This is a genomic window from Nocardioides jiangsuensis, from assembly GCF_019679455.1.
Taxonomy (GTDB): domain Bacteria; phylum Actinomycetota; class Actinomycetes; order Propionibacteriales; family Nocardioidaceae; genus Nocardioides_C; species Nocardioides_C jiangsuensis.
The window spans coordinates 281,795-508,684 of record NZ_JAIEZQ010000001.1; the positions used below are offsets into that span (position 1 = coordinate 281,795).

209 protein-coding genes, 1 tRNA gene, 1 pseudogene and 1 riboswitch (2 of these 212 only partly in view) are annotated in these 226,890 nt (G+C 71.7%); of the genes and pseudogenes, 83 read left to right on the top strand and 128 right to left on the bottom strand.

What is annotated here, in order from left to right:
- A protein-coding gene (gene moaA / locus K1X13_RS01405; RefSeq protein WP_221023263.1) for a GTP 3',8-cyclase MoaA crosses the window boundary here: on the bottom strand, positions 1-486 show its 5' end (the start). The gene continues 513 nt to the left of window position 1, outside the view; the window shows 486 of its 999 coding nt (coding positions 1-486); it begins with the start codon at positions 484-486; the stop codon falls past the left edge of the window.
- Between the two features lie 43 nt (positions 487-529).
- Between moaA and K1X13_RS01410 the strand changes: the two genes are divergently transcribed.
- Complete coding sequence (locus K1X13_RS01410) at positions 530-1,294, top strand: SURF1 family cytochrome oxidase biogenesis protein (protein ID WP_221023264.1); 765 nt, start codon at positions 530-532, stop codon at positions 1,292-1,294.
- Here K1X13_RS01410 and K1X13_RS01415 read toward each other — a convergent pair.
- From K1X13_RS01415 to K1X13_RS01425, 3 genes are read right to left on the bottom strand one after another with little or no spacing between them, the layout of a single operon-like run.
- A complete protein-coding gene (locus K1X13_RS01415; RefSeq protein WP_221024499.1) occupies positions 1,270-3,135 on the bottom strand; it encodes an ABC transporter ATP-binding protein in 1,866 nt (621 codons plus the stop codon). The two genes, K1X13_RS01410 and K1X13_RS01415, sit on opposite strands and share 25 nt — an antisense overlap.
- 41 nt (positions 3,136-3,176) lie before the next feature.
- Positions 3,177-3,980 carry an enoyl-CoA hydratase/isomerase family protein gene (locus K1X13_RS01420; protein WP_221023265.1) on the bottom strand — a complete coding sequence of 268 codons (804 nt, stop codon included), beginning with the start codon at positions 3,978-3,980 and terminating at the stop codon, positions 3,177-3,179.
- A gap of 13 nt (positions 3,981-3,993) precedes the next feature.
- The gene (locus K1X13_RS01425; protein ID WP_221023266.1) at positions 3,994-5,592 is read right to left on the bottom strand and encodes an ABC-F family ATP-binding cassette domain-containing protein; all 1,599 of its coding nucleotides are present in this window, start codon (positions 5,590-5,592) and stop codon (positions 3,994-3,996) included.
- A 189-nt stretch (positions 5,593-5,781) separates the two neighbouring features.
- On the opposite strand from K1X13_RS01425, the gene ypfJ reads away from it, so the two are divergent.
- On the top strand, positions 5,782-6,738 hold the full coding sequence (ypfJ, locus tag K1X13_RS01430; protein ID WP_221023267.1) for a KPN_02809 family neutral zinc metallopeptidase: 957 nt from the start codon (positions 5,782-5,784) through the stop codon (positions 6,736-6,738).
- Between the two features lie 1,157 nt (positions 6,739-7,895).
- Here ypfJ and K1X13_RS01435 read toward each other — a convergent pair.
- Positions 7,896-8,255: an MmcQ/YjbR family DNA-binding protein gene (locus K1X13_RS01435; RefSeq protein WP_221023268.1), complete on the bottom strand. Its 360-nt coding sequence runs from the start codon at positions 8,253-8,255 to the stop codon at positions 7,896-7,898.
- 481 nt (positions 8,256-8,736) lie between these two features.
- Here K1X13_RS01435 and K1X13_RS01440 point away from each other — a divergent pair, with 481 nt between their 5' ends.
- A complete protein-coding gene (locus K1X13_RS01440; RefSeq protein ID WP_221023269.1) occupies positions 8,737-8,928 on the top strand; it encodes a VOC family protein in 192 nt (63 codons plus the stop codon).
- A gap of 15 nt (positions 8,929-8,943) precedes the next feature.
- Positions 8,944-9,108 (top strand): VOC family protein, encoded by a 165-nt coding sequence (locus tag K1X13_RS01445; protein ID WP_308249328.1) that lies wholly within the window; start codon positions 8,944-8,946, stop codon positions 9,106-9,108.
- A 103-nt stretch (positions 9,109-9,211) separates the two neighbouring features.
- Here K1X13_RS01445 and K1X13_RS01450 read toward each other — a convergent pair whose 3' ends face one another.
- The 5 genes from K1X13_RS01450 to K1X13_RS01470 form a co-directional block, all read right to left on the bottom strand.
- Positions 9,212-9,475 carry a hypothetical protein gene (locus K1X13_RS01450; protein ID WP_221023270.1) on the bottom strand — a complete coding sequence of 88 codons (264 nt, stop codon included), beginning with the start codon at positions 9,473-9,475 and terminating at the stop codon, positions 9,212-9,214.
- A 484-nt stretch (positions 9,476-9,959) separates the two neighbouring features.
- On the bottom strand, positions 9,960-10,370 hold the full coding sequence (locus K1X13_RS01455; RefSeq protein WP_221023271.1) for a VOC family protein: 411 nt from the start codon (positions 10,368-10,370) through the stop codon (positions 9,960-9,962).
- A gap of 194 nt (positions 10,371-10,564) precedes the next feature.
- Complete coding sequence (locus tag K1X13_RS01460) at positions 10,565-11,062, bottom strand: VOC family protein (protein WP_221023272.1); 498 nt, start codon at positions 11,060-11,062, stop codon at positions 10,565-10,567.
- Positions 11,063-11,069: 7 nt separating this feature from the next.
- Positions 11,070-11,885, bottom strand: coding sequence for a maleylpyruvate isomerase family mycothiol-dependent enzyme (locus tag K1X13_RS01465; protein ID WP_221023273.1), 816 nt, complete (start codon positions 11,883-11,885; stop codon positions 11,070-11,072).
- Positions 11,886-12,007: 122 nt separating this feature from the next.
- Positions 12,008-12,673: a nitroreductase family protein gene (locus tag K1X13_RS01470; RefSeq protein WP_221023274.1), complete on the bottom strand. Its 666-nt coding sequence runs from the start codon at positions 12,671-12,673 to the stop codon at positions 12,008-12,010.
- Positions 12,674-12,993: 320 nt separating this feature from the next.
- On the opposite strand from K1X13_RS01470, the gene K1X13_RS01475 reads away from it, so the two are divergent.
- Positions 12,994-13,971: an IS110 family RNA-guided transposase gene (locus K1X13_RS01475; RefSeq protein ID WP_221023275.1), complete on the top strand. Its 978-nt coding sequence runs from the start codon at positions 12,994-12,996 to the stop codon at positions 13,969-13,971.
- Positions 13,972-14,188: 217 nt separating this feature from the next.
- Here K1X13_RS01475 and K1X13_RS01480 read toward each other — a convergent pair whose 3' ends face one another.
- Entirely contained in the window at positions 14,189-14,413 is a 225-nt protein-coding gene (locus K1X13_RS01480; protein WP_221023276.1) for a hypothetical protein, read from the bottom strand.
- Between the two features lie 206 nt (positions 14,414-14,619).
- Here K1X13_RS01480 and K1X13_RS01485 point away from each other — a divergent pair, with 206 nt between their 5' ends.
- The 6 genes from K1X13_RS01485 to K1X13_RS01510 all read left to right on the top strand — a co-directional run bounded on the left by K1X13_RS01485 (position 14,620) and on the right by K1X13_RS01510 (position 19,605).
- Positions 14,620-15,336 (top strand): DinB family protein, encoded by a 717-nt coding sequence (locus K1X13_RS01485; RefSeq protein WP_308249329.1) that lies wholly within the window; start codon positions 14,620-14,622, stop codon positions 15,334-15,336.
- A gap of 210 nt (positions 15,337-15,546) precedes the next feature.
- Positions 15,547-16,149 (top strand): biotin transporter BioY, encoded by a 603-nt coding sequence (locus tag K1X13_RS01490; RefSeq protein WP_308249330.1) that lies wholly within the window; start codon positions 15,547-15,549, stop codon positions 16,147-16,149.
- A complete protein-coding gene (locus K1X13_RS01495; protein WP_221023277.1) occupies positions 16,124-17,149 on the top strand; it encodes an AMP-binding protein in 1,026 nt (341 codons plus the stop codon). The genes K1X13_RS01490 and K1X13_RS01495 overlap by 26 nt, the downstream gene beginning before the upstream one ends.
- A 25-nt stretch (positions 17,150-17,174) precedes the next feature.
- Positions 17,175-18,323 carry a thiolase family protein gene (locus tag K1X13_RS01500; protein ID WP_221023278.1) on the top strand — a complete coding sequence of 383 codons (1,149 nt, stop codon included), beginning with the start codon at positions 17,175-17,177 and terminating at the stop codon, positions 18,321-18,323.
- Positions 18,314-19,006, top strand: a complete 693-nt coding sequence (locus K1X13_RS01505) for an energy-coupling factor ABC transporter ATP-binding protein (RefSeq protein WP_221023279.1) — start codon at positions 18,314-18,316, stop codon at positions 19,004-19,006. The genes K1X13_RS01500 and K1X13_RS01505 overlap by 10 nt, the downstream gene beginning before the upstream one ends.
- Positions 19,003-19,605: an energy-coupling factor transporter transmembrane component T family protein gene (locus K1X13_RS01510; protein WP_221023280.1), complete on the top strand. Its 603-nt coding sequence runs from the start codon at positions 19,003-19,005 to the stop codon at positions 19,603-19,605. The genes K1X13_RS01505 and K1X13_RS01510 overlap by 4 nt, the downstream gene beginning before the upstream one ends.
- 78 nt (positions 19,606-19,683) lie before the next feature.
- Here K1X13_RS01510 and K1X13_RS01515 read toward each other — a convergent pair whose 3' ends face one another.
- The 9 genes from K1X13_RS01515 to K1X13_RS01555 form a co-directional block, all read right to left on the bottom strand.
- Positions 19,684-20,322, bottom strand: a complete 639-nt coding sequence (locus tag K1X13_RS01515; RefSeq protein WP_221023281.1) for an acVLRF1 family peptidyl-tRNA hydrolase — start codon at positions 20,320-20,322, stop codon at positions 19,684-19,686.
- 200 nt (positions 20,323-20,522) lie between these two features.
- Complete coding sequence (locus K1X13_RS01520; RefSeq protein WP_221023282.1) at positions 20,523-20,885, bottom strand: metal-sulfur cluster assembly factor; 363 nt, start codon at positions 20,883-20,885, stop codon at positions 20,523-20,525.
- Positions 20,882-21,385: a Fe-S cluster assembly sulfur transfer protein SufU gene (sufU, locus tag K1X13_RS01525; protein WP_221023283.1), complete on the bottom strand. Its 504-nt coding sequence runs from the start codon at positions 21,383-21,385 to the stop codon at positions 20,882-20,884. Before sufU ends, K1X13_RS01520 begins: the two co-directional genes overlap by 4 nt.
- Positions 21,386-21,387: 2 nt before the next feature.
- A complete protein-coding gene (locus K1X13_RS01530; RefSeq protein WP_221023284.1) occupies positions 21,388-22,680 on the bottom strand; it encodes a cysteine desulfurase in 1,293 nt (430 codons plus the stop codon).
- Positions 22,680-23,444, bottom strand: coding sequence for a Fe-S cluster assembly ATPase SufC (gene sufC, locus K1X13_RS01535; protein WP_221023285.1), 765 nt, complete (start codon positions 23,442-23,444; stop codon positions 22,680-22,682). The genes K1X13_RS01530 and sufC overlap by 1 nt, the downstream gene beginning before the upstream one ends.
- A gap of 39 nt (positions 23,445-23,483) precedes the next feature.
- Complete coding sequence (locus tag K1X13_RS01540) at positions 23,484-23,810, bottom strand: non-heme iron oxygenase ferredoxin subunit (RefSeq protein WP_221023286.1); 327 nt, start codon at positions 23,808-23,810, stop codon at positions 23,484-23,486.
- Positions 23,807-25,003: a Fe-S cluster assembly protein SufD gene (gene sufD, locus K1X13_RS01545; protein ID WP_221024503.1), complete on the bottom strand. Its 1,197-nt coding sequence runs from the start codon at positions 25,001-25,003 to the stop codon at positions 23,807-23,809. Before sufD ends, K1X13_RS01540 begins: the two co-directional genes overlap by 4 nt.
- 67 nt (positions 25,004-25,070) lie before the next feature.
- Complete coding sequence (gene sufB, locus K1X13_RS01550; protein WP_221023287.1) at positions 25,071-26,489, bottom strand: Fe-S cluster assembly protein SufB; 1,419 nt, start codon at positions 26,487-26,489, stop codon at positions 25,071-25,073.
- Positions 26,486-27,166 (bottom strand): helix-turn-helix transcriptional regulator, encoded by a 681-nt coding sequence (locus K1X13_RS01555; protein WP_308249331.1) that lies wholly within the window; start codon positions 27,164-27,166, stop codon positions 26,486-26,488. Before K1X13_RS01555 ends, sufB begins: the two co-directional genes overlap by 4 nt.
- A 167-nt stretch (positions 27,167-27,333) precedes the next feature.
- Here K1X13_RS01555 and K1X13_RS01560 point away from each other — a divergent pair, with 167 nt between their 5' ends.
- The 3 genes from K1X13_RS01560 to K1X13_RS01570 are packed head-to-tail and all read left to right on the top strand — an operon-like array spanning position 27,334 to position 29,959.
- Entirely contained in the window at positions 27,334-28,269 is a 936-nt protein-coding gene (locus tag K1X13_RS01560) for an ABC transporter ATP-binding protein (RefSeq protein ID WP_308249332.1), read from the top strand.
- The gene (locus K1X13_RS01565; RefSeq protein ID WP_221023288.1) at positions 28,266-29,057 is read left to right on the top strand and encodes an ABC transporter permease; all 792 of its coding nucleotides are present in this window, start codon (positions 28,266-28,268) and stop codon (positions 29,055-29,057) included. The genes K1X13_RS01560 and K1X13_RS01565 overlap by 4 nt, the downstream gene beginning before the upstream one ends.
- Positions 29,048-29,959, top strand: a complete 912-nt coding sequence (locus K1X13_RS01570; protein ID WP_308249333.1) for a COX15/CtaA family protein — start codon at positions 29,048-29,050, stop codon at positions 29,957-29,959. Before K1X13_RS01565 ends, K1X13_RS01570 begins: the two co-directional genes overlap by 10 nt.
- 180 nt (positions 29,960-30,139) lie before the next feature.
- Here the strand turns inward: K1X13_RS01570 and K1X13_RS01575 are convergent, their stop codons facing one another.
- Complete coding sequence (locus K1X13_RS01575) at positions 30,140-31,081, bottom strand: heme o synthase (RefSeq protein ID WP_221023289.1); 942 nt, start codon at positions 31,079-31,081, stop codon at positions 30,140-30,142.
- A gap of 208 nt (positions 31,082-31,289) precedes the next feature.
- On the opposite strand from K1X13_RS01575, the gene tkt reads away from it, so the two are divergent.
- Genes tkt through pgl form a run of 6 tightly spaced genes read left to right on the top strand, consistent with a single transcriptional unit; the run spans position 31,290 to position 39,438 of the window.
- The gene (gene tkt, locus K1X13_RS01580) at positions 31,290-33,392 is read left to right on the top strand and encodes a transketolase (RefSeq protein ID WP_221023290.1); all 2,103 of its coding nucleotides are present in this window, start codon (positions 31,290-31,292) and stop codon (positions 33,390-33,392) included.
- 54 nt (positions 33,393-33,446) lie between these two features.
- Positions 33,447-34,553 carry a transaldolase gene (gene tal, locus K1X13_RS01585; protein ID WP_221023291.1) on the top strand — a complete coding sequence of 369 codons (1,107 nt, stop codon included), beginning with the start codon at positions 33,447-33,449 and terminating at the stop codon, positions 34,551-34,553.
- Entirely contained in the window at positions 34,550-36,175 is a 1,626-nt protein-coding gene (locus K1X13_RS01590; RefSeq protein WP_221023292.1) for a phosphoglucose isomerase-related protein, read from the top strand. The genes tal and K1X13_RS01590 overlap by 4 nt, the downstream gene beginning before the upstream one ends.
- Positions 36,172-37,728 (top strand): glucose-6-phosphate dehydrogenase, encoded by a 1,557-nt coding sequence (zwf, locus tag K1X13_RS01595; protein WP_221023293.1) that lies wholly within the window; start codon positions 36,172-36,174, stop codon positions 37,726-37,728. Before K1X13_RS01590 ends, zwf begins: the two co-directional genes overlap by 4 nt.
- A gap of 40 nt (positions 37,729-37,768) precedes the next feature.
- Positions 37,769-38,710, top strand: a complete 942-nt coding sequence (locus tag K1X13_RS01600; RefSeq protein WP_221023294.1) for a glucose-6-phosphate dehydrogenase assembly protein OpcA — start codon at positions 37,769-37,771, stop codon at positions 38,708-38,710.
- The gene (gene pgl, locus K1X13_RS01605; protein WP_221023295.1) at positions 38,707-39,438 is read left to right on the top strand and encodes a 6-phosphogluconolactonase; all 732 of its coding nucleotides are present in this window, start codon (positions 38,707-38,709) and stop codon (positions 39,436-39,438) included. The genes K1X13_RS01600 and pgl overlap by 4 nt, the downstream gene beginning before the upstream one ends.
- A 205-nt stretch (positions 39,439-39,643) precedes the next feature.
- Here pgl and K1X13_RS01610 read toward each other — a convergent pair whose 3' ends face one another.
- From K1X13_RS01610 to K1X13_RS01655, 10 genes are all read right to left on the bottom strand, one after another.
- The gene (locus K1X13_RS01610; RefSeq protein ID WP_221023296.1) at positions 39,644-40,003 is read right to left on the bottom strand and encodes an RNA polymerase-binding protein RbpA; all 360 of its coding nucleotides are present in this window, start codon (positions 40,001-40,003) and stop codon (positions 39,644-39,646) included.
- A gap of 22 nt (positions 40,004-40,025) precedes the next feature.
- The gene (secG, locus tag K1X13_RS01615; RefSeq protein ID WP_221023297.1) at positions 40,026-40,262 is read right to left on the bottom strand and encodes a preprotein translocase subunit SecG; all 237 of its coding nucleotides are present in this window, start codon (positions 40,260-40,262) and stop codon (positions 40,026-40,028) included.
- Between the two features lie 30 nt (positions 40,263-40,292).
- A complete protein-coding gene (gene tpiA / locus K1X13_RS01620) occupies positions 40,293-41,090 on the bottom strand; it encodes a triose-phosphate isomerase (RefSeq protein ID WP_225914490.1) in 798 nt (265 codons plus the stop codon).
- A gap of 38 nt (positions 41,091-41,128) precedes the next feature.
- On the bottom strand, positions 41,129-42,322 hold the full coding sequence (locus tag K1X13_RS01625; protein WP_221023298.1) for a phosphoglycerate kinase: 1,194 nt from the start codon (positions 42,320-42,322) through the stop codon (positions 41,129-41,131).
- A 4-nt stretch (positions 42,323-42,326) separates the two neighbouring features.
- Positions 42,327-43,331: a type I glyceraldehyde-3-phosphate dehydrogenase gene (gap, locus tag K1X13_RS01630; RefSeq protein WP_221023299.1), complete on the bottom strand. Its 1,005-nt coding sequence runs from the start codon at positions 43,329-43,331 to the stop codon at positions 42,327-42,329.
- Between the two features lie 153 nt (positions 43,332-43,484).
- Positions 43,485-44,471, bottom strand: coding sequence for a DNA-binding protein WhiA (gene whiA, locus K1X13_RS01635; protein WP_221023300.1), 987 nt, complete (start codon positions 44,469-44,471; stop codon positions 43,485-43,487).
- A 70-nt stretch (positions 44,472-44,541) separates the two neighbouring features.
- Positions 44,542-45,510 carry a gluconeogenesis factor YvcK family protein gene (locus K1X13_RS01640; RefSeq protein WP_221023301.1) on the bottom strand — a complete coding sequence of 323 codons (969 nt, stop codon included), beginning with the start codon at positions 45,508-45,510 and terminating at the stop codon, positions 44,542-44,544.
- Positions 45,503-46,381 carry an RNase adapter RapZ gene (gene rapZ, locus K1X13_RS01645; RefSeq protein ID WP_221023302.1) on the bottom strand — a complete coding sequence of 293 codons (879 nt, stop codon included), beginning with the start codon at positions 46,379-46,381 and terminating at the stop codon, positions 45,503-45,505. Before rapZ ends, K1X13_RS01640 begins: the two co-directional genes overlap by 8 nt.
- Entirely contained in the window at positions 46,381-48,366 is a 1,986-nt protein-coding gene (gene uvrC / locus K1X13_RS01650; protein WP_221023303.1) for an excinuclease ABC subunit UvrC, read from the bottom strand. The genes rapZ and uvrC overlap by 1 nt, the downstream gene beginning before the upstream one ends.
- Before the next feature lie 172 nt (positions 48,367-48,538).
- The gene (locus K1X13_RS01655) at positions 48,539-50,725 is read right to left on the bottom strand and encodes a PKD domain-containing protein (protein ID WP_221023304.1); all 2,187 of its coding nucleotides are present in this window, start codon (positions 50,723-50,725) and stop codon (positions 48,539-48,541) included.
- Between the two features lie 416 nt (positions 50,726-51,141).
- Here K1X13_RS01655 and K1X13_RS01660 point away from each other — a divergent pair, with 416 nt between their 5' ends.
- Complete coding sequence (locus K1X13_RS01660) at positions 51,142-52,503, top strand: CDP-glycerol glycerophosphotransferase family protein (RefSeq protein ID WP_221023305.1); 1,362 nt, start codon at positions 51,142-51,144, stop codon at positions 52,501-52,503.
- Here the strand turns inward: K1X13_RS01660 and K1X13_RS01665 are convergent.
- From K1X13_RS01665 to K1X13_RS01685, 5 genes are read right to left on the bottom strand one after another with little or no spacing between them, the layout of a single operon-like run.
- Positions 52,420-53,448: a phosphotransferase gene (locus tag K1X13_RS01665; protein WP_221023306.1), complete on the bottom strand. Its 1,029-nt coding sequence runs from the start codon at positions 53,446-53,448 to the stop codon at positions 52,420-52,422. The genes K1X13_RS01660 and K1X13_RS01665 overlap by 84 nt on opposite strands.
- Positions 53,438-54,166, bottom strand: coding sequence for a dTMP kinase (locus K1X13_RS01670; protein ID WP_221023307.1), 729 nt, complete (start codon positions 54,164-54,166; stop codon positions 53,438-53,440). Before K1X13_RS01670 ends, K1X13_RS01665 begins: the two co-directional genes overlap by 11 nt.
- A 58-nt stretch (positions 54,167-54,224) precedes the next feature.
- Complete coding sequence (locus K1X13_RS01675) at positions 54,225-55,295, bottom strand: hypothetical protein (RefSeq protein ID WP_221023308.1); 1,071 nt, start codon at positions 55,293-55,295, stop codon at positions 54,225-54,227.
- Positions 55,292-56,635, bottom strand: a complete 1,344-nt coding sequence (locus K1X13_RS01680) for a lipopolysaccharide biosynthesis protein (protein ID WP_221023309.1) — start codon at positions 56,633-56,635, stop codon at positions 55,292-55,294. The genes K1X13_RS01675 and K1X13_RS01680 overlap by 4 nt, the downstream gene beginning before the upstream one ends.
- Positions 56,636-56,663: 28 nt before the next feature.
- Positions 56,664-58,865, bottom strand: a complete 2,202-nt coding sequence (locus K1X13_RS01685) for a PKD domain-containing protein (protein ID WP_221023310.1) — start codon at positions 58,863-58,865, stop codon at positions 56,664-56,666.
- A gap of 214 nt (positions 58,866-59,079) precedes the next feature.
- Here K1X13_RS01685 and K1X13_RS01690 point away from each other — a divergent pair, with 214 nt between their 5' ends.
- The 3 genes from K1X13_RS01690 to K1X13_RS01700 are packed head-to-tail and all read left to right on the top strand — an operon-like array spanning position 59,080 to position 61,603.
- Complete coding sequence (locus K1X13_RS01690) at positions 59,080-60,975, top strand: hypothetical protein (RefSeq protein ID WP_221023311.1); 1,896 nt, start codon at positions 59,080-59,082, stop codon at positions 60,973-60,975.
- Positions 60,972-61,343, top strand: coding sequence for a hypothetical protein (locus tag K1X13_RS01695; protein ID WP_221023312.1), 372 nt, complete (start codon positions 60,972-60,974; stop codon positions 61,341-61,343). The genes K1X13_RS01690 and K1X13_RS01695 overlap by 4 nt, the downstream gene beginning before the upstream one ends.
- Positions 61,340-61,603, top strand: coding sequence for a hypothetical protein (locus tag K1X13_RS01700; protein WP_221023313.1), 264 nt, complete (start codon positions 61,340-61,342; stop codon positions 61,601-61,603). Before K1X13_RS01695 ends, K1X13_RS01700 begins: the two co-directional genes overlap by 4 nt.
- A 77-nt stretch (positions 61,604-61,680) precedes the next feature.
- On the opposite strand, the gene K1X13_RS01705 is transcribed toward K1X13_RS01700, so the two are convergent.
- From K1X13_RS01705 to uvrA, 5 genes are all read right to left on the bottom strand, one after another.
- A complete protein-coding gene (locus K1X13_RS01705; RefSeq protein ID WP_221023314.1) occupies positions 61,681-63,150 on the bottom strand; it encodes a Gfo/Idh/MocA family oxidoreductase in 1,470 nt (489 codons plus the stop codon).
- Between the two features lie 14 nt (positions 63,151-63,164).
- Positions 63,165-64,145, bottom strand: a complete 981-nt coding sequence (locus K1X13_RS01710; protein ID WP_221023315.1) for a glycosyltransferase family 2 protein — start codon at positions 64,143-64,145, stop codon at positions 63,165-63,167.
- A gap of 437 nt (positions 64,146-64,582) precedes the next feature.
- Positions 64,583-65,044 carry a Rieske (2Fe-2S) protein gene (locus tag K1X13_RS01715; protein WP_221023316.1) on the bottom strand — a complete coding sequence of 154 codons (462 nt, stop codon included), beginning with the start codon at positions 65,042-65,044 and terminating at the stop codon, positions 64,583-64,585.
- A 96-nt stretch (positions 65,045-65,140) separates the two neighbouring features.
- On the bottom strand, positions 65,141-67,402 hold the full coding sequence (locus tag K1X13_RS01720) for a LamG-like jellyroll fold domain-containing protein (RefSeq protein WP_221023317.1): 2,262 nt from the start codon (positions 67,400-67,402) through the stop codon (positions 65,141-65,143).
- A 110-nt stretch (positions 67,403-67,512) separates the two neighbouring features.
- Positions 67,513-70,539 (bottom strand): excinuclease ABC subunit UvrA, encoded by a 3,027-nt coding sequence (uvrA, locus tag K1X13_RS01725; RefSeq protein WP_221023318.1) that lies wholly within the window; start codon positions 70,537-70,539, stop codon positions 67,513-67,515.
- Between the two features lie 118 nt (positions 70,540-70,657).
- On the opposite strand from uvrA, the gene K1X13_RS01730 reads away from it, so the two are divergent.
- The 4 genes from K1X13_RS01730 (at position 70,658) to K1X13_RS01745 (ending at position 72,971) form a co-directional block, all read left to right on the top strand.
- Positions 70,658-71,371 (top strand): maleylpyruvate isomerase family mycothiol-dependent enzyme, encoded by a 714-nt coding sequence (locus K1X13_RS01730; RefSeq protein WP_221023319.1) that lies wholly within the window; start codon positions 70,658-70,660, stop codon positions 71,369-71,371.
- 7 nt (positions 71,372-71,378) lie between these two features.
- Positions 71,379-72,032, top strand: a complete 654-nt coding sequence (locus tag K1X13_RS01735; protein ID WP_221023320.1) for an MBL fold metallo-hydrolase — start codon at positions 71,379-71,381, stop codon at positions 72,030-72,032.
- A gap of 171 nt (positions 72,033-72,203) precedes the next feature.
- Positions 72,204-72,545, top strand: coding sequence for a hypothetical protein (locus K1X13_RS01740; RefSeq protein WP_221023321.1), 342 nt, complete (start codon positions 72,204-72,206; stop codon positions 72,543-72,545).
- Between the two features lie 60 nt (positions 72,546-72,605).
- On the top strand, positions 72,606-72,971 hold the full coding sequence (locus K1X13_RS01745) for a collagen-like protein (protein ID WP_221023322.1): 366 nt from the start codon (positions 72,606-72,608) through the stop codon (positions 72,969-72,971).
- A gap of 129 nt (positions 72,972-73,100) precedes the next feature.
- Here K1X13_RS01745 and K1X13_RS01750 read toward each other — a convergent pair whose 3' ends face one another.
- Positions 73,101-74,090 carry a GNAT family N-acetyltransferase gene (locus tag K1X13_RS01750; RefSeq protein ID WP_221023323.1) on the bottom strand — a complete coding sequence of 330 codons (990 nt, stop codon included), beginning with the start codon at positions 74,088-74,090 and terminating at the stop codon, positions 73,101-73,103.
- 306 nt (positions 74,091-74,396) lie between these two features.
- Positions 74,397-74,532: riboswitch (cyclic di-AMP (ydaO/yuaA leader) on the top strand.
- A gap of 4 nt (positions 74,533-74,536) precedes the next feature.
- Here K1X13_RS01750 and K1X13_RS01755 point away from each other — a divergent pair.
- A complete protein-coding gene (locus tag K1X13_RS01755) occupies positions 74,537-74,872 on the top strand; it encodes a transglycosylase family protein (RefSeq protein WP_221023324.1) in 336 nt (111 codons plus the stop codon).
- A 48-nt stretch (positions 74,873-74,920) separates the two neighbouring features.
- Entirely contained in the window at positions 74,921-75,592 is a 672-nt protein-coding gene (locus K1X13_RS01760; RefSeq protein WP_225914491.1) for a class I SAM-dependent methyltransferase, read from the top strand.
- Positions 75,593-75,615: 23 nt separating this feature from the next.
- Here the strand turns inward: K1X13_RS01760 and K1X13_RS01765 are convergent, their stop codons facing one another.
- The 3 genes from K1X13_RS01765 to K1X13_RS01775 are packed head-to-tail and all read right to left on the bottom strand — an operon-like array spanning position 75,616 to position 78,690.
- Complete coding sequence (locus K1X13_RS01765) at positions 75,616-76,713, bottom strand: prenyltransferase (protein ID WP_221023325.1); 1,098 nt, start codon at positions 76,711-76,713, stop codon at positions 75,616-75,618.
- 11 nt (positions 76,714-76,724) lie between these two features.
- Positions 76,725-77,435, bottom strand: a complete 711-nt coding sequence (locus K1X13_RS01770; RefSeq protein ID WP_221023326.1) for a class I SAM-dependent methyltransferase — start codon at positions 77,433-77,435, stop codon at positions 76,725-76,727.
- On the bottom strand, positions 77,422-78,690 hold the full coding sequence (locus K1X13_RS01775) for a glycosyltransferase family 4 protein (RefSeq protein ID WP_221023327.1): 1,269 nt from the start codon (positions 78,688-78,690) through the stop codon (positions 77,422-77,424). Before K1X13_RS01775 ends, K1X13_RS01770 begins: the two co-directional genes overlap by 14 nt.
- Before the next feature lie 157 nt (positions 78,691-78,847).
- Between K1X13_RS01775 and kstR the strand changes: the two genes are divergently transcribed.
- Genes kstR through K1X13_RS01795 form a run of 4 tightly spaced genes read left to right on the top strand, consistent with a single transcriptional unit; the run spans position 78,848 to position 82,399 of the window.
- Positions 78,848-79,453 (top strand): cholesterol catabolism transcriptional regulator KstR, encoded by a 606-nt coding sequence (gene kstR / locus K1X13_RS01780; RefSeq protein WP_225914492.1) that lies wholly within the window; start codon positions 78,848-78,850, stop codon positions 79,451-79,453.
- A gap of 47 nt (positions 79,454-79,500) precedes the next feature.
- Complete coding sequence (locus tag K1X13_RS01785) at positions 79,501-80,358, top strand: serine hydrolase (protein WP_221023329.1); 858 nt, start codon at positions 79,501-79,503, stop codon at positions 80,356-80,358.
- The gene (locus tag K1X13_RS01790) at positions 80,355-81,431 is read left to right on the top strand and encodes a mandelate racemase/muconate lactonizing enzyme family protein (RefSeq protein ID WP_221023330.1); all 1,077 of its coding nucleotides are present in this window, start codon (positions 80,355-80,357) and stop codon (positions 81,429-81,431) included. The genes K1X13_RS01785 and K1X13_RS01790 overlap by 4 nt, the downstream gene beginning before the upstream one ends.
- Positions 81,431-82,399, top strand: coding sequence for a C40 family peptidase (locus K1X13_RS01795; protein ID WP_221023331.1), 969 nt, complete (start codon positions 81,431-81,433; stop codon positions 82,397-82,399). The genes K1X13_RS01790 and K1X13_RS01795 overlap by 1 nt, the downstream gene beginning before the upstream one ends.
- A 33-nt stretch (positions 82,400-82,432) precedes the next feature.
- On the opposite strand, the gene K1X13_RS01800 is transcribed toward K1X13_RS01795, so the two are convergent.
- The 5 genes from K1X13_RS01800 to uvrB form a co-directional block, all read right to left on the bottom strand.
- Positions 82,433-82,993, bottom strand: coding sequence for a hemerythrin domain-containing protein (locus K1X13_RS01800; protein WP_221023332.1), 561 nt, complete (start codon positions 82,991-82,993; stop codon positions 82,433-82,435).
- Positions 82,994-83,070: 77 nt separating this feature from the next.
- Positions 83,071-84,132, bottom strand: a complete 1,062-nt coding sequence (locus tag K1X13_RS01805) for a TerC family protein (RefSeq protein ID WP_372450653.1) — start codon at positions 84,130-84,132, stop codon at positions 83,071-83,073.
- Between the two features lie 294 nt (positions 84,133-84,426).
- Positions 84,427-84,861: a VOC family protein gene (locus K1X13_RS01810; RefSeq protein ID WP_221023333.1), complete on the bottom strand. Its 435-nt coding sequence runs from the start codon at positions 84,859-84,861 to the stop codon at positions 84,427-84,429.
- Positions 84,861-85,238: an MmcQ/YjbR family DNA-binding protein gene (locus K1X13_RS01815; protein WP_221023334.1), complete on the bottom strand. Its 378-nt coding sequence runs from the start codon at positions 85,236-85,238 to the stop codon at positions 84,861-84,863. The genes K1X13_RS01810 and K1X13_RS01815 overlap by 1 nt, the downstream gene beginning before the upstream one ends.
- Positions 85,239-85,240: 2 nt before the next feature.
- Positions 85,241-87,358, bottom strand: coding sequence for an excinuclease ABC subunit UvrB (gene uvrB / locus K1X13_RS01820; RefSeq protein WP_221023335.1), 2,118 nt, complete (start codon positions 87,356-87,358; stop codon positions 85,241-85,243).
- A 163-nt stretch (positions 87,359-87,521) separates the two neighbouring features.
- On the opposite strand from uvrB, the gene K1X13_RS01825 reads away from it, so the two are divergent.
- Entirely contained in the window at positions 87,522-88,310 is a 789-nt protein-coding gene (locus tag K1X13_RS01825) for an META domain-containing protein (RefSeq protein WP_221023336.1), read from the top strand.
- An 88-nt stretch (positions 88,311-88,398) separates the two neighbouring features.
- On the top strand, positions 88,399-89,634 hold the full coding sequence (locus K1X13_RS01830) for a phospholipase D-like domain-containing protein (protein ID WP_372450679.1): 1,236 nt from the start codon (positions 88,399-88,401) through the stop codon (positions 89,632-89,634).
- On the opposite strand, the pseudogene K1X13_RS19790 reads toward K1X13_RS01830, so the two are convergent.
- Positions 89,594-89,860, bottom strand: a pseudogene (locus tag K1X13_RS19790) (hypothetical protein); the annotation flags it as partial. The gene K1X13_RS01830 and the pseudogene K1X13_RS19790 overlap by 41 nt on opposite strands.
- Before the next feature lie 353 nt (positions 89,861-90,213).
- Here K1X13_RS19790 and K1X13_RS01840 point away from each other — a divergent pair.
- Positions 90,214-91,299 carry a PP2C family protein-serine/threonine phosphatase gene (locus tag K1X13_RS01840; protein ID WP_221023338.1) on the top strand — a complete coding sequence of 362 codons (1,086 nt, stop codon included), beginning with the start codon at positions 90,214-90,216 and terminating at the stop codon, positions 91,297-91,299.
- 237 nt (positions 91,300-91,536) lie between these two features.
- Here K1X13_RS01840 and K1X13_RS01845 read toward each other — a convergent pair whose 3' ends face one another.
- On the bottom strand, positions 91,537-92,523 hold the full coding sequence (locus K1X13_RS01845; protein ID WP_221023339.1) for a DNA-3-methyladenine glycosylase family protein: 987 nt from the start codon (positions 92,521-92,523) through the stop codon (positions 91,537-91,539).
- A gap of 120 nt (positions 92,524-92,643) precedes the next feature.
- Between K1X13_RS01845 and K1X13_RS01850 the strand changes: the two genes are divergently transcribed.
- The gene (locus K1X13_RS01850; RefSeq protein WP_221023340.1) at positions 92,644-94,179 is read left to right on the top strand and encodes an ATP-dependent DNA ligase; all 1,536 of its coding nucleotides are present in this window, start codon (positions 92,644-92,646) and stop codon (positions 94,177-94,179) included.
- 58 nt (positions 94,180-94,237) lie between these two features.
- A complete protein-coding gene (locus K1X13_RS01855) occupies positions 94,238-94,933 on the top strand; it encodes a TetR/AcrR family transcriptional regulator (RefSeq protein ID WP_221023341.1) in 696 nt (231 codons plus the stop codon).
- 29 nt (positions 94,934-94,962) lie between these two features.
- Here K1X13_RS01855 and K1X13_RS01860 read toward each other — a convergent pair whose 3' ends face one another.
- A complete protein-coding gene (locus tag K1X13_RS01860) occupies positions 94,963-96,243 on the bottom strand; it encodes an acetyl-CoA C-acetyltransferase (RefSeq protein ID WP_221023342.1) in 1,281 nt (426 codons plus the stop codon).
- A 230-nt stretch (positions 96,244-96,473) separates the two neighbouring features.
- Here K1X13_RS01860 and K1X13_RS01865 point away from each other — a divergent pair, with 230 nt between their 5' ends.
- Together K1X13_RS01865 and K1X13_RS01870 are read left to right on the top strand one after the other, a co-directional pair.
- Positions 96,474-97,811 carry a 3-oxoacyl-ACP reductase gene (locus tag K1X13_RS01865; RefSeq protein WP_221023343.1) on the top strand — a complete coding sequence of 446 codons (1,338 nt, stop codon included), beginning with the start codon at positions 96,474-96,476 and terminating at the stop codon, positions 97,809-97,811.
- A gap of 4 nt (positions 97,812-97,815) precedes the next feature.
- A complete protein-coding gene (locus K1X13_RS01870) occupies positions 97,816-98,715 on the top strand; it encodes a MaoC/PaaZ C-terminal domain-containing protein (protein ID WP_221023344.1) in 900 nt (299 codons plus the stop codon).
- 57 nt (positions 98,716-98,772) lie between these two features.
- Here the strand turns inward: K1X13_RS01870 and K1X13_RS01875 are convergent, their stop codons facing one another.
- The 4 genes from K1X13_RS01875 to K1X13_RS01890 all read right to left on the bottom strand — a co-directional run bounded on the left by K1X13_RS01875 (position 98,773) and on the right by K1X13_RS01890 (position 103,397).
- Positions 98,773-99,987: a hypothetical protein gene (locus K1X13_RS01875; RefSeq protein WP_221023345.1), complete on the bottom strand. Its 1,215-nt coding sequence runs from the start codon at positions 99,985-99,987 to the stop codon at positions 98,773-98,775.
- 70 nt (positions 99,988-100,057) lie between these two features.
- Positions 100,058-101,293 carry a M23 family metallopeptidase gene (locus K1X13_RS01880; RefSeq protein ID WP_221023346.1) on the bottom strand — a complete coding sequence of 412 codons (1,236 nt, stop codon included), beginning with the start codon at positions 101,291-101,293 and terminating at the stop codon, positions 100,058-100,060.
- Positions 101,294-101,583: 290 nt separating this feature from the next.
- On the bottom strand, positions 101,584-102,450 hold the full coding sequence (locus K1X13_RS01885; protein WP_221023347.1) for an acyl-CoA thioesterase: 867 nt from the start codon (positions 102,448-102,450) through the stop codon (positions 101,584-101,586).
- Positions 102,451-102,461: 11 nt separating this feature from the next.
- The gene (locus K1X13_RS01890; protein ID WP_221023348.1) at positions 102,462-103,397 is read right to left on the bottom strand and encodes a proteasome assembly chaperone family protein; all 936 of its coding nucleotides are present in this window, start codon (positions 103,395-103,397) and stop codon (positions 102,462-102,464) included.
- 302 nt (positions 103,398-103,699) lie between these two features.
- On the opposite strand from K1X13_RS01890, the gene K1X13_RS01895 reads away from it, so the two are divergent.
- Entirely contained in the window at positions 103,700-104,944 is a 1,245-nt protein-coding gene (locus K1X13_RS01895; protein ID WP_225914493.1) for a thiolase family protein, read from the top strand.
- Entirely contained in the window at positions 104,944-107,040 is a 2,097-nt protein-coding gene (locus tag K1X13_RS01900) for a 3-hydroxyacyl-CoA dehydrogenase NAD-binding domain-containing protein (RefSeq protein WP_221023349.1), read from the top strand. Before K1X13_RS01895 ends, K1X13_RS01900 begins: the two co-directional genes overlap by 1 nt.
- A gap of 233 nt (positions 107,041-107,273) precedes the next feature.
- On the opposite strand, the gene K1X13_RS01905 is transcribed toward K1X13_RS01900, so the two are convergent.
- The 6 genes from K1X13_RS01905 to K1X13_RS01930 form a co-directional block, all read right to left on the bottom strand.
- Entirely contained in the window at positions 107,274-108,779 is a 1,506-nt protein-coding gene (locus tag K1X13_RS01905) for an amino acid permease (protein WP_221023350.1), read from the bottom strand.
- A gap of 107 nt (positions 108,780-108,886) precedes the next feature.
- Positions 108,887-110,788, bottom strand: coding sequence for a 1-deoxy-D-xylulose-5-phosphate synthase (gene dxs / locus K1X13_RS01910; RefSeq protein WP_221023351.1), 1,902 nt, complete (start codon positions 110,786-110,788; stop codon positions 108,887-108,889).
- Positions 110,789-110,845: 57 nt separating this feature from the next.
- A complete protein-coding gene (locus K1X13_RS01915; RefSeq protein WP_221023352.1) occupies positions 110,846-111,781 on the bottom strand; it encodes an SMP-30/gluconolactonase/LRE family protein in 936 nt (311 codons plus the stop codon).
- 27 nt (positions 111,782-111,808) lie between these two features.
- Positions 111,809-112,180 carry a hypothetical protein gene (locus K1X13_RS01920; protein ID WP_221023353.1) on the bottom strand — a complete coding sequence of 124 codons (372 nt, stop codon included), beginning with the start codon at positions 112,178-112,180 and terminating at the stop codon, positions 111,809-111,811.
- 43 nt (positions 112,181-112,223) lie between these two features.
- The gene (locus K1X13_RS01925) at positions 112,224-112,928 is read right to left on the bottom strand and encodes an alpha/beta fold hydrolase (RefSeq protein WP_221023354.1); all 705 of its coding nucleotides are present in this window, start codon (positions 112,926-112,928) and stop codon (positions 112,224-112,226) included.
- Positions 112,928-114,052, bottom strand: a complete 1,125-nt coding sequence (locus K1X13_RS01930; RefSeq protein ID WP_221023355.1) for a DNA glycosylase AlkZ-like family protein — start codon at positions 114,050-114,052, stop codon at positions 112,928-112,930. Before K1X13_RS01930 ends, K1X13_RS01925 begins: the two co-directional genes overlap by 1 nt.
- Positions 114,053-114,204: 152 nt before the next feature.
- Between K1X13_RS01930 and K1X13_RS01935 the strand changes: the two genes are divergently transcribed.
- Positions 114,205-114,816, top strand: a complete 612-nt coding sequence (locus K1X13_RS01935) for a dihydrofolate reductase family protein (protein ID WP_221023356.1) — start codon at positions 114,205-114,207, stop codon at positions 114,814-114,816.
- A gap of 82 nt (positions 114,817-114,898) precedes the next feature.
- Here the strand turns inward: K1X13_RS01935 and K1X13_RS01940 are convergent, their stop codons facing one another.
- The 5 genes from K1X13_RS01940 to K1X13_RS01960 all read right to left on the bottom strand — a co-directional run bounded on the left by K1X13_RS01940 (position 114,899) and on the right by K1X13_RS01960 (position 122,360).
- Positions 114,899-115,303, bottom strand: a complete 405-nt coding sequence (locus K1X13_RS01940; RefSeq protein ID WP_221023357.1) for a secondary thiamine-phosphate synthase enzyme YjbQ — start codon at positions 115,301-115,303, stop codon at positions 114,899-114,901.
- A 28-nt stretch (positions 115,304-115,331) separates the two neighbouring features.
- Positions 115,332-116,051: a TSUP family transporter gene (locus K1X13_RS01945; RefSeq protein WP_308249335.1), complete on the bottom strand. Its 720-nt coding sequence runs from the start codon at positions 116,049-116,051 to the stop codon at positions 115,332-115,334.
- 27 nt (positions 116,052-116,078) lie between these two features.
- Positions 116,079-118,883, bottom strand: a complete 2,805-nt coding sequence (locus K1X13_RS01950; RefSeq protein WP_221023358.1) for an aconitate hydratase — start codon at positions 118,881-118,883, stop codon at positions 116,079-116,081.
- A gap of 193 nt (positions 118,884-119,076) precedes the next feature.
- Positions 119,077-120,309 (bottom strand): class I SAM-dependent RNA methyltransferase, encoded by a 1,233-nt coding sequence (locus K1X13_RS01955; RefSeq protein ID WP_221023359.1) that lies wholly within the window; start codon positions 120,307-120,309, stop codon positions 119,077-119,079.
- The gene (locus K1X13_RS01960) at positions 120,306-122,360 is read right to left on the bottom strand and encodes an APC family permease (RefSeq protein ID WP_221023360.1); all 2,055 of its coding nucleotides are present in this window, start codon (positions 122,358-122,360) and stop codon (positions 120,306-120,308) included. The genes K1X13_RS01955 and K1X13_RS01960 overlap by 4 nt, the downstream gene beginning before the upstream one ends.
- 72 nt (positions 122,361-122,432) lie before the next feature.
- Between K1X13_RS01960 and K1X13_RS01965 the strand changes: the two genes are divergently transcribed.
- Together K1X13_RS01965 and K1X13_RS01970 are read left to right on the top strand one after the other, a co-directional pair.
- On the top strand, positions 122,433-123,095 hold the full coding sequence (locus tag K1X13_RS01965) for a potassium channel family protein (RefSeq protein ID WP_221023361.1): 663 nt from the start codon (positions 122,433-122,435) through the stop codon (positions 123,093-123,095).
- The gene (locus K1X13_RS01970; protein WP_221023362.1) at positions 123,095-123,763 is read left to right on the top strand and encodes a potassium channel family protein; all 669 of its coding nucleotides are present in this window, start codon (positions 123,095-123,097) and stop codon (positions 123,761-123,763) included. Before K1X13_RS01965 ends, K1X13_RS01970 begins: the two co-directional genes overlap by 1 nt.
- 49 nt (positions 123,764-123,812) lie before the next feature.
- Here K1X13_RS01970 and K1X13_RS01975 read toward each other — a convergent pair whose 3' ends face one another.
- From K1X13_RS01975 to dut, 4 genes are read right to left on the bottom strand one after another with little or no spacing between them, the layout of a single operon-like run.
- On the bottom strand, positions 123,813-124,583 hold the full coding sequence (locus K1X13_RS01975; RefSeq protein WP_308249336.1) for a DUF3159 domain-containing protein: 771 nt from the start codon (positions 124,581-124,583) through the stop codon (positions 123,813-123,815).
- A gap of 3 nt (positions 124,584-124,586) precedes the next feature.
- Positions 124,587-124,952, bottom strand: coding sequence for an OB-fold nucleic acid binding domain-containing protein (locus K1X13_RS01980; protein WP_221023363.1), 366 nt, complete (start codon positions 124,950-124,952; stop codon positions 124,587-124,589).
- Positions 124,953-125,001: 49 nt separating this feature from the next.
- Positions 125,002-125,691, bottom strand: coding sequence for a DUF3710 domain-containing protein (locus tag K1X13_RS01985; RefSeq protein ID WP_221023364.1), 690 nt, complete (start codon positions 125,689-125,691; stop codon positions 125,002-125,004).
- Complete coding sequence (dut, locus tag K1X13_RS01990) at positions 125,688-126,191, bottom strand: dUTP diphosphatase (protein WP_221023365.1); 504 nt, start codon at positions 126,189-126,191, stop codon at positions 125,688-125,690. The genes K1X13_RS01985 and dut overlap by 4 nt, the downstream gene beginning before the upstream one ends.
- Positions 126,192-126,295: 104 nt before the next feature.
- Here dut and K1X13_RS01995 point away from each other — a divergent pair, with 104 nt between their 5' ends.
- Together K1X13_RS01995 and K1X13_RS02000 are read left to right on the top strand one after the other, a co-directional pair.
- The gene (locus tag K1X13_RS01995) at positions 126,296-126,775 is read left to right on the top strand and encodes a DUF3093 domain-containing protein (protein WP_308249337.1); all 480 of its coding nucleotides are present in this window, start codon (positions 126,296-126,298) and stop codon (positions 126,773-126,775) included.
- Between the two features lie 207 nt (positions 126,776-126,982).
- Positions 126,983-127,270: a DUF4235 domain-containing protein gene (locus K1X13_RS02000; RefSeq protein ID WP_221023366.1), complete on the top strand. Its 288-nt coding sequence runs from the start codon at positions 126,983-126,985 to the stop codon at positions 127,268-127,270.
- 119 nt (positions 127,271-127,389) lie between these two features.
- On the opposite strand, the gene K1X13_RS02005 is transcribed toward K1X13_RS02000, so the two are convergent.
- From K1X13_RS02005 to K1X13_RS02015, 3 genes are all read right to left on the bottom strand, one after another.
- Positions 127,390-127,680 carry a DUF4193 domain-containing protein gene (locus tag K1X13_RS02005; RefSeq protein WP_221023367.1) on the bottom strand — a complete coding sequence of 97 codons (291 nt, stop codon included), beginning with the start codon at positions 127,678-127,680 and terminating at the stop codon, positions 127,390-127,392.
- Positions 127,681-127,882: 202 nt separating this feature from the next.
- Positions 127,883-128,680 carry an inositol monophosphatase family protein gene (locus K1X13_RS02010; protein WP_221023368.1) on the bottom strand — a complete coding sequence of 266 codons (798 nt, stop codon included), beginning with the start codon at positions 128,678-128,680 and terminating at the stop codon, positions 127,883-127,885.
- 3 nt (positions 128,681-128,683) lie between these two features.
- Entirely contained in the window at positions 128,684-129,772 is a 1,089-nt protein-coding gene (locus K1X13_RS02015) for a ferrochelatase (protein WP_221023369.1), read from the bottom strand.
- A gap of 24 nt (positions 129,773-129,796) precedes the next feature.
- Here K1X13_RS02015 and K1X13_RS02020 point away from each other — a divergent pair, with 24 nt between their 5' ends.
- Positions 129,797-131,023, top strand: coding sequence for an MFS transporter (locus K1X13_RS02020; RefSeq protein WP_221023370.1), 1,227 nt, complete (start codon positions 129,797-129,799; stop codon positions 131,021-131,023).
- Here the strand turns inward: K1X13_RS02020 and K1X13_RS02025 are convergent.
- On the bottom strand, positions 130,983-131,618 hold the full coding sequence (locus tag K1X13_RS02025) for an oxygenase MpaB family protein (RefSeq protein ID WP_264082244.1): 636 nt from the start codon (positions 131,616-131,618) through the stop codon (positions 130,983-130,985). The two genes, K1X13_RS02020 and K1X13_RS02025, sit on opposite strands and share 41 nt — an antisense overlap.
- 272 nt (positions 131,619-131,890) lie before the next feature.
- Between K1X13_RS02025 and K1X13_RS02030 the strand changes: the two genes are divergently transcribed.
- Positions 131,891-133,216, top strand: coding sequence for a D-arabinono-1,4-lactone oxidase (locus tag K1X13_RS02030; protein WP_221023371.1), 1,326 nt, complete (start codon positions 131,891-131,893; stop codon positions 133,214-133,216).
- Positions 133,217-133,229: 13 nt separating this feature from the next.
- On the opposite strand, the gene K1X13_RS02035 is transcribed toward K1X13_RS02030, so the two are convergent.
- A complete protein-coding gene (locus K1X13_RS02035; protein ID WP_221023372.1) occupies positions 133,230-133,871 on the bottom strand; it encodes a trimeric intracellular cation channel family protein in 642 nt (213 codons plus the stop codon).
- Positions 133,872-133,966: 95 nt separating this feature from the next.
- Between K1X13_RS02035 and sepH the strand changes: the two genes are divergently transcribed.
- On the top strand, positions 133,967-135,034 hold the full coding sequence (gene sepH, locus K1X13_RS02040; protein ID WP_221023373.1) for a septation protein SepH: 1,068 nt from the start codon (positions 133,967-133,969) through the stop codon (positions 135,032-135,034).
- 36 nt (positions 135,035-135,070) lie between these two features.
- The gene (locus tag K1X13_RS02045; protein WP_221023374.1) at positions 135,071-137,080 is read left to right on the top strand and encodes an SDR family oxidoreductase; all 2,010 of its coding nucleotides are present in this window, start codon (positions 135,071-135,073) and stop codon (positions 137,078-137,080) included.
- Here the strand turns inward: K1X13_RS02045 and K1X13_RS02050 are convergent.
- Positions 137,061-138,269, bottom strand: coding sequence for a phosphotransferase (locus K1X13_RS02050; protein ID WP_221023375.1), 1,209 nt, complete (start codon positions 138,267-138,269; stop codon positions 137,061-137,063). The genes K1X13_RS02045 and K1X13_RS02050 overlap by 20 nt on opposite strands.
- Before the next feature lie 171 nt (positions 138,270-138,440).
- Here K1X13_RS02050 and K1X13_RS02055 point away from each other — a divergent pair, with 171 nt between their 5' ends.
- Entirely contained in the window at positions 138,441-138,872 is a 432-nt protein-coding gene (locus K1X13_RS02055; protein WP_221023376.1) for a hypothetical protein, read from the top strand.
- 168 nt (positions 138,873-139,040) lie between these two features.
- On the opposite strand, the gene K1X13_RS02060 is transcribed toward K1X13_RS02055, so the two are convergent.
- Positions 139,041-142,202, bottom strand: a complete 3,162-nt coding sequence (locus K1X13_RS02060) for a M36 family metallopeptidase (RefSeq protein WP_221023377.1) — start codon at positions 142,200-142,202, stop codon at positions 139,041-139,043.
- A gap of 77 nt (positions 142,203-142,279) precedes the next feature.
- A complete protein-coding gene (locus K1X13_RS02065; protein ID WP_221023378.1) occupies positions 142,280-143,188 on the bottom strand; it encodes a sulfurtransferase in 909 nt (302 codons plus the stop codon).
- Between the two features lie 65 nt (positions 143,189-143,253).
- Here K1X13_RS02065 and K1X13_RS02070 point away from each other — a divergent pair, with 65 nt between their 5' ends.
- Together K1X13_RS02070 and K1X13_RS02075 are read left to right on the top strand one after the other, a co-directional pair.
- Positions 143,254-143,619, top strand: a complete 366-nt coding sequence (locus K1X13_RS02070) for a hypothetical protein (protein ID WP_221023379.1) — start codon at positions 143,254-143,256, stop codon at positions 143,617-143,619.
- An 82-nt stretch (positions 143,620-143,701) separates the two neighbouring features.
- Positions 143,702-144,133: a VOC family protein gene (locus K1X13_RS02075; protein ID WP_221023380.1), complete on the top strand. Its 432-nt coding sequence runs from the start codon at positions 143,702-143,704 to the stop codon at positions 144,131-144,133.
- 50 nt (positions 144,134-144,183) lie between these two features.
- On the opposite strand, the gene K1X13_RS02080 is transcribed toward K1X13_RS02075, so the two are convergent.
- The 6 genes from K1X13_RS02080 to K1X13_RS02105 form a co-directional block, all read right to left on the bottom strand.
- Entirely contained in the window at positions 144,184-144,843 is a 660-nt protein-coding gene (locus tag K1X13_RS02080) for a thymidine kinase (RefSeq protein ID WP_221023381.1), read from the bottom strand.
- A 19-nt stretch (positions 144,844-144,862) separates the two neighbouring features.
- Complete coding sequence (locus K1X13_RS02085) at positions 144,863-145,984, bottom strand: alkaline phosphatase family protein (RefSeq protein ID WP_221023382.1); 1,122 nt, start codon at positions 145,982-145,984, stop codon at positions 144,863-144,865.
- Positions 145,981-146,577, bottom strand: coding sequence for a DUF5998 family protein (locus K1X13_RS02090; RefSeq protein ID WP_221023383.1), 597 nt, complete (start codon positions 146,575-146,577; stop codon positions 145,981-145,983). The genes K1X13_RS02085 and K1X13_RS02090 overlap by 4 nt, the downstream gene beginning before the upstream one ends.
- A gap of 13 nt (positions 146,578-146,590) precedes the next feature.
- Positions 146,591-147,877 carry an MFS transporter gene (locus K1X13_RS02095; protein WP_221023384.1) on the bottom strand — a complete coding sequence of 429 codons (1,287 nt, stop codon included), beginning with the start codon at positions 147,875-147,877 and terminating at the stop codon, positions 146,591-146,593.
- An 80-nt stretch (positions 147,878-147,957) separates the two neighbouring features.
- Positions 147,958-149,562, bottom strand: a complete 1,605-nt coding sequence (locus K1X13_RS02100) for an FAD-binding oxidoreductase (protein WP_221023385.1) — start codon at positions 149,560-149,562, stop codon at positions 147,958-147,960.
- Positions 149,563-149,682: 120 nt separating this feature from the next.
- Positions 149,683-152,409, bottom strand: coding sequence for a bifunctional acetate--CoA ligase family protein/GNAT family N-acetyltransferase (locus tag K1X13_RS02105; RefSeq protein ID WP_221023386.1), 2,727 nt, complete (start codon positions 152,407-152,409; stop codon positions 149,683-149,685).
- A gap of 77 nt (positions 152,410-152,486) precedes the next feature.
- Between K1X13_RS02105 and K1X13_RS02110 the strand changes: the two genes are divergently transcribed.
- The 5 genes from K1X13_RS02110 to K1X13_RS02130 all read left to right on the top strand — a co-directional run bounded on the left by K1X13_RS02110 (position 152,487) and on the right by K1X13_RS02130 (position 159,035).
- The gene (locus K1X13_RS02110) at positions 152,487-154,973 is read left to right on the top strand and encodes a DNA gyrase/topoisomerase IV subunit A (protein ID WP_221023387.1); all 2,487 of its coding nucleotides are present in this window, start codon (positions 152,487-152,489) and stop codon (positions 154,971-154,973) included.
- A 5-nt stretch (positions 154,974-154,978) separates the two neighbouring features.
- Positions 154,979-155,683, top strand: a complete 705-nt coding sequence (locus K1X13_RS02115; RefSeq protein WP_221023388.1) for an LppX_LprAFG lipoprotein — start codon at positions 154,979-154,981, stop codon at positions 155,681-155,683.
- Positions 155,680-157,452: an MFS transporter gene (locus K1X13_RS02120; RefSeq protein ID WP_221023389.1), complete on the top strand. Its 1,773-nt coding sequence runs from the start codon at positions 155,680-155,682 to the stop codon at positions 157,450-157,452. Before K1X13_RS02115 ends, K1X13_RS02120 begins: the two co-directional genes overlap by 4 nt.
- A complete protein-coding gene (locus tag K1X13_RS02125) occupies positions 157,449-158,411 on the top strand; it encodes a ferredoxin family protein (protein ID WP_221023390.1) in 963 nt (320 codons plus the stop codon). The genes K1X13_RS02120 and K1X13_RS02125 overlap by 4 nt, the downstream gene beginning before the upstream one ends.
- Positions 158,412-158,537: 126 nt before the next feature.
- Positions 158,538-159,035, top strand: a complete 498-nt coding sequence (locus K1X13_RS02130) for a beta-class carbonic anhydrase (RefSeq protein WP_221023391.1) — start codon at positions 158,538-158,540, stop codon at positions 159,033-159,035.
- 13 nt (positions 159,036-159,048) lie between these two features.
- On the opposite strand, the gene K1X13_RS02135 is transcribed toward K1X13_RS02130, so the two are convergent.
- Positions 159,049-161,139: a DNA gyrase/topoisomerase IV subunit B gene (locus K1X13_RS02135; RefSeq protein ID WP_221023392.1), complete on the bottom strand. Its 2,091-nt coding sequence runs from the start codon at positions 161,137-161,139 to the stop codon at positions 159,049-159,051.
- 385 nt (positions 161,140-161,524) lie between these two features.
- Between K1X13_RS02135 and K1X13_RS02140 the strand changes: the two genes are divergently transcribed.
- The 3 genes from K1X13_RS02140 to K1X13_RS02150 all read left to right on the top strand — a co-directional run bounded on the left by K1X13_RS02140 (position 161,525) and on the right by K1X13_RS02150 (position 163,187).
- Positions 161,525-161,746 (top strand): DUF7455 domain-containing protein, encoded by a 222-nt coding sequence (locus K1X13_RS02140; RefSeq protein ID WP_221023393.1) that lies wholly within the window; start codon positions 161,525-161,527, stop codon positions 161,744-161,746.
- Positions 161,747-161,847: 101 nt separating this feature from the next.
- Entirely contained in the window at positions 161,848-162,324 is a 477-nt protein-coding gene (locus tag K1X13_RS02145; RefSeq protein WP_221023394.1) for a DUF456 domain-containing protein, read from the top strand.
- Positions 162,325-162,329: 5 nt separating this feature from the next.
- Positions 162,330-163,187 (top strand): DMT family transporter, encoded by an 858-nt coding sequence (locus K1X13_RS02150; protein ID WP_221023395.1) that lies wholly within the window; start codon positions 162,330-162,332, stop codon positions 163,185-163,187.
- A 156-nt stretch (positions 163,188-163,343) separates the two neighbouring features.
- Here the strand turns inward: K1X13_RS02150 and K1X13_RS02155 are convergent, their stop codons facing one another.
- The 3 genes from K1X13_RS02155 to K1X13_RS02165 all read right to left on the bottom strand — a co-directional run bounded on the left by K1X13_RS02155 (position 163,344) and on the right by K1X13_RS02165 (position 166,116).
- The gene (locus K1X13_RS02155; protein WP_308249338.1) at positions 163,344-164,870 is read right to left on the bottom strand and encodes an RNA polymerase sigma factor; all 1,527 of its coding nucleotides are present in this window, start codon (positions 164,868-164,870) and stop codon (positions 163,344-163,346) included.
- A gap of 151 nt (positions 164,871-165,021) precedes the next feature.
- Entirely contained in the window at positions 165,022-165,585 is a 564-nt protein-coding gene (locus K1X13_RS02160) for an HhH-GPD-type base excision DNA repair protein (RefSeq protein ID WP_221023396.1), read from the bottom strand.
- A 123-nt stretch (positions 165,586-165,708) separates the two neighbouring features.
- A complete protein-coding gene (locus K1X13_RS02165; RefSeq protein ID WP_221023397.1) occupies positions 165,709-166,116 on the bottom strand; it encodes a universal stress protein in 408 nt (135 codons plus the stop codon).
- Between the two features lie 141 nt (positions 166,117-166,257).
- Here K1X13_RS02165 and K1X13_RS02170 point away from each other — a divergent pair, with 141 nt between their 5' ends.
- The gene (locus K1X13_RS02170; RefSeq protein ID WP_221023398.1) at positions 166,258-166,665 is read left to right on the top strand and encodes a hypothetical protein; all 408 of its coding nucleotides are present in this window, start codon (positions 166,258-166,260) and stop codon (positions 166,663-166,665) included.
- 60 nt (positions 166,666-166,725) lie between these two features.
- Here K1X13_RS02170 and K1X13_RS02175 read toward each other — a convergent pair whose 3' ends face one another.
- Both K1X13_RS02175 and K1X13_RS02180 read right to left on the bottom strand, forming a co-directional pair.
- Entirely contained in the window at positions 166,726-168,195 is a 1,470-nt protein-coding gene (locus tag K1X13_RS02175; RefSeq protein WP_221023399.1) for a glutamate-cysteine ligase family protein, read from the bottom strand.
- 37 nt (positions 168,196-168,232) lie between these two features.
- Entirely contained in the window at positions 168,233-169,258 is a 1,026-nt protein-coding gene (locus K1X13_RS02180; protein ID WP_221023400.1) for a DUF4192 domain-containing protein, read from the bottom strand.
- Between the two features lie 225 nt (positions 169,259-169,483).
- Between K1X13_RS02180 and K1X13_RS02185 the strand changes: the two genes are divergently transcribed.
- Complete coding sequence (locus tag K1X13_RS02185) at positions 169,484-170,893, top strand: DNA polymerase IV (protein WP_221023401.1); 1,410 nt, start codon at positions 169,484-169,486, stop codon at positions 170,891-170,893.
- Positions 170,894-170,923: 30 nt separating this feature from the next.
- On the opposite strand, the gene K1X13_RS02190 is transcribed toward K1X13_RS02185, so the two are convergent.
- From K1X13_RS02190 to K1X13_RS02200, 3 genes are read right to left on the bottom strand one after another with little or no spacing between them, the layout of a single operon-like run.
- Complete coding sequence (locus K1X13_RS02190) at positions 170,924-171,778, bottom strand: 5-oxoprolinase subunit C family protein (RefSeq protein ID WP_221023402.1); 855 nt, start codon at positions 171,776-171,778, stop codon at positions 170,924-170,926.
- Positions 171,775-172,377, bottom strand: coding sequence for a 5-oxoprolinase subunit PxpB (pxpB, locus tag K1X13_RS02195; protein ID WP_221023403.1), 603 nt, complete (start codon positions 172,375-172,377; stop codon positions 171,775-171,777). The genes K1X13_RS02190 and pxpB overlap by 4 nt, the downstream gene beginning before the upstream one ends.
- Positions 172,374-173,072: a LamB/YcsF family protein gene (locus K1X13_RS02200; RefSeq protein ID WP_221023404.1), complete on the bottom strand. Its 699-nt coding sequence runs from the start codon at positions 173,070-173,072 to the stop codon at positions 172,374-172,376. The genes pxpB and K1X13_RS02200 overlap by 4 nt, the downstream gene beginning before the upstream one ends.
- A 76-nt stretch (positions 173,073-173,148) precedes the next feature.
- Between K1X13_RS02200 and K1X13_RS02205 the strand changes: the two genes are divergently transcribed.
- Positions 173,149-175,269 (top strand): S9 family peptidase, encoded by a 2,121-nt coding sequence (locus tag K1X13_RS02205; protein WP_221023405.1) that lies wholly within the window; start codon positions 173,149-173,151, stop codon positions 175,267-175,269.
- 220 nt (positions 175,270-175,489) lie between these two features.
- On the top strand, positions 175,490-176,443 hold the full coding sequence (locus tag K1X13_RS02210) for a sigma-70 family RNA polymerase sigma factor (RefSeq protein WP_221023406.1): 954 nt from the start codon (positions 175,490-175,492) through the stop codon (positions 176,441-176,443).
- Positions 176,444-176,490: 47 nt separating this feature from the next.
- Here K1X13_RS02210 and coaE read toward each other — a convergent pair whose 3' ends face one another.
- Positions 176,491-177,102 (bottom strand): dephospho-CoA kinase, encoded by a 612-nt coding sequence (coaE, locus tag K1X13_RS02215; RefSeq protein ID WP_308249339.1) that lies wholly within the window; start codon positions 177,100-177,102, stop codon positions 176,491-176,493.
- A gap of 237 nt (positions 177,103-177,339) precedes the next feature.
- Here coaE and K1X13_RS02220 point away from each other — a divergent pair, with 237 nt between their 5' ends.
- Entirely contained in the window at positions 177,340-177,879 is a 540-nt protein-coding gene (locus tag K1X13_RS02220) for a dihydrofolate reductase family protein (protein ID WP_221023408.1), read from the top strand.
- Here the strand turns inward: K1X13_RS02220 and K1X13_RS02225 are convergent.
- A complete protein-coding gene (locus K1X13_RS02225) occupies positions 177,864-178,595 on the bottom strand; it encodes a hypothetical protein (RefSeq protein ID WP_221023409.1) in 732 nt (243 codons plus the stop codon). The two genes, K1X13_RS02220 and K1X13_RS02225, sit on opposite strands and share 16 nt — an antisense overlap.
- A gap of 209 nt (positions 178,596-178,804) precedes the next feature.
- On the opposite strand from K1X13_RS02225, the gene K1X13_RS02230 reads away from it, so the two are divergent.
- Positions 178,805-180,079, top strand: coding sequence for a class I adenylate-forming enzyme family protein (locus tag K1X13_RS02230; protein ID WP_221023410.1), 1,275 nt, complete (start codon positions 178,805-178,807; stop codon positions 180,077-180,079).
- Here the strand turns inward: K1X13_RS02230 and K1X13_RS02235 are convergent.
- Positions 180,050-181,018 (bottom strand): helix-turn-helix domain-containing protein, encoded by a 969-nt coding sequence (locus K1X13_RS02235; protein ID WP_221023411.1) that lies wholly within the window; start codon positions 181,016-181,018, stop codon positions 180,050-180,052. The genes K1X13_RS02230 and K1X13_RS02235 overlap by 30 nt on opposite strands.
- On the opposite strand from K1X13_RS02235, the gene K1X13_RS02240 reads away from it, so the two are divergent.
- The gene (locus K1X13_RS02240; RefSeq protein ID WP_221023412.1) at positions 181,017-181,277 is read left to right on the top strand and encodes a hypothetical protein; all 261 of its coding nucleotides are present in this window, start codon (positions 181,017-181,019) and stop codon (positions 181,275-181,277) included. The two genes, K1X13_RS02235 and K1X13_RS02240, sit on opposite strands and share 2 nt — an antisense overlap.
- Before the next feature lie 148 nt (positions 181,278-181,425).
- Here K1X13_RS02240 and rpsA read toward each other — a convergent pair whose 3' ends face one another.
- Together rpsA and K1X13_RS02250 are read right to left on the bottom strand one after the other, a co-directional pair.
- Positions 181,426-182,892, bottom strand: a complete 1,467-nt coding sequence (gene rpsA, locus K1X13_RS02245) for a 30S ribosomal protein S1 (RefSeq protein ID WP_221023413.1) — start codon at positions 182,890-182,892, stop codon at positions 181,426-181,428.
- A 210-nt stretch (positions 182,893-183,102) separates the two neighbouring features.
- Positions 183,103-184,014 carry a phosphotransferase family protein gene (locus tag K1X13_RS02250; protein WP_221023414.1) on the bottom strand — a complete coding sequence of 304 codons (912 nt, stop codon included), beginning with the start codon at positions 184,012-184,014 and terminating at the stop codon, positions 183,103-183,105.
- A 49-nt stretch (positions 184,015-184,063) separates the two neighbouring features.
- Between K1X13_RS02250 and K1X13_RS02255 the strand changes: the two genes are divergently transcribed.
- Positions 184,064-184,870: a class I SAM-dependent methyltransferase gene (locus tag K1X13_RS02255; RefSeq protein WP_221023415.1), complete on the top strand. Its 807-nt coding sequence runs from the start codon at positions 184,064-184,066 to the stop codon at positions 184,868-184,870.
- A 98-nt stretch (positions 184,871-184,968) separates the two neighbouring features.
- On the opposite strand, the gene K1X13_RS02260 is transcribed toward K1X13_RS02255, so the two are convergent.
- Both K1X13_RS02260 and K1X13_RS02265 read right to left on the bottom strand, forming a co-directional pair.
- Positions 184,969-187,674 (bottom strand): hypothetical protein, encoded by a 2,706-nt coding sequence (locus K1X13_RS02260; RefSeq protein WP_221023416.1) that lies wholly within the window; start codon positions 187,672-187,674, stop codon positions 184,969-184,971.
- Between the two features lie 14 nt (positions 187,675-187,688).
- Positions 187,689-188,252, bottom strand: a complete 564-nt coding sequence (locus tag K1X13_RS02265; protein WP_221023417.1) for a hypothetical protein — start codon at positions 188,250-188,252, stop codon at positions 187,689-187,691.
- 250 nt (positions 188,253-188,502) lie between these two features.
- Between K1X13_RS02265 and K1X13_RS02270 the strand changes: the two genes are divergently transcribed.
- A complete protein-coding gene (locus tag K1X13_RS02270) occupies positions 188,503-189,825 on the top strand; it encodes a lipopolysaccharide biosynthesis protein (protein WP_221023418.1) in 1,323 nt (440 codons plus the stop codon).
- 165 nt (positions 189,826-189,990) lie between these two features.
- On the opposite strand, the gene K1X13_RS02275 is transcribed toward K1X13_RS02270, so the two are convergent.
- From K1X13_RS02275 to polA, 3 genes are all read right to left on the bottom strand, one after another.
- Positions 189,991-190,305: a hypothetical protein gene (locus K1X13_RS02275; RefSeq protein WP_221023419.1), complete on the bottom strand. Its 315-nt coding sequence runs from the start codon at positions 190,303-190,305 to the stop codon at positions 189,991-189,993.
- A gap of 249 nt (positions 190,306-190,554) precedes the next feature.
- Entirely contained in the window at positions 190,555-190,881 is a 327-nt protein-coding gene (locus K1X13_RS19795; protein ID WP_221023420.1) for a TraR/DksA family transcriptional regulator, read from the bottom strand.
- A 96-nt stretch (positions 190,882-190,977) separates the two neighbouring features.
- On the bottom strand, positions 190,978-193,677 hold the full coding sequence (gene polA, locus K1X13_RS02285; protein WP_308249340.1) for a DNA polymerase I: 2,700 nt from the start codon (positions 193,675-193,677) through the stop codon (positions 190,978-190,980).
- 100 nt (positions 193,678-193,777) lie between these two features.
- On the opposite strand from polA, the gene K1X13_RS02290 reads away from it, so the two are divergent.
- Complete coding sequence (locus tag K1X13_RS02290) at positions 193,778-194,206, top strand: PaaI family thioesterase (RefSeq protein ID WP_221023421.1); 429 nt, start codon at positions 193,778-193,780, stop codon at positions 194,204-194,206.
- 62 nt (positions 194,207-194,268) lie between these two features.
- On the opposite strand, the gene K1X13_RS02295 is transcribed toward K1X13_RS02290, so the two are convergent.
- Entirely contained in the window at positions 194,269-194,838 is a 570-nt protein-coding gene (locus tag K1X13_RS02295; protein ID WP_221023422.1) for a GNAT family N-acetyltransferase, read from the bottom strand.
- 177 nt (positions 194,839-195,015) lie between these two features.
- Here K1X13_RS02295 and K1X13_RS02300 point away from each other — a divergent pair, with 177 nt between their 5' ends.
- From K1X13_RS02300 to K1X13_RS02320, 5 genes are all read left to right on the top strand, one after another.
- Positions 195,016-195,774, top strand: a complete 759-nt coding sequence (locus K1X13_RS02300) for a DUF554 domain-containing protein (protein ID WP_221023423.1) — start codon at positions 195,016-195,018, stop codon at positions 195,772-195,774.
- 231 nt (positions 195,775-196,005) lie between these two features.
- The gene (locus tag K1X13_RS02305) at positions 196,006-197,388 is read left to right on the top strand and encodes a branched-chain amino acid ABC transporter permease (RefSeq protein ID WP_221023424.1); all 1,383 of its coding nucleotides are present in this window, start codon (positions 196,006-196,008) and stop codon (positions 197,386-197,388) included.
- Between the two features lie 14 nt (positions 197,389-197,402).
- Positions 197,403-198,395, top strand: a complete 993-nt coding sequence (locus K1X13_RS02310) for a branched-chain amino acid ABC transporter permease (protein ID WP_221023425.1) — start codon at positions 197,403-197,405, stop codon at positions 198,393-198,395.
- Entirely contained in the window at positions 198,385-199,464 is a 1,080-nt protein-coding gene (locus tag K1X13_RS02315; protein WP_225914497.1) for an ABC transporter ATP-binding protein, read from the top strand. Before K1X13_RS02310 ends, K1X13_RS02315 begins: the two co-directional genes overlap by 11 nt.
- Positions 199,461-200,237, top strand: coding sequence for an ABC transporter ATP-binding protein (locus K1X13_RS02320; protein ID WP_221023426.1), 777 nt, complete (start codon positions 199,461-199,463; stop codon positions 200,235-200,237). The genes K1X13_RS02315 and K1X13_RS02320 overlap by 4 nt, the downstream gene beginning before the upstream one ends.
- Positions 200,238-200,463: 226 nt before the next feature.
- On the opposite strand, the gene K1X13_RS02325 is transcribed toward K1X13_RS02320, so the two are convergent.
- The 3 genes from K1X13_RS02325 to K1X13_RS02335 form a co-directional block, all read right to left on the bottom strand.
- Positions 200,464-201,717 (bottom strand): ABC transporter substrate-binding protein, encoded by a 1,254-nt coding sequence (locus K1X13_RS02325; protein ID WP_308249341.1) that lies wholly within the window; start codon positions 201,715-201,717, stop codon positions 200,464-200,466.
- A 222-nt stretch (positions 201,718-201,939) separates the two neighbouring features.
- Positions 201,940-202,566, bottom strand: a complete 627-nt coding sequence (locus K1X13_RS02330) for an ANTAR domain-containing response regulator (RefSeq protein ID WP_308249342.1) — start codon at positions 202,564-202,566, stop codon at positions 201,940-201,942.
- A 57-nt stretch (positions 202,567-202,623) separates the two neighbouring features.
- The gene (locus K1X13_RS02335) at positions 202,624-202,806 is read right to left on the bottom strand and encodes a hypothetical protein (protein ID WP_221023429.1); all 183 of its coding nucleotides are present in this window, start codon (positions 202,804-202,806) and stop codon (positions 202,624-202,626) included.
- A 139-nt stretch (positions 202,807-202,945) separates the two neighbouring features.
- On the opposite strand from K1X13_RS02335, the gene K1X13_RS02340 reads away from it, so the two are divergent.
- Positions 202,946-203,018: transfer RNA gene (locus K1X13_RS02340), tRNA-Leu, on the top strand.
- A gap of 22 nt (positions 203,019-203,040) precedes the next feature.
- On the opposite strand, the gene pyk is transcribed toward K1X13_RS02340, so the two are convergent.
- From pyk to trpC, 9 genes are all read right to left on the bottom strand, one after another.
- Entirely contained in the window at positions 203,041-204,492 is a 1,452-nt protein-coding gene (pyk, locus tag K1X13_RS02345) for a pyruvate kinase (RefSeq protein ID WP_221023430.1), read from the bottom strand.
- A 237-nt stretch (positions 204,493-204,729) separates the two neighbouring features.
- Positions 204,730-206,196 (bottom strand): glutamate synthase subunit beta, encoded by a 1,467-nt coding sequence (locus K1X13_RS02350; RefSeq protein WP_221023431.1) that lies wholly within the window; start codon positions 206,194-206,196, stop codon positions 204,730-204,732.
- Positions 206,189-210,709: a glutamate synthase large subunit gene (gltB, locus tag K1X13_RS02355; RefSeq protein ID WP_221023432.1), complete on the bottom strand. Its 4,521-nt coding sequence runs from the start codon at positions 210,707-210,709 to the stop codon at positions 206,189-206,191. Before gltB ends, K1X13_RS02350 begins: the two co-directional genes overlap by 8 nt.
- A 224-nt stretch (positions 210,710-210,933) precedes the next feature.
- Positions 210,934-211,659 carry a VIT1/CCC1 transporter family protein gene (locus K1X13_RS02360; protein ID WP_221023433.1) on the bottom strand — a complete coding sequence of 242 codons (726 nt, stop codon included), beginning with the start codon at positions 211,657-211,659 and terminating at the stop codon, positions 210,934-210,936.
- A gap of 47 nt (positions 211,660-211,706) precedes the next feature.
- Positions 211,707-212,591: a prolipoprotein diacylglyceryl transferase gene (gene lgt, locus K1X13_RS02365; protein WP_221023434.1), complete on the bottom strand. Its 885-nt coding sequence runs from the start codon at positions 212,589-212,591 to the stop codon at positions 211,707-211,709.
- Complete coding sequence (locus tag K1X13_RS02370) at positions 212,588-213,289, bottom strand: SCO family protein (protein ID WP_308249343.1); 702 nt, start codon at positions 213,287-213,289, stop codon at positions 212,588-212,590. Before K1X13_RS02370 ends, lgt begins: the two co-directional genes overlap by 4 nt.
- Positions 213,282-214,076, bottom strand: coding sequence for a tryptophan synthase subunit alpha (trpA, locus tag K1X13_RS02375; protein ID WP_221023435.1), 795 nt, complete (start codon positions 214,074-214,076; stop codon positions 213,282-213,284). The genes K1X13_RS02370 and trpA overlap by 8 nt, the downstream gene beginning before the upstream one ends.
- Positions 214,073-215,320 (bottom strand): tryptophan synthase subunit beta, encoded by a 1,248-nt coding sequence (trpB, locus tag K1X13_RS02380; RefSeq protein ID WP_443678912.1) that lies wholly within the window; start codon positions 215,318-215,320, stop codon positions 214,073-214,075. Before trpB ends, trpA begins: the two co-directional genes overlap by 4 nt.
- Complete coding sequence (trpC, locus tag K1X13_RS02385) at positions 215,317-216,123, bottom strand: indole-3-glycerol phosphate synthase TrpC (RefSeq protein ID WP_221023437.1); 807 nt, start codon at positions 216,121-216,123, stop codon at positions 215,317-215,319. Before trpC ends, trpB begins: the two co-directional genes overlap by 4 nt.
- A gap of 127 nt (positions 216,124-216,250) precedes the next feature.
- On the opposite strand from trpC, the gene K1X13_RS02390 reads away from it, so the two are divergent.
- The 3 genes from K1X13_RS02390 to K1X13_RS02400 all read left to right on the top strand — a co-directional run bounded on the left by K1X13_RS02390 (position 216,251) and on the right by K1X13_RS02400 (position 218,165).
- On the top strand, positions 216,251-216,655 hold the full coding sequence (locus tag K1X13_RS02390) for a DUF4190 domain-containing protein (RefSeq protein WP_221023438.1): 405 nt from the start codon (positions 216,251-216,253) through the stop codon (positions 216,653-216,655).
- A gap of 122 nt (positions 216,656-216,777) precedes the next feature.
- Positions 216,778-217,788 carry an IS481 family transposase gene (locus tag K1X13_RS02395; protein ID WP_221023439.1) on the top strand — a complete coding sequence of 337 codons (1,011 nt, stop codon included), beginning with the start codon at positions 216,778-216,780 and terminating at the stop codon, positions 217,786-217,788.
- Positions 217,789-217,862: 74 nt separating this feature from the next.
- Positions 217,863-218,165, top strand: a complete 303-nt coding sequence (locus tag K1X13_RS02400) for a DUF4190 domain-containing protein (protein ID WP_221023440.1) — start codon at positions 217,863-217,865, stop codon at positions 218,163-218,165.
- Between the two features lie 100 nt (positions 218,166-218,265).
- Here the strand turns inward: K1X13_RS02400 and K1X13_RS02405 are convergent, their stop codons facing one another.
- The 6 genes from K1X13_RS02405 to K1X13_RS02430 all read right to left on the bottom strand — a co-directional run bounded on the left by K1X13_RS02405 (position 218,266) and on the right by K1X13_RS02430 (position 223,753).
- Positions 218,266-218,703 (bottom strand): DUF2752 domain-containing protein, encoded by a 438-nt coding sequence (locus K1X13_RS02405; protein ID WP_221023441.1) that lies wholly within the window; start codon positions 218,701-218,703, stop codon positions 218,266-218,268.
- Between the two features lie 13 nt (positions 218,704-218,716).
- Positions 218,717-218,914, bottom strand: a complete 198-nt coding sequence (locus tag K1X13_RS02410) for an HGxxPAAW family protein (protein ID WP_221023442.1) — start codon at positions 218,912-218,914, stop codon at positions 218,717-218,719.
- A 97-nt stretch (positions 218,915-219,011) separates the two neighbouring features.
- Complete coding sequence (locus K1X13_RS02415; RefSeq protein ID WP_221023443.1) at positions 219,012-219,635, bottom strand: Trp biosynthesis-associated membrane protein; 624 nt, start codon at positions 219,633-219,635, stop codon at positions 219,012-219,014.
- A complete protein-coding gene (gene hisI / locus K1X13_RS02420) occupies positions 219,628-220,002 on the bottom strand; it encodes a phosphoribosyl-AMP cyclohydrolase (RefSeq protein ID WP_221023444.1) in 375 nt (124 codons plus the stop codon). Before hisI ends, K1X13_RS02415 begins: the two co-directional genes overlap by 8 nt.
- Before the next feature lie 134 nt (positions 220,003-220,136).
- Complete coding sequence (locus tag K1X13_RS02425) at positions 220,137-221,939, bottom strand: ABC transporter ATP-binding protein (RefSeq protein WP_308249344.1); 1,803 nt, start codon at positions 221,937-221,939, stop codon at positions 220,137-220,139.
- Positions 221,936-223,753 carry an ABC transporter ATP-binding protein gene (locus tag K1X13_RS02430; RefSeq protein WP_221023445.1) on the bottom strand — a complete coding sequence of 606 codons (1,818 nt, stop codon included), beginning with the start codon at positions 223,751-223,753 and terminating at the stop codon, positions 221,936-221,938. Before K1X13_RS02430 ends, K1X13_RS02425 begins: the two co-directional genes overlap by 4 nt.
- Positions 223,754-223,791: 38 nt before the next feature.
- Between K1X13_RS02430 and K1X13_RS02435 the strand changes: the two genes are divergently transcribed.
- A complete protein-coding gene (locus tag K1X13_RS02435) occupies positions 223,792-224,421 on the top strand; it encodes a TIGR03085 family metal-binding protein (RefSeq protein WP_221023446.1) in 630 nt (209 codons plus the stop codon).
- A gap of 23 nt (positions 224,422-224,444) precedes the next feature.
- Here the strand turns inward: K1X13_RS02435 and K1X13_RS02440 are convergent, their stop codons facing one another.
- From K1X13_RS02440 to K1X13_RS02455, 4 genes are all read right to left on the bottom strand, one after another.
- A complete protein-coding gene (locus tag K1X13_RS02440) occupies positions 224,445-224,993 on the bottom strand; it encodes a potassium channel family protein (RefSeq protein WP_221023447.1) in 549 nt (182 codons plus the stop codon).
- Between the two features lie 101 nt (positions 224,994-225,094).
- Positions 225,095-225,856 carry an imidazole glycerol phosphate synthase subunit HisF gene (hisF, locus tag K1X13_RS02445; RefSeq protein ID WP_221023448.1) on the bottom strand — a complete coding sequence of 254 codons (762 nt, stop codon included), beginning with the start codon at positions 225,854-225,856 and terminating at the stop codon, positions 225,095-225,097.
- Entirely contained in the window at positions 225,853-226,596 is a 744-nt protein-coding gene (gene priA, locus K1X13_RS02450) for a bifunctional 1-(5-phosphoribosyl)-5-((5-phosphoribosylamino)methylideneamino)imidazole-4-carboxamide isomerase/phosphoribosylanthranilate isomerase PriA (protein ID WP_221023449.1), read from the bottom strand. Before priA ends, hisF begins: the two co-directional genes overlap by 4 nt.
- Positions 226,597-226,715: 119 nt before the next feature.
- Positions 226,716-226,890, bottom strand: the 3' portion of a protein-coding gene (locus K1X13_RS02455; RefSeq protein WP_221023450.1) for a hypothetical protein. It continues 158 nt past the right edge of the window; only the last 175 of its 333 coding nucleotides appear in the window; the start codon falls outside the window, past its right edge; the stop codon is at positions 226,716-226,718.

The following is a 226,890-nucleotide window of genomic DNA, read 5'->3' on the forward strand; positions in this document are numbered from 1 at the left end:
GACCTTCACCGGGCCCAGGCCCGCCTCCTTGGCGGCCTCCAGGCCGCGCACGACGTCATCGAGACGGTCGCGGCGTGTGATCTCGAGGAAGTGCTCGCGGCGGATGGTGTCGAGGCTGACGTTGACCCGGTCCAGGCCCGCCTCGGCGAGCGCCTGCGCGGTGCGCTGGAGGCCCAGCGCGTTGGTGGTCAGCGACGTCTCCGGGCGCGGCCGCAGCTGCGCCGTACGGCGCACGATGTCGACGAGGCCGCGGCGGACCAGCGGTTCCCCGCCGGTGAACCGGACCTCTTCGATGCCGAGCCGTTCCACGCCGATGGTGATCAGCCGGACCACCTCGTCGTCGGTCAGCGTCTCCTCGTGGGGCAGCCAGTCGAGTCCTTCGGCCGGCATGCAGTACGAGCAGCGCAGGTTGCAGCGGTCGGTCAGCGACACCCGAAGGTCCGTCGCCGTCCGACCGAACGTGTCGACCAGTCCACCTGTACTCACCCGCACAGTCTAGGCACGACGGCCTGAGGTTAGTGTCGTCAGCGTGACGTTCCTGCTCAGCCGACGGTGGATCCTCTTCTTCCTCACCGTCGTCCTGCTCGCCTTCCTCGCGTTCCGGCTCGGCGAGTGGCAGTTCCACCGGCTCGAGGACCGCGAGCGGACCAACGCCGTCGTCGAGCGCAACCTCGCCGCCGAGCCGGCCCCCGTGGGGTCGGTGCTCGCGGTCGGTGAGCCGGTCGACCCCGCCGACGAGTGGCGCCGAGTCACGGCCACCGGCGAGTACGTCGAGGACGAGACCGTGGTGGTCCGGTACCAGACCCGGGAGGGCCAGTCCGGGGTCGACGTGGTCACGCCGCTGCGCACCGCGAGCGGCGCGGCGCTGCTGGTCGACCGCGGCTGGGTGGCCACCGGCAACGTCGGCACCACCCGCCCCGACGTGCCCGCGGCGCCGACCGGCACGGTCACCGTGGTCGGCTGGGTCCGCGTGGACGCCACCGGTGACTCGACCGCGGTCGCGGACCGGTCCACCCGGGCGGTGTCCAGCGAGGCGATCGGGCCGACCCTGCCGTTCCCGGTGTACGGCGGCTTCGTCGACCTCGAGCGGGAGACCCCGCCGGCCGCGCAGCCGCTGGCGCGGACCGAGACCCCCGACCTCGGCGAGGGGCCCCACTTCTTCTACGGCCTGCAGTGGTGGTTCTTCGCCGCCCTGGCGGTCTTCGGCTTCTTCTACCTCGCCTGGGACGAGCGCCGGAAGGCGCGCAGGCCCGAGTCCGAGCCCGAGGATCAGGCGGTGCGCGCCGCGAACTGAGTCTCGTAGAGGTCGGCGTACAGGCCGCCCTCGGCGAGCAGCGCGGTGTGCGTGCCCGACTGCACGACCCGGCCGTCGTCGACGACCAGGATCAGGTCGGCGTTGCGGACCGTGGAGAGCCGGTGCGCGATCACCAGCGACGTCCGGCCTTCCAGCGCCTGGTCCAGCGCACGCTGCACGGCGACCTCGGACTCGGAGTCGAGGTGGGCGGTGGCCTCGTCGAGGACCACGATCCCGGGCGCCTTGAGCAGCAGCCGCGCGATCGCCAGCCGCTGCCGCTCGCCGCCGGAGAGCCGGTAGCCGCGGTCCCCCACGACCGTCTCGAGGCCGTCGGGGAGGCTGCGCACGAGGGTGGCGATCTGCGCCGCGGTCAGCGCGTCCCAGATCTGCTCCTCGCTGGCCCCGGGGCGGGCGTACTGCAGGTTCGCGCGGATCGTGTCGTGGAACATGTGCGCGTCCTGGGTGACGTAGCCCACCGCGTCCTCGAGGGACTGCAGGCTCACGTCGCGGACGTCGCAGCCGCCGACGCGGACCGCGCCGGACGAGACGTCGTACAGCCGGGCGACCAGGTGGGTGATCGTGGTCTTCCCGGCCCCCGAGGGACCGACCAGCGCGACCATCTGCCCGGGGCGCGCGGTGAACGTGATGTCCTTGAGCACCTGCCCGTTGTCGCGCGACTCGGTGCGGGCGACCGACTCCAGGCTGGCCAGCGAGACCTGGTCGGCGCGCGGGTAGGTGAACGCGACGTGGTCGAACTCCACCTCCGCGGCGTTGCGGGAGAGTACGACGGCGTCCGGGCGCTCCCGGATCATCGACGGCAGGTCGAGCACCTCGAAGACCCGCTCGAAGCTGACCAGCGCGGTCATCACGTCGACCCGGACGTTCGAGAGGCCCTGGAGCGGGCCGAGCAGGCGCAGCAGCAGGGTGGCGAGCGCGAGCAGCGTGCCCACGGTCAGCGTGCCGTCGATGGCGAGCTGGCCGCCGACGCCGTACACCAGGGCCGTGGCCAGGGCCGGGATCAGCATCAGGCTGGCCCCGAACACCCGGGTCACGAACGCGATCCGGACCCCGAGGTCGCGGACCACCGCGGCCTTCTCCGCGAACCGGGTGTCCTCCTCGTCGCGGCGGCCGAACAGCTTGAGCAGCATCGCGCCGCCGACGTTGAACCGCTCGGTCATGTTGTTGCCGAGGTCGGCGTTGCCCTCCATCTGCGAGCGGGTGAGCCCGGAGAGCTTGTTGCCGACCCAGCGCGAGGCGCCGAACAGGATCGGGAAGAGCATCAGGCAGAGCAGGGTCACCTGCCAGCTGAGCGCGAACATGGCGATGCCGACGACGACCACGCTGATCGAGTTCGACACGGTGCTGGACAGCGTGGAGGTGAACGCCCGCTGGGCGCCGATCACGTCGTTGTTGAGCCGCGACACCAGGGCGCCGGTCTGGGTCCGGGTGAAGAACGCCAGCGACATCCGCTGGACGTGCGCGAACACCTGGGTGCGCAGGTCGTAGATCAGGCCCTCGCCGATCCGCGAGGAGAGGTAGCCCTGGCCGAGGGTGAGCAGCGCGCTGAAGATCGCGACCCCGGCGACGGCGAGCGCGAGCAGGGTGACGAGGGTCGAGTTCTGCTTCAGGATGCCGTCGTCGATGATCCGCTTCACCAGCAGCGGGGTGACCACGACCAGGGAGGCGTCGACCACGGTGAGGGCGAGGAAGATCCCGATCAGCTTCTTGTGCGGGCGCGCGAAACCCACCACGCGGCGGACCGTCTCACGCGCGAGCTTCTGCTCGACGACGCTGCGGTCGGTGCGCAGGTTGCGCCACGCAGGCCCCAGGCCTGACCCCATCGACACGGGCGGTTCTCCTCATCTCGCCTCGCGGCGGTCCTCTACCCCTCTCCCATGAGGGAGGCGAGCTCGCGGAAGCGTCGTACCTGTGCCTCGCGTTCCAGCTTCCGCTGCTCCTCCAGGTCGAGGGCCGCGGCGCTCTGCAGCAGCGACTTGGTCTCCGAGACCGCGCCGTACAGCGGAGCCGTCAGAGCCGCGACCAGGTCGTGCACCGTCCGGTCGAGCTCCTCGCCGGGCACGACCGCGGTGGCCAGCCCGAGCGCGTACGCCTCTTCGGCACCGACCGTCCGGGCGGTGGCGCAGATCTCCAGCGCCCGCGAGTACCCAACAAGCTCGACCAGCGGTTTTGTTCCCGTCAGGTCCGGCACCAGCCCGAGCAGCGGCTCCCGCATGGAGAGCATCGCGTCGTCGGCCAGCACCCGCAGGTCGCAGGAGAGCGCGAGCTGGAACCCGGCGCCGATCGCGTGGCCGCGGACCGCCGCGATCGTGATGACGTCGCTGCGACGCAGCCAGGTGAACCCCTCCTGGTAGCCGGCGATGGTGTCGGCGAGCTCCCCGTCGGGCATCTCCAGCAGCGTCAGCAGGGACTCGCCGTCGACCCCCTCGGGGGTGAGCATCCGCCGGTCCAGGCCCGACGAGAACGTCTCACCCCGGCCCCGCAGCACGACCACGCGCACGGAGGGGTCCAGCGAGGCGCCGATCACGCGGAGCGCCAGCCAGGTGGCGGGGGTCTGGGAGTTCCTGGTCTCCGGCCGGTCGAGCGTGATCGTGGCGACCAGTCCGTTGACCTCGAGGTGGAGCCCGGCGCGCTGCAGGACCTCGGGGTCCAACGGGGTGCGAGTCATGCGCGCAGCCTAGTCAGGCCAGGGCGACGAGGTCGACGTACTCCTGGTTCCAGAGGTCCTCGACGCCGTCCGGCAGGATCAGCACCCGGTCCGGCTCGAGCGCGGCGACGGCGCCCTCGTCGTGGGTGACCAGGATGATCGCGCCCTCGTAGCTGCGGATCGCGCCGAGCACCTCCTCGCGGGAGGCCGGGTCGAGGTTGTTGGTGGGCTCGTCGAGGAGCAGCACGTTGGCGCCGGAGACGACGAGGATCGCCAGCGCGAGCCGGGTCTTCTCCCCGCCGGAGAGCACCCCGGCCGGCTTGGTGGCGTCGTCGCCGCTGAACAGGAACGAGCCGAGCACGCTGCGGGCCTCGGTGTCCGTCAGCTGCGGTGCGCTGGTGCGGAGGTTCTCCAGCACCGTGCGGCCGGTGTCGAGGGTCTCGTGCTCCTGGGCGTAGTAACCGAGCTTGAGGCCGTGGCCGGGCCGGACCTCGCCGGTGTCGGACTCGTCGACGCCGGCCAGGATCCGCAGCAGGGTGGTCTTGCCCGCGCCGTTGAGGCCGAGGATGACCACCCGGCTGCCCTTGTCGATGGCGAGGTCGACGTCGGTGAACACCTCGAGCGAGCCGTAGGACTTGGACAGCTCCGCCGCGGTGAGCGGGGTCTTGCCGCAGGGCGCGGGGACGGGGAACTTGATCTTCGCGACCCGGTCGGCGCGGCGCTCCCCCTCGATGCCCTCCATCAGCTTCTCGGCGCGCTTGAGCATCGACTGCGCGGCCTGGGCCTTGGTCGCCTTGGCCCGCATCTTGTTGGCCTGGTCGGTAAGCGTCTTGGCCTTGTTCTCGGCGTTCATCCGCTCGCGCTTGCGGCGCTTCTCGTCGGTCTCCCGCTGGGTGAGGTAGGCCTTCCAGCCCATGTTGTAGACGTCCATCTCGGCACGGTTCGCGTCGAGGTGGAGGACCTTGTTCACGCACGCCTCGAGCAGGCCCACGTCGTGGCTGATCACGATCAGCCCGCCCTTGTGGGACTTCAGGAAGTCGCGCAGCCACACGATCGAGTCCGCGTCGAGGTGGTTGGTCGGCTCGTCGAGCAGCAGCGTCTCGGCGCCGGAGAACAGGATCCGGGCGAGCTCGACCCGGCGCCGCTGGCCTCCGGAGAGCGTGCGCAGCGGCTGGTCGAGGATCCGGTCCTCGATGCCGAGGCTGGAGGCGATCTGGGCGGCCTCGGCGTCCGCGGAGTAGCCGCCCCCGGCGTGCAGCTCGGCGTCGGCGCGCTCGTAGCGGCGCATGCCGCGCTCGTGGACCGTGGGGTCGTCGGAGCCCATGTCCCGCTCGGCCTGCCGGAGCCGCCGTACCACCTCGTCCAGGCCGCGCGCGGAGAGGATCCGGTCGCGGGCGAGCACGTCGGGGTCACCGGTGCGCGGGTCCTGCGGCAGGTAGCCGACGCTGCCGGAGGCGACGACCTTGCCGGCCGCGGGCAGCGCGTCCCCGGCGAGGATCTTGGTGAGCGTGGTCTTGCCGGCGCCGTTGCGGCCGACGAGGCCGACCTTGTCGCCGGCGGCGACGCGGAAGCTGACGTCCTCCATCAGCAGGCGTGCGCCCGCGCGGACCTCGAGCTGGTGTGCGGTGATCATGTGACAGGAATCCTCGGTCGGACGTGACAGCGGACGCGGCGCTGCGGCGGGCCATGGAACGGGGCCCGGTGGGTACGGGGCGGCAGCGGGGTCGGTTAGTCCGTCTCGAGCCTCATGAGGTCTAGTCTACGCAAGCAGGTCCGCCTTCGCGGGGCGGTGGCCCTGCCGGCGCCGTACGGAAGGAACACCATGCGCTTCAACCCCAAGGCCCGGCTCGACTCCGGCCAGGTCCAGAACCGGCGCGGCAGCGGGGGCGGCGGGGGCGGCTTCGGCTTCCCGGCCGGTGGCGGCGGCAGCGGCATGAAGGTCGGCGGCGGCATCGGCGGCGTGATCGTGGTGATCATCATCATCGTGCTGACCCAGTTCGTCGGCGGGGGTGGCGGCACGTCCTCGCTCCCCGGTGGCGCAGGGGGCGCGGCCAGCGACAGCGGCCCGGTGTCCACAGGCGGCCAGGAGCTCGCACACTGCCGGACCGGCGCCGACGCCAACCAGGACCCCGACTGCGCGCGGGTCGCCGTGGTGAACTCCATCCAGGCCTACTGGCAGGACGCGCTGCCCGACCAGGCCGGCCGCCGGTACGCCGAGGCGGACACCGTGATCTTCTCCGACCAGGTGGGCACCGGCTGCGGCGGCGCCACCTCCGACGTCGGCCCCTTCTACTGCCCGCCCGACCAGCAGGTCTATCTCGACACCACGTTCTTCGAGGACATGCTCGAGGGCCAGCTCGGCGGCAAGGGCGGCGACTTCGCCGAGGCCTACGTGCTCGCCCACGAGTACGGCCACCACATCCAGAACCTGCTCGGCACGATGGGCCGGGTGCGCACCCAGCAGGGCGCCGACAGCGACGCGGTCCGGCTCGAGCTGCAGGCGGACTGCTACGCCGGCATGTGGAGCAAGTTCGCCACCGAGGTGGAGGACGCCGACGGCGAGGTGTTCATCTCCGAGCTGACGCAGGAGGACATCTCCGAGGCGCTCGACTCCGCCCGCGCGGTGGGCGACGACCGGATCCAGCAGAAGACGTCGGGCCGGGTGAACCCCGACCAGTGGACGCACGGCTCGGCCGAGCAGCGGATGCGCTGGTTCGAGACCGGGCGGGCCAAGGGCAGCCTGCAGGCCTGCGACACCTTCGGGGCACGCAGCCTGTAGGCAGGCGGCCCGAGCCGGGGCTCCCGGCTCGGGCGCGTGGCGCTCAGCTCACTGGGCGGTGACGCACTGGTCCGGGGGCCCGGTCCGGGACGCCGCTATGAGCGGGGGGCGATGGAGGGTGAGTCGGCAGACCTCCCCGTTCTCGCCGCGTTGATGGAGAACACCGCAAGGAAGGTCACGGCCAACACCCCAGCGAGCGAGAACAGGCCAAGTCCGACGAGGAAGATGCCTAGGGGATCAGCGTCGCCGGCCATGAGTGCTCCGATGGTCGCGATTGGCAGAAGGATGAGACCGCCGAGAACGCAGACTGCGACCACCGACCCGCGGGGCGCCCCCCGCAGTGGGCCAGACGGCTGGCCCGCCTGACGTTGAGGCGAGCCGGATGCCGAGAGGGCAGCCGCCGAGACACACAGCATGACACCAGGAAGCAGGACCACGACGCCGCCGACATGCAGTGCCCCCAGCACAACTCCGAGCGCGATGAGCGCGAGGCCAGCAGCAAGTGCGCGCTTGGCGGGCGTCGGTCTAGGCACGCGATCATGGTTCCACGGCCAAAGCTCTGCCTCGTCGGATTCGGCTGGACTCGGTCTGCCTCGCTCGCACACATGTGTCGACGCACGGATCTCGACACGACCGGAAGGCTGGTCAGGTACCGGAGGCCATGTAGGCGGCGAGGATGTAGTTGGGGTGTCGAGCGCCCGTACCGGCGACAGGCTCATCCCCCATGATCGGACCGCGGCATCAGTGCGTTCGGTCGCCAACCTAGGACCTAGCGCGCTGCCCCAGGTAGACGAGCTGGTTGTTGCCGGCTTCTTCCGACTGGAGCTCGTACTCATGCCAGACGCCGCTGATGCAGAGGCTGACTACGGCGTCCTGTAGGACTCCGTGCGATGTCACGCTTGCCGGTAGAGCGAACTCGTCCCCGTCGACCGGACCGCCCTGGACGGTTCCACGGACAACCGCTCGTGCACCGAGGTAATGCTCCTCTTGGTCCTCCACACTCCGGGTGTAGGGAGACTCGACTCGGCTCAGAGTGCATGAACGGCGACCGGGTCTCGGCAGTTCCGCAGGTTCTCTGTCCGCGGAATGAGAGTGCGAGTCCCGTCCCCACCCCAGGCGTGACGGCGCAAAGCGGTCGACGTCACGGGGTTCGGGCTTCAGCCCGGGCCGTTGGGATGAGTGAGATCGTAGGCGCGGGAGAGCTTCTTGGGGACGACCAAGCGCCAAGCGTCCACGACGAGCTCGCGGGCCTCGGTCGGGTCCAGGGCCGCAAGGTCTGCGTGGACCCAGTTGAAGCGCATGTCCGACGCCGACGGCATCTGGAACTTGTGCGGCTCGCTGGCGACAAGCGCCGCGCGCTCCTCCCTGGGGAACGCGAAACCCATCACGGTCTCGTCGAGGGAGAACGCCACGTAGACAATCTGCTTGACGCGGAACTTCAGCCGCCCATGTACGTACACCTGGTAGGAGCGTTCCAACTCGGCGCCGAGCGGCCGAACGTCCTCGATCACCGCCATGCTCGGAACCCGCCGGTCATGACGGGGGCACGTGCGCCATCCGCACGCCGTCCGGTGCCCGCAACTCGCCCTGCTTGGGTCTCGTCCATCAGAATCCGCTCCTGGGGCTTCGCGTACGAAAGGTTGACCATGACGGGGGCCCCGAGTCATCGGTCGCCGCCTTCGGGGGTGACTGGAGGCGGCCCGGGGAACAGTCATCGGCAGGACCGCTCAGCGGCAGTTCCGGGCGCTCGCTGCCCAAGGTGCGACGCCGCAGAAGAACCAGAAGACGAAACGACCGAGCGCCTTGAAGCACCTGGCCCTCCCTGAGATCGTCCTGGCGACGGCGTGGCTCCTGGCTTTCGCAGCGATGGCCGTGGTATCGGCTTCGCATTGCGTGAGGCGCGGGCCGCGGGAATCGGTTTCCTCGCCGCAGTCGGCCGGCTACAGATCCGGACGTTGAGGACCGGCGCACGCACGACATAGGCCATAGGGTGAGGTTGTGACCGCGTTCCACCTGGCGAGGCTGGTGGGCATCTCGCTGGACTGCCCTGACCCGCAGCGGCTTGCCGACTTCTACCTGGGGCTGCTCGGAGGCCGTCAGTTGTGGGCGAAGGACTCGAGCGTCGCGATCGAGGTGCCCGGGGCTGTGCTGGTAGCGCAACAGGTCGACGGTCATGTCCCCCCGGACTGACAGGGGACGGCGATCGTGCACCTTGATCTCACCGCCGACGATCTCGGCGCGGCTGCGGAGCGGGCGGTCGCGCTTGGCGCCACGCTGCCAGAGCAGCCGGACCCGCATTGGCGAGTGCTGCTCGATCCAGCCGGCCATCCGTTCTGCCTGACGCCGTTCACACCGGACGCGGTGGGCTGACCGACGCCTCGCTCGCGGGCAAGTGCGCACCCGACTTAGGACTCACTGCGCATCCGCTGATCGGCATGACGGCTCTTTCACTCTCCGCGGCAAATCGTTGCGTTCATTTGGTGAAGTGCCGCCCCGTCTCAGTGCCCGTGGCCGCGTCGAAGTGCACGCGCCAGCCCGACCACGAAGTGGCGACCACAGTGGTGTCGCCCTCCAGGGAAACAGTCACCCACGCGTCCCGCTCACCGCTTGGGGCTAGCGCTTGCCATCCGACAGACCCGTCTGGCCGGTGACAGACAACGGCGGAGATGTATCCATCGCCGGTGTCCGGCAACTCGACGTATCCGCCCTCCCCGGGTAAGGCGATCTTCTGTGCCACGCTGTCGATGATGCCGCAAGCCTGTCCGAGCCGATTGCGGCTACTTAGAGACTTCACGCAGGATCGGCGTCCGGCCAGACTCGGTCCAGGTGTCCGGCGAGACGCTCCCACATTGCGGCTGCCCACCGGTGTCATTGGTGTGGCTCTCTCATGGCCTGCGGTCTCGCCGGACGCCGCGCGAGGAGAGGCTGAAAGGGGGTTTGTTCTGCTCGAAGTAGCGGTGCCCTCCTTGCTGACAACCATCTGAGTTCAGCACTGAGGAGGCACCGATGGCCGTGATCATCGGGATGGACCCGCACAAGCGTTCGGCCACGATCGAGGTGGTCGACGAACGAGCCCAGGTGCTCGCTGTGGGCAGGTACGGCACCGACAAGGCCGGGTATGCCGAGATGCTCGCCGCCGGCCGCGAGCACCGCGATCGGGTTTGGGCGATCGAGGGCTGCAACGGCATCGGCAAGGAGCTCGAATCGTCGCAGCGGCCGGTTCATTCGCTCGGCGGCGGGCCGGCTGCCACCTCGGCCTCAGAGCGGAGGATGCAGAACTCGTTGCCTTCCGGGTCGGAAAGGACGACCCATCCGGTGCCGGGGCCGTACTGGCCGCGGTGGTCGGACACCTCCCGCGCACCGAGCCCGAGCACTCGCTCGATCTCGTCGTCGCGACTGCCCGTGCGCGGCCGCAGGTCGAAGTGGATGCGGTTCTTCACGGACTTCGAATCGGGCACCTCGATGAAGAGGATCTCGTGGCCGGTCTCCGGGTCACGGATCGCGCATTCCTGATCACCCGGCTCGTTGGGATCGTCGTCGCTGTCGACATAGCCCAGAAGCTGCTTCCACCACTCCGAGAGCTCGTAGGCGTTGCCGCAGTCGAGGGTGGTGTGGGAGACGAAGGAGGTCATGCCTCACACGCTGCCAATGATCGCCGACGCTCCGCAATCCGATTCGGGCTCGGAAGTGCTGCACGCCGACAGGGCCACGACCGGCGACGCTACGTTCGAATGCCGGGTGGCTATCACCCCCTCGAGCCCGTCGAGCCCCCGCACCATGAAATGACGGGCCCGTCGCTCTCGGCAGCGTCACTCCCGCGACGGCTTCACAGCACCTTGGTGCCGTACATCTCCCCGAGCGGGTCAGCGATCAGTTCGAGCCTTGCGCCATTGGGATCCCGCAAGTAGATCGACGTGCCGCTCTCGTGCAGGTACTCGACACCGGCCTCGTCGAGCTTGCGCCGCAGGCGCTCCCACTTCTCGGGTTCCACCGAGATCGCGATGTGGTGCAGCCCGCCCAGCACTTCGGCGTACGGGCCGAGGTCCAGGCCCGGGAAGTCGAAGAACGCCAGGAGGTTGTTGTTGCCGATGTCGAAGAAGAAGTGGTTCGAGCCCTTGTAGTCGCGATTCTCGAAGATCTCCGTCAGCGGGAACTCCAGCAGCTCCTGGTAGAACCGGATGGTCTCCTCGACGTCGCGGGCGACAACGGCGAAGTGATGCAGTCCGCGGGCGCTCGACGAGGGCCGCCGCTCGTCCGGACGGAGGTAGGCGTCGCGGATGCGTTCACGTTCGGCGTCGATGGCGGCGAGATCGATGTCGGTCATGACCGCCTCAGATCCTGAAGAAGATGTTCAAGAAGCGGTCGGCTACCGCACGGTCGCCTCTGATGGTGCCCGCGTTGCTGCGGCCGAAGGCTGTGAGCACGAAGCTTCCCGGGTCGAACTCGAGCACGGTCAGGTCATCGGTCTCCCCGGCGGCGTACGAAAACCCGTCCTCGGTCAGCGAGATGCGGGTGTCCCCGGCGTTCGATCCGGAGGTGATCCGGATGCCGATCTCACAGACGCCGTCCGGGCTGACCGGGTTGGTGGTGTACTGCCACAGCACGAACATGAATGGCGTGAGCAGGTCGGCTGCCTCGCCCGACAGCCCATGTGCCCGACCAGTGCCCTGCCGGACGTCCCAGGAGTGCACGCCATAGTCCATCAGCTGGAAAGCCGGGTAGAAAAACGACGGCAGCGGCCCCATGTAGAAGTGCGGGACCAGCAGGCCCGTCCAGTTCTCGTCCGTCAGGCCGTCTAACGTCTCCATCATCCTGTCGAAGTCGGCGCGTGCCCGCTCGACGAGCTCCGCCCGCGGCACGGAGCGAAACGCCCGCGCCATCTCGTCGCACCGTACCGCCATGCCGGGCAGGCCGTAGGCCGGCTCCACCTCCGAGTGGTTGCGGGCAGCGTCGAACGACACGAAATACGCCTCGGTCGTGTCCACGAGGTGACCGACGACATCGCGTACCTGCCAGTGCCCAGCGCCGGTGGGCGCCTCCCAGGCTTCGTCGCTGTCGACCAGGTCGAAGAACTGCTCTGCTTCTTGTCGCACGACCCGAAGGATCGTGTCCTTACCTTCCGGGGTCATGGCGTTCCACGTGCCCATGCCCGCACCTCCCTCGGAGAGGAGTGTCGAGGAGCCGGAGCCGGAGCCGGTCCGGCGCAGGCTGCACCGGGTCACGCGAAGGCCGGAACTCGGCGAGTCGTAGTTGCGCGTTCAACTTCAGGCTACGACAGGAGAGGGCCACCGTCCCAGTGCTCGAGGTGGGTCAATTCGTCCACCGCGATCCGGCTCAGCCGCTTCAGCTGCTTCGCCGGCTTGCCAAGGGGCACAACGGCCGCGACCGCGAACGGTTCGGGGACGCCGAGCAGCTGCTTCAGCGCCGGCTCCTCGGCGATGGCCATCGTCGTGATCGTGCCTCCGAAACCCTCGTTCCGGGCCGCCAACAGGATGTTCCACACCAGCGGATAGACCGACGCGCCGCCGACGATCCCGACCCTGTCGAGCTCCTTGTCCAGCGCGGCCACGGCACGCAGGTCGACGCAGACGACGAGGACGACAGCGGCCCGGCGCAGCGGTTCTGTGACCGACGCAGGGACCCGGGTCTGCGTCAACTGCTCCTCGGTGACCCGGCTGGTGGTGTACGCGCTCCACGGGGTTTCACCCGCAGCACGCTGCGCGTGATACCGCCGGGCACCAGGCTCAGTGATCTCGACCAGCCGGTCCCGCGTCACAGGATCACGGACCACGACGATCTGGGCGCCTTGGCGGTTGCCGCCACTAGGGGCGAATCGAGCGTTCTCGAGAATGGTATGGAGCACTTCGTCCGGAAGCGGATCGTCGGTGAACTCTCGAACCGCCGCAGTCGTCCGCATCACCTCGTAGAGGTCCATGAAGCGCAGCCTAAGCTCTCGTCCTTGGTGTGGCCGTCGCCGCTGGCTCGGGACACACGTGGACACCGGCAGTCCAGCGAGTTCCACTATCCGCGGCTACTTGTTCCATTGACGACACGACCGGGGTCTGACGAGGCTCGGTCGAGGTGTCCGAGGTTGTCGCTCTCAACGCGGCTGCCCACGAATCGCGTGTGGCTCTCACATGGCCTGCGCAGCCTCGGGCACCGACCCGGGCGGGAGAGGCTCAAGAAGGGATTGCTCTGCTCGAAGTAGCGGTGCCCTCCGGCTCGACATTCATCAGTTGAGCAAGAGGAGGCAACGTGAGTCAGGTATCCCCGCGGGTCGTCATCGGCATGGACCCGCACAAGCGGTCGGTCACCATCGAGGTGATGGACGGCGACGAGCATGTCCTGGGTGGTGGAAGATTCGCCACCGACGCGGCGGGCTACCGCCTGATGCTCGACAGTGTGCGCGCCTGGCCTGATCGGGTCTGGGCCATCGAGGGCTGCAACGGCATCGGCCGGCACATCGCGCACCGGCTCATCGCCGACGGCGAAGAGGTCGTCGACGTGCCGCCGAAGCTGTCCGCCCGGGCGCGGGTGTTCGCCACCGGGCAGGGTCGCAAGACCGACGCCACCGACGCCCACTCCGTCGCGCTGGTCGGCACCCGCATGACCGGGCTGCGGCCAGTAGTGGCCGACGACCAGCTCGAGGTGCTCCGGCTGCTGGTCGACCGCCGCCGCTCCCTGGGCGAGGAGCACACCCGCAAGGTCTCCCAGCTGCACGCGCTCTTGCTGGAACTCATCCCCGGTGGGGCGAAGGTGTTCTTGTCCGCTGCCCAGGCCCGCAAGCTGCTGGCATCGGTGCGCCCCCGCGACGTGGTCGGCAAGACCCGCAAGCGCGTCGCGATGGAGCTGGTGGTCGACCTAGAGAAGATCTACGCCCGCACCAAGGCCGCGGACAAGGAACTCACCGAGCTCGTGAAGGCCACCGGCACCCGGTTGCTGGACCTGCGCGGCATCGGACCGTCCGGTGCTGCCCGGCTGCTGGCCGAGGTCGGCGACATCACCCGGTTCCCCGACCGCGGCCACTTCGCCTCCTGGACCGGCACCGCACCCATCGACGCCTCCTCCGGCGACCACGTCCGACACCGGCTCTCCCGCGGCGGCAACCGCCAGATCAACCGGGTCCTGCACATCATGGCCGTCGTGCAGCTGCGCAACCCGACCGAAGGCCGGGCCTACTTCGACCGCAAGAAGGCAACCGGCAAGACCTCGATGGAAGCCATGCGCTGCTGAAACGACGGCTCTCCGACCTCGTCTACAAGACCATGCTCGAGGACCTCGTCGCGGCGCAGAAGACGGGCCCGGGAGGACAACTAGGCAACGACTCTGTCTCCAGCGCGACCGGCTCACAGCCCACTGCCGGCTCTTCGGACAAGTCACTTCCCGGACCCGCCAAGACCAAGCCTAAGCGCACCATTCCCGCCGCGTCTTGACACAGAAGGGAGCCATGTCAGTGCGACGTGGAGGCTTGTGAACGCCACCATTCGTCGTCGACAACCAGGCCGTCCGTCAGCGACTCCATCTGGCCAGCGTGCTGAACGACGAACTCGACCGGAAGCCGCACAGCGTGGTCCCGGACGTAGTGCGCCAGACCCTCGGGCCAGATGAAAACATCATCGGTCAACTCCAGGTTGCCGTTCTGCGCATTGCAGATCCGGCACCGCGAGTAGCCCATGTAGGCACGAGCTACGAGCCCGTGCGACAAGTAGAGAGCCAGGTCGACCCGCGCACAACAGAACCCCTCTTCGCGGCCTGTGAGTGCGGTTCGGCCTGAGGCGTTCGCCTGGAAGACACCACTGTGTCGAGCATTCCGGGCGCATCCTGTCCGGATTGGCTAATAGCGTTCAGTGCAACTGATGTCTATGAAGGGGGCGGTCCGGCGTGGCTGAGCATGAGAAGTTCCTTGAGCGTGACTTGCGCGGTGCGCGGTTTGTGGAGTGCGACCTGTCGGGCGTGGTGATGCGCGGTGTCGAGGTTGCTGGGATGGACATCGATGCACCTTGGTTGAGCGCGGGTCCGGGGTTGCGGGTGAACGGGATCCACGTGACGCCGTTCGTCGAGGCGGAGCTGGATCGGCGCTTTCCCGGCCGCAGCGAGCGGCGGGCCGAGAGCCCGGTGGGTTTGCGCGAGGCGTGGACCGCGGTAGACCGCGCCTGGGACGCGGCGATCGAGCGGGCAGCGGTGCTGCCCTCAGGCTCAGTCAATATCCGGGTTGATGATGAGTGGTCGTTCTCTGAGACCCTGCGTCACCTGGTGCACGCCACCGACATCTGGCTGGGTAAGGGCGTGTTGGGGCTCGGGGAGGCTGACTTCCATCCCCTCGGCCTCGGGCACAGTGACGGCGCCTCGCAGGCGCGCGCTTACGACGACGTCCTGGCCGCACGCGCGGACCGGACCGCGATGGTGCGCGACTTCCTGGCCACGGTCACCGACCAGGTACTCGACGAGGAACGCCGCAACCCGCACAGTCCCGCAGAAGCCGAAACCGTTCGCAGTTGTCTGCACGTGATTCTCGAAGAGAGTTGGGAACACCTACGATTCGCGCTGCGCGACCTCGACGCGATCCAATCGCCCAACGGCTGGGCGCGCGGACAGTAGCCCACAGCCGGACCATGACGATCCCGATGACCGCTCATCGGTGCGAGTTCAGCCGGTAAGCGCCTGAGCTGCTGCAAGTCGGACGCGAATAGGGACACATCCAGTTAGGTTCAAGAACCGGACCACGACAACTGGTCTCGTAAAGGCTCACCTAGACTGCTGGCCAAGCCCCCGAAACCCCGACGGGGACCCGCAGAAAGGCTCATCCGCGTGCGCTCGATCTCCTCGGCTCCCCGCACCCCCGCCCGCGACGCCGCCCTGGTGGCGATCTTCGCCGGGTTCGTCGCCGCCCTCGGCATCGTCCCCGCCTTCACTCCCCCGGGCTTCACCGTCCCGATCACGACCCAGTCGCTCGGCGTGATGCTCGCCGGCGCCGTACTCGGGGCACGCCGGGGCTTCCTGTCCCTGACGCTGTTCCTGGCCCTGGTCGCCGTGGGACTGCCACTGCTCGCCGGCGGCCGCGGAGGGCTCGGGGCGTTCATGACTCCCTCGGTCGGGTTCCTGGTCGCCTGGCCGGTCGCGGCGTGGATCGTCGGTTGGATCACCGAGCGGGGCGGTCCGTCGTACAAGCTGCACTGGGGCGTCGTCGCCAACGTGGTCGGCGGTATCGTGGTGCTCTACGCGGCGGGCATCGTCGGCATCGCCGCTGTGGCCGGCATCTCGGTAGGCGCCGCCGCGGTCTCCACGTGGATCTTCCTGCCCGGCGACGCGGTCAAGGCGGTGCTGGCGGCCGTCATCGCGCGCGGCGTGCACTCGGCCTACCCGGGTCTGGTCCGCGGCCGGCGCCGTGAGCGGGAGACCTCGGCTGTCTGACCGGCTGCTCGACGCCGCCGCCTGCCCCGACCCGGCGGCGGCCGTGCTCGACGCGACGGTGCGCGGCGACCGGCTCGCGCTCCGCACCTCCGGCACGTCGGGGGCCACCCGGTCGGTGGTCCGCAGCGCCGCGTCGTGGTCGCACTCGTTCCCGCACGTCTCCGCCCTGCTCTCGGTCGGTCACGACGCGCGGGTGTGGGTGCCCGGGCCGCTGTCGTCGACGATGAACCTGTTCGCCGCGGTGCACGCGGCCTGGGCCGGCGCCACCGTGGTCTCGGACCCGAGGGTCGCCACACACGCGCACCTCACCCCCTCGGCGCTCGCCCGCTGCCTGGACGACGGGGCGCCACTCACCGGGGTGCACGTCCTGGTCGCCGGCGACCGCCTCGCCGTGGGGTTGCACGACCAGGCGGCGGCGGCCGGCGCCCGGATCAGCCACTACTACGGTGCCGCGGAGCTGTCCTTCGTGGCGTGGGGCTCCCACGAGGACGACCTCCACCCGTTCCCCGAGGTCGACGTGGTCGACCGGGAGGGAGTGCTGTGGGTCCGCTCCCCCTACCTGGCCGACGGGTACGAGGGAGAGCCCGGCGCCCTGCTGCGCGACCCCGATGGGTACGCGACGGTCGGTGACCGGGGGCACGTGGCGGGCGGCCTGGTCCGGGTCCTCGGACGCGGCACGGAGGCGGTCACCACGAGCGGCGTGACCGTCCTGGTCGCCGACGTCGAGCACGCGCTGCGCCCTGCCGTCGCCGGCGGTGAGCTCGTGGTGGTCGGTGTGCCGCACCCCGACCTGGGAGCCGTGCTCTGCGGCGTGCTCACGGACGGCGCCCGTGTCGACGCCGTCCGCGCACGTGCGCGCAGCGTGCTCGACCGGACCCACCGGCCGCGCCGCTGGTTCGCGGTGGACCACCTGCCCCTCACCGCCGCCGGCAAGGTCGACCGGGCGGGGTTGGCCACCCTGGTCGCGTCCACCGGCGAGGGCGTGCGACGGCTCCTGTGATCCGCGCGGATACCGTTGGCCTGCGATGACCACCTCACCCTCCGAGCCCCGCGACCTGCCGGTCGTCGTGGACGCGCTGCGCACCCCGATCGGCACGGCCGGTCACGGACTTCGCGACGTGGACGCCGCGGACCTCGCGGCACCGGTGCTCGCCGCGCTGGCCGCCCGCGCCCCGGCCGTCGACGAGGTGGTGCTCGGCAACTGCATGGGCCCCGGCGGTGACGTCGCCCGGGTGGCGGCGCTCTCCGCGGGCCTGCCGCTGGCCGTGCCCGCGCTGACCGTCGACCGCCAGTGCGGCAGCGGCCTCGCGGCGGTCACCGTCGGGGCTGCGCTGGTCCGCGACGGCGCCTCGGTGGTGGTCGCCGGCGGCGTCGAGTCGGCCTCGACCGCCCCGTGGCGGTCCTGGCCCCCGTCGTCGCGGGACGGCGAGCCGGTCCGGTACGCCCGGGCGCCGTTCGCGCCGGCGTCCGTCGGCGACCCCGACATGGGGCTCGCGGCAGACCTTCTCGCCGCCGAGCACGGCGTCGACCGGCAGCAGCAGGACGCCTACGCTGCACGCTCGCACGCCCGCGCGGCGGCCACCCTGGAGCGCGGCGGCTTCGCCGAGGAGACCGTCCCGGTGGGCGCCGTACACGTCGACGAGCGCCCGCGGGCCGGGCTGACCGCCGAGCGACTCGGACGGCTCCGGCCCCTCCACCGAACCGACGGCACGGTCACCGCCGGGAACTCCTGCGGCGTGAACGACGGGGCGGCGGCGGTGACGGTCGTGTCCGCGGGCACCCACCGCGAGCTCGGCGTCCCCGGCCTGCGGATCCTCGCGACCGCCACCGCCGGCGTCGACCCGAACCGGCCCGGCCTCGGCATCGTCCCCGCGACCGGGCGGGCCCTGGCGCGGGCCGGCCTGACCCTCGACGACCTGGATGTCGTCGAGCTGAACGAGGCGTTCGCGGGGCAGGTGCTCGCCTGCTGCGCGGAGCTCTCCCTGGACCCCGAACGGGTCTGCGTCGAAGGCGGCGCGCTCGCGCTCGGCCACCCGTGGGGCGCGTCCGGGGCGGTGCTCGTGGTCCGCCTGTTCAGCCAGCTGGTGCGCGCCGGGCGCGGACGTTACGGGCTCGCCGCCATCGCCGCCGGGGGCGGCCAGGGAGTCGCGGTGGTGGTCGAACGATGCCCGTGATCGACGTCGACAGGGTCAGCCACGCGTACGGCGAGGGGTCGAACCGCCGGGTCGTGCTGAGCGACGTGTCGCTGCGGCTGACCGAGCAGCGGATCGGGATCGTCGGCGCCAACGGCTCGGGCAAGTCCACCTTCGTCCGGATGCTCAACGGCCTGGTCCTGCCCACGTCGGGGTCGGTCCGGGTCGACGGGCTGGACACCCGCAAGAGCGGCCGGGAGGTACGCCGTCTGGTGGGGTTCTGCTTCACCGACCCCGACGCGCAGATCGTGATGCCCACGGTGCGCGAGGACGTCGCGTTCGGCCTCCGACGACGGGGGCTGAGCAAGGACCAGGTCGCGGCCCGTGTGGCGGGGATGCTGGCGACTTACGGGCTCGAGGGCCACGCGGACCACCCCGCCCACCTCCTCTCCGGCGGCCAGAAGCAGCTGCTGGCGCTCTCGTCGGTGCTGGTCACCGAGCCGGCGGTGCTCGTGATGGACGAGCCGACCACGCTGCTCGACCTGCGCAACGCCGCGAAGGTCTCGGGCGCCGTGCGCGACCTGCCGCAGCAGGTCGTGCTGGTGACGCACCACCTGGACCTGCTCGACGGGTTCGACCGGGTGCTCGTCTTCGACGAGACCCGGGTGGTCTACGACGGCACGCCCGCCTCGGCGGTCGCCCACTACCGGGAACTGATGGCATGAGCGTCCTCGGGCTCTACCAGCCGGGCGGCACGGTCCTGCACCGGGCCCGCGCCGGCACCAAGCTCGGCGTGATGCTCGCCGCCGGTGTCGCGTCGGTCCTCCTCGACCACTGGTGGCAGGTGCTGGTCGCGCTCGGTGTCGTGCTGGGCGGCTACGCGGTGGCGCGGATCCCCGCCCGGATGGCGGTGCTCCAGGTACGACCGCTGGTGTGGATGGTGGGCCTGATCGCGCTCTTCCACGTGCTGTCGGGCAGCTGGGAGCGGGCGTTCGTCGTGACCGGGCTGATCGCGACGCTCGTGCTGCTCGCGGCGCTGGTCACGATGACCACCCGGACCACGGACATGGTCGATGCGGTGGTGGGCCTCTGCCGGCCGCTGCGCCGGGTCGGCGTCGACCCCGAACGCGTCGGCCTGATGCTGGCGCTGGGGATCCGGTCGGTGCCAGTCGTCGTGGGGCTGGCCGAGGAGGTCCGGGACGCGCAACGGGCGCGGGGACTCACCGCGAGCCCCCGTGCCTTCGCGGTCCCGCTGATCGTCCGCTCGCTCCGGCACGCCGATGCGCTCGGCGACGCCCTCGTCGCGCGCGGCGTCGACGACTGACCCGTTGAGACGTCACTCGTTCGGCGTTGAGGCGTCACTCGTTCGGCGTTGAGAGGTCAGTCGTGAGGGGTTCAGAGGTCAGTCGTTCGGGTCGGTGACCTCGATCGACACCGAGCGGGCGTCGGCGATCGCCTGGTCGAGGACCTGCCGCCGCGGGTCCGGTACGGCGAGCCAGGGTTCGGTGCGCAGCTCGGCGAGACCACGCAGCCGCGGGTCGGCGAGTACGGCGTCCACCGCTCCCCTGTCCCCGCCGCAGACGAGCGCCTCGACCTTCCCGAACTCGGTGAGCAGGACGCGATGCGCATGATCCGCGGCGGCTTCGTAGGCGCTGCGTGCCTGGTTGTCGCGTCGCCGAGCGAACCGCTGCTGGCTCTGACCGCCCGCCTTGGTCCGCCCCTGCACGTGCCGCTGCCCGACCTTCGAGACCAGGGGCCTGTCCGCCGTTCCCGCGGCAACGGCGAACCCGCCCTTGCGCACGAGCAGCACGCCCCACCGGACCTCGGCGTCGGCCGCCCTCCGGAGGTCCTCGGCGGTCGGCGGTCCGTCGTACACCTGGTGGAACGGCAAGGCCGCCTCGGCCCGCGCTCCATCGGGAGCGTGGGCGACGAGGCGGCCTTCGCGGACCTGCAACTCCGGGGAGCCGTGCCGGGTGGAGAAGTTGTCGAACCACCGGACCAGCCGGGCAGGGGGCACGAGCACCGTCCGGGTCGGGGTCATGGGTCCAACCTAGTGCCGGTACGGCGGCCAGCCGGCCGCCGCGCGCCGAACGACTGACCCCTCAACCCCTCACGACTGACGCTTCAACGCCTCACGACTGACCTCTCAACGCCTCACGACTGACCTCTCAACCCCTCACGACTGACCTCTCGACGCCGAACGAGTGACGTCTCAACGAGGGAGCCCGGGAGGGCAGGGGGTCAGACGTTGAAGCCGAGGGCGCGGAGCATCTCGCGGCCGTCGTCGGTGATCTTGTCCGGGCCCCACGGCGGCATCCACACCCAGTTGATGTTCACGTCGTTGACCAGGCCCTCGAGCGCGGCGTTGGTCTGGTCGGTGATCACGTCGGTCAGCGGGCACGCCGCGGACGTCAGGGTCATGTCGAGCACCACGTTGTTGCCGTCGTCGAGGTGCACGTCGTACACCAGGCCGAGGTCGACGACGTTGATCCCGAGCTCGGGGTCGACGACGTCCTTCATCGCCTCGGTCACGTCGTCCTTGGTGACGGCGGAGGTGCCCCCGGTGAGGTCCACCTCGGGGAGGTCGGTCTGGGCGTCGGTCATCGTTGCTCCTTCGTTTCTGCGTCGGCGGTGGCCCGGTCCGTGCGGAGGGCCTCGGCGCCGAGCACCTGCGATGTCGCGTCCTTCCACGCCATCCATGACAGTAGCGCGCACTTCACCCGGGCCGGGAACTTCGCGACCCCGGCGAAGGCGATCGCGTCCTCGAGCACCTCCTCGTCGGGCTCGACGGTCCCCCGGCCCTGCATCAGGGTGAGGAACTCCTCGTGCACCGCGAGCGCCTCCGGGACGGTCTTCCCGATCACCAGGTCGGTCATCACCGACGTCGCGGCCTGGCTGATCGAGCATCCCTCGGCGTCGTACGAGACGTCCGCGACGACGGGCTCGCCGCCGTCGCGGGAGAGGTGGACCCGCATGGTGATCTCGTCACCGCACGTCGGGTTCACGTGGTGCACCTCGGCCTCGTACGGCTCCCGCAGGCCCTGGTGGTGCGGGTTCTTGTAGTGGTCGAGGATGATCTCCTGGTACAGCGAGTCAAGATCCATCGTCACCCCACCCTGAAGTACTTCTTGGTGTACTCCAGGCCGTCGACGAGCGCGTCGATCTCGGCCGGAGTCGTGTACAGGTACGACGACGCGCGGGTCGAGCTCTGCACGCCGAACCGCTTGTGCGCCGGCTTGGCGCAGTGGTGCCCGGCGCGGACGGCGATGCCGCGCGAGTCGAGCACCTGGCTCACGTCATGCGGGTGCACGCCCTCGATCTCGAAGGAGATCGCCCCGCCGCGCTGGTGCGCAGTGGTCGGGCCCATCACCGTCAGGCCCTTCACCGTGGCCAGGCCCTCGAGGGCGTAGCCGGTGATCGCCTCCTCGTGGCGCTGCACGTTCTCCATGCCGAGCGCGGACAGATAGTCCACCGCCGCCCCGAGCCCGACCGCCTCGACGATCGGCGGGGTGCCGGCCTCGAACCGGTGCGGGATGTCGGCGTACGTCGACCGCTCCATCGTCACGGTCGCGATCATCTCGCCGCCGCCGAGGAACGGCGGGAGCTGCGCGAAGATCTCGCGGCGTCCCCACAGCACGCCGATGCCCGTGGGGCCGACGACCTTGTGGCCGGTGAACGCGAGGAAGTCCGCGCCCGAGGCGACCACGTCGACCGGCATCTGCGGCGCGGCCTGGGAGGCGTCCACGACGACGACCGCGCCGACCTCGTGCGCCCGGCGGGCGATCTCGGCGACCGGGTTGACCGTGCCGAGCATGTTCGACACCCAGGTCAGCGCGACCACCTTGGTGCGCTCGGTGATCAGCTCGTCGATCTTGGACAGGTCGAGCCGGCCCTCGTCGGTGAGCCCGAACCAGCGCAGGGTCGCGCCCTTGCGCTCGGTGAGCAGCTGCCACGGCACGATGTTCGAGTGGTGCTCCATCTCGGTGATGACGACCTCGTCGCCCTCCCCGATCTCGAGCGGCCCGCGGGCCCACGCCAGGGTGTTCGCCACCAGGTTGAGCGCCTCGGAGGCGTTCTTGGTGAAGACGACCTCGTCGCGGGACGGGGCGTTGAGGAACGCGGCGACCTTGTCGCGGGCGGCCTCGAACGCGGCGGACGACTCGGCACCGAGCTGGTGCATCGCGCGCGCCACGTTGGAGTTGTGGCGCTCTAGGTGGTCGACCATCGCGTCGATCACGACCTGCGGCTTCTGCGAGGTGTTCGCGCTGTCGAGGTAGACCAGCGGGAACCCGTCGGCGAGCGTGCGGGTGAGGATCGGGAAGTCGGCCCGGATGAGGTCGAGCCCGTCCAGCAGGCCAGGCAGTGCCTGGCCCGCTGCGACGGCGCCGGGAGCAGTCATCAGGCCGATGCGCCCGCGTTGACGTACTTGTCGTAGCCCTCGGCCTCGAGCTGGTCGGCCAGCTCCGGGCCGCCCTCCTCGGCGATCCGGCCGTCGACGAAGACGTGCACGAAGTCGGGCTTGATGTAGCGCAGGATGCGCGTGTAGTGGGTGATCAGCAGCACGCCGCGGTCACCCTGCTCGCGGAACCGGTTCACGCCCTCGGAGACGATCTTGAGCGCGTCGATGTCGAGGCCGGAGTCGGTCTCGTCGAGCACCGCGACCTTGGGGTTGAGCAGCTCGAGCTGGACGATCTCGTGGCGCTTCTTCTCGCCGCCGGAGAAGCCCTCGTTGACCGAGCGCTGCGCCATCGTGGTGTCCATCTTGACGCGCTCCATGGCGCCGTTGACGTCCTTGATCCAGGTGCGCAGCTTGGGAGCCTCGCCGTCGATCGCGGTCTTCGCGGTGCGCAGGAAGTTGGCGACGGAGACGCCGGGGACCTCGACCGGGTACTGCATGGCGAGGAAGAGGCCGGCGCGGGCGCGCTCGTCGACCGACATCGCGAGGACGTCGTCACCGTCGAGGGTCACGCTGCCGCTGGTGATGGTGTACTTCGGGTGGCCGGCGATGGAGTACGCGAGCGTCGACTTGCCGGAGCCGTTGGGCCCCATGATCGCGTGGGTCTCGCCCTCGTTGATGGTGAGGTCGACGCCCTTGAGGATCTCCTTGGGGCCGTGCTCCGTGTCGACACTGACGTGCAGGTCGCGGATTACCAGGGTGGCCATTCGTTTTCTCCGTATCAGCTTCTCGTGTGAAGTTCGTTGTCAGGCGTCGTTGAGGACGGTGTGTACGTCGACCAGCACGTCGTCGCCCTGCACCGTCACGGGGTAGACCGCGACGGGCTCGGTCGCGGGCAGGCCGGTCGGCTTGCCGGTGCGGAGGTCGAACCGCGAGCCGTGCAGCCAGCACTCGATCTCGCAGCCCTCCACGTCGCCCTCGGACAGGGCGATCGCGGCGTGCGAGCACTCGTCGCGGATCGCGTACCAGCTGTCGCCGTCGCGGACGACCGCCACGTCGACACCGTCGACCTCGACCGCGAGCGCGGCCCCGGGTGCCACGTCGCCGACTCCGCAGGCGCGGACGTTGCTCATGCCGTCACCACCGAGGAGGGGTTGGCCCCCACGTTCTTCTCCAGCTCGGCCTCGACCGTGGCGAGCAGGCGCTCCTCCAGGGCCGGGACGCCGATCTTGCGGATGATGTCGGCGAAGAACCCGTGCACCACGAGGCGGCGCGCCTCGTCCTCGGCGATGCCGCGCGACTGCAGGTAGAACAGCTGCTGGTCGTCGAACCTTCCCGTGGTCGAGGCGTGGCCGGCGCCCTCGATCTCGCCGGTCTCGATCTCGAGGTTCGGCACCGAGTCGGCGCGGCAGCCGTCGGTCAGCACGAGGTTCCGGTTCGACTCGTAGGTCTCGATGCCCTCGGCGGCCTTGCGGATCAGCACGTCGCCGATCCACACGGCGTGCGCGCCCTGGCCCTGCAGCGCGCCCTTGTAGTCGACGTTGCTGCGCGTCTTCGGCGCGTTGTGGTCGACGAACAGCCGGTGCTCGAGGTGCTGCCCGGCGTCGGCGAAGTACAGGCCGAGGAGCTCGGCCTCGCCGCCGGGCCCGTCGTACACGACCTCGGTGTTGAGGCGCACCAGACCGCCGAAGCTGATCGCGGAGTGCCGCACCGAGGCGTCGCGGCCGACCCGGATCGCGTCGCGACCCAGGTGGACGGCGTCGTCGTCCCAGTCCTGGATGGTGACCGCGGTGACCTGGGCGCCGTCGCCGATGAGGAACGAGGTGGTCGCGGCGTAGCGCGCGGCACCGGTGTGCTCGAGGACCACCGCGGCCTTGGCGTGGTTGCCCACGCGGACCACGAGGTGGCCCCACACCAGGTCCTCGGGCGTCGAGCCGTGCAGCGTCACCACGATCGGCTCGGCGAGCTCGAGCTCGGCGGGCACGTCGAGCAGCATCGCGCCGCCGGCGTTGGCCACGGCCAGCGCCGAGGGGCGGTCGGCCGGCTTCATCTCGCCGAGCCCACGGGCCTCCTCCGCGCTGATCTCGCGCAGCGTCACGCCCTCGGGCAGCTCGGTCTTCCACGTGAGGCGGGCGTCGGACGCCTCCCCCTCGAGGATGCCGCCGAGCCGCTTGAGCGGCGTGAAGCGCCAGATCTCCTCACGACCCGTGGGGACCGGGTGGTCCGCGAGGTCGTAGGACGGGGTCGGGTGGAGGTGGCTCGCGACCTTGTCGCTCGTCTCGATGGCGCTCGAGACGTTCGGTGCTTCGGTGACTGTCACAGTTATCGCTTTCTCACGGTGGGGGTGGTGGGGCGGGCAGGCGCGGAGGCGGAACCGCCGCGCGAGACGTCCGTCAGCCCACGGCCCCTTCCATCTGCAGCTCGATGAGCCGGTTCAGCTCCAGGGCGTACTCCATCGGGAGCTCCTTGGCGATCGGCTCGACGAAGCCGCGCACGATCATCGCCATCGCCTCGTCCTCCTCCATGCCGCGGCTCATCAGGTAGAAGAGCTGGTCGTCGCTGACCTTGGACACGGTCGCCTCGTGCGCCATGGACACGTCGTCCTCGCGCACGTCGACGTACGGGTAGGTGTCGGAGCGGCTGATCTGGTCGACCAGCAGCGCGTCGCACTTCACGATGCTCTGCGAGTGCTCGGCACCCTCGTTGACCTGGATCAGCCCGCGGTACGACGTCCGCCCGCCGCCGCGCGCGACGGACTTGGAGATGATCGAGCTCGAGGTGTTCGGGGCGGCGTGCACCATCTTGGCGCCGGCGTCCTGGTGCTGGCCCTCACCCGCGAAGGCGATCGACAGGGTCTCGCCCTTGGCGTGCTCGCCCATCAGGTAGACCGCGGGGTACTTCATGGTGACCTTGGAGCCGATGTTGCCGTCGACCCACTCCATGGTGGCGCCGGCCTCGCAGGTGGCCCGCTTGGTGACCAGGTTGTACACGTTGTTCGACCAGTTCTGGATCGTCGTGTAGCGGCAGCGGCCGCCCTTCTTCACGATGATCTCGACGACCGCGGAGTGCAGCGAGTCCGAGCTGTAGATCGGCGCGGTGCAGCCCTCGACGTAGTGCACGTAGGCGTCCTCGTCGACGATGATCAGGGTCCGCTCGAACTGGCCCATGTTCTCGGTGTTGATCCGGAAGTAGGCCTGCAGCGGGATGTCGACGTGGACACCCTTCGGCACGTAGATGAACGAGCCGCCCGACCAGACCGCGGTGTTCAGCGCGGCGAACTTGTTGTCGCCGACCGGGATCACCGTGCCGAAGTACTCCTGGAAGATCTCCGGGTGCTCCTTGAGCGCGGTGTCGGTGTCGAGGAACAGGACGCCCTGCTCCTCGAGGTCCTCGCGGATCTTGTGGTAGACGACCTCGGACTCGTACTGGGCCGCGACGCCGGCGACGAGGCGCTGCTTCTCCGCCTCGGGGATGCCGAGCCTGTCATAGGTGTTCTTGATGTCCTCGGGCAGGTCCTCCCAGCTGGTGGCCTGCTTCTCGGTGGACCGGACGAAGTACTTGATGTTGTCGAAGTCGATCCCGCCGAGCTCCGCGCCCCAGGTGGGCATGGGCTTGCGCCCGAAGAGCTTGAGGCCCTTCATCCGCAGGTCGAGCATCCACTGTGGCTCGTCCTTGCGGGAGGAGATGTCGCGGACGACGTCCTCGCTCAGCCCGCGCTTCGCGGTGGCGCCGGCGGTGTCGGCGTCGGCCCAGCCGAACTCGTAGCGACCGATGCCTTCCAGCTCGGGGTTGCGCTGGTCGATGGTGGTCATGGAGTCAACCTCTCGTGTGAGGACACAGATCTCGTGGGTGCTGTCGTGGTCGTGGTCGGGATGCAGGTGGTGCAGACCCCGTCGCCGTGGGCGATGGTGGCCAGCCGCTGGACGTGGCGTCCGAGCAGCTTGCTGATCACCTCGGTCTCCGCCTCGCACAGCTGCGGGAACTCGTGCGCGACGTGCGCGACCGGGCAGTGCTGCTGGCACAGCTGGGGCCCGACCGGACCCTGCCGGACGGAGGCGGCGTACCCGTCCTGGGTGAGGGCCCGGGCGAGCGCCTCCGCGGGGCTCGTCCCGGGGTCCGCGGCGAGGATCTCCGCGTAGTGCGTCTCGAGGTCGGCGACCCGGCGCCGGGCGAACTGCATGACCGCCTCGTCCCCCCCGGTCTCGGCGAGGAAGCGCAGCGCCTGGACCGCGAGGTCGTCGTACTGCTGGTCGAAGCGGTCGCGCCCGGTGTCGGTGAGCGCGAAGGCCTTGGCCGGACGGCCCCGGCCGCGGGTGCCGTACACCCGGGGCTCGCGGGCCTCGACCGACCCGTCGTCCATCAGGTGGTCGAGGTGCCGGCGCACGGCGGCAGGGGTGAGCGCGAGGCGCTCCGCGAGAGCGGCCGCGGTGCTGGGACCGTTCTCGAGGATCGACCTCGCCACTCGCTCGCGCGTGGGGGCGTCGCCCACCACACTCACCTGGCCGTCGAATTCCACAACACCAGTGTGCCTTTAATGCGGGGGCGCATTCAAATAAGGTCAACCTAACCTCGACCGGACACCGGTCCTCCCTGGCGAGCGGCACGGTACGCCCGCCCGCCCGGAGTGCCCACCGGGGCGCTCTCTAGAATCGTCGGGTGCCCACCTCCCCCGCCGTCATGGTCGAGAACCTCGTCATGAGGTACGGCGACAAGGTGGCCGTCGACGGGTTGAGCCTGAGCGTCGAGCGCGACAGCATCACCGCGGTCCTCGGGCCCAACGGCGCCGGCAAGACCACCACGCTGGAGACCTGCGAGGGCTACCGCGCCCCGCAGCAGGGCACGGTGCGCGTCCTGGGGCTCGACCCGCGGGCCGACCGGCGGGCCCTGCTCCCCCGGATCGGCGTTATGCTCCAGGACGGCGGCGCCTGGTCCGGCGTCCGGGCGGTGGAGATGCTCCGCCACGTCGCCTCGCTGCACGCCCACCCGCTCGACGTCGGGATGCTCGTGGAGCGGCTCGGTCTCGGCGAGTGCGGGCGGACGCCGTACCGGCGGCTCTCCGGCGGCCAGCAGCAGCGGCTGTCCCTGGCGATGGCCGTGGTCGGGCGCCCGGAGCTGGTCTTCGTCGACGAGCCGACCGCGGGGATGGACCCGCAGGCGCGCCGGACGACGTGGGCGCTGCTGGAGGAGCTGCGCGCCGACGGGGTCACCATCGTGCTCACCACCCACTACATGGACGAGGCCGAGCAGCTCGCCGACCAGGTCCACGTGATCGACCACGGCCGGCTGATCGCCTCGGGGAGCCCGTTCCAGCTCACCCGAGGCACCGGCAACAGCACGATCCGGCTGGTGGTGACCGAGCCGTTCCCGCCGGGCGCCCCCGACTCGCTCCAGGCCGCGCTCGGGCCGGACACCGAGGTCCGGCCCGTCAACGAGCAGAGCCTGATGATCAGCGGCCCCGCCGACGCCTCCACCCTGGCCACCGTGTCCGCGTGGTGCCAGCAGCACGGCGTCCTGCCGGAGTCGCTCACCCTCGGCCAGCGCACCCTGGAGGACGTCTTCCTCCAGCTCACCGGGCGGGAGCTCGCCACATGACCACCCCCACCACCCCCCACGGGACCTTCCGCCCCGCCCCGGGCGCGGCGCCGTTCGCGACCCAGGTCTCGGCCCAGGCCCGGATGGAGACCCGGCTGCTGCTCCGCAACGGCGAGCAGCTGCTCCTCGCCGTCGTCATCCCGCTGATCGTGCTCGTCGGCGGGGTGCTCGCCGCGGACCGGGTGGGGCTCGACTTCCCGTACGGCGTCGTCGACACGCTCACCCCCGGGGTGCTCGCGCTCGCGGTGATGTCGACCAGCTTCACCTCGCTGGCGATCGCCACCGGGTTCGAGCGCCGGTACGGCGTGCTCAAGCGGCTGGGCGCCTCTCCCCTGCCCCGGTCGGGCCTGCTCCTGGGCAAGGTCGGCGCGCTGTTGTTCGTCGAGCTGCTCCAAGTGCTCACGATCTCGCTGGTCGCCCTCGCGCTCGGCTGGTCGCCCGACCTCTCCGTCGGCACCGTCCTCGGCGCGCTGGCGGTCGTGCTGCTCGGCACCGCCGCGTTCGCCTCCCTCGGCCTGCTCATCGCGGGCACGCTGCGGGCGGAGGCGACCCTGGCCGCGGCGAACCTGGTCTACCTGCTGCTGATGGCCGGCGGCGCCGTGGTGATCCCGTCGACGAGCTACGGCGCGTTCGGCCCGGTGACCGAGCTGCTGCCCTCCGGCGCGCTCGGCAACGGCATGCGGGAGGCCCTGCTCCACGGCGCGCTGCCCGTCGTACCCCTGCTCGTGCTGGCCGCCTGGGCCGCCGTCGGAACCCTGCTCACCTCGAGGACGTTCACGTGGGAGTGACCACCCCCGCCCCCCGCTCCGGCGCGATCGCGACCGCCCCGGCCACGCCGCCGCTGCTGCGCGGCCTCGCCATCGCCTCGCTGGTCACCAACATCGCGATCGTGGTGACCGGCGGCGTGGTCAGGCTCACCGCCTCGGGCCTCGGCTGCCCGACCTGGCCCCGCTGCACCGAGACCTCGTTCGTGCCGCACGGCGAGCTCGGCATCCACGGCGCCATCGAGTTCGGCAACCGGATGGTGACCTTCCTGCTGGCCGCGGTCGCGATCGCCACCTTCGTCGCCGCGTGGCGGCACGGCCGCCGCTCGCTGACCCGGCTGGCCCTCCTGCTCGCGCTCGGGGTGCCGGCGCAGGCCCTGGTCGGCGGGGTCACCGTGCTCACCGACCTGAACCCGTGGATCGTGGCCTTCCACCTGCTGGTGTCGATGGCGATGATCGGCGTCGCGGTGGTGCTGCTGCGGCGGCTGCGCGAGGGCGACGGCCCGGCCTCGCCGACCGTGCCCGGCCGCGTGGCCTGGCTGGTGCGCACGACCTTCGTGACCGGGTGGGTGGTGCTGTACGTCGGCACCGTGGTCACCGGCAGCGGCCCGCACGCCGGGGACCTCGACGCCCCGCGCAACGGGCTCGACCCCGCGTCGCTGAGCCAGCTGCACACCGACTTCGTGTTCCTGCTCCTCGGCCTGACCGTCGGGGCGCTGCTCGCCCTCCAGGCGGTGCACGCGCCGGCCCGCGCGGTCCGCGCGGCGTGGGCGCTGCTGGCGGTCGAGCTCGCCCAGGGTCTGGTCGGCTTCGTGCAGTACTTCACCGACCTGCCGGTGGCGCTGGTCACCCTCCACCTGCTCGGCGCCGCGCTCGTCTCCGCGACGATGACCTGGCTGCTCGTGGGAGTCCGGGACCGGTCCTAGCCGGCGGACATGGTGAGGGGCACCATCCCGCGCCCCCGTGACGCCGGACGGTGCCCGCCATCTCCTAAGACGCGCCGGACCCGGATTTGGTTGCCCCGCGCGCGAAGAAACTTTGCGGAGTCCTCAGTACACCGGTCCTCACGGCCCCGCGGCCGGACGCCGTACGGCGGCGTACGGAGGTCAGCGGGTGAGCAGCGGGTCGAGGGCGACCGCGACGAAGAGCAGCGAGAGGTACATGTTCGACCAGTGGAACAGCCGCATCGGCTTCAGCGCGCTGACGTCGTCGGTGTGCGCGGAGCGGCCGAGCAGCAGGTGCGACTCGACCAGGAACGCGCCCCCGAGCACGACCGCGGCGGTCGGGTAGAGCCAGCCGGTCTGCGCGATCGGCCACAGCAGCAGCGAGGTCGCCACCATCACGTAGGAGTAGGCGACGATCTGCCGGGCGACGGTCTTGGCACCGGCCACCACCGGGAGCATCGGGACCTCGGCGGCCGCGTAGTCCTCGCGGTAGCGGATCGCCAGCGCCCAGAAGTGCGGCGGCGTCCAGAAGAACACCACGAGGAAGAGCACCACCGGCGCCCAGGCGAGCTCGCCGGTGACCGCGGTCCAGCCGATCAGCGCCGGGAAGCAGCCCGCGGCGCCGCCCCAGACGATGTTCTGGGTGGTCCGTCGCTTGAGGATCATCGTGTAGCCGACGACGTAGAAGACGTTCGCGGCGAGCGCGAGCGCGGCCGACAGCGGGTTCACGAGCAGGTAGAGCATCAGCGTGGAGAGCACGCCGAGGATGAGCCCGAACACCAGCGCGGAGCGCGGGCTGACGATGTGCCGGGGCAGCGCCCGGCGCCGGGTGCGGCGCATCCGCTCGTCGATGTCACGGTCGTAGAAGCAGTTCAGGGCGTTGGCGCTGCCGGCCGAGAGCGTGCCGCCCACGACGGTGGCGACCACCAGGCCGAGCGCCGGGACACCCCGCTCGGCGAGGAACATCACCGGGACCGTGGTCAGGAGCAGAAGCTCGATGATCCGCGGCTTGGTGAGCCCGACGTACGCCGCGACCACATCGCGGAGGGTCGCGGGACCCGTCGGCGGCGTCTGTACGGAGACGCGGGGGTCGACGGCCGTCACGAAAACCTCGAGTTCAACGATTGCGATGGGCGCCCATCAGGCTAGCCCGAGTCTAATGGCGGAGGTGCCCGACCGGGTCATCGGGCGAGGTCTGGGACGGTGTGCATCTCCTCACCCCACCTGAGTAGGCTCGTGCCCGTGGTCGGCTCCCCCGGCGTCCCGGGCCAGTCGGCTGACATCTGTCGGCATCGGAGAGGAACACACGCTCGTGAGCAACGCCCGCACTCCCCTGGAATGGACCGACCTGGACCGCCGCGCGGTCGACACCTGCCGGGTGCTGGCCATGGACGCGGTGCAGAAGGTGGGCAACGGCCACCCCGGCACCGCCATGGCGCTGGCTCCGGTCGCCTACACCCTGTTCCAGAAGAAGATGCGGCACAACCCCGCTGACCCGGCGTGGCCGGGCCGGGACCGCTTCGTGCTCTCCGCCGGCCACAGCAGCATCACCCTCTACACCCAGCTCTTCCTCGGTGGCTTCGGCCTCGAGCTCGACGACCTGCGGGCGCTGCGCAAGTGGGGGTCCAAGACCCCGGGCCACCCCGAGCACGGGCACACCGCCGGCGTCGAGACCACCACCGGCCCGCTCGGCCAGGGCGTGGCCAACGCGGTGGGCATGGCGATGGCCGCCCGCCGCGAACGCGGCCTGCTCGACCCGGAGGCCGCGGACGGCGAGAGCCCCTTCGACCACCACATCTACGCCATCTGCAGCGACGGCGACCTCGAGGAGGGCGTGAGCTCCGAGGCGTCCTCGCTCGCGGGACACCAGCAGCTCGGCAACCTCACCCTCATCTACGACGACAACGAGATCTCGATCGAGGGCGACACCGACATCGCCTTCAGCGAGGACGTCGCCAAGCGCTACGAGGCCTACGGCTGGCACGTGCAGGTCCTGGACTGGACCAACGGCGGCACCGAGTACGTCGAGGACGTCCCCGCGCTGTGGGACGCGCTCCAGGAGGCCGAGGCGGTCACCGACCGGCCGAGCATGATCCTGCTCCGCACGGTCATCGCCTGGCCGGCCCCGAACGCCCAGGGCACCGGCGCCTCCCACGGCTCCGCCCTCGGCGCCGACGAGATCGCCGCGACCAAGCAGATCCTCGGCTTCGACCCCGAGCAGCACTTCGAGGTCCCCGACGAGGTCCTCACGCACACCCGCGGGCTCGTCGAGCGCGGCCAGGCCGACGAGAAGCAGTGGCGGGAGGGCTTCGAGGCCTGGGCGGAGGCCAACACCGAGCGGAAGGCGCTGCTCGACCGGCTGCAGACCCGGACCCTCCCGGCGGGTTGGGACGAGAGCCTCCCGGTCTTCGAGGCCGACCCCAAGGGCGTCGCCACCCGCAAGGCGTCCGGTGGTGTCCTGGCCGCGATCGCCCCCGCGCTCCCCGAGCTGTGGGGCGGGTCGGCCGACCTGGCCGAGTCCAACAACACCACCCCGAAGGGTGAGCCGTCGTTCATCCCCGAGGAGCGCTCCACCACGGACTTCCAGGGCGACAGGTACGGCCGCGTCCTGCACTTCGGCATCCGCGAGCACGCGATGGGCTCGATCATGAACGGCATCGCCCTGCACGGTGGCACCCGTGTGTACGGCGGCACCTTCCTGGTGTTCTCCGACTACATGCGCCCCGCGGTCCGGCTCGCCTCCCTCATGCAGCTGCCGGTGACCTACGTGTGGACCCACGACTCGATCGGCCTCGGCGAGGACGGCCCCACCCACCAGCCCGTCGAGCACCTCGCCGCACTGCGTGCGATCCCCGGGCTGGACGTCGTACGCCCCGCGGACGCCAACGAGACGGTCGCCGCGTGGAGGACGATCCTCGAGCACGGCGACCGGCCGGCCGGCCTCGCGCTGACCCGGCAGAACGTCCCGACGTACCCGCGCGGCGAGGACGGCTTCGCCACCACCGCGGGTGTCGCCCGCGGCGGCTACGTGCTGATCGACGCCGAGGGCGGGACCCCCGACGTGGTCCTGGTCGGCACCGGCTCCGAGGTGCAGCTCGCCGTGGAGGCCCGCCGGCTGCTCGCCGAGAAGGGCGTCCGGGCCCGCGTCGTGTCGATGCCGTGCCGCGAGTGGTTCGACACGCAGGACCCGGCCTACCGCGACTCGGTCATCCCGCCGCTGGTCAGGGCACGGGTCAGCGTCGAGGCCGGCGTGGCCCAGGGCTGGCGCGAGGTGGTCGGCGACCACGGCCGCATCGTGTCGCTCGACCACTACGGTGCCTCGGCCGACTTCGCCACGCTCTTCCAGCAGTTCGGGCTTACCGCGGAGGCCGTCGCCCTGGCCGCCGAGGAGAGTATCGCCTCGGCCAACGGGTAAACCCAGGTCGAGCCCACGCACCCCAACGCAGCAACCGCCACCGGGAGGAAACCGATGTCTGAACGACTCAAGGCACTAGCAGACGCAGGCGTCTCGATCTGGCTCGACGACCTGTCGCGCGAGCGGATCGAGACCGGCAACCTCGCCGAGCTGGTCACGAGCAGGTCGGTCGTCGGGGTCACCACCAACCCGACGATCTTCGCCGCCGCCCTGAGCGAGGGCGAGCGCTACACCGACCAGGTGACCGCGCTCGCCGCCCAGGGCACCTCGGTCGACGACGCCGTCTTCGAGCTCACGACGCACGACGTGCGTGAGGCGTGCGACCTGCTGCTCGACACGTGGAAGGCCACCGACGGGGTCGACGGACGGGTCTCCATCGAGGTCCCGCCGGGGATGGCGTTCGACACCGACGCCACCGTCGTCGCCGCGAAGCGGCTGTGGGCCGCGGTGGACCGCCCGAACGTGTTCATCAAGATCCCCGCGACCACCGAGGGCCTCCCGGCGATCACCCAGGTGCTCGCCGCCGGGATCAGCGTCAACGTCACGCTGATCTTCGGCCTCGGCCGCTACCAGGACGTGATGGAGGCGTACGTCGCCGGGCTCGAGCAGGCGCAGGCCGCGGGGGTCTCCCTGCGCGACATCCACTCGGTCGCGTCGTTCTTCGTCTCCCGCGTGGACACCGAGATCGACAAGCGGCTCGACGCGGCCGGCGGTCCGGCCGAGCTCAAGGGCCTGGCCGGCGTGGCCAACGCGCGGCTGGCCTACCGGGCCTACGAGGAGTTCTTCGCGGGCTCCCGGTTCCAGGCGCTCAAGGCCGCCGGCGGCAACACCCAGCGGCCGCTGTGGGCCTCGACCGGCGTGAAGAACCCGGAGTACCGCGACACCATGTACGTCGCCGACCTCGTCGTCGCGAACACCGTGAACACCATGCCGGAGAAGACCCTCGAGGCGTTCGCCGACCACGGCGAGGTGGACAGCGGCGACCAGGTCACCACCAGGTACGACGACGCGCAGCAGGTCATGGACCGGCTCGCCGAGGCCGGCATCGACTACGACGACGTGATCGCCACCCTCGAGGAGGAGGGCGTGGAGAAGTTCGTGAAGTCGTGGGACGAGCTCGTCGAGACCGTGCGCACGAACCTGGAGGGTGCAGCCAAGTGAGCGACGCGCTCGAGGTCGCCGCCACGGGTGCCGCTGCCGACGCGGTGAGCCGGACCGTGCCCACGCTCGTCGCCGAGCGGTTCGCCAGCCGGCTGTTCGCCAAGGACGCCACCCTGTGGGGTCCGGAGGCCGAGGACGAGTCCGGCAAGCGGCTCGGCTGGGTGGGCCTGCACCGGACCTCCCGCCCGCTCCTCGGTGAGGTCGCCGCCCTGCGCAGCGAGCTCGAGGACGAGGGGATCACCCACGTCGCGCTGTGCGGCATGGGCGGCTCCTCGCTGGCACCCGAGGTCATCTGCGCCACCCACGGCGTCGAGCTCACCGTCGTCGACTCCTCCGACCCCGACCAGGTCCGCGCCGCGCTCGAGGACCGGATCGCGAGCACCGTGGTCGTGGTCTCCAGCAAGTCCGGGTCGACGGTCGAGACCGACTCCCAGCGACGCGCGTTCGAGCAGGCGTTCCGCGACGCCGGGCTCGACCCGACCCGGCACGTCGTGATCGTCACCGACCCCGGCAGCCCGCTCGACCGGCAGTCCCGCGACGGCGGCTACCGGGTGGTGAACGCCGACCCGACGGTCGGCGGCCGCTACTCCGCGCTCACCGCCTTCGGCCTGGTCCCCAGCGGTCTCGCCGGCGCCGACATCGACCGGCTGCTCGACGAGGCCGACGCCGTCTCCGACCTGCTCGCCGACGACGACGAGGGCAACCCCGGGCTGCGCCTCGGCGCGGCGATGGCGGCCACCGAGCCGCTGCGGGACAAGCTCGTGATCGTCGACGAGGGCTCCGGGCTGCACGGCTTCGCCGACTGGGCCGAGCAGCTGATCGCGGAGAGCACCGGCAAGCAGGGCACCGGGATCCTGCCGGTCGTGGTCGCCCACACCAGCGCGCCCGAGGTGGCGCTGCCCCCGCACGACGTCACCGTGGCCCGGCTCGTCTCCGACGCCGACGTGGACGACGAGGAGACCCCGGAGACCAGCGGCTCCGACGTGTCGGTCGCCGGCCCGCTCGGTGCCCAGCTGCTGCTCTGGGAGGTGGCCACCGCGGTGGCCGGCCGGATCCTCGGCATCAACCCCTACGACCAGCCCGACGTGGAGAGCGCGAAGGTCGCGGCCCGCTCGATGCTGGAGGGCGCCCCGGAGGCCACGCCCGCGGACCTCACCGACGGTCCGGTCGAGGTGCGTGCCCTGGGCGGCGACTGGCTGGACGGCGCCTCCGACCTGGGCTCGGCGGTCGAGGCGCTGCTCGGGCAGCTCGACGGGGACACCGGGTACGTCGCGGTGATGGCCTACCTGGACCGGATCGCGCTCCCCGGGCTCGAGGACGTCCGCCGTACCCTCGCGGTCCGCACCAAGCGGCCGGTCACCTTCGGCTGGGGCCCCCGGTTCCTGCATTCCACCGGCCAGTTCCACAAGGGCGGCCCGGCCGCCGGGGTCTACATCCAGATCACGGGCGAGCCCACCGAGGACCTCGCCGTCCCCGGCCGCGACTTCACCTTCGGCACCCTGCTGGCCGCGCAGGCCGCCGGCGACGCGCAGGTGCTCGCCGACCACGGCCGGCCGGTGCTCCGGCTCCACCTCACCGACCGTACGGCGGGGGTCCCCGCCGTCCTGGAGGCGCTCAGGTGAGCTCGATCCACTACACGTCCCCCGACGGCACGCAGTTCGTGAACCCGCTGAGGGACCCGCAGGACCGGCGCCTGCCCAAGATCGCCGGGCCCTGCGGCCTGGTGATCTTCGGTGTCACCGGCGACCTGTCCCGCAAGAAGCTGATGCCGGCGGTCTACGACCTGGCCAACCGCGGCCTGCTGCCGCCCGGCTTCTCGCTGGTCGGCTTCGCGCGCCGCGACTGGGAGGACCAGGACTTCGCGCAGATCGTGCACGACTCGGTCCGCGAGCACGCCCGCACCGAGTTCCGCGAGGAGGTCTGGCAGCAGCTGGCCGAGGGGTTCCGGTTCGTCTCCGGCGACTTCAACGACGACCTCGCCTTCGACAACCTGCGGCAGACCATCCTGGACCTGGACCGGGTCCGGGGCACCGGCGGCAACCACGCCTTCTACCTGTCGATCCCGCCGCGGTTCTTCTCCGACGTGATCGGCCAGCTCAAGGAGCACGGGCTGGCCAACCCGGCCGAGGACTCCTGGCGCCGTGTCGTGGTGGAGAAGCCGTTCGGCTCGAACCTGGAGACCGCCCGGGAGCTGAACGCGATCATCTCCGACGTCTTCCCGTCCGAGTCGGTCTTCCGGATCGACCACTACCTGGGCAAGGAGACCGTGCAGAACATCCTGGCGATGCGGTTCGCCAACGCGATGTTCGAGCCGATCTGGAACTCCAACTACGTCGACCACGTGCAGATCACGATGGCCGAGGACATCGGCATCGGCGGCCGGGCCGGCTACTACGACGGCATCGGCGCCGCCCGCGACGTGATCCAGAACCACCTGATCCAGCTGATGGCGCTGATCGCGATGGAGGAGCCCACGGCGTTCGACGCGAAGAGCCTGCGGCTGGAGAAGCAGAAGGTGCTGGAGTCCGTCGTACTCCCCCGCCGCCTGGACCTCACCACCGCACGCGGCCAGTACACCGAGGGCTGGGCCGGCGGGGTGAACGTGCCCGGCTACAAGCAGGAGCAGGACATCCCGCAGAACTCGCGGACCGAGACCTTCGCCGCGATCACGCTGCACATCGAGTCGCGGCGCTGGGCCGGCGTCCCGTTCTACATCCGCACCGGCAAGCGGCTCGGCCGCCGGGTCACCGAGGTCGCGGTGGTCTTCAAGCGCGCGCCGCACCTGCCGTTCGGGGACACCGCCACCGAGGAGCTCACCCAGAACGCGCTGGTCATCCGGGTGCAGCCTGACGAGGGCATCACGATGCGGTTCGGGTCGAAGGTGCCCGGCACGGCGATGGAGATCCGCGACGTGTCGATGGACTTCGCGTACGGCGGCTCCTTCACCGAGTCCAGCCCGGAAGCCTACGAGCGGCTGATCCTCGACGTGCTCCTCGGCGAGCCGCCGCTGTTCCCGCGCCACGAGGAGGTCGAGCTCTCCTGGAAGATCCTCGACCCGATCGTGGAGTACTGGGAGAAGCACGGGAAGCCCGACACCTACGAGGCGGGCACCTGGGGGCCGGCCTCGGCCGACCGGATGCTCGCGCGCGACGGACGCGTCTGGAGGCGACCGTGACCCCACCCCGCCGTACCCACGCCCCGGAGGGGATCCCGGCATGATCGAGCTGACCGAGACCACCTCCAGCGCGATCGCCTCGGAGTTCGTCAAGGCCCGGCGCCGGGCCGGCAGCCCCGCCATGGGCATGGTGATGACGCTGGTGTTCGTCGTCGACGAGGCCGACGCCGCCGAGACCATGAAGGCCGCCCGCACCGCCTCGCGCGAGCACCCCGCCCGGGTGCTCGGCGTGATCCTCGGGAACGGCCGGGGCCAGTCCCGGGTCGACGCGCAGGTCGGGATCGGCTCCGGCTGGACCGGTGAGACCGCGTTCATCCGGCTCAGCGGCGAGGTCACCAAGCACCCCGAGTCCGTGGTGCTCCCGCTGCTGCTGCCCGACTCCCCCGTCGTGGTGTGGTGGCCGAGCAAGGCCCCCGACAACCCGGCTGAGGACCCGCTCGGCCGGCTGGCCCGCCGGCGGATCACCGACGCCGCGGCCGTGCCCCGCAACAAGGCGCGGGCCATGCTCACCCAGTGCCGCGCCTACGCGCCGGGCAACACCGACCTGGCCTGGACCCGGATCACCACGTGGCGGGCCCTGCTCGCCGCGGCGCTGGACCAGAACCCCGGCAAGGTGGTCGCCGCGTCGGTCACGGCGGAGCGGATCAGCCCGAGCGCCGACCTGCTGTCCGCGTGGCTGTCGGACCGGCTGCGGGTCGACGTGGACCGCAAGAGCTCCGACGGCCCCGGGATCACCTCGGTGGTGCTCGAGACCAAGCGCGGCCCCGTGAGCATCGTCCGCGAGGACGGGAAGCTCGCCACGCTCTCCACCCCAGGCGACCCGGACCGGCCGGTGGCGCTCAAGCGCCGCGGCATCGACGAGCTGCTCGCCGAGGAGCTCCGCCGGCTCGACCCGGACGACGTGTACGCCGCGACCGTGAAGAAGATGGTGAAGCTGAACGCCAAGGGCACCTCGGTGCGCACGAAGAAGGCGACCGCATGAGCGCCGCGCCCGAGGTCGTCCGGCACGACGACGGCGACGCGCTCGCGGCCGCGGTCGCGGAGCGGCTCGTCGCACGGCTGCTCGACCTGCAGGACGCCGGCCGGGTCCCGTCCGTGGTGCTCACCGGCGGCACGATCGCCGAGAAGCTGCACCGCGCGGTCGTCACGGATCCGCGCGGCGCGCGGGTCGACTGGGCACGTGTGGACTTCTGGTTCGGCGACGAGCGGTACGTCCCCGCAGGTGACCCGGACCGGAACGCCGGCCAGGCCCGGGCCGCGATGCTCGACCACCTGCCGGTGGCGCCGGAGCGGGTGCACGAGATGCCGGCCTCTGACGGCGAGTACGGCGACGACGTGGACGCGGCGGCCGCCGCCTACGCCGCGGGGCTCGGCGCGGCCCCGGCGTTCGACGTGCTGATGCTGGGCGTGGGGCCGGACGGCCACTGCGCCTCGATGTTCCCGGGACACCCGGCTCTCTCCGCGGACGGGGTGGCGGTCGCCGTACGCGACTCTCCCAAGCCGCCGCCGACCCGGATCTCGCTCACCATGGGCACGCTCGGACGGGCCGACGAGGTGTGGTTCGTGGCCTCCGGCGAGGGGAAGGCCGATGCGGTGCGTGACGCGCTCGCGGACGGTGACGTGGTCGACGTACCCGCGGCCGGGCCGAAGGGACGAACCCGCACCCTGTGGCTCGTCGACGACGCAGCCGCCTCGCACCTCCCCCGTTGAGACGTCACTCGTGCGGCGTTGAGACGTCAGTCGTGAGGTGTTGAGGAGTCAGTCGTGCGGGCGTGAGGAGTCAGTCGTTCGGGCGTGAGGAGTCACTCGCTCCGCGCGCGGACGCCAGTCGGCGGCATCCAACCGAACGACTGACGCCTGAACGCCGACGGAGTGACCTCTCAACGCCGAACGAGTGACGCCTGAACGAGAGGGGTCAGAAGACGATCTCGCCGCGCTTGCGCTTGTCGCGCAGCGTCTGGATCGCCTCGTCGAGGATGTCCGCCGCCTCCTTGTCGGAGCGGCGCTCCTTCACGTAGGCCAGGTGCGTCTTGTACGGCTCGATCTTCGGCGGCGGCGGCGGGTTGTCGGAGTCCTGGCTGGCCGGCAGGCCGCACCGAGGGCAGTCCCACGACTCGGGGATCTGCGCCTCGACGGCGAACGTGATCACCGACTCGTGCTGGTGGGCACAGAAGTACACGACCCGCTGACGCGGCGCGGCGTCCCCGCGCTCGGCCTCACCCATCGGCCCCGCTCCGACACGGCTGCCACGAATGGCGCTTCCTCCACCAGCCACGCTACGAACTCCTCGTCAGGACTCAGCTGCCGCTCTTGAGCAACAGCCCGAGAGCGATGATGCACGCGAACCAGATCACACCCGCGCCGACAGTGATCCGGTCGAGGTTCCGCTCGGCGACGGAGGACCCGCCCAGACCGCTCGACACACCGCCACCGAACATGTCGGAGAGCCCGCCACCCCGGCCCTTGTGGAGCAGGACCAGCAGGATCAGCAGCAGGCTCGTCAGGATGAGCAGAACAGTGAAGACGGTAGTCACGGTGAGAAAGCCTAACTCACAAAGGGGTTTTCAGATGACGGGCATGTCGTAAAACCGGCAGATGCCGCCGAACTCGTCGGCCTGCAGGCTGGCGCCGCCGACGAGGCAGCCGTCGACGTCGTCCTTGTCCATGATGCCCGCGACGTTGGCGGCCTTCACCGAGCCGCCGTAGAGGATCCGCAGCTTGGCCGCCGCGTCCTCCGAGAACGTCTCCGCGACCCGGCCGCGGATCGCCGCGCAGACCTCCTGCGCGTCGTCCGGGGTGGCCACCTCGCCGGTGCCGATCGCCCACACCGGCTCGTAGGCGACGACGGCGTCGGCGACCTGCTCGGGAGTCAGCCCGGCCAGCGAGCCGTCCACCTGGGCGAGCGTGTGCTCGACCTGGCGGCCCTCCTTGCGCACCTCGAGGCCCTCGCCGACACACACGATCGCGGTCATCCCCGCCGCGATCGCCTTCTTCGCCTTGGCGTTCACGGTCGCGTCCGTCTCGGCGTGGTACTCGCGGCGCTCGGAGTGGCCGACCACGACGTACGAGCAGCCGAGCTTGGCCAGCATCCCGGCCGAGATCTCGCCGGTGTAGGCGCCGCTGTCGTGCTCGGACACGTCCTGGGCGCCGTACCCGATCTTGAGCCGGTCCCCGTCCACGAGTGTCTGCACGCTGCGCAGGTCGGTGAACGGGGGTACGACGACCACCTCGACCTTCGCGTAGTCGTGCTTCTTGTCCGACAGGGTCCACGCCAGCTTCTGGACCAGCACCACCGCTTCCTGGTGGTTGAGGTTCATCTTCCAGTTGCCCGCCATCAAGGGCACGCGCGAGTGCTTGGCCATCTCTGCTCTCTCGTTACAAGGGGTGTCGTGACGGGGTGTCAGGACAGGACGTCGATGCCGGGGAGGGCCTTGCCCTCGAGGTACTCCAGGCTCGCCCCGCCACCGGTGGAGATGTGCCCGAACGCGTTCTCGTCGAAGCCGAGGGTGCGTACGGCGGCCGCGGAGTCGCCCCCGCCGACGACCGACAGCCCGTCGACCTTCGTCAGGGCCTCGGCCACGTCACGGGTCCCGCCGGCGAACTGCTCGAACTCGAACACGCCCATCGGCCCGTTCCAGAACACCGTCCGCGCGTCGGCGAGGGCCGCGGCGAACGCCGCGCCCGACTCGGGTCCGATGTCGAGCCCGATCTTGTCCGCCGGGATCTGGTCCGCGGGGACGACGGTGGACGTGGTGCCGTTGTCGCGCGGGAACTCGTCGGCGACCCGGATGTCGGTGGGCAGCAGGATCTGCACCCCCGACTCCTCGGCGCGACGGAGGTACTCGCGGCAGGTCTCGAGCTGGTCCTCCTCGAGCAGGCTGTTGCCGACCTCGTGGCCCTGGGCCTTGAGGAAGGTGAACACCATTCCGCCGCCGATCAGCAGCTTGTCGGCCTTGCCGAGCAGGTTGTCGATCACGCCGAGCTTGTCGGAGACCTTCGACCCGCCCAGCACGACCACGTACGGCCGCTCGGGGGTCTCGGTCAGCCGGCGCAGCACGTCGATCTCCGCGGCGACGAGGCCGCCCATCGCGTGCGGCAGCCGCTGCGCGACGTCGTACACCGATGCCTGCTTGCGGTGCACCACCCCGAACCCGTCGCTGACGAACACGTCGGCGAGCGCGGCGAGCCGGTCGGCGAACGCACCGCGTACGGCGTCGTCCTTGCTCGTCTCGCCCTCGTTGAAGCGGACGTTCTCGAGCACGGCGACCTGGCCGTCCTCGAGGGCGTCCACGGTGGCCTTCGCGCTGTCGCCCACGGTGTCGGTGGCGAACGCGACGTCCTGACCGAGGAGCTCACCGAGACGTGCCGCGACGGGCGCCAGGGAGTACTGCGGGTCCGGGGCGCCCTTGGGCCGGCCGAGGTGCGCGGTCACGACGACGCGCGCGCCCGCGTCGGCGAGCTTCTGGATGGTCGGCACGCTCGCCCTGATCCGGCCGTCGTCCGTGATGACCGTGCCCTCGAGGGGCACGTTCAGGTCGGACCGGACCAGGACGCGCTTACCGCGGACGTGGCCGAGGTCGTCGATGTGACGCATCAGGTCAGAGGCTCTCGCCGACGTAGTTGACCAGGTCGGCCAGGCGGTTGGAGTAGCCCCACTCGTTGTCGTACCAGCCGACGACCTTGACCTGGTTGCCGAAGACCTTGGTCAGGCCCGAGTCGAAGATGCAGGAGGACGGGTCGGTGACGATGTCGGAGGAGACGATCGGCTCGTCGGTGTAGCTGAGGTAGCCCTTGAGCGGGCCCTCCGCGGCGGCCTTCACCGCGGCGTTGACCTCCTCGACGCTGACCTCGCGGGAGAGCTCGACGGTCAGGTCGGTGGCGGAGCCGGTCGGGATCGGCACGCGGAGCGCGAACCCGTCGAGCTTGCCCTTGAGCTCGGGGAGCACGAGGCCGATCGCCTTGGCTGCGCCGGTGGAGGTCGGCACGATGTTGAGCGCGGCGGCGCGCGCGCGGCGCAGGTCCTTGTGGGGGCCGTCCTGGAGGTTTTGGTCGGCGGTGTAGGCGTGGATGGTGGTCATCAGGCCCTTGACGATGCCGAACTCGTCGTTGATGGCCTTGGCCATCGGCGCGAGGCAGTTCGTCGTGCACGACGCGTTGGAGATCACGGTGTGCGCGGCCGGGTCGTAGTCGGTGTGGTTCACACCCATGACCACGGTGATGTCTTCGTTCTTCGCCGGGGCGGAGATGATGACCTTCTTGGCACCCGCCTCGACGTGGGCCTTGGCCTTGGTCGCGTCGGTGAAGAAGCCGGTGGACTCGATGACGACGTCTGCGCCGAGGTCCTTCCACGGCAGCTTGGCGGGGTCGCGCTCCTCGAGGGCGGCGAAGCTCTTGCCGCCGACCGAGATCGAGTCGCCGCTGGCCTGCACGTCGCCGTCGAGACGGCCGAGGATCGAGTCGTACTTGAGCAGGTGGGCGAGGGACTTGTTGTCGGTCAGGTCGTTCACGCCGACGATCTCGATGTCGGCGCCGGACGCCTGCACGGCACGGAAGAAGTTGCGGCCGATGCGGCCGAAGCCGTTGATACCTACGCGAACAGTCACGGAAACTGGCTCCCCATCTAGCAGTCAGGTCGGAACGACCGCCCGGTCGGGGCCGCCGTTGATCCCGACCCTACCGTCTGCCTCCGGAGCCGCGAAGGGGTCGTCCGGCCTACGTGCAGGTAACCCGCGGTCCCCGCGCCGGGACCCGGTCGGTCACTGCTGCTCGGCCAGCATCTCCGGTGTCAGGATCGACTCGGTGTCGGGGACGCCGAGCTCCTGCGCGCGCTTGTCGGCCATCGCGAGCAGCCGCCGGATCCGGCCGGCGATCGCGTCCTTGGTGAGCGGCGGGACGTGCAGCTGGCCGAGCTCCTCGAGCGAGGCCTGCTTGTGCTCGAGCCGCAGGTCGCCGGCCATCTTGAGGTGGTCGGGCACCTCGTCGCCGAGGATCTGCAGCGCCCGCTCGACCCGCGCCCCGGCTGCCACCGCGGCCCGCGCGGAGCGGCGCAGGTTGGCGTCGTCGAAGTTGGCGAGCCGGTTGGCGGTGGCGCGGACCTCCCGGCGCATCCGCCGCTCCTCCCACGCCATCAGCGACTCGTGGGCACCGAGCCGGGTGAGCAGGGCGCCGATCGCGTCGCCGTCGCGGATGACCACGCGGTCCACGCCGCGCACCTCGCGGGCCTTGGCGGAGATGCCGAGGCGGCGGGCGGCGCCGACGAGGGCGAGCGCGGCCTCGGGGCCGGGACAGGTCACCTCGAGCGCGGAGGACCGGCCCGGCTCGGTGAGGGAGCCGTGCGCCAGGAAGGCGCCGCGCCAGGCGGCCACGGCGTCACAGCCGGCGCCGGAGACGACCTGCGGGGGCAGTCCGCGGACCGGCCGGCCACGGCCGTCGAGCAGCCCGGTCTGGCGGGCCAGCGCCTCACCGTCGCGGACGACCCGGACGACGTAGCGGCTGCCCTTGCGGATGCCGTTGCCGGAGACCATCACGATGTCGGAGGGGTGGCCGTAGATCTCGGCGATGTCCTTGCGCAGCCGCCGGGCCGCGGAGCCGGTGTCCAGCTCGGCCTCGACCACGATCCGGCCGCTGACGATGTGGAGACCTCCGGCGAAGCGCAGCATCGAGGAGACCTCGGACTTGCGACAACAGGACTTCGTCACCGTGGTGCTGGCCAGTTCCGCCTTTACCTGTGCCGTCATCGCCATGCGTCCGATCCTGCCACGTCCTGGGCCCTTCCACGAATGCCCCGCGGGCGGCCCCGGGAACGGCGTCACCCTATGCGTCCCGCATCAGGGACGCATACGCATTGGCCAATTTGCCCGGATCGTGCCGGGGCGAGCCGTCGTCGGCGGCGACGTCGGCGACGACGAGGTCCGCACCGAAGGAGGCCGCGGTGGCCCGGAGGTGCTCGACGTCGGCGACCGCCCCGGCGTCGGCCAGGACCACGTCGAGCTTCAGCTCGGGGGCGTGCTCCAGCAGCACCTCGAGGTGGGTGTCGGGCGAGAACCCGTCGGTCTCCCCCGCCTGCGGCTCCAGGTTGAGCGTGACCACCTTGCGGGCGCTGGAGGTGACCAGCGCCTCACGGAGGCCGGGGACGAGCAGGTGCGGGATCACGCTGGTGAACCACGAGCCCGGGCCGAGCACCACCCAGTCGGCGTCGGCGATCGCGGCCAGCGCCTGCGGGCAGGCCGGCGGCTCCTGCGGGTCGAGGGCCACGGAGACCACCTGCCCGGACGTCGACGCCACCTCGACCTGCCCGCGGACCGTGGTCAGCGCGTCCGGATGCTCGGCGTCGATGCCGCGGACCTGTGCGGTGATGTCCATCGGCGTGACCGCCATCGGCAGCACCCGGCCCTGCGCGCCGAGCAGCCGGCCCACCCAGTCGAGCCCGTCCACGTGGTCGCCGAGCAGCTCCCACAGCGTGACGATGAGCAGGTTGCCGACCGCGTGCTGGTCCATCTCCCCGGCGCTGGCGAACCGGTGCTGGAGCACGTCGGCCCAGGTCCGGCCCCAGTCGTCGTCGCCGCACAGCGCGGCCAGCGCCTGCCGCAGGTCGCCGGGCGGGAGCACGCCGAACTCGCGCCGCAGCCGGCCCGAGGAGCCGCCGTTGTCGGCGACGGTGACCACCGCGGTCAGGTCGGCGACGACGTGGCGCAGCGCGGACAGCGACGCGGACAGGCCGTGCCCGCCGCCGAGCGCCACCACCCGGACCGGCAGCGGCGCCGGGGTCGTCGGGTCACTCACGGCCGAGATCACGGTGCATCGGGCGTGCGTCGAGGCCGCGGGCGTTCAGCTGCGCCGCGATCTCCTCGGTCATCGCGACGCTGCGGTGCTTGCCGCCGGTGCAGCCGATCGCGACGGTCATGAACCGCTTGCCCTCGCGCAGGTACCCCTCGGCGACGGTCTCGATGAGCCCGACGTACTGCTCGACGAACTCCTTGGCCGCGGGACGCTCCTTGACGTACGCCGCCACCTCGCTGTCGCGCCCGGACAGGTGCCGCAGCTCGGGCACCCAGTACGGGTTGGGCAGGAAGCGCATGTCGGCGACGAGGTCGGCGTCGACCGGGATGCCGTACTTGAACCCGAAGCTCACCACGGTGGTCTTCAGCGACATGGTGTGCTCGGTGCCGAACGCCTCGGCGACCTTGTCGGTGAGCTGGTGCACGTTGAGGTTCGAGGTGTCGATCACCACGTCGGCGTCCCCGCGCAGCGAGGCGATCGCGGCGCGCTCGCGTTGCAGGCCGTCGAGCAGCCGGCCCCCTTCCTGCAGCGGGTGCGGCCGACGGGCCGCCTCCTGGCGGCGGACCAGCACGTCGTCGTTGGCCTCGAGGAAGAGCAGGGTGGTACGCCGTCCGGTCCGGCCCTGGGCCAGCACCTCCTGGAGGGAGCCGAAGAAGGAGCCCGACCGTACGTCGACCACCACGGCCACCGGCTGCAGGTTCCCCTGGCTCTCGTCGACCAGCCGCACCACGTCGGGCACCAGCTGCGGCGGCAGGTTGTCGACGACGAAGAACCCGAGGTCCTCGAGCTCCTTCGCGGCGGTGCTGCGGCCGGCCCCGGTCATCCCGGTCACCACCACCAGCTCGCCCCGCTGCTTCTCGTGGGCTGGGGACATCAGGACTCCTCGATCTCTCCGGTCGCGGTGTTCACGCTCACCGTCGTGGGCTGCTTCTTCTGCTCCGCGAGCGCGATCACGATCGCCTCCGCGGTGCGGGGCCCGATGCCCGGGACCGCCGCGATGTCGTCCATGGTGGCGGCTCGCAGCTTCTTCAGCGAGCCGAACGTGTTGAGCAGCGTCTTCCGGCGCACCTCCCCGAGGCCGGGGACGTCGTCGAGCACGCTCTCCACCATGCTCTTGGACCGGCGGGACCGGTGATGGGTGATCGCGAACCGGTGCGCCTCGTCCCGGATCCGCTGGAGCAGGTAGAGCCCCTCGCTGGAGCGCGGCAGGATCACCGGGTCCTCCTGCCCGGGCAGCCACACCTCCTCGAGGCGCTTGGCGAGGCCGCAGACCGGGACGTCGTCGATGCCGAGCTCGTCGAGGGCGCGCTGGGCGGCGGCGACCTGCGGCGGTCCGCCGTCGACGACGACCAGCCCGGGGACGTAGGCGAACTTCTTGGGCCGCCCGGTCTCCGGGTCGATGAGCATCGGCCCGTCGGGACCGTCCGCGGCGTCCGGGCCGCCGAGCTCGGGCTCCTCGGCCCGGTCGTCGAGCAGCCGCCGGAACCGGCGGGTGATCACCTCGTGCATCGAGGCCACGTCGTTCTGGCCCTCGACGCCTTTGACGATGAACCGGCGGTACTCCCCCTTGCGGGCCAGGCCGTCCTCGAAGACCACCATCGACCCGACGACCTCGGTGCCCTGGAGGTTGGAGATGTCGTAGCACTCGATGCGGAGCGGGGCGCCGGGCAGCTCGAGCGCGGCCTGGATCTCCTCGAGCGCCCGGTTGCGGGTGGTGAGGTCGCTGGCGCGCTTGGTCTTGTGCAACCCGAGCGCCTGGAAGGCGTTGCGGGCGACGGTCTCCTGGAGCGCCTTCTTGTCGCCGCGCTGCGGCACCCGCAGGGCGACCCGGGCGCCACGCAGGCCGGTGAGCCACTGCTCGACAGCGGCGGCGTCGTCGGGCAGCGCGGGCACGAGCACCTCGCGCGGGATGGAGTCGGCGAGCTCCCCGTCGTACAGCTGGAGCAGGAACCGCTCGACCAGCTCGCCGGTGTCGACGTCCTCGGTCTTGTCGGCGACCCAGCCGCGCTGGCCGCGGATCCGCCCGCCGCGCACGTAGAAGATCTGCACGGCGACCTCGAGCGGGTCCTCCGCGAAGGCGACCACGTCGGCGTCGGTACCGTCGCCGAGCACCACCTGCTGCTTCTCCATCGCCCGGTTGAGCGCGCCGATGTCGTCGCGCAGCCGCGCGGCCTTCTCGAAGTCCATCTCCGCGGACGCGGCGTACATCTGCTTCTCGAGCCGCTTGACGAAGTTCGTGGTCTGGCCGCTCATGAAGTCGCAGAAGTCCTGGACGATCTCGCGGTGCTCCTCGGCGGAGACCTTGCCGACGCAGGGGGCGGCGCACTTGTCGATGTAGCCGAGGAGGCAGGGCCGGCCGATCTGCGCCGAGCGCTTGAACACCCCGTTGGAGCACGAGCGCATCGGGAAGACCCGCAGCAGCAGGTCGACGGTCTCCCGGATCGCCCAGGCGTGGGAGTAGGGCCCGAAGTAGCGCACGCCCTTCTTCTTCGCGCCGCGGCCGACCATGACCCGCGGGAACTCCTCGTTGAGGGTCACCGCGAGCCAGGGGTAGGACTTGTCGTCGCGGTACTTCACGTTGAACCGCGGGTCGTACTCCTTGATCCAGGAGTACTCCAGCTGCAGCGCCTCGACCTCGGTGTTCACCACGGTCCACTCCACCGACGCCGCAGTGGTCACCATCGTCGCGGTGCGCGGGTGGAGGTTGGTGATGTCCTGGAAGTACGACGAGAGCCGCGCCCGGAGGTTCTTCGCCTTGCCGACGTAGACCACGCGGCGGTGCTCGTCGCGGAACCGGTAGACCCCCGGAGACGCGGGGATGGACCCCGGCGCGGGACGGTAGGTCGACGGGTGAGCCACGCCCCAACCCTACGGCGCGGATACGACAGTTCCACGCCGGAGCGGGTCCGTGTGACACACGCCGCGCCCGGACGTGACCCGGCAGCGCTGCCCTCCGGCTCCTGCGTTCCGAGGCCGGTCGCAGGAGGGTTTCGGCGGCGCTGCCGGTCACTCGTGCCGGGCGCTCCGGGCTCTATCTCCTGCTCACGGCGAGGCCGTCGACGACCACCCACCTGCCCGAGGACAGGACCACGACGCGGAAGGATGCGCGGGTCTGACGCTCGTAGGAGGCCACCGGCACGAACACCCGCTTGCGCACCGAGTCGGACGCCAGGGAGATCCGCTTGACCAGGGTCCTCCCGCGGTACACCGCGACCTTCCCGCTGCCCGGCGCCTTGGTCACGACCAGGCCGATGCGCTTGGCGCTGATCACCTCGGTCAGGGCAGCGCCCTTGGCCGTCGACCTCATCACCGTGCCGAGGTAGGACCCGGCACTGGCCGCCTTCCGCCAGCTGCCCGCCACGGCCATGCTCCGCTCGTCCAGCGGGACCGCGGTGCACCGGACGGCCGACCACGGCCCGGTGTTCCCGAACCGGTCGGTGCCGCGTGCCTTGAAGCAGTACGTCTCGCCCGGGACGCCGCGGAAGCCCGCGGAGGTGCTCGTCGTGGCCGTCTGCCACGGCTGGTACGACGTGAAGCCGGCCTCCTGCGTGGCCTCCGAACGCCGGACCTCGTAGGACACGGCGGGCAGGCCCGTCGAGGTCGCCTTCCAGGCGGTGCCGACCCACCGGCTGGTGGTGTACGTGCGCGAGGGGCTGGACATGGCCACCGTGGGTCCACCGGCGGGGGCCACGGTCACCGTGTCCGTCGCCGTGCTCGAGGCGCCCGACCGGTTCGTCGCCGTCAGGGTGATGGTGTACTCCCCCGGCTCGTCGTACGTGTGCGACCCGGGGCTCGCCAGCGCGGACTCCTCCCCGTCGCCGAAGTTCCAGGAGTACCCGGTCGCACTCGTGGAGGTGTTGGTCAACGAGACCTCCAGCGGGTTGACGCCGTCCACCGGCTCGGCGGTGAAGCTCGCCGTCGGGTCCGGCACCGGGACGGACGCCGAGTTGTGCGCGTAGTAGCCCGTCACCTGGTCCGAGGCCAGCACGAGCAGCCCACTGCCGCGCGTGACGTTCTGCTTGGTCGTCGTCGCGTTGTTGGTGTGCGTGTCGCTGGCCAGCTGGATGAAGGGGGTCCCCTTGCCTTCCGTGAAGCCGTACGGCCCGGCGAGCGGGACGGTCTTCTGGTAGATGGTGCCCCCGTCGGTGGTATGGGTCGCGAAGACCCGGAGCAGGCCGTTGTCCCGGTCCACGACCACGATCGGCCGGGTCATGTTGTCGGCCACCGTGCTGTGCGTGTAGTGCGACCAGCGGCCGTTCTCCAGCACCCAGAGCTGGACGAGAGCCGAGGCGGGGTCGATCGGCTCGTTGTGGTCCGCGCCGGTCTTCACCACCAGGAACACCCGGCCGGCCCCGTCCCCGTCCACGCTGAGGTTGACGTGGTCGTCCGCCAGGTCGATGCCCTTGGCGATGTTCTGCAGGGTCCAGCCCGTGCTGGAGGGGTCGCTGTCGGCGTGCTCCGCGACGTAGAACGCGGACTCCGAGGGACCGGTGGGCAGGGTCGGGTCCTGCTTGCTCCACACCACCGAGATCTTGCCGCCGTGCGCGACCACCGAGGAGATGTCGTCGTCGGACAGACCGGTGCTCTCCGGGATACCGGGAAGAGCCATCGGGTTGCCCCAGCTCTCGCCCTGGTTCGACCCGACGATCACCCTCACCTCGTAGGTGTTGGTCCCGTCCGTCAGGCTCCGGACGTTGGTGTAGGTCACCCACAGCCGGCCGGTGCTGTCCTTGGCGATGACCGCCGCCTCGACGCCGATGGTGTTCAGGGTGTCGTCGAGAGCCGCGTCCCGGGTGTAGGTGCCCGTGCTCTCGTCGTAGGTGAAGCGCCGGAACTGGATTGCGTCCGCCGCCGTCCTGCTGGTCCGCGCGGACACCACGTAGACGTGCTGGCCGTCCCAGAGCACGTCGACCCTGGCCTTCTCCCGCGAGTCGACCAGCGTCCCGGTGTCCACCCAGCTGTCGCTCACCGCGTCGAACCGGTAGATGTGGTGCGCGTTCGACGCGTCGTCCAGCAGCACCCCCCACCAGGTGTTGGTGCTCTCGACGTACCAGAGCTTGCTCTGCGGCTTCGACGCCGTCGGTGCGTCGTTGGGGTTGCTCGTGCTGACCGGGCTTCCGTACCGGAAGCCCCGGGTCCCCACGTCCCCCTCGGCGCCGGCCGCGGGTCCCGACAGTGCCAGCGGGGTCAGCCCGAGCGTCGCCACGGCGATGGCCATCGCGACGAAACGGACGAGCCCTGCACGTAGTGGTGTATTCCTGGTCATTTCCCTTGTGTCCTCTCCTGGGGGCCCCCGTCGTGACCGCTCGAGAGGGTCACACCACCAGTTCGGCCGAAAACGCTTAAGGGAGACCCGGCGCGCGTGCGCCCCACATGCGAATTGTCGTTTTCCCCGCCCGGATCCGCCTCAGGCCGCGACAGCTGGTGCTGCGACTCTGCCTGAAACGTCGAAAAGAATTGAATGACTCGTTAGGACCAAATCCGTCGTAGCACGAGTCTGGAGATGGCCTATAGAAATCATTTTTCTTCATGCGAAAACGGGCATCCGTGACATTGCGCATTAATGCCGATCGCGTCGGTAATTCTTTGCGGAATCATCGGAATATCTCGCGTCGGTGCGCGATGGTGGGGGGCATGCTCAGTCGTCTGCGCCAGCTGCGTGTGGTCCGCGTTCTCGTCCGCCGGCTGGGCGTGCACCGGGTGACCGCCGCCGTGGGGCTGGTGCAGGCTCCGTGCCTGGCGCTGGTCGGCCTCACGCTGCGCCGGCTGCCCCGCAACCGCCGCCTCGTCGTGCTCGGCTCGCCGCTCGACCGGTTCGCCGACAACGCCGCGTACCTGTTCCTGCACATGGCGGGCCAGGCCGCTCGCCACCGGCTCGAGGTGGTGTGGATCAGCGGTTCGGCCGACGTGGTGCAGAGGCTGCGGTCGCACGGGTACCGCGCCGAGCACCGCTGGTCGTGGCGGGGCGCCCTCACCACCCTGGGTGCCGGCACCTTCGTCTACTCCGGCTACCGGTCCGACATCAACCGGTGGCTCTCCCCCGGCGCCACGGCCGTGTGTCTGTGGCACGGGCTGCCCATCAAGCGGGTCGAGAGCGCCGTGGGTGGCGAGGGGGAGCGACGGAGCGGCCTTCTCCACGCCGTGGCACGGGCGGGCCGCGAGGCGCCGCCTGACTTCCTCATCGCGCCCAGCGACTTCGTCGCGTCGCGGTTCTCCCCCGCGTTCGGCGTGCCGCCCGAGCGGTGCTGGCGGCTGGGTTACCCCCGCAACGACCACCTGGTCACCGACCCCGCCCGACCACCGGCCGCGCTCGTGTGGCACGGCGAGGAGTGGGACCGGCTCCGCTCCGCCCGCGTGGTCGTGGGCCTGTTCCTCACCTGGCGCGACGACCGCGTGGACGACGCCGTGGACACCTCCCTGGTCCAGCAGCTGGCCAGGGTGTGCGCCGCGCACGGAGGCGTGCTGGCGTACAAGGCGCACTACAACGTGGCCGCCACCGAGGTGCCGTCGGCGGGGTGCGTGCCGCTGCCCGCGGACGCCGACCTGCACGCCTATCTCGGCCTGTGCGACGTGCTGGTCACCGACTACTCCTCGATCGCACTCGACTACCTGCTGATGCGCCGACCGGTCGTCTTCTACACGCCCGACCTCGAGCACTACGCGGCGACCCGTGGGTTCGAGATCGAGCCGCAGTCGCTGCCCGGGGTGCTGACCCGCGACCCGCAGGCTCTCCTCGACTCCGTGGACCGTCTGCTCGCACAGGAGACCCGCGCCGCGGACGGAGACGACGGCACGGTGAGTCACGACCTCCTCCTGCGGACCCTGTGGGGCGGGTACGACGGCGGCGCGTCGGAGGCGATCACCGCGGCGATCGCTCAGGCCTCGTCGACCGCGGGTCCGGCAGCCCCGCCGTCACCGGAGTCGGTCCGGCCACCCCGGCGAGGTGACCTCGTCGAGGACCCGGCTGAAGTGCCGCCGCAGCAGCCACCGGCGTGAGCGTCCGAGGCGGGGAGCGCGACGCACGACGTCGGTGTGACGGGTCGACCACCGCGCCGCCAGCGCGGCCGCCAGGAGCGGGCCGAGCGCCGCTGAGCGGGGGCGGTCGTCGTAGTAGGCGTCGAGGAAGACCCTGGCCGCCGTACGGCGCAGCCGGTCCACCTGCGGCAGGCCCGACCCTGTGACGAAGAGCGGCGCGTCGAAGAGCATGAGCAGGAACCGGACCACGTCGTGCTCCGCCCAGCCCTTGTCGGCGAGGTCGGGCTCCAGGCAGCAGGGCCCGGACTCCGTGAGGACCACGTTCTCCGGAGCGAAGTCGCCGTGCAGGACGACCTTCACGCCGGTGGCGCTGGTCATGGGCGGGAACCGGCTGTCGAACCAGCCGTGCCGCACCGACAGGCCCGCGGAGGACAGCATCCGGGGACCCTCGTCGGCCAGGCGGGCCCCGAGCTCGGTCAGGTCCACCACCTCCCGGACGGCCGGCTCGAGGGCGTGCACCTCCCGCAGCACCGCCGCTGCCGCGCGTACGCCGTCCAGCAGCGCCCCGGGCCGCAGCACGGCATCCGGACGGATCAGCGCGGTCACGGTCGGTCCGGGCACGTACGCCATGACGTAGGCGCCGATCTCGGGGACGTACGCGACGGGTCGCGGTACCGACACCGCGCTGCGGCGCGCCTCGAGGTGGGTCGCGAGCCGGCACAGCGCCCGGAACTGGTCCTCGGCCGACACCGGTGCGGCGAGATCCTGCTGCCGGCTGTCGCTGTTCGGCTGCTTGACCACCCACCGGCACCCCGCGGCGTCACCGTCGAGCCCCAGGAAGTAGAGCTCCGACCGTCGACGTGCCGGCCCCCGGCTCACCACCCTGACGCGGCCCAGGTCCTCGGCCGCGACCTCCCCGGCCAGGGCCGGCTTCACGCTCTCGACGACACCGGCGTCATGCACCATTCAGCGCCGCCCTGACGTGCGCCTCGACCGTTCGCGCGATCGAGTCCGGGTCGTCCTCGGCGTCCAGCGTCACGACCCGGCCCGGACGAGCGGCCAGTCCGTCGTACAGCCGGGCCTGCCGGGTGAGCTGGGCGACGGACCACTGCTCGGGCTTGCGGGCGTACGCGACCTCCGGGTCCACCCGGAGCAGGAACTCCAGGTCGGGCGCCGGGGCGAGGGCCTCCACCACGCGCGCCAGCCAGTGGCCGCTCACGTCGGAGTACCAGTACTGGAGCTTCACGACGGTGTCGAGACGGTACCGGTCGAGCACGATCACATCGGCCTCGCCGTGGCGAACGCGGCGGCGCAGGCTGAGACCCCCCGAGATCGCGGCGAAGCTGCCGACCACCCACCACGGCAGCGACCTCGGCGACCGGCCCGCCGCGCCGCGTCCGTCCGCCGGCGTCGAACCGCCGGGGCTGGGGTCCCCCGCTCCACGCTTGGGGCCGAGCCGGCTGCGCAGACCGGCCGGCAGCCGGTTCAGCAGCGGCTCCGGCCAGATCTTGAACGGCACCCACAGGACCTCCACCGTCCGGCCGCGTTCGAGGGCGGCCACCAGCGCCTCGATCTGGCGGGTCTTCCCGGCCCCGTCCAGCCCGGAGAACGACACCCTCACCTGCCGCGGGCGCGGCTCTCCCGACCGCGCGCCGACGATGCCCGTCCTGCCCACCACTGTCATGCGACTCCCCTCCCCTGGCCGGCCCCCGGCCGGCGACGTTCGTGTGTCCTGACCTGCCTCACGGGCCGCCCGGCACCCGCGCCGGTCGCCGGCAGTGACGCCGCCGGTACATCGGCGACGCCGACGCCTGCAGCTCCGCCCAGGCCGCCGGGGTCATCCCGCGCCGGGACGGCGAGCCGACCCGGACCCGCTCCAGCCCCGTCGAGGTCGGCCGCGTCCACGCGCCGGCGACCCGGCGGTAGCGGCCGCGGCGAAGAGCGGCGACGAGACGTTCGTGGTCCGCGTCGGCGACCAGGAGCTCCAGCTCGCGCAGCGCCGGCCATCGTCGCAGGTCGAGCACGATCACGTCCACGGCCGCCGCGTCGGCGAGCTCGAGCGCATGGGGGTCGGCGCCCAGGCCCGTCCCGCGCCACACGAGGGGGTACGCCGCGGCAGCTGCCGCGCGGGCCCACCGCACCGCCCGTCGTGAGCCTGCGGTCGGCGACGATGGGGTGGGCGCCGGCGACGAGGGCACCAGCTCCCGGCCCAGCGCCACCAGCGCGTCCCAGTCGCGCTCCCGGACGCGGTCGAGCGCACGGGCAGCGTTCCACGAGGACGGGCACAGGCGCTCGAAGAGCTCCTCCCCCGGGCTCGGCGAGACGACGAGCGGGAGCGCGGCGGTCAGCTCGTCCTGTCGTCGCTCGTTGACGGCCCGCTTGTCGAGCAGACAGTGGAGCAGGACCGTCCAGAAGGTGTCGGTGGGGTCGAGCAACCAGAGCCACCCGTCACGGACCCGGCGCGCCAGGAGCGCCTCCTCCAGCCCGGAGTGGATCCTCAGCTGCCGGTGGTAGAGGATCTCGACGACCACGTCCAGCTTGAGACCCGGGCCCGACTGCGGGTCGGGCAGGACGTAGAAGCGGTGCCAGGGGTGCAGCGACCGGGGCAGCGCGACACCCCCGAGCCCGAAGATCACGTCCTCGGCGCGGGGCAGGTCGGCTCCGGCGACCAGGAGGTCGACGTCCCGGCCCGGCACCCCCAGGCTCGCCCGTCCCCGCAGCAGCGCCCACCTGGTCCCGGTGTCGTCGAACCCGGACAGCACCCGCTCCAGCGTCGGCAGTCCGGTGACGGCGTACGAGGGGGTGCCGATCATGGCGCCTCCCCTGCGGGAGCGACCACGGCGGGCGGTTCCGTCCGGGCCGGAGGCCGGCGCCACACCAGCATCACGGCGGCCGCGGCTCCGCAGACCTGGGCGACGAGCCAGGCCACGGCCATCCCGTCCTCGGCCAGGTCGGTGCGCGCGGTGAGCAGGAAGCACAGGCCGAGGGCGAGGACGGCGTTCTGCGCGCGCAGCGAGACGATGACCCACATCCTGCGGTGCGCCCTGGCCTCGGCGATCGCGAACGTGACCAGGCAGCGCGGGACGCTGGCCAGCAGGAGGATCTGCAGGGTCGACGTGCCCTCGGTGTAGTCCGCGCCGTACACGGTCAGGATCAGGGGGGCTGCCAGTACGCCCACGACGCTGACCAGCGCCACGAACGGCAGCGCGCGCCGGAACACGGTGCGCCGGAGGGCGTGCGGGTCCTCACCGTACGACGTCTCGACCGTCAAGGCGGTGCCGAGGTTCGTGGCCAGGAGGTCCAGGGTGGAGCTCGTCAGCCAGGCGATCGAGAACAGCGCGGCGGCCTCGGGCTCGAGGAGCTCGAGCGCGATCAGGGGCAGCAGGAACGTCGAGGACGCCTGGAAGAGGTAGCCGGCGTAGTCCAGGGCCAGCTTGCGCAGCGGCTCGCGCGGCGCCGTGCCCACCCCCTCCGAGCGCTGACGCCTGCCAGCACGGAGCAGCACGTAGCCCGACACCACCGGCACGATCACCAGCATCGGGATGAGCCAGCTGACGAAGATGCCGAGTCCGGGGACGAGGCCGAGCAGCGCCACCAGGAGCACGATCTTCACGGTCCCGAAGACGAAGTTCTCGGCCGGGATCAGCTTGCCCAGCCGCAACGACACCAGAGCCGCGTCCTGCAGGGCGAAGATGTTGAACGCCAGGACCGCCAGCGCGAAGAGGGCCATGCGCGGTGTGGAGTCCAGGACCTGGGACAGCTCACTCAGGTGGGGCAGCACCAGCAGGAGGAAGGCGGTCAACGTGAGGACGGCGAACGCCGTCACCGCGCCGTAGACGCGGAGCAGGACCCTGCGAGCGAACGGCCCGGCCCGGGGTATCAGCACGGCCATGCCCGGCCCCAGGTTGAGCTGCGAGACCCCGGACAGCGTGGTCATGGCGGCCAGGAGAGCGGTGTTCCTCCCGATGGTGGCCTGGTCGTAGAGACGCGCGGCCACCACCCAGAAGGTGACGCCGAGGAGGGCGTTGGTCCCGGTGTTCAGCACGAGCGGCCAGGCCGTCCGCGTGAGGGGGTCCGCGACGACTCTGGCCGCCCGCAGACGCTCGTGGACGCTCCGGTGCCGCAGGCGCGCGGGCACCGCCCGCTCGTGCATGGTCACCTTCTCCCCCGCTGCTCGCGCGTCACCGGGGACGCAGGGCGGCGAGCCAGCCGGCCCATTCCCTGCTGCTGGAGAACCGCCAGGTCCTGCCTCCGCTGGGACCTGCTGTCTCCTGCACGGCGTCGTCGAGCTCGTGCCGCTTGCCCCCGATGTCCCATGCCTCGGCCATGCCGTCGGGGCCGGTGATGGCGAGCGTGGTCGACCCGGAGTTGACTCCCATGCAGCCCACCAGCATGGCCCCGTCCGTCGCGGTCGTGACGCCGGGGACCGTGCCGAACAGAGCCGAGGCGCCTGCCGCCGTCGTCACCGTCCCGTCGATACCCGCGGCGCCCGTGTAGCGGGCGATGCCCCCGGCGGCGGTGATGCTCGAGGTGAACGTCCATCGGTAGTTGGTGGGTTCGGAGGATCCCGCGACCTTGTAGTACCCGTAGACCCGCGGGTTCGACACGCCGGTCGTCGTGACGAGGCGCGTCCAGCCGGCGGGCGCGCTCGCGATGCCGCCGCCGTTGAGCGCGAGGCAGGAGACCAGGACGTCCTGGTTGCTCGTCCCGGCCGGCGCGTCGATCGTCAGTCCGGTGTCCAGGGTGCCGGCCACTTTCGTGCTGGTCGCCACCCGCTTGATCGATCCGCTCGAGCTGTCGGCGTTCACGGTGATGGTCCGGGTCGCGGCCTCGCTCGTGCCGGCGCCGTTCGAGGCGAGGAGCGTGACCGTGAAGATCCCCGCGGAGTCGTAGGTCACGCTCGGGTTCTGCTCCGTCGACGTCGTCCCGTTGCCGAAGTCCCACGCCCAGGACGTGGGGTTCTTGGTGGACGTGTCCTGGAGGTCGACGGTCAGCGGCGCCGTACCAGAGGTCGGCGTGGCCGTGAAGCTGGCGACCGGGACCGTGACCGCTGTCCCGACCGCGAGGTCGGCGTGCCAGTACCGGGACGTGGACGTGTTGCCGGCCAGCACGACCAGGCCGGTGCCGCTGGTCACGCCCTGCTTGGTCGAGGTGGCGTTGTTCATGTGCGCCGAGACCGCGTCCCTGAGCACCGGGGTCCCCCGGCCGGAGGCGAAGACCGGGCTGTCCATCGGCGCGATCTTCTGGTAGATCGTCCCGGGCGCTCCCGAGTAGGGACACCCGGAGCTGCTCGGGCCCGTCGCGAAGACGTGCAGGAGGTCGTTCTCCTCGTCGATCACCAGGGTCGGCCGGGTGTGGCACTCCCCGATGGTCCCGACGGTCGTGGCGGACCAGGCGCCGGTCCCCGGCTTGAAGACCAGGAGCCTGATCTGGGGGTCCGAGCTCGAGGACCCGGAGAGTGCGTCCAGGCTCGTCTTCACCACGGCGTAGACACGACCCGCCTGGTCGGCCTGGATGCTTCTCAGGTTGAGGTGGTCGTCCGCCTGCTTCTGGCCGCGCACGGCGATGCCACCCTTCCAGGTGGTCAGGGCGTCGCCGTCGTTGTGCACCGCCCAGTACATGGTGTCGTCGCGCTGGTTGCTCCACAGCACACCGATCCGGTTGCGGGCGAAGGCGACCAGACCGGAGATGTCGTCCGGGGCCACGCTGCTCCCGGTGACCGGAACGACGAACGGCGTTCCCCAGCTGCCGCCGTCCTGCGAGGAGTTGATGTACACCTTGCTGGTGTACCCGGCCGTCGACGAGCCGCTGACCTGTGTCCACGTGGCCCAGAGCCTGCCGGTCGAGTCCTTGTCGATGGTCAGGGACTCGCTGGAGTAGTTGTTGATGTTCGACGGGAAGCCCGGGTCCAGCGTGTACGTCTTGCTGGATGCGTTGTAGGAGTACCGGTAGAGCCGGGCGGGACGTCCGCTGACCGAGGTCCTCACCGTCGAGTCGCTGCTCACCGTCGCCCACTGCGACGCCACGTAGAGCTTCTGACCGTCCCAGAGCGCGTCGGAGAGTGTCTGCGGCCGGTCGTCAACGCGCGTTCCCGTGTCGACCCACTTCTGCGTCGACCGGTCCAGCCGGAAGATGTGCCAGGTCTTGCTGACCGGCTCGAACATGTTCGCCCACCAGCGCCCGTCGTTGTACCACAGCTTGCTCTGTGGCTTGTCCGACGTCGGCGGGTTGGAGACACCGCTGAAGCTCTGGTCGACGTACCCGATGTCGCCGGCCGCCCCCTCCACCTCCGGAACGGCGGTGGTGAGCGACGCCCCGGCGGCGACCAGCACGACGACGACCAGCCCCAGGAGCTTGCGCGGCAGCCGCTTGTCCTCCTGCATCGCCACTTCCCCCCACGCAACCGTCGAGATCCCTCCCCGGACCCCCCACACGCTAGGCGCTCACCGCGGGGCCAGGAACCAACCGCGGCCAAGATGACCTGTTCCACCCATCGCGCACTGCCAGACGGGTCATGCTGCGGCTAAACCTGACCTCCCCGGACGCAACCGTGCTTAGAGTGACCGGACGTACTCAGCGGACGAGGGGACCGATGACATGCGACGGAGGGGCGCCGGCACGAGTGCCGCGCCCATCCTCGCGCTGTTCGGACTCATCGACCAGCGGGTCCCTGTGAGCCGGCGGCTGCCACCGTCGCGCGACGACCTCCTGAGAGTCCGCGACCGCACCCTCGCCGGACTGGCCCCGGTGCAGCCACTGATCTTCCCGGTGCTGGTCGTGGTGACCGGCTGCGCCGCCGCGACGGCCGGTGACCAGGAACGGATCGGCAGCTGGGGGCTGGTCCAGGCCCTTCCCGGGCTCTACTTCATCAGCCTCGCCCTGCTCACCGTCTCCTTCTTCATGGAGCTGTTCGGTCGTGGTGGCAGGGAGCGACAGGTCGTGCTCGCGGTCCACCTCGTCGGTCTCGTCGTCCTGCTCCACGGGGTCGCCGGGTTCCTGGAGCAGGAGCCGCGGTTCCCGACGGCGTGGCTGCACGCGGGCTACACGGAGCAGATCCTGGAGCGCCACTTCGCGCCCGGCAGCGTCGACGCCCGCTTCACCTGGCCGGGGTTCTTCGGCGCGGCCGCGACCGTCACCGGGGCCGCTGGTCTGGACAGCGCCATCCCGCTGCTGCGCTGGGCGCCGATCTTCATGGTGCTGCTCTACCTGCCACCGCTGTTCGTCATCGGCAGGCAGCTCACCGGCTCGGTCACCGCGACGTGGCTCGGGCTCTGGATGTTCCTGCTGGTCAACTGGGTCGGACAGGACTACTTCGCGCCGCAGACGCTGGGGTTCACCCTCTACCTGACGGCGGTGGCGATGCTCGTGGCGTTCTTCCGTCAGCCGAGCCCCGGGCCCGGCCCGCTCGAGCAGACGCCGCGATGGTCCTGGCTGACCCGCGGCGACCTCCTGGCGTTCGACGGCCGGCCCGACGTCGAGACGGCGCCCCGGACGCGGGTGGCGCTGATCATCCTGCTGATGGTCATCCAGGCCGGCCTGGCCATGACGCACCAGCTGTCACCGATCGTGCTGGTGCTCGCCTGTGGCGGCCTGGTGCTCGTCGGCCGATGCCGTCTCACCGTCCTTCCCGTGATCGCGGGGGTGTTCACGCTGGCGTGGATCAGCGTGGGCACGACCGACTACTGGCTCGGCCACCTGGACACGATCTTCGGCGGCGTGGGCAACGTCCAGGAGGTCCTCTCGAACTCCGTGGGTGAGCGCGTCGAGGGGTCGACGGTCCACCTGGTGGTGGTCAGGCTCCGGCTGGCGCTGACCGCCTCCGTCTGGGCGATGATGGTGGCCGCGGCGCTCCTCCTGTGGTTCCGGCGACGTCCCCCGCTCACCCTGTTCACGCTCGGCATCGTCCCCTTCGCCACCCTGGCCCAGAACTACGGCGACGAGGGCGTGATGCGCATCTTCCTGTTCTCGTCGCCGTTCGCGTGCCTGCTCGTCGGGCAGGCCGTGACCAGCCTCCTCCACCTGCCACGGGTCAAGCCGGCCGCCCTGGTCGCCGCGCTCACGCTGCTCCCGCTCTTCCTGGTCACGCGCTACGGCAACGAGTCGTTCGAGCAGGTGCGTCCGGACGAGATCGACGCCATCCACGCGTTGTACCGCCTGGCGCCGCGGGGGGCGGACCTCGTCAGCCCGACCTCCCAGGTGCCGTGGCGGTTCACGTACGCCACCGACTACGACTACGGTCGCCCGGAGTACGCCGATGCCTTCCTCACAGGTCGGCGGCCCGCCGTCCGCTGGCTCCTCGGGGGGGGCGCCGAGAACGCCTCCGGTGCCTACCTGGTCGTGACCCGGTCCCAGGAGATCTACGCCTACGAGGCGCTCGGTCAGCCCCGGGACTGGTTCGACGAGGTGCGGCCGAAGCTCCACAGCAAGAACGGTTACAGGCTCCTGTTCCGCAACCAGGACGCATCGATCTACGAGTACGAGGTGCCGAGATGAGGTTCACGAACACCATGACCACGCTTCGGCCGGTCCAGATCGTGCTGCTGAGCTGGACGTTGCTCAGCTTCGTCCTGGCGGTGCTGCCACCGGACATGGGAGGCACCGTCCGGGCCCTCAACGCCGTCCTGTTCATCACCCTCGGACCAGGATGCGCCCTGTTCCTCCTCCTCCTCGAGTACATGCCCCCGGCCGAGGCCGCCGTGGTGGCCATCGGCACGTCCCTGGTCACGCTCGTGCTCGGCAGCCAGGTGCTGCTCATCATGGGCTTCTGGCGGACGTGGGGGGTCACCGGCATCGTCGCCCTCGTCACCGCTGCGCTGACCCTTCTGCCGAGCCTGCGCGCCGTGGGTGGTGACGCGCGGTGACCGCATGGCTGGTGGAGCTGGCGACGTCGGTGCCGGCGGTGGTCACCGCGGCGGCCGTCGCGGTGTTCCTGCTGTACCGGGACATGGTGCAGCGCGAGCTCGACCCGCAGCACCTGTCGACCGCCCACGAGACGCCGGAGGCGGACACACCGATGCCCCCGGAACGGCCGGTGACCGGCGCCTACCGGTGGTGGGGCATCGTGGCCACGGCGGTCTTCGTCGTCCTGGTCGCGCTGCGCTTCCTGGTCCTCGGAGCCTGATCGGAGCCTGATCGGCGCCGGGGTCCTCGGCGCCGGGTCCTCGGAGCCTGATCGGCACCCGGGTCCTCGGCGCCGGATCAGCCCAGGGCCCGGTCCTGCGCTGCGGCGGTGACCCTGGTGCGCGGCCCCGGGAGGTCATCCGCGGTCACCGGCGGAGCGGGCCGCAGCGGCCGCGCGGCGCCCGGCCGCTGCCCGCTCCGCCCGTCGATCCCGAAGCGGCGGGAGCACGAGCGCGCGACCTCGATCAACCCGGCGATCTCGACGGACTCGTGGGGACGGAGCTTGAAAGACTCCAGTCGCGCGTTGTTGACCATGGACACGAACTCCGCCACCTCGTAGCGCAGGCCGTCGCCGTCGAACTTGCAGTGGTACTTCCTGTTCCGCCCCTGGTCCTCGAACCGGGCCTCGAAGTACTCGGTCTTCCACCACGGAGCTGGAACATAGAGGTAGCCCTGCGTCCCTCCGACCACGAGATCCCCCTCCGCCTTGACGCCGAGGCCGACCTTGGCCGTCGCGACGGCGTGCGGGTAGAGCAGGTCGATCTTGGAGAAGAGGTCCACCTCCGTGCCGGGAGGGCGGTACGAGAAGGTCGTCACGTCGAGAGGATGGCTCCCCAGCAGCTTGGTGATGGCGAGCAGCGGGTAGCTGGCGAGCTCGGCGAGGCTGCCCCCAGCGGGCCCGTGAACCTCCCGCACGTCGTCCGCCACGAGCTTGGTGAAGGTGGCGTCGACCGTGCGGACCTCGCCGATCGAGCCACTTCTGGCCACGGCCACCATGCGCTGGAACCCGGGCACGAACGCGGTCTTGATCCCCTCGAGCAGCACCACCCGCCGACTTCGCGCCAGCGAGTACAGGGTCTCCGTCTCGTGCTGGGCCAGGGTCATCGGCTTCTCGCAGAGCACGTGGACGCCCCTCTCGATCGCCTCCCGGGCGTAGTCGAAGTGCGTCTCGTGGGGCGAGGCGATGTAGACGGCGTCGACCCTCCCGAGGAGCTCGTCGTACGTCGCCGCGGAGAACTGGAGCTCATGACGGTCCATGAACTCCTGGGCGCGCGCCGGGGTGCGGCTGTAGACGCCGGCCACCTCGACCCCGCTCACGAAGACGCACTCCGGGACGAACCGGTTGGCGATCCTGCCGGCCCCGACGACCCCGAACTTCAGGATCCCGCTGGCCTCGTTGCGCAGGAGTGTGCTGGACACCCCGGCGGTCCGCTCGAGGTAGACGACCTCGCAGTAGTCCGCCAGGTAGTCGAACTTCCCCCGCCAGTCAGAGCCGATGGCGAAGATGTCGACGTCGTAGCGCTGGATGTCGCTGATCTTCTGACCCTCGTACTCCTCGATGAGAATCTCGTCGGCCAGGCCGCAGTCCTGCACGTTCTTGATGCGCTGCATCAGGCTCTGCCGGACGTTGAGCTTCCCTCGGGTGTGGTCGTAGTTCTCCGTGGTCACACCGACGATGAGGTGGTCGCCGAGCTCCTTCGCACGCTCGAGCAGGCGGACGTGACCCTCGTGGAACAGGTCGAAGGTGCCGTAGGTGATGACACGCATCGGATCGTCCCGCGTCACCGGTGCTCGGGCATCGGGCGCAGTGCGACCGCGGACCGGCGCGCGCGCGGGGCGAACCTGGCGGTGACCATGGCCCGCAGGATGCGGGTGCCGTCGCGCGTGGCGTTGAGGTGCGAGTCCCCGGTGAGCCGCGGCATCTCGATGCTCGGGATCTCGGCGATCCGCAGACCGGCGAGTGCCGCGTGCCCGAGGATCTGGGACTCGATCTCGAAGCCGTCCGCGGTCAGCGCGAGCTGCGGCAGGCACGAGCGCCGGAACGCGAGGTACCCGTAGCACAGGTCTGTCCAGTGCACCCCGAACAGCACGTTCGCGAGCTTGCACAGAGCGGCGTTGCCCAGCAGGCGCACGGTGGTCAGGTCGTGCGAGCCGCCCCCGCAGGCCAGCCGCGAGCCCTTCACCAGGTCGAACCCCACGGCGATCATCGACGTGAAGACGTCCACCTCACCGGGGTCCATGCTCCCGTCCGCGTCCATGATGACGACCACGTCACCCGTGGCCACGTCGAAACCCGCCCGGAGCGCGTCGCCCTTGCCGCGCGGGCGGCGCTGGACGACGGTGATGTCCGGTCTGATCCCCCGGGCGATGTCGACGGTGCCGTCCGCCGAGAAGCCGTCCACGAGGACGATGTCCTCGAACGCATCGAGCTGCCGCAGCACCGTGGCGATGTTGCCCGCCTCGTTCAGGGTGGGGATGACGATGCTCGTGGTCAGCTGGGGCTTGCGCGGAGACACCGGGTGGGCCTCGACCAGGGCCGCCTCCAGTCTCAGCTCGTGACCGTGTCCGTCCCGCTGCGTGGGGACGACCACCGACTGCCCGGCCCGTGCCGTGGCCGGGTCGTGGTGCGCCGCGTTGCCGTTGCCGTTGCCGTTGCCGTTGCCGTTGCCGTTGCCGTTGCCGTTGCCGTTGCCGTTGCCGTTGCCGTTGCCGTTGCCGTTGCCGTGCCCGTCGGCCTCGACGCCGTTGATGAACCGATCCACCGGTAGCCCCCTCCAGAACCTCTGCTCTTACCTCCCGGCCCGACGGCCGGTCGCGACGGCTCGCGAAGGCAACCCGCTGATCCCCCCGGACATGCACGACTGACCCTGGTCAGGTGTGTCCGACTGGCACCCTTGCCGGTGTCGTCGGCAGGAACTCCCGCCCCCGCGGCCTCCGCTTCCCCTTGCCGCGTGACGAGCCCGCACCCGCGAACTCGTCCCTACGAGCATGCGTGCGGACCCCGCAAGTTCTCAATGGTCAGAAGCGCTCATTGAACGCAAAGAATCTGGCCGGCGAACACGGGGTGAACGCGACTCCGATGTCCGACATCTCCGATGACAACGGGACGTTCGCCCCGCGGTCGACGCAGTTGCGCCGTTTCCGGTGACTAGTCCCCTCGGTGGGTGGCGCCGCCGGGCCACCACGCCGACAGCGTGAGTCAGCCGACGGTGACCTGGTCGCCCTCGACCGAGACGGTCTTCTCCGCCAGCGGGGACGGCGCGGGCCCGTCGACCACCGACCCGTTCTCGATGGAGAACATGCTGCCGTGGCAGGGGCAGTTGATGGTGCCGTCCGTGACGCTCCCGACGATGCAGCCCTGGTGGGTGCAGACAGCGGTGAACGCCTTGAACACACCCTCGGCCGGCTGGGTCACGACGACCTTCGCGTCCTTCAGGATCGTCCCGCCGCCGACGGGTACGTCGGCGGTGCTGACCCTGGCCCCGCCGGAGGCCGACCCGCCCGTGGACTCGCTGCCCGCGACGTCGCCGCCGTCGGAGCCGCAGGCCGCGAGCAGCGGCAGTGCGAGGCCGCCCACGGCGGCGCCCCGAAGCACCCCGCGACGGCTGAGGTCGTGACCGGACGGGTCGTGCGGTGTGCGGTCGCTGGTGCCCTGGGTCATGGTGGTCTCCTCGGCGATCAAAGGTTGAACCTCACAGTACCGCCGGCTACCCCGCCTCCGGGCCCCCGCCGAGGTGCCGGGTCGCTGCCGGCACCGTCAGTGGCAGCTGCTGCTCCCCCGGTCGGTGAACCGCCCGACCGCCTCCGGGACGAAGCGCCAGTCGTAGGCGCCCGGGCGCAGGGTCAGCTGAAGGACGCCGTACGTCGACCGGTCCCGCACCTGGCTGGTCCGCAGTGGCGGACCGAAGCCGTAGTGCGCCCGGCCGCCGGTGCCGACGGTGAACTGCCGGATCCCCTGCCGCTCGTCCCGGACCCCGGTCGGGGTCTGCGGGGCGAACCGCTCGTAGACGTGCTCGTCCCCGGCCGCCACGACGTCCACCCCGCCCTCGTCCATGGCCGTCCAGAGGTCCAGCAACGCCGACCGGTTGCCGTGCACCTCACCGGAGCTGAACCGGGGCTCGTGCATGAGTGCGACGGTGCACCGTGCCGGGTGGGCGGCGAGGTCCTCGCGGAGCCACTGCTCCTCCTCGGACCCGGCGTCGCAGCCGCCGACGTTGACGCACTCGCTGTTCAGCACCACCACGTGCCACTCCCCCAGCTCGTAGCTGAAGAAGCCCGTGGAGTCGGCGGGCCGACCCCAGTAGCCGAAGAACCCGGCGGCGTCCGGGGTGTTGTACTCGTGGCTGCCGAGCACCGGCACGGTGCGCGACCGGTGGCGGCCCCACGTCGGGTCGTAGCACTCGGCGAACTCCGTGGTGGACCCCGCCGGGTAGGCCAGGTCGCCCAGGGGCGCGACCACCCCCCGCAGCCGGTCGAGCAGCAGCGCGGTCGCCTCGTCGCCGTAGGTGTCGCAGCCCGCGATGCCGCCGGCGAGGAGGAGCACCGGCGGCGCCTCCGCGTCGACGGTGAAGGTGGCGGGCGCGCTGCGGCCCACCACCCCCTCGCCGTTCACCTGCTCCGCCTGGGCGGTGTAGGTGCCGCTGCCGAGCGCGGAGGGTGCGCGGACCGAGAACGTTCCGGTGGCGGAGCTGGTCGTCGGGACGGTCAGGAGCGGTGAGCCGGTCACCTCCGGCCCCTCGTACACCGAGACCACGACGGAGGTCGAGTCGACGTCCGACGTGCTGGCGACGCCCCCGAAGTTCGGCCGCGCGTCCATGGTGCTGCCGGCGGTCGGCGTCATCAGGTCGACCTGGGGGCCGCCGGCGTCGACGTGCTGCCGCAGGGTCTCCGAGGACAGCGCCCGGTCGTACACGGCGACCTCGTCGAGGTCACCGGCCCACCAGTCGTAGTTGCCGGCCGTGCCGAGGTGCAGGGTGTTGTCCGTGACGTCGAGGGGCGCGGTCTGGAGCGCCGAGGCACGCTGCTCGCCGTTCACGAACACCGTCATCACCGCGCCGTCCCAGGTGGCGGCCACGTGGGTCCACCGACCCGGAGACACCAACGCCGGCTGGGTGGTCGCCTCGGTCGTGGAGCGTCCCTTCCAGGTCCGGAACACCACGGCGCCCGTGCCGTCGACGCGCAGCATGTACTGCCCGTCCTTGCGGAGGACGGTCGCGCTGTCGGTCGGAACGGTGGCCGGCCGAACCCACGCCTCCACGGTCATCCCCTCGGTGAAGTCGAAGTCGCCGGCGTCGTCCTGGACCCAGACGTCGCCGTCGTACCCGTTGAACCGGGCGGCGCGCGAGGGGTCACCGGCCACGGCGCCCGCCACCCCGAGCTCGACGTCGCCGAAGTAGGTGCCGTCCGTGTTGGTCTGGCTCTCCGCGTACTCACCCCGGAGCTCGCCGAACCGCCAGTAGCCGACGGGGTCGTCGGACATCACGAGGTTCCGGTAGCGAGCCACGACCGGCGTGCTCGCCACCGTGAACGTCGACGAGTCGCTGAGGCCGAGGTTGCCGGCCTCGTCGCTCTGCTCGACCCGGGCCGTGTAGGTGCCCGGGACGAGAGGCGAGGGGGCCGTCGTGGACCAGATGCCGCCGCCCGCGGTGGCGCCCCAGGAGAGCAGCGCAACCCCGGCCGCCTGCTCGCCGGAGTAGACCCGCACGGTCACCGAGGACTGGTCTCCCCCGGAGGTACCGGCTCCGCCGGAGAACGACGGGGTCTGCTGCGTGCCCGTGCTGCCCTCGACCGGCTGCTCCAGTGAGACGGCAGGAGGCTCGCTGTCGGTGGCCGACCGCCCGCGGTCGCCAGGCAGCAGGAAGAGAGGTACCAGCGCGAGCCCGAGAGCCGCAGCGGCGACGCGGGCGGCGGTGGGCGTGCGGACGAACCGGGCGATCAGGTCCCGCGGACGCGAGCCCGGCTGCGACTGCGGCCCGCCCGCGGGCGTCGCCGGTACGTGCTCGTCGCTGTCACCCACCATGTGCAGCCCCTCCCGGGACGAGCATGCGCCGGACTCCGGCGGCGGGCAACCGGACTAATCCGGGACCGTTGCGCCCGGTCGGGCGGGCGGGGCAGGCCCGTCCGGAAGGGCTACGTGGTGCTGGTCCGCCTGGTCGTGGCCTGCTTGGTGGCCTTCTTCGCCGCGGTCTTCTTCCCCGCGGCCTTCTTCGTCGTCGCCTTCTTCGCGGTGGCCTTCTTCGCGGTGGCCTTCGTGGTCGTCCCCGACCCGGCCTGCTTGGCGGCGACGACGCACCTCGACTTCGCCACGGTGGCGGCGCGGCCCTCGAGCAGCGGCGCGAGGAACTGGCCGGTGTAGCTGTCGCCGTTGGCCGCGACCTGCTCCGGGGTGCCCTCGGCGACGACCAGGCCACCGCGGCTGCCGCCCTCGGGTCCCATGTCGACCAGCCAGTCGGCGGTCTTGATCACGTCGAGGTTGTGCTCGATCACCAGCACCGTGTTGCCGGCGTCGACGAGACGGCCGAGCACCAGGAGCAGCTTGCGGATGTCCTCGAAGTGCAGGCCGGTGGTCGGCTCGTCGAGGACGTACACGGTGCGGCCGGTGGACCGTTTCTGCAGCTCCGCGGAAAGCTTCACCCGCTGGGCCTCGCCGCCGGACAGCGTGGGCGCGGGCTGGCCCAGGCGGACGTAGCCGAGGCCCACGTCGACCAGGGTGCGCAGGTGCCGCGAGATGGCCGGGATCGCCTCGAAGAAGTCGACCGCCTCCTCGATCGGCATGTCGAGGACCTCGGCGATCGTCTTGCCCTTGTAGTGCACCTCGAGCGTCTCGCGGTTGTAGCGGGCGCCGTGGCAGACCTCGCACGGCACGTACACGTCGGGCAGGAAGTTCATCTCGATCTTGATCGTGCCGTCGCCGGAGCACGCCTCGCAGCGGCCGCCCTTGACGTTGAACGAGAACCGGCCCTGGAGGTATCCGCGCATCTTCGCCTCGGGCGTGGACGCGAACAGCTTGCGGACGTGGTCGAAGACCCCGGTGTACGTCGCCGGGTTGGACCGCGGGGTGCGGCCGATCGGCGACTGGTCGACGTGGATCACCTTGTCCACGTGCTCGACACCGGCGATCGTCCGGTGCCGGCCCGGGACGGTCCGGGCGTTGTAGATCTGCTTGGCCAGCGAGGTGTACAGGATGTCGTTGACCAGCGTGGACTTGCCGGAGCCGGACACCCCGGTGACCGCGACGAACATCCCGAGCGGGAAGGCCACGTCGACGTTCTGGAGGTTGTGCTCCTTGGCGCCGATCACCTTCAGCTCGCGGCCCGGGGTCCGGGGGCGTCGTACCTCGGGGACCGGGATCTCCTTGCGTCCGGAGAGGTACATGCCGGTCTGGGAGTCGTGGTGGTTCAGCAGCTCGTCGACCGTGCCCGAGACCACGACCTGGCCACCGTGCTCGCCGGCACCGGGGCCGATGTCGACCACCCAGTCGGCGACCCGGATGGTGTCCTCGTCGTGCTCGACGACGATCAGGGTGTTGCCGAGGTCCTTGAGCCGGACCAGCGTCTCGATCAGCCGGTGGTTGTCGCGCTGGTGCAGGCCGATGGACGGCTCGTCGAGGACGTAGAGCACCCCGACCAGGCCGGCGCCGATCTGCGTGGCGAGCCGGATCCGCTGCGCCTCACCGCCGGACAACGAGCCCGAGGGGCGGTCCAGGGAGAGGTAGTCGAGGCCGACGTCGAGCAGGAAGTTGAGCCGCTCCTGGATCTCCTTGAGCACCCGCTCGGCGATCTGCCGCTCGCGGGGCGAGAGCTCGAGGGTGCGCAGGAACTCCGCGGTCTCGTTGATCGGGAGCGCACACACCTCGGCGATGTTCTTGCCGCCCATGGTCACCGCCACGGACACCGGCTTGAGGCGGCTGCCGCGGCAGGTCGGGCAGGGCACCTCGCGCATGAAGCCCTCGAACCGCTCGCGGCTCGTGTCGGACTCCGCCTCGCGGTGCCGCCGCTCGATGTACGGGCGGACACCCTCGAAGGAGGTGTAGTACGAGCGCTCGCGGCCGTAGCGGTTGCGGTGCCGCACGTGCACCTTGGTCGGGTGCCCGTCGAGGATGGACTTCCGGGCCTTGGCCGGGATCTTCTCCCAGGGCGTGTTCAGGTCGAACCCGAGCTCGTCGCCGAGAGCGCCGAGCAGCCGGGTGAAGAAGTCGAACACGTGGGCGCCGGACCAGGGGCCGATCGCGCCCTCACCCAGCGTCGCGGACGGGTCGGCGATCACCAGCTCGGGGTCGACCTCCATCCGGGTGCCGAGGCCGTGGCACTCGGGGCAGGCGCCGAAGGGCGAGTTGAACGAGAACGAGCGCGGCTCGAGCTCCTCGAAGGACAGGTCGTCGTGGAGGCAGGCGAGGTGCTCGGAGAAGGTCCGCTCGCGGTGCTCGTCGTCCTCGGGCAGGTCGACGAAGTCGAGCGTGACCAGGCCCGAGGACAGGCCGAGTGCGGTCTCCACCGAGTCGGTGAGCCGACGCTTGGCGGACTCCTTCACCGAGAGCCGGTCGACGACGACCTCGATCGTGTGCTTCTTCTGCTTGTCGAGCTTCGGCGGCTCGGTCAGCTGGTGCGTCTCGCCGTTGACCCGGACCCGGGAGAAGCCCTGGGTCTGGAGCATGCGGAACAGCTCGACGTACTCCCCCTTGCGACCGCGGATCACCGGCGCGAGCACCTGGAAACGGCTGCCCTCCTCGAGCTCGAGGACCCGGTCGACGATCTGCTGCGGGGTCTGCCGGGCGATCGGCCGGCCGCACTTGGGACAGTGCGGACGTCCCGCGCGGGCGTAGAGCAGGCGGAGGTAGTCGTACACCTCGGTGATCGTGCCGACCGTCGAGCGAGGGTTCTTCGAGGTCGACTTCTGGTCGATGGACACCGCGGGCGAGAGCCCCTCGATGAAGTCAACATCCGGCTTGTCCATCTGGCCGAGGAACTGGCGTGCGTACGCCGACAGCGACTCGACGTACCGGCGCTGCCCCTCGGCGAAGATCGTGTCGAACGCGAGGCTGGACTTACCCGAGCCGGAGAGGCCGGTGAAGACGATCAGGGCGTCGCGGGGCAGGTCGAGGGAGACGTCCTTGAGGTTGTGCTCCCGGGCACCCCGGATGATCAGCTGGTCGGCCACTGCTTCCCTCGTGAGTCGTCGTGTGGGGCCCGCCGTCGTCCCGGACCGCTGTGTTCGAACAAGTGTTCGCCATCCTATCGGCTAGCACAAGACGGGGCATCGGCGGATGATGGGGGCCATGGAGACCTCCACGTCGATCCCCCATCTAGTCGAGATGGTCGTCGCCACCACACGGTATCTGGGAGCGCTGACAGAACTCGACGACGACGACATGCGGGCACCCTCGCTGCTGCCCGGCTGGTCCCGTGGTCACGTCGTGACGCACCTCGCACGCAACGCCGACGCCTTCTGCAACCTGCTGCACGGGGCGGAGAGCGGGGAGGAGCGCTCCATGTACCCCTCCCGCGAGCAGCGTGACGCCGACATCGAGGCGGGCGCGGGCCGCTCGGCGCACGACCTGCGGGTGGACTCCTCCGCCTCGTGCGGGCGGCTGCTCCAGGCGATCAACGAGCTCGACGTGAAGCACGAGGACGCCCTCGTGTCCGGCGCGGCGGGCGGTTCCACCTTCCCGGCGCGCGACATCGCCCTGCGCCGGCGCATCGAGGTGGAGGTGCACCACGCGGACCTCGACCTCGGTTTCACCCACCGCGACTGGGACCCGGCCTTCGCCGACGTGCTCGTCGAACGGGTCAAGGACGACCGTGCCGACGGGCCCGCGATGGTGCTCCGCGCCACCGACACCGGCGGGCTGTGGAAGTACGGCGTCCAGGGGCAGGGCCCGGAGATCACCGGCCGTGCCTGCGACCTGGCCTGGTACGTGCTCGGCCGCGGCGACGACGGCGCACTAGGGTCGGACGCGGACACGCTTCCGGACCTAGGACGATGGAGATGACCTGCTGATGACCTACCGGGGCAAGGTGAGGCCGGGCGGTGCCCCGGACGTGCGGGACCTCGCCAACCTGTCGATCACCAAGATGTCGGTCGGCGACATGGACAACAACGCCTACCTCCTGCGCTGCCAGCGCACCGACGAGCAGGTGATGATCGACGCCGCGAACGAGCCCAACCGCCTCCTCTCGCTCATCGGCGCGGACGGCCTGGCGCGCGTGGTCACCACCCACCGCCACGCGGACCACTGGCAGGGCCTCGCCGCCGTCGTGGAGGCCACCGGTGCGGAGACGGTCGCCGGCGCGGACGACGCACCCGAGATCCCGGTGCCCATCACCCGCCCGGTGCTGCACGGCGACACGGTCGCGGTGGGCGACTGCGAGCTCGAGGTGATCCACCTCGTCGGGCACACCCCCGGCTCGATCGCGCTGCTGTACGACGACCCTTCCGGCACGCCTCACCTGTTCACCGGCGACTCGCTCTTCCCCGGCGGCGTCGGCAAGACGTGGTCCGCGGCGGACTTCAAGACCCTGCTCGACGAGGTGACCACCAAGCTCTTCGACCGGCTGCCCGACGAGACCTGGTTCTACCCCGGCCACGGGGACGACTCCACGCTCGGCGAGCAGCGCCCCCACCTCGACGAGTGGCGCGCCCGCGGCTGGTGAAGGGTGATGGACGGCTTGCGCTGTGCCAGCACGGCTTGCGCGACGAGCTGCGGAACCACCATCAGGGCCCGGTGAAGACCATCGCGGAGCTCGGCAATGGATCAATGCTCCCATCCGCCGCGGGACCTCCGGCCCTCCACCGCGCGCCGCCGGTCTGTCGAGACTGGGTGCATGACCTCCCACCCCCTGCACCTCCCCCGCCCCGGCGCGGACCGGGCAGCCTTCGGTCTGGGCGTCCTCGCCGCACTCCTTCTCCTGCTGTTCGCGACCGTCGTCTGGGCGTCCTGGGTCCATGACGCCAGCTTCACGGTGGGCATCTGGCAGGTGGTGCTGTTCGTCGCGCCCTGGGTGGCGCTGCTCGCCTCGGTCGGGGCGGTCGCAGGGGGCCGGCTGGCGGGTGGCTCCCTGGGCCGGGCCGGGTTCTGGCTGGGGATCACCACGCTGGCGCTGACCGGCGCCTGGCTGGGCCTCGTGGTCTCCTTCGTCTTCGCCGAGATCGTCACCCCGCACTAGGCACCCCAGGATCGGGCGATCCCCGGACGTGCACGACATATCGGCTCTACCGTCGGTGGCATGGGGAAACTACCGATGCTGTTGCTCACCGCCGTCGTCGCGGTGGTGTTCGGCTTCCTGGGGTCGTTCGGGGCGGTCGCCGTGTACGGCGAGAACCTCAAGGGGACGCAGGGCGAGACGGGGCTGCAGGGCCCTCCGGGTGAGAAGGGCGAGCGGGGCACCGACGGCGCTCCCGGCGAGGACGGGAAGCCGGGTCGTCCCGGCAGGCCGGGGAAGCCGGGCAAGGACGCCAAGGCACCCGAACCGCGCACCTACGACCTCGGCACCACCGGCTGCGCCGGCCGTGCGATGGAGGTCGTCACGGACGTCACGCTCGTGCGCCAGGAGGTCCGGGTGTCCAAGAAGACGGTCTGCGTCACCGAGTGACACCGGCGCCGCGGCCGGTCGGTCCGTGAGCATCTCGAGGAGCCGGCCGCGCACCGGGAAGTCGCGCCGCGCTCGACCAGGGCGGGCAGTGCGGCTGCTCGATGGTGGTCGTGCCCTGCCCGGGCCGCGTCAGCGGACGTCCCGCTGGAACTGGTACTCCCGGCCCAGCGCCTCGTAGCCGAGCGCCTCGTTCACGCCGATCATGTGGTCGTTGGACTCCATGTTCCACGTGTCGACGGTCTCCAGTGCCGGCTCCTCGTCCGCGAGCCAGCGCATCATGTCCGCCTTCAGCAGCAGCCCGAGCCGATGCCCGCGGTGCGCGCGCACCACGGCGGTGTCGTGCTGATCACCGATCCACGGACGCTCGGACTCCACGGCCACGACCGTGTGCCCGGCCAGGGCGCCGGTCTCCTTGTGCCGGGCGACCACCCGGTACATCCGGCGGCCGCGCAGCTCCTGAGCCCGCTCGTAAGCGACGATCCGCTCCGTCGGGAAAACCTCGTCCTCGAGGTCGAGGTCGTCGGTCGGGGCGTCGTTGATCGCCGCGGTCATCTCCGCGACCGCGTCGAGCAGGTGCTCGGGGGTACGCCCCGTGATGCGAACCAGCTCGTACGCCCCGGCGTGGGCCAGCGCGTCGTCGTACAGGGCGCCGACCCGAGCGCGGTCCACCTTCGCCAGGGTCTGCCGCCGGTTGATCGCCGCGCCGCGGCGGGGCAGTCCGTGCCGCTCCGCGAAGCCGTGGGTGCCGGGGAGGTCCCAGCCGTCACAGCCGATGCTGGTCCGGCCCAGCTCGCGGACCCGGTCCTCGGCGAAGCCGAGCAGCTCGCTGCCCCGCCCCGCGCGCCTCAGCTCCGGGTGCACGCAGACCCCGGTCCACGCGAGGTGCAGGTTGTCCCACTCGCTGGTGTGCACCGTCACCCGGCCCACGAGCCGGTCGGACTCCCACGCGGCGTACGTGACCGGGACCTCGCCGTCCCAGCCGTGGCGCAGCATCCCGGTGAGCACCGCGGGCGTCATCGGGTGCAGGAACGGCGCGTCGACCGCGTTCACGGCGTTGTCGAGCGCGACGACGGCGCCGACGGTCTCGGCGTCGTCGGGGGTGAACTGGCGTATGTCCATGAGCCGAGGATGCTCCCGGCGCGCCCTCCGCCGCGAGGGGTTTTCCCGCGCCGGCGTCACCTCTGCGCGGCCAACACTCCCGTGTGCCGCAATCGCCCCGACTTCAAACCTCTGTCTGGTCAACCAGCCACAGGGAGTTGCCGGACCTCTGGGGGCGTTCGTAGCCTGGTCGGGCCCTGCCACTCCGGCGGGGCGCTGTGCCGGTGGGACGCCGAGTCCTGTCCGCCCCCGGCCAGGTCGTTCGACACCACCCGCGGACAGGAGCGGGGGACCCACGATCCACGGTTCCCCGGAGCGGCTCGACCCGGCGCACGCGCGCCGGACGACGTCGCAACGGAGCAACCTCGGGGTGAAGCCCGAACGCCCTCACCGGCGCTCGGGCCGGGCACGACCTTCCGCCCGAACCCGACAGCTGACCTCGCAGGCGTTGGAGAGGTCTGGTTGTCATGCCCACACGCATGTTCCTGGCGACCCTCGTCGCCCTTCTTTCCGCCCTGAGCCCCGTGCTCGTCGCCTCCCCCGCCGAGGCCGCCTCGCTGCGCACCTGGAAGCGGTTGGCGAGCTGCGAGTCCGACAAGCGCTGGCACATCAACACCGGCAACGGCTACTACGGCGGGCTGCAGTTCAGCAGCTCGACGTGGCGGGCGTTCGGCGGCGGCAAGTTCGCCCGCAACGCCCACCGCGCCAGCCGCGACGAGCAGATCAAGGTGGCCGAGCGCGTCCGCCGCGCCCAGGGCTGGGGCGCCTGGCCGTCCTGCTCGCAGCAGCTCGGCCTGGGCTGACCCGCAGCACCTCCTCGGGGGTCGGCGGGCCGTGGCTACGCTGACGCCATGCCGCCGCACGAGGCCACCCCGCCGATGCCCGAGGACCTGCTGGCCCACGCCCTGAGGGCCAAGGGCTTCATGCCCGAGGACGAGGGCGCGCTGCTGTACGGCGTCGCGCTCGAGCGGCTCCCGCGCGGCCCGGCCCTCGAGGTCGGCACCTACTGCGGGAAGTCCGCGGTCTACCTCGGCGCGGCCGCCCGGGCCACCGGCGGGACCGTGTTCACCGTCGACCACCACCGGGGGTCGGAGGAGAACCAGCCGGGCTGGGACTACCACGACCCGACCCTGGTCGACCCCGAGGTCGGCCGGATCGACACCCTCGGCCACTTCCGCCGGACGATCGCGGCGGCCGGGCTCGAGGACGAGGTGGTCGCGGTGGTCGGCCGGTCCACGACGGTCTCCGCACACTGGCGCACGCCGCTGTCGCTGCTGTTCGTCGACGGCGGGCACACCGACGAGCACGCCGGGAACGACTACACCGGCTTCGGCCGCTGGGTCGCCCACGGCGCCACCATGGTGATCCACGACGTGTTCCCGGACCCCGCCGACGGCGGCCAGCCGCCGTACCGGGTCTACCTGCGCGCGCTCGAGAGCGGCGACTTCGTCGAGGCTGCCGCGCTCGGGTCGATGCGGGTCCTCACCCGGGTCCGCGGCGAGGCAGGCGACCCGGTCCGCTGAGCCCCCCGTCCGCGACGGGGAGGTCAGTCGGCGCGGGCGCCGGCCCGGAGGTCGTCCGCCGGCGCGCAGCCGCACTCGAGGCCGAGGTCGGTGAACCCGCTCGGCAGCGTGGCACCGCGGAAGATGTCCGAGCCCGGCGTGGTTCCCGCCAGCGCGTCGACCGCGAGCACCACCGCCGCCGCCGTCCACGTGCTGCACTCCTCCGGCCACCGGGCGTCGTCGGCGAAGACGTACCCGGTCCAGTACGACCCGTCCGGGTCGCGCAGGTGCTGCATGGCGTCGAGCTGCCCGAGCGCGCGGTCGCGCTGCCCGATCGCGTCGAGCGACATCACGAGCTCGCAGGTCTCCGCCCCGGTCACCCACGGGTGGTCGTCCACGCACCGGATGCCGAGCCCGTCGACCACGAAGTCGTCCCAGCGGGCGGCGATCCGGGCGGCCGCGTCGGCCTCGCGCACGGCGCCGCCGAGCACCGGGTAGTACCAGTCCATGGAGTACCGCGGCTTGGGGTCGAACAGGTCCTCGTGGGCGCGGAGCGCGTGCCCGAGGCGGCCGGCCGCCAGCTCCCACTCCGGCTGCGGGGCGTCGAGCAGCTCCGCGAGGGCGAGCCCGCAGGCGAGCGCGTGGTGGATGCTCGAGCTGCCGGCGACCAGCGCGGTGTCCGCGACGCCGCCGTACGCGTTGCGGGCCCAGGCGATCCCGCCGAAGGGCAGCTGGAGCGCGGTCACCAGGTCCAGCGCCGCGCGGACGACCGGCCAGGCGCGGCGTACGAACGCCTCGTCCCGGCGCACCAGCCAGTGGTGCCAGACCCCGACCGCGACGTAGGCACACATGTTGGTGTCCGCGCCGGCGTCCTCGACCACCCCGGCCACCGTCCGGATCGGCCACGTCCCGTCGGGCCGCTGGCTGGCGAACAGCCAGCCGTAGGCGCGCTCGGCCGCGTCCACCTCGCCGCCGACCAGCAGCGCCATCGCGCACTCGACGTGGTCCCACGGGTCCACGTGCCCGCCCGGGAACCACGGGATGGCGCCGCTCGGCTCCTGGGCGCGCGCGATCGCGGCCGCGGTGGCGCGCACGTCCTGCGGGCCGAGCAGCCCGGGCAGCGAGGGGATGGCGTCCGGCATGCGCGGTGGGGTCAGGGCTTGCTCAGGTAGAGGACCATGCTCTTGCCGATCACCGGGTCGAGCAGCCGCTCCGCGGTGCGGGTGAGCCAGGGGCGCTTCATGATGTCCCAGACCAGCATCCGGTGGTAGGTCCGCGGCAGCACATGGTCGGAGTCGTCCACGCCGACAGCGCACTTGAGCCACCAGTACGGCGCGTGCAGCGCGTGCGCGTGGTGCTTGCCGGTGAAGGTCATGCCCGCACGCCGGAGCTTGCCGACGAGCTCGTCCCCGGTGTAGATGCGGACGTGGCCGCCCTCCACCTCGTGGTACGCGTCGGAGAGCGCCCAGCAGATCTTCTCGGGGAGCCAGCGGGGCACGGTGACGGCCATCGTGCCGCCCGGCCGCAGCACCCGGACCAGCTCGGCGATGGCCGCCTCGTCGTCGGGGATGTGCTCGAGGACCTCCGCGGCCACGACCCGGTCGAACTCGCCGTCGGCGAACGGCAGCTGGAGCGCGTCACCCTGCTTCACGTCGGCGTCGGCGCCGTCGGGGACCTGGTTCTCCGCGCGCATCGCGGCGAACATGTCCGACACCGCGGAGAGCTCGTCGGCGTCCTGGTCGAACGCGATCACGTCGGTGCCGCGGCGGTAGAGCTCGAACGCGTGCCGCCCGGCGCCGCAGCCCATGTCGAGGACACGGTCACCCGGCTCCACGCCGAGCCGGTCGAAGTCAACGGTCAGCATGCGGGGTCCCCCTCGTGGGCCGGGTGCGGTGGGTGTCCTCGATCGCCCGGGCGTACGCCGCGGCCGTGGCCTCGGCCACCGCGCGCCAGCTGTACCGCTCCAGGGCGCGGCGCCGGCCCGCGGCGCCCATCCGGGCCCGGCGGTCGGGGTCGTCGAGCAGGGCGCCGAGCGCGTGGGCGAGCTCCTGTACGTCGCCGGGGGTGACCAGGTCCGCGCAGACGCCGTCCTCCCCCACCACCTCGGGGATCGCGCCGGCGCGGCTGACCACCAGCGGTGTGCCGCAGGCCATCGCCTCGACGGTCGGCAGCGAGAACCCCTCGTACAGCGACGGGACGCAGGCGACCTCGGCCGACCCGACCACCTCGGCGAGCTCGGTGTCACTGAGGCCGCTGACGAACCGGACGCTGTCCTTGATCGACAGGCTCTCCAGCAGCTGCTCGGTGCGCCCGCCGGGCTTCGGCCTCGAGATGAGCAGCAGCTCCACGTCGCGCTCGGTGCGCAGCTTCGCGAACGCCTCGAGGAGGGTGGCCACTCCCTTCATCGGGGTGTCCGCGCTGGCCATCGCCACGATCCGGCCGGGGACCCGCGGGTCCTGGTAGTGCTGGAAGACCTCCGGCTCCACGCCGAGCGGGATCACCTCGATCCGGTCCGGGGCAACCTTGAAGTCGGCGGCGATGTCGCGCGCCGAGGACCGCGAGACGGTGAGGATGTGCGACATCCGCCGCGCGACCCGGCCCTGCATCGCCAGGAACCCGTACCAGCGGCGGGTGGTCAGCCGCTTCCAGCCGCGGGCAGCGGCGAGGTCGACCCGCCGGTCGAAGGTGATCGGGTGGTGGATCGTGGTCACCATCGGGATCCCGGCCCGGGCCAGGTCGAGCATCCCGTACCCGAGGGTCTGGTTGTCGTGCACCACGTCGAAGTCGGTCAGCCGGCGGCGCAGCAGCCGGGCCGCGCGGAGGCTGAACGTGAGCGGCTCCGGGAACCCGGCGGTGTACATCGTGGCCACCTCGAGGACGTCCACCGCGTCCCGGATCTCGCTCGGACGCGGGGTTCGGAACGGGTCGGGCTCGCGGTAGAGGTCCAGGCTGGGCAGCTTGGTCAGGCGCACGCCGGGGTCGAGCTCCGGGTAGGGCTGGCCGGAGAACACCTCGACGTCGTGGCCGAGCGCGACGAGCTCCCGGCTGAGGTGCCGGACGTAGACGCCCTGGCCGCCACAGTGCGGCTTGCTGCGGTAGGACAGCAGCGCGATGCGCACCGGTTACCTCCTGCTTGTCCGAGAAACGAAGTGGAACGTGTTCTTGTCTGGCTGCCGCCCGCTGCTAGCCTACGGGGCGAGGGACCCCGGCCCGCCGGGGGCACAACCACAACGACGGGGCGGCGCGATGGCAACGGGAGCGGACACGGTGGCAGGTATGAGGTCCCTCACGTCCGAGGAGCTCGGCTCGGCGGCCCAGCAGGAACGCCGCCGGCGGATCCTCGACGCGACCATCGCCCTGGCCTCCGCGGGCGGCTTCGACGCGGTGCAGATGCGCACCGTTGCGGAGCACGCCGACGTGGCCCTGGGCACGCTCTACCGCTACTTCCCCTCGAAGATCCACCTGCTCGTCTCCGCGCTCGGCCGGGAGTTCGAGCAGGCCGTGGAGTCCCTCGAGCGCAAGCCGGTCCCCGGCGACACCGCCGCCGACCGGGTCACGTACGTGCTCGAACGCACCACCCGCGCGCTCCAGCGCGACCCGAACCTCACCGAGGCGCTCACCCGGGCGTTCATGTTCGCCGACGCCTCGGTGGCCGGCGAGATCCGGGTGGTCGCCACCCACGTCTCCCGGATGCTGATGCGTGCGATGCACGACCCGGCGGTGCCCACCGACCGGATCGAGCCGTCCGAGGACGATGTCGCGATCGCCAAGGTGATCGGCGACGTGTGGCTGGCCAGCCTCGTCCAGTGGGTCACCGGACGCGCCTCCGCGGAGGACGTGGCGAAGTCGATGGAGGTCGCGGCGCGGCTGCTGCTGCGCTGACCGCGCGTCCGCGGGACCGGCGACCTCGACGTCGGTAGGGTCGTCGCATGCGCCCCGGTCTGCCCCTTGCCGCGACGGTCGGCCGGAGGCTCGACGACCTCGCCGCGACGCTGCTCCCGCCGGGCCGCGACGGCGCGGTGTCGGTCTGGTGCGGCTCCCTGGACGGCGTGCCCTGGGTCGCCCGCGACGAGCACGCCCGGCACTACGCCGCGAGCACGATGAAGCTGCCGCTGCTGGTCGCCGCGTACCGCCTGCACGAGCGCGGCGCCCTCGACCTCGACCGCCCGGTGCCGGTGCACAACCGGTTCGCGTCCGCGGCCGACGGGTCCGCCTTCGCGCTGGAGCAGGACGACGACCAAGACGACGAGACCTGGGCGCTGCTCGGGTCGGAGGCGACGCTGCGACGGCTGGTGCGCCACAGCATCGTCCGCTCGGGCAACCTCGCGACGAACCTCGTCCTGCAGCGGGTCGGAACGGCCGCCGTGGCCGACGTGCTCGCCGACGCCGGGTGCGGCCCGCGCACGACGCTCCCCCGCGGCATCGGCGACGCGGTGGCCCGCGAGTCCGGGACGGACAACCTGGTCACCGCCCACGACCTGGCCCTGGTGATGGCCGGGGTCGCCACCCGCCGCCTGGCCACGACGGACACGTGCGCCGCGGTCGAGGAGGTTGTTGCGGCCCAGGAGTACCGGGACAAGATCCCGGCGGGCCTTCCGGCCGGCACGTACGTTGCGAACAAGACCGGCTGGGTGGAGGGGGTCGCCCATGACGTCGCGCTGGTCCGTCCTTGGGACGCCGAGCCCTACGTGCTGGCCGTGTGCACCACGGTCGACGTACCCGAGGACGAGGCGAGCGAGGTGATCGCGGGCATCAGCCGCGCGATCTGGCAGGGACGGATGGCATGAGCAAGATCGAGAGCGTGACGTGCACCCGGCTGACCACGCCGCTGCACACCCCGTTCGTGACCGCGCTGCGGCGCACCTCCACCACGGACAGCGTGGTGGTCCGGGTGACCGACACCGACGGCGTGACCGGGTGGGGCGAGGCGCCGCAGGTGTGGCAGGTGACCGGCGAGTCCCTGGCCGGCGCGGAGGCCTGCGTGGCCGGCCCGCTGCGCGAGCGGCTGCTCGGCGCGGACGCCGACGACCTGGGCCCGCTCACCCGCGCGGTGGCCGGGGCGGTGGCCCGCAACCACGGCGCCAAGGCCGCTGTCGACGTCGCGCTGCACGACCTCGTCGCCCGGCGCCGCGGGGTCAGCCTCCCGGTGCTTCTCGGCTCCACCACCCACCGCGTGCCCACGGACGTCACCCTCGCCGCGGGCACCGTGGACGACCTCGCCGCCGCCGCGGCCGCCCGGGTCGCCGACGGCTTCTCGGTGCTCAAGCTCAAGGTCGGCACCGACGCCGCCTCTGACGTCGCCCGGGTCAGCGCCGCACGGGAGGCCGTCGGCCCGGACGTGGCGATCCGGCTCGACGCCAACCAGGGCTGGACACCCCGCGAGGCGGTGCGGGTGATCGGCGCCCTCGAGGACGCCCACACCGACGTCGAGGTCGTCGAGCAGCCGGTGCGCGCCGAGGACCTCGACGGCCTGGCCTGGGTCACCGCCCGGGTCGGCACCCCGGTGATGGCCGACGAGGCGGTGTACGGCGTCCGCGACCTGGTCGAGGTGATCCACCGCCGGGCGGCCGACCTGGTCAACGTCAAGCTCGCCAAGTGCGGCGGCATCGGGCCGGCCCGCACCCTGCTCGAGCTCGCCCGCGCGCACGACATGGGCACCATCGTCGGCTCGATGATGGAGACCCACATCGGCGTCGGCGCGGCGGCCAGCCTGGTCGCGGCGTACGGCACCACGCTCACCTCCGACCTCGACGCGGCATGGTGGGCCGGCTCCTCACCGGTGCGGGGCGGCCTGCGGTACGACGGGGCGGCCGTCGTACTCCCGGAGAGTCCCGGGCTCGGGATCGAGGAGCTCGTCTGATGGCCGACCACCCGCCGCCCGGCAGCCCCGACGTGTTCGAGGTCGCCGTCCCCGTCGCCACCGTGTGGACCTCGCCCGAGGCCCCCCGGTCGCTGGACATGCCCGCGGTCCTCGACGAGCCGGACGTGGCCACGTGGACCGCGGCGATGAGCGCCGAGGTCCGCAAGGGGCTCGACGGCCGCACGCTGACCCAGCTGCTCCTCGGCGAGGCGGTCCTGGTGCTCGAGCACCGGGGCGAGTGGGTGCGGGTGGCCGCCCTGGGCCAGGGGTCCTCCCGCCACCCGCGCGGCTACCCCGGCTGGGTCCGCCGCGCACACCTGGCCTCCCCGGTCCCCCGGACCCGGGGAGCGGCGGCGTCCGTGATCACCCCGACCGGTGTCTGCACCCTCGGCGACGGCACCAAGACCGAGCTCTCCTTCGGCACCGCGCTGTGGGTGTCCGGCGTCGGCGACGACACCGCCGAGGTGCTGCTCCCCGGGGGCCGCACCGGCACCCTGGCATGGGAGACGCTGCGGCTCGCGCACCGGGGACAGCAGCAGGCGTACGGGCCCGACGACCTGCTCGACACCGCCCGGCAGTTCCTCGGCCTGCGCTACCTGTGGGGAGGCACCAGCGCCTGGGGGCTCGACTGCTCCGGGCTCGTCCACCTGACCTACCGCGCCCACGGGGTCCGGGTCGCGCGGGACGCCTGCGACCAGGCCGAGCAGGTCGTGTCGGTGGCGCTCGACGAGGTGGAGCCGGGCGACCTGTACTTCTTCGCGCGGCCCGGGCAGCGGGTCTACCACGTGGGCTTCGCGACCTCGCCGCTGCTGGACGACGGCACCCGGTGGATGCTGCACGCGCCGGAGAGCGGGGAGCTCGTCGAGGACGCACCGATGGCGCCACCCCGCTACGAGCACCTGGTCGCCGCGGGGCGGGTGAGAAAGCCGGACGCCGGCCAGCTGCCCCGCGAGCTCTCGGGACGCTGACCGGCGTCGTGGCCGTGTGACGGGGCGGAGCCCTCAGCCCTCCTCGCCCTCCTCGTCGTCGAGGAGGCCCTGCTTCTCGGCCCGGGCGACGATCTCGCGGACGTTCTCGATCCGGCCGCAGTCGGCGTCGATCTGCCGGTTCCGCTCGGTCGCGAACTGCTCGCCCAGCTCGGCGCGGGCCTCCTCGGAGATCTCCTCGCGGGCCGGGTTGAGGATCGTCAGCTCCTCCTCGGTGAGGTGGTGGTTGACGAGCCCGGCCAGCTCCTCCACCGCGTCGTCGAACGACTGGGTGTCGGTGCCCTTCAGCTCGAGGACGGCCAGGAGCGCCTCGTTGCCCTCGGCGTGCTCCTCCTGCCCGTGCTCCGCCTCGTGCTCGTCGATGGCGTCCTTGCGGCGTAGCACCGGGTAGACGAGCTTCTCCTCCGCCTCCGCGTGGGCGACGTGCAGCGTGGCGAACGCGCGCCGTACGGCGTCGCGGTCGCTGCTGCTGTCACGGAGCTGGCGGAGCAGCTGCTCGAACCGACGGTGGTCCTCGAGGATCAGGTCGACGACGTCACCGGACACGGGACGGCCGAGCTCGATGGGAGTACTCATGGGTCCGGTATACCCCCTGGCCTCCCGCTCATGCCCGGCTCGCCCCGATGTGACGCACGCCCGCCGGGGCGGCTGGGTCAGCCGTTCTCCCAGTCGCGACGCGGGCCGGTCTCGGCCGCGAGCTCCTTCTGGTCCCGGTTGCGCGAGACCGCCAGGCTGGCCACCGTGGTCACCGCGAGCGTGCCGACGATCACCGCGAGGGAGAGCCAGATCGGAATCTCCAGCCAGGCAGCCTCGATGTGCTCGCCGCCGTTGATGAACGGCAGCTGGTTCTCGTGCAGCGCGTGCATCACGAGCTTCACGCCGATGAAGCCGAGCAGGAACGCGAGGCCGTACGACAGGAAGATCAGGCGCTGGAGCAGGCCGCCGATGAGGAAGTACAGCTGGCGCAGCCCCATCAGCGCGAAGATGTTCGCGGTGAACACCAGGTACGGGTCCTTGGTGAGGCCGTAGATGGCGGGGATCGAGTCGAGCGCGAAGAGCAGGTCGGTGGTGCCGAGCGTGAGGATCACCAGGAACATCGGGGTGATCAGGCGCTTGCCGTTCTCCTTGGTGAACAGCTTCGTGCCGTCGTACTCCTTGGTCGCCGGGAACCGCTTCTCGACGAACTTGATCAGCTTGTTCTCCTCGTACTCCTCCTCGTCCTCGCCGCCCTCCTTGGCGAGCTTGAACGCGGTGAAGATCAAGAACGCGCCGAAGACGTAGAACACCCAGCTGAACTGGTTGATCGCCGCGGCGCCGACGAGGATGAAGACCGCGCGCATGATCAGCGCGAGCACGATGCCGATCATCAGCGCCGTCTGCTGGTACTGCCGCGGCACCGAGAACTTGCTCATGATGATGAGGAAGATGAACAGGTTGTCCACGGAGAGGGAGTACTCCGTGAGCCAGCCGGCGAAGAACTCCGGCCCCGGCGCAGGGCTCAGCTCGTGCGGCTCGGCGAAGAACCAGAGGGCCAGCCCGAAGACCACGGCCAGGCCGATGAAGAAGGCGAGGTGTGTCGAGACCTCCTTCATGGAGGGCTCGTGCGGACGCCGACCGATGATGAGCAGGTCGACGAGCAGGACACCGACCGTCACGACAACCGTGATGATCCAGATGGTCGGTGAGGCGACGGAGTCGCCAAGCAATCTATCCACGAACGTACTCCTCCGGAGTGTTCTCGGTCGGGCGGTACCCGCACAGGCGTACGAACACCGACTCACATGACAAGGACTGGCTCCGGAGGTCTCTTCCGTCCGGGGGGACGCTGGCGTCACCGGACCAACGGCGCCGGGCCCAGCACCCGGACGAGCCGGACGAGACCGTGATGACGACACCGTTGCGAAGGAATACTCCCCTCCACGCAGGTGCCATCCTCCCAGACGGGTGCGTACCCACCAAACCCGTGCCGGAACCCGGGCACGGCGCGCGGGATGGTCACCGGGACCGGGTCAGTCCAGGCAGAACTCGTTGCCCTCCGGGTCGGCCATGACCAGGAACAGGTCGCTGAACCCCTGCGGCTCGGAGACCCGCAGCCGCGTCGCGCCCAGCCCGACCAGCCGCTCGGCCTCCGCCTCGAGACGCTGACGACGCTCGTCACCGGTGGCGCCGTGCGCGGCCCGGACGTCGAGGTGCAGCCGGTTCTTCACCGTCTTCGGCTCGGGCACCCGCTGGAAGAACAACCGGGGGCCGGCCCCGTCGGGGTCGACCACGGCGGACCGGGAGTTGCGGTCCTCGTCGGGATCGCCCAAGGCGTCGAGCGCCTCGTCCCAGCTGGCGTACGGCGGCGGCGGGGGCTGCAGCACGTACTCCAGCACCTCCGCCCAGAACGCGGCGAGCCTGGCGGGGTCCGCGCAGTCGAACGTGACCTGGACGGCTGTGGCCATCAGTCCCATCCCTCCGGTCGGTGGCGCTTGGCGATCTTCGAGACGACGAGCCGGTAGGAGGTGTCGACGGCCTCGAGGATCTCGTCGTCCGGGATCCTCGACCCGACCCGCAGGGTGTTCCAGCCCGAGCGGCCGATGTAGGGCATCACGCCGGCGTCCCCGGGATAGCGCAGCAGCCACTCGTCGGCGGCCTCCCGGGTGGGGCCGCACTTGAGCCCGACGCTGGTGCCGCTCTCCCCCGGCGCCGGCGGCGAGCCGAGGAACGCGAAGATCCTCAGGTGCACCTTGGCGACCAGGTCGCCCTCCCACGGCTCGTCCTCCCATGCCCCGGGCTTGCCGAGGCAGTAGGCGACCAGTGCCTCGTGGGAGAGCGCCACGGTCACCTCGCCCCGGCCTCCACCATCTGCCGCAGCTCCTTCTTCAGCTCGGAGATCTCGTCACGCAGCCGCGCGGCGAGCTCGAACTGCAGCTCGGCCGCGGCCGCGTGCATCTGCTCGGTCAGCTGCGCGACCAGCTCGGCGAGGTCCTGCGACGGCAGCCCGGCCAGCTCCGCGGCGTGCTGCCCCGCCTCGCGGGACAGCCCCGGCACCGGAGCCTTCCTGCCCTTCTCGCCGCCGGCCTTCTGCCAGGTCTTGAGCAGCTCCTCGGTGCTCTCGTCCTCGCGGGCCAGCATCTCGGTGATGTCGGCGATCTTCTTGCGCAGCGGCTGCGGGTCGACACCGTTGGCCTTGTTGTAGGCGACCTGCTTCTCGCGGCGACGGTTGGTCTCCTCGATGGCGTTCTCCATCGACGGGGTGACCTTGTCGGCGTACATGATCACCTGGCCCGAGACGTTGCGGGCGGCCCGGCCGATGGTCTGGATCAGCGACTTGTCGGAGCGCAGGAAGCCCTCCTTGTCGGCGTCGAGGATCGCCACCAGCGAGACCTCGGGCAGGTCGAGGCCCTCGCGGAGCAGGTTGATCCCGACCAGGACGTCGTACTCCCCCATCCGCAGCTCGCGGAGCAGCTCGATCCGGCGCAGCGTGTCGACCTCGCTGTGCAGGTAGCGGGTACGGACCCCGGCCTCGAGCAGGTAGTCGGTGAGGTCCTCGGACATCTTCTTGGTCAGCGTGGTGACCAGGACCCGCTCGTTGCGCTCCACCCGCAGCCGGATCTCGTGGATCAGGTCGTCGATCTGGCCCTTGGTCGGCTTCACCACGACCTCGGGGTCCACCAGGCCGGTCGGCCGGATGATCTGCTCCACCACGTTCCCGTGGCCGCCGACCTTGTCGAGCTCGTACTTGCCCGGGGTCGCGGACAGGTAGATCGTCTGCCCGATCCGCTCGAGGAACTCCTCCCACTTCAGCGGGCGGTTGTCCATCGCGCTCGGCAGGCGGAAGCCGTGGTCGACCAGGTTCCGCTTGCGGGACATGTCGCCCTCGTACATGCCGCCGATCTGCGGCACCGCGACGTGCGACTCGTCGACCACGAGCAGGAAGTCCTCGGGGAAGTAGTCGAGCAGACAGTTCGGCGCCGAGCCGGGGTTGCGGCCGTCGATGTGCATCGAGTAGTTCTCGATCCCCGAGCAGGAGCCGACCTGGCGCATCATCTCGATGTCGTACGTCGTCCGCATCCGCAGCCGCTGGGCCTCGAGCAGCTTGCCCTGCTTCTCGAAGGTGGCGAGCTGCTCCTCCAGCTCGTGCTCGATGCCCTGGATCGCCCGCTCCATCCGCTCCGGACCCGCGACGTAGTGGGTGGCCGGGAAGATGTAGAGCTCCTGGTCCTCGGTGACGACCTCGCCGGTCACCGGGTGCAGCGTCATCAGCCGCTCGATCTCGTCGCCGAAGAACTCCACCCGCACGGCGAGCTCCTCGTAGACGGGGAAGATCTCCAGGGTGTCGCCGCGGACCCGGAACGTGCCGCGGGTGAACGCCACGTCGTTGCGGGAGTACTGGATCCCGACGAGCTGGCGCAGGATCGTGTCGCGGTCGTGCTCGTCGCCCACCTTGAGCCGGATCATCCGGTCGACGTACTCCTGGGGCGTGCCCAGGCCGTAGATGCAGGACACCGTGGACACCACGATCACGTCGCGCCGGGTGAGCAGCGAGTTGGTCGCGGAGTGCCGCAGCCGCTCGACCTCCTCGTTGATCGAGGAGTCCTTCTCGATGTAGGTGTCGGTCTGGGGGACGTACGCCTCGGGCTGGTAGTAGTCGTAGTAGGAGACGAAGTACTCGACCGCGTTGTCCGGGAAGAGCTGCCGCAGCTCGTTCGCGAACTGCGCGGCCAGGGTCTTGTTGGGCTGGAGCACCAGCGTGGGGCGCTGGAGCTTCTCGACCGCCCACGCGACCGTCGCGGTCTTGCCGGTGCCGGTGGCGCCGAGGAGGACGACGTCCTGCTCCCCCGCCGTGATCCGCTTCTCGATGTCGGCGATCGCCGTGGGCTGGTCTCCCGACGGGGAGTAGTCGGAGACGACTTGGAACGGCGCAACCCTGCGCTCGAGATCGGTCACGGGCCTCATGTCGACCAGCCTACGGGGCGCCTCCGACAGCTCTCCGGGGCCGAACGCGCGGAGAGGACCACGCACGCAGCGCGTCCCGGGCAGGATGCTCACAGGCCCCGCCGGAACCGGCCGGCACGCGGGGACGTCACACCCTCACCCCACGACGGGCAGGAGCCTCCGGATGTACCCACGCCTCGCGGCCACGGCCGCCCTGACCGTCGTCCTGCTGTCCTCCTGCGCCCAGCCCGGCACGGGCTCCCCGGGCGGTGCGACGGACGACCTCGACGGGAGCTGGCGGTTGGCGAGCGCCGGCGACGCCGACGGGCCGCTCCCCCTGTCCGCGGCCACGCCGGTCACGCTGGCGGTCGACGGGCGTGAGGTCTCCGGCCGGTCAGCCTGCAACCACTACGGCACGAGGCTCGAGCGGGACGGCGACCGCCTCCGCCTCGGTCAGGTGATGGTGACGGAGATGGCGTGCCCACCGGCGGTGATGACGCTGGAGCAGCGGTACCTCTCCGCGCTCGGGGCGGTGGACGCCGTCGCGGTCGGCGAACGCCGGCTCGTCCTCACCGGGGCGGACGTGCGTCTCGAGTTCGACCTCGACCCACCCGTCCGGGACGCGGACCTGGTCGGGACGGCCTGGTCGCTCGAGTCCCTCCTCGACGGCGAGAGCGCGGCCAGCGTCTCCGGCGGGCGGCCGGGGCTCGTCCTGCACGAGGACGGCACCCTCGAGGGCGAGACGGGCTGCCGGTCCTTCCGAGGCGAGTACGCCGTCAGCGGACCCGACGTGCAGGTCCTGAGGATCGACGTCGACCCGTCCCCCGAGGGCGGCACGTGCCCACCGGCGACCGAGTCCCAGGACCGGCAGGTGCTCGCGGTGCTCGGGGACGGCTTCCGCGCGGTGATCCAGGGGGACCTGCTCACCCTCACCGCCGGAGGCGACCTGGGGCTCGTGTTCCGGGCCGAGTAGCCCGATCGCCGCGGACAGCCTTGGTTCTCTGACTAGATTTGCCTCTGTGAGCAAGCGCCGAGGCCGGAAGAGGTCCCCCGTGTGGTCGATGGGCGGTCCGCTGAGCACCATGGCCCGCCGTGCCCTGGGCGTGTTCTTCGGCGTCCCGATGCTCGTCGCGGTGGTGATGACCGCGGTCGACTCGTACCGCCGCCGCGGCAAGAAGCCCAAGCCGTTCCCGTCCGACCCGCCCGGGGACGTCACCATCGGCGACGGCGCGGTGCGCACCTACACCTACGGCCAGGACCTGTACGACGACATGCTCGCCGCGATCGAGGACGCGGAGCAGCAGATCCTCTTCGAGTCCTACATCTGGAAGGGCGACGAGGTCGGCGAGCAGTTCAAGCGCGCGCTCACCGACGCCGCCGCCCGCGGGGTGGAGGTCTACGCGATCTACGACGGGTTCGCCAACCTCGTGGTCTCCCCGCTGTTCAAGCGGTTCGGGCCACGGCTGCGGGTGATGGAGTACCCCGTCTACAACGCCGGCTGGAGGTTCTTCGACCTGCGCCGCTACGGCCGTGACCACCGCAAGATCCTGGTCGTCGACGACAAGGTCGGCTTCGTCGGCGGCTACAACGTGGGCACCGCCTACGCCACCGAGTGGCGCGACACCCACGTCCGGATCACCGGCCCCGGGGTCGCCGACCTCAAGCGGGCCTTCGCCGACTTCTGGAACCTCCACCGCCGCGCCGAGCACGGCCGCCGCCCGCTGCTGCTCGAGACCGCGTCGGACTGGGAGCCCCGGATCCGGGTGCACCGCAACGTGCCCCGGCTGTGGATGTTCCCCATCCGGGCGATGTACCTCGAGGCGATCGCGCGCGCGTACAGCCACATCTACATGACGCACGCGTACTTCATCCCCGACTCCGACTTCGTCGAGGCGCTCACCTCCGCCGCGCGCCGCGGGGTCGACGTACGCCTGCTGGTGCCGGCCACGTCCAACCACGTCGTCGCCGACTGGCTCTCACGCGGCTACTACGGACAGCTGCTGTCGAGCGGGGTGCGGATCTTCCTGTACCAGGGGGCGATGGTGCACGCGAAGACCTCCACGATCGACGGCCGCTGGTCCACCATCGGCACCGCGAACATCGACCGGCTGAGCATGACCGGCAACTACGAGATCAACGTGGAGTTCATCGACCGCGAGCTCGCCGCGCAGATGGAGCGGATCTTCGAGACCGATCTGAGCAACGCCCAGGAGCTCAAGCGCGAGGAGTGGGACTCCCGCGGCGTGCACAAGAAGTTCACCGAGATGGTGCTGGCCCCGCTTCGCCCGTTCCTCTGACTGGGTGTGTGTCCCTATTGCGCGGACGGTTCCCGTGGTCACCGTGCGGGGAATGCCGTACCCAAGTGACCTGACCGATGACCAGTGGGACCTGCTGGAGCCGGTGTTCAACGCGCCGGGCCAAGAAACTCTCGGTCACTTGGAGCGGGGCGTCTTCGATCACCTCGTCGACGTACCTGCAGGACTCGATCACGGCGACACGCTCGGCAAGGGTCATGATGGGACGACGCTTGTTGTCGCAAGGAGATGGGGCGACACGCTAGGCAGTATGCGGGCACGCCCCCACAACATCCCCTCATCGCCATGTCAGAGCTCACGATCAGCGGCAGATCCGGTCGTTGGAGCCCGAGAACTGAGACGCTAACGGCATGGAGGCTAGAAGCGTCCGCGCGACGAGACCTGGGAGATAGCGACCCCGGGACCGAGTCCACTTCCATGGCTCCAACGGCACCTCTGACGAGTACGAACTGGACGGTGCTGACGCGACGGGGAGGTCGAACGCGACCTGCCGCGGACGGCCCGGCCCCGCGGGAGGTCGTGCGACGCTGATGGCAGGACGAGGCGACCTAGGAGGAGTCCGTGACGAACACCCGGGCGGTCCGGCTGGGGGCGTTCATCGCCGTGGCGTGGCTGCTGCTGCTCTCCGTGGTCGACGTCCTCGTACCGCCCGACATCTCGCCCGACCCGCTGTTCGCGCTCGCTGCGCTGGTGGCTGCCGCGGTGCTGTCGCCGCGCGCCACCGCTGGGTTTGCGGCCGCTGCGGTCGTGCTCGTGGTGCTGTCGGGTCTGTACAACGAGGCTTGGGACACCGCGCAGCAGTGGGTGCGGCTGCTCGACGTGGTCCTGGTGGGAGCGGCCGCCGTGGTGATCGCCGAGGTCCGGGTCCGCCGGGAGCGTCGCTTCGGGCACGTGGCCACCATCGCGGAGGTGGCCCAGCGTGCCGTTCTGCCCACCCTGCCGGCCGCGGCCGCCGACGTGCGGGTGACCGCGCGCTACCAGAGCGCGGTTGAGGACGCCGTCGTGGGTGGGGACCTCTACGACTGCTCGCTCGCCGGGGCCCGCGTCCGGTTCCTGGTCGGTGACGTGCGCGGCAAGGGGCTCGCGGCCGTCGAGCAGGCGGCTCGCGTGATCCGCGCGTTCCGCCAGGCGGCGGCCACCGCGACGTCGCTGCCCGATGTCGCCAGCGATGTGGACGCCTACCTGACGCCGTTCATGGGTGACGAGGACTTCGCCACCGCGCTGATGGTTGATGCTTCCCATCGCGGCCGAGTCGACCTCCTGTCGTGCGGTCACCCACCCCCCATGCTCATCCGTCCCGACGGGACCGCCGAACTGCTGACCGTGCCGCCCGGGTTGCCGCTGGGGCTGGGTGCCGGAGACGAGTCGGTCACGCTGTCGTGGGAGGCCGGCGACCGACTGCTGCTGTACACCGATGGCCTCAGTGAGGCGCGCGACGAGCAGGGTCGGTTCCTCCCGCTACTCGAACTGGCCCCCACCCTTGCAGCGGCGCAGCCCGATGTCGCGCTCGATGGCGTCCTTGAGCGGGTCCGGCGTCACATTGCGGGCGGTCGGCTCAGCGACGACCTCGCCATCGTGCTGCTGGAGAACACGGCCGGGCGTCTCACCGGGGGGGCAACTCACGCGAGTGGTGAGACCGAGTGGTGAGAGATGGTCGCGCCAGTGGTGGAGAACGGTCGCCACGAGCCACCACTCGCGCGCGAGCGGCTCTACCTAAAGATCCCGGTCCATGAGGTGCCAATGCCGAAGGACTCAAGCGCCAGGCCGGGACGTCCGCACATCGGCAGATCCGGTAAACGCGCGTGCCTAGCGCGCGGCCGCCAATAGGGACACACCCAGTGAGCGCGGACGGTACGGCGGTGGGGCCGCCGTCGCGCGCTGCCCTCAGGGGCGCCGGCGCGGGTACGGCCGCCGGGTGACCGTGGCGGGGAGGTGCCGCCGGGGGGCCATCCGGGCACCCCGCCGCGGGCGGCCCAGCCCCGCGAGCTCGACGAGCCGCTGCACCCGGTGCCGGTGCGGGCGGTAGGGCTCGAGCAGCTCGGCCATCCCGTCGTCGTCGACCTCCTCGCCGGTCAGGGCCCAGCCGACGTTCTTGGCGATGTGGTAGTCGCCGAAGCTCACCGCGTCTGCGTCGCCGTGCGCCCGGAAACGCACCTCCGCCGACGTCCACACGCCGATCCCGGGGACCGACCGGAGCCGCCGGTCCACCTCGTCGCCGTCGAGACCAACGGTCCGCTCGAGCGCGGCGGCGACCTGCGCCGCCCGGAGGATGGTCCGGGAGCGGGCCGGGTCGACGTGCAGCTTGAGCCACTCCCACGACGGGATTAGCCGAACCTGCTCGGGTGACGGCTGGACCCACAGCCCGCGCTCCGCGCCGGGGCCGGGTGCCTGCTCGCCGAACCGGTAGACCATCATCCGGAAGCCCGCGAAGGCCTCCTGGCCGGTCACCTTCTGCTCGATCACCGCCGGCACCAGCGACTCCATCACCAGTCCGCTCCGGCCGAGCCGCCAGTGCGGGTGGCGGCGGTGCGCCTCCGCGATCACCCGGTGGCGCGGCTCGAAGCCGCTCGGGTCGTCCCCGGCGCCGAGCATCGCCGGGAGCTCGTCGAGCACCCAGGCGGCGCCGGGACCCCACGCGGTGGCGTGCACCTCACCGTCGTACGGGCGGGTGCCGACCCGCAGCGTGGTGACGCCTTCGGGGGTGCGCAGGCCCCGCCAGATCGTGCCGTCGGGGTCGGTGCGGAAGGTGGGGTCGCCCGCGCCGCGCCGGCCCGGCCGCAGCACCACGTCGACCGGGCACGGCCAGGACGGCCGCCAGGTGCGCTCCAGCGGAGCGGACACGGCGGCGGGGTCGGGGGCTGCTTCGGACATCGCGGCCAAGGCTAGCCCCGGCCACGGACGGACCTCCCGGCAGGAAGTCGCACGATCCCCGGCACACACCCGCGCACCTGGACGTGCGGGACTGTCGGTCCGGGGGGACAGAATGGCGGCATGCTGCTCCAGGACGTGGTCGAGGCGTCGCGCGCCGTGGGCGCCACCCGCTCCCGCAAGGCGAAGACGGAGGCGCTCGCCGCGGCACTGCGCGCGGCCGGGCCCGCCGAGGTCGAGACCGTGACCGCCTACCTGTCCGGGGTGCTCCGGCAGCGCCGCACCGGGCTCGGCTGGCGCAGCCTCACCGAGCTGCCGCCTCCGGCCGCGACCAGCACGCTGGGGGTCGAGGAGGTGCACGCCACCCTCGAGCAGGTCAGCGCGGTCGCCGGAGCGGGCTCGCGGCAGGCCCGCACGGACCTGGTCGACGGTCTGTTCGGGCGGGCCACCGCCGAGGAGCAGGAGTTCCTCCGCCGGCTCGTCACCGGCGAGCTCCGCCAGGGGGCGCTCGACGGGCTGATGCTGGAGGCGATCGCCGCCGCGGCCGACGTGTCCCCGGCCGCGGTGCGCCGGGCGTCGATGCTGTGCGGGGCCACCGTCCCGGTCGCGGTGGCCGCGCTCACCGGCGGCGAGCAGGAGCTCGCCGGCTTCTCGCTCGAGGTGGGGCGACCGCTGCGGCCGATGCTGGCCTCCAGCGCCCCCGACCTGCCCGCCGCGGTCGAGAAGGTCGGGCCGGGCGTCGAGCTCGCGGTCGACTGCAAGCTCGACGGGATCCGGATGCAGGTGCACAAGCACGACGGCGGCGTCCGGGTCTACACCCGCACCCTCGACGACATCACCGACCGGCTGCCCGAGGTGGTCGAGGCCGTGGCCGCGCTCCCCGCCCGCACGCTGGTGCTCGACGGCGAGGCCATCGCACTCGACGCCGGGGGCCGGCCGCGCCCGTTCCAGGAGACTGCGGCGCGCACCGCGAGCAAGCTCGACGTGGCGACGCTGCGGACCCGGGTGCCGCTGACGTCGTACTTCTTCGACCTGCTGCACGTCGACGGCGAGGACCTGCTCGACCGGCCCGCCCGCGACCGGTTCACCGCGCTGGCCGACGCGCTCCCGGCCGACCTCGTGGTGCCGCGTCTGGTCACCGCCGACGCGCAGGAGGCCGCGGACTACTTCGCGAGCACGGTCGCCTCCGGCCACGAGGGCGTGGTCGTCAAGGGGCTCGACGCGGCGTACGACGCCGGCCGGCGCGGGGCCTCGTGGGTGAAGGTCAAGCCGCGGCACACGCTCGACCTCGTGGTGCTGGCGGTCGAGTGGGGCAGCGGGCGGCGCAGCGGGCTGCTGTCCAACATCCATCTCGGCGCCCGCGACGAGGACGGCGGCTTCGTGATGCTCGGCAAGACCTTCAAGGGGATGACCGACGAGATGCTCGCCTGGCAGACCGAGCGGTTCCTCGAGCTCGAGACCTCGCGGACGTCGTACGTCGTCCACGTCCGGCCCGAGCAGGTGGTGGAGGTGGCCTTCGACGGCATCCAGACCTCCAGCCGCTACCCGGCTGGGATGGCCCTGCGCTTCGCCCGTGTCCTGCGCTACCGCGACGACAAGCCCGCGGCGGAGGCGGACACGATCACCACGGTCCGGTCCCTGCACACTGGGGAGGCGTGACCCGCCGGGCGTGTACGACGCGTGCAACTCTCCGTTCCACGCGGCATAGCATGGGGGCATGAGCCCCGTGACCAGCGAGAAGACCGACGGCCGTCGGTCCGCAGCGGCGGTGCGCCGCCGGCTGCGCGAGAAGGAGATCCTCGACGCCACCCGCGCGCTCTTCGACGCGCGCGGCGTCCGCGACGCCCAGATCGAGGACATCGCCCGGTCGGTCGGGATCAACCGCGCGATCATCTACCGGCACTTCTCCGGCAAGGAGGAGCTGTTCGCGCTGACCCTGGTCGGCTACCTCGACGAGCTCGAGAGCCGGCTCGCCGCCGCCGACGACACGAGCGCCTCCCCCACCGCACGGCTGCGCGGCATCACCGGGGCGTTCATCGACTACGGCATCGAGTTCCCCGCCTTCGTGGACTGCGCCCAGACCCTGATGCGGCGCCCGGGACCGGAGCTGCTCGAAGAGGTCAGCGAGGGGGCGGTGTACCGGCTCGGCCGCGGGATCGCGAGCTGCCTCGCGCACGTGGCCGAGGTGCTGCAGGCCGGCGTGGACGAGGGGACCTTCCACACCCCCGACGTGCACCTGCTCGCGAACGCGCTGTACGCGATGGGGCTCGGCGGCATGCAGCTGGCCCGGGTCGGGATGCTCGTCAAGGAGGCCGCGCCGGGAGTACCCACGGTGGCGCCGCTCTCCCCCGAGCAGCTGCGCGAGCACATGGTGGCGACCAGCATCGCGATGGCCGTCGGCCCTCCGGCCTGACGCCGACCCGCCGGGATGCGGCGGTCGGGTTACTTCTCGAGGATCGCGGTGACGCCCTGGCCGCCGGCAGCGCAGATCGAGATCACGCCGCGGCCCGAGCCCTTCTCGTCGAGCAGCTTGGCCAGCGTCGCCACGATCCGCCCGCCGGTCGCCGCGAACGGGTGCCCCGCGGCCAGCGACGACCCCGCCACGTTCAGCTTCTCGCGGTCGATCGACCCCAGCGGCGCGTCGAGCCCGAGCCGCTCCTTGCAGAAGATCGGGTCCTCCCACGCCTTGAGGGTGGCCAGCACCTGCGAGGCGAACGCCTCGTGGATCTCGTAGAAGTCGAAGTCCTGCAGGGAGAGCCCGGCGCGGTCGAGCATCCGCGGCATGGCGTAGGCCGGCGCCATCAGCAGCCCCTCACCACCGTGCACGTAGTCCACCGCCGCGGTCTCGGCGACGGTGAGGTAGGCCAGCACGTTCCAGCCCTGCTCCGCGGCGTACTCCTCCGACGCGAGCAGCACGGCCGAGGCGCCGTCCGTCAGCGGCGTGGAGTTCGCGGCGGTCATCGTGGCCGCCTCGCCCTTGCCGAACACCGGCCTGAGCGTCGCGAGCTTCTCCAGCGAGGAGTCCGCGCGCAGGTTCTGGTCGCGCTCGAGACCGTTGAACGGGGTGACCAGGTCGTCGAGGAAGCCCCGGTCGTACGCCGCCGCGAGGTTGTGGTGCGAGCGGACCGCGAGCTCGTCCTGCTCCTCCCGGCCGATGTCCCACTCCAGCGCGGTGAGCGCGGCGGACTCCCCCATCGACAGACCGGTGCGCGGCTCCTTGTTCGCGGGGATCGACGGCGCGAGGTGGCCCGGGCGCACCTTGACGAGCGCGGCGAGCCGGGCCTGCAGGGTCTTGGCACGGTTCGCCTCGAGCAGGATCTTGCGGAGCTTCTCGTTCACCGCGATCGGGGCGTCGGAGGTGGTGTCGGTGCCGCCGGCGATGCCCACCTCGATCTGCCCGAGGGCGATCTTGTTCGCCACCGTGACGGCCGCCTGGATGCCGGTGTCGCACGCCTGCTGGATGTCGTACGCCGGCGTCTCCGGGGCGAGCTTCGAGCCGAGCACCGACTCGCGCGTCAGGTTGAAGTCGCGGGAGTGCTTGAGGATGGCGCCGGCGACGACCTCGCCGAGCCGACGACCCTCGAGGCCGTAGCGGGCCACCAGCCCGTCGATCGCGGCGGTGAGCATGTCCTGGTTGGACGCGTTCGCGTAGACGGTGTTCGAGCGCGCGAACGGGATCCGGTTGCCGCCGATGATGGCGACCCGACGGGTGTTGGCCTGCATGTCTCAGCTCCTGGTGATGTCCAGCGACGGGTGGACGGCGCACGGTCGGGCGAGCGGCGCCCGGCACGTGCGAGTCTTACCCGGCCATCCTTGCGCGGCCGCGCGCCGGAAGGGAACGTAGTGAGGGCCACATCACGAAATGTGGACTCCGAGTTACACCCATAGTTACATGTGATCCGGAGCTCGAGGACCGGGCCCGCAGCTGCACCGACCTGGAGGAGACAGTCCGCATGAGCGATAGGTACCAGTCCCTGATCCACACCCCCGTGGGCCAGCTGCTCGCCAAGAACCTCGGCCTGCCCAACCCGGTGACGCTGGACCGGTGGACCGAGGGCGCCCCCCTCGTCGACGGCACGGTCGTGGTCGGCGGCGACGGACGGCTCGGCACCGCCGTGGTCTCCGCGCTCGACGAGCTCGGCATCGCCTCGGTCACACACGCCGCCGAGGGCGAGCAGTACAAGGGCCTGGTGTTCGACGCCACCGGCATCGAGTCCTCGGCCGACCTGGTTGCCCTCCAACGCTTCTTCACCCCGCTCATGCGCAGCCTGCAGAGCTGCGCTCGCGTCGTGGTGCTCGGCACGCCGCCGGAGAGCACCAACTCCACCGCCGAGCGCGTCGCCCAGCGCGCCCTCGAGGGCTTCACCCGCTCCCTGGGCAAGGAGATCGGCCGCGGCTCGACCGTCCAGCTGGTGTACGTCGCCCCGGCCGCCGACGCCGCCACCGCCTCCACCCTCGGCTTCCTGCTCTCCCCCAAGTCGGCCTACGTCTCGGGTCAGGTCGTCCGGATCGGCGTCACCGGCGCCACCGCGGCCGAGCCGGTCGAGGACTGGACCCGGCCCCTCGCCGGCAAGGTCGCGCTCGTCACGGGCGCCAGCCGCGGCATCGGCGAGCAGATCGCCCGGGTGCTGCACCGCGACGGCGCGACGGTCCTCGGCGTCGACGTACCCCAGGCCGCCAGCGAGCTCCAGGCGCTGATGAGCGAGCTCGACGGTGACCACCTCACCCTCGACATCACCACCAAGGACGCGCCGCAGCGGATCGCGCGCCATGTCGAGGAGAAGCACGGCGGGGTCGACGTGGTCGTGCACAACGCCGGCATCACCCGCGACAAGAAGCTGGCGAACATGCCGGAGGACCGCTGGAGCTCCACGATCGCGGTGAACCTGACCGCGCCGGAGCTGATCACCGCCGAGCTGCTGAAGCAGAAGCTGGTCAACGCCAACGGCAGGATCGTCGGCGTCGCGTCGATCGCGGGCATCGCCGGCAACCTGGGCCAGACCAACTACGCCGCGTCCAAGGCCGGCGTGATCGGCCTCGTCGACGCGCTCGCGGGCGAGCTGGACCGGGGGATCACGATCAACGCGGTCGCCCCGGGCTTCATCGAGACGAAGATGACCGCCGCGGTCCCGTTCATGACCCGCGAGGTCGGCCGCCGACTCAACGCCCTCTCGCAGGGCGGGCTGCCGGTCGACGTCGCCGAGACGATCGCCTGGTACGCCAGCCCCGCCTCCACCGCCGTCAACGGCAACGTGGTCCGGGTCTGCGGCCAGATGATGCTGGGGGCCTGAGGCGATGCCCGAGGCCACCACTCGCGAGGTCACCGGCGAGCCGAGGACCCTGCCGCTGCTGCTCAAGGCGGCGCTGCCGGTCCTGCCCGGGATCTCCCGGCTGCCCGGCGTCCGCAGGACCGGGTCCGCCCTGCCCCAGGTCACGCTGACCCGGCACGACGTCCCCGTCGACCGGGCCCACGTGGCGGCGTACGCCGAGGTCTGCGGCTTCGGGCTCAAGGAGACCCTCCCGGTCACCTACCCGCACCTGCTGGCGTTCCCGTTGCACATGGCGATCATGACCGACGCGCAGTTCCCGTACCCGGCGATCGGCACCGTGCACCTGGAGAACACGATCACCCAGCACCGGGCGATCTCGGCGGGCGAGCGGCTCCAGGTCTCCGCCCGTCCGGAGGGGCTGCGCGGGCACGCGAAGGGCACGCTCTTCGACCTCGTCACCGAGGTGCACTCCGGCGGCGAGCCGGTCTGGGAGGAGACCTCCACCTTCCTGCGCCGCGGACGGCCCGCCGAGGGCGCGGTCGACGAGGGGCTCGACCTCGAGACGGTGCCGTCGTCGGGGACGCAGTGGCGTCTCGGCGCCGACCTGGGCCGCCGGTACGCCGCGGTCTCCGGGGACCACAACCCGATCCACCTGTACGCCGTCACGGCGAAGGCGTTCGGGTTCCCCCGACAGATCGCGCACGGCATGTGGAGCAAGGCCCGCTGCCTCGCCGCGCTCGACGGTCGGTACCCCGACGCGGTGCGGGTCGACGTCGCGTTCAAGAAGCCGGTGCTGCTGCCGGGCACGGTCGCGTTCGGGTCGCGCGCGGTCTCGTCCGGGGACGCACGGGACTGGGCGTTCTCGCTGACCAGCCCGAAGGACGGCGCGCCCCACCTGCTGGGCCGCGCCACCGCGCTCCGTTAGCGCACCGCCGCCGTCGGGACACGAATGGGCCGGCGACCGCAGTCAGGACGGGCCGGGTCAGCGGGCGGCGCCGCGGCCGCGCGTCCGGAGGTAGATCGCCATCGCGGCCGCCGCGACCCGGTTCCGGTCCGACAGGTCGGCGCCCTTGCGCCGGACCCGGTAGGCCGCGCCCCGCAGCCCGCTCGAGGCCCGCACCGCCACCGACCCGGCGGCGGTGCCCGGCTGGTCGGACCTGCGGTTGCGCCACCACAGCTTCGCGTGCCGCTCGGCGAGCACGGTGAGCACGTGCAGCGCGGAGTCGAGCAGCTCCTCGTCGCTGACCTCGTCGGGCAACCGGCCACCCTGCGGCGCCTGCGGCCGGAGCTCGTCGAGGCCGCCGACGACGTCGTAGCCGCCGCGCTCCAGCCGACCGACCATCCGCTCGGCCTGCTCGGTCGCCCAGGCCAGGTGCTCGGCCGGCAGCACCATCCGGTCCGCGGCGGTGGTCGACGGCGGGTCCTGCTCCACGGTGTTCTTGACCACCCAGTCGTACTGCCGCTGGTTCAGCCGGCCCCCGAGCCGCTCGTTGAGCCGCCGGACCACCTCGGTCCCCGAGGTGCCGATCGACGTGTTCCCGCGGGCCACGGGCGCGGTCAGCCGGGCGGGGTCGAAGCCGACGAGCCCGCCCATCCGCGCGAGCAGGAGCCCGGGCTCGGAGCCCTCCGGCGGGACGGTCACCACGTGCACGCGGTCGGCGCCGGCCGCCTCGGCCCAGGTCTCCACCACGGCAGGCAGGTCGTGCCGCAGCCAGAAGCCGCGGGCCGGGTCACGGGTGAGCGCGTCGGGGTCGCGTACGGCGGCGATGAACTCCGGCCATGTGTACGCCGCCCCGCTCTTCACGTCCTCCTGCCACGCCGAGGACAGGACCCGGCCGAGGTCACGGGCGGTCACCACGACGTGCACCTCGTGGTCGGGGAAGGCGGCGACGGCGCGGCGGGCGCGGCGTACCGACACCGAGGCCAGCGACTCCTCGGAGAGCAGCACGGTCCGGTCCGCCCGCTCCGAGACCGCGGCGGTCAGCGCGGCCCACTGGCCGGCGGTGCGACCGTCGTCGGCGCCACGCGGCTGCCGGCCGAGGAAGTCCCACACGGCGAACCGCTGCGCCGGCGACCCGGGCGCGACCGGGTAGTAGACGCCCTGGTCGGCGAGCTCCTCGTGGTTGGCCCGCCAGACGTTCTGCAGGTAGGTCGTGCCCGTCTTCATCATGCCGACGTGCAGGTAGAGCCGGTGCATGCGTCCTCCGAAGGCCTCGAGAGCCGTCGACCCGCGGGCCCGACAGCCGGTGTCCAGAGGACAGGCTAGATCAGCGCGGCTGGCCGAAGACGAGGGCGGTGACCCGGGCCCGGCGGAGTCCCGGCGCCGGCGTGGTCCGCAGCGTGTACGTCGCGGTGGCCGGGGTCCACACGCCGAGGTCGGTGACCCCGTCGCCGTTCCAGTCCCCCGTCACCGGGAGGTCGGTGGCGGTGCCCAGCGCGACGGTGCTGGTGCTCGCCGTGCCGCCCGCGACCGTGCGGAGCGTGAACGTCGCGGTGGCCGCGTCGAAGACGCCGAGGTCGGTGACCCCGTTGCCGTCCCAGTCCCCCGTCACAGGAGTGGAGCCGACCGTGCCGAGGCGCACCACCTGCTGCGTGCCGTCGGCGCGCAGCAGCCGGAACGCGTGCGCCCCGGGGCGCCAGACGCCGACGTCGGTGGTGCCGCTGCCGTCCCAGTCGCCGGTGACGGGCAGGTCGGTGATCCGGCCGATCTTGACGCGGGTGCTGGTGCCGTCGTCCTTGCGGAGGAAGAACGCGCGGCCGCGCTGGCGCCGTACGCCCACCTCGGTGACCTGGTCGCCGTCCCAGTCGCCGGTCACCGGGGTGTCGCTCCCCCGTCCGAAGGTGACGGTGCCGACGGAGCCGTCGGTGCCCGCGAGCAGGAAGGACCCGGACGGGGTACGACGGAAGACCGCCACCTGGTCCGTCCGGTCGCCGTCCCAGTCGCCGGCCAGCGGTACGTCGGGACAGTTGCCCGAGGCGAGGGTGGTGCCGAACGTGAAGGTGGTGCCGGAGAAGGAGGGCCGGACCACGTCGCCGTCGTACTTCTCCTCGAAGTGCAGGTGGGCGCCGCTGACCCCGCCGGACTCGCCGACGAGCCCGAGCGCCATGCCCTGGTCGACCACCTGGCCGGTGCGCACCCACTGCGCCTTCAGGTGGGCGTGGAGGCTCTGCCAGCCGTCGCCGTGGTCGACCACGATCCACTTGCCGTAGCTGCTGCTGCCGGAGTCCGCGACCCGCGAGACCACACCCGGCGCGGAGGCCACCACGAGCGCACCGAGGTCGCCCGGCCGGTTGAAGTCGACCGACAGGGCGCTGGGGCGGTGCGTGGAGCGGGTGGTGCCGGTCCACTGCTCGCCGCACGGGAAGGGCATCTCGTAGTCCGGCCGGGCCAGCGCCGGCGCCGCCGTCGCCACGGTCGCGGTGGCCACCACCGCGACCACCCCCGCCGCGAGGGCCGGGCGGCAGCGCCGTCGGGCGACGGGAGCAGGCAGTCTCGGGGCCACGGCGGGTCCTCTCGGTCGGGCGGGGACGTGGCTCGGCCCCCAGGAGTCACACAGACCTCATAGGGTGAACTACGCCTCAAATCGCCCAACCGTATCCGGCGCCCGGCGTGTCTGTCGCCCGGTTCGGGAGATTTGTGCTAGCCGAGGCGGCGGGACATCACGTCCCGGACCGTCCGCTCACGACCCCGCGGGACCACGTGCACCCGCGTCCCCTGGCCGGGCCGCCCGCCAAGATCAGTGGGAGAACCCGACATTTCCGGGTGGAATCTGGACAAAGCGCCCCAGGTTCGTCAGCCGCGGTCGCGGACCCGGATCAGCCCCTCCTGGGCCATCGACGCGACCAGCGTCCCGTCCTCGGTGAACAGCCGGCCGATCGCAAGCCCACGCGCCCCGGACGCCGACGGGGACGCCTGGTCGTAGAGCATCCACTGGTCGGCCCGGAACGGGCGGTGGAACCACACCGTGTGGTCGAGCGAGGCCGACTGCATGGTCGGGTGCGAGACGTGCACGCCGTGCGGCACGAGCGTCGACCCGAGCAGGGTCATGTCGCTGGCGTAGGTCAGCGCCGCCTGGTGCAGCAGCCGGTCGTCGCCGAGGTCGCCGTTGACGCGGATCCACAGCCGCGACTGCGCCGGCCGCTCGTCGTTCGGGATGCTCCCGCCGTCGCGGGAGTCCCCCACCCAGCGCAGCTCGAGCGCGGCCCACTCCCGCAGCCACTCGTCGGCGCTCTCGGGCGACCGGGCCCGGAACATCTCCCCCATGTCCTGCAGCTCGCCCGGCGAGGGCACGACCGGCATCACGTCCTGGTGCTCGAACCCCTCCTCGGGGATCTGGAAGCTCGCGGTCATGTAGTAGATCGGCCGGCCGTGCTGGCGGGCCGCGATGCGGCGGGTCGAGAAGGTCCGTCCGTCGCGGATCCGCTCGACGTCGTACACGATCGGCACCGAGGTGTCGCCGGGCCGCAGGAAGTAGCTGTGCAGGGAGTGCACGACGAGCGCGTCGTCCACGGTGCGCGCGCCCGCGACCAGCGCCTGCGCGGCGACCTGGCCGCCGAAGACCCGCTGCAGGATCGTGTCGGGCTGGATGCCGCGGAACAGGTTGATGTCGATGGTCTCGAGGTCGAGGAGCTCGACGAGCTCGTCGGCGGATCTGGGCACGGCGGGAACCTCTACTCGTCGGGGCGGTCGGGACGGTCCAGCCCCGCCAGGAAACGTTCGAACTCGGCGCCGATCTCCTCGCCGGTGGGCAGGTCGCGCTCCTCGGCCAGCGGGAGCGCGCTCCCCTCCTCGGTGCTCGGCCGGTGGAAGGCGTCGTACTGCTGCTCGAGGCCCTGCACCACGTCGCGGACCTCCTCGGAGTCCTCGATCTGCGCGGCGATCTCGGCCATCTTGGTGTCCCCAGCGGTGCGCAGCGGGCCGAGGTCCCACTCCAGGCCGGTGACGTCCTCGACGGACTCGAGGATGGAGACCGCGGCCCGGGGGTAGTCGAACTGCGCCACGTAGTGCGGGATGTGCGCGACGAAGCCCATCGCGGCGTGCCCCCACTCCCCGAGCCGCAGCTCGAGCAGCGACTGCGCGCTCGCGGGGATCCGGATCTGCCCCTTCCACACGTTCTCCTGGATCAGCAGCTCCGGTGACGTGGCGTGGTTGGTCAGCATCACCGGCCGGGTGTGCGGCACCGCCATCGGTACGGCGCCCATGGCGACGGTCAGGCGCACCCCGAAGTGCTCGACGACCGCACGCACCGCGGACGCGAACCCCTCCCAGTGCATGTCGGGCTCCGGCCCGTGCAGGAGCAGGTACGGCGTCCCGTGCTGGTCGTGCATCAGCCGCACGACGAGCCGCGGCGCGTCGTACTGCTCGTAGTGGTGCTCGATGAACGTCATCGCCGGGCGCCGGGCGCGGTAGTCGTAGAAGTCGTCGACCTCGAGGCTCGCGACGACCCGGCCGCTCGACTGCGACAGCAGGTGCTTGGCGGCCAGGTTCGCCGCGTTGCCGGCGTCCAGGAAGCCGTCGAGCGCGTGCACGAGCACCGGGCCGTCGGTGCGACCCTCGAGCTCGGGCACCTCGTCGACGATGTGCACGAAGCGGGAGGCCTCAGCCATCACACAACCTTTCGTGGCGCGGTCGTTGAACGGAAATCTCCGGCCGCTCGATGCTGGAACGCGGATGACCTCCGCGCTATGCCCGCACCCGAGCAGGATTCCGCCCCATTGTCGCAGCCCGGCCTCGTCGAGGAGCTCCGCGCCCGGATCGCCGAGGTGTGCGACCCCGGGACGGCGCCGAGGATGCGGGCCTCCATGCAGTCCGCGATGCCCTTCCGCGGGCGTGACGACCGGCACAGCACCGGCTGCTTCCCGGCTTTGTTACCAGCCGGTAGCATCAGGGCGTCATTCCCCTACGACGCATGAAGGAGCCCTTCGTGGCCCGACAGTTGCGAGAGGTCGTCTTCGTCGACGGCGTGCGGACGCCGTTCGGCAAGGCCAAGGGTCAGTACGCCGAGACGCGTGCGGACGACCTGGTGATCAAGTGCATCCGCGAGCTCATGCGGCGCAACCCCAACCTGCCTCCCGAGCGGGTGGACGAGGTCGCGATCGCCGCCACCACCCAGATCGGCGACCAGGGGCTGACCATCGGCCGCACCGCCGCGCTGCTCTCGGGCCTGCCCCAGAGCACCCCCGGCTACGCCATCGACCGGATGTGCGCCGGCGCGATGACGGCGGTCACCACGACCGCGGGCGGCATCGCGTTCGGCTCCTACGACGTGGTCATCGCCGGCGGCGTCGAGCACATGGGCCGCCACCCCATGGGCGAGGGCGTCGACCCGAACCCGCGGATCATCTCCGAGAAGGTCGTCGACCCCGAGGCGCTGTCCATGGGCAACACCGCGGAGAACCTGCACGACCGCTACCCCTCGATCACCAAGCAGCGCGTCGACGCCTACGCCGTCCGCTCGCAGGAGAAGACCGCGCAGGCCTACGCCGACGCGAAGATCCAGCCCGACCTGGTGCCGGTCGCGATCCGCACCGCGGAGGCCGGCTGGGGCCTCGCCACCGCCGACGAGCCGCCGCGTCCGGGCACCACGATGGAGACCCTCGCGGCCCTGAAGACCCCGTTCCGCGCGCACGGCCGGGTCACCGCGGGCAACGCGGCCGGCATCAACGACGGCGCCACCGCCTGCCTGCTCGCCGACGAGGAGACCGCCCGCGACCTCGGCCTGCCGGTGCGGATGCGCCTGGTCTCCTTCTCCTTCGTGGGCGTCGAGCCCGAGGTGATGGGCGCCGGCCCGATCCCGGCGACCGAGAAGGCACTGAAGCAGGCCGGCCTCACCATCGACGACATCGGCGCGTTCGAGGTCAACGAGGCGTTCGCGGTGCAGGTGCTCGCGTTCCTCGAGCACTTCGGGATCGCCGACGACGACGCCCGGGTCAACCCGTACGGCGGCGCCATCGCGATGGGCCACCCGCTCGCCTCCTCCGGCGTGCGGCTGATGACCCAGCTGGCGCGGCAGTTCGAGGAGCGTCCCGAGGTCCGCTACGGAATGACCACCATGTGCATCGGCATCGGCATGGGCGGCACCGTGATCTGGGAGAACCCGCACTGGGACGGCTCCGCCGACAAGTCCACGACGAACCAGGAAGGCGCAGCCTGATGACCACCACCCCCGAGCTTCGGGCTCTGCTCGACCGCGGTGCCGCCATGTCGGCGAACGAGGTGGTCACCGAGGCCAAGGTCCGCGACGTGACGCTGCCGTACGGCGCCGGCACGATGGCGCTGATCACCCTCGACAACGGCCTCGACCACACCCGGCCGAACACGTTCGGCCCGAAGAGCCTCGACGCGCTCAACACCGCGATCGACGCGGCGCTCGCCCGCGACGAGGTGACCTCGATCGGCGTCACCGGCAAGCCGTTCATCCTCGCCGCCGGCGCGGACCTGTCCGGCGTGCCCGGCATCACCGACCGCGAGGACGCCAAGCTGATCGCCCAGATCGGGCACGGCGTGTTCCGCAAGCTCGTCGACGGCGGCAAGACGTCCTTCGGCTTCGTCAACGGCCTCGCCCTCGGCGGCGGCCTCGAGGTGGCCCTGAACTGCACCTACCGCACGATCATGGACTCCGTGCCCGCCGTGGCGCTGCCCGAGGTCTTCCTCGGCCTGGTCCCCGGCTGGGGCGGCGCCTACCTGGTGCCGAACCTGGTCGGCCCCGAGAAGGCCGTGACGCTGCTCGTCGAGAACGCGCTGAACAACAACAAGATGCTCGGCGGCACCGCCGCGTTCGAGCTGGGCCTGGCCGACGCGGTGTTCGAGGGCGCGGACTTCCTCGAGCAGTCCCTGCTCTGGGCCGCGCGGGTGCTGACCGGCGAGGTCACCGTCGCGCGTCCCGAGATCGACCGCGGCGAGGCCTGGGCCGCCGCCGTCGCCAAGGGCCGCGGCATCGCCGACGCGAAGACCGGCGGCGCCGCCCCCGCGGCGTACCGGGCGCTGGACCTGATCGTGCTCGCGCGGACCGCCGACCGGGACGAGGCGTTCGCCGCCGAGGACGAGGCGCTCGCCGACCTGATCATGACCCCGGAGCTCAAGGCCGGCCTGTACGCCTTCGACCTCGTGCAGAAGCGCGCGAAGCGTCCCGCCGGTGCGCCGGACAAGGCGCTGGCACGACCGGTCACCAAGGTCGGCATCGTCGGGGCCGGGCTCATGGCCAGCCAGCTCGCGCTGCTCTTCGCGCGCCGCCTCGAGGTGCCCGTCGTACTCACCGACCTCGACCAGGCCCGGGTGGACAAGGGCGTGAGCTACGTGCACGCCGAGATCGACAAGCTCCTGCTCAAGGGCCGGGCGAGCCAGGACAAGGCGAACCGGCTCAAGGCCCTCGTGTCCGGCGCGGTCGACAAGAGCGAGGTCTTCGCCGACGCCGACTTCGTGATCGAGGCGGTGTTCGAGGAGCTGAAGATCAAGAAGCAGGTCTTCGCCGACGTCGAGGCGATCGTCTCGCCGGAGTGCGTGCTCGCGACGAACACCTCCTCGCTGTCGATCACCGAGATGGCCGCGGACCTCGCGCACCCCGAGCGGGTCGTGGGCTTCCACTTCTTCAACCCGGTCGCGGTGATGCCGCTGCTCGAGATCGTCCGCGGCGAGCGCACCGACGACGCCGCGCTGGCCACCGCGTTCGCGACCGGCAAGAAGCTGAAGAAGACCACGATCCTGGTCAAGGACAGCCCGTCGTTCATCGTCAACCGGCTGCTCGGCCGGTTCATGGGCGAGGTCAGCAAGGTCGTCGACGAGGGCACGCCGATCTCGGTGGCCGACAACGCGTTCGCCGGGGTCGCCCCGATGCCGCCGTTCGTCCTGTTGTCGCTGGTCGGGCCGGCCGTCGCGCTGCACAACAACGAGACCCTGTACGGCGCCTTCCCGGACCGGTTCTACGTCTCGGAGAACCTCAAGCGGCTCGTGGCCGCCGGCAAGCCGGGGCTCTACGGCCCCGACGGCGCCGTCGACCCCGAGGTCGAGGAACTCTTCGAGACCCCGGCCGAGCCGGTCGTACTCACCTCCGAGCAGGTGCGCGAGCGCGTCCTCTCCGTGCTCGCCGAGGAGGCCCGTCTCATGCTCGACGAGGGTGTCGTGGCCGCCCCCGAGGACCTCGACCTCGGCATGATCACCGGGGCCGGGTTCTCGTTCTGGAACGGCGGGCTCACCCCGCTGCTGGACCGGACCGGCGTCGCGGAGAAGGTCACCGGCTCCACCTTCCACTGACCCGCCGCGTCCCGGGTCGCACCACCTGCGCAGCGCCGTCTCCCCGCTCGGGAGGCGGCGCTGCGTGCGTCTGGCCGCGGCTCGGCACGCGCCACCCCGTCTGGTCGGGCCCGGTAGTTCGTGAGCAGATGGTCCTCAGGCGACGCGCGAACAGCCGTTTGCTCACGAACTATCCGCCGTACGCCCGCCGCCGTACGCCGGGCTACCGGCGCACGACGCGACGGCCAGCAGCGCTACCGGCTGGTGACGTCGACGTCGGTCTCCTCGCCGGCGCGCCGCCCCACCATGCTGTTGCGGTAGCTGTAGGCGAAGTAGACGACGAAGCCGAGACCCATCCACACCGCGAACCGCACCCAGGTGTCGCCCGTGAGGTTGAGCATCAGGTACAGGCAGAGCAGCACCGCGAGGGTCGCCACCACCGGCGCGGCGGGCACCCTGAAGGAGCGCGGGAGGTCCGGTCGGGTCCGGCGCAGGATGACCACGCCGACGCTGACCAGGATGAACGCGAAGAGCGTGCCGATGTTGACCAGGTGCGCCAGCGTCGCGAGGTCGACCAGTCCGGCGATGATCGCGACGGCGACGCCGGTGATCGCGGTGATCCGGTACGGCGTCCCGAAGGTGGGGTGCACCTTCGCGACCTTGCGGGGCAGCAGCCCGTCGCGGGCCATCGCGAAGGCGACGCGGGTCTGGCCGAGCATCAGGATCATCACCACGACGGTGAGCCCGATGCAGGCGCCGACCGCGATCAGGTTGCCCATCCACTCCACGCCGACCGCGTCGAAGGCGGTGGCCAGCGGCGCGGCGTCGTTGGGGTCGATGTCCTGGTAGTTCTGCATGCCGGTGATGACGAGGCTGACCGCCATGTAGAGCACGGTGACGATGGCCAGCGAGCCCAGGATGCCGATCGGCACGTCGCGCTGCGGGTTCTTCGCCTCCTCGGCGGTGGTGGCGACCACGTCGAAGCCGATGAAGGCGAAGAAGACCAGGGCCGCGCCCGCGACCACGCCCGCGACGCCGTACACCGCGGGGTCCAGCCCCAGCAGGGAGGTGATCAGCGGCTGCTCCATGAAGCTGCCCGCGCTGCCGGTGCTCGGCTCGGACGGGGGCACGAACGGCGAGTAGTTGGAGGCGTCGATGTAGCCGATGCCGGCGACCACGACGAGCGCGACCACGGTGAGCTTGATCGCGACGACGACCTGGTTGATCACGCTGGACAGCTTGATGCCGACGATCAGCACCCCCATCACCGCGAGCGCGATGAGCACGGCGGGCAGGTTCACCACGCCCTCCTCGGCGGAGGCCAGCGCGGGCGGGAGCTCGAAGGCGGTGCCGGCCAGCAGGTTCTGCAGGTAGCCGGAGAAACCGGTGGCCAGCGCCGCGGAGCCGATCGTGAACTCGAGCACCAGGTCCCAGCCGATGATCCACGCGATCAGCTCGCCGAACGTGGCGTAGCTGAAGGTGTAGGCGCTGCCGGCGACCGGCACGGTGGAGGCGAACTCCGCGTAGCACAGGGCCGCGAGCCCGCAGGCGAGGCCGGCGATCGCGAACGAGACGGCGACGGCGGGCCCGGCGTTGGTGGCCGCCGCGGTACCGGTGAGCACGAAGATGCCGGCACCGATGATGACGCCGACGCCGAAGATCACCAGGTCGAGGGCCCCGAGGTTCTTCTTCAGCGTGTGGTCGGGCTCGTCGGTGTCCCTGATCGACTGCTCGACCGACTTCGTGCGTAGGACGTTCATGTCAGCTCCTCAAGCGTCTGTGTCCCCAGTCCTTCAGGGACACATACCCGGATTTCGCAGGCGGATACCTGCGCAGCACGCTATCGGAGTACGGCGCCGCCCTCGCGTCAGGGCCGGTCGACCTCGACGAGCGGGCTGCCCTGGTCCAGAGCGGTGACGTCCTCGACGACGCTGCGCGCCAGGGCCTGCGCGGTGAGGCCGATCTCCTCGAGGATCTTCGCGCGCTTGGCGTGGTGGAGGAACCGCTGCGGGATGCCGTGCAGGCGGACAGGCGTGTCGACCCGCGCCTCGTTGAGGGTCTGCAGCAGGACCGAGCCGCAGCCGCCGACGATGCCGTTGTCCTCGACGCTGACCACCAGCCGGTGCCCGCGGGCGAGGTCGACGACCGCCGGGTCGAACGGCTTGACCCAGCGCGGGTCGACGACGGTGACGCCGATCCCCTGCGCGGAGAGCCGCTCCGCCACGTCGACCGCGGTGGAGGCCATCGAGCCGATCCCGACCAGCAGCACGTCCTTGGCTCCCTGGCGCACCAGCACGTCCATGCCGCCGGCGCGGTCCACCGGCTCGACGTCGGCGATCGGCGGACCCTTCGGGAACCGTACGACGGTCGGGGCGTCGTCGACCTGCACCGCCTCGCGGAGCAGCTCGCGCAGCCGCGCACCGTCACGGGGCGCCGCCAGCCGGAGCCCGGGCACCACCTGGAGCACCGACATGTCCCACATGCCGTTGTGGCTGGCGCCGTCGTCGCCGGTCACCCCGGCCCGGTCGAGGACGAAGGTGACGCCGCACTTGTGCAGCGCGACGTCCATCAGCACCTGGTCGAAGGCGCGGTTGAGGAAGGTGGCGTAGACCGCGACCACCGGGTGCAGCCCGCCCATCGCGAGGCCGGCGGCCGAGGTGGCGGCGTGCTGCTCGGCGATCCCGACGTCGAAGGTGCGCTCGGGATACTGCGCGGCGAACCGGTCCAGGCCGACCGGGTGCAGCATGGCGGCGGTGATCGCGACCAGGTCCTGGCGCTCCCCGCCGAGGGTGAGCATCTCGTCGGCGAAGATGTCGGTCCAGATCTGCCCCTTGGGCTTCTCGACCCCGGTCGCCACGTCGAACGGCCCGGGCGAGTGGAACTGGTCGGCCTCGTGGCGCTCGGCGGCGTCGTAGCCGAACCCCTTCTTGGTGATCACGTGCACGATGACGGGGCCGCCGTACCGCTTGGCCTGCGCGAGCGCCTGCTCCACGGTGGTGCGGTCGTGGCCGTCGATGGGGCCGACGTACTTCAGCCCGAGATCCTCGAAGAGCCCCTGCGGCGCGAGCGCGTCCTTCATGCCCTTCTTGACGGCGTGGAGCGCGTCGTACACGGCGGGGCCGACCCCGCGCACGCCGTTGAGCCGCTTCTTGACGAGCTCCAGGACCTGCTCGTAGCGCGGGTTCGTGCGCAGCGTGGTGAGGTGGTTGGCGAGGCCGCCGACGGTCGGGGTGTAGGAGCGGCCGTTGTCGTTGACGACCATGACCAGCTTGCGGTCCTGGTTGGCGGCGATGTTGTTCAGCGCCTCCCAGGCCATCCCGCCGGTGAGCGCGCCGTCGCCGATCACCGCGACGACGTACCGGTCCTCACCGCGGATGGAGTAGGCCTTGGCGAGGCCGTCGGCGTAGGACAGCGCGGTGGACGCGTGCGAGTTCTCGACCACGTCGTGGGCGGACTCGGCCTGGCTCGGGTAGCCGGAGAGGCCGCCCTCCTGGCGCAGCGAGTCGAACATGCCGGCGCGACCGGTGAGCATCTTGTGCACGTAGGCCTGGTGGCCGGTGTCGAACACCACCCGGTCCGTGGGCGAGTCGAAGGTCCGGTGGATCGCCATGGTCAGCTCGACCACGCCGAGGTTCGGCCCGAGGTGGCCGCCGGTGCGCGAGACCTTCGAGACCAGCTCGTCACGGATCTCGGCGGCGAGCTCGTCGAGCTGGTGGTCGTCGAGCTCGCGCAGGTCGCGCGGTCCCGTGATCGACTCCAGGTAACCCATGAAACTCCAGCCTCTTCCGGTTTGTGACGGCAACTGCTCGAGTCTAGACGCCGTGGCTCATACCTCGAAGTTGGCGACGGCCGGCTCGACCAGGCTGCCGAGCCACACCCGCCCGTCGTGCTCGCGGACGCCGGTGACCATGTGGAAGTCGGCGGCGTCGAACGACCGGTCGTGGACCACCCCGCCGGCCACGTCGAGGGCCATCACGCGGGCCGTGCGCCTGGGCTGCGGCTGGAGCTTCGCGGGCAGCCGCCAGGCCACCCGGCGCAGCAGCATCGGGCCGGTCATCAACCGCTCCACGACCGGGTCGGTCGGCGAGGCGATCGTCACCCACACGAGGCCGTCGCTGCCGAGGGCGATGTTGTCGGGGTAGCCCGGCAGGTCGGTGGCGAGGTGGTCGGTCTCCCCCGCCCGCGCTCCGGAGAGCCAGTGGCGTACGACGGTGCGCCCGGCGGTCTCCGCGACGGCGACGAAGGAGCCGTCCGCGGCGAGCGCCACGCCGTTGGCGAACCGCAGGTGCTCGAGGACCACGTCGACGGTCCCGTCGGGGTCACGGCGGAGCAACCGGCCCGAGCCGGTGTTCTCCACCAGGTCGGCCTTCCACCGGTCGATGCCGTGGAGCCGCGAGGAGTCGCTGAACCAGATCTCGCCGCCGGCCCCCACCGCCGCGTTGTTGCAGAACGTCATCCGCCGGCCACGCACCAGAGCCGTGAGGACCTCGACCACGCCGGACCCGGGGTCGAGCGCGAGCAGGCCGCGCCGGGCGTCGCAGACCAGGATCCGGCCGTCCGGGAGCGTCTCGAGGCCCAGCGGGCGGCCGCCGGTGCCGCCGACCCGGTCGACCTGCTGCCCGTCGGCGCTGACCCGCCACACGGTCCCGTCGTCCGTGCCGGTGTAGACCGAGCTGTCCGGGCCGACCAGGACGTCCTCGGCCCCCTCGCCGGGAACCGGGACGATCCGCAGGCGGTCAGTGTGCGCAGGGGTGGCGGTCATGCCCGGAAGGCTACCGCCGGGTCGGTGCTACAGCCGGGCGACGAAACGGCGTCCGCGCAGCGCCTCCTCGACGAGTCCCACGGCCCGTCGCTCGGCGATGAGCCGAGCCGACTCCCGCTGCCAGGTCTCGATCGCCCGCTCGACGGTGTCGGCGTCGGCCACGTCGCGCAGCACCGACCGCGCCTCGCTCAGCCCCCGGCGTACGGCGGCCTGGCAGGCCTCGACGTGCAGCACGGCGAACCGGGCCAGCACCACCTCGTGCCGGCGCAGCACCGGGTAGCCGCGGAACTCGGGCGGGCAGATGTCGAGCAGCCAGTTGACCGCCGTACCCTCCCATCCCGGCGCGCCGGGCGGGCGGACCTGCCCGGGCCAACCGGGCGGCGAGACGAGCTGGACCATGACCCCAGGATACCCCGGACTCGAACGTCTGTTCGACAGTCGCTCAGCTCTCCACAGCGGCCAGGATCACGCGGACAAGGTCGTCGGGGCGGGTGAGCTGGGGCCAGTGCCCCGTGGGCAGGTCGACGAAGTCGACGTCGCGGATGTGCGTGAACTCCCGCACCGGCCCGGCTCCCTCGGCGATCCAGTCGCGGAGCATGCCGGTGGTGTACTCCGTCGCGACCGCGGTCACGGGAACGTCGTAGCGTCGCTCGTCGACCAGCCGCTGCGGGTCGCGGGTCACGCGCTCGGGCGACGGGACCGACCGCTCACGGAAAGCGGCGCGCGCCGCCTCGTCCATGTCCGCCAGGTCTTCCGCATCGAACTCCGACCAGGCCGGCAGCGGGACCTCCCCGTTCTCGGCCGGGAAGCCGGCGGCCAGCGCGTCTCCGTCACCGGTCGGGAAGCCACCGACGTAGACGGCCCGAGCGACGCGGTCCGGACGGGCGTCCACGGCCGCGTGCGCGATGGCGCACCCGGCCGAGTGCCCGACGAGAACGACCTTCTCGTCCGGGTGGCAGGCGTCGATCTCCCTGGTCACGGCATCCACGTGGTCGCGGAGGGTGACGCGCGAGCGGTCCACGTCCTTCGACTCCATGCCAGGCAGGGTGAGGGGACGCGCAGAGTGTCCGGCTGCCTCGAGCCCGGGGACGACCTGCTTCCACGAGGATCCGTCCAGCCACAGGCCCGGAACGAGGATGATCTCCATCAGTGACCTCCCGGAAGCACGCCACGCGGCAGCCGGAGGTCGAGCCCGAGCCAGCGAGCCAGGTCCTCGATCTCGCCGCGCACCGCGGCGGTCATGGCCTGGGTGAGGTCCACGTCCTCGTGGACGGCGTCGACCCGCAGAACGCCGGCCGCGCGGTCGGCGGTGGCGTCGAGCTTCCCCACCAGGCGGTCGCCGTACAGGATCGGGAGCGCGAAGTAGCCCCAGCGCCGCTGGGCAGCGGGCTTGTACATCTCCAGCTGGTAGTCGAACTCGAAGAGCTCGGTCGTGCGCCGGCGGTCGTGGACCAGCCGGTCGAACGGGGAGAGCAGCGCCGCCCGACCCGAGAACGGCTGACCCAGCAGGGAGGGGTCGACCCGCCACGTGCCCTTGACCCCCTCGACCACGGCCGGCTCACCGGCCTCACCCACGTCGTTCGGCTCCATCGGGGATTTCGGAGCCCTGGCGCGGGCGATGCCCAGAGCTTTCAACCGCCGCTCGTCGAGGATGCGGAGCGCCTCCTCCGCGGGGACCACCGGGTCGTCGGGGTAGACCCGCGTCGCCAGGTCCCACAGCCGCTCGCGGCCCTTTCGCCCCGCGGTCGCGACCTCGCCGCGCTGCACCATGAAGCCGAGGAGCCTGATCACGTTCTGGTTGTTGGTCCAGCCCGTCGACGTCCAGGGCACCTCGCACGTGTCCGGGATCTCCCGCGAGGTGAGCGGACCCGAGGAACCGAGCCGGTCCAGGATGTCCAGACGGCACGCCTCGTTGGCCTTGACCCAGTCGCGGAGGGACTTCTGCCAGTCGCGCAGCTCCCCGGCCCCGGGCCACTCGGCCATCTCGGCACGGAACAGCGCCAGGTCCTCGCTGGGCCGGACCAGGGCATGCAGCTCGATCAGCGTCCGGTCCCGGAGCGCCGTCGTCAGCTCGCCGCGGTCGTAGGACGACCCGAGCCGGCTCCACGCCACCAGGTCGGCGTTCGGCGCGACGGCGGCGGTCGGGTCGAGCTGGAGCAGGGTCAGGTGGCGCACCAGGTCGAGCAGGCCGGGCGGCCGCCTGCTGTCCAGGAGCTGCGCCTGCACCGCGACGCGGCGGGCGTCGGTGCGGGAGAGCCGGTGCACGGTCACGGTCCGAGGCTAGGCCACGGGCCGCTCGGGCGCCGGGTAACGCTCAGGTGCGAGGTCACGCCCGACGGGCGATGACTTTCGACCCGCCGGGACGTCTCATAGTGCAGTGGGCTCGTCGCGAGCCCCGGACCCGATCCGAAAGGACACGCACGATGAGGAAGCTGATCGTGAGCACCTTCCTGACCCTCGACGGGGTGATGCAGGCCCCGGGTGGGCCGGAGGAGGACGACAGCGGCGGTTTCGCGCACGGCGGCTGGTCGGTGACCTACTGGGACGACCGGATGGGTGAGGTCATGGGCGCCGCGATGAGCGTCCCGTTCGACCTCGTGCTCGGCCGGAAGACCTACGACATCTTCGCCGCGTACTGGCCGCATGCCTCGGAGGAACAGGGGGCCAAGCCGCTGAACGACGCCACCAAGCACGTCGCCTCGCGGAGTCGGCCCACGCTGGAGTGGCGCAACTCGGTCCTGATCGACGGGGACGCGGCCGAGGGGATCGCGGCGCTCAAGCAGCAGGACGGGCCCGAGCTGCAGGTCCATGGCAGCGGGGACCTGGTGCAGACGCTGCTGCGTCACGGCCTCATAGACGAGTACCGGCTGTGGGTCTTCCCGCTCGTCATCGGGTCGGGCAAGCGCCTGTTCGCGGACGGCACCGTCCCCGCGGCGCTGCGGCTCGTGGACAGCCAGGTCTCCACCACGGGGGTCGTGATGGGCACGTACGAGCCGGCAGGCGAGATCGTCACGGGATCGTTCGCGCTCGAGTGACCGTGCTCGGCACCGTACGCCGAGCGCTCGGGAACCGGACCGTCGCCGGCGCTGGTCCCAGCATCGGTGCGGGCCGGACCGGTCAGCCGGGCAGGAACGAGAGCCGCACCTGCCGCTCCCGGTTGTCGACGTTGAGGTCGACCAGGCAGACGCTCTGCCAGGTGCCGAGCGTGAGCCGGCCGCCGACGACCGGGATGGTCGCGTACGGCGGGACCAGGGCCGGCATCACGTGCGACCGGCCGTGGCCGGGGCTGCCGTGCCGGTGCCGCCACCGGTCGTCCGAGGGCAGGAGGTCCTCGAGGGCGGCGAGCAGGTCGTCGTCGCTGCCGGCGCCGGTCTCGAGGATCGCGATCCCGGCGGTGGCGTGCGGCACGAACACGTGCAGCAGGCCGTCCCCCTCGCCGGAGACGAACCCGGCGCAGTCACGGGTGATGTCGAGGACCACGTCGCGGTCCCCGGTGGTGTAGTCGACGGTCTCGGAGCGCATGCGCCCATCGTGCCCCGGTCCGGGTGCGCTATGCCGGCAGGAACAGGCTCTTCGCCAGCAGGACCACCGACGACAGCCCGCAGACCCAGAGCACCGCGGGCCGGAAGTGGCGGGCGGGGACGACCCGGTGCAGCACCCGGGACAGCACCACGCCGACCAGCAGCGCCGGGGCCAGCGTGACCGCCAGGAGGAACGTGGACCGGTCGACGGCGCCCGTGAGGCCCAGTCCCAGCAGGCTCACGCCCGCCCCGCCCACGAAGTAGACCGCCAGCGTGCTGCGGACCTGCAGCGCGGCACGGTGCTGGAGCAGGATCGCCATCGGCGGACCGCCGATGGACGTGGTGGTCCCGGCGACGCCGGAGACGAAGCCGGCCGTGGTGAGGCTGACCCGGTTCACCGGCAGCCGCACGGACCACGCGGTCACCAGGACGCTCGCCAGCACCATCAGGCCGACCGCGACGCCCATCGCCTGGGCGGAGAACATGCCCACCAGGACGACGCCGACGACGGTGCCCGGCAGCCGCGCGGACATCGACCAGCCGAGCCCGCGCCAGTCGATGTCGTGGTGGTCGCGCACCAGCGTGACCACGGGCAGGAAGAGCGCGAGCCACAGCAGCAGTCCGGGCATCAGGTCCGGCGCGAGCAGCGTGGTCACCGGGGCGGCGACCAGCCCGAGGCCGAGCCCGACCAGCCCCTGGACGGTGGCGCCGACGACGAGGGTGGCGGCCAGGACGGCCGCCACCCCCACGTCGACTCCCCCGATGTCCAGAGAGGGTCAGCCCTTCAGCAGCCCGCGGAGGACGTACTGCATGATGCCGCCGTTGCGGTAGTAGCCGGCCTCGCCCGGGGTGTCGATGCGGACGACCGCGTCGAACTCCACGTCCCCGGCCTTGACCTTCACGGTGCGCGGCGTCTCGCCGTCGTTCAGCGCGGTGACCCCGGTGATCGAGAAGGTCTCCTCACCGGTGAGGCCGAGCGACTCGGCGTTCTGGCCCTCGGGGTACTGCAGCGGCAGCACGCCCATGCCGATCAGGTTCGACCGGTGGATCCGCTCGTAGGACTCCGCGATGACGGCCTTGACGCCGAGCAGCGCGGTGCCCTTGGCGGCCCAGTCGCGCGACGACCCGGAGCCGTACTCCTTGCCGGCCAGCACGACCAGCGGCACCCCGGCGGCGACGTACGCCTCGGACGCCTCGAACACCGTGGTGACCTCGCCGTCACCGATGAGGTTGCGGGTGAAGCCGCCCTCGGTGCCCGGCGCGAGCTGGTTGCGCAGGCGGATGTTCGCGAACGTGCCGCGGATCATCACCTCGTGGTTGCCGCGGCGCGAGCCGTAGGAGTTGAAGTCGCGCTGTTCCACGCCGTGCTCGGCGAGGTACCTGCCCGCGGGCGAGTCCTTCTTGATCGCACCGGCCGGCGAGATGTGGTCGGTGGTGACCGAGTCGCCGAGCTTCAGCAGCACCCGGGCGCCGTCGATGTCCTCGACCGGCGACGGCTCGTCGGGCATGCCGTCGAAGTACGGCGCCTTCCGGACGTACGTCGAGTCGGCGTCCCAGGCGAACGTGTCACCGGAGGGGGTCTCGAGGTTCCGCCAGCGCTCGTCACCGGCGAAGACGTCGGCGTAGTCGTTGGCGAACATCTCGGAGGTGATCGCCTGGCCGATGACCTCCTCGACCTCGGACGGCGCGGGCCAGACGTCCTTGAGGAAGACGTCGTTGCCGTCGGTGTCCTGGCCCAGCGGGTCGTTGAACAGGTCGAGGTCCATCGACCCGGCCAGCGCGTAGGCGACGACGAGCGGCGGCGACGCGAGGTAGTTCATCTTCACGTCGGGGTTGATCCGGCCCTCGAAGTTGCGGTTGCCGGACAGCACCGAGACGACCGAGAGGTCGTTGTCCTGCACGGCCTTGCTGACCTCGGGGATGAGCGGCCCGGAGTTGCCGATGCAGGTGGTGCAGCCGTAGCCGACCAGGTTGAAGCCGAGCTTGTCGAGGTACGGCGTCAGACCGGCGCGCTCGTAGTAGTCCGAGACGACCTTCGACCCGGGGGCGAGCGTGGTCTTGACCCACGGCTTGCGCTGGAGGCCCTTCTCGACGGCCTTCTTCGCCAGCAGCGCGGCGCCGATCATCACCGACGGGTTCGAGGTGTTGGTGCACGACGTGATCGCGGCGATCGCGACCGCACCGTGGTCGAGCTCGAACTTGGTGCCGTCGGACAGCTCGACCATCGCCGGGTGGCTCGGGCGTCCGCCGTCCTTCGGCGCGGCCGAGACGTGGTCGGTCGGAGCCGCGGAGCCGTTGCCACCCTCGTGCGAGGGGGCGTCGGACGCCGGGAAGGACTCGGCGACCGCCTCGTCGTACCCCTGCTCGTCCTCGACGACGTAGTCGGCCAGAGCGCCGCGGAAGGCGTTCTTCGCGTCGCTGAGCGACACCCGGTCCTGGGGACGCTTCGGGCCGGCCAGCGACGGGACGACCGTGCCCAGGTCGAGCTCGAGCCTCTCGGAGTAGCGGGGCTCGGCCACGGGGTCGTGCCAGAGGCCCTGCTCCTTGGCGTAGGCCTCGACCAGCGCGAGCTGCTCCTCGGAGCGCCCGGTGAGGCGCAGGTAGTTGACGGTCTCCTCGTCGAGCGGGAAGACCGCGATCGTCGAGCCGAACTCCGGCGACATGTTGCCGATCGTGGCGCGGTTGGCCAGCGGGAGGGCGGAGACGCCGGAGCCGTAGAACTCGACGAACTTGCCGACCACGCCGTGCTTGCGCAGCATCTCGGTGATGGTGAGCACGAGGTCGGTGGCGGTGGCACCCTCGGGCAGCTCGCCCGAGAGCTTGAAGCCGACCACGCGCGGGATGAGCATCGACACCGGCTGGCCGAGCATCGCGGCCTCGGCCTCGATGCCGCCGACGCCCCAGCCCACGACGCCGATGCCGTTGACCATGGTGGTGTGCGAGTCGGTGCCCACGCAGGTGTCGGGGTAGGCGACCGTCGTACCGGACTCCTCGTCGCGGGTGAAGACCACGCGGGCGAGGTGCTCGATGTTGACCTGGTGCACGATTCCGGTGCCCGGCGGGACGACCTTGAAGTCGTCGAAGGCGCCCTGGCCCCAGCGCAGGAACTGGTAGCGCTCCTTGTTGCGCTCGTACTCGATCTCGACGTTGCGCTCGAAGGCCTCGGGCGTGCCGAAGACGTCGGCGATGACGGAGTGGTCGATGACCATCTCGGCCGGCGCCAGCGGGTTGATCTTCGACGGGTCGCCGCCGAGGTCGGCCATCGCCTCACGCATGGTGGCCAGGTCGACGACGCACGGCACACCGGTGAAGTCCTGCATGATCACGCGGGCCGGGGTGAACTGGATCTCCTTGCTCGGCTCCGCGGCGGCGTCCCACCCGGCCAGCGCGCGGATGTCGTCGGCGGTGATGTTCGCACCGTCCTCGGTGCGCAGCAGGTTCTCGAGCAGGATCTTCAGGCTGTACGGCAGCGAGTCGACGTCGAGCCCGTCACCGGCCACCGCCTTCAGCCGGTAGATCTCGTAGGACTTTCCCTGCACATCCAGCGTGCTCTTGGCACCAAAGCTGTCCTGACTCGGCATCAGCCATCTCCTCGTGACGTCTCGGCAACTCGCTCCGCCCATCTTGCCCATGGAGCACCGACCCTCGGAAGTGAGGTGACACTAACTTCGGGCGTCGGCGGGACAGAGCGGGGGTTCTCTTGACATCAAGATACACGATGTCGAGCGATTTCGGGGACCGACTTTCCACCCTCCCGCCGCATCCCGACGGCGGTCAGCCGGCGGTGCGGGTGAGCAGCGCGACGCACTCCACGTGGTGGGTCATCGGGAACAGGTCGAACGCGCGCAGCCCGGTGAGCTCGTAGCCGTGCTCGGCGAAGATCGCCACGTCGCGGGCGAGCGCCGCGGGCTCGCAGGCGACGTAGGCCACCGCCCGGGGACGCAGCGCGGCGATCCCCTCGACCACGTCGCGCTTGGCGCCCGTCCGCGGCGGGTCGAGCACCACCACGTCCATCCGCTCCCCCAGCGCGCCGCGGCGCAGCGCCCGGTCGACCCGGTCCACGACCGACTCCACCTGCGCGAGGTCGGCGAGGTTGCGGGCGGCGTCGCCCACGGCGACCTCGTCCCCCTCGACGCCGGTGACCCAGCCGGTCGGGCCGACCCGCTCGGCCAGCGCCGCGGAGAACAGCCCGACCCCGGAGTACAGGTCGGCGGCCCGCTCCCCGGGCGCCGGCTCGAGCGCCTCGAGCACCGCGGAGACGAGCGTGTCCGCCGCGCCGGGGTGCACCTGCCAGAAGCCGGACCCGGTGACCCGCCAGTCACGGCCGGCGGCGCGCTCGTGCAGCACCTTCGGGCCGTCGAGGTAGAGGTCGCCGTCGGCGGTGACGATCCGGAGCCGCTCCCCCGTGTCGGAGACGATCGCCTCGACGGCGTCCGCGCCGTACCAGTCCTCGCTCGTCACGGCGGGCAGGTCCGGGTGCGCGATGCGGCAGGTGTCGAGCCGGACGATCTCGTGCGAGCGGTGCGCGCGGAGGCCGGCGTGGCCGTCCTCGTCGACGGCGTACTGCACCCGGGTCCGCCAGGCGAGGCCCTCGTGGTCGCCCGGCACCGGCTCGACCGTCACCGGCACGTCGAGCCCGGCGAGGCGCTGCAGCTGCTCGCGCACGACGAACGCCTTCAGCTCCCGCTGGGCCGCGAGCCGCACGTGCTGGAAGTCGCAGCCACCGCACAGGTGCGGGCCCGAGAACGGGCAGGGCGGCTCGACGCGGTCGGGCGACGCCTCGAGCACCTCGACCGCGTCCCCGCGCAGGAACTTGGACTGGTCGTCGCCCTCGGTCACCTCGACGACGACCCGCTCGCCGGGCAGGGTGTGCCGCACGAAGATCACGACGCCCTCGTGCCGGGCGACGCAGTGGCCGCCGTGGGCGACGTTGCCGACCTCGACGGCGTAGCGCTCCCCCACGAGCGAGCGCCCTCGCGGGGCACGCTGCCGGTGCTGCCTGCTCATCGGTCCTCGCTCGTCCGGTCCTTGACCTGGTCGCTGAGCACCCGGCCGCGTCGGACGTCGCCGGCCTGCGCCTGGTGCAGCAGCCGTTCCTCGCGCTGCTTCGCGACCTCGGAGGAGCGCAGCTGGTAGGGCACCGAGATGACCATGACGCCGGGGGTGAACAGCAGCCGCCCCTTGAGCCGCAGCGCGGTCTGGTTGTGCAGCAGCTGCTCCCACCAGCGCCCGACGACGTACTCGGGGATGTACACGGCGACCACGCCGCGCGGGTTGGCGTTCCGGATGCTGCGCGTGTAGTCGACGATCGGCTTGATGATCTCGCGGTACGGCGAGTACAGGACCTTCAGCGGGACGTCGATCCGCCGGTCGTCCCACTCCTCGAGGAGTCGGGCCGTGGCCGCGGAGTCGGTGTCGACGAAGACGGCCTCGAGCACGTTCGGGCGCGACGCCTTCGCGTACGCCAGGGCCCGCATCGTCGGCTTGTGCAGCTTGGACACCAGCACCACCGCGTGCACCCGGGTCGGCAGGACCTGGTCGTCCTCCTCGATGGTCAGCTCCACGCCCACGTTGTCGTAGTGGCGGCGGATCGCCTTCATGATCATGAAGAAGGTGCCCATCGCCAGGATCGCGATCCACGCGCCGGCGAGGAACTTGGTGACCAGCACGATCACCAGCACGACCGCGGTCATCCCGAGGCCGAAGGTGTTGATCGCGCGCGAGCGCATCATCCGGCGGCGGACCGCGGGATCGGTCTCCGTGCGCAGGTGCCGGGTCCAGTGCCGGATCATGCCGAGCTGGCTGAGGTTGAACGACACGAAGACGCCGACGATGTAGAGCTGGATCAGCTTGGTGACCTCGGCGTCGAACGCGACGATCAGGCCGATCGCCATCAGCGCGAGGATCAGGATGCCGTTGCTGTAGGCCAGCCGGTCGCCGCGTGAGCTGAGCTGCCGCGGCAGCAGGCCGTCCTTGGCCAGGATGGAGCCGAGCACCGGGAAGCCGTTGAAGGCGGTGTTCGCGGCGAGCACCAGGATGATGCCGGTCATCGCGATGACGAAGTAGAAGCCGGGCGAGAAGTTGTCGAAGACGCCGCGGGCGATCTGCGCGATCACGGTGTGCTGGTCGTAGCCGGGCGGGACCGGCTCGCCGCTGGGGAGGATCAGCCGCTCGAAGTCGTGCGGGTCGACGTACCGCAGGCTCATCCGGTTGGCCAGGGTGATGACGCTGAGCATCATCGTGATCGCGATCAGCCCGAGCAGCAGCAACGTGGTCGCGGCGTTGCGGCTCTTGGGCTTGCGGAACGCCGGTACGCCGTTCGAGATCGCCTCCACACCGGTCAGCGCCGCACAGCCCGACGAGAACGCCCGGGCCAGCAGGAAGACCAGCGCCACCGTGGTGATGGTGCCCTCGTAGCCCTCCGCCTCGATGATCCGGAGCTCGGCGCTCTCCGCGTCGGGCAGCGTCCCCGACAGCAGCCGCAGGAAGCCCCAGGCGCACATGCCGAGGATGGCGAGCATGAAGCCGTACGTCGGGATCGCGAAGAACGTGCCCGACTCGCGTACACCGCGGAGGTTGAGCGCCGCGAGCAGCAGCACGAGCACGCTGGCGACGAGCGCCTCGTTGCCGGAGATGAACGTCAGCGCGGCCGCGGCGTTCTGCACGCCCGACGAGATCGACACCGCCACCGTGAGCACGTAGTCCACCAGCAGCGCGCTCGCGACGGTCACGCCGGCGTTCTGGCCGAGGTTGACGGTCGCCACCTCGTAGTCGCCCCCGCCGCTGGGGTAGGCGTGCACGTTCTGCCGGTAGGAGGCGACCACGGTGAGCATCACCAGCGCGACCAGCAGGCCGATCTTCCAGGACCAGCTGTACGCCGCGACGCCCGCGAACGACAGCATGATGAAGATCTCGTCCGGCGCGTACGCGACCGAGGACAGCGCGTCGCTCGCGAACACGGGCAGCGCGACGCGCTTGGGCAGCAGGGTCTCGCCCAGCTGCGTGCTACGGAGCTTGCGCCCCAGGAGAATCCGCTTGGATACGTCGCCAACACCCACGAGTGGAAGGCTAGACCACGACGAGGGCGTTGCTCGCCCGGCGTTCGACTATGTCGGTGTAGCGTCTGGTTCGTGCATGTCGTCATCATGGGCTGTGGCCGCGTCGGTTCCACTCTCGCCCGCAGCCTCGAGGACCGTGGCCACACCGTCTCCATCATCGACAGCAACCCGGACGCCTTCCGCCGGCTCGGCCCGTCGTTCAACGGCACCAAGGTCACCGGGATCGGCTTCGACCAGGACGTGCTGGACCGGGCGGGCATCGACAAGGCCGACGCGTTCGCGGCGGTCTCCAGCGGGGACAACTCCAACATCATCGCCGCGCGGGTGGCCCGCGAGACGTTCGGGATCCAGCAGGTCGTGGCCCGGATCTACGACCCCGGCCGCGCCGAGGTCTACCAGCGGCTCGGCATCACCACCGTCGCCACGGTGAAGTGGACCGCCGACCAGGTGCTGCGCCGGATCCTCCCGGCCGGCGCCGAGCCGGACTTCCGCGACCCGTCGGGGACGATCCGCCTGGACCAGCTCCGCGTCAACGAGGCCTGGGTCGGCCAGCGGACGGTGAAGTTCCAGGAGCAGTCCGGCAGCCGCATCGCCTGGATCGACCGCCTCGGAGAGGGCATGCTTCCCACCAGGGACACCGTGATCCAGGAGGGTGACACCCTGCACCTGGTGATGCGGGAGGAGAACGCGGGCCGGGTCTACTCGGTCTACAACGACGGGCCGGAGGCCGAGTGATGAGGGTCGCCATCGCCGGAGCGGGAGCGGTCGGACGCTCCATCGCGCGGGAGCTGATCGCCAACGGGCACCGGGTCCTGCTGATCGACAAGAACCCCGAGTCCATCAAGCCCGACCGGGTGCCGAAGGCCGAGTGGCTGCTGGCCGACTCGTGCGAGCTGTCCTCCCTCGAGGAGGCCGGTCTCGAGCACTGCGACGTGGTGATCTCCGCGACCGGTGACGACAAGGCCAACCTGGTCACCGCGCTGCTCGCCAAGACGGAGTTCGGCGTGCCGCGCACCGTCGGCCGGGTCAACCACCCCAACAACGAGTGGCTGTTCACCGAGGCCTGGGGCGTGGACGTCAACGTCTCCACCCCGCGGATCATGTCCGCGCTGGTCGAGGAGGCGGTGACCGTCGGCGACCTGGTCCGCCTGTTCACCTTCCGCCGCGGCAACGCCAACCTGGTCGAGATGACGCTGCCCGAGGACTCGCCGTACGTCGGCAAGCCCACCGGCCTGATCCCGTGGCCGGAGAACACCGCGCTGGTGACCATCCTGCGCGACGGGCAGGTCTACACGCCGTCGGCGGAGCAGCCGATCGAGTCCGGTGACGAGCTGCTGTTCGTCACCGCGGCGGACTCCGAGGAGGAGCTCGAGCGGCTCCTCGCCCCCGTCGAGCACGGCTGACGCGCGCGACGACCGACCGACCGACCGCCGCCGCTCCTGCGGCTGCTGCTCAGGTGAGCGTGGGTTCGCCCTGCTCCGGGTCGACCGGGGTGTGGTTGCGGGCGAGCAGCCACACCATCGCGGCGAGCGCGGCGATCTGGAGCGGCCAGCCCATGACGATCTTCGAGACGCCGAGCGCCGCGACCGCCGCCTCGGGGTCGTAGGCGCCGCTCGTCCCGGCGAGGTAGAGCGGGAGCTGGACCGAGACCCGGATGACACAGGGGGCGACGAGCAGCCAGCTCAGGTTGCTGCACAGCCGGACGACCTGCCGGTCCCGGTGCCACGCGGTCGGGTCGCCGGCGACGCTGCCCACCATGAAGCCGACCACCGGCCAGCGGACCAGGATGGTCAGCGAGATCACCGCCGCGTAGACGGCGTTGTAGAGCACGCCCGGCAGGAAGTAGGCCAGCGCCTGGTCGTTGGCGTCGCCCCCTCCCCGCGCGCTGCGCCACGCGAAGAACGCGCCGATGCCGATCCCGAAGAGCGCATTGATCACGAACTGCACGGTCGAGCGCTGCACGAGCCGCACCACGAGCAGCAGCAGCGCGGCGGCGACGCTGACGCCGAGGGCCACCTCGAGCTGCTTGGTCGAGAGGAACATGACCGTGAAGATCAGCGTGGGTACGGCGGCCTCGAGCATGCCGCGCTTGCCCCCGAGCGCCCGGGACAGCTGGGCGCGGACGACCGCCTCGACGGTCTCCTCCCCCACCGGCCTCTGCGCCGGGCCCTCACCACCGGGGTGGACGGCGTCGCGGGACGGGCCCACCTCGGGATGGCTCACGTGTCAGTACCTCAGCTCGTAGCGCGGGTTGTACATGATCCGCATCTTGTCCTGCGTGCCGACCCGGCCCTCGACCTTCACCGCGCGCCCCGGCTCGATCCCGGCGATGCGACGCCGGCCCAGCCAGACCAGGGTGATCACGCCCGAGCCGTCGTACAGCTCGGCCTCGAGCGCCGGGACGCCGCCGCGGGGGCGCAGGGTGACGGTGCGCAGGCTGCCGCGCAGCTCCACCCGCTCCCGGTCGGCGGCCTCGGCGATGGGGCAGCACCCCGCCTTGACGGTGTGGTCCTTCAGCTCCTTGGCGTCCATGTCCTCGCTACTCGCCCACCGGCTGAGACTGCGACGCAACCGACCCTTCACTTCTGCCATGTCTCCAGCGTAACCACGCCCGGCGCTGCCGCGACGGGGGTCCCGGTGATCACTCCGCGGGGTTCTGCGGCGGCATCGGCTGGGCGTTGGCCGGCATGGTCAGCGGCAGCGGCTCGCCGGGCGCCATCGGGTCGTTGCCGCGCACCACGACCACGTCGCGCAGCGCGGACTCCATGTCCCCGTCAGGGTCGGGCTCCACGGCCGGACGGCCGAGGAAGGTGGCCCGGAGCAGCCAGCGGGGGCCGGCGATGCCCATCACCCGGGAGGGCTGCTGGGCGGCCTGGCCGTCGGGGGTGGTCATCGGCATGAGCACCCGCAGCTCCTTGCCGTACGCGCCGTCCGCCTCGGTGGCGGTGCCGCCGCGGCGGGCGGTCTCGGCGGCGATCTGCTTGCGGATGTCGTCCCAGATGTCGGCGTTGCGGGGTGCGGCGAACGGGCGCAGCTCGACCGCGCCCTCGGGGCCGATCAGCAGCACCGCGGCGACCTGCCGGCTCGCCTCGTCCACCTGGAGCCGCAGCTCGAGCCCGGGCCGTCCGGTGACCACGAGCCCGCCGAGGTCGACCTTGGTCGGGTCCTCCTCGTCGAGGTCCACCTCGGTGGAGTCCCACGGACCCTTCGCCCGCACATCGTCCTCCGCGGGACGCGCGGTCTCGGCGGCCTCCGCGTCGGCCGTCGTCGGCGGTGAGGTCTCGACGTCGTCCCCGGTGGGGGCGTCGGACTGCTTGCGGCGGAACTTCACTGCTTCTCCTCGAAGACGGTGGGGAGGGGCGCGGGGGTGACCGGCTCCCGGCCGGGACCGCTGGCGAAGCCCCCGGTAGAACCGTAACCCCCGTCACCTCGGTCGGAGCCGGGCAGCCGCTCGACCTCGACGAACCGGGCGCGCTCGACCTGCTGCACGACGAGCTGGGCCACGCGGTCGCCACGGCGCAGCCGGACCGGCTCGGCCGGGTCGAGGTTGATCAGCATGACCTTCACCTCGCCGCGGTAGCCGGCGTCGACGGTGCCGGGCGCGTTCACGATGGACACCCCGCACCGGGCGGCGAGGCCTGAGCGCGGGTGGACGAGGGCGACGTACCCGTCGGGCAGCGCGAGGCTGATCCCGGTCGGCACCATCGCCCGCTCCCCCGGCGCGAGCTCGAGGTCCACGGTGGTGGTCAGGTCCGCCCCGGCGTCGCCGGGGTGTGCGTACGACGGCAGCGGGACGTCCTCGTCGAGGCGCCGGATCAGGATCTCCACCATGGTCGCCGACCCTATCGGCAGCCACCCGAGGCACCGGTGGCAGGCTTGTCCCGAGCACCGGCGGACGACCGGGCCGTACCGAGCAGACCAGGACGAGTGAGCGAGTGACCAGCGTGGGCCCCGAGACCACTATGCTGTACGACGAGAAGCTGCGGGTCCCGCTGCGCTGGTGGGTCCAGGCCACCATGTTCCTGGCCAGCATCTGGCTCGCCTTCGTCGTCGCGCTGCCGGCCGCCGTGGCCTGGGGCGCCACCGCCGTCCTCGGGGCCGGGGTGGTCGCGCTGTTCCTCGGCTACGGGGCCGCCCGGGTCCGGGTGGAGCACGGCGTGCTGCACGCCGGCCGGGCGCAGATCCCTGCGCACCTGCTCGCCGCGCCGACCGCACTGGACGCGGAGGCCACGCACCGGGTGGCCGGGCGCGACGCGAACGCGCACGCCTACCTGCTGCTGCGCCCCTACCTCAAGCGGGCCGTACGGGTCACGGTCTCCGACCCCGCCGACCCGGCCCCCTACTGGCTGGTGTCCACCCGGCGGCCGGACGAGCTGGCAGCGGCGCTCGTCGCCGCCGGCGCGCAGGCCGGCTGAGGGGCGCCGTCGCAGCACGGCTCGTAGTACAGGCACCGGGGGCACCGGTTGTGGGCCTGTTCTGCGTACATCTGGGTACCGCACCCCGGACAAGGAAGATCGAGCGCCATGTCTCCATCCTGCCGTGTCGCGGCTCCGTGCGGGGCAGCGACACGGCGCCGGGTGGCAGACTGGCGGTGATCACCCCACTCCACAGGAGGAAGCACTATGGCCTCGGGCTCGAAGGTCTGGACCCTGTACGCACTCGGCGCCACCACGGTGGCGGGCCTCGCCGCCCGCAAGGCGCTGACCACGTCCTGGAAGGTCGCCACGGGGAAGCAGCCGCCGCAGAACCCGGCGCACCCCGACACGTCGTTCGGTGAGGCCGTGATGTGGGCCTCCGTCAGCGGTGTCGCCGTCGGCGTCGCCCGCATGCTGGCCTCGCGCAAGGCAGCGACCTACTACCGCAAGTCGACCGGCCACCTCCCGGCGAACCTGGAGGAGGTCGAGGTCTAGACCTCCCGGCGCGCCCGCGGGCGCGCCGGTACCTCAGAAGACGCCGAAGGCCGGCCCCCGCATCGGGGGCCGGCCTTCGACGTTCGCGCCCGGTCGTGGCCGGGCAACGGGTGGTCTGCTCAGGCGCAGTCGCGGCAGATCATCTTGTCCGCGTCCGCGAGCTGGCTGCGGTGGTGCACCAGGAAGCAGCTCATGCAGGTGAACTCGTCCTCCTGCCGGGGGCGCACCTCGACGGCGAGCTCCTCGTGCGAGAGGTCGGCACCGGGCAGCTCGAACGACTCGGCGGCCTCGGCCTCGTCCTCGTCGACCTTGCCGGAGTTCTTGTCGTGGCGGCGAGCCTTGAGCTCCTCGAGGCTCTCCTCGCTCTGCTCTTCCTCGGTCTTGCGAGGTGCGTCGTAATCAGTTGCCATAGTCGTCTCCTGCCCCCTGTTACCAGTGGGTGCCGTGCTCACAAGTCATGGGCGATCAAGTCGTGCGGATTGTGCACCATCGGAGGCCGTCTTCGCACGCCCATTCCACATGGTGTCGCCAGTCTCACAACGACCCGTCCATCGCGCGCGTTCCCGCACACGCGCAGGGGGACAACCGCGCGGCGGGCCGGGCTATTCCCGGTCAGTCCTCCGCGAAGAAACCGCACTCCGCGGCCAGGGCCACGACCTCGTCGAACCCGTCGGCGGGGGCGCACACCACGCACGGCTTGCCGCCCACGCCGGGGCGCGTCTCCAGGCGGGCACCCGCCTCGGTCGCCACCAGCCCGCCCGCGGCCACGTCCCAGGGGTTCAGCCCCTCCTCGACATAGGCGTCGGTCCGCCCGGCGCCGAGGAAGCACAGGTCCAGGGCGGCGGAGCCGAGCCGGCGCACGTCGCGGACCCGGCCCAGCATCGCGGCGACGGCCTGGGCCTGCCGGGCCCGCACGTCGCGCTCGTAGGAGAAGCCGGTGAAGACCAGCCGCTCGGAGACCGGCGCGTGGGCGCGTACGGCGAGGCGCTCGCCGTCGCACCAGGCGCCACCGCCGCGGGTGGCGGTGAAGCACTCGCCGGACACCACGTTGAGCACCACGCCGGCGACGGTCTCGCCGTCCACGGTCGCGGCGATGGAGATCGCGTACTGCGGCAGCCCGTAGAGGAAGTTCACGGTCCCGTCGATCGGGTCCACCACCCAGGTGACACCGCTCGCGGACTCCCGGGCCGCGCCCTCCTCACCCAGGAAGCCGTCGTCGGGGCGGGCGGCCACCAGCCGCTCGTGGATCAGCTCCTCGGCGGCGCGGTCCACCGCGGTGACGATGTCGGTGGGGCTGCTCTTGGTCTGCTCCACCTCGACCCCCTGCCGCCGGCGGTCGCGCACCAGCTCCGCGGCCTCGACGGCCACCGCGCGGGCGAGGTCGAGCAGGGCGTCCTGGTCGTGCCCCACCGGTCAGTCCCTCCCGCACAGCGCCGGGCGCGGGCCGCGCTGGTTGGCGCAGCAGCCGGGCGGGCACACGTCCCACGACGGCTCCAGGGCGCCGACGGAGGCGCGGGTGACGTCCTCGCCCCGCTCCACGGCGGCCCGCTCCAGCAGCAGGTCACGCACCATCGACACGAACCGCGGGTCGACCCCCGCGGTGGCGGCCCGGACCAGCTGCATCCCGAGCTTCTCCGCGGTCGCCGCGGCTTCGGTGTCGAGGTCGTAGATGACCTCCATGTGGTCGGAGACGAAGCCGATCGGGACCACCACGACCGCGCGGACCCCGCCCTCGGCGAGCTCCTCCATCCGGTCGTTGACGTCGGGCTCGAGCCACGGCACGTGCGGGGCGCCCGAGCGGGAGCAGAAGACGAGGTCGCTGGCGTAGCGGTGGCCGGTCTCCTGGCGGACCCGGTCGCCGATCTCGTCCGCGACGCTGAGGTGCTGCGCGACGTAGGCGCCTCCCTCGGGCCCGCTCGCGGCGTTCATCGCCGTCGGGACCGAGTGGGTCACGAACAGCACGTGGGCGTCGTGGCGCACGTCGTCCCCGAGCTCGGCGAGCGCGCTCAGCGTGGCGTCGACCATCGCCTCCACGAAGCCGGGGTGGTTGAAGTAGTGGCGCAGGCGGTCGAGGCGGGGGGCTCCCTCGCCGACCTCCGCCACGGCGTCGTACAGGTTCTCCCGGTACTGCCGGCACCCGGAGTACGACGAGTAGGCGCTCGTCACGAGGCAGGCGGCCCGCGCGATGCCGTCGTCCTTCATCCGGCGCAGCGTGTCCGCGAGGTAGGGGTCCCAGTTCCGGTTGCCCCAGTAGACGGGCAGGTCGAGGCCGGAGGTGCGGAAGTCCTCCTCGACCGCGGCGATGAACGCGCGGTTCTGGTCGTTGATGGGGCTGCGACCGCCGAACAGGAAGTAGTGCTCGCCCACCTCCTCGAGACGCTCGCGGGGGATCCCGCGGCCGCGGGTCACGTTCTCCAGGAAGGGGACCACGTCCTCGGGCTTCTCGGGGCCCCCGAAGGAGACCAGCAGGAGGGCGTCGTACGGCGCGGCGTCAGGAACCATGCGCCCATCTTAGGATTGCCGTCGATGTTCACCCCCTACCGTCGTGTGCTCTCGGTGCCGGGCGCCCTGGCGTTCTCGCTCAGCGGGCTCGTGGCCCGCCTGCCGATCTCGATGGTCAGCCTCGGGGTGGTCCTGCTCGTCTCCACCCGGACCGGGTCCTACGGCCTCGCCGGCGCGGTCGCCGCGGCGTACCTGATCGCCAACGCGGTGTTCGCCATCCCGCAGGGACGGCTCACCGACCGGCTCGGGCAGGTCCGGGTGCTCCCGGTGACGATCCTGGCGTTCACCGTGGCGATGACCCTGCTGATGGTGGCGGTGGAGCGGTCCTGGCCCACGCCGCTGCCGCACGTGTTCGCCGCGCTCGGCGGTGCCGCGCTGCCTCAGATCGGCTCCAGCGTCCGGGCCCGGTGGAGCCGGGTGGTGCCCGACAAGCGGGAGCTGCAGACCGCGTTCGCGTTCGAGGCGGTGGTCGACGAGGTCGTCTTCATGCTCGGCCCGATCCTGGTCACCGTGCTCGCCACCGCGGTGCACCCGCTGGCGGGGCTGGTCGCGGCGGTGGCCTCGGGCCTGGTGGGCACGCTGGCGCTCGCCGCGCAGCGCGGCACCGCTCCCCCGCCGCACCCGCGCGCCCCCGGCAGCCACGGCGCCGGCTCGATGGGCTGGCCGGTCCTCGGGCCGCTGGTCGTGGCCGGCTGCATGCTCGGCGTGCTGTTCGGCGGCGTCGAGGTGGCCACGGTCGCGTTCGCGGAGGAGCTGGGCGCGAAGGCCGCGGCCGGTCCGCTGCTCGGCGTGTTCGCGCTGGGCAGCCTGCTGTCGGGGGTCGCCACCGGCGCCATCTCCTGGCGGTGGCGCAACGCGGTCCGGTTCCGGACCGGGATGCTGGCCCTGGCCCTCGCGCTGGTGCCGCTGCCGTTCGTCGACGGCTTCGCGGCGATGACCGGGGTGCTGTTCCTGGCCGGGTTCGCGATCTCCCCGACCCTCATCGCCAGCGTCGCGCTGATCGAGGAGACCGTGCCCGCGTCACGGCTGACCGAGGGGATCGCGACGATGACCACCGGCATGTACGCCGGCCTGGCGCCCGGCGCCGCGGTCGTCGGCGCGGTCGTGGACCGGCAGGGCGCCTCGGCGAGCTACTGGGTGTCGGTCGTCGCGGCGATGCTCGGCGCGCTCGTGGCCTTCGGCGCGACCCTGCTGCCGAGCGCCCGGCGGGTCACCGGGGAGGGCTCATCGCCCAGCGGATCGTCCGCGTGATCACGACGCCGGCGGCCCGCATCGCCACGGCCTCGGTCAGCGGGAGCCGCGGGATCCGGAGCGGGCGCCGGGCCCAGCGCGGCAGCAGCGCCACGGCCGCCGCGGCGATCGCGGCGTAGGGGCCGCGGGCCAGCAGCGGCAGCGGCGGGTTGAGCAGGATGAACCGGGCCGCCTCCCGCGCCTCCGGGGTCGAGGCCAGCTCGGGCCGGTACTCCTCGAGCGCCGCCCGGAGCTCGGCCTCGGTGCGCGGCGGGTCGACCACCCCGAGCGCCTCCGCGACCCGCGCCGTGTCGGCGACGTAGCCGTCCCGCCCGGCGGCGTCGAGGGGCGCGGCGCCGTACCGCTGGTGGGCGGCGAGGAAGCTGTCCACCTCCGCGACGTGCACCCAGCGCAGCAGGTGCGGGTCGGACGCGGCGTACGGGCGGCCGTCGGGGGCGGCGCCGACCACGGTCGCGTGCACGGCCCGGATCCGCCGCACCATCGCCTCGGCGTCCTCGGCGGTGCCGAACGTGGTCACCGCGAGGAAGTGACTGGTGCGCTGGAGCCGGCCCCAGGGGTCGCCCTTGAACCCCGAGTGGGCGGCGACGCCGGCCATCGCCAGCGGGTGCAGCGACTGGAGCAGCAGGGGCGCGGACCCCGCCGACGAACATGGACGCGTCCCCGTGCACCTGCCGGATCGGGGCGTCCTCGGGGAACCAGCGCGGGCCCGGCGTGTGGTGGATCCGGTCGCGCCGCGCGGGCCCCTCCGGCCCCGCGACGCGGGCGAAGAGCCGCTCACCGAGTCGGTTGCGGACGTCGTGCACGACGGGCAGCGTCACGTTCTCGAGTATGTCCGACGGGTGGTGAGGCCTCCCGTAGCCTCGGCGCATGCACCCGCCGCTCCACGCCGCCGAGCCCGCCGTCACCTGGCGGAACTGGGCGGGTCTGGCCTCCGCCGCCCCGGCCCGGGTCGTCACCCCGGCCGACCCGGACGAGGTCGTGGCGGCGGTCTGTGCCGCCCGTGACGAGGGGCGCCGGGTGAAGATGGTCGGCTCGGGCCACTCCTTCACCGACGTCGCGGTCACCGACGGCGTCCTGCTGCTCCCGGACCGGCTGTCCGGGATCCGGGGTGTCGACCGGGAGGCGATGACCGTGACGGTTCTCGCCGGGACGCCGCTGCACGTGCTCAACGACCGGCTGCACGCGCTGGGCCTGGCCCTGCACAACCTCGGCGACATCGACCGGCAGACCGTGGCCGGTGCGGTCTCCACCGGCACCCACGGCACGGGTGGGCGGCGCGCCTCGCTGTCGGCCCAGGTGACCGCGCTCGAGCTCGTGGACGGCGAGGGCCGGCTCCGTACCTGCAGCGCCGGGACCGACCGCGACCTGTTCGCGGCGGCCCGGGTCGGGCTGGGCGCGCTGGGGGTCCTCACCGCCGTCACCTTCGCGGTGGAGCAGGCCTTCACGCTGGAGGCGGTCGAGGAGCCGATGCCCCTCGACGAGGCGGTGGACCGCTACGACGAGCTGGTCGACGGCAACGACCACGTGGACCTGTACTGGTTCCCGCACACCGACCGAGCGCTGGTGAAGCGCGACAACCGGACCACCGAGCCGCCCCGGCCGCTGTCCCGGTCCCGGGAGCTGCTCGAGGACGTGTTCCTCGCCAACACCGTCTTCGGCTGGGTCAACCGGGCAGGGAACGCGGTCCCGGCGGCGGTCCCCGCGCTGAACCGGCTGTCGGCGCGGGCGCTGTCCGCCCGGCGCTACAGCGACGCCTCGCACCGGGTGTTCTGCTCGCCGCGGACGGCGCGCTTCCGGGAGATGGAGTACGCCGTGCCGCGGGAGGCGGGCATGGAGGCGCTGGCCGAGGTCCGGGCGCTGATCGCGCGGTCGGGCCTGCGGATCGGCTTCCCCGTGGAGGTCCGCTGCACGCCGGGCGACGAGGCGTGGCTCTCCCCGGCGTACCGGCGGGAGTCGGTGTTCCTCGCCTTCCACGTGAACCGGCAGACCGACCACACGGCGTACTTCACGGCGGTCGAGGAGGTGCTGCGGGCGTACGACGGGCGCCCCCACTGGGGCAAGCTGCACACCCGGACCGCCCCCGACCTTGCCTCGGCCTACCCCCGGTGGGACGACGTCGCGCGGGTCCGCGACCGGGTCGACCCGGACCGGGCGTTCGCCAACGCCTACCTGGACCGGGTGCTCGGCGGCTGACCGGGCCGACCGGTCACGTGCTGGCCGACCCGGCGGGGCGAGGCGCCTCCCAGCCCTTGCGCAGCGCCAGCAGCCGCCACCCGGTGCACAGCACCACCGCCGGGATCGCGTAGGCGAACGTGGAGAGCCCGCTGGACTCACCGGCCACCGCCACCGCGGCGCCGACCAACGCGGGCGTCGCGTAGATCTCGCTGCGCAGCACCACCGGCACCCGGCCCGCGAGCAGGTCGCGGGCGACGCCGCCGCCGATCCCGGTGAGCATCCCCATCAAGGCCGCCGGGACCGGCCCGAGGCCGAAGTCGAGCGCCTTGAGCGCACCGGTGACGCAGAACAGGCCGAGCCCGGCCGCGTCGAACACGTTGACCAGCCGCTCCATCCGGCCGAGCGCCGGGTGGAAGTAGAAGGTGACCAGCCCGGCGGCCACCGGAACCATCAGGTACCGCCAGTCCGCGAGCGCCGCCGGGGGGACGGCGCCGATCAGCACGTCGCGGAGGAACCCGCCGCCGAGACCGGTCGTCCAGGCGAGCACCAGCACCCCGAAGATGTCGAGCCCCTTGCGGACCGCGACCAGCCCGCCGGAGATCGCGAAGACGAAGATCCCCACCATGTCGAGGGTGACCAGGAGCGCGCCCGGCTCCACGACCGTAGATTCCATGGGCCGAGGCTACCGAGCAAGCGCGGCGCCACCGGCCGGTGCCTGCGCTTGAAGTAGGCTCGTCCGAACAGCACTCAGACAAGGAGCGGGACACGATGCAGGACCTCACACTCGTGGGGCTGACGGAGGACAGGTCCAAGCTCGTCCTCGTCAGTGACTCGGGTGAGGAGTACGCCCTTCCTGCGGACGCGAAGCTCCGGGCCGCCCTCCGAGGTGACCACGCACGACTCGGCCAGTTGGAGATTCAGATGGACAGCGCCCTGCGCCCCCGCGACATCCAGGCACGGATCCGCTCCGGGGAGACCCCCGAGGCGGTCGCCCAGGCTGCGCAGACCACCGTCGACCGGATCATGGGCTTCGCCGGACCGGTGCTCGCCGAGCGTGCCCACATCGCCGACCGCGCGCAGCGCGCCTCCGTCCGCCGCAAGGCCGGGGAGGGGCCGGCCCGCGTGCTCGGGGACGCCGTGGCCGAGCAGCTGCGGTCCCGCAACGTCGACCCCGACTCCGTCGAGTGGGACGCCTGGCGCCGCGAGGACGGCCGCTGGGCGCTGGTCGCCGACTACCGCCACGGTGAGCGCTCCAAGCACGCCGAGTTCGTGTTCGACGCCCCCGGGCGCTTCGTCGTGGCCGAGAACGACGAGGCCCGTCTGCTCCTCGGCGAGCAGCCCGTCAAGAAGCCGGCCGCGCCGCGTCCCGCCGAGCCCGCCGCCCGCCGGCTCTCTCCGGTCGGCAGCGAGGACGAGCTGCCCCTGGGCGAGGACGTCATCGGCATGGTCTCCCCGCAGGAGCACCGCCCGGTGTCCGCCGACGAGGTCACCGTCGACCTCAGCCAGACCGCCCAGCAGGTACGGCGCCGCTCGGTGCCCGAGGTCGGCGAGCCCGCCGCCGCGACCGGCGACGCCGACTGGATGGCCACCCAGGCGACCGAGCGGCCCGCCGGCCGCCGCGACCCCGAGCCGCGGACCGCGGAGCCGGCGGCGACCTCGCCGGTCGAGACCCCCGTGGAGCAGGCCGACGAGCCCGCCGCCCGGGACGCGGAGCAGCCCGCCGAGGGCGACGAGGCCGCGAAGCCCGAGGCCCCGGCGAAGAAGGGTCGCCGCAACCGCCGCGCCTCGGTCCCGAGCTGGGACGAGATCATGTTCGGTGGCGGACGCTCCGAGTGACCTGACCTCACCCGACCTACCGAAGCGGACGGTTCCATGGCCTACTTCGTCACCGGCGCGACCGGCTTCATCGGCCGGCACCTCGTGCAGGAGCTGCTCGACCACCGCGACGGCGAGGTGTTCGTGCTGGTGCGGGAGGGGTCCCGCAGGCGGCTCGACGCGCTGGTCCGCTCGTGGGGCGTGCCCGGCCGGGTGACCCCGGTGACCGGCGACCTCGGCAGCCCGGGGCTCGGCGTGGACCCGGCCTGGGTCGAGGAGCACCGCGGCTCCGTCGAGCACTTCTTCCACCTCGCGGCGCTCTACGACATGACCGCGCCCGACGACCTGAACGAGCAGCTCAACGTGGGCGGCACCCGCGCGGCGCTGGGGCTCGCGGCCGACCTCGACGCCGGTGTCTTCCACCACGTCTCGTCCGTCGCCGCCTCCGGTGACTACCCCGGCGTCTACGACGAGAGCATGTTCGACGTCGGGCAGGGCCTGCCGTCGTCGTACCACCGGACGAAGTTCGAGTCCGAGCGGATCGTCCGCGAGGAGTCCGAGGTGCCCTGGCGGGTCTACCGTCCGGCGGTCGTCGTGGGCCACTCCGAGACCGGGGCGATGGACAAGGTCGACGGGCCCTACTACTTCTTCCCGCTGTTCAAGCGGATGCGCGACAGCCTCCCGCAGTGGCTGCCCCTGCTCGGCGTGGACCTCGGCGACACCAACGTCGTCCCCGTCGACTACGTCGCCAAGGCGATGGACCACATCGCCCACGAGCCGGGGCTCGACGGCCAGGCGTTCCACCTGGTCAACCCCGACCCGCAGCCCACGGTGGAGGTCGTGAACACCTTCGCCGCCGCCGCGCAGGCCCCGCGGTTCGCGGTGCCGTTCGACCGCCGGGTGACCGGCATCCTGCCGCGCGGGGTGCTCCCCCGGGCGCTGCGGCCGAGCGGTCTGGTCAGCAACGCGCTGCGGCTGGCCCCGGTGCAGCTGGCGCTGCGCGAGACGATCGGCCGGCTCGGCGTCCCTCCCCAGGTCCTCGAGCACGTCTCCTTCCCGACCCAGTACGCCTCACGCCGTACCGAGCGGGCGCTGCGCGGGTCCGGCATCTCCTGCCCCGACCTGGACAGCTACGCCCTCACCCTGTGGAACTACTGGGAGGACCACCTCGACCGCACGACCGCGCAGGACGACCACCTGCGTGAGGCGCTGGCCGGCCGGACGGTGGTGATCACCGGTGCCTCGTCGGGCATCGGCAGGTCGACCGCGCTCAAGGTCGCCCAGGCCGGCGGCGTCCCGGTCCTGGTGGCGCGCGGCAAGGACAAGCTCGAGGACACCCAGGCCGCGATCGAGGCTGCCGGCGGCATCGCGTACGTCTACCCCTGCGACCTCTCCGACCTGACCGCGATCGACGCGCTGTGCGAGCAGCTCTGCGCCGAGCACGAGACGATCGACTTCGTGGTCAACAACGCCGGCCGCTCGATCCGGCGCTCGCTGGCGCTGAGCCACGACCGGTTCCACGACTTCGAGCGCACCATGCAGCTCAACTACTTCGGCGCGGTCCGCCTGGTGATGGGCGTGATGGAGAAGATGCGGGCGCAGGGGTTCGGCCACATCGTCAACGTCAGCTCGATCGGCGTGCAGACCAACCCGCCGCGGTTCAGCGCCTACGTCGCCTCGAAGGCCGCGCTCGACGCGTGGAGCAACGTGGTCAGCTCCGAGGTCGTCGGCGACGGGGTCAGCTTCACCACCGTGCACATGCCGCTGGTGAAGACCCCGATGATCGCGCCGACCAAGATCTACGACCGGTTCCCCACGATCACCCCGGCGCAGGCGGCCGACCTGGTGCTGCGCGCGCTCGCGGACCGGCCGCACGAGATCAACACGGCGCTCGGCAGCCTGGGTGCGGTCGCGCACACGGTGGCGCCGAAGACCACGTTCCGGATCCTGCACCTGGCCTACCAGGTCTTCCCGGACTCGGCGGCCGCGCGCGGCGAGGACGCCGGCGACGCGCCGACCTCGGAGCAGATGTTTCTCGCCCGCCTGCTCAAGGGCGTGCACTGGTAGGCGGCGCCTCCAGCGCGGGGTAGCCGTCCATCGGTACGACGTCCCCCCAGCGCTCCGCGAGCCCCGCCAGCAGCGACTCGAACAGCGCCGCGGTCGCGGGCCACTCCCCCGCGTCACGGGCCCGGTCCACGAGCCCGCGGACACGCAGGACCACCCTCTGCCGGATGGTGGCCCGGCCCCAGTCGCGGTCCTCGGCCACCACCTTCGGCAGCAGCCAGGTCACCATGCGCAGCGCCCAGTAGGCCCGCACCGCGAGCAGGGCGGCGTCGTACGCCGCGTCGTCGCGGGCCGCGGGCAGGTGCTCGCCGAGCACGGACCGGTAGGTCCGCTCCAGCGAGGTCTGGAGCGCGGGGTCCAGGGTGCCCACGCACCAGCAGGTCGGGAACGGCACGGTGAGGTAGGCGCCGTCCACCAGGGCGTGCCGCAGGCCGGCGAACTCGAAGTCGAAGTGGGCCAGCCTGCCGTCAGCGGCGAGGAGGTTGTTGTCCGGGCACGGGTCGCCGTGGGTGAAGGCCGTCCAGGCGGGGTCGGTGAGGCTTTCGCGGAGCGCGGACAGCTCGGCGGCGAGGGTGGCGTCGACCGGCAGGCCCAGCGGGCCCAGTGCCCCGGGCAGCCCGGCCAGCACCTCGCCGACCTCGTCGCCCCACGCCGTGTCCGGGTCGGTCGCCCCGAGCGCGCGGCTCTCGGCCCGGAACGCGTCGAGGTGCGGCCGCGTGGCACCGTTGAGCGTCCCCAGCGACCGGGCGTAGCGGTGAAGCGCGTCGACGGCCGCACCGTCCGCGGGTGCCGCGCCGACACCGGAGGCGAGCAGGACGTCGGCCAGGCTGACGCCGTCCCCGAGGTCCTCCATCACCACGACCCGCTGCCGCGCGGAATCGCCCACCAGGCCCGGCGCCCCGAGGTCAGCCTGCCCGGCCACCTCCGGCCGTGACAGGAACCGGAGCGAGGCGAGCTCGGCGTGGAACAGGCCCAGGGCGTCGGGGTCGCCGGCCGACGCGGACTTCAGCCGCTTGGCGACCACGCTGGCGGGCAGGTCGCCGGGGCCGTCGAGGTGCAGCCGCAGCAGCGCGCTGCGCTCTCGGACCCCGCCGACCCGTCGCGACCTGGTCACCCGCGCGTCGGCCCCGAACGCCTCCCGGACCACGGCCGCGACCGGTGCGGTGGTCGCGGAGCGGCCCCAGGTGCTCATGGACCCCCACGCTAGTGCAGGCGCCCGGATCCTGAGATCCGGCTGCACGCGACCCGCCGAGCTGCCACCCTGGACCGGTCATGAGTCACCTGTGTTGTCGCTGCCGCTGACACCAGCCCCGGCTGGTGCACCACCGCCTGCCGACGACCGCCCGACCCGGAAGCCGTGACCATGACCTCCTCCGCTCCGCTGACCTTCCCCGCCTGGACCGCCGCCCTGGGCGACCGCGGCCTCACCGTGCTCTCCCCCAGCCACCGCGTCCCGGTCGCGCTGTGGCTGCGCTCCGCCGAGCACGGCATGCTGCACTTCTTCGCGCGCGGCACCCGGGTGGTGCTGCGCACCCACCGCCCGGAGGACCTGACCTGGCTGCTGCTGCGCTCGGAGTGCGACTGCGCCGAGCACCGCACGGCGGGCGCGGGACGACGTCTCGTCCTCCGGCCCGGCGCGGTCCCGGTCGCCGAGGTCGTGCTCGACGGCGCCGCGGCGCACGACTGGCGCGGCTACGACGCCGGGCTGATCGACGTACCGACGGCGGCGGCGGTGTTCGACCGGCTGCTCGCGGACCTCGCCGAGCCGGTGCAGGCGCACGGCGCCGTCGCCTGACCGCACCCGAGCCTCACCGGGGTCTTCGGCCAGGTCGGTGACCGTGGCCGCTCGCGACCGGGCCCGGACAGGCAACGAGGCCGCGGATCGGTACCCCTGATCTCACCGACCCACGACCTCGTCAGAGCGACGGGCCCGCCGGGTTGGCTGACGGGCCCGTCGCCCGGCCTACTGGGTGTCCACCGCCTCGAGGACGACGTCGGTCGCCGCGCCGAGGTAGGCGGAGGTGACCACGAAGGCGGTCCCGGTCGGCAGCGCGCCGGACTCGTCGGCGGCGCTGGAGGCCGCGCTGCCGATGAGCTCGCAGTCGGTGTTGTAGAAGTACAGGTCGAGGTCGTACGCCGCACCCGACCCGGTCGCCGCCACCTTGTGGGCACCGTCGCCGAAGGACTCCGGCAGGGTGCTGACCCAGCCGTCCGTGCCCTGGCTGGCCGGCGGGGCGCTGCACGTGCTCGCGAGCTCGGCGCCGACGACGCCGCCGCCGGTCAGGTCGCTGCTCGGGTTGCTGCCGGCGATCGTGAACGTCTCGGTGAACGGCTCGTCGAGAGGCGCCGGGGGCAGCGGCGACACCTTCACCGGCGCGTTGCTGAAGACCTGCAGGTCACCGAACTGCGCGTTGGTCTTGGTCTCGCCGAGCGCGGAGTCGGCCCACAGCCGCACGTAGGACGCCTTCACCGGAGTCGGCAGCGTGAACGTGCGGTAGTGCACGTCGCCCACCGTCGGCCGCGGGATCTGGTAGTCGAACGCGTCCTTGCCGATCGGCTGCGTCTTCCAGTTCACGCCGTCGTTCGAGGTCTGCAGCGTGAAGGAGCGGACCGCCTCGAAGCGCGACGTGGTGAAAGCGCTGACCTGGACCTTCGAGATGGTGGCCGGCCGGGCCAGCTTCACCACGGCGTTGCCGGACTTGACGGTCGTCTTCCACCGGGTCTGCTCGGTGTCGTCGATCAGCGACTTCGCGCCGCCGGTGGTCGAGGAGACGACCTGCGCCCCGTTGGCCTCCGAGGTCAGGTTCGGCGCGACCGCGAACTGCTGCGAGAGCGTCTGGCCGGCGGCCACGTCGAGCGCGTCGACGGTCCGGGCGCCGTACCCGCGGGCCTGGATGGTCAGCGGGTAGCTGCCCTCGGCGGCGGTCACGGTGAAGCGGCCGTCGGCTCCGGTCCGCGCGACCGGGGTGACCCCGGCCTCGAGGGTGCCGAGCATGATCCGGGCGTCGGCCACCGGGTCGCCCGAGGAGGCGTTGACCACCCGGCCGGCGAGCACCCCGTTGCGCTCGGGGTTCTGGTGGGCGAACGACGGGACGGGGTCGATGTCGCCGGCGCCGGTCTCGTCGGCCTCGCTCTTCTGGTTCGAGGCGCCGGTGCCCATGCCGTGGTCGGCGAACGCGCCGTACACGACGTCCTGGAGCACGTCGAAGTCCGCCCGCGAGTGGTAGCGGATGTCGAGCGCCTTGAGGATCGCGTCGCGCATGTCGAGCATGCTCGGGTCGTTGGGAGCCAGCGGCATCCCGTCGGTGACGATGAACGAGGCGACCTCCGCGGCCTCCTGCTCACCGAGCTCGGCGACGAGGGCCTGGCGCATGTCCCACAGGGTCGCGGTCCAGATCTCGCCGTCGGAGTGCACCTCGGGGCCGCCGAGGTCGTAGCCGATGTCGCCGAAGTTGGCCTCGGTGTCGTCGTAGGCCCAGTTGCGGATGCCCCGCTCCTCGTTGCCGGTCACGTAGGTGCCGACCACCGAGTTGTCCTGGAGCCCCTCGCGGTGCAGGTGGTTCAGCGCGTACCAGTCGCCCCAGCCCTCGCCCATCGAGCCGGACTGGTGCCCGCCGAGCGCGCCGTCCTCGGTGCCGACGTAGCGGTTGGACAGGCCGTGGGCGTACTCGTGCTCGATCACCCCGGCGTCGAAGTCGCCGTCGCGGCAGGGCCCCTCGAACGCGTCGTTGATCGGCTCCCACAGGAACATCCCGCTCCACGGCGGGATGCCGTCGGGCAGCGTCAGCATGTAGGCGTTGTCGCGGCCGGTGTACGTCGGGGCGCCGCCGCTGATCGCGCCGGCCTGGACCAGGCCCATGATCGGGTCGCCGCCGTCGGCCTGGAAGTTCCCGGCGCTCTCGGTGAACCCGTAGGAGTAGAACTCGTCGTGGATCCGGTTGTGCTGGTAGAAGAGGTTCGTCGACGAGGCGTCGGAGTCCTGCTCGTACGCCGGCGGGACCGCCTGGCACTCCGAGGTCTCCCACGCGTTGGGGAAGCCGAAGTTGAACTGGCCGGTCGGAGCCACGGTGCGGTTCGCCTGGTCGAGCGGGGCGATGAAGTTCGACCAGTTCTTGAAGGTGTCGGCGTTGTTGCCGAGCGTGGTCACCCCGATCCCGGTGAGGCCGGTCGGGTCGACGTACCCGCCGGGCGACTCGGCGGTGGGCCCGAAGCTGACCTTCTCCTGCTCGCCGCCCTGCGGGGCGCCCGGGTAGTTCTCGTAGACCAGGCCCTCGGCCTCGTGCTGCACCAGCGAGGTCTTGTAGAGCACCTCGCCGGTCTGCGCGTCGACGACCATGTCCCAGGCCTCGTCGAGCTTGTTCACGAAGAGCACGCGGTAGGCGGCGCGGGCGCCGTCCGCGGTCGGGAACGCGGCCTTCTGCACGTAGGACTGCGAGGCCAGGCCGGTCTCGAAACGGTCGAAGCCGGCGACGTCGCCGTCGGCCCTCGGCGCCAGCGACGTGACGCCGAGGGCGGCGCCGGCCCTGGTCAGGGCAGCCGCGGCGGTGAGCCCGTACGAGCCGAGCAGGTCGCTGTCCGGGGCCACCTCCCCGGTGAATGCCAGGACCCGGCCGGCGCCGTCGACCGCGAGGCCCATGGAGCCTCCGCGGACGGTCCGGACCCCGGCGACGGTCTGGGTGAAGTTGACGACGTGCACGTCGACGCCGGTGAGCCTGTGGTCGCGGGTGACCGCGAGGGCGGCGACCTCGGCCGAGCTGAGCCCGAAGGCGGCGCGGTTGGCGTCGACGAAGGCGCGGGCGACGTCGACCGCGGACCCGTCGCGGGGCGCGGAGAGGGCCTCGCCGGGCGCCGGGTAGATCGTGCGCGGAGTGCCGAACTCGGTGTCCCAGGTGACCCGGGCGCCGCTGCCGGCCCGCGCGACCAGCTGCTTGACCGCGTCGACGCGGCTGCTGTCGGGCCGGACCAGCGGGTTGCCGGTGCGGCTGTCCTCGGCCGCGTGCCCGGACGGGGTGGCCAGGGAGTGCTCGGTGACTGCCTCGGCTGCGGGGAGCAGTCCGCCGGCGGCGAGGGTGGCAGCCGACGTGGCGAGGATGGTCGCGACAGCTGCGGAACGGCGGAGGCGCATGCGTGCCCTTTCGTTGGACCGTAGGCCCGCCGGGGTTGGGCGGGCACACGTGTCTCAACGACGCTGGGTGCGATTGGTCACGTGCCGGCCGCGGGCTCCTCGCCGGTCGCGATCGGGCGTGCCGGGTCGGCCACCCACCCACTCCAGGAGCCCGGGTAGAGCGCGGCCCGCACTCCCAGCACCTCCAGGGCGAGCACGTCGTGCGCGGCGGTGACACCCGAGCCGCAGTAGACGCCCACCTCCCGGCCGCCGAGGGCACCCGCGCGGGTGTAGAGCGGCTCGAGGTCCTCGGCGGGTCGGAACGTCTGCACGTCCGCCTCGGGCGCGCCCACCAGGTTCGCGGTGGCGGGCAGGTTCACCGCCCCGGGGACGTGTCCGGCCACCGGGTCCACCGGCTCCACCTCGCCCCGGTAGCGCTCCGGGGCGCGGGCGTCGAGGAGGACGCCGTACCGGGCGACCCGGGCCGCGCCGTCCGCGTCGAGCACCGGCATCCCGCCGGGACGGGCGGTGAGGTCGCCCGGTTCGCGGGGCACGGTGTCCCCCTCCTCCACCGCGCCGCCGGCCGCGACCCAGGCCGGGTAGCCGCCGTCGAGCACCCGCACGTCGCGGTGGCCGTGGTGCCGCAGCAGCCACCAGCACCGCGCCGCGGACGTCCCGCCGACGGCGTCGTACACGACGACGGGCCGGTCCTCCCGCACACCGCAGCGGCGCATCGCGGCCTCGAACCGCGCCGGGTCCGGCAGCGGGTGCCGTCCCCCGGGGCCGGGCGGGTCGGCCAGGTCGGTCTCGAGGTCGATGTACGCCGCCCCGGGGAGGTGCCCGCGGGCGAACTCCTCGGCTCCGGGCGGCCCGCCGAGCCGCCAGCGGACGTCGAGCAGGGTCACGGGCTTTTCCGTGTCGAGCAGCGCGGCGAGCGCGGCCACCGTGGTCAGCGGGCCGGGCGCGGGGCTGGTCTGCGGACGGGTCAACGGGGTGGGGTCGGCCATGCCCGCGAGTATGCCTCGGGACAAACCGCCCCGCGAGGCGGGATCCGTCCCCGATACTGCTCCCCGTGCATGCATCCCTCAGGCGCCGCCTCGCCTCGCCGTTCCTCACCGTGGCGCTCGCCGTCGGTCTCGTCGTCACCTCGGCCGGCTGGGTCAGCGCCGCCCACCAAGGCGGGAGCCCACCGGAGTGCTACTCCGTCGGTGGGGACAGCAGGCTGACGTTCCACATCATGCACGGCGGCGAGACCTCCCGGGTGACCTTCTCCGTCGCGGAGTCGGAGGACGAGGTCACCGCGAGCTTGTCGCAGGACGTGGGCGCCGGCTTCCACACCGTGGTCGGACTCCCCTCCACCGTGACCTACCAGCTGGGCGAGGCTCTCGGCGACCGGCAGGTCGTGGACCCCGCTGGGCGGGCGATCCGGCGCTGCTAGGCCACGACGGCGCCGCCGGGTCTCCCCTCGGGCGGCGCCGTTCGCCTGCGCGTGCGAGCGGGGTTGCGCGAGGATGCCTCCCATGGACTGGACGCTGGAGGTCGTGCTACTCCCGGTGAGCGACATCGACCGCGCGGTCGCCTTCTACCGGGACCAGGTCGGCTTCGTGCTCGACCACGACACCCGCACCGAGCAGATGCGCGTCGCGCAGCTGACGCCACCCGGCTCGGGCTGCTCCATCGTGGTCGGGGACCTGCCGGCGCAGCAGGAGATGGCGCCGGGGTCGATGCGGGGCCTCCAGCTGTGCGTCGCGGACGCGGTGGCCGCCCGGGAGGAGCTCCTGGGCCGCGGCGTCGAGACCAGCGAGATCACCGTGTTCGACGAGCGCGACGGCGGCACGTTCTTCGGTTTCAGCGACCCCGACGGGAACACCTGGGCCGTCCAGCAGCTCAAGGTCCGGGGCGAGAAGCCGCTCATTCCGACGGAGGCCCGGGACCGGTTCGGCGCCGAGTGAGCTGAGCCCTCAGGTGGGCGACGAGGCCGACGAGGGCGTCGAGCGACCGCTCACCCGAACGGCAGCGGCTCCGGCGCGAGGGAGACCGCCTTGGCCCGGGCCGCGGTGAGCTTGCGCCGGTGGTGCTGGCGGCAGAGCACCTCGTAGCCGACGTGGGAGTCGGCGGGCTCCTCGTCGGCGCTCTCGATGTCCCCGACGACCACCACCTCGCCCTCGGTGACCATCACGCCGTTCTCCGTGCGGGCGTTGTGGGTGGCTCGCTTGCCGCACCAGCACAGGGCCTCCACCTGGAGCACGTTCATCCGGTCCGCGAGCTCGACGAGCCGCGCGGAGCCCGGGAAGAGCTGGGAGCGGAAGTCGGTGAGGATGCCGAACGCGAAGACGTCGATCTGGAGCTCGTCGACGATCCGGGCGAGCTGCTCGATCTGCTGCGGCGTGTAGAACTGGGCCTCGTCGCAGATCAGGTAGTCGATGCGGCCGCCGTGGGTCAGCGAGCCCACGACGTACTTCCAGAAGTCGAAGTCGGCCGCGACCTCGATCGCCTCGTGGGTGAGCCCGAGCCGGCTCGACAGGGTGGCGGTGCCGGCCCGGTCGTGCGTGGTGAAGATCCGTCCGACCCGGTTGCGCGCCGCGTGGTTGTGGTTGGTCTGCAGGGCCAGCGTCGACTTACCGGAGTCCATCGTCCCGGTGAAGAATTGGAGTTCAGCCACGGGCGAGAATCATGCCACGTCAGGCGACCAGGATCGGGACCAGCATCTCCGCCGAGGTCAGCGAGCCGTGCAGGCCGAGCAGCTTCGCCTCGTGCGGGAAGGCGGAGAGGCTCTGCACGGCGAAGTCGCCCCGGCAGGCGACCACGACGTCGCCGTACCGCGGCCGTACGACGGGCAACACCTCGCCGAACCAGCCCAGGGCGAGCGCCTCGTCGCGCGACAGCACCTCCGCCCGCGCGCCGAGCACGGAGCGCCAGCTGGCCACCACGTCGTCCACGGCGCCGCTGCGGCAGTACAGGTGGCGGAACCGCGCCTCGCCGCCGACCAGCGCCACGCCGTCCTGTAGGTCCGGCACCTCGTCCACGTCGACCCGCTGGTCGAACGGGGAGTCGACCATCCCGTGGTCGGCCACCACCACGACGCGGACGTCGGAGGGCAGCGTCTCGCGCAGGTGCTCGGCGGCCATGTCGATCATCGACAGCTGCTGCTCCCACTGCATCGAGGCGACCCCGTAGGCGTGCCCGGTCCAGTCCAGGTCGCCGTCGTACAGGTAGGTCAGCGAGGGCGACCCGGTCGACGCCTCCAGCGCGGCGGCCAGGCGCTCCCCGACGCGGTCGGCGCCGACGAACTCCGCGCCGCGCTGGCCGGCCACCGTCAGCCCGGAGGTCGCGAACGCGCGCTTGTTCACCACCGTCGTGTGCACGCCGGCGGCGGCCATCCGGCCGAACGCGGTCGGGTGGGACTGCCACTCACGGGCGTCGACGCCGGCGTCCCAGAGCAGCGCGTTGAGCAGCCTGTCGCTGCCCGGGATGCGGGAGGTGTACCCGACGACCCCGTGCGTGCCCGGGGGCAGGGCCGTGCCCAGCGACGTGAGGCTGGTCGCGGTGGTGGACGGCACCCCCACCGTCGCGGGGGCTTGCGCGCCGAGCAGCGAGTGCAGGAACGGCGCTTCCTCGGGGTGGTCGCGCAGCAGCTCGTAACCGAGGCCGTCGACGAGGAAGACGACGTACCGCCGACCCTCGGGGAGCTCGATCGAGGTGGGGCCGAGGCCGGCGTCGACACCCATCGCGGCCGCGACCGCGGGCAGGACGTCGCCGAGCGAGCGGTCGCCGTAGGCCGGGGCGGTGAACTCGTCGGTCATCGGGCGGGCGTGGTGCCCGCGGTGCTCGCGGACAGCACCTCGGCGAAGGAGAGCACGTGGGCCACGGCGTCGACCCCGTCGGCGGCGGCGCTGACCCGGATCGAGAAGTCGTCGGAGGCGATCACGCCGGTGTAGCCGTGGTCGGCCTCGCACTGCGGGTCCGAGCAGCCGGCCGGCTCGAGGTCGACCCGGCCGACGCCGCCCCAGCCGATGGTCAGGACGACCTCGCTGGCGCCGGGCGGCGGGACCGGCTTGCCGGCGTACGACGCCGGGTTGGCCACCATGCGGTTGACCACCACCGAGCGCACGGAGTGCAGCATCACCGCCTCGGTGGAGGTCGAGGTGTACGGCGCCGGCAGCAGGTCGTCCGGCTCGTGCTCGTCGGTGTGCGCCAGGATGAGGCGGCTCGGGGTGAGCACGACCACGGTCACGTGGCGGCGCACCTCGTCCCGGTCGATCGTCGGCTCGTGGTGGACCAGGAACGACACGACGCCCTCCCCCGCCACCGCCGCGTTCACCGAGTCCGCGACGACGTCGGGGTAGTAGCCCGACTTCTCGATGGCGGCCCGCAGGTCTGCGTAACGGTCTTGCATGCTGGTCAGTCTTTCATGCAGCCAGCGTGACCTCGGCCTCCACACCGTCCTGGGCGTCGGTCAGGTGCCGGCGCAGGTTGAGGAAGAGCAGCGCGCCGACCGCCGTGCCGCCCACGGTGCAGGCCACCCACACGTGCGCGAGCCCGTTGCCGATCAGCAGGCCGGCCAGCGCCGGGCCGACGATCATCGCCACGGTCCAGGTCATCCCCTGGAGCGCGTTGTAGCGCCCGCGCAGCTCCTCGGTGGCCAGGTCGTTGATGATCGCCGGGGCCACCGGGGCCCACAGCGTCTCGCCCAGGCCGAACAGCCCGAGCCCCACGACGACCAGCAGCACCGACGTCGCGCCGTCGACCGCGTCGGAGGAGGCGATCACCGCCCACGACAGCGACCAGATCGCCGCGCACAGGGCGAGCATCGACGTACGCCGCCGGCCCTTGATCAGCCGGAGGGTGACCAGCTGGCCGAGCACGATCGCGGCGGTGTTGGCGCCGAACGCCCAGCCCAGCGACTTCGCCGGTACGCCGGCCACGTCCACGGTGTACGCCGCGAACCCGGCCTCGAACTGCGCGTAGCCGAAGGTGATCACCACCACGGACATCGCGACCACGCGCACCAGGGTGCGGTCGCGGAGCACCTCCCGCCAGCCCGGCTGGGGCCCGATCTCCTCCTCGGCCTCCCGGCGGGCCATCGCGCCGGTGCCGCGCGGCAGGCTGAGGATCACCGCGATGTAGACGACGTAGGACAGCGCGTCGACGAGGTAGAGCCGCTGGAAGGACGTGACGTCGCTCGTGGAGATCATCAGGCCGCTGACCACCCCGCCGACGCCGAGGCCGGCGTTGAGCAGCATGAACTGGAAGCCGTAGACCTTCTCGCGGGCCTCCTCGGGAACCAGCCGCGTGAGCATCGCCGTGCTCGCCGGGTAGAGCCCCACGGTGCCGAGGGTGATGAAGGAGGAGACCAGGAACGCGTGCCAGGTGTTCTGCACCAGGGCCAGCGACGCGACGCCGATCGCCTCGGCGGTGAGCCCGACGATCATCACCGGGCGCGGCCCGAACCGGTCGATCAGGGTGCCGCCCAGCGGCGAGCCGACGAAGCCGAGCAGGCCCATCCAGGCGAAGAGCAGGCCCACGGTGGACGTCGAGATGCCGCGCATCTCCGCGAGGTAGACGTAGAGGAACGGCATGGTGAGGCCGCTGCCGAGCGCGGAGAAGGCGATGCCCACGAACAGCCGCTTGACCAGCGGGTCGAGGCGGGGCGGCACCAGCGCCTCGGGCTCGTCGGAGACGATGATGTTGTCCACGAGCCGGAATTCTCCGGTAAGCGGCATTCGCGCGCCAACGAATTACCCACCCCGCCCGGTGAGGTGGGCCACAGCCGCCGCTACGACGCGTCCGAGGGCGCGGCGTACCGGCTGTAGAGGCTGTTCATCAGCAGCAGGCCGGGGTCGTACCGGCGCTTCAGCGCGAAGAACGCGTCCAGCTCCGGGTAGGCCCGCTCGAGGTCCGCGCGGGTGTAGTGCTGCTGGTAGGGCAGGTAGAAGGTGCCGCCGTGCTCGAGCGCGCTCGCGACCAGCGCCCGGGTGAGGCCGGCCATGTCCCGGTTCGCCCGCGGGGTGACCTCCTGGCTCAGGTAGAGCACCAGCGAGAAGCGCTCCTCGGCGGCGTAGCCGAGCATCACGTCGTCGCCGGGGACCGAGCGGATCGAGGCGTTGAGCAGGACCGCGTCGTGCTCACGGAGGGCCGCCCGGGTGTCGTCGAGGAACGGCACCAGCCGGTCGTGCGGCAGGAAGTACTCCTGGAGGATGTCGGTGTGCCGGTCCATCCGGTTCCGCAGCAGCCCGAGGCTGTTGTACATCGCCTGGTTGCGCCCGACCAGGCACGCCTCCGCGTCGCGCAGGGCCTCGTTGCGGGAGCGCCGGCAGGAGCGCACGCGGGGCAGCAGGTGCCGCTGGGCGGCCCACTTCACCCGCTGGCCGACCTCGCCGGTCCGCGCCAGGTTGAGCACGAAGCGGCCGAACGCCATGCTCTCCGGCTCGCGCAGCGGCGGCACCGGCTCGCCGGCCGCCGTGGTCTCGTAGGTGTACACCACTGCCTCGCGCAGCAGGCTGTCCGGCGAGGTGGACAGGTGCGCGTACATCAGCCGGTACCGGTCGTCGGGCCAGAGCTCGTCGCGGAACAGGTCCGGGAAGCGGTCGTAGGCCACGGTCCGCTGGGTCAGCTCGTACATCTCGCTGTCCACCAGGTCGAGCTCCGCCTCCAGGACCACCCCGAACAGGCCGTAGCCGCCGAGCACGGCCCGGAACAGCTCCGGCTCGTGGGTCCGGTCCAGCGTGTGCACGGTGCCGTCGGCCAGCATCACCTCGAGGGAGCGCACCGTGGCCGAGAGGCTCCCGGCCCGGAAGTCCAGGCCGTGCGCGTCGATCGAGAGGGTGCCCCCGACGCTGAGCACGTCGATGCTCGGCATGGTCGCCACGGACAGGCCGTGCGGGTGGACGGCCTCGAGCACCTCGTGCCAGGTGGCCCCCGCCTGGACCGTCGCGGTGCGCGCGGCCGGGTCCACCCGCACCCGGTCGAGCCCGCGCATGTCGAGGACCAGCGCCCGCGGGAAGAACGCCTGGCCGCCCATGCTGTGCCGGGTGCCGGCCACGGACACCGACAGCCCCTCGGCGCGGGCGAAGGCGAGCGCCTCCCGGACGTCCGCGGCGGACCGCGGCCGCACGACGCCGTACACCGGGGTGCGGTTCAGGCAGCTGGCGTCGTTGAGGGTGCCGCCGCGCTGGGCGAGCTCCCCGGGGTACTCCGCGACGGGGCGTGCCAGGTCCGGCGCCACCGGCGTCGGAAGGGCGTGGACCGCGCAGTCCTTGGCCGAGGCCGGGGCCCCGGCGAGCTCGGCGACGGTGAGCCCGCCGTAGGTCAGCACCACGACCAGGACGGCACCGACGAGCACCACCCGCGCCCTGCGCACCGCCGTCCCCCGACCTCTCATGCCTGGAGGCTACGCAGCGGAGGCCGCCTGCGCCTGAGTATCCGCACCCGGCCCGGGCCGTTCTCGTACTCGGGTCGAGACCGGGGTACGGCGCCCCGGCCGCGGAGCGGAGGGCACTGGTCAGTCGTGCAGGGTGTCGCCGACCTGCGAGCTGAGCCGGCGGACGAACCAGTCCGAGCGGGCGTCGGCGACCGGCTCCACCCGGCCGACGGCGTTGAGCACGGTCGCACCGTGCGCCCCGGCGAGGACCAGGTTGAGGTCCAGCGAGCTGATCTGCGGGAGGTCGTTCTTCAGCTGCGCGACCCGGAGCAGCAGGTGCTCGATCGCCTCGACGTCGACCTGCTCGCTGCCGCGGTAGCCGAACAGCAGCGGGGCCGCCTTGATCTCGCGGACCATGTCGGCCGCCTCGCCGCCGTGCATCGGCGGGATCCGGTAGGCCCGGTCGCCGAGCAGCTCGCTCGCCGCTCCGGAGACGCCGAAGGAGACGACCGGCCCGAACAGCGGGTCCTCGAGCCCGCCGATCGCGACCGGCACGCCCGGCGGGGCGACCCGCTGCACGATGAAGCCCGCGGTCCCCGGCTCGTCGATGATGCCGTGCATCGTCGACCAGGCGTCGCGCATCTCGGCCTCGGTGTCGATGTTGCGCCACACGTGCGCCAGGTCGAGCCGCTGGCGCAGGTGCTCGGCGGTGGCCTTGAGCACCACGTCCCAGCCGAGCTTCTCCCCTGCGGCGACGGCGGCGTCCTCGGAGTCGACCTCGATCCGCTCCCAGAGCGTGATCCCGTAGGCGTCGAGCACGTCGCGCAGGTCCTCGAACGACAGGTCGCGGCCCTCGGGGTGCTCCATCAGGATCCGGTTCACCCGGCGCCGGGCGCGGCTCTCGTCGACCTCCTCGGGCGCGACGACCTCGCCCTCGGGGCGGGCCAGCCACGCGGCGTAGTCGACCACCCGGGCCAGGGCGCGCACGGCGGCCTCCACCGCGGGGTACGACGGGACCGACCCCCGGCCGGCGGTGGACCCGGCGACGTCGGGCACCCGGAGCAGCTCCGGGACGCCCTCGCTGCCGAGGAAGCTGGACACGAGCGGCTTGTCGGACTGCTCCCCCACCGCGGCCAGGACGTTGGCCACCTCCTCGCCGGTGGTGTTCAGCGGCGGGATGAACACCGCGACCACCGAGTCGACCTCCGGGTCGTCGATCGCGGCGTCGAGCGCGTCCTCGAAGTCCTCGGCGGTGGCCTCCGGGCCCAGCGCCACCGGCTCGCGGACCTGGAGGCCCACCGAGGCGGCGGCGTCGGCGGCGAGCAGCCCGAGCGCGTCGGAGTTGCCGATCACCGCGACCCGCCGGCCGCGCGGCAGCGGCTGGTGGGCGACGAGCTGGGCGACGTCGAACATCTCGTCGAGCGTGTCGACCTGGATCACCCCGGCCTGGCGGAACATCGCGTCCACCGCGGCCTGCGGGGCGATGATCGAGCGGACCGCGTGGCCCATCGGGACGCCCTGCGTCGTACGCCCGGAACGGACCGCGATGACCGGCTTGCGGCGCGAGACCCGGCGGGCCACCCGGCTGAACTTGCGCGGGTTTCCGATCGACTCCAGGTAGAGCAGGACCACCTCGGTGCTGGCGTCCTCCTCCCAGTACTGGAGGAGGTCGTTGCCGGAGACGTCGGCGCGGTTGCCGGCGCTGACGAACGAGGAGAGGCCGAGGCCGCGGCGGGCGACCTTCTCCAGGATCGCGACACCGAGGGCGCCGGACTGGCAGAAGAACCCGGCGCGCCCGCGCGGGGGCATCACCGTGGACAGCGACGCGTTCAGGGAGGTGTCGGCGGCCGTGTTGATGATCCCGAGGCAGTTGGGGCCGATCAGCCGGAGGCCGTAGCTGCGGGCGAGCCCGACGAGCCGCCGCTGGCGCACCCGGCCCTCCTCGCCGGTCTCGGCGAAGCCCGAGGAGATCACGATCATCCCGTGCACGCCCTTGGCCGCGCAGTCGAGGACCACGTCCTGCACCGCCTCGGCGGGGACCGCGACGATCGCCACGTCGACGGTGTCCGGGATGTCGGAGACGGAGGCGTACGCCGGCATCCCGGAGACCGCCTCCGCGGCGGGGTTCACCACGTAGACCCGGCCCCGGAAGTCGCCGAGAACGAGGTTGCGCACCAGGGTCTGGCCGACCGTGTCCTGCCGCCGCGAGGCGCCGATGACCGCGATGCTGCGGGCGTTGAAGAACCGCTGGATCGAGGCGGCCTCGGCGCGGTGCTCGCGGGAGAGCATCACGCTGATCGAGGTCTCGGTGGAGTCGATCGGGAACTCGAAGCGCATCACCCCGTCCGCGAACCCGCCGGCCACGTGGTAGCCGGCGTCGCGGAAGATCTGGATCATCCGCATGTTCTCGGGGAGCACCTCGGCGACGAACTTCTTCACGCCGCGCTCCCGCCCGGCCTGGGCGAGGTGCTCGAGCAGCAGCTGCGCGATGCCCCGGCCCTGGTGGGCGTCCTGGACCAGGAAGGCGACCTCGGCCACGTCGCCCTTGCCGTCCTTGTCCACGATCCGGTCGAACCGGCCCACGGCGATGATCTTGCGGGCCACGGTCAGCACGAACGCGACCCGGTCCTTGTGGTCGACGTGGGTGAATCGCTGCACGTCACGCTCGGACAGCCGCGGCATCGGGGCGAAGAACCGCATGTACTTGGACTCGGCGGAGACCTGCTCGTAGAACTCGACGAGCAGCTGCTCGTCGTCGACGGAGATCGGCCGCAGGTGCGCGGTGTGGCCGTCGCGGAGGAGGACGTCGGCCTCCCAGTGCTTCGGGTAGTCGAGGCCGGGGCCCGGAGCTGTCGTCGCTTCGCTCACCCCGGAAATGTATCGCCTCCGGGCAACAGCGGCGTGCCCCCGCACGACTTCCAGGTGTCCCGGGAGAGAATGGCGCAATGGCACGACGCACCAAGCCCGCCCCGCCCCCCGACGACTTCGAGGAGCACATCCTCGACATCGACGTCGGCGACGAGATGCGGTCCAGCTTCCTCGAGTACGCCTACTCGGTGATCTACAGCCGCGCGCTCCCCGACGCCCGCGACGGGCTCAAGCCCGTGCAGCGCCGGATCCTCTACACGATGGGCGAGATGAACCTGCGCCCCGACCGCGGCCACGTGAAGAGCGCCCGCGTCGTGGGTGAGGTCATGGGCCGGCTGCACCCGCACGGCGACGGCGCGATCTACGACGCGCTGGTCCGGATGGTCCAGCCCTGGTCGCTGCGGGTGCCGCTCGTCGACGGCCACGGCAACTTCGGCTCCCCCGACAACGGGCCCGCCGCGATGCGGTACACCGAGTGCCGGATGGCCCCCGCGGCGATGCCGATGACGGTCTCGATCGACGAGGAGACCGTCGACTTCAAGCCGAACTACGACAGCCGAGAGCTCGAGCCGTCGGTGCTCCCCGCGGCGATCCCGAACCTGATCGTCAACGGCGCCTCCGGCATCGCGGTCGGCATGGCCACCAACATCGCCCCGCACAACCTGGTCGAGGTGGTCCAGGCGCTGCGGCACATGATCACCCACCCGTCGGCCGGGCTCGACGACCTGATGCGGTTCATCCCCGGCCCCGACCTGCCCACCGGCGGCAAGATCGTCGGCCTCGACGGGATCCGCGACGCCTACGAGTCCGGCCGCGGGTCGTTCCGGATGCGGGCCACCGCCCGCGTGGAGAGCGTCACCCCGCGCCGCAAGGGCATCGTGGTCACCGAGCTGCCGTACGGCGTCGGGCCGGAGAAGGTCATCGAGCGGATCAAGACGATGGTCCAGGCCAAGAAGCTCCAGGGCATCTCCGACGTCAAGGACCTCACCGACCACAACAACGGGCTGCGCCTCGTGATCGAGGTCAAGAACGGCTTCCACCCCGAGGCGCTGCTCGAACAGCTCTACAAGCTCACCCCGATGGAGGACTCCTTCGGTATCAACGCGGTCTGCCTGGTCGACGGGCAGCCGCGCACGCTCGGTCTCAAGGAAATGCTCGAGGTCTACCTCGGGCACCGCTACGACGTGGTCCGCCGCCGGTCGACGTACCGCCGGGCGAAGGCCGCCGACGAGCTGCACCTCGTCGAGGGCCTGCTGGTCGCGATCCTCGACATCGACGAGGTGATCCAGCTGATCAGGGCCAGCGAGAACGCCGCCGAGGCCAAGCAGCGGCTGATCACGGTCTTCGACCTCAGCGACGTGCAGGCCACCTACATCCTCGACATGGCGCTGCGCCGCCTGACGAAGTACTCGCGGATCGAGCTGGAGAACCGCAAGTCGGAGCTGGAGAAGACGATCGCCGAGCTCGACGCGATCCTCGACGACGAGAAGCTGCTCCGGAAGGTGGTCTCCGACGAGCTCGGCGAGGTGGCCAAGACCTACGGCACCCCGCGCCGCACCGTCCTGCTGGCCTCCGCCGGGCAGACAGTGACCTCCGCGGTCCCGCTCGAGGTCGCCGACGACCCGTGCTGGGTGTACCTGTCCTCGGCCGGCCTGCTGGCACGCAGCGGCGACGCGGAGCCGCCGGGCTCCGGAGGCGGCCGCACCAAGCACGACGTGGTGGTGTCGGCGGTGCGCACCACGGCCCGCGGCCAGGTCGGCGCGGTCACCAACCGGGGCCGGCTGGTCAAGCTCGACGTGCTCGACCTGCCCACGCTCCCCTCCACCGCGAACGCCCCGCACCTGCAGGGCGGCGCGCCGGTCAGCGAGTTCCTCTCCCTCGAGACCGACGAGCGGGTGCTCACCCTGTCGTCGTTCGACACCGACTCCCCCGGCCTCGCGCTCGGCACCCGCAACGGCGTCGTCAAGCGGGTCAACCCCGAGTACCTCAGCAACAAGGACGACTGGGAGGTCATCCGGCTCGCCGAGGACGACGAGCTGGTCGGCGCCGTGGAGCTGCGGACCGGCGAGGAGCAGCTGTGCTTCCTCACCGCCGACGCCCGGCTGCTGCACTTCGCCGCGGGCGGGGTGCGCCCGCAGGGCCGGGCCGGTGGCGGTGTGGCCGGTGTCCGGGTCGGTCCCGGCGAGCAGGTGGTGGCCTTCACCGCCTTCACGCCCGGCGACGACGCGGTGGTGGTGACCGTGTCCGGCTCCAGCACCGCGCTGCCGGGCACCGAGCCCGGCGCGGTGAAGGTGACCCCGTTCTCGGAGTACCCCGCCAAGGGCCGGGCCACCGGCGGCGTCCGCTGCCACCGCTTCCTCAAGGGTGAGGACACCCTGGTGTTCGCGTGGGCCGGCCGCGGCCCCGCGCGCGCGGCCGCGGCCAGTGGCGCGGCGGTGGACCTGCCCGAGGCGCAGGGCCGGCGCGACGGCTCCGGACTGCCCGGCACCCAGCCGATCGTGGCCTGCTCCTCGCCGGTGGAGGCCCTCCTCCCGGCCGGCTCCGCGAGCGACGTGACAGGCTGAGAGTTATGACACGTATGTCCCCCATGTCCGGCCGGTCCCTGGCGGGCCTGACCGTCGCCTCGCTACTCGCGGTCACGGGCTGCGCCAACGGCAGCGCCGGGGCGGACCAGAGCCCGGAGGAGGTGCTCGCGGCTGCCAAGACCGAGCTCGACGAGACCTCCGGCGTGCACGTGTCCCTGGCCACCGAGAAGCTGCCCCCGGCCGTCGACGGGATCCTCTCCGCGGAGGGCGTCGGCACGCACGACCCGGCCTTCGACGGCGAGCTCGTCGTGGCCACCGGCGGGATCACCGCCGACGTCTCCGTGGTCGCGGTGGACGGCACGGTCTACGCGAAGCTGCCGTTCACCAGTGACTTCGTGGAGATCGACCCGGCCAGCTACTCCGCGCCCGACCCGGCGGCGCTGATGCGGCCCGAGGGCGGGCTCTCCTCGCTGCTCACCGCCGCGGAGGGTCTGGAGGAGGGCGACCCGGTCCGCGAGAAGGAGAAAGTGCTGACCGAGTACACCGGCACCGTGCCCGGCGACGCGGTGGCCACGATCATCCCCAGCGCAGCCCCGACGAGCGACTTCGACGCCACCTTCACCGTGGACGACGACGACCGCCTCGCCGAGGCCGAGCTGACCGGGCCGTTCTACCCCGAGGCCGACGACGTGACCTACACGATCTCCTTCGACGAGTACGGCACCACCCAGGACATCACCGCCCCGTGACGCTCGAGGCGGATGAGCGCGTCCCCGGTCGCGGCACCCGCCTGCTGCTGGGCCTGGCCGCGGTCGCGGTGGCCTTCGCGGCCGCCGACACCTACGTGGTCGTCCTCGCGCTGCCGGACATGATGCGCGGGGTCGGGCTCGGCGTCGACGAGCTGCAGCGAGCCGCGCCGATCGTCTCCGGCTTCCTGCTCGGGTACGTCGCGATGCTCCCGCTGATCGGCCGGATCGCCGACCTCCGCGGCCGGGTGCCGGTGCTCGTGGGCTCACTGGTCGTGTTCGCGCTCGGCTCGCTCGTCACCGCGGCGTCGTACGACCTGCCGAGCATGGTGGCGGGCCGGTTCCTCCAGGGCGTCGGCGGTGGCGGCCTGGTGCCCGCGACCCTCGCCCTGGTCGCCGACCTCTACCCGCCGGCGCGGCGCGGGGTCCCGCTTGGCGTGGTGGGCGCGGTGCAGGAGCTCGGCAGCGTCCTCGGTCCCCTGTACGGCGCCCTGGTGCTCGCGTTCGCCGGGTGGGAGGAGATCTTCTGGCTCAACCTCGCGGTCGGCCTGGTCCTGGCCGCGGCGCTGCGTGCGGCCGCCGGGGGGCGCCCGTCCACGCGGGAGGCGCCGACCCGGCCCGACCTCGTCGGCGCGGCGCTGGCCGGGCTCGGTCTCGCCGCGCTCTGCCTGGTGCTGCTGGAGCCGGAGTGGCTCACCAGCGGCGTCACGCTCGGCCTGGCGTTCCTGCCCGTCGCCGGGGAGTCGCGCTGGCTGACCCCGGTGGCGCTCGCGCTCTACCTCCTGCTCGGCGCGCTCGTCGCCCGCTGCCTGACCGCGGCCCACCCGCTGCTGGACCTGCGCCGCTGGCGCGAGGTCGCCGGCCAGGCCGACCTGCCCGGCGCGGGCCTGCTCGCCTGCTCGCTCGGCGGCGTGATCCTCGCCTTCGCCACCGCCGACCCCGAGGTGCAGGTGTTCTCCCCCGCCGGCCCCGGGTACCTGCTGGTCTCCGTGCTCGCGGCCGCCGGGTTCGTGTGGCGCACCCGGCGCGCCGCGCACCCGCTGGTGCCGCGCGGCGCGCTCACCGCGACACCGGCGTGGGGGTCGCTGACGGTGAGCTTCTTCGTGGGGGCCGCGCTGATCGCCGCACTGGTCGACGTCCCGATCTTCGCGCGGGTCACCACGTACCCCGACTCGCAGCTGCTCGCCGCGCTGGTGCTGCTCCGGATGCTCGTCGCGCTGCCCGTGGGGGCCCTCGCCGGCGGGTACCTCAGCCGGCGCGTCCCCGCCGGGCTCCTCACCGCGGCCGGCATGGCGCTGGCGGCGGTGGGCTTCGCCTGGATGTCGGGCTGGGGGCTGACCAGCCTCGACCAGCCCGCGGCGACGGTCCCGCTGGTGCTGACCGGCCTCGGCTTCGGGCTGGCGCTGGCCCCGGTGAACGCCGCGCTGCTCGCCGCGACGGCCGACGCGGTGCACGGGGTGACGAGCGCCTTGCTGGTGGTCGCCAGAATGGTGGGCATGCTCGTCGGCATCTCCGCCCTGACCACGATCGGCCTGCGCCGCTACTACAGCGTCCAGGTCGACCTGCCCGCGCCCGCCGAGGTCTGCGAGACCGGCACCCGCTGCGCGGCGTACACCACGCTGCTCAAGGAGGCCGGACTGGCCCAGCTGCAGACCGTGTTCGTCGGTGCCGCGGTGTGCGCCGTCGTCGCGGGCGTCCTCGCGCTGGTCACCTTCCGGGGGGCCGCCACCCGCGCCGTCCGGACCGCCGAGGCGCTGAGGCAGGCGGGGTGAGCGGGCTGACGTGCAGCGACGGCTCCGCGGCGGCCGGTGAGCAGCTGGCCGGCAGCGCGCCGGAGGCGGTCGCCTGGGTGGCCCTCGAGCAGAACGGCCCGTGGGGCGCGAAGGCGTTCACCGACAGCCACCTCGACCCCGACCTCGGCCGCCGGGTCGAGGCCGCGGCGGCGGCGTTCGGGGTACGCCCCTCGCTGGTCCGACGGCCGGGACGTCACGCCGACGCGGCCGCCCGCGCGGGAGGTCGTCTCGGACCGGGCGCCGACCCGCGGCACGTGCTCGTCGCGTACACGCACCCCACCGGCCCCTGGCTGCTCGAGGGAACGCTCGACGACCCGGCGCGGCTGCTCGACCTGGACTGGGAGGCGCTCGCCGTCGGTGACGCCGAGGCGGTACGACGCTCACTGCCCGTGCTGGCGCGGACCGACCGGCCGCAGCTGCTCGTCTGCACCAACGGCACCCGCGACGTCTGCTGCGCGACGAAGGGCCGCCCCGTCGCGCTCGGCGCCGCCGCCGCGCACCCCGGGCAGGTCTGGGAGGTGACCCACACCTCGGGTCACCGGTTCGCCCCCACCACCGTGCTGCTCCCGGCCGGGACGCTGCACGGCCGGCTCGACGTCGCCGCCGCATGCGAGGTGCTGCAGGCCGCGGAACGGGGCGAGACGGTCCTCCCCGGCAGCCGCGGCCGCTCGACCTGGGCCGGACCCGCCCAGGTCGCCGAGCTCGCCGTGCGCGACGTGGCGGGTGTGCTCGGGCTGGACGCGCTGCGGGTGGTCACCCACGACGCCACCGGCGAGCGCCGCTGGAGCACCCTGGTCGCGCACGACGACGGCCGGACGTGGCGGGTGGAGACCGAGTCCCGCGACGCCGAGGTCGAGCGGGCGGAGTCCTGCGGCAAGGCGCTCAAGCCCCTCACGTACTTCACCCACCTCGTCGAGACGTCACTCGTTCGGCGTTGAGAGGTCACTCGTTCGGCGTTCAGGCGTCAGTCGTGAGGCTTCGAGGCGTCACTCGTTCGGCGACGCGCCGTCCGCCGTACGGCCGGGGATGCGAAGTCATGCAGTGGATCCGATAACCTTCCGAACGTGTCCCATGACTTCGACGACCTCCTCGAGGCCAACCGCCGTTTCGCCGAGTCCTTCGCGCTGAGCGGCTTCGACGGTGTCGCGCACGCCGGCGTCGCCCTGGTGACCTGCATGGACTCGCGCATCGACCCGCTCGGCATGCTCGGCCTCGAGCCGGGCGACGCGAAGATCTTCCGCAACCCGGGTGGCCGCGTGACGCAGGCCGCGCTCGAGGCGCTCGTCCTCGGCGCGCACCTGCTCAACGTGAGCCGGATCCTGGTCGTCCCGCACACGAGGTGCGCGATGACGTCGAACACCGAGCACGAGCTGCGCGAGAAGATCAGCCGGTCCAGCGGCCAGGACGCCTCCTGGCAGACCTTCCACGTCATCGAGGACCAGATCGCCGCGCTCCACGAGGACGTGCAGAAGGTGCGGGCGCACCCGCTGATCCCCGACACGGTGAAGGTCGGCGGGTTCCTGTACGACGTGGACACCGGCCTCATCGAGCAGAAGGTCTGACCGCCGTACGGCGTCAGGCGTCGATCGCCTCGGCGTCCACCTCGTAGGCGCCCTGCACGATGAACTCCTTGCGCGGCGCGACCTCCGAGCCCATCAGCAGCTCGAACACGTTGGCGGCGACGTCGGCGTCGTCGAAGGTGATCCGGCGCAGCGTGCGGTGGCGCGGGTCCATGGTGGTCTCCGCGAGCTGGTCGGCGTCCATCTCCCCGAGTCCCTTGTAGCGCTGGATCGGCTCCTTCCAGCGCACGCCCTTCTTGGTCAGCTCGGCGAGCTTCCGCTGCAGCTCGGGGTCGGAGTAGGTGTAGATGTACTTGTCCATCCCCTTCTTCGGGTTGGACAGCTCGATCCGGTGCAGCGGGGGTACGGCGGAGTAGACCCGGCCCTCGCGGATCAGGTCCGGCATGTACTTGAAGAACAGCGTGGTCAGCAGGCAGCGGATGTGCGCGCCGTCGGAGTCCGCGTCGGCCATGAAGATGATCCGGCCGTAGCGGCGGGCGTCGATGTCGAAGGTCCGCCCGGAGCCGGCACCGACCACCTGGATGATCGAGGCGCACTCGGCGTTCTTCAGCATGTCGCCGACCGAGGCCTTCTGGACGTTGAGGATCTTGCCGCGGATCGGCAGCAGCGCCTGGAACTCGGAGTTGCGGGCAAGCTTCGCGGTGCCGAGCGCGGAGTCACCCTCGACGATGAACAGCTCGCTCTTCTCCATGTCGTTGGAGCGGCAGTCGGCCAGCTTCGCCGGGAGCGCGCTCGACTCGAGCGCGTTCTTCCGGCGCTGGGTCTCCTTGTGCTGGCGGGCGGCGATCCGCGTGCGCGAGGCCGCGACCACCTTCTCCATGACCAGCTTGGCCTGCGCCTTCTCCGCCCGCTTGGTGGAGGTGAGGAACTTCTTGAGCTCGCCGGAGACGACCTTCCGCACGATGTTCCGCGCGGCGGGCGTGCCGAGCACCTCCTTGGTCTGCCCCTCGAACTGCGGCTCGGCCAGCCGGACGGTGACGACCGCGGTCATCCCCTCGAGCACGTCGTCCTTGATGACGTCGGTGTCGTTGACCTTGAGCTGCTTCGTGGCCCGCAGCACCTCGTTGAACGTCTTGGTGACCGCCTGCTCGAACCCGGCGACGTGGGTGCCGCCCTTGGGCGTGGAGATCACGTTGACGAACGAGCGCACCTCGGTGTCGTAGCCGGTCCCCCAGCGCAGGGCGACGTCCACGCCGAGGTCGCGCTCGACGTCCTGCGGGGTCATGTGCCCCTTCTCGTCGAGCAGCGGCACGGTCTCGGTGAACTGCTCGTGCCCCTCGAGCCGCAGGATCTCGCTCACCGGCGCGTCGGCGGAGAGGAAGTCGCAGAACTCGCTGATCCCGCCGTCGTGGCGGAACCGCTCCTCGCGCGGCTCGTCGCCGCGAAGGTCGCGGATCACCAGCTCGAGGCCGGGCACGATGAACGAGGTCTGCCGGGCCCGGGTGACCAGCTCGTCGTAGGTGAACGTGGCGTCCTTGGTGAAGATCTGCCGGTCCGGCCAGAACCGGATCCGCGTGCCGCTCACACCCTTCTTCACCCGGGCGCCCTTGCGGGTCAGACCCGACTGGGGGGTGAAGTCGGCGCCAGGCCCGTCGGCGGAGAAGACACCGGGTACGCCGCGCTGGAAGGACATGCCCTGGATCGCCGGGGAGCGCTCGACGTCCACGTCGAGCCGGGAGGACAGCGCGTTGACGACCGAGGCGCCCACGCCGTGCAGGCCACCGGTGGCCACGTAGGAGCCGCCACCGAACTTGCCGCCGGCGTGCAACTTGGTGAAGATCACCTCGACGCCGGGCAGCCCGGTCTTCGGCTCCTTGTCGACGGGGATGCCGCGGCCGTCGTCGTGGACCTCGACCGAACCGTCGGCGTGCAGGATGACCTCGATCCGCTGCGCGGCACCGGCCAGGGCCTCGTCCACGCCGTTGTCGATGATCTCCCACACGCAGTGCATGAGCCCGCGGGTGTCGGTGGACCCGATGTACATGCCCGGCCGCTTGCGCACGGCCTCGAGCCCCTCGAGGACGAGGAGGTGGTGGGCGTTGTACGAGTTGTCGATCTTGGTCCCTCCGGCGGTGCTGGCTGGCACGGGGCTCCTTGCGGCTCGGGTGGTGGCTCACGGACAAATCTACCCGCGACACGCCCACCGCCCGAAACGCCACGCCTACCGCGGATGGGGGGTGCGAGAGGCCACGATGAGGACGAGTCACGATGCGACAACGATGTGTTCTGCTCTGGGCGAAACAGGCAGCGGCGGGGCACCTCGGGGCGTCAGACTTGATGCGAGCCAGCTGTGGTCAGGGTCACCCCGGTCTCACCGGGTACACCATCGGCCAGGGGGAAGCATCATGAGTGATTGGATGTTGAGTCAGGTGAGTCGAAGCGCCCGGCCCGTGATTGACCCGAGGTAGATCGGGGAATGTTGGAGTCGAGCGTTACGTTGAGCAGGACATCATGAAGGAAAGAGGCCTCAAGTGACCACTGCAGTTGCCCCCAGTACATCTCTGACGGCTGTGGACCGCTGCGACCGGTGCGGTGCCCAGGCCTACCTGCGCGTCGAACTCGCCGGTGGCGGCGACCTTCTCTTCTGCGCGCACCACGCGCGAGAGCACGGCGACAAGCTTCGTGAGATCGCGGTGAGCGTCCACGACGAGACCGACAAGCTGACCGACACCCCGACCGTCGCACCCGAGTGACCGAGCACTGACCGCTCCCCTCGACAGACGTACCGAAGCCCCGGGCCCCGTGCCCGGGGCTTCGGCGTTCTGTCTGGACCACCGTGTGACAGGGTGATGCCGTGAACCTCACCGAGCTCCTCGTGGGCCTGGCCATCCTGGTCGGGCTCATCGGCATCCTGGTCCCGATCCTGCCCGGCTCGGTGCTGATCCTCGGTGCGGTGCTGGTCTGGGCCACGCTGGACGGCTCGGGCACCGCCTGGACCGTCTTCGCGGTCGCGACGGCGATGCTGGTCATCGGGGCGGTCGTGAAGTACGCGATCCCGCACCGCGGGCTGCGGACCAACGGGGTGCCCACCCGCTCCATCCTGCTCGGCGGCCTGCTCGGGACCATCGGGTTCTTCGTCGTCCCGGTGGTGGGTCTGGTCCTCGGGTTCGTGCTCGGGGTGTACCTCGCCGAGGTCGCCCGGGTCGGCAAGGACCAGGCCTGGCCCTCGACGAAGGCGGCCGTCCGCGCGGTCGGCCTCTCGATCCTCGTCGAGCTCGTCACCGGCCTGTCCGCCGCGGCCACCTGGTTCGTCGGCGCCGTACTGACCTGAGCCCCGTGTCCGTACTCCTCGCGCTCTTCTCCGCGCTCGCCTACGGCCTGTCCGACTTCGTCGGCGGTCTGGTCTCCCGTCGTACGGCGGCCTGGCCGGTCGCCGTGGTCGCCCAGCTCTCCTCGACGCTGTGCACCGCGCTGATCGCCCTGTTCGTCGCCGGCTCCCCCACCGGCCAGGACTTCCTGTGGGCGCTGCTCGCCGGGGTCGCGAGCGGGACCGGGACCGGCTTTCTCTACCGAGGGCTCGCCGCCGGACGGATGAGCGTGGTCGCGCCCGTGTCCGGCGTGGGCGCCGCCCTCGTCCCGGTGCTGGCCGGGACCCTGGGCGGAGAACGGCTCTCGCTGGTGGTGTGGATCGGGATCGCGGCCGCCCTGCCCGGCATCTGGCTGGTCTCGAGCACCGCCGAGGAGCTGCCCGAGTCCGGCGACGTGCACCCGGCGCGGGCCAGCCTCGCCGAGGGGCTGCTCGACGGCGTGCTCGCCGGGCTCGGCTTCGGCGTCCTGTTCGCGGCGCTCGGCCAGATCCCGGACGGGGCCGGGCTGTGGCCGCTGACCCTCACCCAGGCGGTGTCGGTACCGACGGTGGTCGTCCTCGCCACCCTCCTCGGCGCGTCCTGGGTGCCACGCCCCCGCGCGACGTGGTGGGCCGCTGTCGCGGGGCCCCTCGGCGCAACCGCGACCGGGGCGTTCCTGCTGGCCTCGCAGAGCGGCTACCTGACCATCGCGGGGGTGCTGTCCTCGCTGTACCCGGCCACGACGGTGCTGCTGGCCGCGCTCGTGCTCAAGGAGCACATACACCGAGCCCAGGGCGTCGGCCTGGGGCTCTGTGCACTGGCGGTCGGCCTGGTGGCCGGGGGCTGACGGGTTGCGGGGTTGCGCAGGCACTCCCCCGGCCGAACCGGAAGATGCTGGCGTCCTTCTCGAACCGCCGAGGAGAACATGCCCGCGCCCGGGAACGCAGAACGGCGACCGCTCCGGAAGAGCGGTCGCCGTGCTGGTCGCGGGAGGGGCCCCGCGTCAGTCGAGGTAGTCGCGCAGCACCTGCGAGCGCGACGGGTGGCGCAGCTTCGACATGGTCTTGGACTCGATCTGCCGGATCCGCTCGCGCGTGACGCCGTACACCTTGCCGATCTCGTCGAGGGTCTTCGGCTGGCCGTCGGTGAGCCCGAACCGCATGGACACCACGCCGGCCTCACGCTCGGAGAGGGTGTCGAGCACGGCGTGCAGCTGCTCCTGGAGCAGGGTGAACGAGACCGCGTCGGCCGGGACAATCGCCTCGGAGTCCTCGATCAGGTCGCCGAACTCGGAGTCGCCGTCCTCGCCGAGGGGAGTGTGCAGCGAGATCGGCTCGCGGCCGTACTTCTGCACCTCGATGACCTTCTCGGGGGTCATGTCGAGCTCCTTGGCGAGCTCCTCCGGGGTGGGCTCCCGGCCGAGGTCCTGGAGCATCTGCCGCTGCACGCGGGCGAGCTTGTTGATGACCTCGACCATGTGCACCGGGATCCGGATGGTGCGGGCCTGGTCGGCCATCGCGCGGGTGATCGCCTGGCGGATCCACCACGTCGCGTAGGTGGAGAACTTGTAGCCCTTGGTGTAGTCGAACTTCTCGACCGCACGGATCAGACCGAGGTTGCCCTCCTGGATCAGGTCCAGGAAGAGCATGCCGCGGCCGGTGTAGCGCTTGGCCAGCGAGACCACGAGTCGCAGGTTCGCCTCGAGCAGGTGGTTCTTGGCGCGGCGTCCGTCCTCGGCGATCCACTCGAGCTCGTCCTGGACCTTGGCGCTGACCTTGCCGCCCTTGGCCAGCTTCTCCTCCGAGAACAGGCCGGCCTCGATCCGCTTGGCGAGCTCGACCTCCATCTCGGCGTTGAGGAGGGGGACCTTGCCGATCTGCTTCAGGTAGTCCTTGACCGGGTCGGCGGTGGCGCCGGCCACCATGACCTGCTGCTCGGGCTCGTCGGTGTCGTCGGCCGCGGAGATGACGAAGCCCTGCTTCTCGTCCTCCTTGAGCGTCGGGTCCTTCGCGAGGTCCTTCTCGAAGATCTCGTCGGGGATGTCCGGCAGCACCTTCTTGCCGTCGGGACCGACGACCGGGGCGGCGACGCCGTTGCCCTCGACCTCGACGGTCTCGGCGACCTTCTTCGCCGCGGTCTTGCGGGTGGTCTTCGCGGCAGGCTTCGCGGGAGCGGCCTCGGGCGCCTCGTCGGGCTCGGCGGTCTTGGCCGCGGCCTTCTTCGCCGGCGCCTTCTTGGCGGCTGCCTTCTTCGCGGTGCTGGCCTTCACGGTGGTGCGGCTGCTCGCGGCCGCCGCGACCTTCTTGCGGCCGGCGGCGTCGTCGCCCGACAGGACCACGGTGACCCCCTCCTCGCTCAGGAACCTGAGCAGTGCCTTCAGGTGCTGGGGTGAGATAGCCGCGGCCTCACTCGTGTCGCGCACCGCGCCGGCGCTGACCTGCCCGGTGGCCTTGCCCAGCTCGACCAAGGCGACGACCTCGGGATGGGCGAGAACCTCTGCGGGGAGCTTGCGGGACGTGCTCGTCGACACGAACTACCTCTCGTAAACGGTTGCGGGACGCGGCGAAGCCCGGAGACGTCAAGAGCCGCGCTTTCTATTGTGACACGGGGTGCCGACAATCCAAGGCAGACCCCGACGTTCGCACCGTGATCCTGGCCGGGTCCCACCGCGACACGCCGTGTCACGTGGCGGCCTGAGCCTTCTTCTCCTTCTTGAAGGCGCGCACCTTCTCCAGCGAGGTGGCGTCCACCACGTCGGCCACGGAGCGGAACGACCCGGTCTCGGCGTAGTCGCCGGCCGCCTCCTCCCACCCCTCGGGGCGTACGTCGAGCTGCTTGCCGACGAGCGCGACGAAGATCTGGGCCTTCTGCTTGCCGAACCCGGGGAGCGCCTGGAGCCGCCGGAGCAGGTCGCGCCCGCTGGTGGCCTCCTGCCAGAGCCGCTCGGTGTGCCCGTCGTACTCGGCCACGACGTGCGCCGCGAGCGCCTGCACCCGGGCGGCCATCGATCCCGGGAACCTGTGGATGGCCGGCGGGACCGCGCACAGGGCGGCGAACCGCTCGGGGTCGGCCACCGCGATCTCCGCGGGGTCGAGGGTCCCGAACCGCTCGAGGATCTTCGCCGGGCCCGCGAAGGCGCGCTCCATCGGGAACTGCTGGTCGAGGAGCATGCCGGCGAGCAGGGCGAACGGGCTCTCGGAGAGGACCTGGTCGGCTCGGGGGTCCTGGGCGATCTGGATGGCCATGGGCCCATCCTGACGCATCGGCGTGCCCTCGCGGGAGGGCGCAGGTACGACAACGGGGTCGTTCACCCGCAGCAGATGCCGGTGAACGACCCCGTGGTGACGTGGTCGGTGGATGCGGGAGGGTCAGGCCTCTCCGGCCTTCACGGCGAGCACCGGGCACGGGGCGTCGAGCAGCACCCGCTGGGCGTTGCTGCCCAGGATCAGCTTGCCGACGGGCGAGCGACGGCGCAGGCCGATCACGATGAACTCCGCGTCGACCTCGGTCGCGACGTTGACCAGGTCCTCGGCTGGGTCCATGCCCCGGACGAGCTGGCGGACCTCGTGCTCGACGCCGGCCTCGCGAAGCTCGTTCTTGACCTCCTCGAGCTGGGCCTCGGACTCGATGGCGTCCTCACGGTCGAACTCGCGGCCCCCGCGGTGGGAGTTGACGACGACGAGGCGCGAGTTGCGTAGCTTCGCCTCCTCGGCCGCGCGCCGCAGCGCTGCCTTGCCTTCCGACTTGGGCACGTACCCCACGACGATGGTCCCCATTGACCGTCCTCTCTACCGCTGGCGACTTGTCCGACCTGCGGAAACGCAGGCATCCGGCTCGAACCGTACCGCAGGACCGGTCCCCCGGTCGCCTGTGGACGACGAGGCGCGGCGCAGCGCCGGGCGGTGCAGGCTGTCAGCGTGTACGACGCCGCACCCCCGCACCCGCTCCTGCGCCAGGAGGTGGCGATGCTGCGCGCCCGGGAGAGCCGGCGGGTCTTCGACACCGCGGTGCACGTCGGGCGGCCCGCCGGCGCGCGGGACTCGTTCGTGGTGCGCGCGATGCACCTGCCGGCGATGGACCCCTCGCTGCGCACGGACGTGGTGGAGGAGCTGGTGTCCCGGACCGCGGCGGACCACACCTCGGTGTGGCTGACCCGGCCGGGCGAGCCCTACCCGCACGACCTCGACCTGGCCTGGCTCGCCGCGGCGACGCTGGCCTTCGGGGTGCACGGCCGGCCGCTGGAGGGGTTCTGGACGATCACCCGGGCCGGGTGGCTCGACGTGCGGACCGGCGAGAACCGGGTCTGGAAGCGGCTGCGGGCCTGAGCGCGCGGCCGGGCGCCGCAGGTCACACCCCGGGGGGCCGGGCGCCAGCCACCGGCGGGGTCACTCCCAGGTGTGGACGGGCTCGTTGGTGTGCATGTGCGCGCGGTACTCGTTGAGCGTGGTGCGCAGCGCGTCCATGCGGTCGTCGGTGGACTCGAGGTGCCGGTGCATCCGGTCGGCGAACCACGACGCGCCGTTCTGCCCGGTGAGGCAGCGCTGCTCGATGATCCCGAGCAGCCGGTCGCGCTCCTCGGCGTCCACGCCCCAGGCGTCGAGGCCGGCGCGCGCCATGGGGAGCAGCCGCCGTACGACCAGCTCGGTGGCCGGCACCTGACCGACGCCGGGCCAGTAGACGTTGGCCTCGATCCCCTGCCGCGCCGCGACGTGGAAGTTCTCCTCCGCGGCGCTGAACGACATCTGCGACCACAGCGGCCGCTCGTGCTCGGCGAGGGTGCGCACCAGGCCGAAGTAGAACGCCGCGTTGGCCATCGTGTCGGCCACGGTCGGTCCGGCGGGCAGCACCCGGTTCTCGACCCTCAGGTGCGGCGTGCCGTCGACGACGTCGTACACCGGCCGGTTCCAGCGGTAGATCGTGCCGTTGTGCAGCCGGAGCTCGGCCAGGTGCGGCGTCTCCCCCTTCTCGAACACCGCGACCGGGTCCTCGTCCTCGACGATCGGCAGCAGCGCCGGGAAGTAGCGGACGTTCTCCTCGAACAGGTCGAAGATCGAGTTGATCCAGCGCTCGCCGAACCACACCCGGGGTCGGACGCCCTGTGCCTTGAGCTCCTCGCTGCGGGTGTCCGTGGCCTGCTCGAACAGCGCGATCCGGGTCTCCCGCCACAGCTCCTTGCCGAGCAGCACCGGGGAGTTCGCGCCGAGCGCGAGCTGCACGCCGGCGATCGCCTGGGAGGCGTTCCAGTAGGCCGGGAAGTTCTCGGGGCTGACCTGGACGTGGAACTGGGTGCTGGTGCAGGCGGCCTCGGGCACGATCGAGTCCGAGGTCGTCCGCAGCCGCTCCACCCCGGCGATGTCGATCACGATGTCCTCCCCGCGGGCGGCGAGGATCTGGTCGCTGAGCAGGTGGTAGCGAGGGTTCGGGCTGATCGTCGCCGGGCTCATGTGCCCCTCGGACAGGGTCGGCAGGATGCCGATCATCACGAGGTGGGCGCCGACCGCCCGGGCGTTCTCCTCGGCCGTGTTCAGGCTGGTGCGCACTCCCTCCTCGAAGGCGGTGAAGCCGTGCATGTGGAGCTGCTTGGGCGGGACGTTGATCTCGAGGTTGAACTGTCCGAGCTCGGTCTGGAAGGACGGGTCGGCGATCGCCCCGAGCGCCTCGCTGCTCTTCAGCGACGGGTTGCCGTCGTCGTCGACGAGGTTCAGCTCGATCTCCAGCCCCGTCATCGGGTCGTCGGCGTCGAAGCGCGCGTCACGCAGCATCCTGGCGAACACGTCGAGGCACCGGCGGACCTTCTCGCGGTAGCGGGTGCGGTCCTCCCGCGAGAACTCCTGCTGTGCTACTTCTTCGCCCATGACGGCAGCCTAGAGCCATCCGTCAACGGCGCCCGCCTCAACCGGCGAACAGTGTGAGCAGGTGCTCGGGCACCGGCCGCCAGGACGCCGGTGAGATGGCCGCCGCGAGCGCCTCGCTGAGGAGCGCCGCGAGCCGGTAGTCGGGCTCGGACTCCTGGCACCGCTCGACCGCGCACCAGGCGAGCGCCCCGTCGCCGGAGAGCCACGCGGCGAACCCGAGCAGGGCTGCCGGTGCCGCCGCCAGGTCGCGCGGGGACCGCAGCACCAGGTCGCGCCACAGGGACACGTGGCGCGCGGCGCTCGACCGGTCCATCAGGGACCAGGCCACGTCGCGCACCTCGATGGAGACCATCGCGACCAGCAGCCGGCCGGCGTCGTCGCTGTCGAGCGGGACCCCGTCGTCGAGGTAGCGGCGGACCCGCTTGCGCACCCACCGCCCCTCGACCACCAGGTGGGCGCGGGCACGCTCGGGTGCGGGGCCGCCCAGCGGCTGCGCCACGGTGGCCTGGAACCGGGCCGTCGCCCGGTCGGCGGCCGCCTCCACCTCCTCGACCGCGTCGAGGTCCGTGCCGACGAGCGAGTCGGCGAGCTCGCGCCGGTTGCGCCAGGTCACCTGCCCCTCCAACACCCCTTGGGCGGTGAGCGGGTGCACGGTGACGTCGTACGGCGTCCCGCCCGGCGGGCAGCACGGCCCGTCGCACCCGGTGAGGGAGTACCACCGCTCGCCGTCGGCGCGGACCGCCTCGACGACGGCCACCCCGCCGGCGTCGAACAGGTGGGTCAGCCGCGAGACCAGCTCGAACGCGAGGCAGTGGTCGTCGGTGTAGGTGAGCACCGCGACCCGGCGGACCCCGTTGCGGGCGAGCGCCTGGTCGATCTGGGCGAGGACCTCGGCCATCCCGGCCTGGTCGTCGGGCAGGTCCACCCGGGCGTGGAGGGGGTGCTCGGCGTCGCCGACCGTCATCACGACCAGCGAGTCCTCAGGGTGGAAGCCCAGGACGTGCGGCACCATCGCCAGCAGGTCGGCCGGGGACTTGGCGCGGAGAGTGCGTGGTTTCGTCATGGCCTCACGCTCGCCGAGCGGCTCCGCGCGTGGGAGCCACCGCCGGCCGGCCGGGTACGACGGCCACCGCCCGCCGGTCTGTGGACACAACCTGGCCCCGCCGACCTCACGTTCCCACCGGCCCCACGTTCCCACCGGCCTCACGTTCCCACCGGCCTCCCGTGCACGGCCGCCGACCGCGCATGCCTCGCTCCCCCGCGGTCGGGCGGCAGGCATGATGGGCGGGTGCGCGCCGACCCGACGATCCTCCACGTCGACCTGGACGCGTTCTTCGCCGCCGTCGAGCAGCGCGACAAGCCGTCGCTGCGCGGCAAGCCCGTCGTCGTCGGAGGCGTGGGCGGCCGCGGTGTCGTCGCCACCGCGTCGTACGAGGCCCGGGCCTTCGGGGTCCGTTCCGCGATGTCGACCGCCGAGGCGCGCTCCCGCTGCCCGCACGCCGCGTTCCTCACCGGACGGTTCGACGCCTACCGCGAGGTCAGCGGCACGGTGATGAGGCTGCTGCGCGAGCTCTCACCGCTGGTGGAGCCGCTCTCGCTCGACGAGGCGTTCGTGGACCTCGCCGCCGCCGGCCTCGACGACGTCTCGGTCGCGGGCGTGACCGAGGTGGCCCGCCGACTCAAGCGGGACCTGCACGAGGCCACCGGCGGCCTGCACGGCTCGGTCGGCATCGGCACCTCCAAGCTGGTCGCGAAGATCGCCAGCGACCTGGAGAAGCCCGACGGGCTCGTGGTCGTGCCGCCCGGCACGGAGCGGGACCTGCTGCGGCCGATGCGCGTGACGGTGATCCCCGGCGTCGGCCCGGCGACCGCCGAGCGGCTGCGCCGGGTGGGCGTCCACACCGTCGCCGAGCTGGAGCGGATCTCCGAGGACGAGCTGGTCCGCGTCGTCGGGCAGGCCCACGGGAAGGGGCTCTACCGGATGGCCCGCGCCGACGACGACCGTCCGGTGGTCGCCGAGCGGGAGGCGAAGTCGGTGAGCGTCGAGGACACCTACGACACGGACCTGGTCGACCGGCGGCTGCTGGAGGGACTGCTGGACCGGCAGGCGGCCAAGGTCACCGAGCGGCTGCGCAAGGCACGGCTGTCCGGGCGCACCGTCACCGTGAAGGTGCGGCTGCACGACTTCTCCACGCACACCCGCTCGCTCACCCTCGCCGCCCCCACCGACAACACCCGGACGGTGGCGCGGCTGGCCCGCACCCTCATCGCCGAGGTCGACACCTCCGGCGGGGTGCGGCTGCTCGGGGTCGGTGTCTCCGGCCTCGCGGACTGGATCCAGGAGGACCTCTTCGGGGACACCGAGGAGGCCGCGGACACCGCGGACGAGCCGCTCGCCGAGGAGGCCATCGCCCGGGTGACCCGGGGCCGCCCGTGGTCGCCGGGGATGGACGTCGAGCACGCCACCCACGGACCGGGCTGGGTCTGGGGCTCCGGACGCGGCCGGGTCACCGTGCGCTTCGAGACCGCGGAGACCCGCCCCGGCCCGGTCAAGACGTTCAGCACCGACGACCCCGACCTGGTGCCGCGCCCCCGCGGCCGGTACGACGTCCCACCGGACACCCCCGAGGCCGGAGTCCCCGAGGCCGGAGTCCCCGAGGCCGGGGTCGCCGCACCGGACGACGCGACACCGCTCTGAACCCACGCACCCTCGGGCGGCGGCGCCCGCTCAGACCCGGAACCGGACCTCGTCACCGGGCCGCAGCTGCGCGCACAGCGGCAGGTCCTCCGGCGCCACCACGCCCACCACGGGGTAGCCGCCGGTCGTGGGGTGGTCGTTCAGGAACACCAGCGGCTCCCCCGACGCCGGCACCTGCACCGCGCCCAGGACGATCCCCTCGCTCGGCAGCTCGTCGCCGCTGCGCCGGGCCAGCCGGGCGCCGTGGAGCCGCAGCCCGATCCGGTTGGAGTCCGCGGAGACGGTGTACGCCGCCCCGCCGAGGGTGGCGAGCGCGTCGTCGGTGTACCAGTCGTGGCGCGGGCCGGCGGTGAGCCGGAGCAGGACCGCGGGGTCGTGGCGCCGTACGGCGGGCACGTCCACGCCCTGCGGCTCGCCCGGCCGCGGCCCCACCGGCAGCCGGCTCCCGGCGGCGAGCGGTCGGGGGCCGAGCCCGGAGAGGGTGTCTGTGGACCGCGAGCCGAGCACCGCGGGCACGTCCACCCCGCCCGCCACGGCGACGTAGGAGCGCAGCCCCGACCGGGCCGGTCCGACCACGACCCGCTGCCCGGCGCGCACGGTCACCGGCTCCCCGAAGGCGCGTTCGCGGCCGTCGACGCAGACCACCGCGTGGGCCCCGGTCACCGCCAGGCTCATCGCGGCGGTGACCTCGAGGTCCACCCCGCCGAGGGTGGTCTCGAGGACGGCGGCGTCGTCGGGGTTGCCGACGAGCCGGTTGGCGTACCGGGCAGCGGGGGCGTCGAGCACCCCCGAGCGCGGGACACCGAGGTGCGCCCAGCCGCGGCGGCCGAGGTCCTGCACCGTGGTGAGCGGGCCGGGGTCGAGGACGACGAGCGCGCGGCTCATCGCGAGACCTCCACGAACCGGACCGGGGTGCCCGGGGTCAGCGTCGCGGGCTCGTCCCGGGTGTCGTCCCACAGCAGGAGGTCGGTGTGCCCGACGAGCTGCCAGCCGCCGGGCGAGGCGGTCGGGTAGACGCCGGTGAACGCGCCGGCCAGGCCCACGGAACCGGCCGGGACGCGGGTGCGCGGGCTCTCCAGCCGGGGCGCGGCGCGCTCCTCGGGCAGCCCGGTGCAGTAGGCGAAGCCGGGCGCGAAGCCGCAGAAGGCGACCACCATCGCGCAGGACGTGTGGGTGTCGACCACCTCGCGCGTGGACATGTCCCACAGCCGCGCGACCGCCTCGAGGTCCGGGCCGTCGTACACCGTGGGCACCTCGACCGTACGGCGGCCGGCGGCAGGTCGTGGGGTGACCGACCAGCCCGCGACCTCCCGTTCCAGGGCCGCCACGTCGTGGACGCCGGCGAACAGCACGGTCCGCGCGGCGGGCACCACGTCGACCGCCGCCACGTGACGCCGCAGCGCCTCGTCGTACAGCGCCGTCGCCGCCGCGGTGTCGTCCACCTCGACGAGCAGCGCGTCGGCGCCGACGGGCAGGAACCTCATGCGAAGCTCCGCAGGGTGAGCCCCGCGGCCTCGAGCGTCCAGCGGACCTCCGTCGCGCTGCGCACCGCCGCCGGGGAGTCGCCGTGCACGCACACCGACGCGACCTGCCCCGACCGGGCCATCTGCAGCGCCCGCGCGGCGATCACGGACGGCTCGTGGTGCACCGCGCCGGGCCGGTCGCGGGGCACCAGCCGACCCTCCTCGGTGTAGGCACGGTCGGGGAAGCCCTCGGGGTGGCCGCTGCGGCCCAGCGACTCGGTGATCGCGAGCAGCACCGACCCGGGCAGCCCCAGCACGGGCAGGTCCCCGGAGCCGTCCAGCACCGCCCGGGCCTGCTCCTCGTCGTGCACGACCCGGTTGTACAGCGCGCCGTGCGGCTTCACGTAGGACACCCGCGTCCCGGCGGCCAGGGCGGCCTCCGCGAGCAGCGCGACCTGGTGGGCGACCTGCTCGACGAGCAGGTCGTAGGCGACGTCGAGGGTGACCCGGCCGAAGTTCTCCCGGTCGGCGTAGGAGACCTGGGCGCCGACCACGACCCCGCGCCGGGCGGCCTCCTCGCACACCGCGCGCATGGTCGCCCGGTCGCCGGCGTGGTAGCCGCAGGCGACGTTGGCGCTGGTCACCACCGCGAGCAGGCCGTCGTCGTCGGTGACGCCCTCGCCCAGGTCGGCGTTGAGGTCGATGACAGGGGGCATCGCCACAACGTACCCAGCCGCGGTCCGACGACTCCCCTTCCTCCGCCGTACGGCATCGCGGGGCTAGGCTCCGCGCATGCCTGAACCGTCCGCCCTCACGCCCCCCGTCGCCAAGAAGGTCCCCGCCGAGCGCACCTTCCACGGGGACACGTTCGTCGACGACTACGAGTGGATGCGCGACAAGGAGTCGCCCGACACGCTCGCCTACCTCGAGGCCGAGAACGCCTACACCGAGGCGAGGACCGCCCACCTGGCCGGGCTCCGCGACACGATCTTCGAGGAGATCCGGTCGCGGACGAAGGAGACCGACCTGTCGGTGCCCTCGCGGATCGGCTCCTGGTGGTACTACGGCCGCTCCCTGGAGGGGAAGCAGTACGGCATCAGCTGCCGCTGCCCCGCGGGCTCCCCCGACGACTGGGCCCCGCCGCGGCTCGACGCCGACACCGAGATCCCCGGCGAGCAGGTGCTCCTCGACTCCAACGAGCTCGCCGAGGGGCACGACTTCTTCTCGCTCGGCGCCTCCAGCGTCAGCACCGACGGCAGCCTGCTCGCGTTCAGCACCGACACCCGTGGCGACGAGCGGTTCCTGATGCGGGTCAAGGACCTGCGCACCGGCGAGCTGCTCCCCGACGAGATCCCCGACACGGCGTACGGCGCCACCTGGGACCTCTCGGGCCGCTACCTCTTCTACACGACCGTCGACGAGGCTTGGCGCCCCGACAAGGTGTGGCGCCACGAGCTCGGCACCGACCGCAGCGACGACGTCGTGGTCTTCCACGAGGCGGACGAGCGGTTCTGGGCATCGGTGGGCCGCACCCGCAGCGACCGGTACCTGGTCATCGGCGTGGGGTCCAAGACCACCACGGAGTACCGCGTCCTCGAGGCCGACGACCCGACCGGCGATTTCCGCGTGGTCGCGCCGCGGCGCCAGGGCGTGGAGTACGGCGTCGAGCACGCCGTGATCGCCGGCGAGGACCGGTTCCTGGTGATGCACAACGACGGCGCCGAGAACTTCATGCTCGCCCAGGCGCCGGTGGACGCCACCTCGCACGAGCAGTGGACCCCGGTGCTCGAGCACGACCCGGCCGCGCGCCTGGAGGACGTGGAGGCGTTCGCGGGCCACCTCGTGATCAGCCAGCGCAGCGACGGGCTCACCCAGCTGCGGATCATCACCCTCGACGAGGACGGCCTCGGCGACGACTTCCTGGTCGAGTTCGGCCACGCCGTGTACACCGTGGGCGCGGGCGGCAACCCGGAGTTCCACCAGCCCACGGTCCGGCTCGGCTACACCACGATGGCCACTCCCCCGGCCGTCTACGACTTCGACGTACGCACCCGGGAGCTGACCCTGCTCAAGCAGACCCCGGTCCTCGGCGACTTCGACCCCGACGCCTACGAGCAGCACCGGGAGTGGGCGACCGCGGAGGACGGCACCCGCGTACCGATCTCGGTCGTCTGCCCCAAGGGCACGCCGCGTGACGGGTCCACGCCGTTCCTGCTCTACGGCTACGGCTCCTACGAGACCTCGATGGACCCGTACTTCACGATCTCCCGGCTCTCCCTGCTCGACCGCGGGGTCGGCTTCGCGATCGCGCACGTGCGCGGCGGCGGCGAGATGGGCCGGCACTGGTACGACGACGGCAAGATGCTCGCGAAGAAGAACACCTTCAGCGACTTCGTGGCCTGCGCCCGGCATCTCGCGGACTCGGGGTGGACCGCGGCGGACCGCCTGGTCGCGGAGGGCGCCAGCGCCGGCGGGCTGCTCATGGGGGCGGTGGCGAACCTCGCGCCCGAGGCGTTCTGCGGGATCGTGGCCAACGTCGCGTTCGTCGACGCGCTCACCACGATCCTCGACCCGTCGCTGCCGCTGACCGTCGTGGAGTGGGAGGAGTGGGGCAACCCGGTCGAGGACCCCGAGGTGTACGCGTACATGAAGTCCTACTCGCCGTACGAGAACGTCACCCCGCAGGCCTATCCGCCGATCCTGGCGGAGACCTCGCTGCACGACACCCGGGTGCTGTACGTGGAGCCGGCCAAGTGGGTGGCCCGGCTGCGCGCCCTCGGGAACGGCGCCGAGCAGGTGCTGCTGAAGACGGAGATGTCGGCCGGCCACGGCGGCGTCAGCGGGCGCTACAACGCCTGGAAGGACCGCGCGTTCAGCTACGCGTGGGTGCTGGACCGGCTCGGCCGGGCCTGACCGGGGGTCCCGTCCGGGAACTTGTGTCTGAGAACTTTCTGAGAAGTGGTGTGAAACCGGCCGGGGCGGCAACTTATCGCTCGCCCCGGCCGTCCTTTTCCTTGCAGAGAACGAACGCCGGGTAGAAGGCGGAGTTCGGGAATCTCATCGACAGGCTGGTCGTTGAGGTGATTACAGCGGCTACCTGTGGGTAGACCTCTGGCTTAGGAAGGGAGCGCACGTGGCAACGAGTCGGACGCACGCGCGCGAGTCGATCGAGGGACGCGACAGCGTCGGCCTGTACCTCGACGAGATCGCACGCACTCCATTGCTGGACGCGATCACCGAGGTAGAGCTCAGCAAGACCATCGAGGCCGGCCTGATGGCCCAGCACCTGCTCGACTCCGGTCGGGTGGGTCGCCGGAAGGGCGGAGCACCGAAGACCGCGACCCAGGAGGAGCTCGAGTGGCTCGCCTCCGAGGGTGAGCGGGCAATCCAGCAGTTCATCACGGCCAACCTGAGGCTCGTGGTCTCGATCGCACGCAAGTACGGTCGCAGCCAGATGCCCATGTTGGACCTGGTCCAAGAAGGCAACACCGGCCTGATCCGCGCGGTCGAGAAGTTCGACTACGCGAAGGGCTACAAGTTCTCCACCTACGCGACCTGGTGGGTGCGGCAGGCGATCACCCGCGGCATCGCGCAGCAGGCTCGCGTGGTCCGGCTGCCCGTCCACGTCGTGGAGGAGCTGAACCAGGTCGGGTCGGCCCGGCGCACGCTCGAGCGTCAGCTCGGCCGCGAGCCGGAGCCCGAGGAGATCGCCTCCGAGCTCGGCATGGACGTCGAGCGGGTGATCGACCTGATCAGCTGGGGCCGGGAGCACGTCAGCCTGGACACCCCGGTCGACGAGGACGGCGACACCTCGCTGGGCGACCTGATCGCGCAGGAGACCTCGCCGGGCCCGGACGCCACCGTCCTGGACGTGGAGTCCCGGGACCGGCTGTCGCACCTCGTCGAGCTGCTCGACGACCGCGCCGCGGACATCATCCGGTCCCGGTACGGCCTGGTCGACGGTCGCCAGCACAAGCTGGCCGACATCGGCGCGAAGCACGGCATCTCCGCCGAGCGGGTGCGCCAGCTCGAACGGGAGGCGATCGCCAAGCTCCGCCAGCTGGCTGATCCGGACCTGGCCGCGTGACCAGGATCCACTGAGCCGCTCGACAGGCTCCGCCGGCGACCGGTCCTTCAGCCGACGGCCGAGCCTGTCGAGACCAGCTTCTCGAAGACCTCCGTGACCCTGTCGCGGAGGTCTTCGAGCGTCCCGGTGTTGTCGATGACGTACGTCGCCACCGCCCGCCGGTCCTCCCGCGACGCCTGCGCGGCCACCCGGGCCTCGGCGTCGGCGCGGCTCATCCCCCGCTCCGCCACCATCCGCTCGATCTGGGTCTGCACGGGTACGTCGACCACCACCACGGCGTCGAACGCGCCGCCCTGCCCGGTCTCGGCCAGCAGCGGGATGTCGTGCACGACGACCGCGTCCGGCCCGGCGGCGGCCTCGAGCTCGGCGCCCCGGCGCCGTACCCGCGGATGGATGATCGCCTCCAGCCGCCGGCGGGCCGTCTCGTCGGCGAACACCACGGCCCCCATCGCCGGCCGGTCGAGCTCACCGGAGGCGGTGAGCACGCCCGGCCCGAAGGCCTCCACGATCTCCGCGAGCCCCTCGGTGCCCGGCGCGACCACCTCGCGGGCGAGCCGGTCGGCGTCGACCACCACCGCCCCGAGGTCACGCAGGATCGCCGAGACCGTGCTCTTGCCCGACGCCACACCGCCGGTGAGTCCCACTCGTACCCGTGTCACGGGCGTCACCGTACCGCAGCGGGTCAGGGCGTCCCGGCGAGCTGGGACCGGGTAACGACGATCCCCTCCGCCGCCCGGGTGCCGATGACCCTGCTCGCCCTCGCACACGAGGCGCAGGAGGGCGGACGGCAGCTCGGCTCCCCCGCCGTACCCGTGGCCGACGCCGAGCAGCTCGCGGTCGACCTCGGGCTCGCCTGACCCCCTGCGCATGTCGCCGGTCCTTGCCATGATCGACCCATGACCTCGACCGTGTACCTCACCGCCTCCAGCCTCGACGGCTACATCGCCACCGAGGACAACGACCTGAGCTGGCTGTTCCAGTTCGAGGGGGAGGACCCGACCAACCCCTACGTCGACTTCATCGACAACGTGGGCGCGCTGGCGATGGGGGCGACGACCTACGCGTGGATCCTCGAGCACGAGACCGGCGCCTGGGCGTACGGCGACCGGCCGACCTGGGTGTTCACCCACCACGACGACCTGCCCCCGAAGCAGGGCGCCGACATCACCTTCACCGACAGCGACGTCGCCCGGGTGCACGCGGAGATGGTCGAGGCGGCCGCCGGCCGCGACGTGTGGCTGGTCGGCGGTGGCGACCTGGTCGGCCAGTTCCTCGACCGCGACCTCCTCGACGAGATCTGGGTCAGCTTCACCCCGGTGCTGCTCGGTGGCGGGGCGCCCCTGCTCCCCCGCCGGCACACCGAGCCGATGCGGGTGGTCGACGTCCGGCACACCCCGGGCGGGCCGTTCGTGCACCTGCACTACTCGCTGCGCTGAGCGTCCTCCCAGGGCAGCCGGAACGCTTCCGCGGCCGCGCCGACCACCGAGACCGTGAGCGGGTCGACGTCGGCCGGGTCGGTCGCGGGGTCGGCGAGCGGCCCCTCGGTCGCGGTGTAGCCGACCGACCACCACACGTCGCCCGAGCCCTCGGTGCTCTCCACGAACACCGCCCGCGCCCGGTGCCCGTCCGGGAAGGCGTAGCCGAGCTCGTCGACCCGCCACGGGAGCCTGCCGCCCGCCACGTAGCGGACCGCGGTCGGCGAGCCGTCCCCTCCCCTGACCGCGCTCGAGCCGAGCCGGAGCGCACGTGCCTCGAAGCCGCTGCCCCCGTCGGCGCCGGAGGGGACCACGGTCGTGACGGTCGTGCCGTCGTCGGCCGCGAGCACGTCGCAAACCACCGACCGGTCTCCGTTTGCCCAGAAGGAGGCCACGGCGCCGCCATCGGAGGACTGGGCGACCTCGTCGATGCCCGCGCCGCCCTCCTCGGCGACCGCCTCGGCGCAGACGGCGCTGACCTCGACGTCCCACGGCTCGCCGCCCACGGGGGTCGCACCCGGGTCGGCCGGGCCGGGGTCGATCTCGGCCTCCGGTTCCCCGGACGGCGACGCCGCGCCCGGCTGCGAGGGATCCTGGCTCACGGAGCCGGCGAGCGCGGCGCGACCGGTCCCGTCGCCGCTGCCGCCCGCCGACGCGCACGCGCCCAGTCCGGCCACGACCGCGAGGCCACCGAGCACGACGCCCGCGCGCGACAGAACCAGCCTCGTGGCACCGGAAACCCCGGCACGACCGGTCGGCCCACCCCAGATGTGACTCACGTGCCCCCCACGGCGTGAAAAGTCCAGCGACGCCCCGGCTTCCCACGGCCGGTCGTCATGTCTCACCTCCCAGTGTGCCCTATGGCACCCACTGGGATGATCGACCCGTGTTCCGCACGTTTCGCCCCGCCGACCGGGTCGCCCTGCTCGTCCCCGGCTCTGCGGCGTACGCCGACTTCGTCCTCCTCGCCACCCGGCAGGGCGTCGTCCCGGTCCCGATCGACCCGCAGCTGACCGACCGCGAGCGTCGCGCGGTCCTCGACGACGTGGAGCCGGTCCTCGTGGTGACCACGCCGGAGGAGCTGGCCGAGGCGGCGGAGGCGCTCGAACCTGATCCGCCGAGCCCCGTCCCGCTGGTCCGTCCGATGCACCTGACCAGCGGCACCACCGGCGCTCCGAAGGGGGTCTGGTCCGGCCTGCTGACCCCGGAGCGGGCCCAGGCCCTGGTCGCCGAGGAGCGTGACCTGTGGCGGTTCACCGGCTCCGACGCGCACCTGGTCCTCAGCCCGCTCCACCACTCGGCGCCGCTGCGCTTCTCGCTCGGGACGCTCCTCGCCGGCGGTCGGCTCGTCGTACCGGGGCCGTTCGACCCGGACGCGGTCACCCGGGCGATCGTGAGGCAGCGGCCGACCACGATGTTCTGCGTTCCCGCTCACCTGCAGCGGCTCTTCGCGCACTGGGACGAGGTCGGGGTGCCCGACCTCTCCTGCTTCCGGCTGGTCGCGCACGCGGGCGCGGCCTGCCCGCCGCCGGTCAAGCAGCGGCTGCTCGAGCTGTTCCCGCCGCGGACCACGTGGGAGTTCTACGGCTCGACGGAGGGCCAGTTCACCGCCTGCCGCAGCGAGGAGTGGGCGGCCCACCCGGGCACGGTCGGGCGGGCCAGGCCCGGCCGCAGCCTGAGCGTCGACGGCGACGGCACGATCTGGTGCGTGGTTCCCGAGCACGCCCGGTTCAGCTACTGGCGGGCGCGGGAGAAGACCGCCGCCTGCTGGCGCGACACCGACCGGGGGTCGGCGTTCACGGTCGGGGACCTCGGCCGTCTCGACGACGAGGGTTACCTGTACCTCGCCGGCCGCCGGGAGGACCTGGTCATCACCGGCGGCGTGAACGTCTACCCCGTCGAGGTGGAGAACGTCCTCGGTGGCCACCCGGCGGTGCGGGACGTCGCGGTCTTCGGGGTCGGGGACGAGCACTGGGGGCAGCGGGTGTGCGCGGCGGTAGTGGGGGAGGCGACGGCCGAGGAGCTGGCGTCGTACGCCGCCGAGCGGCTCGCCCCGCCCAAGCGCCCGAAGTCCTACTTCCGGCTCGACGCCCTCCCCCGGACCGCGACGGGCAAGGTCAAGCGGCTGGAGCTACCCGGCCTTCTCGGTCTCGACGACTGAGCTGAACGTCCTGCGGTACTGCTGCGGGCTCACCGCTCGCGCCCGCGTGAAGTGGTGCCGCAGCGTGGCGGCGTTGCCGAAGCCCACGTCGGAGGCGATCTGCTCCACCGAGCGGTCGGAGGTCTCGAGCAGCTCCTCGGCCCGCAGCACCCGCTGGCTGGTGATCCAGGCGTGCGGGGTGGCGCCGGTCTCGGCGCGGAACCGGCGGGCGAAGGTCCGTGCGGACAGGTTGCTGCGGGCGGCGAGCTGGTCGACGCTGAGCGGCTCGGCGAGGTTCTCCACGATCCAGGTGAGCAGCGGCCCCAGGGTCTCGGCGTCGCAGTCGGGCACCGCGCTGCGGATGAACTGAGCCTGGCCGCCGTCACGCTGTGGCGGGACCACCATCCGCCGGGCGACCATGCTGGCCACGCTCGCACCGAACTCCTGGCGGTACAGGTGCAGGCAGGCGTCGAGGCCCGCCGCCGAGCCGGCGGAGGTGATCACCCGGCCGTCGTCGACGTAGAGCACCTCGGGGATGACCCGGGCCTCGGGGAACCGTGTGGCGAGCTGGTGGGTGTACATCCAGTGGGTGGTGCACTCGCGGCCGTCGAGCAGCCCCGCGGCCCCCAGCGCGAACGCGCCCGTGCACACCGAGAGCATCCGGGCGCCCCGGTCGTACGCCGCGCGGAGCGCCTCGACCACGCACTCGGGGACCACCTGGTCCCGCGGAACCGCGGGGAGCGCGACGAGGTCGGCCTCCGCGACGCGCGCCAGGTCGTGGTCGACGTACAGCCCGAAGCCGGCGGCGGTGGTCACCGGCCCCGCCTGGGGCGCGCACACGGCGAAGTCGAAGGTGGGCAGGCCCTGGTCGGACCGGTCGGTCGCCCACGCCTCGCACAGCACGCCGAGCTCGAACGGGGCGACGCCGTCGTAGACCACCACGGCCACGTTCTCGATCATGCTCACCATCGTGGCACAAAGTTGGCAGGAAATCGATGGAACATGTCACTACTGCCACTCGTGGCGGGATCTAGTCGAGAGCATGATTACTGCCATGACCGCAGCACTCATCCTCCTTCTCACCGCAGCCGCGGTGGTGGCCTTCGGTTACCTCACCGCGCGTGTCCTCGACGGCGATGGCTACGGCCACCGTCCACCGCCCGCCAGCCACCCGCGCGACATCTTCGACCCGTCCAACCGGCCGACGCGTCTCGCCTGACCTCCCCGGCCGGGTCGTCCGTACCAGCGCGGCCCCCAGCGCACGCTGATGCGGACGACCGGCCCGGAGACGCCGAAAGGGCGACCACCCGCAACGGGTGGTCGCCCTTTCTGTGCTCAGTGCGTCACTGCACCGGGTCAGCGCATGACTACTGCTGGCCGCCGGTCAGCTTCTCGCGGAGAGCCTGCAGCGCCTCGTCGGACGCGAGCGAACCCGCACCCTCCTCCTCGACCACGGGCTGCTCGGAGGAGTACGAGGTGGCCTCGCCGGCCTCCGCCTCCGCCTGCTTGGCCTCGGCCTGCTGCTTGACGTGCGCCTCCCAGCGGGCGTGCGCCTTGGCGTACTGCTCTTCCCAGGTGGCGCGCTGCTCGTCGAAGCCCTCGAGCCACTCGCCGGTCTCCGGGTCGAAGCCCTCCGGGTAGATGTAGTTGCCCTGCTCGTCGTACGACGCGGTCATGCCGTACAGCGTCGGGTCGAACTCCTCGGCCTCGGTGGCCGCGGCGGTCTCGTTGGCCTGCTTCAGCGACAGCGAGATCCGGCGACGCTCGAGGTCGATGTCGATGATCTTGACCATGACGTCGTCGTTGACCTGGACGACCTGCTCGGGGATCTCGACGTGACGCTCGGCGAGCTCGGAGATGTGCACCAGACCCTCGATGCCCTCCTCCACGCGGACGAACGAACCGAACGGGACGAGCTTGGTGACCTTGCCCGGCACGATCTGGCCGATCTGGTGGGTCCGGGCGAAGTGCTGCCACGGGTCTTCCTGGGTGGCCTTGAGCGACAGGGAGACGCGCTCGCGGTCCATGTCCACGTCGAGGACCTCGACGGTGACCTCGTCGCCCACGGCGACGACCTCGGACGGGTGGTCGATGTGCTTCCAGGACAGCTCGGAGACGTGGACGAGACCGTCGACGCCGCCGAGGTCCACGAACGCACCGAAGTTGACGATCGAGGAGACGACACCCTTGCGGATCTGACCCTTCTGGAGCTGGGTCAGGAAGCCCTGGCGAACCTCGGACTGGGTCTGCTCGAGCCAGGCGCGACGCGAGAGGACCACGTTGTTGCGGTTCTTGTCGAGCTCGATGATCTTCGCCTCGAGCTCCTTGCCGACGTACGGCTGGAGGTCGCGGACGCGACGCATCTCGACGAGCGAGGCGGGGAGGAAGCCGCGGAGGCCGATGTCCAGGATGAGACCACCCTTGACGACCTCGATGACGGTACCGGTGACGACGCCGTCCTCTTCCTTGACCTGCTCGATGGTGCCCCAGGCGCGCTCGTACTGGGCGCGCTTCTTGGACAGGATCAGGCGGCCTTCCTTGTCCTCCTTCTGGAGAACGAGGGCCTCGACCTTGTCGCCGACGGCGACGACCTCGGAGGGGTCGACGTCGTGCTTGATCGAGAGCTCGCGCGAGGGGATGACACCCTCGGTCTTGTAGCCGATGTCGAGCAGGACCTCGTCCCGGTCAACCTTGACGATGGTGCCGTCGACGATGTCACCGTCGTTGAAGTACTTGATGGTCTCGTCGATCGCGGCGAGGAAGTCCTCTTCCGAACCGATGTCGTTGACCGCAACCTGCGGAGCGTCCGAAAGAGTGGGAGTGCTGCTCGTCATAAGGGAGTGGATTCCTCGGATGGATGATGTTGTGCGGGCGCGCCACAGGAGCCCGTTTCACCACGTCGATGCTTGGCGGCCGACCAGCCGATGGCCGGTAGTCGACGGTGCCGACGAAAAGCGAGCGAGAACCTACTCTGTCTGAGACCCAGGCAGACTCCTTGCGCACCCAACAGGATACGCGCGTCCCGTCTCCCACGTCCAACCGCCTCAGCCGGTCGCCACCGCGTGCAGGTCGCCGGTGCGGGTGATCGCGAGCAGCTGGTCGTGTGCCCGGTCGGCCACCGGGTTGCTCCCGGCCCGGGCGGCGAGGTCGACCAGCGCCCACAGGTCCGCCGCGCGGGCCTGGTCGAGGAGGTCGGCGGGCGCGTCCACCACGTGGGTGCGGTACGCCGCCTCGACCGCCTCGGCGAACGTCGGACGCCGGTCGAACCGCAGCAGGTTGCCGAGGTCGCTGAAGGGGCTGCCCGCGTGGGCGAACTCCCAGTCCACGAGCCCGGTGACGGCGCCGGTGTCCGGGTCGACGAGCACGTTCTTCGGGTTCAGGTCGCTGTGCACCAGGCAGGTCCGCCGCACCGAGTCGGCGAGCTGCTGGGCCCGCTCGGCCACCGCCATCAGCTGCTCGCGGTCCTCCGCGGACCACGCCGCCAGCGCCGTGCCCTCCAGGTGCGTCGAGACCCAGGTGGGCAGGTCCCGCGCCTCGGCGGGCATCGGCACGCACCGCAGCTCGGCGTCGACGAACATCCCGGCCCGCAGCATCGGCATCTGCGCCAGCCGGGCCACCACCCGGCCGAGCCGGTCACCGACCACCGCGGCCATGTCGTCGTCGAGGTCGGGCAGCAGGGCGTCGAGCCGGGTGCCGTCGAGGTGGCTGGTGACCAGGAGGCCCGGCAGTCCGGACTCCGGGTCGGCGCGGCGTACCTCCAGCACCTCAGGCACCGGCACCAGGCCGCGCACCAGTGCCAGCACGGCTGCGTCCACCTCCGGCGCCTCCGGACCGCGGGTGGCGCCGCGGCCGGCGTAGATCCGGACCACGGTGCGCTCCCCCGCCACCTCGGCCAGGAACGTCTCGCCGCTGTGGCCGCCCGCCAGCGGCTCGAGGCCCGCCCCGATCAGATCCATGCCGGTGATGCTGTCACAGCGCCCCGACAGGCCGACTAGGGTCGCCAGCATGAGCGACCCAGGCGGCGTGGAGCCGGTCCGCCGTACCGTCTCCGAGACCGAGACCCAGCGCGCCAACCGGCAGGACTGGGACGCCTACGCCGACGAGTACCAGGCCACGCACGGCACCTTCCTCCGCGACATCGGCTTCATCTGGTCGCCCGAGGGGGTGCAGGAGGCCGACGTCCGGCTGCTCGGCGACGTGGCGGGACGCGACGTCCTGGAAGTGGGCTGCGGCGCCGGGCAGTGCGCGCGGTGGCTGACCACCCAGGGCGCCCGCGCCGTGGGCGTGGACCTGTCGGCCCGCCAGCTCCAGCACTCGCGGCGGATCGACGACGAGACCGGGGCCCGCGTCCCGGCCGTGTGCGCCACGGCGACCTCGCTCCCCTTCGCCGACGGGAGCTTCGACGTGGTGTTCTCCGCGTTCGGGGCGCTGCAGTTCGTGTACGACGCCTCGGCGGCCGTCACGGAGGCGGCCCGGGTGCTGCGGCCGGGCGGGGTCTTCGCGTTCTCGGTCACCCACCCGGTGCGGTGGAGCATGCCGGACGACCCGACCACCGCCGGGCTGGTGGTGACCAGCTCGTACTTCGACCGGACGCCGTACGTCGAGCAGGACGCCGACGGACGCGTCACCTACGTCGAGCACCACCGCACCGTCGGCGACTGGGTCCGGATCCTGCGCCTGGCCGGGTTCCGCCTCGACGACCTGGTCGAGCCGGAGTGGCCCGAGGGGCACGACCGGGTGTGGGGCGGCTGGGGCCCGGTCCGGGGTGCCCTGGTGCCCGGGACCGCGATCTTCCGCGCCACGCTGGCCTGACCCCCGGACCCCCGGCTCCCTCTGACCACGGACGCGAGAAGGGGCGCCGGTCGCCCGACGCCCCTTCTCGTTCGCTACTGGTACTGCGCCGTGATCCCTCAGATGAGCCGGCGACGGAACGCGAACGCTCCGGCTCCGGCCGCCAGCACCGCGAGGCCACCGACACCGCGAGCCAGGTTGCGGCCGCCCTCGCCGTCCTCGCCCTTGATCTCGTAGCTGTAGGCGGTCAGGCCCATCGCACCCTCGGGGGCGCCGTACGCCATCTTCTCGGCCTGGGCGCGCTCGGCGCCGGCCGCGATGGTGGCGTACATCTCGCCGTAGTTCTGCGCGGTGGACTCACCGGCGTCGACGAGCTTGCTGGTGCCCTCGTCGGAGAGGCGCTGCGCACCGTCGACGAGCTTCGGCGCACCGTCCGCGGCCTGGCCCAGACCGTCGGCGAGCTGGCCGGAGCCGTCCGCCGCGTCACCGAGGCCGTCGGAGAGCTTGCCCGCGCCGTCGGCGACCCGCGAGGCGCCGTCGGCGGCCTTGCCGGTTCCGTCGGCCAGCTGGCCCGCACCGTCCGCGAGACGCGAGGCGCCGTCGTTCAGCTCCTGGGCGCCCGCGTCGAGCTCGCCGGTACCGGCGCTGAGCTCGCCGGTCCCGTCCGCGAGCTGACCCGCACCGACGTCGAGCTGACCCGCGCCCTCGGAGAGCTTCGCGAGGCCCTCGAGCAGAGCGTCGCCGCCGTCCTGGAGCTGGGTGACACCGTCCTGCAGACCGTTCACGCCGCCACGGAGCGTCTTGTCAGCCGGGAGGTCCTTGCCGGTACCGATCGCGCCCTGGACGTTCGCGATCACTGTGTCGACCAGCATGGGCACACCCGCAGCGACCTGCTCGAGGCCCTGCCGGACGCCCACCTTGCCGGGTCGCAGAACCTCGCACATGCCGCCGAGCGAGGAGCTGTCGAGACCGCACTCGATGGTGCTGAGGGCCGGGATGGCGCCGGGCGCGGCCGGGTCCTGGCTGGTCAGGCCGGCCAGCACCGCGTTGAGGCCGCCGTACAGGGTCTCGAGGTCTGCGGCGTTCGCCGGGTTGTACAGCTTGTTGCGGCCGTCACCGAGCTGCGTGATGAGCTTGGTGACCGTCACCGTCTGGAACTCCGCCGGTGTGTCCACCGCGCCGTCGATCGCGGCCAGCGGCATCAGCGGCGGGATCAGCGCATCCGGGTTGGTGGCCGCGTCGAAGTAGCAGAGGTCCTTTCCGCCCGGGTACCGGCCGGTCGGGATGGTGCCGGCCTTGATGTCGTTGAGCACGACGAGAGCGCAGCCGAGCTTCTCGTAGGCGCCTGGCTCCGGGTTGGCCGCGGAGGGGGCGTTGTGGACGCCCGCCTGCATCTTCTGGACCCCCGGCACCGCCTTCGTGCTCAGGCCGGCACGAACCTGGTCCACCGCCCAGGTGAGGCTCCCCTGCGCGGAGGTCGACCCCACTCCGGACACCAGGTCCGTGAGGCCCTGGAGGAGCTGCTTGTACTTGGGGTTGTCGCGGACGTCGCCGACTCCCACGGAGAGCTTCTTGAGGCCACCGTCGACGAGGACCAGCCCGCCCTGAACCTGCCCGAGACCGTCGAGCAGCGCTGGCGCCTTGGCCCCGGCCTCGCCGAGACCGTCGGAGAGCCGGCCAGCGCCGTCGGCGAGCTTGTTGGCGCCGTCGTCCAGCTTCCCTGCACCGGCGTCCAGCTTGCCGGTTCCGTCCGCCAGCTTCTGCGTACCGCCCTCGAGCTGGTCGGTCCCGTCCGCGAGCTTGCCCGCGCCGTCGTCGATCTTGGTGAGGCCGTCGCTGAGCTCGCCCGCACCGTCCGCGAGCAGGTCCGCTCCGGGAGCCGCGACACCGGCGAGACCGGCCTCGAGCTTGGTCGCGCCGTCGCGCAGCTTGATCAGGCCGGCGAGCAGCTCGCCCGCGCCGTCACGCAGCTTCAGCAGGTTCGCGTCGATCTGGCTGGCACCGTCGGTGAGCTGGATGCCGGTGTCCGCGCCGCCCTGGTAGCTGTCGGCCGCGGTCTTGAAGGTCGGGCTCTCCAGCGGGTTCACCGGGAGAGCGCTGATCGAGGCGCGCGGGACGACGCCGTCGGTGATGGTCGCGGTGTAGCCGAACTCCGCCGTGTCCGAGCCGAGCGGCGGGAACAGCGTCATCGTGAACGACAGCTTGGTGCCGCCCTTGCCGTCGCCGGCCATGTTGGCCTGGCCCGACTGGACGTCGGTGAAGGTGGACGGCGCGACCGTGGTCAGCGAGCCGACCATCGGGATCGGCACGTTCACCGTCTTGGTGACGGTGCCGCCCTTGCCGTCGTCGAAGGTGATCTCCTGGTCGGCGCCGGTGACGTTCTTGACGATGAACTTCACCTCGAGCTTGCCGTCCTCGCCGACCACGTCGCCGGGCTCGACACGCTCACCGTCGAGGTAGTACTCGACGGTGACCTCGAGGGGCAGGTCGCCGGTGTAGTCGCTGACGGACCGCACCCGCTCCTCGCCGTCGACGGTCATCGTGGCGACCTGGTTCCCGTCCACGACGTCGAAGCCGCCGAAGCCGTCGAGGTTGCGGAGCCCGTCGGTCTCGATCGGGTTCTGGAGGTCCACGGTGCCGTTGCCGGTCATCGCGAGCTGCTCGTAGACGCGCTGGGTGTCCACCGCGCCCGAGGCGTCGGTGTAGACCTGGATGGTCTCGGTGTTGGTCACCTGGACGTCACCCTCGGCGCCGGACGCCGGCAGGGCGACCATCGCGCAGACGACGGTCGTGGTCGCGGTGACGGCCGCGAGCCGCAGGGGCACAGAAAAACGGCGGGTCACTTGGCCTTCTCCATCATCATGTCGTCGAGCTTGTGCAGGTCACCGTCGGCGCGGCCCGGACGGCGGCGGACGCCCTCGCTCCGGGGCTCACCGGACGGGGCCATCAGGGCGGCGGCGAGGAAGCCGACGGCCACGTTGAACAGCAGCGTGGTCGCGACGCTCACGGAGGTCGAGGCGACCTCCGGCGGTGCGGCGGCGAAGGTGAACTCGTAGGCGCCGGTGAACCCGGCGGTGCCGAGAAGCGTGCTCCACAGCGCGAGGCGGCCCATGCTCACGGCGGCGATCGCCACGCACAGCACGACGACCAGGCCCACAGCGACGGCACGCCCGCCGGCGCTGTCGGGCAGCAGCGCGGCGCGGACGATGTAGCCGATCCACGCGGCGACGAATCCCCCGGCGAACCCGGCGAGGCGCATCATCGGCGACCGGTCGGGTACGAGGGCCACCACGGCCCCCAGAGCCGCGCCCAACAGGGCGGCAGACTCGAGCTCCAGGTCGAACACAGAGCTCACCAGGACGACCACAACGGCCGCCACGGTGAGCACGAGTCCGACCAGCACATTTTTGCGCATGCTGGCGCGCTCCCTCCAAGATGCCGCCGGAGACTCTCCCAAGTGAAATTCCCGGCGCGCTTGTACCCTCCCTGGGCCAAGACTTCGAGGCACTATATCTACCGATAGGTAACGAAAATCTCACTACAGGGCAAAAAGACGCTACGAGTCGTCCACCGGTCTGCGCCATCGACCACAAGTCCTCCGGCGGCGCTCCGTCCGCTCCCGAGGACTTCGGCGTCCGCATAGGGTCGTCGTGATGACAGCCCCCCTCGAGACGGAGACCCACGTGCAGCGCGAGCCGGCCCGCCGACGCCTGCCGTCCTGGCTGCTCGGCAGCGGGGTCATCGCGGTCGCCATGGGCGTGATGAACGTCGCCACCTACGGGTTCACGATCCTGGCCGCGCGCCTCCTCGGGCCCAGTGAGTACGGCGCTCTCGCCGCCGTCATGGGGCTGCTGATGGTGGTCAGCGTGCTCTCGCTCGGGCTGCAGGCCACCGGCGCGCGGCGGGTCGCGGCCTCTCCCGGCGACCTCGACCGGATCGAGTCGGAGGTCCTCGCGGCGAGCTACCGCTCGGCCGTGGTGCTCGCGGTCGTCTGCCTGGCCGCCGTACCGGCCATCACCCTGACCCTGCGCCTCGACACCTGGCTGACGGCGGCGTTCCTCGCGGTCGCCGCCCTGCCGGTCACCGTGATGGGCGGGCAGGGCGGCATCCTGCAGGGCGAGCGACGCTGGCTTCCCCTGGCCGGCATCTACCTCACCACCGGTCTGGGACGCATCGCCTTCGGTGCGGCCGGGCTGCTCCTGTGGCGGGACTCCCTCGGCGCGATGGTCGGCGTGGCGGTCGGTGCCTTCGTTCCGGTCCTGGTCGGCTGGGCGGCGCTGCGCCATCCCGACCGGACCACCGGCCGCGGTCCCGTGCCCAGGGCCCCCCGGATGCGCTCCCGCACGAGCTGGGCACGCGGCGGGGTCTTCCGCGAGGTCGCCCACAACTCGCACGCGCTGCTCGCCTTCTTCGCGCTCTCCAACGCAGACGTGCTCATCGCCCGGGGCGTGCTCGACGACCACCAGGCCGGCCTCTACGCGGGCGGGCTCATCCTGGCCAAGGCGGTTCTCTTCCTGCCGCAGTTCGTCGTGGTGGTGGCGTTCCCGTCAATGGCCGCCGCCGGGACCCGCCGCGCGGGACACCTCAAGGCGCTCGGTCTGGTCCTCGCGATCGGGGCGGTCGCCACCGTCGGCGCCTACGTCCTGGCCGGGCTGGCGGTCACCTTCGTCGGTGGCAGCGCGTACGCCGAGCTGCACGACCTGATCTGGGCCTTCGCCGCGATCGGCACGCTGCTGTCCATGATCCAGCTGATGGTCTACGGCGTCGTCGCCCGGCAGAGCCAGCGGGCGGTCTACGTGCTCTGGGGTGCGCTGCTCGTGCTGGCGGCGTGCGCGCCGCTGCTCGACTCGCCGGTGGCCCTGCTCGCGACGGTGGCGGCGGTCGAGACGACGGTGCTCCTCGTCCTGCTGGTGTTCAGCCTGCGCCGCCGTACGCCCAGTCCCCCGGCCGACGTACCGGGAAAGACCACCGTCTAGCCCCCGACGCCTCAGAATGTCCTGCGGCGATGACCTCCAAGGACGGCGCCGTCGAGCGTCGTAGGTGCTGAGAGGGACCCGGAACCCATCGTTTGAGCGCCGACACAACGACGCCCCCTCCCCGGTGGTCCAGGGAGGGGGCGCCGGTGAAGCCGTGGGGGTCGATCAGCCCCACATGGCCATCTTGGAGCTCACGCGCCAGACGCCGGCCTTCTTCTCGTAGTCGACCATGATGATGCTCCACGACGGCTTCACGCAGGCCTTGTACTCGCGGGACTGGTATCCCGACATGAACATCGACTGCTTGCCGGCGGTGTCGAAGGTGTTGTGCACCCGCTTGATCGACCAGCCCTCGCGGACCTTCTTGAACTCGGTCTTGGTGACGCAGCCGGGGGTGTCGGCCGAGGCCGGGGCGGCGACCACCAGGACGGGGGCCGCAGCGAGGGCTGCGGTGGCGAGGATGGCTCCGAGGCGCTTCATGGGTGCTGCTCCTTGTGTGTGCGGGTGAATAAGACAATCTTTGGACAAAACGGTCGAACCGCATGGCGTTTCGGTAAAACCACCGCCTGTGTCTCAGCCGGCGGGCGACAGGGTGGCCGCCGCGGCGTGGCTATTGGCCTTGTGCGCGGTCGAGACGGTCACCTTGGTTGGCGACCGCATCAGCGTTGGCGCGGCACAGGAAGTGCAGGTGGTCGACGTCCTGGCCAGAGCCGGCCCTGACTGCCGGGCTCAGCGGCGCGCGGCGTCGTCGACGCAGAGCACCGCCCAGGGCAGTGCCTCCAGCCGCCCTTCACCGATCGGCTTCCCGCACACGTCGCAGGTGCCGTAGGTGCCGTCGTCCAGCTTCTCCAGCGCCCGGTTCACGTCCGCCAGGGTGACCTGGAGCTGGTCGTGCACCGCCACCTGCGAGAGCCGGTCCACCGCCATCGACGTACCCTCGCCGACCCGCTTGCCGAAGGAGATGGAGCCCTGGTCGGAAGGACGCTGCTCCATCTGCCCCATCTGGTCGTCGAGCTCGGCCTTCTTCTCGCGGAGCCTCGCGGCGATGTCGTCCATCTGCCCATCATGTCCTGCCCCGCAAAGCCGGGCACCGCGCCCCCGCGGCGTCGGCCCGGCGCCGCGCGGTGCACCCTCCGTGCGGGTCGGGACGGGTCAGTGCGCGGCGTCGTGCCAGCTGTGGCCGGTGCCGACCGACACGTCGAGCGGCACGGTGAGCTCGGCGGCCGCAGCCATCTCGGCGCGGACCAGCTCCTCGAGCCGCTCGGCCTCGCCGGACGCCACCTCGAGCACGAGCTCGTCGTGCACCTGGAGCAGCATCCGCGAGCGCAGCGACGACTCCTTCAGCGCCGCCTGCACCTTGAGCATCGCCACCTTGATGATGTCGGCGGCCGACCCCTGGATCGGGGCGTTGAGGGCCATCCGCTCGGCCATCTCCCGGCGCTGCCGGTTGTCGCTGGTGAGGTCGGGCAGGTAGCGACGGCGCCCCATGATCGTCTCGGTGAAGCCGCTGCGCCGCGCCTCGTCGACGATCCCGGCGAGGTAGTCGCGCACCCCGCCGAAGGTCTCGAAGTACTCGTCCATGAGCCCCCGCGCCTCGGCCGGCTCGATCCCGAGCTGCTGGGAGAGCCCGTAGGCGGAGAGCCCGTACGCCAGGCCGTAGTTCATCGCCTTGATCTTGGCGCGCATCTCGCCGGTGACCTCGGCCGCGTCCACCTCGAACACCCGCGCCGCGGTCACCGAGTGGAAGTCACGGCCCGACCGGAACGCCTCGATCAGCAGGGCGTCCTCCGACAGGTGCGCCATGATCCGCATCTCGATCTGGCTGTAGTCGGCGGTCATCAGCGACTCGTAGCCCTCCCCGACGACGAACGCCTCGCGGATCCGGCGGCCCTCCTCGGTGCGGATCGGGATGTTCTGCAGGTTCGGGTCGGTGCTGGAGAGCCGCCCGGTCGCCGCGATCATCTGGTTGAACGTGGTGTGGATCCGGCCGTCGGACTGCACCGTCTTGAGCAGGCCCTCCACGGTCTGCCGCAGCCGCGAGAAGTCGCGGTGCCGCAGCAGGGCGAGCAGGAACGGGTGCTCGGTCTTCACGTAGAGCTGCTGCAGCGCGTCGGCGTCGGTGGTGTAGCCGGTCTTGGTGCGCTTGGTCTTCGGCATGTTCAGCTCGTCGAACAGCACCACCTGCAGCTGCTTCGGGGAGCCGAGGTTGATCTCCTTGCCGATCACGTCGTACGCCTCGTCGGCCGCCTTCTTCACCTCGCCGGCGAAGTGCGCCTCGAGGCTCTGCAGGTGCTCGGTGTCGACCGCGACGCCGGTGCGCTCGAGGTCCGCGAGGACGTCGACGAGCGGCAGCTCCACCTCCGCGAGCAGGCGGGTGCCGCCGCGCGACTCGAGCTCGTCGTCGAGCGCCTCGGCCAGGTCGAGGATGGCCCGCGCCTGCAGCATCGAGGTGTCCCCCGAGGAGTCCTCGCCGAGGCTGTCGAAGCTCAGCTGGCCCTGGTCGGCGTCCTCCTGGCGCAGCTCGCGCTTGAGGTAGCGCAGGGTGAGGTCGGCGAGGTCGTAGGAGCGCTGGTCGGGTCGGGCGAGGTACGCCGACAGCGCGGTGTCCCGCTCCAGGCCCGCGAGGCTCCAGCCCCGGGCCGACAGCGCCAGCATCGGACCCTTCGCGTCGTGCAGCACCTTGCGGTACGACGGGTCGGCCAGCCAGTCCGCGAGCGCCCGGTCGTCCTCCGGGGTCAGCTGCTCGGCGTCCAGCCAGGCAGCGGAGCCGTCCCCGGTGGCGAGCGCGAGGGCGTAGACGTCACCGGTGCCGGCGCGCCACGTGCCCTGCACCTGGACCCCGACCCGGGCGTCGGCGACGCGGGCGTGCTTCTTGAGCCAACCCTCGACCTCCCCCTGGCCGAGGCGCGTGCCGTCGAGCTCGAAGCCGCCCTCCTCGATCTCCTCCGCGGACTCCAGCGTCGCGAAGAGCCGGTCGCGCAGCACCCGGAACTCGAGACCGTCGAAGAGCTTGTGCACCTCCTGGCGGTCCCACGGCTGCATCGCCAGGTCGATCGGCCGCGCGGTCAGCTCCAGGTCGCACACCAGCGCGTTGAGCCGCCGGTTGCGGATCACCTCGCCGAGGTGCTCCCGCAGCGAGTCGCCGGCCTTGCCCTTGATCTGGTCGGCGTGGGCGATCACGTTCTCGAGGCCGTCGTACTGGCTGATCCACTTCGCGGCCGTCTTGGGCCCCACCCCGGGCACGCCCGGGAGGTTGTCGGAGCTCTCCCCCACCAGCGCGGCGATCTCGGGGTAGCGGTGCGGTGGGACGCCGTACTTCTCCTCGACGGCTTCAGGGGTCATCCGGGCCAGGTCGGAGACCCCCTTGCGCGGGTAGAGGATCGTGCAGCTGTCGCTCACCAGCTGCAGCGCGTCGCGGTCACCGGTGCACACCAGCACCTCGAACCCCTCCGTGACCGCCTGCGTGGTCAGCGTCGCGATCACGTCGTCGGCTTCGTACCCGTCCTTCTCGATGGTCGGGATCCGGAGCGCGGCGAGCACCTCCTTGACTAGCGAGACCTGCCCCTTGAACTCGTCGGGCGACGCGGACCGGTTGGCCTTGTAGTCGGCGTACTCCTCGGACCGGAAGGTCTGCCGGGACACGTCGAACGCGACCCCGAGATGGGTGGGCTGCTCGTCGCGCAGAACGTTGATGAGCATCGAGGTGAAGCCGTAGACCGCGTTGGTCGGCTGCCCCGTCGTGGTCGAGAAGTTCTCCACCGGCAGCGCGAAGAACGCGCGGTAGGCCAGCGAGTGGCCGTCGAGGAGCAGGAGGCGGGGACGCTGACCGGGCACAGTGGGCTGTTCAGACACGCCTCCGACCCTATCCCCCGCCACCCCCGGTTTCGGAGCCCGGACCGGGCGCCGTCACCCCACGGTGACGGCGCGCCGGGCAAGCGCGACAATCGGTCGCATGGAACCACGAACCGACAGCGCCGAGACCGAGCAGTTCCTCCACCAGTTCCCGATGGGCGACCTGAACGAGAAGATGGGGGTCGAGCTGCTCGAGGTCTCCGCCGAGCGCGTGGTGGGCACCATGCCGGTCAAAGGCAACACCCAGCCCTACGGCCTCCTCCACGGTGGCGCCTCGGTGGTGCTGGCCGAGAGCCTCGGCTCCGTCGGCTCCGCCGCGCACGCCTACCCCGACCGGATCGCCGTCGGCGTGGACATCAACGCCACCCACCACCGGTCCGCCCGCGAGGGCGTCGTGACCGGGGTCGCCACACCGATCCACCTCGGGCGTACGTCGGCGTGCTGGGAGGTCGTGATCACCGACGAGGACGGCAAGCGGGTCTGCACCTCGCGGATCACCTGCGCGCTGCTGCCCGCGAAGCGCGACTGACCCGGTCCGACCCGCCCGCGCGGTGGGCGTGACCCGCACGGCGGCTCCCCGCCCGTACGAACTCAGTCGGTCTTGGACTGCGCGCGGCGCATGGACCGCCGTGCGGCGATCACCTGGCCGACGCTGCGGTGGTTGCGGCTCGACACCATCGCACCCGGCGGCGGCTCGACCGGCAGCTTCGCGCGCAGGGAGCCGACCGTCGCGGCGCGGACCACCGCGACCTGGGCGAGCCCGAGCCGCGCCATGAACCGGTTCGCGTCGCGCGAGTGCACCGACGCGGCGGCGAGCACGTGGGTGGTGTCCTTCTCCTCCGCCCAGGTCACGGCCGCCTCGATGAGCATCCTGCCGATGCCGCGCCGGCGGTACTTCGGCAGCACGTGCAGGTGCGAGACGTGGATCGCGCTCTCGCAGTGGATCGGGGAGAGCCGCGCGCGGGTCAGGTGCGCCGCGGCGACCACCTCGTCGTCGAGGACCGCGACCAGCAGCCGCTCGTCGGGCTCGGCGGCGATCCGCGCGACGGCGCAGGAGGCCTCCTCGGCCGGGGGGCGACCGGTGTCGGTCGCCGTACGACGGGAGAAGTCCGCCCACACGGCGAGCAGCGCTTCGGCGTCCTCCGGCGCTGCGTCGCGCACGTGTACCGGGTGACGGGACAACGGACACCCCTTCCGGGCCTTGGTCGTGGCAATGCAGGTGGGACCGGACGTACCGGTCCCAGGACTGCCCACTCGACATCGGTCCCCGTCGCCCGCGCGTAGTCGGCGAGGTGAGAGATTACGCCTGTATGCCGCGAATCGGTAGAGGAGGCCTCGGTGTTCCCAGGCATCGGCACGCTCGTGAACGTCGTCACCGTCCTGCTCGGCACCGTGATCGGCGTGCTGGTCGGGCACCGGCTCACCCAGCGCACCCGGGACGTGGTCACCGACGGCCTCGGTCTGGTCACCCTGCTGATCGCCGCGCTCTCCGCGGCCAGCATCACCGACGCCTCCTGGGCGGCCGCCGTCGGCGACAGCGCGCCGATGCTGATCGTGCTCGGCTCACTCCTCACCGGCGGCATCCTCGGCTCGGTGCTCCGGATCGAGGACCGGCTCGAGGGCTTCGGCAGCTGGCTCCAGGCCGGCCTGCACGCGCGGGCCGGCGGCCGGGAGGAGAGCGCGGACCGGCAGCGGTTCATCGAGGGGTTCGTCTCGAGCTCGCTGGTCTTCTGCGTGGGACCGCTGACCGTGCTCGGCTCGCTCAACGACGGCCTCGGCAACGGTCCAGACCAGCTGTTCCTCAAGGCGGCGCTCGACGGGTTCGCCGCGATCGCGTTCGCGGCGTCCCTCGGCTGGGGGGTGGCCGCGAGCGCGATCGCGGTGCTCGTCGTGCAGGGCTCGCTGACCGTGCTCGGCGCGGCGCTCGGCGACATCCTCCCCGACCCGCACCTCGCCGCGCTCACGACCACCGGGGGTCTCATGCTCGTCGGCGTCGCCCTTCGACTGCTGAGGATCAAGCAGCTCCCCGTGGGGGATCTGCTGCCGGCCCTGCTGATCGCTCCCCTGCTCACCCAGGTCGTGATCGCGCTCCGCTGAGTCGCCGTACGGCGGCCGTGAGCACGACGAAACGCCGTCGAAACTTGCTGTTTGCAAGCGGTGCGATGCGTTGCAGCATTGTTGTCGTGTCGGGCGACCCGTACGGCGCCGTACCTCTAGGGTGAGGTCGGATCTACGGCGACCCGTCCAGCACTTCCGCGTGAGGGAACTCACGCGCGACACTCGCTATAGTCCCGCGAGACATTCTCGAAAGAAGGCGACAGGAGTCCCATGCAGACAGGCATCAGACGCATCGCCGGACTGTTGCTCGCAGTGGTGGTGGCCGTGCTCGCGCTGTCGGGGACCGCGCAGGCAGCAGCCGCCGCGGCCCCCACCGCCGCCGACGCTCCCGCCTGCGTCCTTCCGGAGATCACCGACGACGACACGATCTCCATCCTGGGTCGGATCTGCGACACCAGGGAGACGCCCCAGACACCTGTCGAGGGTGTCGACATTACGGTCGAGGACGAGTCCGGCAACGTGGTCGGCGAGGCCACCACGACGGCGGAGGGCACGTTCGAGATCCCGCTGCCCGGCACCACCGTGGACAACCTCGGCAAGACCTTCACGGTCAAGGTCGACGAGAAGTCGATGCCCGAGGGCGCCGCGCTGCGCAACCCCGACGACGTCACCCGTGACGTGCAGATCAACCTCGACAACGACGTCTCGGTGAGCTTCCCGGTCGGCGAGGCGGCCGGCGGCGAGGGCATCGCCACCCAGGGCCTGCAGCTGCTCGTCGGCGGCATCGTGTTCTCCACGCTGCTGGCCATGGCCGCGCTCGGCCTCTCGATGATCTTCGGCACCACGGGCCTGACGAACTTCGCGCACGGCGAGCTGATCACCTTCGGCGCCCTGGTCGCCTACGCGGTCGACCAGCTTCCCGGAGCGATCCGGATCGGCGGCACCGACGTGACGGTCGTCGTCGCGGTGATCGTCTCCTTCATCCTCTCCGGCGTCTTCGGCTACCTCAACGACAAGGCGCTGTGGAAGCCGCTGCGCATGCGCGGGACCGGCGTGATCGCGATGATGATCGTCAGCATCGGCCTGTCCATCTTCCTGCGCAACATCTTCCAGTACGTCGCCGGCGGGCAGAACCACAACTACTCGCAGTACGCCGCGGTCCAGCCGTGGGAGATCGGACCGATCCTCCTCACGCCGAAGGACACCGCGGTCGCGCTGCTGGGGGTGGCGGTGCTGATCGCCGTCTCGCTGCTGCTGCAGTACACCCGGATCGGCAAGGCCACCCGCGCGGTCGCGGACAACCCGGCCCTGGCCTCCTCCTCGGGCATCAACGTGGAGCGGGTCATCGCCGTCGTCTGGACCGGCGGCGCCGCGCTGGCCGGCCTGTCCGGCGTGCTGCTCGGCCTCACCCAGGGCTTCGACTACCAGCTCGGCTTCAAGATCCTGCTCCTGGTGTTCGCCGCGGTCGTGCTCGGCGGCCTGGGCACGATCTGGGGCGCGATGCTGGGTGCGTTCATCATCGGCATCTTCATCGAGGTCTCCACGCTGTTCATCCCGAGCGAGCTGAAGTTCGTCGGCGCCCTCGTGGTGCTGATCGTCGTCCTGCTGATCCGGCCCCAGGGTCTGCTCGGCAAAGCCCAGCGGGTCGGTTAGGAAGAGAGAGCTCCATGGACTGGCAGAACATCTTCAGCCTCGCCCTCCAGCAGGGCCTCGGCCCGTCGGCGGTCGTCTACTGTCTCGCGGCCATCGGCCTCAACGTGCACTTCGGCTACACAGGCCTGCTGAACTTCGGACAGGCAGGCTTCATGGCGATCGGCGGCTACGCGATGGCCTCCGTCGTCTCCACCTGGGGTCTCCCCTTCTGGCTCGGCGTCGTCGTGGGCCTCCTGCTGGCCGTCGTGCTCGCGCTGCTGCTCGGCGTGCCAACACTGCGGCTGCGGGCGGACTACCTGGCCATCGTGACCATCGCCGCCGCGGAGATCATCCGGCAGACGGTGGGCTCGGTGAGCCTGCTCGAGTACTTCGGCGGCCAGGACGGCCTGACCGGCTTCAGCGACAGCTTCCGGTCGCTGAACCCCTTCAGCGGCTCGATCGGGATCCCCGGCGTCGTGTCCTGGCGCGCCAACGACGCGTGGGTGATGCTGGTCGGCTGGATCCTCGTCGTGATCTGCTGCCTCATCGTCTGGCTGCTCATGCGCAGCCCCTGGGGCCGCGTCCTCAAGTCGATCCGCGAGGACGAGGACGCCGTGCGCAGCCTCGGCAAGAACGTCTACTCGTACAAGATGCAGTCGCTGATCATCGGCGGCGTCTTCGGCGCCCTGGCCGGCTTCATCACCGCGCTCAAGAGCGCCGCGATCAACCCGTCGTTCTTCGCCACCGACATCACCTTCTTCGCCTACACGGTGCTGCTCGTCGGCGGCGCCGCACGGGTGCTCGGGCCGGTCGCCGGCGCGATCATCTTCTGGTTCCTGCTGAGCTTCCTGGACCTGTTCTTCACCCAGGCCGCTGCGACGGGGCTCATCCCCGAGTCGATCATGACCTCGAACCAGGCCAGCCTGATGCGCTTCATCTTCATGGGCCTCGCACTCATGCTGCTCATGATCTTCCGACCACAGGGAATCTTCGGAGACCGAAAGGAGCTGGCCCTCGATGCCCGCTGAGACGACTGCTCCGATGGAGACCCCCGGCCGGGGCACGTCCGCGAGCGCCCTGCGCGCGCGTGAGGTGCTCGCGGACGTGGCCCACGAGCCGGGCGCGAAGAAGCCCGACCCGATCGTGGTCGCCGACCACATCACCCGCAGCTTCGGCGGCCTGACCGCGGTGGACGTGGAGCACGTGGAGGTCCAGCGCGGCGTGATCACCGCGCTGATCGGGCCGAACGGCGCCGGCAAGACCACCTTCTTCAACCTGCTCACCGGGTTCGACCGCCCCGACAGCGGCGACTGGTCGTTCAACGGCACGAGCCTGAACAAGGTCCCGGCGTACAAGGTCGCCCGGATGGGCATGGTCCGTACCTTCCAGCTGACCAAGGTGCTCTCGAAGCTCACGGTCATCGAGAACATGCGGGTCGGCGCGACCGGCCAGAAGGGCGAGACGCTCCTCGGCGCCATGTTCAAGCCGATGTGGCAACGCCAGGAGACCGACAACACCAAGCGCGCCGACTCCCTGCTCGAGCGGTTCCTGCTGATCAAGAAGCGCGAGGACTTCGCCGGGGAGCTCTCCGGCGGCCAGCGCAAGCTCCTCGAGATGGCCCGCGCGCTGATGGCCGACCCGGAGCTGGTGATGCTCGACGAGCCGATGGCCGGGGTGAACCCCGCGCTCAAGCAGTCGCTGCTCGGTCACGTGAAGTCGCTGCGGGACGACGGCCGCACCGTGCTCTTCGTCGAGCACGACATGGACATGGTGCGCGACATCTCCGACTGGGTCATCGTGATGGCCCAGGGCAAGATCATCGCCGAGGGGCCCCCCGAGTCCGTGATGGGCGACCAGCGCGTGATCGACGCCTACCTCGGCGCGCACCACGACGAGGCGCTCACCTTCGAGGCGGAGGAGAAGATCCACGCCGAGGCGTCCTCCGAGTTCCAGGGCGGCCCCGCAGCGTCCGCTGCACCCCGCGCGTCGACGGGGACCACGGAGCGCACCGGTTCCACCGCGGCCACCGGCGAGCACGCGGCGGCCACGGAGCCCGCTTCCACCCGCACCGACGACCACGAGGACGGTCCGCGATGACAGAGACCATCGACAGCGTCCCGGGCCGGGAGCAGCACCTCAAGGCGGCCGAGGGGGCGGTGCTGCGCGCCGACAACCTCATCGCCGGCTACCTGCCGGGGGTGAACATCCTCAACGGCGCCGACCTGTACTGCCAGCGCGGCGAGCTGGTCGGCATCATCGGCCCCAACGGCGCCGGCAAGTCCACGCTGCTCAAGGCCCTCTTCGGCCTGGTCAAGGTGAAGTCCGGGACGGTCCTGCTCGAGGAGCGGGACATCACCAACAGGCGGGCCGACGCCCTGGTCGCCGCCGGCATCGGGTTCGTCCCGCAGACCAACAACGTCTTCCCGTCGCTGACGGTCCAGGAGAACCTGGAGATGGGCGTGTTCCAGAACCCGAAGTCGTTCTCGAAGCGGTTCGACTTCGTCACCGACCTCTTCCCCGCCCTGCGGGACCGGCGGGGCCAGCGCGCCGGGTCCCTCTCGGGCGGCGAGCGGCAGATGGTCGCCATGGGCCGCGCGCTCATGATGGAGCCGTCGGTGCTGCTGCTCGACGAGCCCTCCGCCGGGCTCTCGCCGGTGATGCAGGACGAGGTCTTCGTGCAGACCCGGCGCATCAACCGGGCCGGGGTCTCCGTGGTCATGGTCGAGCAGAACGCCGCCCGCTGCCTGCAGATCTGCGACCGCGGCTACGTTCTGGACCAGGGCCGCAACGCGTACACCGGCACCGGGAGCGAGCTCGCGCACGACCCGAAGGTCATCGAGCTCTACCTGGGCACCCTGGCCAAGGGCTGACGCCCGCAAGACGAAGCCCGGTCCCCTCCCAGGAGGGGACCGGGCTTCTCGCATGTCCGGGCGGCGGGCGCCGTGGGCGCCGTGGGCGCCGTGCCGGGCGCCAGGGGCGCCGTGCCGGGCGCTCCCGGGGAGCGTGCCTGCCCAGGTGGTACGGACGCCGTACGGGCATGAAGAGGGGCCCGGCCGATGCGGCCGGGCCCCTCTCCTGACTCGTGTGGAGCCGGTGTCAGTTGATGACGCCGGAGACCGAGTCGATCTGCTTGTACTTGTTGCCCTTGTCATACTCCTGGATGCCGATCGTGGCCTTGTTCGGGCTGCCGGTGTCGTTCATGTCGCACGGACCGGAGACACCGTTGTAGTCGATGTCCTCGCCGTCCTCGATGAGCTTGGCGCAGTCCTCGAAGGTCGTGCAGGCCGTGCCGTCCTTGGAGACGTTGATCAGCTCGGACGCGATCGCCTCGCCGGAGTCGTCACCGGCCTGGAGCGCAGCGAGCGCAGCCATCATGACCGCGTCGTACGACTGGGGGCCGTAGGTGAAGTCCTTCAGCTTCGGGTCGACCTCGAGCAGGCGGTCGTAGAACGCCTCGTCGACCTCCGGCGGCGACGGGAACGTGCCCTTGACGCCGGCCAGGTCGAAGTTCTCCGCCGAGTAGTCGGCCATGTTGCCGTCCACGAAGTACAGCTGGACGTCCTGCGGGCCGACTCCCTTGGAGATCAGCTGCGGGACGATCTTCGTGGTCTCGTTGAAGGCGATGAGCAGGATCGCGTCGGGCTTCGACGCGGCGACCTTGTTGACCTCGGCGGTGAAGTTCTGCGCCTCGGCGGAGTACAGCACGTACTCGCTGACCGTCGCGCCCTTCTCCTCGAGGACCTGCTTGGCCCGGTTGGCCAGACCCTCACCGTAGGAGTCCTGGCGAGCCATGATCGCCACGGTGTCGTGACCGTCCTCGACCGCGAGGTTGCCGAGCACCTCGCCCTGGAGCACGTCGGACGGGGCGGTACGGAAGTACAGGCCCTTGTCGTCGTAGGTGTCGAAGGCCGGCGAGGTGTTGGCCGGCGAGAACTCGACGACGCCGGCGCCGGTGATCTTGTCGATCACGCTGAGCGAGACGCCCGAGGCGGCCGCACCGACGATCACGTCGGCGTTGTCGTTGAGCAGGGTGTCGACCGAGGCGCCCGCGATGTCAGGGGTGCCGTCGCCCGAGTCTGCCTTCGAAGCGGCGATCGGCTTGCCGAAGATGCCACCGGCGTCGTTGATCTCCTTGATCGCGAGGTCGACTCCCGCGAACTCCGGCGGGCCGAGGTAGGCGAGGTCGCCGGTCTGCGGGAGGAGGCTACCGATGGTCAGGGTGCCATCACCGGTCTTGGCAGCTCCACCATCTTCGGTGGGGCTGGCCGTCGACGTGCCGTCGGGCTCGGCGGTGCCGGTGTCGGACTCCTGGCCGCATGCGGTGAGCACGAGGGCGGCGGTGGAGAGCACCGCAGCCGTGCGCCAAGCGCGGGTTGGGCGAATCATTGAGCCTCCGTCTGATGGAGTTTGCGGTCGCCCCCCGCCCTGGGGAGGGCGCGACCGTGTCCTGGGTGTTGGACTGAACCTAGCGCCAAAGACGGGGCTCGTAGCGGACCTAGCGCACAATAAAGACCTGGTCGTTGCCATTTCGTGACCTACCGCAGCGGGCATGCCCGAAACGGCCGTCCACGCCTACTGAAGCGTGCTACCGGGCTGGTCCGCCATGCCCGGGCCGTGCGCGATGACACCCTCGGCGACCTGCTTCATCGACAGCCGCAGGTCCATCGCGGTCTTCTGGATCCAGCGGAAGGCGTCGGGCTCGCTGAGGTCGAGCTGCTTCTGCAGGACGCCCTTGGCGCGGTCGACGACCTTGCGGGTCTCGAGGCGCTCGGTCAGGTCGGCGACTTCCGCCTCGAGCATCTGCAGCTCGCCGAACCGGCTCACCGCCATCTCGATCGCGGGCACGAGGTCGGTCTTGCTGAACGGCTTGACCAGGTAGGCCATCGCGCCGGCGTCACGCGCGCGCTCGACGAGGTCGCGCTGGCTGAACGCGGTCAGGATCACGACCGGGGCGATCCGCTGCTCGGCGATGCGCTGGGCCGCGGAGATGCCGTCGAGCTTGGGCATCTTCACGTCGAGGACCACCAGGTCGGGACGCAGCTCCTCCGCGAGCGCGACGGCCTTCTCGCCGTCCCCGGCCTGCCCCACGACGTCGTACCCCTCCTCACCGAGCATCTCGGCGAGGTCGAGGCGGATCAACGCCTCGTCCTCGGCGATGACGACGCGGCGCGCGGACGGGCGGGGCTCTTGTTCGGTCACGAGAGGCAAGGCTAGTGCGGCCCGGCCGATTCGCGCACATCAGCCTGGTCCGGGCGGTCAGGCGCTGCGCTCTCCGCGCCGGCGGACGGCGAGCCGGTCGAGGAAGAGCTCGACCTCCTCCCGCTCGACCCGCCTCCGGGCGAGCTCCGTGGCGGCGCCGCGGGCGTTGTCGACCGCTCGGTCCTGGTGCCACGGCCGCCACCGCGGCGCCCTCCGTGCGGCCCACGTCGTCAGCGTCATCGCCTGCCCCCTCCCGTCTGCACTCCGATCGGTAAAGTCTAGTGCTTCAGTACAGTTTGGCAAGAGGGGTGGCGCGGACTCGGGGCACGGACTCGTGGCCGGGCAGGACGGCGGATCGGGTACGGTAACCCCGCACTTCGCCCCGGTATCCCAACGGCAGAGGAAGCGGTCTCAAACACCGTCCAGTGTGGGTTCGAGTCCCACCCGGGGCACCCTCCCGCGGCGTGCGACGCGTCAGACAGTCGGGCGACGGTACGCCGGCGCCACCGCGTTGATCGCGTCGCCCATCCGGTGAACCCGCATCGCGTTGGTGGAGCCGGGGATGCCCGGCGGGCTGCCGGCGATGAGCACGACGAGGTCGCCCTCCTGGACCCGCCCGATCTTGAGCAGGTGCTCGTCGACCTGGCGGACCATCTCGTCGGTGTGCTCCACCGGCGAGGTCAGGAACGTCTCGATGCCCCACGACAGCGCGAGCTGGGACCGGACCGAGGGGACCGGGGTGAAGGCCAGCACCGGGATGTCGCTGCGGTAGCGCGAGAGCCGCCGGGCGGAGTCGCCGCTCTGGGTGAACGCGACGAGATACTTCGCGTCGACCCGGTGCGCCACCTCGACCGCGGCCTTGGCGATCACCCCGCCCTTGGTCCTCGGCTGCCAGTCGATCGGCGCCATCCGGTGCATGCCGTGGCGCTCGGTGGACGAGATGATGCGCGCCATCGTCTCGACGGTCTCGATCGGGTAGGACCCGACGCTGGTCTCCCCCGACAGCATCACCGCGTCGGCGCCGTCGAGCACCGCGTTCGAGACGTCGGAGGCCTCCGCCCGGGTGGGACGGGGCGCGGAGATCATCGACTCGAGCATCTGGGTGGCCACGATCACGGGCTTGGCGTTCTTCCGCGCCAGCTCGACGACCTTGGCCTGGATGACCGGGACGTCCTCGAGCGGGCACTCCACGCCGAGGTCACCGCGGGCGACCATGAACCCGTCGAACGCCTTGATCAGCTCGGGGAGGTTGTCGACGGCCTGTGGCTTCTCGATCTTCGCGATCACCGGCAGGTGCACGCCCTCCTCGTCCATGATCTTGCGGACGTCGTCGACGTCGCTGGCGTGCCGGACGAAGGACAGCGCGATGAAGTCGACGGTGAGGTGCAGCGCCCAGCGCAGGTCCTCCTTGTCCTTCTCGGACAGGGCGGGGACCGAGACCGCGACGCCGGGCAGGTTGATGCCCTTGTGGTTGCTCACGGGACCGGGCACGACGACCCGGGTCACCACGTCGGTGTCCTCGACGGAGGTCACCTCGAGCCGGACCTTGCCGTCGTCGATGAGGATCTGGTCGCCGGGGGCCACGTCGCCGGGAAGCCCGTCGTACGTCGTGGAGCAGATCTCCTTGTCGCCGGGCACCTCCCGCGTGGTGATCGTGAAGGTCTGGCCCTCCTCGAGCTCGACGGGGCCGGAGGCCACCTTGCCGAGCCGGATCTTGGGGCCCTGGAGGTCGGCGAAGATACCCACGCCGTGGCCGGCCTGGTCGGCGGCCTCTCGGACGAGACGGTAGGCCTTCTCGTGGTCGGTGTAGGAGCCGTGGCTGAGGTTCAGACGTGCCACGTCCATGCCCGCGTCGACCAGCTCGCGGATCTTCTCAGGGGTGGATGTCGCGGGACCGAGGGTGCAGACGATCTTTGCTCTACGCACGTTCAGCAACCCTACTCAGTTACCGGCCGGTCACCAGGACCGGGCACTTGAACGTTCCAAGATGTGGTCATCTCGCTCCCCCGTCGAGAGGTCAGTCGTGCGGGCGCGAGAGGTCACTCGTTCGGCGGACCAGGGGTACGGCGGGCGCCGTACCCCGGGCCGGGACCGAACGAGTGACGCCTCAACCCGGAACGAGTGACGCCTCAACGCCGAACGAGTGACGCCTCAACGCGGAGGTCAGACGACGAGGGGGCGGGCCGTCGGCGGGATCGGGGCCGGGAGCGTGGTGGCCCCGGTGAGGAAGGTGTCCACCCCGGCCGCGGCGGCCCGTCCCTCGGCGATCGCCCACACGATCAGCGACTGGCCGCGACCGCAGTCCCCGGCCACGAACACGCCCTCGACCGACGACATGTAGTGCTGGTCGCGCGCGACGTTGCCGCGCTCGTCGAGGTCGACACCGAGCTGGGAGACGAGCCCCTCCTTCTCGGGGCCGGTGAAGCCCATGGCGAAGAGCACCAGGTCCGCGGGGATCTCGTACTCGCTGCCCTCGACCTCCGCGAACGTGCCGTCCCGCATCTCCACCTCGACCAGGCGGAGCGCCCGGACGTGGCCCTCGTCGTCGCCGAGGAACTCCTTGGTGGAGACCGAGTAGACCCGCTCGCCACCCTCCTCGTGCGCCGAGGAGACCCGGAACGTCATCGGGTAGGTCGGCCACGGCTGGTTCGTCGGACGCTCGTCGCCGGGCTGCGGCATGATCTCCAGCTGCGTGACGGAGGCCGCACCCTGGCGGTGCGACGTGCCGAGGCAGTCCGCGCCGGTGTCACCGCCGCCGATGATCACGACGTGCTTGTCGGTGGCCACGATCTGGCCCTCGACCTCCTCGCCGAGCGCGACCCGGTTGGCCTGCGGCAGGAACTCCATCGCCTGGTGGATGCCGTCGAGCTCCCGGCCGGTGGCCGGCAGGTCGCGCGCCACGGTGGAGCCCACGGCGAGCACCACGGCGTCGTACCGGTCCTTGAGCTGCTGGCCGGTCAGCTCGCCACCGACGTCCACCCCGGCCCGGAACACGGTGCCCTCGAGGGTCATCTGCTCCAGCCGGCGCTCGAGGTACTTCTTCTCCATCTTGAACTCGGGGATGCCGTAGCGCAGCAGGCCGCCGATGCGGTCGGCCCGCTCGTACACCGCGACGGTGTGCCCGGCGCGGGTGAGCTGCTGCGCCGCCGCCAGGCCCGCAGGGCCCGAGCCGATGACCGCGACGGTCTTGCCACTGAGCCACTCGGGCGGCTGCGGCGTGACGTACCCGTCGTCGAACGCGCGGTCGGCGATCGCGACCTCGACGTTCTTGATCGTCACCGGGTCCTGGTTGATGCCGAGCACGCAGGCGGTCTCGCACGGCGCGGGACACAGCCGACCGGTGAACTCCGGGAAGTTGTTCGTCGCGTGCAGGCGCTCGCTCGCGCCGGACCAGTCGTCCCGCCAGACCAGGTCGTTCCACTCGGGAATGATGTTCCCGAGCGGGCAGCCCTGGTGGCAGAACGGGATGCCGCAGTCCATGCAGCGCCCGGCCTGCTCGGTGATGATCGGCAGGAGCGTGCGGCCCATCCCCTCGGGGTAGACCTCGTTCCAGTCCTTCACACGCTCCTCGACCGGACGGCGCGAGGCGACCTCACGTCCGTGCTTGAGGAAGCCCTTCGGGTCAGCCATGGAGTGCCTCCATCATCGCTTCGGTGGCGGCCTTCTCGTCCAGCCCGGCGGCCTCCGCGGCAGCCTTGGCCTCGAGGACCTTGCGGAAGTCGGTCGGCATGACCTGGGTGAACCGCTCCACCGCCGCCGACCAGTCGTCGAGCAGCGCCTTCGCGACCGGCGACTCCGTCTCCTCGTGGTGACGGCGTACGGCGGCCTCCAGGTCGTCCCGGTACTCGTCGGCGACCGGGCCGAGCTCGACGAGCTGCTGGTTCACGCGACCGCGGTCGAGGTCGAGCACGTAGGCCACTCCCCCGGACATGCCGGCCGCGAAGTTGCGTCCGGTCGGGCCGAGGACGACGACCTGGCCGCCGGTCATGTACTCGCAGCCGTGGTCGCCCACGCCCTCGACGACCGCGGAGGCGCCGGAGTTGCGCACGCAGAACCGCTCGCCGACCTGGCCGCGCAGGTAGATCTCGCCCGACGTCGCGCCGTAGCCGATCACGTTGCCGGCGATGATCTGGTTCTCCGCGTCGAAGGTCGCGCCGCGGTCCGGACGGACCACGATCCGGCCACCCGAGAGGCCCTTGCCGACGTAGTCGTTCGCGTCGCCCTCGAGGCGCAGGGTCATCCCCCGCGGCACGAACGCGCCGAACGACTGGCCGGCGGAGCCGGTGAAGGTGAGGTCGATCGTGCCGTCGGGCAGGCCCTCGCCCTTGAAGCGCTTGGTCACCTCGTGGCCGAGGATCGTGCCGACCGTGCGGTTCACGTTGCGGATCTCCAGCTGCGCCCGCACCGGCTCCCCACGCTCGAGCGCGTCGGCCGCGAGGGCCACGAGCTCGTTGTCGAGCGCCTTGTCGAGGCCGTGGTCCTGCACGGTGGTGTTGCGCCGGGGCGTGCCCTCCGGCAGCGACGGCACGTGCAGCACCGGCGACAGGTCGAGCCCCTGCGCCTTCCAGTGCTCCACGGCCTGCTGCACGTCGAGCGCCTCGGCGTGGCCGATCGCCTCGTCGAGGCTGCGGAAGCCGAGCTCGGCGAGGAGCTCGCGCACCTCCTGGGCGACGTACTCGAAGAAGTTCACGACGTACTCGGCCTTGCCGGTGTACCGCTCGCGCAGCACCGGGTTCTGCGTGGCCACCCCCACCGGGCAGGTGTCGAGGTGGCAGACCCGCATCATGATGCAGCCCGAGACCACCAGCGGGGCGGTCGCGAAGCCGAACTCCTCGGCGCCGAGCAGCGCCGCGATCACCACGTCGCGCCCCGTCTTGAGCTGACCGTCGGTCTGGACCACGATCCGGTCGCGCAGGCCGTTGAGCAGCAGCGTCTGCTGGGTCTCGGCCAGGCCGAGCTCCCACGGACCGCCGGCGTGCTTGAGCGAGGTCAGCGGGGACGCGCCGGTGCCGCCGTCGTGGCCCGAGATCAGCACCACGTCGGCGTGCGCCTTGGAGACACCCGCCGCGACCGTGCCGACCCCGACCTCGGCGACGAGCTTGACGTGCACGCGCGCCGACGGGTTGGAGTTCTTCAGGTCGTGGATCAGCTGGGCGAGGTCCTCGATCGAGTAGATGTCGTGGTGCGGCGGCGGCGAGATCAGGCCCACGCCCGGGGTGGAGTACCGGGTCTTCGCGACCCACGGGTACACCTTGTGCCCGGGTAGCTGGCCGCCCTCGCCGGGCTTCGCGCCCTGCGCCATCTTGATCTGGATGTCGTCGGAGTTCGTGAGGTACTCCGAGGTGACACCGAACCGGCCGGACGCGACCTGCTTGATCGACGAGCGGCGCTCGGGGTCGTAGAGGCGGTCGGCGTCCTCGCCGCCCTCACCGGTGTTGGACTTGCCGCCCAGCCGGTTCATGGCGATCGCGAGGGTCTCGTGCGCCTCCTGGCTGATCGAGCCGTACGACATCGCGCCGGTCGAGAAGCGCTTGACGATGGCGGAGACCGGCTCGACCTCCTCGATCGGCACCGGGGTCCGGTCGCCCTTGAACCGGAACAGCCCGCGCAGCGTCATCAGCCGCTCCGACTGCTCGTCCACGCGCTGGGTGTACTGCTTGAACACGTCGTAGCGGCCGGAGCGGGTCGCGTGCTGGAGCCGGAAGACCGTCTCCGGGTCGAACAGGTGCGGCTCGCCCTCGCGGCGCCACTGGTACTCGCCCCCGATCTCCAGGGCACGGTGTGCCGACGGGAGCCCGTCGACGGGGTACGCCTTGTGGTGCCGCAGCGCTACCTCCTCGGCGACCGTGTCGATGTCGATGCCGCCGAGCTTGCTGACGGTGCCGGTGAAGTAGCGGTCCACGAGCGACTGGGACAGGCCCACCGCCTCGAAGATCTGGGCACCGGTGTACGACGCGACCGTCGAGACGCCCATCTTGCTCATCACCTTGAGCACGCCCTTGCCGAGCGAGGTGACCAGGTTCTTCACCGCACGGTCGGGGTCGACGTCGACGAAGTGCCCGTCGCGGGCGAGGTCCTCGACGGTCTCCATGGCGAGGTACGGGTTCACCGCGGCGGCGCCGTACCCGATCAGCAGGGCCACGTGGTGGACCTCGCGCACGTCGCCGGCCTCGATGACCAGGCCGACCTGGGTGCGGGTCTTCTCCCGGACCAGGTGGTGGTGCACCGCGCCGGTCAGCAGCAGCGACGGGATCGGGGCGAGCTCCTGGGTTGAGTGCCGGTCGGAGAGCACGATGATCCGCGCGCCGTTGGCGATCGCCTCGGACACCTCGGCGCAGATCTCGTCGATCCGGCGGGCGAGTGCCTCGCCGCCGCCCTCGACCTCGTAGAGGCCGCGGGAGACGTGGGTGATGAAACCGGGAAGGTCGCCGTCACGGTTGATGTGCCGCAGCTTGGCGAGGTCGTCGTTGTCGATGACCGGGAAGGGCAGCACGACCTGCCGGCAGGACGCCGGGGTCGGCTCGAGCAGGTTCGCCTCGGGGCCGATGGTGCCGTTGAGCGAGGTCACGAGCTCTTCACGGATCGCGTCCAGCGGCGGGTTGGTGACCTGCGCGAACAGCTGGCTGAAGTAGTCGAAGAGCAGCCGCGGCCGGTCCGAGAGCGCCGCGATCGGGGTGTCCGTGCCCATCGATCCGATCGGCTCGGCGCCGCTGCGCGCCATCGGCGTGAGCAGGATCCGCTTCTCCTCCTCGGTGTACCCGAAGATCTGCTGACGGCGGGTGACCGAGGCGTGGGTGTGCACGATGTGCTCGCGCTCGGGGAGGTCCTCGAGGCGGATCAGGCCCGCGTGCAGCCACTCGTCGTACGGGTGCTCCGCGGCGAGCTCGCTCTTGACCTCCTCGTCCTCGATGATCCGGTGCTCCTCGGTGTCGACGAGGAACATCCGGCCGGGCTGGAGGCGGCCCTTGCGGACGACCGTGGCCGGGTCGATGTCGAGCACGCCGACCTCGGAGGCGAGCACGACCAGGCCGTCCTCGGTGACCCAGTAGCGCGAGGGGCGCAGGCCGTTGCGGTCGAGGACCGCGCCGATCTGGGTGCCGTCGGTGAACACGACGCAGGCCGGGCCGTCCCACGGCTCCATCATCGAGGCGTGGAACTCGTAGAACGCCTTGCGCTTGGCGTCCATCTCGGCGTGGTTCTCCCAGGCCTCGGGGATCATCATCAGCACCGAGTGCGGCAGCGAGCGACCGCCCATGTGCAGCAGCTCGAGCACCTCGTCGAAGGACGCGGAGTCCGACGCCCCGGGGGTGACCACGGGGTAGAGCCGCTCGAGGTCGCCGGGGATCAGGTCGCTGGCCAGCAGTGCCTCACGGGCGCGCATCCAGTTCCGGTTGCCCATCACGGTGTTGATCTCGCCGTTGTGGGCGATGAACCGGAACGGGTGCGAGAGCGGCCAGCTCGGGAAGGTGTTGGTGGAGAACCGCGAGTGGACCACGCCCATCGCGGACTCGACCCGCTCGTCGACCAGGTCGGGGTAGAACCGGTCGAGCTGGTCGGTGGTGAGCATCCCCTTGTAGGCGATCGTCCGCGAGGACAGCGACGGGAAGTACACGTCGGTCTCACGCTCGGAGCGCTTGCGCAGGCAGAACGCCATCCGCTCCAGCGCCATGCCCACGACGCGGCCGTTGGCGGCGCTCACGAACAGCTGGCTGAAGGTCGGCATCACGCTCAGCGCGGTGGCGCCGAGCAGGTCGGGGTCGACCGGGACGTCGCGCCAGCCGAGGACCTTGAAGCCCTCCTCGGCGGCGATCTCCTCGATCCGGCTGCGGGTCTTGGCGACCTGCTCGTCGTCGCCGGGCAGGAACGCGGTGCCCACCGCGTAGCTGCGGGCCGCGGGGAGCTCGAAGTCGACGACGGCGCGGAAGAACCGGTCGGGGACCTGGAGGAGGATGCCGGCACCGTCGCCGGAGTCCGGCTCGGCGCCGGTGGCACCGCGGTGCTCGAGGTTGCGCAGGGCCGTGACGGCCTTGGCAACGATGTCGTGGCTGGCAACGCCGGTCAGGGTTGCAACGAAGGCCACTCCGCACGCGTCGTGCTCGTGGAGTCCGTCGTAGAGCCCCTGGGGCGGCGGGAATGCTTGCATGAAGGCACTCTCCCGTCGTCGTCGTGACACCGGGTCGGCGGATGCTGAGCCGGCGTAGTCATGGTGCAACTGGTTGCGCGGGACGACATTGGCCCATGCGGAATCAAAACTCTACAACACGGTCGCCGGGCGAAGCTCACCCAGCGAGACGCCCGGATCACATGCTGGGACGTCGGTGAGCGGCACGCGGGAAGCCGGCGGGGAGCCCGCGGGCCGCCGGCGGGCTAGCCCAGGTTGGCCCCGACGACCGAGCCGATCGCGTAGGTCAGGCCCGCCGCGGCGGCCCCGAGCAGCACCTGCCGGGCGCCGCCGTACGCCCAGGGCCGGGTGGTCACCGAGGTCACCACGGCACCGCAGCCGAACAGCGCCAGCAGCGTGATCAGCAGGCCCGGGAGCAGGCTGTCGGCGCCGAGGAGGTACGGCAGCAGCGGCACGAGAGCGCCGATCGCGAAGGCGAGGAACGACGACACCGCCGCAAGCGTCGGCGAGGCCAGGTCGTGCGGGTCGACGCCGAGCTCCTCGCGGGCGTGGACGATCACGGCCTTGTCGACGTCACGGTGGATCTGGCGGGCCACCTCGTGGGCCAGGTCGGTCTCGACGCCCTTGGCGACGTACATCTTGGCGAGCTCGTGGGTCTCCCCCGCCGGGTTGGCGAGGATCTCGAGCCGCTCCTTCTCGATCTCGTGGGCGGCGGCCTCGGACTGGCTGGCGACCGAGGTGTACTCCCCCACCGCCATCGAGAACGCGCCCGCGGCCAGGCCCGCCAGGCCGGCCAGGACCACCGCCGTGGACGTGTCGGCCCCCTGGGTGCCGCCCGCGACGCCGGCGATCAGCGCGACGTTGGAGACCAGGCCGTCGCTGGCGCCGAAGACCGCCGGACGCAGCCACCCGCCGGTGACGTCGGGGTGCTCGTGGTCGATGGCGGGAAGGTGCGGATCGTGGGGGTTCATGACTCGAAAATATCCTGGCCCGCCGACGATTTCACCGAAGGAAAGCCTCACCTTTCCTCGGTGCGCAGGGCTTCCTCGGCGGCTTCCTCCCGGGCGAGGAAGTCGTCCCGGAGCACCTGGTCCTCGCGGCCGGGGTGGCGCCGCGCGGACAGGAGGAAGAACACCAGCGCCGCCACGAACACGACGATCGAGGTCCACACGTTGAGCCGCAGGCCGAAGACGTCGTCCATCTGAACGCTGTCGATGCGGAGGTACTCGATCCAGGCGCGGCCGAGCGTGTAGCCCATGATGTAGAGCGCGAAGACGCGGCCGTACCCGAGCCGGAGCCGTCGGTCCGCCCAGATCACCAGCGCGGCCACCGCCAGGTTCCAGAGGAACTCGTACAGGTACGTCGGGTGGAACGTCGCGAACTGCTCGTAGCCCACCGGCCGGTGCACGGCGTCGATCTCCAGCCCCCACGGCAGCGTGGTCGGCCGGCCGAACAGCTCCTGGTTGAACCAGTTGCCCCAGCGGCCGATCGCCTGGGCGATCACGATGCCGGGTGCGAGCGCGTCGGCGAGCGGCAGGAACTTGGCCCCCGCCCTGCGGGCCCCGATGGCGGCGCCGACCGCTCCGAGCGCGATCGCGCCCCAGATGCCGAGCCCGCCCTGCCACACGTACAGTGCGGTGACCGGGTCGCGGCCCTCGCCGAAGTAGAGCTGGTAGTCGGTGGCCACGTGGTAGAGCCGGCCGCCGACGAGCCCGAACGGGACCGCCCAGATCGCGATGTCCCCGACCTGGCCGGGCCGGCCGCCGCGGGCCACCCACCGCCGCTCCCCCAGCCACACCGCGACCACGACGCCGGCGATGATGCACAGCGCGTAGGCCCGCAGCGGGAACGGCCCGAGGTACCAGACCCCCTGGTCGGGGCTGGGGATCGAGGCGAGGATCACGAGGAGCTCCTGTCGGTGGGACCGGGGATCGGGCCGTCCAGGGCCCCGTCGAGCAGCCGGGTCAGGTCCTCGGCGAGGTCGCCGGCGGGCGTGCCCTCGGTCCACACCACCGGCGCGCGGTCGCGGTCGTCGACCGCCACGATCTGCGTGCCGTGCGCGACCTCGTGGCCGCCCGAGGGCAGCCGGGCGCCCTTCTCGACGGGGACGCCGAGCTCGTGGCCGACGTCGACGATCGTCTCCAGGTCACCGGTGACGCCCTCGAACCCAGGGTCGAACCGGTCGAGGTAGGCGCGCAGGGTCTCCGGGTCGTCCCGGGCGGGGTCGCTGGTGACGAACAGCATCCCGACGTCGGCCCGGTCCCGCTCGTCGAGCCGGCTGAGCGCGGAGGTGATGTCGGCCATCACGATCTGGCAGATGTCGGGGCAGTGCGTGTAGCCGAAGAAGACCAGCGTCACCGGCTTCGTGGTGTCCTCGGTCAGGGAGTACGGCTGCCCGTCGGTGGCGGTGAGCGTGACGTCCGGCATCTTGTACTGCTCGGTGAGGACGGCGCCGTGCATGCCGTCGGGGTTGGCCTCGGTGAAGCCGCTGACCGTGCCCGAGGGCGTCTCCTGCCCGGCGCAGCCCGCAAGGGCGAGTACGGCGGTGAGGGCGGCCGCCGCACGGAGCGGCGCGGGGCGGTTCCGGCGGGCTCTACCCACGCCGGACCCCTGTCGCGAGGTCCTCCGCGAGCGCGCGCACCGCGACGATGCCCGAGGCGGTGTCCGGGGCCTCGAGCAGCCGGCGGACGAACGCGGAGCCCACGATCACGCCGTCGGCGTACCCGGCGACCTCGGCGGCCTGGTCGCCGTTCGAGACGCCGAGCCCGACGGCGATCGGCAGGTCGGTGAGCTCCCGGGCCCGCTTCACCAGCGGGCCGGCCAGGTCGCTGGTGCTCTCCCGGGCCCCGGTCACGCCCATCACGGCGGTCGCGTAGACGAAGCCGCGGCAGGCCTCCACGGTCATCGCCAGCCGGCGGTCGGTGGAGGACGGCGCGATCAGGAAGATCTTGTCGAGGTCGTGGGCGTCGGCCGCCGCGACCCACTCGGCGGCCTCGTCGGGGACGAGATCCGGGGTGATGAGTCCCGAGCCGCCGGCGGAGGCCAGCTCGGCGGCGAACCGCTCGACGCCGTACCGCTCGACCGGGTTCCAGTAGGTCATCACGACCACCTTCGCGCCGGTCTCCGCGACCGCCTCCACGGTGCGGAGCACGTCGGTGGTGCGCACGCCGCCCTCGAGCGCCTGCTGCGCGGCGGCCTGGATCGTGGGACCGTCCATCACCGGATCGCTGTAGGGCAGGCCGACCTCGATCACGTCACAGCCGCCGTCGACCATGGCGCGCATCGCGTCGACCGACCCGGCCACGTCGGGGAACCCGGCGGGCAGGTAGCCGACCAGCGCGGCGCGGCCGTCGGCCCTGGCGGTATCGAAGGCGGTACGGACGCTCATGCCTGCGGCTCCCCGGTGCTCTCGTCGGCCCTCTGGATCCCGGTCCCGCCGAGACCGAACCACTCGATGGCGGTGGTCATGTCCTTGTCGCCGCGGCCGGAGAGGTTGACCAGGATCGTCGACCCCGGCGCCTCCTTGGCCAGCGTCAGCGCGCCGGAGACCGCGTGCGCGGACTCGATCGCGGGGATGATCCCCTCGGTCCGCGACAGCAGCGCGAGCGCGTCCATCGCCTCGGCGTCGGTGACCGGGCGGTACTCCGCACGACCGGTCTCGGCGAGGTAGGCGTGCTCCGGCCCGACGCCCGGGTAGTCCAGGCCCGCGGAGATCGAGTGCGACTCGATCGTCTGGCCGTCCTCGTTCTGCAGCACGTAGGTGCGGGCGCCGTGCAGCACGCCGACCTCGTGGGCGTAGATGGTGGCGGCGTGCCGGGCGGTGTCGACGCCGTCGCCGCCGGCCTCGAAGCCGTAGAGCCTGACCGACGGGTCGTCGACGAACGCCGCGAACATGCCGATCGCGTTGGAGCCGCCGCCGACGCAGGCCGCGACCGCGTCGGGCAGGGCGCCGGTCTGCTCCAGGCACTGCGCACGGGCCTCGTCGCCGATGCCGCGGCAGAAGTCGCGCACCATCGCCGGGAACGGGTGCGACCCGGCGGCCGTGCCGAGCATGTAGTGGGTGTCGTCCACGCTGGCCACCCAGTCGCGCAGCGCCTCGTTGATCGCGTCCTTCAGCGTCCGGGAGCCGGACTTCACCGCGACCACCTCGGCGCCGAGAAGGTGCATCCGGGCGACGTTGAGCGCCTGCCGCTGGGTGTCGACCTCGCCCATGTAGATCACGCAGTCCAGGCCGAGGTAGGCGCAGGCGGTCGCGGTCGCGACGCCGTGCTGGCCGGCCCCGGTCTCCGCGATCACCCGGGACTTGCCCATCCGCTTGGTGAGCAGCGCCTGGCCGAGGACGTTGCGGATCTTGTGCGCGCCGGTGTGGTTGAGGTCCTCGCGCTTGAGCATGATCCGCGCGCCCGCGAGCTCCGACAGCTTCGTGGCGTCGTACAGCAGGCTCGGGGTGCCGGCGTACTCCCGCAGCATCCGCTCGAACTCGCCGGTGAACGCGGGGTCGGCCATCGCCTCCGTCCACGCCTGGGTGAGCTCGTCGTGCGCGGCGATCAGCGCCTCGGGCATGAAGCGGCCGCCGAACCGTCCGAAGTGGCCGGTCTCGTCAGGGAGTACAGACATGTGGGTGGCTTTCAGTCGCGTCGTTTCACTGCCGGGTGCGCCCCGGCCGCCACCAGGTCGGCGACGGCGGCGCGCGGGTCCCGTCCTCGGACCAGCGTCTCGCCCACCAGTACGACGTTCGCGCCCTGCTTGGCGTACTCGAACACGTCGTGCGGGCCGCGGACACCGGACTCGGCCACCCGCACCACGTCGTCGGGGATGCGGGGCGCCAACCGCGAGAAGGTGTCGCGGTCGACGTCGAGGGTCTTGAGGTTGCGGGCGTTCACGCCGACCAGTGTCGCGCCCGCGTCCAAGGCCCGGTCGACCTCCTCCTCATCGTGCACCTCGACCAGCGGGGTGAGCCCGATGGAGTGGGCGCGCTCGATGAGGCCCTCGAGCCGGTTCTGGTCCAGGGCGGCCACGATCAGCAGCGCGAGGTCGGCGCCGGCCGCGCGGGCCTCCCACAGCTGGTAGGAGGTGACGATGAAGTCCTTGCGCAGGACCGGGATCGAGACCGCCTTGCGGACCGCGCGCAGGTCGTCGAGGCTGCCGCCGAAGCGGCGCCGCTCGGTGAGCACGCTGATCGTGCAGGCACCCCCGGCCTCGTAGTCGGCGGCGAGGGACGCGGGGTCGGTGATCGTGGCCAGGGCGCCCTTGCTCGGGCTGGACCGCTTGACCTCGGCGATCACGCTGACGCCGGCGGCGCGGAAGCGCGGCATCGGGTCCACCGCGTCGGGGGCGCGGTGCGCGGCGGCCTTGACCTCGTCGAGCGGCGTGAGCGCCTCGCGTTCGGCGAGATCGACGCGGACGCCGTCGATGATCTCGTCGAGAACGGACATGAGGACCTCGCACCATTGTCTGGGTCGGCTGGGTCTCTAGACTCTCACGACACAGGGGGCACGCCCGCACAGAGGTCCGGATGCGGAACGCGTGCCCGCCACCCCGCTCGACGAGGAGGAACCGAGGATGAGCGAGCCGCCCGGTGCGCCGTACGGCAGCGGCCAGCAGCCCCCGGGCCCCGGCCCCTCCGGCTACCCTCCCCCGCCCTACGGCTACCGGCCGGGCGGGTACGTGCAGAACAACGGCAAGGCGGTCGCCTCGCTGGTCACCGGGATCGCGTCGCTGGTGCTCTCCTGGTGCTGCGGGCTCGGCCTCGTCGGGATCGTCGCAGTGGTTCTCGGGGTGAAGGCACGGGCCGAGATCCGCCGCTCCGGGGGCACCCAGTCGGGCGACGGGCTCGCCCTGGCCGGCATCATCACCGGCGCGGTGGCGATCGTGCTGGGGCTGGTCGTGCTGGTCGCGGTCGCGATCGCGCTCTCCACCGGGATGGGAGAGACGGGCCCCGGGCCGGGAACCGGCACGGCGCTCTAGCTGTGATGTCCAGCCACGTTGGTCGAGAACCTGTGACGACACGATCTGATGTCGTAGATGGGTGAAGACCTCCCGATGTGGAGTGGAGCTGTCTAAGGAACCGCTCCCACCAGGAGGTCTTCGTGTCCCACGCTACCCACTCCAACGCCGCTCTCACGCCACGTGCCCGACTGCGGCTGGCGCGCCTGATCGTCGATGACGGCTGGGCCCCGGCTCGGGCCGCCGAACGCTACGACGTGTCATGGAAGACCGCGGCGAAGTGGGCGGCCCGCTATCGCGAGGAGGGGCCTGCGGGAATGCTCGACCGGTCCTCGGCGCCCCGCCATCAGCCGAACCGGACCTCGGCGCCGATGGTCCGCAAGATCGTGCACCTGCGCTGGAAGCACCGCCTGGGGCCGGTCCAGATCGCCGACCGGCTCGGGATGCAGGCCTCGACCGTCCACGCCGTCCTGGTCCGGTGCCGGCTCAACCGGCTCGCGCATGTGGACCGGGCCACCGGTGAGCCGATCCGCCGCTACGAACACCAGCGACCCGGCGATCTGATCCACGTCGACGTCAAGAAGCTCGGCCGGGTCCCCGACGGCGGCGGCTGGCGTTACGTCGGCCGCCAGCAAGGCGACAAGAACCGGGCCGCGACCGCGGCCCGCACCGGTGCGCCCAAGAGCAGGTACCACCAACCGCTGGTCGGGACCTGCTACCTGCACACCGTCATCGACGACCACTCGCGGGTGGCTTACGTCGAGGCCCATGACGACGAGACCAAGGAGACCGCCGCAGCAGTGCTGCGCAACGCGGTGGCCTGGTTCGCCGAACGCGGCGTGAACGTGCAACGGGTGCTGTCCGACAACGGCGGGGCGTACCGGTCGTTCCTGTGGCGCGACACCTGTGCAGAGCTCGGGGTCACCCCGAAGCGGACCCGGCCCTACCGGCCCCAGACCAACGGCAAGATCGAACGGTTCCACCGCACCCTGGTCGAGGGCTGGGCCTTCAAGAAGTTCTACAGCTCCGAGTCCGCCCGACTCGCCGCCCTGCCAGCATGGGTCCACGACTACAACCACCACCGGCCCCACTCGGCCATCGGGAAACGGTCACCCATCACCAGGTTGGACAACCTGGCTGGACATCACATCTAGCGGGCCGATGTGCTCGCCCCCGGGTCGCGGAGCCGGTAGCGTCCACCTTCCGCACCACGGACCCAGGAGACGCCATGAGCTACACGCCCCCGCCGCCGCCCCCGCCCGGAGCAGGCGGCTACGCGACACCGCAGACGAACAAGAAGGCGCTGTGGTCGATGATCCTGGGGATCCTCGCGCTGGTGTTCTGCGGGCTGGTCACCGGCATCCCCGCGCTGATCCTGGGCAACGGCGCCAAGAAGGAGATCGCGATGTCCGGGGGCGCCCAGTCCGGCGCCGGGATGGCGCAGGCCGGGGTGATCCTGGGCTGGATCTCGATCGTGTTCAGCGCCCTCGTGCTGGTCTACGCCCTGACCACCGGGTCCCTGGGCTCCTGACCTCGCGTTGAGAGGTCACTCGTTCGGCGTTGAGGCGTCAGTCGTGCGGTGTTGAGGCGTCAGTCGTGCGGCCGCGCGGGGCTCCCCGGGCGGTACGGCGTCAGGGCGCGAGCCACTCGAACGCCGGCAGGTTGCGCACCACCCAGAACGCGAGCGAGACCACCGCGAGCAGGAGCGCTCCGGCGAGCCCGCGACGCGGGCTGACGGTTCGTCGTACGCCCCGCCAGCGGTCGGAGAACCAGCGCGTCCAGAAGAACACCATCAGCGGGATGGCACCGACGAACAGCAGGTTGCTCGACGCGGCCGCCGCGAGGTCGCCGCGGGTCAGGTCGTTGACGGCGCGCAGGCCGCCGCAGCCGGGACAGTAGGTGCCGGTGAGCAGCAGCCACGGGCAGTACAGGTAGCTGCCGCTCTCGTGCGGGTCGCGCAGGTGCAGCAGCACGCTGGCGCCGAGCACCGCGCCGGCGACCAGGGTCGGCGCCGCCACCCGCTGCGCGCGGGTCGACGGCGTCGCACCGGTGTCGAGCGCGGTGGCCATGACCGTGCGCCGGTCAGTGACCGGCGGTCTCCGCGCCGAGGCCCAGCAGCTGCATGACCTTGCCGACGATCGCGCCGACGGGGAGCAGGGCGACGCCCACCCAGAAGAGCAGCATGTTGGCGACCACGAGGCCGATGCCGCCGACGACGAAACCGATCAGGATGATCGTGACGCCGGTCCACGCTGCGGGGGTGTTGCCGTGGTGAGCCATGCCGTGGTTCTCCTTGACGCTGGGTGAGGCGGGCCGGGGGCCTCTCCCGGTGCGGGCACCGTGAGCAGCCGCCCTGGACGCGGTTGGTCCGCCCATTCTAGGAGGTCGGGTCGCGTCCTTCGTCGAGCGCCCGCCACATGTCCTCGTCGGCGGGCGGACGCTCGGCCCGGGCGGCGGGGGCGTCGTACTTGCTGCCCATCGCCGGCCACCGGGGCGAGCGAACGGCGGCCACACCGAACGCGGCCGCCGAGAGCAGCACGCCCACCCCTGCCAGGTAGTACCAGGCCGAGAGGTTCGTGACGAAGGTGTCCCCAGTCGCGCCCTGCGCCATCGCCGCGGCCACGGCGTCGTCCTGTGCCGCCGAGAAGCCGAGGACCACCGCGACCAGCGCACCGGCCGAGGCGAGCAGGCCGACCACCGCGAGCACCCTGCGGACCCACCCGCGCGCGACCAGCAGCACCCCCCAGGACGCCAGCGCGACCAGCGCGAGGGCGGCGACGAGCGGTTGCGACTCCGAGCCGCTGACCGAGGCCTCGACCCGGATCCCGGCGGCGTCGCCGCGCGAGGTGGCCCAGTCTCGGCTGCCCGCCACGGCGGCGAGCCCCGCCCCGGCGAGGCCGAGGAGGACGGCGGGTCCGTAGGACCGGTCCCGGCGCGGCGCCTTGGTCTCCTCAGGCGTCCCGGGCTCGGGCGCCGGCGAGGGCGTGGACGGCTCAGGCATCGGCGGTCGTCACCAGGTCGTTGTCGAAACAGGTACGACTCCCGGTGTGGCAGGCGGCGCCGACCTGGTCGACCCTCACCAGGAGCGTGTCGCCGTCGCAGTCGAGGCGCACCTCCTTGACCCACTGCTTGTGGCCGGAGGTCTCGCCCTTCACCCAGTACTCCTGCCGCGAACGGCTCCAGAACGTCGACCGCCCCGTGGTGAGCGTGCGGTGCAGCGCCTCGTCGTCCATCCAGCCGACCATGAGCACCTCGCCGGTGTCGTGCTGCTGGACGACGGCGGCAACCAGGCCGTGCGCGTCACGCTTGAGCCGGGCGGCGATGTCGGGGTCGAGGGCGGACGGAGCGGTGGCGTCGGAGGTTGTCACGCCTCGATTATCGCGCGCGGCCTCCGAGGGCCGTCGTACGGCGTCCGTCCGGCCGCACGAGTGACCTCTCAACACTTCACGACTGACGCCTCAACACCTCACGACTGACGCCTCAACACCGCACGAGTGACGCCTCAACGGGGGGTGTGCTGGGCGACCCAGGAGGCGTGGAGGCGTCCGTAGACCCCGCCCTCCGCCACGAGCCGGTCGTGCGAGCCGCGCTGGACGATCCGCCCCGCGTCCACGACGACCACCTCGTCGGCGTTCTCTGCGGTGGAGAGCCGGTGGGCGATGGTGACCGAGGTGCGGCCGCTCATCAGGCGCTCCAGCGCCTGGCCGATCCGCATCTCGAGCTGCGGGTCGACCGCGCTGGTCGCCTCGTCGAGCACCAGCAGGTCCGGGTCGGCGAGGTGGGCGCGCACCAGCGCGACGAGCTGCCGCTCGCCGGCCGAGAGCGACTCCCCGCGCTGTCCCACCCGGGTCTCCAGCCCCCGCGGGAGCGTGGCCAGCCAGTCGGACAGGCCGAGCTCGCGGATCGCCTCGCGGATCTCCTCGTCGGTCGCGCCGAGCCGGCCGTACCGCGCGTTGGCGGCCAGCGTGTCGTCGAACAGGAAGCCCTCCTGCGGCACCATCACCACCCGCTCGCGCAGCGAGGTGAACGGCACCTCGCGCAGGTCCACCCCGTCGAGGCGCACCGCCCCCGAGCTGGGGTCCATCAGCCGGGTCAGCAGCTTCGCCAGGGTGGTTTTGCCCGAGCCGGTCTCCCCGACCACCGCGACCCGGCGGCCGGGCTCGATCCGCAGGGACACGTCGTGCAGCACCGGCCGCCCCCCGGGGTAGGCGAACTCCACGTCGTCGAACTCGATCGAGACCGGGCGCTGCGGCAACGCCGTGCCGCCGTCGCCGGGGTCGACCACGTCGGCCGGGGTCTCCAGGATCCCGATCACGCGGCGCCAGCCGGCGATCGCGTTCTGGGCGTCGGTGAGCACCTGGGTGCCCATCTGGACCGGCCCCACGAACAGCGTGACCAGGAACGCGAACGCGAGCACCTTGCCCGCGGTGATCTCCCCGGCGAGGCCGAGCCAGATCCCGACGATCAGCACGCCGGCGTTGGCGAGCCCGGCCGAGACACCACCGAGCGAGAACGAGAACGCGGTCAGCCCCTGCGCCCGGGTCGAGGCGGCCCGGTGCCGGTCGACGGCGGTGTCGATCCGGTCCTGGGTGCGATTCTCGATGGCGTACGAGCGGACGACGGCCGCGCCCACCACGGGCTCGGAGATCGCCGAGAGCATCACGCCGACCTGGCTCCGCACCACGCCGTACGCCTCGGAGAGCTTGCGCTGGAAGTACCGCAGCGACAGGAACAGCGGAGCGAAGCAGAGCCAGACCACCAGGGTCAGCTGCCAGCTGTAGTAGGCCATGATCAGGGTCGCGACGATGATCTGCCCGACGCTGACCACCGCGATCATGCCGCCGAAGACCAGGAACTGCGAGACCTGGTCCACGTCGCTGGTGACCCGGGCGACCAGGGCGCCGCGGCGCTCGGTGTTCTGGGTGAGCAGCGGCAGGTCGTGCACGTGCCGGAACGCCTTGATCCGCAGCGTGGCGAGCCCCCGCTCGGCGGTGGCGAACAGCCGCGAGGTCATCAGGTACGACGCCCCGCTGGTCACCACGATCGCGACCCCGGCCAGGACGGCCATCTTCGTCATGAACGCGGTGTCCGGCCCACCGGGGCCGTTGAGGCCGCGGTCGAGGGTCTGCTGCACCGCGATCGGGACGACCACCCGGCCGAGGGTGGCCAGCACCGCGAAGAACCCGGTGAGCCAGATCCCCTCCTTGAGCTCGGGCGAGAAGTCCACGCCACGGGCGATCGTGCGCCACGCGGAGATCGACTCCCCCGTGCTCATCGACGTGCTGCTCGTGGTGGTGGCGCTCACCGGGTCACCGCCCCTTCGTCGTCGCCCGCTTCTGCGCGGTCCTGCTCGTAGGCGTTGACCAGGTCGGCGTACCCCGCGCTGCGCGCCAGCAGCTCGGTGTGCGTGCCCTGGTCGGACACGTGCCCGTCGGTGAGGTAGACGACCTCGTCGGCCAGCCCGATCGTGGCCTTCCGGTAGGCGACCACCAGGATCGTGCTGCCGAAGCCGCGGAGGGCCGCGAGGATCCGCGCCTCGACCTCCGGGTCGACCGCCGAGGTGGCGTCGTCCATCACCAGCAGCCGGGGCCGGCGTACCAGCGCCCGGGCCAGCGACAGCCGCTGCCGCTGGCCGCCGGACAGGGTGGTGCCGCGCTCCCCCAGCCGGCTGTCGAGGCCGTGCGGCAGGCCGGCGACGAACCCGTCGGCCTGCGCGGTCCGCAGCGCCTCCCAGACCTGCTCGTCGTCGACGTCGGCGCCGAGGGTGACGTTGCCGCGGACGGTGTCGTCGAAGAGGAACGTGTGCTGCGGGACCAGCGCGACGTGCTCGGCGAGCGCGCCGGCCCGCAGGTCGCGCAGGTCGGTGCCGTCGACCAGCACCGCGCCGTCGACCGGGTCGACGAGCCGCACCAGCAGCGAGGTCAGCGTGCTCTTTCCCGAGGCGGTGGCGCCGACCACGGCGACCGTGCGGCCCGGCTCGACGGTGAACGTCAGGTCCTCGAGCAGGCTCTGGTCGGCGTCGTACCGGTAGGCGAGGTGGCGTACGTCGAGCCGCGCGCCGTCGTGCGCCGCCGGGATCTCCCGGCCGCCGTACTGCATCTCCCCGGTCGCCGCGAGCACGGCGCCGACCCGCTCGAAGCCGACCACGCTGCGCGGGAACTCCCCGAGCAGCCAGCCGAGGGAGCGGATCGGGAAGGCCACGATGGTCAGCAGGTAGGCCACCGTGACCACGTCGCCGGCATCGGTCTGGCCGTTCAGCACCCGCCACACGCCGACGCTGAGCACGGCGAGCACGCCGAGGTTCGGCAGCGCCTCGAGCGCCGGGTCGAACGCCGCCCGCACCCGTCCGGCGCGGACCGCGACGTCGCGCAGCTGGTGGGCCCGCTCGGCGAACCGGGCGGTCTCCTCCTGCTCGCGGCCGAGGGTCTTCACGACCAGGGCACCGTCGAAGGACTCGTGCGCCACCTCGCTGACCTCGGCGCGCAGCGCCTGGGCACGGGTCATCAGCGGCGACTGGAGCCGCTGGAAGGCGATGTTGGCCACGATCACGAGCGGGAAGACCAGCAGCCCGACCAGCGCCATCACCAGGTCGGCGAGGAGCATCTGCGCCACGGCGATCACCATCATCGCGACCGTGCCGACCGCCATCGGCAGCGGCGCGATCGGCGCCCAGGCGGCCTCGACGTCGGCGTTGGCGTTGGAGAGCAGCTGCCCCGTGGGGTGCTGCTGGTGCCAGGACATCGGGAGCCGGAGGTACTGCCGGGTGACCGCGCGCCGGTAGTGGGCCTGCATCCGGTACTGCATCACGCCCGCGCCGAGCCGGCGGGCGACGATGCCGACCGCGCGGAGGATCGCGACCCCGACGAAGAGCGCGAGGATCGCGATCAGGCCCTTGGTGCTGGTGGTGCCGGTCTCGAACGCAGGCAGCACCACGTTGTCGGTCGCCCAGCCGAGCACCCACGCGTCGGCGACCGTGAGCGCGCCGAACAGCAGGCTGCCCAGGGTGGAGAGGGTGAAGATCCAGGGCTCGCGCCTGATGGCGACGCCGAGGACGGCGAACCCGTCACGGATCGTGCTGGCCGACGCGACGCGCCGCCGGCTGGTGTGGCTGGTACTCACCAGGCTCCCTTCCTTTGGGCCAACCCTACGATCAGGGCATGACGCGGATGTCGAGGACCGAGCGCGCCGCCCTGTGCGACCTGGCGCTCCAGGTCGGCGAGGACCAGCCCACGCTGTGCGGCGGCTGGACGGTGAAGGACCTGGTGGTGCACCTGCTGCTCCGGGAGCGGAGCCCGCTCGCGGCGGGGATCGTGGTCCCGCAGCTGGCCGGGGTGACGGAGCGCGCGATGGAGCGGATGAAGCGGGGCACCGACTTCGCGGTGCTCGTCGAGCGGCTGCGCAGCGGCCCACCGGCCCTGCCCGGCCTGGCGAAGATCGAGGACCGGCTCAACACGGTCGAGTTCTTCGTCCACCACGAGGACGTGCGCCGCGCCGTAGCCGGCTGGACGCCGCGCCGGCTGAGCGCGGCGGAGGAGTCGCGGCTGTGGTCGCTGATCCGGGTGCTCGGCCGGGGGCTCACCCGCGGCGCGCCGGTCGGCGTGGTCCTCGAGCGCAGCGACACCGGCGAGCGGGCGGTCCTCAAGGACGCACCGGCCACGGTCGTCGTACGCGGTCTGCCGAGCGAGCTGACCCTGTTCGTCTACGGCCGCATGGGGCAGGCCCGGGTGGAGCTCGACGGGTCCGACGCGGACGTGGCCGCGCTCACCGGTACCGACCTCGGCGTCTGACCAGCCCCCTCGCGCGCCGCGGGTCACCGGGGCGCGGGGCCCGGCCCGGCATCGCCCTGCTTCCGCATGCGCTCCCGCATGCTCCCGGCGAGCAGCGAGCCCGCGGCCGCCACGAACACCAGGTCGAAGACCATCTGCACCAGGGCCAGGACCCGCGCTACCTGGCCGGCCGCGTGCACGTCGCCGAGGCCGATCGTGGTCAGCATCTGCATCGTGAAGTAGAGCGAGTCGGTCTTCGTCTCCAGCCCCACCATCTGGCCGGGGCGGGAGAGCGCGAGGCTGTAGTAGCCCATGGCGAACACGGCGACCACGCCGCTCAGCAGGGTGACCAGCGCCGGGAAGCCGACGTCCTCGCCCTGCACGAGGTGCCGCCGGACCTGGCCCGCGATCGCCCAGCCCAGGACGCTCGCACCGGCCAGGGTGAACAGCACGCCGGTGAGCAGGTCGCCGCCCTCCTTCTCCACCGGGACGGCGTAGTACGTCGCGATGACGGCGAACACGCTGACCATCGGACGGACCCACCGCCGGCGCAGCCGGGTGCCCTGCGTGCGACGCGGCCGGGACGCGGTCACCCGGCGCCCCCGAGCCGGGCCGCGGAGCGCGGTCGTGGACTCATGGGACCACTGTCGCACCCCAGGTCGGCCGAGAGCGCGCGAACGCGGAAGCCGTCCGGTCAGCGCACGGGATGGCCGGCGTCGGCGAGGGACCGCTTCACGTCGGCGATCCGCAGCGTGCCGAAGTGGAAGACGGTGGCGGCGAGTACGGCGTCCGCGCCGGCGTCCACGGCCGGCGGGAAGTGCTCCACCTTGCCCGCTCCCCCGCTCGCGATCACGGGGATGGTCACCTCGCGGCGGACCAGCCGGATCAGGTCGAGGTCGAACCCGTTCTCGGTGCCGTCGGCGTCCATCGCGTTGAGCAGGATCTCCCCGGCGCCGAGCTCGGCCGCACGCGCGGCCCACTCCAGCGCGTCGAGGCCGGCGCTGCGACGGCCGCCGTGGGTGGTGACCTCGAAGCCGGAGTCGGTGCCGGCCGCGCGCCGGGCGTCCACGGAGAGCACGAGCACCTGGTTGCCGAACCGGTCGGCGATCTCGGCGATCAGCTCGGGCCGGCGGATCGCGGCGGTGTTCACCGCGACCTTGTCCGCCCCCGCGCGCAGCAGCCGGTCGACGTCGTCGACGCTGCCCACCCCGCCGCCGACCGTCAGCGGGATGAAGACCTGCTCGGCGGTGCGGGAGACGATGTCCATCGTGGTCGCGCGACCCTCGTGCGAGGCCGAGATGTCGAGGAAGGTGAGCTCGTCGGCGCCCTCGGCGTCGTACACCTTGGCCAGCTCCACCGGGTCGCCGGCGTCGCGGAGCTCGCGGAAGTTGATGCCCTTGACGACGCGGCCCGCGTCGACGTCGAGGCAGGGGATGACCCGGACGGCGAGGCTCATGGCCGGCGCTTCGCGGGCAGGGTCAGCGCGAGCGCGTCCTCGAGGGTGAACCGGCCCTCGTACAGCGCGGTGCCGATGATCGCGCCCTCGACGCCGTCCTCGACGAGCCCGGTCAGCGCCTCGAGGTCGGCGAGCTCGGTGATCCCGCCGGACGCGACGACCGGGCGGTCGGTGGCGGCGCAGACGTTGCGCAGCAGCTCGAGGTTGGGGCCCTGGAGCATGCCGTCCTTGTTCACGTCGGTCACCACGTAGCGGGCGCAGCCCTCGCGGTCGAGCCGCGCGAGCACGTCGTAGAGGTCGCCGCCCTCCCGGGTCCAGCCCCGGGCGGCGAGGGTGCGGCCGCGGACGTCGAGGCCGACCGCGATCCGGTCCCCGTGCCGGGCGATCGCCGACGCGCACCACTCGGGGTGCTCGAGCGCGGCGGTGCCCATGTTGACCCGGCGGCAGCCGGCGGCCAGCGCCGCGTCGAGGGAGGCGTCGTCGCGGATCCCACCGCTCATCTCGACCTTGATGTCGAGGGTGCCGACGATCTTCGCGAGCAGCTCCCGGTTGTCGCCCCGGCCGAAGGCGGCGTCGAGGTCGACGAGATGGATCCACTCGGCGCCGCGGGCCTGCCAGTTCAGCGCGGCCTCGACCGGGTCGCCGAAGCGCTTCTCCGAGCCGGCCACGCCCTGCACCAGCTGGACGGCCTGGCCTCCGGCGATGTCGACGGCGGGCAGCAGCTCCAGGTAGGCACTCATGGGTCCAACCTTAGGGGGACGTGGGACCGACCCCGGACCCCGTCCCACCCGGGGAGAGGGGCCCGTCACACCGCGGGTGCGAGTCGGGCCCGGGCGGGCGTCCGCGCCCCGGCCGGGCGTCAGCGCCGGCGCACGAGGACCAGCAGCACCGGGAGGACCAGCAGCGTCAGCACGAGCGCGGCCAGCCGCGCGGGCCAGTCCGGACGGACCACCCACACCAGCACGTTCACCGCGAGCAGCGCCGCCAGCAGCAGCGAGGTGCGGGTCCGCGCCCGCCGTGCCAGCGGTCCGGTC

Excerpts from the sequence above, each read along its gene's own strand:
- K1X13_RS01685 (WP_221023310.1), bottom strand. The coding sequence starts at position 58,865 with ATGCAGGAGGACAAGCGGCTGCCGCGCAAGCTCCTGGGGCTGGTCGTC.
- hisF (WP_221023448.1), bottom strand. The coding sequence starts at position 225,856 with ATGAGCCTCGCCGTCCGGGTCATCCCCTGCCTCGACGTCGACGCGGGC.
- K1X13_RS01920 (WP_221023353.1), bottom strand. The coding sequence starts at position 112,180 with ATGGTCCAGCTCGTCTCGCCGCCCGGTTGGCCCGGGCAGGTCCGCCCG.
- K1X13_RS01905 (WP_221023350.1), bottom strand. The coding sequence starts at position 108,779 with ATGAACGTCCTACGCACGAAGTCGGTCGAGCAGTCGATCAGGGACACC.
- K1X13_RS01895 (WP_225914493.1), top strand. The coding sequence starts at position 103,700 with ATGAAGGAGCCCTTCGTGGCCCGACAGTTGCGAGAGGTCGTCTTCGTC.
- K1X13_RS01425 (WP_221023266.1), bottom strand. The coding sequence starts at position 5,592 with ATGATCACCGCACACCAGCTCGAGGTCCGCGCGGGCGCACGCCTGCTG.
- K1X13_RS02050 (WP_221023375.1), bottom strand. The coding sequence starts at position 138,269 with ATGAGCACCTGGGGCCGCTCCGCGACCACCGCACCGGTCGCGGCCGTG.
- K1X13_RS01875 (WP_221023345.1), bottom strand. The coding sequence starts at position 99,987 with ATGCACCGGCTCTACCTGCACGTCGGCATGATGAAGACGGGCACGACC.
- K1X13_RS01435 (WP_221023268.1), bottom strand. The coding sequence starts at position 8,255 with ATGGCGGTGATCGAGGACGTTCGGCCGCTCGGCGCCGAGTTGGAACGC.
- K1X13_RS01715 (WP_221023316.1), bottom strand. The coding sequence starts at position 65,044 with ATGACCCAGGGCACCAGCGACCGCACACCGCACGACCCGTCCGGTCAC.
- kstR (WP_225914492.1), top strand. The coding sequence starts at position 78,848 with ATGAGGTCCCTCACGTCCGAGGAGCTCGGCTCGGCGGCCCAGCAGGAA.
- K1X13_RS02275 (WP_221023419.1), bottom strand. The coding sequence starts at position 190,305 with ATGAAGCGCCTCGGAGCCATCCTCGCCACCGCAGCCCTCGCTGCGGCC.
- K1X13_RS02250 (WP_221023414.1), bottom strand. The coding sequence starts at position 184,014 with ATGGATCTGATCGGGGCGGGCCTCGAGCCGCTGGCGGGCGGCCACAGC.
- K1X13_RS01915 (WP_221023352.1), bottom strand. The coding sequence starts at position 111,781 with ATGACCGCCACCCCTGCGCACACTGACCGCCTGCGGATCGTCCCGGTT.
- K1X13_RS01900 (WP_221023349.1), top strand. The coding sequence starts at position 104,944 with ATGACCACCACCCCCGAGCTTCGGGCTCTGCTCGACCGCGGTGCCGCC.
- K1X13_RS02235 (WP_221023411.1), bottom strand. The coding sequence starts at position 181,018 with ATGATCGAGAACGTGGCCGTGGTGGTCTACGACGGCGTCGCCCCGTTC.
- K1X13_RS02020 (WP_221023370.1), top strand. The coding sequence starts at position 129,797 with ATGTTCACCCCCTACCGTCGTGTGCTCTCGGTGCCGGGCGCCCTGGCG.
- K1X13_RS01510 (WP_221023280.1), top strand. The coding sequence starts at position 19,003 with ATGAGCGTCCTCGGGCTCTACCAGCCGGGCGGCACGGTCCTGCACCGG.
- K1X13_RS01935 (WP_221023356.1), top strand. The coding sequence starts at position 114,205 with ATGAGGAAGCTGATCGTGAGCACCTTCCTGACCCTCGACGGGGTGATG.
- K1X13_RS01745 (WP_221023322.1), top strand. The coding sequence starts at position 72,606 with ATGGGGAAACTACCGATGCTGTTGCTCACCGCCGTCGTCGCGGTGGTG.
- sufU (WP_221023283.1), bottom strand. The coding sequence starts at position 21,385 with ATGGATCTTGACTCGCTGTACCAGGAGATCATCCTCGACCACTACAAG.
- K1X13_RS19795 (WP_221023420.1), bottom strand. The coding sequence starts at position 190,881 with ATGGACGACATCGCCGCGAGGCTCCGCGAGAAGAAGGCCGAGCTCGAC.
- K1X13_RS02255 (WP_221023415.1), top strand. The coding sequence starts at position 184,064 with ATGAGCGACCCAGGCGGCGTGGAGCCGGTCCGCCGTACCGTCTCCGAG.
- K1X13_RS01520 (WP_221023282.1), bottom strand. The coding sequence starts at position 20,885 with ATGACCGACGCCCAGACCGACCTCCCCGAGGTGGACCTCACCGGGGGC.
- K1X13_RS01785 (WP_221023329.1), top strand. The coding sequence starts at position 79,501 with ATGCGCCCCGGTCTGCCCCTTGCCGCGACGGTCGGCCGGAGGCTCGAC.
- sepH (WP_221023373.1), top strand. The coding sequence starts at position 133,967 with ATGCAGGACCTCACACTCGTGGGGCTGACGGAGGACAGGTCCAAGCTC.
- ypfJ (WP_221023267.1), top strand. The coding sequence starts at position 5,782 with ATGCGCTTCAACCCCAAGGCCCGGCTCGACTCCGGCCAGGTCCAGAAC.
- K1X13_RS01825 (WP_221023336.1), top strand. The coding sequence starts at position 87,522 with ATGTACCCACGCCTCGCGGCCACGGCCGCCCTGACCGTCGTCCTGCTG.
- whiA (WP_221023300.1), bottom strand. The coding sequence starts at position 44,471 with ATGGCGATGACGGCACAGGTAAAGGCGGAACTGGCCAGCACCACGGTG.
- K1X13_RS01925 (WP_221023354.1), bottom strand. The coding sequence starts at position 112,928 with ATGGAGATCATCCTCGTTCCGGGCCTGTGGCTGGACGGATCCTCGTGG.
- K1X13_RS02270 (WP_221023418.1), top strand. The coding sequence starts at position 188,503 with ATGACAGCCCCCCTCGAGACGGAGACCCACGTGCAGCGCGAGCCGGCC.
- K1X13_RS02015 (WP_221023369.1), bottom strand. The coding sequence starts at position 129,772 with ATGGTTCCTGACGCCGCGCCGTACGACGCCCTCCTGCTGGTCTCCTTC.
- K1X13_RS02075 (WP_221023380.1), top strand. The coding sequence starts at position 143,702 with ATGGACTGGACGCTGGAGGTCGTGCTACTCCCGGTGAGCGACATCGAC.
- K1X13_RS01740 (WP_221023321.1), top strand. The coding sequence starts at position 72,204 with ATGACCTCCCACCCCCTGCACCTCCCCCGCCCCGGCGCGGACCGGGCA.
- K1X13_RS02190 (WP_221023402.1), bottom strand. The coding sequence starts at position 171,778 with ATGAGCCGCGCGCTCGTCGTCCTCGACCCCGGCCCGCTCACCACGGTG.
- K1X13_RS01890 (WP_221023348.1), bottom strand. The coding sequence starts at position 103,397 with ATGGCTGAGGCCTCCCGCTTCGTGCACATCGTCGACGAGGTGCCCGAG.
- K1X13_RS02180 (WP_221023400.1), bottom strand. The coding sequence starts at position 169,258 with ATGACGAAACCACGCACTCTCCGCGCCAAGTCCCCGGCCGACCTGCTG.
- K1X13_RS01735 (WP_221023320.1), top strand. The coding sequence starts at position 71,379 with ATGACCTACCGGGGCAAGGTGAGGCCGGGCGGTGCCCCGGACGTGCGG.
- K1X13_RS02220 (WP_221023408.1), top strand. The coding sequence starts at position 177,340 with ATGACCTCGACCGTGTACCTCACCGCCTCCAGCCTCGACGGCTACATC.
- K1X13_RS01955 (WP_221023359.1), bottom strand. The coding sequence starts at position 120,309 with ATGAGCAGGCAGCACCGGCAGCGTGCCCCGCGAGGGCGCTCGCTCGTG.
- K1X13_RS02000 (WP_221023366.1), top strand. The coding sequence starts at position 126,983 with ATGGCCTCGGGCTCGAAGGTCTGGACCCTGTACGCACTCGGCGCCACC.
- priA (WP_221023449.1), bottom strand. The coding sequence starts at position 226,596 with ATGAGTGCCTACCTGGAGCTGCTGCCCGCCGTCGACATCGCCGGAGGC.
- tal (WP_221023291.1), top strand. The coding sequence starts at position 33,447 with ATGTCTGAACGACTCAAGGCACTAGCAGACGCAGGCGTCTCGATCTGG.
- K1X13_RS02360 (WP_221023433.1), bottom strand. The coding sequence starts at position 211,659 with ATGAACCCCCACGATCCGCACCTTCCCGCCATCGACCACGAGCACCCC.
- K1X13_RS02200 (WP_221023404.1), bottom strand. The coding sequence starts at position 173,072 with ATGCCCCCTGTCATCGACCTCAACGCCGACCTGGGCGAGGGCGTCACC.
- K1X13_RS01705 (WP_221023314.1), bottom strand. The coding sequence starts at position 63,150 with ATGCGTGTCATCACCTACGGCACCTTCGACCTGTTCCACGAGGGTCAC.
- K1X13_RS01565 (WP_221023288.1), top strand. The coding sequence starts at position 28,266 with ATGACCACCCCCACCACCCCCCACGGGACCTTCCGCCCCGCCCCGGGC.
- K1X13_RS01980 (WP_221023363.1), bottom strand. The coding sequence starts at position 124,952 with ATGGCAGAAGTGAAGGGTCGGTTGCGTCGCAGTCTCAGCCGGTGGGCG.
- K1X13_RS01755 (WP_221023324.1), top strand. The coding sequence starts at position 74,537 with ATGCCCACACGCATGTTCCTGGCGACCCTCGTCGCCCTTCTTTCCGCC.
- rpsA (WP_221023413.1), bottom strand. The coding sequence starts at position 182,892 with ATGACGAGCAGCACTCCCACTCTTTCGGACGCTCCGCAGGTTGCGGTC.
- K1X13_RS01500 (WP_221023278.1), top strand. The coding sequence starts at position 17,175 with ATGACCACCTCACCCTCCGAGCCCCGCGACCTGCCGGTCGTCGTGGAC.
- K1X13_RS02005 (WP_221023367.1), bottom strand. The coding sequence starts at position 127,680 with ATGGCAACTGATTACGACGCACCTCGCAAGACCGAGGAAGAGCAGAGC.
- K1X13_RS02035 (WP_221023372.1), bottom strand. The coding sequence starts at position 133,871 with ATGGAATCTACGGTCGTGGAGCCGGGCGCGCTCCTGGTCACCCTCGAC.
- K1X13_RS02030 (WP_221023371.1), top strand. The coding sequence starts at position 131,891 with ATGCACCCGCCGCTCCACGCCGCCGAGCCCGCCGTCACCTGGCGGAAC.
- K1X13_RS01695 (WP_221023312.1), top strand. The coding sequence starts at position 60,972 with ATGAGGTTCACGAACACCATGACCACGCTTCGGCCGGTCCAGATCGTG.
- K1X13_RS01690 (WP_221023311.1), top strand. The coding sequence starts at position 59,080 with ATGCGACGGAGGGGCGCCGGCACGAGTGCCGCGCCCATCCTCGCGCTG.
- pgl (WP_221023295.1), top strand. The coding sequence starts at position 38,707 with ATGAGCGCCGCGCCCGAGGTCGTCCGGCACGACGACGGCGACGCGCTC.
- K1X13_RS02290 (WP_221023421.1), top strand. The coding sequence starts at position 193,778 with ATGGAACCACGAACCGACAGCGCCGAGACCGAGCAGTTCCTCCACCAG.
- sufC (WP_221023285.1), bottom strand. The coding sequence starts at position 23,444 with ATGGCCACCCTGGTAATCCGCGACCTGCACGTCAGTGTCGACACGGAG.
- K1X13_RS02100 (WP_221023385.1), bottom strand. The coding sequence starts at position 149,562 with ATGAGAGGTCGGGGGACGGCGGTGCGCAGGGCGCGGGTGGTGCTCGTC.
- K1X13_RS01480 (WP_221023276.1), bottom strand. The coding sequence starts at position 14,413 with ATGGGCTACTCGCGGTGCCGGATCTGCAATGCGCAGAACGGCAACCTG.
- K1X13_RS02090 (WP_221023383.1), bottom strand. The coding sequence starts at position 146,577 with ATGCAAGACCGTTACGCAGACCTGCGGGCCGCCATCGAGAAGTCGGGC.
- K1X13_RS02435 (WP_221023446.1), top strand. The coding sequence starts at position 223,792 with ATGACGCGGATGTCGAGGACCGAGCGCGCCGCCCTGTGCGACCTGGCG.
- uvrB (WP_221023335.1), bottom strand. The coding sequence starts at position 87,358 with ATGAGGCCCGTGACCGATCTCGAGCGCAGGGTTGCGCCGTTCCAAGTC.
- K1X13_RS02350 (WP_221023431.1), bottom strand. The coding sequence starts at position 206,196 with ATGGCTGACCCGAAGGGCTTCCTCAAGCACGGACGTGAGGTCGCCTCG.
- K1X13_RS01530 (WP_221023284.1), bottom strand. The coding sequence starts at position 22,680 with ATGACTGCTCCCGGCGCCGTCGCAGCGGGCCAGGCACTGCCTGGCCTG.
- K1X13_RS02240 (WP_221023412.1), top strand. The coding sequence starts at position 181,017 with ATGCTCACCATCGTGGCACAAAGTTGGCAGGAAATCGATGGAACATGT.
- K1X13_RS01970 (WP_221023362.1), top strand. The coding sequence starts at position 123,095 with ATGAGGGTCGCCATCGCCGGAGCGGGAGCGGTCGGACGCTCCATCGCG.
- K1X13_RS01600 (WP_221023294.1), top strand. The coding sequence starts at position 37,769 with ATGATCGAGCTGACCGAGACCACCTCCAGCGCGATCGCCTCGGAGTTC.
- K1X13_RS02025 (WP_264082244.1), bottom strand. The coding sequence starts at position 131,618 with ATGGCCGGCGTCGCCGCCCACTCGGGGTTCAAGGGCGACCCCTGGGGC.
- K1X13_RS01660 (WP_221023305.1), top strand. The coding sequence starts at position 51,142 with ATGCTCAGTCGTCTGCGCCAGCTGCGTGTGGTCCGCGTTCTCGTCCGC.
- K1X13_RS01760 (WP_225914491.1), top strand. The coding sequence starts at position 74,921 with ATGCCGCCGCACGAGGCCACCCCGCCGATGCCCGAGGACCTGCTGGCC.
- K1X13_RS02110 (WP_221023387.1), top strand. The coding sequence starts at position 152,487 with ATGGCACGACGCACCAAGCCCGCCCCGCCCCCCGACGACTTCGAGGAG.
- K1X13_RS01625 (WP_221023298.1), bottom strand. The coding sequence starts at position 42,322 with ATGCGTCACATCGACGACCTCGGCCACGTCCGCGGTAAGCGCGTCCTG.
- K1X13_RS02405 (WP_221023441.1), bottom strand. The coding sequence starts at position 218,703 with ATGGCCACCGCGCTCGACACCGGTGCGACGCCGTCGACCCGCGCGCAG.
- K1X13_RS01415 (WP_221024499.1), bottom strand. The coding sequence starts at position 3,135 with ATGGGGTCAGGCCTGGGGCCTGCGTGGCGCAACCTGCGCACCGACCGC.
- K1X13_RS01655 (WP_221023304.1), bottom strand. The coding sequence starts at position 50,725 with ATGGCCATCGCCGTGGCGACGCTCGGGCTGACCCCGCTGGCACTGTCG.
- tpiA (WP_225914490.1), bottom strand. The coding sequence starts at position 41,090 with ATGGCCAAGCACTCGCGCGTGCCCTTGATGGCGGGCAACTGGAAGATG.
- K1X13_RS02335 (WP_221023429.1), bottom strand. The coding sequence starts at position 202,806 with ATGACGCTGACGACGTGGGCCGCACGGAGGGCGCCGCGGTGGCGGCCG.
- K1X13_RS01940 (WP_221023357.1), bottom strand. The coding sequence starts at position 115,303 with ATGCGCTCCGAGACCGTCGACTACACCACCGGGGACCGCGACGTGGTC.
- K1X13_RS01680 (WP_221023309.1), bottom strand. The coding sequence starts at position 56,635 with ATGCACGAGCGGGCGGTGCCCGCGCGCCTGCGGCACCGGAGCGTCCAC.
- trpA (WP_221023435.1), bottom strand. The coding sequence starts at position 214,076 with ATGAGCGTCCGTACCGCCTTCGATACCGCCAGGGCCGACGGCCGCGCC.
- K1X13_RS01515 (WP_221023281.1), bottom strand. The coding sequence starts at position 20,322 with ATGACCCCGACCCGGACGGTGCTCGTGCCCCCTGCCCGGCTGGTCCGG.
- sufB (WP_221023287.1), bottom strand. The coding sequence starts at position 26,489 with ATGACCACCATCGACCAGCGCAACCCCGAGCTGGAAGGCATCGGTCGC.
- K1X13_RS02415 (WP_221023443.1), bottom strand. The coding sequence starts at position 219,635 with ATGCCTGAGCCGTCCACGCCCTCGCCGGCGCCCGAGCCCGGGACGCCT.
- K1X13_RS01830 (WP_372450679.1), top strand. The coding sequence starts at position 88,399 with ATGGGCGGTCCGCTGAGCACCATGGCCCGCCGTGCCCTGGGCGTGTTC.
- K1X13_RS02305 (WP_221023424.1), top strand. The coding sequence starts at position 196,006 with ATGCAGACAGGCATCAGACGCATCGCCGGACTGTTGCTCGCAGTGGTG.
- K1X13_RS01720 (WP_221023317.1), bottom strand. The coding sequence starts at position 67,402 with ATGGTGGGTGACAGCGACGAGCACGTACCGGCGACGCCCGCGGGCGGG.
- pxpB (WP_221023403.1), bottom strand. The coding sequence starts at position 172,377 with ATGAGGTTCCTGCCCGTCGGCGCCGACGCGCTGCTCGTCGAGGTGGAC.
- K1X13_RS02315 (WP_225914497.1), top strand. The coding sequence starts at position 198,385 with ATGCCCGCTGAGACGACTGCTCCGATGGAGACCCCCGGCCGGGGCACG.
- K1X13_RS01855 (WP_221023341.1), top strand. The coding sequence starts at position 94,238 with ATGAGCCCCGTGACCAGCGAGAAGACCGACGGCCGTCGGTCCGCAGCG.
- K1X13_RS01750 (WP_221023323.1), bottom strand. The coding sequence starts at position 74,090 with ATGGACATACGCCAGTTCACCCCCGACGACGCCGAGACCGTCGGCGCC.
- rapZ (WP_221023302.1), bottom strand. The coding sequence starts at position 46,381 with ATGTCCCCAGCCCACGAGAAGCAGCGGGGCGAGCTGGTGGTGGTGACC.
- K1X13_RS02115 (WP_221023388.1), top strand. The coding sequence starts at position 154,979 with ATGACACGTATGTCCCCCATGTCCGGCCGGTCCCTGGCGGGCCTGACC.
- K1X13_RS01790 (WP_221023330.1), top strand. The coding sequence starts at position 80,355 with ATGAGCAAGATCGAGAGCGTGACGTGCACCCGGCTGACCACGCCGCTG.
- K1X13_RS02055 (WP_221023376.1), top strand. The coding sequence starts at position 138,441 with ATGACCTCCTCCGCTCCGCTGACCTTCCCCGCCTGGACCGCCGCCCTG.
- K1X13_RS01865 (WP_221023343.1), top strand. The coding sequence starts at position 96,474 with ATGAGCGATAGGTACCAGTCCCTGATCCACACCCCCGTGGGCCAGCTG.
- K1X13_RS01505 (WP_221023279.1), top strand. The coding sequence starts at position 18,314 with ATGCCCGTGATCGACGTCGACAGGGTCAGCCACGCGTACGGCGAGGGG.
- trpC (WP_221023437.1), bottom strand. The coding sequence starts at position 216,123 with ATGTCCGTTCTCGACGAGATCATCGACGGCGTCCGCGTCGATCTCGCC.
- K1X13_RS01665 (WP_221023306.1), bottom strand. The coding sequence starts at position 53,448 with ATGGTGCATGACGCCGGTGTCGTCGAGAGCGTGAAGCCGGCCCTGGCC.
- K1X13_RS02085 (WP_221023382.1), bottom strand. The coding sequence starts at position 145,984 with ATGACCGACGAGTTCACCGCCCCGGCCTACGGCGACCGCTCGCTCGGC.
- K1X13_RS01675 (WP_221023308.1), bottom strand. The coding sequence starts at position 55,295 with ATGATCGGCACCCCCTCGTACGCCGTCACCGGACTGCCGACGCTGGAG.
- K1X13_RS01455 (WP_221023271.1), bottom strand. The coding sequence starts at position 10,370 with ATGACCTCCTTCGTCTCCCACACCACCCTCGACTGCGGCAACGCCTAC.
- K1X13_RS02165 (WP_221023397.1), bottom strand. The coding sequence starts at position 166,116 with ATGGGGACCATCGTCGTGGGGTACGTGCCCAAGTCGGAAGGCAAGGCA.
- K1X13_RS01860 (WP_221023342.1), bottom strand. The coding sequence starts at position 96,243 with ATGCAGGCCAACACCCGTCGGGTCGCCATCATCGGCGGCAACCGGATC.
- K1X13_RS01470 (WP_221023274.1), bottom strand. The coding sequence starts at position 12,673 with ATGGACCTCTACGAGGTGATGCGGACGACTGCGGCGGTTCGAGAGTTC.
- K1X13_RS01870 (WP_221023344.1), top strand. The coding sequence starts at position 97,816 with ATGCCCGAGGCCACCACTCGCGAGGTCACCGGCGAGCCGAGGACCCTG.
- K1X13_RS02060 (WP_221023377.1), bottom strand. The coding sequence starts at position 142,202 with ATGCGCCTCCGCCGTTCCGCAGCTGTCGCGACCATCCTCGCCACGTCG.
- K1X13_RS01845 (WP_221023339.1), bottom strand. The coding sequence starts at position 92,523 with ATGTCCGAAGCAGCCCCCGACCCCGCCGCCGTGTCCGCTCCGCTGGAG.
- K1X13_RS02320 (WP_221023426.1), top strand. The coding sequence starts at position 199,461 with ATGACAGAGACCATCGACAGCGTCCCGGGCCGGGAGCAGCACCTCAAG.
- K1X13_RS02160 (WP_221023396.1), bottom strand. The coding sequence starts at position 165,585 with ATGGCCATCCAGATCGCCCAGGACCCCCGAGCCGACCAGGTCCTCTCC.
- K1X13_RS02065 (WP_221023378.1), bottom strand. The coding sequence starts at position 143,188 with ATGGCCGACCCCACCCCGTTGACCCGTCCGCAGACCAGCCCCGCGCCC.
- K1X13_RS02045 (WP_221023374.1), top strand. The coding sequence starts at position 135,071 with ATGGCCTACTTCGTCACCGGCGCGACCGGCTTCATCGGCCGGCACCTC.
- K1X13_RS01950 (WP_221023358.1), bottom strand. The coding sequence starts at position 118,883 with ATGCCGAGTCAGGACAGCTTTGGTGCCAAGAGCACGCTGGATGTGCAG.
- K1X13_RS01540 (WP_221023286.1), bottom strand. The coding sequence starts at position 23,810 with ATGAGCAACGTCCGCGCCTGCGGAGTCGGCGACGTGGCACCCGGGGCC.
- K1X13_RS02410 (WP_221023442.1), bottom strand. The coding sequence starts at position 218,914 with ATGGCTCACCACGGCAACACCCCCGCAGCGTGGACCGGCGTCACGATC.
- K1X13_RS01800 (WP_221023332.1), bottom strand. The coding sequence starts at position 82,993 with ATGAGTACTCCCATCGAGCTCGGCCGTCCCGTGTCCGGTGACGTCGTC.
- K1X13_RS02390 (WP_221023438.1), top strand. The coding sequence starts at position 216,251 with ATGAGCGAGCCGCCCGGTGCGCCGTACGGCAGCGGCCAGCAGCCCCCG.
- K1X13_RS02400 (WP_221023440.1), top strand. The coding sequence starts at position 217,863 with ATGAGCTACACGCCCCCGCCGCCGCCCCCGCCCGGAGCAGGCGGCTAC.
- K1X13_RS01810 (WP_221023333.1), bottom strand. The coding sequence starts at position 84,861 with ATGGCCACAGCCGTCCAGGTCACGTTCGACTGCGCGGACCCCGCCAGG.
- K1X13_RS01465 (WP_221023273.1), bottom strand. The coding sequence starts at position 11,885 with ATGGGCACGTGGAACGCCATGACCCCGGAAGGTAAGGACACGATCCTT.
- K1X13_RS01770 (WP_221023326.1), bottom strand. The coding sequence starts at position 77,435 with ATGCTGACCGTTGACTTCGACCGGCTCGGCGTGGAGCCGGGTGACCGT.
- gltB (WP_221023432.1), bottom strand. The coding sequence starts at position 210,709 with ATGCAAGCATTCCCGCCGCCCCAGGGGCTCTACGACGGACTCCACGAG.
- K1X13_RS02205 (WP_221023405.1), top strand. The coding sequence starts at position 173,149 with ATGCCTGAACCGTCCGCCCTCACGCCCCCCGTCGCCAAGAAGGTCCCC.
- dxs (WP_221023351.1), bottom strand. The coding sequence starts at position 110,788 with ATGGGTTACCTGGAGTCGATCACGGGACCGCGCGACCTGCGCGAGCTC.
- K1X13_RS01670 (WP_221023307.1), bottom strand. The coding sequence starts at position 54,166 with ATGACAGTGGTGGGCAGGACGGGCATCGTCGGCGCGCGGTCGGGAGAG.
- K1X13_RS01850 (WP_221023340.1), top strand. The coding sequence starts at position 92,644 with ATGCTGCTCCAGGACGTGGTCGAGGCGTCGCGCGCCGTGGGCGCCACC.
- K1X13_RS01730 (WP_221023319.1), top strand. The coding sequence starts at position 70,658 with ATGGAGACCTCCACGTCGATCCCCCATCTAGTCGAGATGGTCGTCGCC.
- K1X13_RS02310 (WP_221023425.1), top strand. The coding sequence starts at position 197,403 with ATGGACTGGCAGAACATCTTCAGCCTCGCCCTCCAGCAGGGCCTCGGC.
- K1X13_RS01795 (WP_221023331.1), top strand. The coding sequence starts at position 81,431 with ATGGCCGACCACCCGCCGCCCGGCAGCCCCGACGTGTTCGAGGTCGCC.
- K1X13_RS01765 (WP_221023325.1), bottom strand. The coding sequence starts at position 76,713 with ATGCCGGACGCCATCCCCTCGCTGCCCGGGCTGCTCGGCCCGCAGGAC.
- K1X13_RS02175 (WP_221023399.1), bottom strand. The coding sequence starts at position 168,195 with ATGGGCGAAGAAGTAGCACAGCAGGAGTTCTCGCGGGAGGACCGCACC.
- K1X13_RS01420 (WP_221023265.1), bottom strand. The coding sequence starts at position 3,980 with ATGACTCGCACCCCGTTGGACCCCGAGGTCCTGCAGCGCGCCGGGCTC.
- K1X13_RS01460 (WP_221023272.1), bottom strand. The coding sequence starts at position 11,062 with ATGACCGACATCGATCTCGCCGCCATCGACGCCGAACGTGAACGCATC.
- dut (WP_221023365.1), bottom strand. The coding sequence starts at position 126,191 with ATGGTGGAGATCCTGATCCGGCGCCTCGACGAGGACGTCCCGCTGCCG.